Source organism: Sulfurihydrogenibium sp. YO3AOP1, assembly GCF_000020325.1.
Lineage (GTDB): Bacteria > Aquificota > Aquificia > Aquificales > Hydrogenothermaceae > Sulfurihydrogenibium.
In genome coordinates this window covers 417,672-648,357 of the sequence record NC_010730.1, presented here as the reverse complement: position 1 = coordinate 648,357, position 230,686 = coordinate 417,672, and the positions used below count along the sequence as shown (strand labels likewise).

233 protein-coding genes, 1 tRNA gene and 2 pseudogenes (2 of these 236 only partly in view) are annotated in these 230,686 nt (G+C 32.3%); 143 read left to right on the top strand and 93 right to left on the bottom strand.

The genetic code is table 11. From position 1 onward, the window contains the following. The 15 genes from SYO3AOP1_RS03255 to SYO3AOP1_RS03185 form a co-directional block, all read left to right on the top strand. On the top strand, positions 1-384 hold the 3' portion of the coding sequence (locus SYO3AOP1_RS03255; protein WP_012459347.1) for a BCAM0308 family protein. Its footprint begins 96 nt before the window's first position; only the last 384 of its 480 coding nucleotides appear in the window; the start codon falls outside the window, past its left edge; it ends in the stop codon at positions 382-384. Further along, positions 381-1,070: a DNA repair protein RadC gene (gene radC, locus SYO3AOP1_RS03250; protein WP_012459346.1), complete on the top strand. Its 690-nt coding sequence runs from the start codon at positions 381-383 to the stop codon at positions 1,068-1,070. The genes SYO3AOP1_RS03255 and radC overlap by 4 nt, the downstream gene beginning before the upstream one ends. Next, complete coding sequence (locus SYO3AOP1_RS03245) at positions 1,071-1,691, top strand: hypothetical protein (RefSeq protein ID WP_012459345.1); 621 nt, start codon at positions 1,071-1,073, stop codon at positions 1,689-1,691. 342 nt (positions 1,692-2,033) lie between these two features. After that, the gene (locus tag SYO3AOP1_RS03240) at positions 2,034-3,764 is read left to right on the top strand and encodes an NADH-quinone oxidoreductase subunit D (RefSeq protein ID WP_012459344.1); all 1,731 of its coding nucleotides are present in this window, start codon (positions 2,034-2,036) and stop codon (positions 3,762-3,764) included. A 12-nt stretch (positions 3,765-3,776) separates the two neighbouring features. Beyond that, positions 3,777-4,469: an NADH-quinone oxidoreductase subunit I gene (locus SYO3AOP1_RS03235; protein ID WP_012459343.1), complete on the top strand. Its 693-nt coding sequence runs from the start codon at positions 3,777-3,779 to the stop codon at positions 4,467-4,469. After that, entirely contained in the window at positions 4,470-5,624 is a 1,155-nt protein-coding gene (locus tag SYO3AOP1_RS03230) for an SAM-dependent methyltransferase (RefSeq protein WP_012459342.1), read from the top strand. Between the two features lies 1 nt (position 5,625). After that, the gene (locus tag SYO3AOP1_RS03225) at positions 5,626-5,997 is read left to right on the top strand and encodes a hypothetical protein (protein WP_012459341.1); all 372 of its coding nucleotides are present in this window, start codon (positions 5,626-5,628) and stop codon (positions 5,995-5,997) included. Positions 5,998-6,401: 404 nt separating this feature from the next. Continuing rightward, positions 6,402-7,400 carry a malate dehydrogenase gene (locus SYO3AOP1_RS03220; protein WP_012459340.1) on the top strand — a complete coding sequence of 333 codons (999 nt, stop codon included), beginning with the start codon at positions 6,402-6,404 and terminating at the stop codon, positions 7,398-7,400. Between the two features lie 29 nt (positions 7,401-7,429). Beyond that, entirely contained in the window at positions 7,430-8,275 is an 846-nt protein-coding gene (locus tag SYO3AOP1_RS03215) for a fumarate hydratase (RefSeq protein ID WP_012459339.1), read from the top strand. A gap of 10 nt (positions 8,276-8,285) precedes the next feature. Next, on the top strand, positions 8,286-8,849 hold the full coding sequence (locus tag SYO3AOP1_RS03210; protein WP_012459338.1) for a Fe-S-containing hydro-lyase: 564 nt from the start codon (positions 8,286-8,288) through the stop codon (positions 8,847-8,849). Between the two features lie 288 nt (positions 8,850-9,137). Further along, positions 9,138-10,016 carry a hypothetical protein gene (locus SYO3AOP1_RS03205; RefSeq protein WP_012459337.1) on the top strand — a complete coding sequence of 293 codons (879 nt, stop codon included), beginning with the start codon at positions 9,138-9,140 and terminating at the stop codon, positions 10,014-10,016. Between the two features lie 24 nt (positions 10,017-10,040). Next, a complete protein-coding gene (gene sucC / locus SYO3AOP1_RS03200) occupies positions 10,041-11,210 on the top strand; it encodes an ADP-forming succinate--CoA ligase subunit beta (RefSeq protein ID WP_012459336.1) in 1,170 nt (389 codons plus the stop codon). A 10-nt stretch (positions 11,211-11,220) separates the two neighbouring features. Further along, positions 11,221-12,102 (top strand): succinate--CoA ligase subunit alpha, encoded by an 882-nt coding sequence (gene sucD / locus SYO3AOP1_RS03195; RefSeq protein WP_012459335.1) that lies wholly within the window; start codon positions 11,221-11,223, stop codon positions 12,100-12,102. Between the two features lie 203 nt (positions 12,103-12,305). Further along, positions 12,306-14,093 (top strand): 2-oxoacid:acceptor oxidoreductase subunit alpha, encoded by a 1,788-nt coding sequence (locus SYO3AOP1_RS03190; protein ID WP_012459334.1) that lies wholly within the window; start codon positions 12,306-12,308, stop codon positions 14,091-14,093. Positions 14,094-14,119: 26 nt separating this feature from the next. Continuing rightward, positions 14,120-15,025 carry a 2-oxoacid:ferredoxin oxidoreductase subunit beta gene (locus SYO3AOP1_RS03185; protein ID WP_012459333.1) on the top strand — a complete coding sequence of 302 codons (906 nt, stop codon included), beginning with the start codon at positions 14,120-14,122 and terminating at the stop codon, positions 15,023-15,025. Positions 15,026-15,072: 47 nt separating this feature from the next. Here SYO3AOP1_RS03185 and SYO3AOP1_RS03180 read toward each other — a convergent pair whose 3' ends face one another. Next, entirely contained in the window at positions 15,073-17,214 is a 2,142-nt protein-coding gene (locus SYO3AOP1_RS03180; RefSeq protein ID WP_012459332.1) for a bifunctional (p)ppGpp synthetase/guanosine-3',5'-bis(diphosphate) 3'-pyrophosphohydrolase, read from the bottom strand. A 507-nt stretch (positions 17,215-17,721) separates the two neighbouring features. On the opposite strand from SYO3AOP1_RS03180, the gene SYO3AOP1_RS03175 reads away from it, so the two are divergent. From SYO3AOP1_RS03175 to SYO3AOP1_RS03160, 4 genes are read left to right on the top strand one after another with little or no spacing between them, the layout of a single operon-like run. After that, positions 17,722-18,318, top strand: a complete 597-nt coding sequence (locus tag SYO3AOP1_RS03175) for a 2-oxoacid:acceptor oxidoreductase family protein (RefSeq protein WP_012459331.1) — start codon at positions 17,722-17,724, stop codon at positions 18,316-18,318. Between the two features lie 23 nt (positions 18,319-18,341). Then, positions 18,342-18,647 (top strand): 4Fe-4S binding protein, encoded by a 306-nt coding sequence (locus SYO3AOP1_RS03170; protein ID WP_012459330.1) that lies wholly within the window; start codon positions 18,342-18,344, stop codon positions 18,645-18,647. Between the two features lie 18 nt (positions 18,648-18,665). After that, positions 18,666-19,856, top strand: a complete 1,191-nt coding sequence (locus tag SYO3AOP1_RS03165; RefSeq protein ID WP_012459329.1) for a thiamine pyrophosphate-binding protein — start codon at positions 18,666-18,668, stop codon at positions 19,854-19,856. Between the two features lie 2 nt (positions 19,857-19,858). Further along, positions 19,859-20,893 (top strand): thiamine pyrophosphate-dependent enzyme, encoded by a 1,035-nt coding sequence (locus tag SYO3AOP1_RS03160; RefSeq protein WP_012459328.1) that lies wholly within the window; start codon positions 19,859-19,861, stop codon positions 20,891-20,893. Between the two features lie 12 nt (positions 20,894-20,905). On the opposite strand, the gene SYO3AOP1_RS03155 is transcribed toward SYO3AOP1_RS03160, so the two are convergent. Beyond that, positions 20,906-21,193, bottom strand: coding sequence for a hypothetical protein (locus SYO3AOP1_RS03155; protein ID WP_012459327.1), 288 nt, complete (start codon positions 21,191-21,193; stop codon positions 20,906-20,908). A 63-nt stretch (positions 21,194-21,256) separates the two neighbouring features. Here SYO3AOP1_RS03155 and SYO3AOP1_RS03150 point away from each other — a divergent pair, with 63 nt between their 5' ends. Beyond that, on the top strand, positions 21,257-21,997 hold the full coding sequence (locus SYO3AOP1_RS03150) for an aminotransferase class IV (RefSeq protein WP_012459326.1): 741 nt from the start codon (positions 21,257-21,259) through the stop codon (positions 21,995-21,997). 250 nt (positions 21,998-22,247) lie between these two features. Next, positions 22,248-23,675 carry a D-alanyl-D-alanine carboxypeptidase/D-alanyl-D-alanine-endopeptidase gene (dacB, locus tag SYO3AOP1_RS03145; RefSeq protein ID WP_012459325.1) on the top strand — a complete coding sequence of 476 codons (1,428 nt, stop codon included), beginning with the start codon at positions 22,248-22,250 and terminating at the stop codon, positions 23,673-23,675. 256 nt (positions 23,676-23,931) lie between these two features. Here the strand turns inward: dacB and SYO3AOP1_RS03140 are convergent, their stop codons facing one another. Continuing rightward, positions 23,932-24,516 (bottom strand): NAD(P)H-dependent oxidoreductase, encoded by a 585-nt coding sequence (locus SYO3AOP1_RS03140; RefSeq protein ID WP_012459324.1) that lies wholly within the window; start codon positions 24,514-24,516, stop codon positions 23,932-23,934. A 21-nt stretch (positions 24,517-24,537) separates the two neighbouring features. Next, complete coding sequence (locus SYO3AOP1_RS03135) at positions 24,538-25,353, bottom strand: multiheme c-type cytochrome (protein WP_012459323.1); 816 nt, start codon at positions 25,351-25,353, stop codon at positions 24,538-24,540. A gap of 366 nt (positions 25,354-25,719) precedes the next feature. Between SYO3AOP1_RS03135 and SYO3AOP1_RS03130 the strand changes: the two genes are divergently transcribed. From SYO3AOP1_RS03130 to SYO3AOP1_RS09535, 3 genes are read left to right on the top strand one after another with little or no spacing between them, the layout of a single operon-like run. Then, complete coding sequence (locus SYO3AOP1_RS03130) at positions 25,720-26,205, top strand: ferredoxin-thioredoxin reductase catalytic domain-containing protein (RefSeq protein WP_012459322.1); 486 nt, start codon at positions 25,720-25,722, stop codon at positions 26,203-26,205. Positions 26,206-26,218: 13 nt separating this feature from the next. Further along, positions 26,219-26,899, top strand: a complete 681-nt coding sequence (locus tag SYO3AOP1_RS09540) for a hypothetical protein (protein ID WP_281340785.1) — start codon at positions 26,219-26,221, stop codon at positions 26,897-26,899. Next, positions 26,890-27,267: a GGDEF domain-containing protein gene (locus SYO3AOP1_RS09535; RefSeq protein ID WP_049751886.1), complete on the top strand. Its 378-nt coding sequence runs from the start codon at positions 26,890-26,892 to the stop codon at positions 27,265-27,267. The genes SYO3AOP1_RS09540 and SYO3AOP1_RS09535 overlap by 10 nt, the downstream gene beginning before the upstream one ends. A gap of 18 nt (positions 27,268-27,285) precedes the next feature. On the opposite strand, the gene bioB is transcribed toward SYO3AOP1_RS09535, so the two are convergent. After that, the gene (gene bioB / locus SYO3AOP1_RS03120) at positions 27,286-28,287 is read right to left on the bottom strand and encodes a biotin synthase BioB (protein ID WP_012459321.1); all 1,002 of its coding nucleotides are present in this window, start codon (positions 28,285-28,287) and stop codon (positions 27,286-27,288) included. A 275-nt stretch (positions 28,288-28,562) separates the two neighbouring features. Between bioB and SYO3AOP1_RS03115 the strand changes: the two genes are divergently transcribed. The 10 genes from SYO3AOP1_RS03115 (at position 28,563) to SYO3AOP1_RS03070 (ending at position 36,187) form a co-directional block, all read left to right on the top strand. Further along, entirely contained in the window at positions 28,563-28,919 is a 357-nt protein-coding gene (locus SYO3AOP1_RS03115; RefSeq protein WP_012459320.1) for a TraR/DksA C4-type zinc finger protein, read from the top strand. Continuing rightward, positions 28,916-29,494 (top strand): nicotinamidase, encoded by a 579-nt coding sequence (locus SYO3AOP1_RS03110; protein ID WP_012459319.1) that lies wholly within the window; start codon positions 28,916-28,918, stop codon positions 29,492-29,494. Before SYO3AOP1_RS03115 ends, SYO3AOP1_RS03110 begins: the two co-directional genes overlap by 4 nt. After that, positions 29,491-31,254 carry a bifunctional 3'-5' exonuclease/DNA polymerase gene (locus SYO3AOP1_RS03105; RefSeq protein ID WP_012459318.1) on the top strand — a complete coding sequence of 588 codons (1,764 nt, stop codon included), beginning with the start codon at positions 29,491-29,493 and terminating at the stop codon, positions 31,252-31,254. Before SYO3AOP1_RS03110 ends, SYO3AOP1_RS03105 begins: the two co-directional genes overlap by 4 nt. Next, the gene (locus SYO3AOP1_RS03100) at positions 31,254-31,850 is read left to right on the top strand and encodes a recombination protein O N-terminal domain-containing protein (protein ID WP_012459317.1); all 597 of its coding nucleotides are present in this window, start codon (positions 31,254-31,256) and stop codon (positions 31,848-31,850) included. The genes SYO3AOP1_RS03105 and SYO3AOP1_RS03100 overlap by 1 nt, the downstream gene beginning before the upstream one ends. Positions 31,851-32,019: 169 nt before the next feature. Beyond that, complete coding sequence (locus SYO3AOP1_RS03095; RefSeq protein ID WP_012459316.1) at positions 32,020-32,352, top strand: hypothetical protein; 333 nt, start codon at positions 32,020-32,022, stop codon at positions 32,350-32,352. Then, positions 32,336-33,997 (top strand): arginine--tRNA ligase, encoded by a 1,662-nt coding sequence (gene argS / locus SYO3AOP1_RS03090; protein ID WP_012459315.1) that lies wholly within the window; start codon positions 32,336-32,338, stop codon positions 33,995-33,997. Before SYO3AOP1_RS03095 ends, argS begins: the two co-directional genes overlap by 17 nt. After that, positions 33,997-34,860: an SPOR domain-containing protein gene (locus SYO3AOP1_RS03085; RefSeq protein WP_012459314.1), complete on the top strand. Its 864-nt coding sequence runs from the start codon at positions 33,997-33,999 to the stop codon at positions 34,858-34,860. The genes argS and SYO3AOP1_RS03085 overlap by 1 nt, the downstream gene beginning before the upstream one ends. A 2-nt stretch (positions 34,861-34,862) precedes the next feature. Further along, positions 34,863-35,189, top strand: a complete 327-nt coding sequence (locus SYO3AOP1_RS03080; RefSeq protein ID WP_041674524.1) for a hypothetical protein — start codon at positions 34,863-34,865, stop codon at positions 35,187-35,189. Between the two features lies 1 nt (position 35,190). Further along, the gene (rfaE2, locus tag SYO3AOP1_RS03075; protein WP_007545392.1) at positions 35,191-35,646 is read left to right on the top strand and encodes a D-glycero-beta-D-manno-heptose 1-phosphate adenylyltransferase; all 456 of its coding nucleotides are present in this window, start codon (positions 35,191-35,193) and stop codon (positions 35,644-35,646) included. Next, a complete protein-coding gene (locus tag SYO3AOP1_RS03070) occupies positions 35,633-36,187 on the top strand; it encodes a CDP-alcohol phosphatidyltransferase family protein (RefSeq protein WP_012459313.1) in 555 nt (184 codons plus the stop codon). Before rfaE2 ends, SYO3AOP1_RS03070 begins: the two co-directional genes overlap by 14 nt. Here the strand turns inward: SYO3AOP1_RS03070 and dapE are convergent. Beyond that, the gene (dapE, locus tag SYO3AOP1_RS03065) at positions 36,165-37,235 is read right to left on the bottom strand and encodes a succinyl-diaminopimelate desuccinylase (protein ID WP_012459312.1); all 1,071 of its coding nucleotides are present in this window, start codon (positions 37,233-37,235) and stop codon (positions 36,165-36,167) included. The genes SYO3AOP1_RS03070 and dapE overlap by 23 nt on opposite strands. Before the next feature lie 400 nt (positions 37,236-37,635). Between dapE and SYO3AOP1_RS03060 the strand changes: the two genes are divergently transcribed. Genes SYO3AOP1_RS03060 through SYO3AOP1_RS03050 form a run of 3 tightly spaced genes read left to right on the top strand, consistent with a single transcriptional unit; the run spans position 37,636 to position 40,025 of the window. Continuing rightward, positions 37,636-38,169, top strand: a complete 534-nt coding sequence (locus SYO3AOP1_RS03060; RefSeq protein ID WP_012459311.1) for an HAD-IIIA family hydrolase — start codon at positions 37,636-37,638, stop codon at positions 38,167-38,169. Continuing rightward, complete coding sequence (locus tag SYO3AOP1_RS03055; RefSeq protein WP_012459310.1) at positions 38,170-38,715, top strand: class I SAM-dependent methyltransferase; 546 nt, start codon at positions 38,170-38,172, stop codon at positions 38,713-38,715. Then, positions 38,709-40,025, top strand: a complete 1,317-nt coding sequence (locus tag SYO3AOP1_RS03050; protein ID WP_012459309.1) for an MATE family efflux transporter — start codon at positions 38,709-38,711, stop codon at positions 40,023-40,025. Before SYO3AOP1_RS03055 ends, SYO3AOP1_RS03050 begins: the two co-directional genes overlap by 7 nt. 107 nt (positions 40,026-40,132) lie before the next feature. Here the strand turns inward: SYO3AOP1_RS03050 and SYO3AOP1_RS03045 are convergent, their stop codons facing one another. From SYO3AOP1_RS03045 to SYO3AOP1_RS03035, 3 genes are read right to left on the bottom strand one after another with little or no spacing between them, the layout of a single operon-like run. Next, entirely contained in the window at positions 40,133-41,455 is a 1,323-nt protein-coding gene (locus SYO3AOP1_RS03045) for a sigma-54 dependent transcriptional regulator (RefSeq protein WP_012459308.1), read from the bottom strand. Further along, positions 41,448-43,010 carry an ATP-binding protein gene (locus SYO3AOP1_RS03040; protein WP_012459307.1) on the bottom strand — a complete coding sequence of 521 codons (1,563 nt, stop codon included), beginning with the start codon at positions 43,008-43,010 and terminating at the stop codon, positions 41,448-41,450. The genes SYO3AOP1_RS03045 and SYO3AOP1_RS03040 overlap by 8 nt, the downstream gene beginning before the upstream one ends. Continuing rightward, the gene (locus tag SYO3AOP1_RS03035) at positions 43,007-43,816 is read right to left on the bottom strand and encodes a phosphate/phosphite/phosphonate ABC transporter substrate-binding protein (RefSeq protein ID WP_012459306.1); all 810 of its coding nucleotides are present in this window, start codon (positions 43,814-43,816) and stop codon (positions 43,007-43,009) included. The genes SYO3AOP1_RS03040 and SYO3AOP1_RS03035 overlap by 4 nt, the downstream gene beginning before the upstream one ends. A 731-nt stretch (positions 43,817-44,547) precedes the next feature. Between SYO3AOP1_RS03035 and groES the strand changes: the two genes are divergently transcribed. Continuing rightward, positions 44,548-44,844, top strand: coding sequence for a co-chaperone GroES (gene groES / locus SYO3AOP1_RS03030; RefSeq protein ID WP_012459305.1), 297 nt, complete (start codon positions 44,548-44,550; stop codon positions 44,842-44,844). 20 nt (positions 44,845-44,864) lie between these two features. Further along, positions 44,865-46,499, top strand: coding sequence for a chaperonin GroEL (groL, locus tag SYO3AOP1_RS03025; RefSeq protein WP_012459304.1), 1,635 nt, complete (start codon positions 44,865-44,867; stop codon positions 46,497-46,499). A 232-nt stretch (positions 46,500-46,731) separates the two neighbouring features. Here the strand turns inward: groL and SYO3AOP1_RS03020 are convergent, their stop codons facing one another. Continuing rightward, positions 46,732-47,391: a glycerophosphodiester phosphodiesterase gene (locus SYO3AOP1_RS03020; protein WP_012459303.1), complete on the bottom strand. Its 660-nt coding sequence runs from the start codon at positions 47,389-47,391 to the stop codon at positions 46,732-46,734. A 318-nt stretch (positions 47,392-47,709) separates the two neighbouring features. Here SYO3AOP1_RS03020 and SYO3AOP1_RS03015 point away from each other — a divergent pair, with 318 nt between their 5' ends. From SYO3AOP1_RS03015 to SYO3AOP1_RS02995, 5 genes are all read left to right on the top strand, one after another. Next, positions 47,710-48,273, top strand: a complete 564-nt coding sequence (locus SYO3AOP1_RS03015) for a YqiA/YcfP family alpha/beta fold hydrolase (protein WP_012459302.1) — start codon at positions 47,710-47,712, stop codon at positions 48,271-48,273. Further along, complete coding sequence (gene carB / locus SYO3AOP1_RS03010; protein WP_012459301.1) at positions 48,270-49,862, top strand: carbamoyl-phosphate synthase large subunit; 1,593 nt, start codon at positions 48,270-48,272, stop codon at positions 49,860-49,862. Before SYO3AOP1_RS03015 ends, carB begins: the two co-directional genes overlap by 4 nt. 2 nt (positions 49,863-49,864) lie before the next feature. Further along, the gene (gene glp / locus SYO3AOP1_RS03005) at positions 49,865-51,094 is read left to right on the top strand and encodes a gephyrin-like molybdotransferase Glp (RefSeq protein WP_012459300.1); all 1,230 of its coding nucleotides are present in this window, start codon (positions 49,865-49,867) and stop codon (positions 51,092-51,094) included. Between the two features lie 290 nt (positions 51,095-51,384). After that, complete coding sequence (locus tag SYO3AOP1_RS03000; protein ID WP_012459299.1) at positions 51,385-52,659, top strand: M48 family metalloprotease; 1,275 nt, start codon at positions 51,385-51,387, stop codon at positions 52,657-52,659. A 146-nt stretch (positions 52,660-52,805) separates the two neighbouring features. Next, positions 52,806-53,285, top strand: a complete 480-nt coding sequence (locus tag SYO3AOP1_RS02995; RefSeq protein ID WP_012459298.1) for a CPBP family intramembrane glutamic endopeptidase — start codon at positions 52,806-52,808, stop codon at positions 53,283-53,285. Between the two features lie 88 nt (positions 53,286-53,373). Here SYO3AOP1_RS02995 and SYO3AOP1_RS02990 read toward each other — a convergent pair whose 3' ends face one another. Then, positions 53,374-54,588 (bottom strand): epoxyqueuosine reductase QueH, encoded by a 1,215-nt coding sequence (locus SYO3AOP1_RS02990; RefSeq protein ID WP_012459297.1) that lies wholly within the window; start codon positions 54,586-54,588, stop codon positions 53,374-53,376. 63 nt (positions 54,589-54,651) lie between these two features. Here SYO3AOP1_RS02990 and SYO3AOP1_RS02985 point away from each other — a divergent pair, with 63 nt between their 5' ends. The 10 genes from SYO3AOP1_RS02985 to SYO3AOP1_RS02940 all read left to right on the top strand — a co-directional run bounded on the left by SYO3AOP1_RS02985 (position 54,652) and on the right by SYO3AOP1_RS02940 (position 63,961). Continuing rightward, the gene (locus SYO3AOP1_RS02985) at positions 54,652-55,392 is read left to right on the top strand and encodes a carbonic anhydrase family protein (RefSeq protein ID WP_012459296.1); all 741 of its coding nucleotides are present in this window, start codon (positions 54,652-54,654) and stop codon (positions 55,390-55,392) included. 419 nt (positions 55,393-55,811) lie between these two features. Beyond that, positions 55,812-56,696: a 30S ribosomal protein S2 gene (rpsB, locus tag SYO3AOP1_RS02980; protein ID WP_012459295.1), complete on the top strand. Its 885-nt coding sequence runs from the start codon at positions 55,812-55,814 to the stop codon at positions 56,694-56,696. After that, on the top strand, positions 56,696-57,289 hold the full coding sequence (gene tsf / locus SYO3AOP1_RS02975) for a translation elongation factor Ts (protein WP_012459294.1): 594 nt from the start codon (positions 56,696-56,698) through the stop codon (positions 57,287-57,289). The genes rpsB and tsf overlap by 1 nt, the downstream gene beginning before the upstream one ends. Before the next feature lie 3 nt (positions 57,290-57,292). Further along, a complete protein-coding gene (gene pyrH / locus SYO3AOP1_RS02970; protein WP_012459293.1) occupies positions 57,293-58,003 on the top strand; it encodes a UMP kinase in 711 nt (236 codons plus the stop codon). Positions 58,004-58,015: 12 nt separating this feature from the next. Next, entirely contained in the window at positions 58,016-58,570 is a 555-nt protein-coding gene (gene frr, locus SYO3AOP1_RS02965) for a ribosome recycling factor (protein ID WP_012459292.1), read from the top strand. Positions 58,571-58,658: 88 nt separating this feature from the next. Next, positions 58,659-59,102 carry a ribosome maturation factor RimP gene (rimP, locus tag SYO3AOP1_RS02960; RefSeq protein WP_012459291.1) on the top strand — a complete coding sequence of 148 codons (444 nt, stop codon included), beginning with the start codon at positions 58,659-58,661 and terminating at the stop codon, positions 59,100-59,102. A gap of 14 nt (positions 59,103-59,116) precedes the next feature. Beyond that, positions 59,117-60,232 carry a transcription termination factor NusA gene (nusA, locus tag SYO3AOP1_RS02955; protein ID WP_012459290.1) on the top strand — a complete coding sequence of 372 codons (1,116 nt, stop codon included), beginning with the start codon at positions 59,117-59,119 and terminating at the stop codon, positions 60,230-60,232. Then, complete coding sequence (locus tag SYO3AOP1_RS02950) at positions 60,232-60,528, top strand: ribosomal L7Ae/L30e/S12e/Gadd45 family protein (RefSeq protein WP_012459289.1); 297 nt, start codon at positions 60,232-60,234, stop codon at positions 60,526-60,528. The genes nusA and SYO3AOP1_RS02950 overlap by 1 nt, the downstream gene beginning before the upstream one ends. A 12-nt stretch (positions 60,529-60,540) precedes the next feature. Then, entirely contained in the window at positions 60,541-63,327 is a 2,787-nt protein-coding gene (gene infB / locus SYO3AOP1_RS02945) for a translation initiation factor IF-2 (protein ID WP_012459288.1), read from the top strand. Continuing rightward, positions 63,299-63,961 (top strand): 7-carboxy-7-deazaguanine synthase QueE, encoded by a 663-nt coding sequence (locus SYO3AOP1_RS02940; RefSeq protein WP_012459287.1) that lies wholly within the window; start codon positions 63,299-63,301, stop codon positions 63,959-63,961. Before infB ends, SYO3AOP1_RS02940 begins: the two co-directional genes overlap by 29 nt. Here the strand turns inward: SYO3AOP1_RS02940 and SYO3AOP1_RS02935 are convergent. Next, positions 63,958-64,608, bottom strand: a complete 651-nt coding sequence (locus SYO3AOP1_RS02935; RefSeq protein ID WP_012459286.1) for a PilZ domain-containing protein — start codon at positions 64,606-64,608, stop codon at positions 63,958-63,960. The two genes, SYO3AOP1_RS02940 and SYO3AOP1_RS02935, sit on opposite strands and share 4 nt — an antisense overlap. Positions 64,609-64,666: 58 nt before the next feature. On the opposite strand from SYO3AOP1_RS02935, the gene dprA reads away from it, so the two are divergent. Both dprA and SYO3AOP1_RS02925 read left to right on the top strand, forming a co-directional pair. Beyond that, positions 64,667-65,737: a DNA-processing protein DprA gene (gene dprA, locus SYO3AOP1_RS02930; protein ID WP_012459285.1), complete on the top strand. Its 1,071-nt coding sequence runs from the start codon at positions 64,667-64,669 to the stop codon at positions 65,735-65,737. A gap of 101 nt (positions 65,738-65,838) precedes the next feature. Then, positions 65,839-66,165, top strand: coding sequence for a (2Fe-2S) ferredoxin domain-containing protein (locus SYO3AOP1_RS02925; RefSeq protein ID WP_007545826.1), 327 nt, complete (start codon positions 65,839-65,841; stop codon positions 66,163-66,165). A gap of 280 nt (positions 66,166-66,445) precedes the next feature. Here SYO3AOP1_RS02925 and SYO3AOP1_RS02920 read toward each other — a convergent pair whose 3' ends face one another. The 3 genes from SYO3AOP1_RS02920 to SYO3AOP1_RS02910 all read right to left on the bottom strand — a co-directional run bounded on the left by SYO3AOP1_RS02920 (position 66,446) and on the right by SYO3AOP1_RS02910 (position 68,253). Beyond that, positions 66,446-67,336, bottom strand: a complete 891-nt coding sequence (locus SYO3AOP1_RS02920; protein WP_012459284.1) for a J domain-containing protein — start codon at positions 67,334-67,336, stop codon at positions 66,446-66,448. Then, a complete protein-coding gene (gene grpE, locus SYO3AOP1_RS02915; RefSeq protein ID WP_012459283.1) occupies positions 67,336-67,971 on the bottom strand; it encodes a nucleotide exchange factor GrpE in 636 nt (211 codons plus the stop codon). The genes SYO3AOP1_RS02920 and grpE overlap by 1 nt, the downstream gene beginning before the upstream one ends. A 63-nt stretch (positions 67,972-68,034) precedes the next feature. After that, positions 68,035-68,253 (bottom strand): NYN domain-containing protein, encoded by a 219-nt coding sequence (locus SYO3AOP1_RS02910; RefSeq protein ID WP_281340784.1) that lies wholly within the window; start codon positions 68,251-68,253, stop codon positions 68,035-68,037. 53 nt (positions 68,254-68,306) lie between these two features. On the opposite strand from SYO3AOP1_RS02910, the pseudogene SYO3AOP1_RS09830 reads away from it, so the two are divergent. Then, a pseudogene (locus SYO3AOP1_RS09830) lies at positions 68,307-69,546 on the top strand (IS256 family transposase). On the opposite strand, the gene SYO3AOP1_RS02900 reads toward SYO3AOP1_RS09830, so the two are convergent. Then, positions 69,509-69,865 carry an NYN domain-containing protein gene (locus SYO3AOP1_RS02900; RefSeq protein WP_281340781.1) on the bottom strand — a complete coding sequence of 119 codons (357 nt, stop codon included), beginning with the start codon at positions 69,863-69,865 and terminating at the stop codon, positions 69,509-69,511. The pseudogene SYO3AOP1_RS09830 and the gene SYO3AOP1_RS02900 sit on opposite strands and share 38 nt — an antisense overlap. Before the next feature lie 203 nt (positions 69,866-70,068). Between SYO3AOP1_RS02900 and SYO3AOP1_RS02895 the strand changes: the two genes are divergently transcribed. The 6 genes from SYO3AOP1_RS02895 (at position 70,069) to SYO3AOP1_RS02870 (ending at position 75,999) form a co-directional block, all read left to right on the top strand. Next, positions 70,069-70,308, top strand: coding sequence for a hypothetical protein (locus SYO3AOP1_RS02895; protein ID WP_012459282.1), 240 nt, complete (start codon positions 70,069-70,071; stop codon positions 70,306-70,308). Between the two features lie 289 nt (positions 70,309-70,597). Further along, positions 70,598-72,139, top strand: coding sequence for a 1,4-alpha-glucan branching protein domain-containing protein (locus tag SYO3AOP1_RS02890; protein ID WP_012459281.1), 1,542 nt, complete (start codon positions 70,598-70,600; stop codon positions 72,137-72,139). A 226-nt stretch (positions 72,140-72,365) separates the two neighbouring features. Continuing rightward, on the top strand, positions 72,366-73,049 hold the full coding sequence (locus SYO3AOP1_RS02885) for a dUTP diphosphatase (RefSeq protein WP_012459280.1): 684 nt from the start codon (positions 72,366-72,368) through the stop codon (positions 73,047-73,049). Continuing rightward, positions 73,042-73,893 (top strand): ATP-dependent Clp protease proteolytic subunit, encoded by an 852-nt coding sequence (locus SYO3AOP1_RS02880; RefSeq protein ID WP_012459279.1) that lies wholly within the window; start codon positions 73,042-73,044, stop codon positions 73,891-73,893. Before SYO3AOP1_RS02885 ends, SYO3AOP1_RS02880 begins: the two co-directional genes overlap by 8 nt. After that, a complete protein-coding gene (locus SYO3AOP1_RS02875; RefSeq protein ID WP_012459278.1) occupies positions 73,890-74,534 on the top strand; it encodes a DUF502 domain-containing protein in 645 nt (214 codons plus the stop codon). The genes SYO3AOP1_RS02880 and SYO3AOP1_RS02875 overlap by 4 nt, the downstream gene beginning before the upstream one ends. After that, positions 74,524-75,999: a menaquinone biosynthesis decarboxylase gene (locus SYO3AOP1_RS02870; RefSeq protein ID WP_012459277.1), complete on the top strand. Its 1,476-nt coding sequence runs from the start codon at positions 74,524-74,526 to the stop codon at positions 75,997-75,999. The genes SYO3AOP1_RS02875 and SYO3AOP1_RS02870 overlap by 11 nt, the downstream gene beginning before the upstream one ends. Before the next feature lie 174 nt (positions 76,000-76,173). Here SYO3AOP1_RS02870 and purD read toward each other — a convergent pair whose 3' ends face one another. After that, positions 76,174-77,448, bottom strand: a complete 1,275-nt coding sequence (purD, locus tag SYO3AOP1_RS02865) for a phosphoribosylamine--glycine ligase (RefSeq protein ID WP_012459276.1) — start codon at positions 77,446-77,448, stop codon at positions 76,174-76,176. Next, positions 77,445-78,704 (bottom strand): diaminopimelate decarboxylase, encoded by a 1,260-nt coding sequence (lysA, locus tag SYO3AOP1_RS02860; RefSeq protein WP_012459275.1) that lies wholly within the window; start codon positions 78,702-78,704, stop codon positions 77,445-77,447. Before lysA ends, purD begins: the two co-directional genes overlap by 4 nt. Before the next feature lie 83 nt (positions 78,705-78,787). Here lysA and minC point away from each other — a divergent pair, with 83 nt between their 5' ends. From minC to SYO3AOP1_RS02820, 8 genes are all read left to right on the top strand, one after another. Continuing rightward, entirely contained in the window at positions 78,788-79,396 is a 609-nt protein-coding gene (gene minC, locus SYO3AOP1_RS02855) for a septum site-determining protein MinC (RefSeq protein ID WP_012459274.1), read from the top strand. Positions 79,397-79,410: 14 nt separating this feature from the next. Beyond that, a complete protein-coding gene (gene minD / locus SYO3AOP1_RS02850; protein ID WP_012459273.1) occupies positions 79,411-80,193 on the top strand; it encodes a septum site-determining protein MinD in 783 nt (260 codons plus the stop codon). A gap of 15 nt (positions 80,194-80,208) precedes the next feature. After that, positions 80,209-80,454, top strand: coding sequence for a cell division topological specificity factor MinE (minE, locus tag SYO3AOP1_RS02845; protein ID WP_012459272.1), 246 nt, complete (start codon positions 80,209-80,211; stop codon positions 80,452-80,454). Then, positions 80,455-81,087 carry an ATP phosphoribosyltransferase gene (gene hisG, locus SYO3AOP1_RS02840; RefSeq protein ID WP_012459271.1) on the top strand — a complete coding sequence of 211 codons (633 nt, stop codon included), beginning with the start codon at positions 80,455-80,457 and terminating at the stop codon, positions 81,085-81,087. Positions 81,088-81,244: 157 nt separating this feature from the next. After that, positions 81,245-82,729 carry a bifunctional UDP-N-acetylglucosamine diphosphorylase/glucosamine-1-phosphate N-acetyltransferase GlmU gene (gene glmU / locus SYO3AOP1_RS02835; RefSeq protein WP_012459270.1) on the top strand — a complete coding sequence of 495 codons (1,485 nt, stop codon included), beginning with the start codon at positions 81,245-81,247 and terminating at the stop codon, positions 82,727-82,729. Then, a complete protein-coding gene (locus tag SYO3AOP1_RS02830; protein WP_012459269.1) occupies positions 82,716-83,228 on the top strand; it encodes a DUF29 domain-containing protein in 513 nt (170 codons plus the stop codon). The genes glmU and SYO3AOP1_RS02830 overlap by 14 nt, the downstream gene beginning before the upstream one ends. A gap of 11 nt (positions 83,229-83,239) precedes the next feature. Continuing rightward, positions 83,240-84,112, top strand: a complete 873-nt coding sequence (locus SYO3AOP1_RS02825; protein ID WP_012459268.1) for a peptidylprolyl isomerase — start codon at positions 83,240-83,242, stop codon at positions 84,110-84,112. Beyond that, positions 84,105-84,452, top strand: a complete 348-nt coding sequence (locus SYO3AOP1_RS02820) for a YraN family protein (RefSeq protein WP_012459267.1) — start codon at positions 84,105-84,107, stop codon at positions 84,450-84,452. Before SYO3AOP1_RS02825 ends, SYO3AOP1_RS02820 begins: the two co-directional genes overlap by 8 nt. Here SYO3AOP1_RS02820 and tyrS read toward each other — a convergent pair. Then, on the bottom strand, positions 84,439-85,641 hold the full coding sequence (tyrS, locus tag SYO3AOP1_RS02815) for a tyrosine--tRNA ligase (protein WP_012459266.1): 1,203 nt from the start codon (positions 85,639-85,641) through the stop codon (positions 84,439-84,441). The genes SYO3AOP1_RS02820 and tyrS overlap by 14 nt on opposite strands. A 463-nt stretch (positions 85,642-86,104) precedes the next feature. Here tyrS and SYO3AOP1_RS02810 point away from each other — a divergent pair, with 463 nt between their 5' ends. From SYO3AOP1_RS02810 to gltA, 7 genes are all read left to right on the top strand, one after another. Then, a complete protein-coding gene (locus SYO3AOP1_RS02810) occupies positions 86,105-86,986 on the top strand; it encodes a Tim44-like domain-containing protein (protein WP_156769240.1) in 882 nt (293 codons plus the stop codon). Beyond that, complete coding sequence (locus SYO3AOP1_RS09210) at positions 86,979-88,298, top strand: pitrilysin family protein (protein WP_012459264.1); 1,320 nt, start codon at positions 86,979-86,981, stop codon at positions 88,296-88,298. The genes SYO3AOP1_RS02810 and SYO3AOP1_RS09210 overlap by 8 nt, the downstream gene beginning before the upstream one ends. Beyond that, positions 88,281-88,354: transfer RNA gene (locus tag SYO3AOP1_RS02805), tRNA-Arg, on the top strand. Before SYO3AOP1_RS09210 ends, SYO3AOP1_RS02805 begins: the two co-directional genes overlap by 18 nt. 18 nt (positions 88,355-88,372) lie before the next feature. Further along, a complete protein-coding gene (locus SYO3AOP1_RS02800; RefSeq protein WP_012459263.1) occupies positions 88,373-88,939 on the top strand; it encodes a DedA family protein in 567 nt (188 codons plus the stop codon). Between the two features lie 9 nt (positions 88,940-88,948). Beyond that, a complete protein-coding gene (locus SYO3AOP1_RS02795) occupies positions 88,949-89,869 on the top strand; it encodes an aspartate carbamoyltransferase catalytic subunit (protein WP_012459262.1) in 921 nt (306 codons plus the stop codon). Between the two features lie 344 nt (positions 89,870-90,213). After that, positions 90,214-91,128 carry an ornithine carbamoyltransferase gene (gene argF, locus SYO3AOP1_RS02790; RefSeq protein ID WP_012459261.1) on the top strand — a complete coding sequence of 305 codons (915 nt, stop codon included), beginning with the start codon at positions 90,214-90,216 and terminating at the stop codon, positions 91,126-91,128. A 9-nt stretch (positions 91,129-91,137) separates the two neighbouring features. Continuing rightward, positions 91,138-92,589 (top strand): NADPH-dependent glutamate synthase, encoded by a 1,452-nt coding sequence (gene gltA / locus SYO3AOP1_RS02785; protein WP_012459260.1) that lies wholly within the window; start codon positions 91,138-91,140, stop codon positions 92,587-92,589. A gap of 348 nt (positions 92,590-92,937) precedes the next feature. Here gltA and SYO3AOP1_RS02780 read toward each other — a convergent pair whose 3' ends face one another. The 13 genes from SYO3AOP1_RS02780 to SYO3AOP1_RS09520 all read right to left on the bottom strand — a co-directional run bounded on the left by SYO3AOP1_RS02780 (position 92,938) and on the right by SYO3AOP1_RS09520 (position 109,801). Next, positions 92,938-93,849 carry a radical SAM protein gene (locus SYO3AOP1_RS02780; protein WP_012459259.1) on the bottom strand — a complete coding sequence of 304 codons (912 nt, stop codon included), beginning with the start codon at positions 93,847-93,849 and terminating at the stop codon, positions 92,938-92,940. A 363-nt stretch (positions 93,850-94,212) separates the two neighbouring features. Further along, complete coding sequence (locus SYO3AOP1_RS02775) at positions 94,213-97,041, bottom strand: tetratricopeptide repeat protein (RefSeq protein WP_012459258.1); 2,829 nt, start codon at positions 97,039-97,041, stop codon at positions 94,213-94,215. After that, entirely contained in the window at positions 97,038-98,201 is a 1,164-nt protein-coding gene (locus SYO3AOP1_RS02770) for a tetratricopeptide repeat protein (RefSeq protein WP_012459257.1), read from the bottom strand. Before SYO3AOP1_RS02770 ends, SYO3AOP1_RS02775 begins: the two co-directional genes overlap by 4 nt. After that, positions 98,176-100,902 carry an endo alpha-1,4 polygalactosaminidase gene (locus SYO3AOP1_RS02765; RefSeq protein WP_012459256.1) on the bottom strand — a complete coding sequence of 909 codons (2,727 nt, stop codon included), beginning with the start codon at positions 100,900-100,902 and terminating at the stop codon, positions 98,176-98,178. Before SYO3AOP1_RS02765 ends, SYO3AOP1_RS02770 begins: the two co-directional genes overlap by 26 nt. Next, the gene (gene pelG / locus SYO3AOP1_RS02760) at positions 100,868-102,238 is read right to left on the bottom strand and encodes an exopolysaccharide Pel transporter PelG (RefSeq protein ID WP_012459255.1); all 1,371 of its coding nucleotides are present in this window, start codon (positions 102,236-102,238) and stop codon (positions 100,868-100,870) included. Before pelG ends, SYO3AOP1_RS02765 begins: the two co-directional genes overlap by 35 nt. After that, positions 102,238-103,752, bottom strand: coding sequence for a GT4 family glycosyltransferase PelF (pelF, locus tag SYO3AOP1_RS02755; protein ID WP_012459254.1), 1,515 nt, complete (start codon positions 103,750-103,752; stop codon positions 102,238-102,240). Before pelF ends, pelG begins: the two co-directional genes overlap by 1 nt. After that, positions 103,749-104,738, bottom strand: a complete 990-nt coding sequence (locus SYO3AOP1_RS02750) for a tetratricopeptide repeat protein (RefSeq protein ID WP_012459253.1) — start codon at positions 104,736-104,738, stop codon at positions 103,749-103,751. Before SYO3AOP1_RS02750 ends, pelF begins: the two co-directional genes overlap by 4 nt. Then, positions 104,735-106,015 carry a PelD GGDEF domain-containing protein gene (locus SYO3AOP1_RS02745; RefSeq protein ID WP_012459252.1) on the bottom strand — a complete coding sequence of 427 codons (1,281 nt, stop codon included), beginning with the start codon at positions 106,013-106,015 and terminating at the stop codon, positions 104,735-104,737. The genes SYO3AOP1_RS02750 and SYO3AOP1_RS02745 overlap by 4 nt, the downstream gene beginning before the upstream one ends. Before the next feature lie 6 nt (positions 106,016-106,021). Beyond that, positions 106,022-106,507, bottom strand: a complete 486-nt coding sequence (locus SYO3AOP1_RS02740; RefSeq protein WP_012459251.1) for a hypothetical protein — start codon at positions 106,505-106,507, stop codon at positions 106,022-106,024. A 1-nt stretch (position 106,508) separates the two neighbouring features. Further along, on the bottom strand, positions 106,509-107,534 hold the full coding sequence (gene galE / locus SYO3AOP1_RS02735) for a UDP-glucose 4-epimerase GalE (protein ID WP_012459250.1): 1,026 nt from the start codon (positions 107,532-107,534) through the stop codon (positions 106,509-106,511). A gap of 3 nt (positions 107,535-107,537) precedes the next feature. Beyond that, positions 107,538-108,038, bottom strand: coding sequence for a shikimate kinase (locus SYO3AOP1_RS02730; RefSeq protein WP_012459249.1), 501 nt, complete (start codon positions 108,036-108,038; stop codon positions 107,538-107,540). Next, positions 108,035-109,588, bottom strand: coding sequence for an AAA family ATPase (locus tag SYO3AOP1_RS02725; RefSeq protein ID WP_012459248.1), 1,554 nt, complete (start codon positions 109,586-109,588; stop codon positions 108,035-108,037). The genes SYO3AOP1_RS02730 and SYO3AOP1_RS02725 overlap by 4 nt, the downstream gene beginning before the upstream one ends. Before the next feature lie 87 nt (positions 109,589-109,675). Further along, positions 109,676-109,801 carry a hypothetical protein gene (locus tag SYO3AOP1_RS09520; RefSeq protein WP_281340780.1) on the bottom strand — a complete coding sequence of 42 codons (126 nt, stop codon included), beginning with the start codon at positions 109,799-109,801 and terminating at the stop codon, positions 109,676-109,678. Positions 109,802-110,182: 381 nt separating this feature from the next. Between SYO3AOP1_RS09520 and SYO3AOP1_RS02720 the strand changes: the two genes are divergently transcribed. After that, complete coding sequence (locus SYO3AOP1_RS02720) at positions 110,183-111,787, top strand: glycosyltransferase family 39 protein (protein ID WP_012459247.1); 1,605 nt, start codon at positions 110,183-110,185, stop codon at positions 111,785-111,787. Between the two features lie 6 nt (positions 111,788-111,793). On the opposite strand, the gene SYO3AOP1_RS02715 is transcribed toward SYO3AOP1_RS02720, so the two are convergent. Genes SYO3AOP1_RS02715 through rph form a run of 3 tightly spaced genes read right to left on the bottom strand, consistent with a single transcriptional unit; the run spans position 111,794 to position 114,168 of the window. After that, positions 111,794-112,063 (bottom strand): hypothetical protein, encoded by a 270-nt coding sequence (locus SYO3AOP1_RS02715; protein ID WP_012459246.1) that lies wholly within the window; start codon positions 112,061-112,063, stop codon positions 111,794-111,796. 19 nt (positions 112,064-112,082) lie between these two features. Then, positions 112,083-113,375: an adenylosuccinate synthase gene (locus SYO3AOP1_RS02710; RefSeq protein ID WP_041674680.1), complete on the bottom strand. Its 1,293-nt coding sequence runs from the start codon at positions 113,373-113,375 to the stop codon at positions 112,083-112,085. A 19-nt stretch (positions 113,376-113,394) separates the two neighbouring features. Beyond that, positions 113,395-114,168, bottom strand: a complete 774-nt coding sequence (gene rph / locus SYO3AOP1_RS02705) for a ribonuclease PH (RefSeq protein ID WP_012459244.1) — start codon at positions 114,166-114,168, stop codon at positions 113,395-113,397. Positions 114,169-114,605: 437 nt separating this feature from the next. On the opposite strand from rph, the gene SYO3AOP1_RS02700 reads away from it, so the two are divergent. From SYO3AOP1_RS02700 to SYO3AOP1_RS02610, 21 genes are all read left to right on the top strand, one after another. Further along, a complete protein-coding gene (locus SYO3AOP1_RS02700) occupies positions 114,606-115,001 on the top strand; it encodes a hypothetical protein (RefSeq protein WP_012459243.1) in 396 nt (131 codons plus the stop codon). A gap of 201 nt (positions 115,002-115,202) precedes the next feature. Continuing rightward, positions 115,203-116,510 (top strand): FAD-dependent oxidoreductase, encoded by a 1,308-nt coding sequence (locus SYO3AOP1_RS02695; protein ID WP_012459242.1) that lies wholly within the window; start codon positions 115,203-115,205, stop codon positions 116,508-116,510. A gap of 104 nt (positions 116,511-116,614) precedes the next feature. Further along, entirely contained in the window at positions 116,615-117,331 is a 717-nt protein-coding gene (locus SYO3AOP1_RS02690) for a Rieske 2Fe-2S domain-containing protein (protein WP_012459241.1), read from the top strand. Next, entirely contained in the window at positions 117,306-118,583 is a 1,278-nt protein-coding gene (locus tag SYO3AOP1_RS02685; RefSeq protein ID WP_012459240.1) for an FAD/NAD(P)-binding oxidoreductase, read from the top strand. Before SYO3AOP1_RS02690 ends, SYO3AOP1_RS02685 begins: the two co-directional genes overlap by 26 nt. A gap of 129 nt (positions 118,584-118,712) precedes the next feature. Then, on the top strand, positions 118,713-119,264 hold the full coding sequence (soxX, locus tag SYO3AOP1_RS02680; protein WP_012459239.1) for a sulfur oxidation c-type cytochrome SoxX: 552 nt from the start codon (positions 118,713-118,715) through the stop codon (positions 119,262-119,264). Between the two features lie 3 nt (positions 119,265-119,267). Beyond that, a complete protein-coding gene (locus SYO3AOP1_RS02675; RefSeq protein WP_012459238.1) occupies positions 119,268-119,714 on the top strand; it encodes a DUF255 domain-containing protein in 447 nt (148 codons plus the stop codon). 11 nt (positions 119,715-119,725) lie between these two features. After that, a complete protein-coding gene (gene soxY, locus SYO3AOP1_RS02670; protein ID WP_012459237.1) occupies positions 119,726-120,193 on the top strand; it encodes a thiosulfate oxidation carrier protein SoxY in 468 nt (155 codons plus the stop codon). A gap of 24 nt (positions 120,194-120,217) precedes the next feature. Further along, positions 120,218-120,547 (top strand): thiosulfate oxidation carrier complex protein SoxZ, encoded by a 330-nt coding sequence (gene soxZ / locus SYO3AOP1_RS02665; RefSeq protein WP_012459236.1) that lies wholly within the window; start codon positions 120,218-120,220, stop codon positions 120,545-120,547. A 63-nt stretch (positions 120,548-120,610) separates the two neighbouring features. Continuing rightward, positions 120,611-121,417, top strand: a complete 807-nt coding sequence (gene soxA, locus SYO3AOP1_RS02660) for a sulfur oxidation c-type cytochrome SoxA (RefSeq protein WP_012459235.1) — start codon at positions 120,611-120,613, stop codon at positions 121,415-121,417. Positions 121,418-121,437: 20 nt separating this feature from the next. Then, entirely contained in the window at positions 121,438-123,171 is a 1,734-nt protein-coding gene (soxB, locus tag SYO3AOP1_RS02655) for a thiosulfohydrolase SoxB (protein WP_012459234.1), read from the top strand. A gap of 319 nt (positions 123,172-123,490) precedes the next feature. Further along, a complete protein-coding gene (locus tag SYO3AOP1_RS02650) occupies positions 123,491-124,135 on the top strand; it encodes a DUF302 domain-containing protein (RefSeq protein WP_012459232.1) in 645 nt (214 codons plus the stop codon). Positions 124,136-124,317: 182 nt separating this feature from the next. Then, on the top strand, positions 124,318-125,622 hold the full coding sequence (locus SYO3AOP1_RS02645; RefSeq protein ID WP_012459231.1) for a porin: 1,305 nt from the start codon (positions 124,318-124,320) through the stop codon (positions 125,620-125,622). 116 nt (positions 125,623-125,738) lie between these two features. Then, positions 125,739-126,236, top strand: a complete 498-nt coding sequence (locus SYO3AOP1_RS02640; protein ID WP_012459230.1) for a DsrE family protein — start codon at positions 125,739-125,741, stop codon at positions 126,234-126,236. A 28-nt stretch (positions 126,237-126,264) separates the two neighbouring features. After that, the gene (locus SYO3AOP1_RS02635; RefSeq protein ID WP_012459229.1) at positions 126,265-127,260 is read left to right on the top strand and encodes a porin; all 996 of its coding nucleotides are present in this window, start codon (positions 126,265-126,267) and stop codon (positions 127,258-127,260) included. Further along, positions 127,238-127,516 (top strand): hypothetical protein, encoded by a 279-nt coding sequence (locus tag SYO3AOP1_RS09515; protein WP_012459228.1) that lies wholly within the window; start codon positions 127,238-127,240, stop codon positions 127,514-127,516. The genes SYO3AOP1_RS02635 and SYO3AOP1_RS09515 overlap by 23 nt, the downstream gene beginning before the upstream one ends. Before the next feature lie 95 nt (positions 127,517-127,611). Beyond that, positions 127,612-128,508, top strand: a complete 897-nt coding sequence (locus SYO3AOP1_RS02630; protein ID WP_281340779.1) for a cytochrome c peroxidase — start codon at positions 127,612-127,614, stop codon at positions 128,506-128,508. Next, entirely contained in the window at positions 128,508-128,636 is a 129-nt protein-coding gene (locus SYO3AOP1_RS09510) for a hypothetical protein (RefSeq protein WP_281340778.1), read from the top strand. Before SYO3AOP1_RS02630 ends, SYO3AOP1_RS09510 begins: the two co-directional genes overlap by 1 nt. 11 nt (positions 128,637-128,647) lie before the next feature. After that, positions 128,648-129,580 (top strand): MBL fold metallo-hydrolase, encoded by a 933-nt coding sequence (locus SYO3AOP1_RS02625; RefSeq protein ID WP_012459227.1) that lies wholly within the window; start codon positions 128,648-128,650, stop codon positions 129,578-129,580. An 11-nt stretch (positions 129,581-129,591) separates the two neighbouring features. After that, positions 129,592-130,056, top strand: coding sequence for a DsrE family protein (locus tag SYO3AOP1_RS02620; RefSeq protein WP_012459226.1), 465 nt, complete (start codon positions 129,592-129,594; stop codon positions 130,054-130,056). A gap of 47 nt (positions 130,057-130,103) precedes the next feature. Then, on the top strand, positions 130,104-130,601 hold the full coding sequence (locus SYO3AOP1_RS02615) for a hypothetical protein (RefSeq protein WP_012459225.1): 498 nt from the start codon (positions 130,104-130,106) through the stop codon (positions 130,599-130,601). A 436-nt stretch (positions 130,602-131,037) separates the two neighbouring features. Further along, complete coding sequence (locus SYO3AOP1_RS02610) at positions 131,038-131,412, top strand: hypothetical protein (protein WP_012459224.1); 375 nt, start codon at positions 131,038-131,040, stop codon at positions 131,410-131,412. Positions 131,413-131,616: 204 nt separating this feature from the next. Here the strand turns inward: SYO3AOP1_RS02610 and SYO3AOP1_RS02605 are convergent, their stop codons facing one another. The 3 genes from SYO3AOP1_RS02605 to elbB all read right to left on the bottom strand — a co-directional run bounded on the left by SYO3AOP1_RS02605 (position 131,617) and on the right by elbB (position 134,465). Beyond that, entirely contained in the window at positions 131,617-132,066 is a 450-nt protein-coding gene (locus SYO3AOP1_RS02605) for a nucleoside deaminase (RefSeq protein ID WP_012459223.1), read from the bottom strand. A 171-nt stretch (positions 132,067-132,237) separates the two neighbouring features. After that, entirely contained in the window at positions 132,238-133,812 is a 1,575-nt protein-coding gene (locus SYO3AOP1_RS02600; protein WP_012459222.1) for a bifunctional ADP-dependent NAD(P)H-hydrate dehydratase/NAD(P)H-hydrate epimerase, read from the bottom strand. Next, entirely contained in the window at positions 133,809-134,465 is a 657-nt protein-coding gene (gene elbB, locus SYO3AOP1_RS02595) for an isoprenoid biosynthesis glyoxalase ElbB (protein WP_012459221.1), read from the bottom strand. Before elbB ends, SYO3AOP1_RS02600 begins: the two co-directional genes overlap by 4 nt. Positions 134,466-134,801: 336 nt before the next feature. Between elbB and SYO3AOP1_RS02590 the strand changes: the two genes are divergently transcribed. The 7 genes from SYO3AOP1_RS02590 to SYO3AOP1_RS02560 all read left to right on the top strand — a co-directional run bounded on the left by SYO3AOP1_RS02590 (position 134,802) and on the right by SYO3AOP1_RS02560 (position 141,390). Then, positions 134,802-136,127, top strand: coding sequence for a homoserine dehydrogenase (locus SYO3AOP1_RS02590; RefSeq protein WP_012459220.1), 1,326 nt, complete (start codon positions 134,802-134,804; stop codon positions 136,125-136,127). Then, complete coding sequence (locus tag SYO3AOP1_RS02585; protein WP_012459219.1) at positions 136,117-137,580, top strand: SLC13 family permease; 1,464 nt, start codon at positions 136,117-136,119, stop codon at positions 137,578-137,580. Before SYO3AOP1_RS02590 ends, SYO3AOP1_RS02585 begins: the two co-directional genes overlap by 11 nt. A gap of 188 nt (positions 137,581-137,768) precedes the next feature. Continuing rightward, a complete protein-coding gene (locus SYO3AOP1_RS02580) occupies positions 137,769-138,197 on the top strand; it encodes an NUDIX hydrolase (RefSeq protein ID WP_012459218.1) in 429 nt (142 codons plus the stop codon). Further along, entirely contained in the window at positions 138,190-139,074 is an 885-nt protein-coding gene (locus SYO3AOP1_RS02575) for a lysophospholipid acyltransferase family protein (RefSeq protein WP_012459217.1), read from the top strand. Before SYO3AOP1_RS02580 ends, SYO3AOP1_RS02575 begins: the two co-directional genes overlap by 8 nt. Before the next feature lie 11 nt (positions 139,075-139,085). Further along, positions 139,086-139,292 (top strand): YgaP-like transmembrane domain, encoded by a 207-nt coding sequence (locus tag SYO3AOP1_RS02570; RefSeq protein WP_012459216.1) that lies wholly within the window; start codon positions 139,086-139,088, stop codon positions 139,290-139,292. Beyond that, positions 139,292-140,440, top strand: coding sequence for a DNA repair exonuclease (locus SYO3AOP1_RS02565; protein ID WP_012459215.1), 1,149 nt, complete (start codon positions 139,292-139,294; stop codon positions 140,438-140,440). Before SYO3AOP1_RS02570 ends, SYO3AOP1_RS02565 begins: the two co-directional genes overlap by 1 nt. 11 nt (positions 140,441-140,451) lie before the next feature. Then, a complete protein-coding gene (locus SYO3AOP1_RS02560; protein ID WP_012459214.1) occupies positions 140,452-141,390 on the top strand; it encodes an Rpn family recombination-promoting nuclease/putative transposase in 939 nt (312 codons plus the stop codon). Positions 141,391-141,478: 88 nt separating this feature from the next. On the opposite strand, the gene SYO3AOP1_RS02555 is transcribed toward SYO3AOP1_RS02560, so the two are convergent. From SYO3AOP1_RS02555 to SYO3AOP1_RS02530, 6 genes are read right to left on the bottom strand one after another with little or no spacing between them, the layout of a single operon-like run. Beyond that, positions 141,479-145,015: an N-6 DNA methylase gene (locus SYO3AOP1_RS02555; RefSeq protein ID WP_012459213.1), complete on the bottom strand. Its 3,537-nt coding sequence runs from the start codon at positions 145,013-145,015 to the stop codon at positions 141,479-141,481. Position 145,016: 1 nt separating this feature from the next. After that, complete coding sequence (locus SYO3AOP1_RS02550; protein ID WP_012459212.1) at positions 145,017-148,175, bottom strand: helicase-related protein; 3,159 nt, start codon at positions 148,173-148,175, stop codon at positions 145,017-145,019. After that, positions 148,172-148,777 (bottom strand): DUF3226 domain-containing protein, encoded by a 606-nt coding sequence (locus SYO3AOP1_RS02545; RefSeq protein WP_012459211.1) that lies wholly within the window; start codon positions 148,775-148,777, stop codon positions 148,172-148,174. The genes SYO3AOP1_RS02550 and SYO3AOP1_RS02545 overlap by 4 nt, the downstream gene beginning before the upstream one ends. Then, positions 148,764-149,816 carry an ATP-binding protein gene (locus tag SYO3AOP1_RS02540; protein ID WP_012459210.1) on the bottom strand — a complete coding sequence of 351 codons (1,053 nt, stop codon included), beginning with the start codon at positions 149,814-149,816 and terminating at the stop codon, positions 148,764-148,766. The genes SYO3AOP1_RS02545 and SYO3AOP1_RS02540 overlap by 14 nt, the downstream gene beginning before the upstream one ends. Positions 149,817-149,825: 9 nt before the next feature. Then, a complete protein-coding gene (gatA, locus tag SYO3AOP1_RS02535; protein ID WP_012459209.1) occupies positions 149,826-151,283 on the bottom strand; it encodes an Asp-tRNA(Asn)/Glu-tRNA(Gln) amidotransferase subunit GatA in 1,458 nt (485 codons plus the stop codon). Further along, the gene (locus SYO3AOP1_RS02530; protein ID WP_012459208.1) at positions 151,283-151,726 is read right to left on the bottom strand and encodes a TraR/DksA family transcriptional regulator; all 444 of its coding nucleotides are present in this window, start codon (positions 151,724-151,726) and stop codon (positions 151,283-151,285) included. The genes gatA and SYO3AOP1_RS02530 overlap by 1 nt, the downstream gene beginning before the upstream one ends. 62 nt (positions 151,727-151,788) lie before the next feature. Here SYO3AOP1_RS02530 and SYO3AOP1_RS02525 point away from each other — a divergent pair, with 62 nt between their 5' ends. The 13 genes from SYO3AOP1_RS02525 (at position 151,789) to mltG (ending at position 161,901) form a co-directional block, all read left to right on the top strand. After that, positions 151,789-152,115, top strand: a complete 327-nt coding sequence (locus SYO3AOP1_RS02525) for an ATP synthase subunit I (protein ID WP_012459207.1) — start codon at positions 151,789-151,791, stop codon at positions 152,113-152,115. After that, complete coding sequence (locus tag SYO3AOP1_RS02520; protein WP_012459206.1) at positions 152,090-152,590, top strand: phosphate-starvation-inducible PsiE family protein; 501 nt, start codon at positions 152,090-152,092, stop codon at positions 152,588-152,590. Before SYO3AOP1_RS02525 ends, SYO3AOP1_RS02520 begins: the two co-directional genes overlap by 26 nt. Positions 152,591-152,592: 2 nt before the next feature. After that, positions 152,593-153,387, top strand: a complete 795-nt coding sequence (locus SYO3AOP1_RS02515; protein ID WP_012459205.1) for an A24 family peptidase — start codon at positions 152,593-152,595, stop codon at positions 153,385-153,387. A gap of 7 nt (positions 153,388-153,394) precedes the next feature. Further along, a complete protein-coding gene (locus SYO3AOP1_RS02510) occupies positions 153,395-153,781 on the top strand; it encodes a LysR family transcriptional regulator (protein WP_012459204.1) in 387 nt (128 codons plus the stop codon). Next, the gene (locus SYO3AOP1_RS02505) at positions 153,771-154,064 is read left to right on the top strand and encodes a DUF4911 domain-containing protein (protein ID WP_012459203.1); all 294 of its coding nucleotides are present in this window, start codon (positions 153,771-153,773) and stop codon (positions 154,062-154,064) included. The genes SYO3AOP1_RS02510 and SYO3AOP1_RS02505 overlap by 11 nt, the downstream gene beginning before the upstream one ends. 894 nt (positions 154,065-154,958) lie before the next feature. Next, positions 154,959-155,522 carry a thioredoxin family protein gene (locus SYO3AOP1_RS02500; RefSeq protein WP_012459202.1) on the top strand — a complete coding sequence of 188 codons (564 nt, stop codon included), beginning with the start codon at positions 154,959-154,961 and terminating at the stop codon, positions 155,520-155,522. A 3-nt stretch (positions 155,523-155,525) separates the two neighbouring features. Further along, positions 155,526-156,653, top strand: coding sequence for a 1-deoxy-D-xylulose-5-phosphate reductoisomerase (gene dxr, locus SYO3AOP1_RS02495; RefSeq protein ID WP_012459201.1), 1,128 nt, complete (start codon positions 155,526-155,528; stop codon positions 156,651-156,653). Continuing rightward, positions 156,640-157,512 (top strand): LysR family transcriptional regulator, encoded by an 873-nt coding sequence (locus SYO3AOP1_RS02490; protein ID WP_012459200.1) that lies wholly within the window; start codon positions 156,640-156,642, stop codon positions 157,510-157,512. Before dxr ends, SYO3AOP1_RS02490 begins: the two co-directional genes overlap by 14 nt. A 9-nt stretch (positions 157,513-157,521) precedes the next feature. Next, complete coding sequence (metF, locus tag SYO3AOP1_RS02485; RefSeq protein ID WP_012459199.1) at positions 157,522-158,397, top strand: methylenetetrahydrofolate reductase [NAD(P)H]; 876 nt, start codon at positions 157,522-157,524, stop codon at positions 158,395-158,397. Between the two features lie 599 nt (positions 158,398-158,996). Continuing rightward, the gene (leuC, locus tag SYO3AOP1_RS02480) at positions 158,997-160,292 is read left to right on the top strand and encodes a 3-isopropylmalate dehydratase large subunit (RefSeq protein ID WP_012459198.1); all 1,296 of its coding nucleotides are present in this window, start codon (positions 158,997-158,999) and stop codon (positions 160,290-160,292) included. Between the two features lie 16 nt (positions 160,293-160,308). Then, positions 160,309-160,500, top strand: coding sequence for a DUF2892 domain-containing protein (locus SYO3AOP1_RS02475; RefSeq protein WP_012459197.1), 192 nt, complete (start codon positions 160,309-160,311; stop codon positions 160,498-160,500). After that, positions 160,497-160,934, top strand: coding sequence for a Holliday junction resolvase RuvX (gene ruvX / locus SYO3AOP1_RS02470; protein ID WP_012459196.1), 438 nt, complete (start codon positions 160,497-160,499; stop codon positions 160,932-160,934). Before SYO3AOP1_RS02475 ends, ruvX begins: the two co-directional genes overlap by 4 nt. Continuing rightward, positions 160,909-161,901 carry an endolytic transglycosylase MltG gene (gene mltG, locus SYO3AOP1_RS02465; protein WP_012459195.1) on the top strand — a complete coding sequence of 331 codons (993 nt, stop codon included), beginning with the start codon at positions 160,909-160,911 and terminating at the stop codon, positions 161,899-161,901. The genes ruvX and mltG overlap by 26 nt, the downstream gene beginning before the upstream one ends. Before the next feature lie 397 nt (positions 161,902-162,298). Here the strand turns inward: mltG and SYO3AOP1_RS02460 are convergent, their stop codons facing one another. After that, positions 162,299-164,518 carry a cbb3-type cytochrome c oxidase subunit I gene (locus SYO3AOP1_RS02460; RefSeq protein ID WP_012459194.1) on the bottom strand — a complete coding sequence of 740 codons (2,220 nt, stop codon included), beginning with the start codon at positions 164,516-164,518 and terminating at the stop codon, positions 162,299-162,301. A 170-nt stretch (positions 164,519-164,688) separates the two neighbouring features. Between SYO3AOP1_RS02460 and SYO3AOP1_RS09320 the strand changes: the two genes are divergently transcribed. Next, positions 164,689-164,907, top strand: coding sequence for a hypothetical protein (locus SYO3AOP1_RS09320; RefSeq protein ID WP_156769238.1), 219 nt, complete (start codon positions 164,689-164,691; stop codon positions 164,905-164,907). A 464-nt stretch (positions 164,908-165,371) separates the two neighbouring features. On the opposite strand, the gene SYO3AOP1_RS02450 is transcribed toward SYO3AOP1_RS09320, so the two are convergent. Next, positions 165,372-165,599: a DUF2249 domain-containing protein gene (locus SYO3AOP1_RS02450; RefSeq protein WP_012459191.1), complete on the bottom strand. Its 228-nt coding sequence runs from the start codon at positions 165,597-165,599 to the stop codon at positions 165,372-165,374. Positions 165,600-165,777: 178 nt separating this feature from the next. Between SYO3AOP1_RS02450 and SYO3AOP1_RS02445 the strand changes: the two genes are divergently transcribed. The 3 genes from SYO3AOP1_RS02445 to SYO3AOP1_RS02435 are packed head-to-tail and all read left to right on the top strand — an operon-like array spanning position 165,778 to position 167,605. Next, positions 165,778-166,056 carry a hypothetical protein gene (locus SYO3AOP1_RS02445; protein WP_012459190.1) on the top strand — a complete coding sequence of 93 codons (279 nt, stop codon included), beginning with the start codon at positions 165,778-165,780 and terminating at the stop codon, positions 166,054-166,056. 12 nt (positions 166,057-166,068) lie between these two features. After that, entirely contained in the window at positions 166,069-167,301 is a 1,233-nt protein-coding gene (locus SYO3AOP1_RS02440; RefSeq protein ID WP_012459189.1) for a hypothetical protein, read from the top strand. A gap of 1 nt (position 167,302) precedes the next feature. Next, positions 167,303-167,605 (top strand): metal-sulfur cluster assembly factor, encoded by a 303-nt coding sequence (locus SYO3AOP1_RS02435; RefSeq protein ID WP_012459188.1) that lies wholly within the window; start codon positions 167,303-167,305, stop codon positions 167,603-167,605. On the opposite strand, the gene SYO3AOP1_RS02430 is transcribed toward SYO3AOP1_RS02435, so the two are convergent. Then, positions 167,591-168,262 (bottom strand): Crp/Fnr family transcriptional regulator, encoded by a 672-nt coding sequence (locus tag SYO3AOP1_RS02430; protein ID WP_012459187.1) that lies wholly within the window; start codon positions 168,260-168,262, stop codon positions 167,591-167,593. The two genes, SYO3AOP1_RS02435 and SYO3AOP1_RS02430, sit on opposite strands and share 15 nt — an antisense overlap. After that, positions 168,259-168,846, bottom strand: coding sequence for a bifunctional precorrin-2 dehydrogenase/sirohydrochlorin ferrochelatase (locus SYO3AOP1_RS02425; RefSeq protein WP_012459186.1), 588 nt, complete (start codon positions 168,844-168,846; stop codon positions 168,259-168,261). Before SYO3AOP1_RS02425 ends, SYO3AOP1_RS02430 begins: the two co-directional genes overlap by 4 nt. 176 nt (positions 168,847-169,022) lie before the next feature. On the opposite strand from SYO3AOP1_RS02425, the gene SYO3AOP1_RS02420 reads away from it, so the two are divergent. Genes SYO3AOP1_RS02420 through cobA form a run of 7 tightly spaced genes read left to right on the top strand, consistent with a single transcriptional unit; the run spans position 169,023 to position 177,141 of the window. Next, the gene (locus tag SYO3AOP1_RS02420; protein WP_012459185.1) at positions 169,023-170,378 is read left to right on the top strand and encodes a hypothetical protein; all 1,356 of its coding nucleotides are present in this window, start codon (positions 169,023-169,025) and stop codon (positions 170,376-170,378) included. 21 nt (positions 170,379-170,399) lie between these two features. Next, entirely contained in the window at positions 170,400-172,061 is a 1,662-nt protein-coding gene (locus SYO3AOP1_RS02415) for a nitrite reductase (RefSeq protein ID WP_012459184.1), read from the top strand. Then, the gene (locus SYO3AOP1_RS02410; protein WP_012459183.1) at positions 172,061-173,731 is read left to right on the top strand and encodes a cytochrome D1 domain-containing protein; all 1,671 of its coding nucleotides are present in this window, start codon (positions 172,061-172,063) and stop codon (positions 173,729-173,731) included. The genes SYO3AOP1_RS02415 and SYO3AOP1_RS02410 overlap by 1 nt, the downstream gene beginning before the upstream one ends. Beyond that, complete coding sequence (locus SYO3AOP1_RS02405) at positions 173,721-174,209, top strand: V4R domain-containing protein (RefSeq protein ID WP_012459182.1); 489 nt, start codon at positions 173,721-173,723, stop codon at positions 174,207-174,209. Before SYO3AOP1_RS02410 ends, SYO3AOP1_RS02405 begins: the two co-directional genes overlap by 11 nt. After that, positions 174,193-175,320, top strand: a complete 1,128-nt coding sequence (locus tag SYO3AOP1_RS02400) for a radical SAM protein (protein WP_012459181.1) — start codon at positions 174,193-174,195, stop codon at positions 175,318-175,320. Before SYO3AOP1_RS02405 ends, SYO3AOP1_RS02400 begins: the two co-directional genes overlap by 17 nt. Further along, positions 175,317-176,378: a cytochrome D1 domain-containing protein gene (locus tag SYO3AOP1_RS02395; RefSeq protein WP_012459180.1), complete on the top strand. Its 1,062-nt coding sequence runs from the start codon at positions 175,317-175,319 to the stop codon at positions 176,376-176,378. Before SYO3AOP1_RS02400 ends, SYO3AOP1_RS02395 begins: the two co-directional genes overlap by 4 nt. A 13-nt stretch (positions 176,379-176,391) precedes the next feature. After that, the gene (cobA, locus tag SYO3AOP1_RS02390; protein WP_012459179.1) at positions 176,392-177,141 is read left to right on the top strand and encodes a uroporphyrinogen-III C-methyltransferase; all 750 of its coding nucleotides are present in this window, start codon (positions 176,392-176,394) and stop codon (positions 177,139-177,141) included. Here cobA and SYO3AOP1_RS02385 read toward each other — a convergent pair. The 20 genes and pseudogenes from SYO3AOP1_RS02385 to napA all read right to left on the bottom strand — a co-directional run bounded on the left by SYO3AOP1_RS02385 (position 177,138) and on the right by napA (position 196,036). Further along, entirely contained in the window at positions 177,138-177,821 is a 684-nt protein-coding gene (locus SYO3AOP1_RS02385) for an anaerobic ribonucleoside-triphosphate reductase activating protein (protein WP_012459178.1), read from the bottom strand. The genes cobA and SYO3AOP1_RS02385 overlap by 4 nt on opposite strands. 77 nt (positions 177,822-177,898) lie before the next feature. Continuing rightward, entirely contained in the window at positions 177,899-178,084 is a 186-nt protein-coding gene (nrdD, locus tag SYO3AOP1_RS02380; protein WP_012459177.1) for an anaerobic ribonucleoside-triphosphate reductase, read from the bottom strand. Next, positions 178,071-180,188, bottom strand: a complete 2,118-nt coding sequence (locus SYO3AOP1_RS02375; RefSeq protein ID WP_156769236.1) for a ribonucleoside triphosphate reductase — start codon at positions 180,186-180,188, stop codon at positions 178,071-178,073. Before SYO3AOP1_RS02375 ends, nrdD begins: the two co-directional genes overlap by 14 nt. 60 nt (positions 180,189-180,248) lie before the next feature. Next, the gene (locus SYO3AOP1_RS02370) at positions 180,249-181,322 is read right to left on the bottom strand and encodes an Lrp/AsnC family transcriptional regulator (RefSeq protein ID WP_198001834.1); all 1,074 of its coding nucleotides are present in this window, start codon (positions 181,320-181,322) and stop codon (positions 180,249-180,251) included. A 195-nt stretch (positions 181,323-181,517) separates the two neighbouring features. Continuing rightward, entirely contained in the window at positions 181,518-182,285 is a 768-nt protein-coding gene (locus tag SYO3AOP1_RS02365) for an ABC transporter permease subunit (RefSeq protein WP_012459174.1), read from the bottom strand. Beyond that, on the bottom strand, positions 182,267-182,971 hold the full coding sequence (locus SYO3AOP1_RS02360; protein WP_012459173.1) for an ABC transporter ATP-binding protein: 705 nt from the start codon (positions 182,969-182,971) through the stop codon (positions 182,267-182,269). The genes SYO3AOP1_RS02365 and SYO3AOP1_RS02360 overlap by 19 nt, the downstream gene beginning before the upstream one ends. After that, positions 182,968-183,750, bottom strand: a complete 783-nt coding sequence (locus SYO3AOP1_RS09505) for a NosD domain-containing protein (RefSeq protein WP_281340777.1) — start codon at positions 183,748-183,750, stop codon at positions 182,968-182,970. The genes SYO3AOP1_RS02360 and SYO3AOP1_RS09505 overlap by 4 nt, the downstream gene beginning before the upstream one ends. Next, positions 183,683-184,207: a right-handed parallel beta-helix repeat-containing protein gene (locus tag SYO3AOP1_RS09500; RefSeq protein ID WP_281340776.1), complete on the bottom strand. Its 525-nt coding sequence runs from the start codon at positions 184,205-184,207 to the stop codon at positions 183,683-183,685. Before SYO3AOP1_RS09500 ends, SYO3AOP1_RS09505 begins: the two co-directional genes overlap by 68 nt. A gap of 12 nt (positions 184,208-184,219) precedes the next feature. Further along, a complete protein-coding gene (locus SYO3AOP1_RS02350; RefSeq protein WP_012459172.1) occupies positions 184,220-184,693 on the bottom strand; it encodes a nitrous oxide reductase accessory protein NosL in 474 nt (157 codons plus the stop codon). Continuing rightward, complete coding sequence (locus tag SYO3AOP1_RS02345) at positions 184,690-185,256, bottom strand: hypothetical protein (protein WP_012459171.1); 567 nt, start codon at positions 185,254-185,256, stop codon at positions 184,690-184,692. The genes SYO3AOP1_RS02350 and SYO3AOP1_RS02345 overlap by 4 nt, the downstream gene beginning before the upstream one ends. Before the next feature lie 94 nt (positions 185,257-185,350). Continuing rightward, positions 185,351-187,323: pseudogene (gene nosZ, locus SYO3AOP1_RS02340) on the bottom strand (Sec-dependent nitrous-oxide reductase). A gap of 478 nt (positions 187,324-187,801) precedes the next feature. Continuing rightward, the gene (locus SYO3AOP1_RS02335) at positions 187,802-188,311 is read right to left on the bottom strand and encodes a cytochrome c (protein WP_012459170.1); all 510 of its coding nucleotides are present in this window, start codon (positions 188,309-188,311) and stop codon (positions 187,802-187,804) included. 23 nt (positions 188,312-188,334) lie between these two features. Beyond that, the gene (locus tag SYO3AOP1_RS02330) at positions 188,335-188,802 is read right to left on the bottom strand and encodes a nitrous oxide reductase accessory protein NosL (protein WP_012459169.1); all 468 of its coding nucleotides are present in this window, start codon (positions 188,800-188,802) and stop codon (positions 188,335-188,337) included. Positions 188,803-189,046: 244 nt separating this feature from the next. After that, positions 189,047-189,406, bottom strand: a complete 360-nt coding sequence (locus tag SYO3AOP1_RS02325; RefSeq protein ID WP_012459168.1) for a chaperone NapD — start codon at positions 189,404-189,406, stop codon at positions 189,047-189,049. Then, positions 189,406-190,356, bottom strand: a complete 951-nt coding sequence (locus SYO3AOP1_RS02320) for a WD40 repeat domain-containing protein (protein ID WP_012459167.1) — start codon at positions 190,354-190,356, stop codon at positions 189,406-189,408. Before SYO3AOP1_RS02320 ends, SYO3AOP1_RS02325 begins: the two co-directional genes overlap by 1 nt. 1 nt (position 190,357) lies before the next feature. Next, a complete protein-coding gene (locus tag SYO3AOP1_RS02315) occupies positions 190,358-190,897 on the bottom strand; it encodes a ferredoxin-type protein NapF (RefSeq protein WP_012459166.1) in 540 nt (179 codons plus the stop codon). After that, positions 190,897-191,547, bottom strand: coding sequence for a nitrate reductase cytochrome c-type subunit (locus tag SYO3AOP1_RS02310; protein ID WP_012459165.1), 651 nt, complete (start codon positions 191,545-191,547; stop codon positions 190,897-190,899). The genes SYO3AOP1_RS02315 and SYO3AOP1_RS02310 overlap by 1 nt, the downstream gene beginning before the upstream one ends. Next, positions 191,540-192,418, bottom strand: a complete 879-nt coding sequence (gene napH / locus SYO3AOP1_RS02305; RefSeq protein WP_012459164.1) for a quinol dehydrogenase ferredoxin subunit NapH — start codon at positions 192,416-192,418, stop codon at positions 191,540-191,542. Before napH ends, SYO3AOP1_RS02310 begins: the two co-directional genes overlap by 8 nt. Then, entirely contained in the window at positions 192,419-193,213 is a 795-nt protein-coding gene (gene napG, locus SYO3AOP1_RS02300; RefSeq protein WP_012459163.1) for a ferredoxin-type protein NapG, read from the bottom strand. Positions 193,214-193,231: 18 nt separating this feature from the next. Then, complete coding sequence (gene napA / locus SYO3AOP1_RS02295) at positions 193,232-196,036, bottom strand: nitrate reductase catalytic subunit NapA (protein WP_012459162.1); 2,805 nt, start codon at positions 196,034-196,036, stop codon at positions 193,232-193,234. A gap of 693 nt (positions 196,037-196,729) precedes the next feature. Between napA and SYO3AOP1_RS02290 the strand changes: the two genes are divergently transcribed. From SYO3AOP1_RS02290 to SYO3AOP1_RS02275, 4 genes are all read left to right on the top strand, one after another. Then, entirely contained in the window at positions 196,730-197,710 is a 981-nt protein-coding gene (locus SYO3AOP1_RS02290; protein ID WP_012459161.1) for a ribonucleotide-diphosphate reductase subunit beta, read from the top strand. 289 nt (positions 197,711-197,999) lie between these two features. After that, entirely contained in the window at positions 198,000-200,552 is a 2,553-nt protein-coding gene (locus tag SYO3AOP1_RS02285; protein WP_012459160.1) for a ribonucleoside-diphosphate reductase subunit alpha, read from the top strand. Between the two features lie 327 nt (positions 200,553-200,879). Beyond that, positions 200,880-201,068 (top strand): hypothetical protein, encoded by a 189-nt coding sequence (locus SYO3AOP1_RS02280; RefSeq protein WP_012459159.1) that lies wholly within the window; start codon positions 200,880-200,882, stop codon positions 201,066-201,068. After that, on the top strand, positions 201,065-202,405 hold the full coding sequence (locus tag SYO3AOP1_RS02275; protein ID WP_012459158.1) for an MFS transporter: 1,341 nt from the start codon (positions 201,065-201,067) through the stop codon (positions 202,403-202,405). Before SYO3AOP1_RS02280 ends, SYO3AOP1_RS02275 begins: the two co-directional genes overlap by 4 nt. Here SYO3AOP1_RS02275 and SYO3AOP1_RS02270 read toward each other — a convergent pair. Then, positions 202,386-202,748, bottom strand: a complete 363-nt coding sequence (locus SYO3AOP1_RS02270; RefSeq protein WP_012459157.1) for a hypothetical protein — start codon at positions 202,746-202,748, stop codon at positions 202,386-202,388. The genes SYO3AOP1_RS02275 and SYO3AOP1_RS02270 overlap by 20 nt on opposite strands. A gap of 6 nt (positions 202,749-202,754) precedes the next feature. Then, positions 202,755-203,360, bottom strand: coding sequence for a peroxiredoxin (locus SYO3AOP1_RS02265; RefSeq protein ID WP_012459156.1), 606 nt, complete (start codon positions 203,358-203,360; stop codon positions 202,755-202,757). Positions 203,361-203,854: 494 nt separating this feature from the next. Here SYO3AOP1_RS02265 and SYO3AOP1_RS02260 point away from each other — a divergent pair, with 494 nt between their 5' ends. Both SYO3AOP1_RS02260 and SYO3AOP1_RS02255 read left to right on the top strand, forming a co-directional pair. After that, positions 203,855-204,178 carry a c-type cytochrome gene (locus SYO3AOP1_RS02260; RefSeq protein WP_012459155.1) on the top strand — a complete coding sequence of 108 codons (324 nt, stop codon included), beginning with the start codon at positions 203,855-203,857 and terminating at the stop codon, positions 204,176-204,178. Between the two features lie 43 nt (positions 204,179-204,221). After that, entirely contained in the window at positions 204,222-204,590 is a 369-nt protein-coding gene (locus SYO3AOP1_RS02255) for a c-type cytochrome (protein WP_012459154.1), read from the top strand. On the opposite strand, the gene ccsA is transcribed toward SYO3AOP1_RS02255, so the two are convergent. Beyond that, positions 204,587-205,387: a cytochrome c biogenesis protein CcsA gene (gene ccsA / locus SYO3AOP1_RS02250; protein ID WP_012459153.1), complete on the bottom strand. Its 801-nt coding sequence runs from the start codon at positions 205,385-205,387 to the stop codon at positions 204,587-204,589. The genes SYO3AOP1_RS02255 and ccsA overlap by 4 nt on opposite strands. 361 nt (positions 205,388-205,748) lie before the next feature. Between ccsA and SYO3AOP1_RS02245 the strand changes: the two genes are divergently transcribed. Further along, positions 205,749-206,099, top strand: coding sequence for a rhodanese-like domain-containing protein (locus tag SYO3AOP1_RS02245; RefSeq protein ID WP_007547885.1), 351 nt, complete (start codon positions 205,749-205,751; stop codon positions 206,097-206,099). Here the strand turns inward: SYO3AOP1_RS02245 and SYO3AOP1_RS02240 are convergent. The 19 genes from SYO3AOP1_RS02240 to SYO3AOP1_RS02150 all read right to left on the bottom strand — a co-directional run bounded on the left by SYO3AOP1_RS02240 (position 206,096) and on the right by SYO3AOP1_RS02150 (position 222,771). Further along, entirely contained in the window at positions 206,096-206,701 is a 606-nt protein-coding gene (locus tag SYO3AOP1_RS02240; protein ID WP_012459152.1) for a hypothetical protein, read from the bottom strand. The two genes, SYO3AOP1_RS02245 and SYO3AOP1_RS02240, sit on opposite strands and share 4 nt — an antisense overlap. Beyond that, entirely contained in the window at positions 206,671-207,246 is a 576-nt protein-coding gene (locus SYO3AOP1_RS02235) for a class II aldolase/adducin family protein (protein WP_012459151.1), read from the bottom strand. The genes SYO3AOP1_RS02240 and SYO3AOP1_RS02235 overlap by 31 nt, the downstream gene beginning before the upstream one ends. 443 nt (positions 207,247-207,689) lie before the next feature. Beyond that, positions 207,690-208,277: a glycerol-3-phosphate 1-O-acyltransferase PlsY gene (gene plsY, locus SYO3AOP1_RS02230; protein WP_012459150.1), complete on the bottom strand. Its 588-nt coding sequence runs from the start codon at positions 208,275-208,277 to the stop codon at positions 207,690-207,692. Then, positions 208,268-208,783, bottom strand: a complete 516-nt coding sequence (gene pgsA, locus SYO3AOP1_RS02225; protein WP_012459149.1) for a CDP-diacylglycerol--glycerol-3-phosphate 3-phosphatidyltransferase — start codon at positions 208,781-208,783, stop codon at positions 208,268-208,270. The genes plsY and pgsA overlap by 10 nt, the downstream gene beginning before the upstream one ends. Beyond that, the gene (gene ftsZ / locus SYO3AOP1_RS02220; protein ID WP_012459148.1) at positions 208,780-209,925 is read right to left on the bottom strand and encodes a cell division protein FtsZ; all 1,146 of its coding nucleotides are present in this window, start codon (positions 209,923-209,925) and stop codon (positions 208,780-208,782) included. Before ftsZ ends, pgsA begins: the two co-directional genes overlap by 4 nt. A gap of 20 nt (positions 209,926-209,945) precedes the next feature. Beyond that, positions 209,946-211,193, bottom strand: a complete 1,248-nt coding sequence (ftsA, locus tag SYO3AOP1_RS02215; RefSeq protein ID WP_012459147.1) for a cell division protein FtsA — start codon at positions 211,191-211,193, stop codon at positions 209,946-209,948. Then, positions 211,190-211,867, bottom strand: a complete 678-nt coding sequence (locus SYO3AOP1_RS02210; RefSeq protein ID WP_156769235.1) for a hypothetical protein — start codon at positions 211,865-211,867, stop codon at positions 211,190-211,192. Before SYO3AOP1_RS02210 ends, ftsA begins: the two co-directional genes overlap by 4 nt. Beyond that, a complete protein-coding gene (locus SYO3AOP1_RS02205; protein ID WP_012459145.1) occupies positions 211,867-212,766 on the bottom strand; it encodes a D-alanine--D-alanine ligase in 900 nt (299 codons plus the stop codon). Before SYO3AOP1_RS02205 ends, SYO3AOP1_RS02210 begins: the two co-directional genes overlap by 1 nt. Beyond that, complete coding sequence (gene murB / locus SYO3AOP1_RS02200; protein WP_012459144.1) at positions 212,759-213,625, bottom strand: UDP-N-acetylmuramate dehydrogenase; 867 nt, start codon at positions 213,623-213,625, stop codon at positions 212,759-212,761. Before murB ends, SYO3AOP1_RS02205 begins: the two co-directional genes overlap by 8 nt. Continuing rightward, positions 213,606-214,649: an undecaprenyldiphospho-muramoylpentapeptide beta-N-acetylglucosaminyltransferase gene (murG, locus tag SYO3AOP1_RS02195; protein ID WP_012459143.1), complete on the bottom strand. Its 1,044-nt coding sequence runs from the start codon at positions 214,647-214,649 to the stop codon at positions 213,606-213,608. The genes murB and murG overlap by 20 nt, the downstream gene beginning before the upstream one ends. Before the next feature lies 1 nt (position 214,650). Continuing rightward, positions 214,651-215,748, bottom strand: coding sequence for an FtsW/RodA/SpoVE family cell cycle protein (locus tag SYO3AOP1_RS02190; RefSeq protein ID WP_012459142.1), 1,098 nt, complete (start codon positions 215,746-215,748; stop codon positions 214,651-214,653). After that, complete coding sequence (murD, locus tag SYO3AOP1_RS02185) at positions 215,735-217,132, bottom strand: UDP-N-acetylmuramoyl-L-alanine--D-glutamate ligase (RefSeq protein ID WP_012459141.1); 1,398 nt, start codon at positions 217,130-217,132, stop codon at positions 215,735-215,737. The genes SYO3AOP1_RS02190 and murD overlap by 14 nt, the downstream gene beginning before the upstream one ends. Before the next feature lie 10 nt (positions 217,133-217,142). Continuing rightward, on the bottom strand, positions 217,143-218,042 hold the full coding sequence (gene argB / locus SYO3AOP1_RS02180; RefSeq protein WP_012459140.1) for an acetylglutamate kinase: 900 nt from the start codon (positions 218,040-218,042) through the stop codon (positions 217,143-217,145). Next, a complete protein-coding gene (locus tag SYO3AOP1_RS02175; protein ID WP_012459139.1) occupies positions 218,017-218,361 on the bottom strand; it encodes a hypothetical protein in 345 nt (114 codons plus the stop codon). The genes argB and SYO3AOP1_RS02175 overlap by 26 nt, the downstream gene beginning before the upstream one ends. Before the next feature lie 3 nt (positions 218,362-218,364). Then, the gene (locus tag SYO3AOP1_RS02170; protein WP_012459138.1) at positions 218,365-218,793 is read right to left on the bottom strand and encodes a hypothetical protein; all 429 of its coding nucleotides are present in this window, start codon (positions 218,791-218,793) and stop codon (positions 218,365-218,367) included. Continuing rightward, positions 218,786-219,847 carry a flavodoxin-dependent (E)-4-hydroxy-3-methylbut-2-enyl-diphosphate synthase gene (ispG, locus tag SYO3AOP1_RS02165; protein WP_012459137.1) on the bottom strand — a complete coding sequence of 354 codons (1,062 nt, stop codon included), beginning with the start codon at positions 219,845-219,847 and terminating at the stop codon, positions 218,786-218,788. The genes SYO3AOP1_RS02170 and ispG overlap by 8 nt, the downstream gene beginning before the upstream one ends. Then, complete coding sequence (locus tag SYO3AOP1_RS02160; RefSeq protein ID WP_012459136.1) at positions 219,844-221,187, bottom strand: lytic transglycosylase domain-containing protein; 1,344 nt, start codon at positions 221,185-221,187, stop codon at positions 219,844-219,846. Before SYO3AOP1_RS02160 ends, ispG begins: the two co-directional genes overlap by 4 nt. Before the next feature lie 18 nt (positions 221,188-221,205). After that, positions 221,206-221,610 carry an aspartate 1-decarboxylase gene (gene panD, locus SYO3AOP1_RS02155; RefSeq protein ID WP_012459135.1) on the bottom strand — a complete coding sequence of 135 codons (405 nt, stop codon included), beginning with the start codon at positions 221,608-221,610 and terminating at the stop codon, positions 221,206-221,208. Positions 221,611-221,817: 207 nt separating this feature from the next. After that, positions 221,818-222,771 carry a polyprenyl synthetase family protein gene (locus SYO3AOP1_RS02150; RefSeq protein WP_012459134.1) on the bottom strand — a complete coding sequence of 318 codons (954 nt, stop codon included), beginning with the start codon at positions 222,769-222,771 and terminating at the stop codon, positions 221,818-221,820. Between the two features lie 405 nt (positions 222,772-223,176). On the opposite strand from SYO3AOP1_RS02150, the gene SYO3AOP1_RS02145 reads away from it, so the two are divergent. From SYO3AOP1_RS02145 to SYO3AOP1_RS02125, 5 genes are all read left to right on the top strand, one after another. Then, complete coding sequence (locus SYO3AOP1_RS02145; RefSeq protein WP_012459133.1) at positions 223,177-224,157, top strand: IS110 family transposase; 981 nt, start codon at positions 223,177-223,179, stop codon at positions 224,155-224,157. A 244-nt stretch (positions 224,158-224,401) separates the two neighbouring features. Beyond that, the gene (locus SYO3AOP1_RS02140) at positions 224,402-225,658 is read left to right on the top strand and encodes an MFS transporter (RefSeq protein WP_041674515.1); all 1,257 of its coding nucleotides are present in this window, start codon (positions 224,402-224,404) and stop codon (positions 225,656-225,658) included. A gap of 80 nt (positions 225,659-225,738) precedes the next feature. Then, a complete protein-coding gene (locus SYO3AOP1_RS02135) occupies positions 225,739-226,119 on the top strand; it encodes a hypothetical protein (RefSeq protein WP_012459131.1) in 381 nt (126 codons plus the stop codon). 14 nt (positions 226,120-226,133) lie between these two features. Then, a complete protein-coding gene (locus SYO3AOP1_RS02130) occupies positions 226,134-227,264 on the top strand; it encodes a nitronate monooxygenase family protein (RefSeq protein WP_012459130.1) in 1,131 nt (376 codons plus the stop codon). Further along, a complete protein-coding gene (locus tag SYO3AOP1_RS02125; RefSeq protein WP_012459129.1) occupies positions 227,261-228,070 on the top strand; it encodes a radical SAM protein in 810 nt (269 codons plus the stop codon). Before SYO3AOP1_RS02130 ends, SYO3AOP1_RS02125 begins: the two co-directional genes overlap by 4 nt. Here SYO3AOP1_RS02125 and SYO3AOP1_RS02120 read toward each other — a convergent pair. The 3 genes in view from SYO3AOP1_RS02120 to SYO3AOP1_RS02110 are tightly spaced (each overlapping or abutting the next) and all read right to left on the bottom strand, a layout consistent with a single transcriptional unit that may run on beyond the window. Then, positions 228,067-229,014 carry a KpsF/GutQ family sugar-phosphate isomerase gene (locus SYO3AOP1_RS02120; protein WP_012459128.1) on the bottom strand — a complete coding sequence of 316 codons (948 nt, stop codon included), beginning with the start codon at positions 229,012-229,014 and terminating at the stop codon, positions 228,067-228,069. The two genes, SYO3AOP1_RS02125 and SYO3AOP1_RS02120, sit on opposite strands and share 4 nt — an antisense overlap. Further along, positions 229,011-229,883, bottom strand: a complete 873-nt coding sequence (gene ricT, locus SYO3AOP1_RS02115; protein WP_012459127.1) for a regulatory iron-sulfur-containing complex subunit RicT — start codon at positions 229,881-229,883, stop codon at positions 229,011-229,013. The genes SYO3AOP1_RS02120 and ricT overlap by 4 nt, the downstream gene beginning before the upstream one ends. Beyond that, a protein-coding gene (locus SYO3AOP1_RS02110; protein ID WP_012459126.1) for a DNA polymerase III subunit delta' crosses the window boundary here: on the bottom strand, positions 229,876-230,686 show its 3' portion. 128 nt of this gene lie beyond the right edge of the window; 811 of the gene's 939 nt are visible here — the last part of the coding sequence; the start codon falls outside the window, past its right edge — the gene reads right to left on this strand; the stop codon is at positions 229,876-229,878. Before SYO3AOP1_RS02110 ends, ricT begins: the two co-directional genes overlap by 8 nt.

The following is a 230,686-nucleotide window of genomic DNA, read 5'->3' as shown; positions in this document are numbered from 1 at the left end:
GTCGTTTTCCATGATGGAATTTTTGAATGGATAAATCCACCGCCTGCAAACGCAGAAAAATTCATTTGTCCTGCATGTAAAAGAATTGAGGATAAATACGAAGGTGGAGTAGTTTATTTAAAAATAACTCCTTATTTAAAAAAACATAAAGAAGAAATTTTTAATCAAATCAAAAATGTAGAAGAAGAGGAAATGAAATACAGACCATTAGAAAGAATTATTTCTATAGAAGAACAAGATGATGAAATTGTAATTAAAACAACATATGAACATCTTGCAAGAAGAATAGGCGAAGCTATCCATAGAGCACATAAAGGAGATTTAAAGCTAAGCTATCCAGAAGGCAAAAAGTATGTAAGGGTTTACTGGCAAAGAGAAGAATGAAACAAGATAGGCTCATCTATAAAAAACGTATAAAAGAACTTCCAAAAGATATGCTTCCAAGGGAGAAAGCCCTTAAAGGGGGTTTTTCTTTCCTTTCTGATGAAGAGCTTTTAGCAATATCTCTTGGCAGTGGAACAAAAGGAATAAATGTTATAGGACTCGCCCAAAAAATACTCAATGGAAAAAGCTTTAAAGACCTAAAAGATATAACCTTAGATGATTTGAAAAAAATAAAAGGCATTGGTGAGGCAAAAGCTTTACAAATTCTTGCAATCATAGAAATTGCAAAGAGAATGGACGACCACGCTGAAAAAATAAAAATCACTTCCGTATCCGATGCTTTTAATTATTTAAAATTTTTATCAAAAGAGACCCAAGAGCATATGGTAGCTTTATACTTAAACAGCTCTAACCATCTAATAGCTCAAGAAGTTATAGCGAAAGGCTCTTTAAACGTAGTTAGAGTACTACCAAGAGACATTTTATACTATGCAATAAAGCATAATTGTAATGGAATTATAATAAGCCATAACCATCCAAACAATGACCCAACTCCATCGCAAGAAGATATTGAGTTTACTAAAAAGCTTCAAACACTTGCCAATGAGCTTGGCTTTGATTTACTTGACCATATAATAGTTGGTAAAAAAGATTTTTACAGCTTTGCAAAAGCAGGCTTGATTTAAATGAGCGAAATCTTAATCACAATACTAACAATCTCAATAATTTTAACTGGATTTAAATCTTCTAAATCCGATGAAGAAATAGTTAGAACAGAGCCTTTTTATGTTGTAGCATACGAAGGTAAAACAAAAAAGGAAGAAGATTATACAGCTATATATAAAGTGTATGCATTGGGGATAGGAGTCGGTGAAGTTTACTTTATTAAAAAAGACAACAGAATTGAAGCAAGGGGGCAAACTTACCCATCATTAAGATTCCTGTACAATTATGACTTTGTTTATTTAGAACAAAATGATTACAAAGCTCTTTATGAGAAAGAAAAAGAAAGAGAAAAAATATATGAAAACCAAGAAATATATGAAAAAAAACCTTGGTTACCAATAATATCCCAGTTTTTTAAAAGCAGATTAAAAGAAGATGATATTTTAAATATGAAAATAAAAATCAACGATGCGCCTGTAAAAATATCAAAGCAAGATACAGCATCAGAATATATTTACATATTTGAGCCACAAAATAGCAAAACAAAAAGGATTACAATATATATAAATAAAAATGAAGATGTACCGTATCTTATAGAAATTGAAGGAAAAGTAAATATAACTCTAAAAAGGATTAAATAATATTTGTAAGTGAAACGTAATACTGAGGGTGCTGTAAAAATTTTTGTAAATTTGCCTTTCCTTGTCATCCTGAGGACAAAGTCCGAAGGATCTCTTTTTTGATTTTTTTGACTTGAAAAGAAAAAACATAAGATTCTTCGCCGGCTACAGAATGACAGTGTAGATTTTTACAAGCAGCCTCAACATAATACTTCTTGATTCAATCAGAATTATAAAATCTAAACACAAATCAGACCACATTTTAAAAGCAGTTGTGATATCCTAATAATACTTGATAATTTTCAAAAAACAGGTTAAGATTTTATAACACTGTTTTAAAAATTTTTTGAGAGGCAGAAAGGTATGGCATGGATAAGCTTAGAAAAAGCTAAAAAGTTGGAAGAAAGGTTTGGATATCCAAAGGTTTCAGAGGGAAAGGGTGTTTTATCTGTAGAAGTGCCAAAAGATAAATTCATAGAATTTCTAACATTCTTAAAAGAAGATCCGGAATATCAATTCAAAATGTTTATAGACCTTACGATAATAGACCATGGAGAAAAAGAAAACCCAAGATTTCAAGGAGTAGTTATTCTATTTTCTCCAAAAAATCAAGAAAGAATAATCGTCAAAACATGGGCGGAAAACGAAACGCTTCCAACACTTACAAACCTTTGGAAAGGTGCAAAATGGGCTGAAAGAGAAGCTTGGGATATGTTTGGTATAAAGTTTGAAGGTCATGAAAATTTAGTCAGAATGTTGCTATGGGAGACCTATCCATACCATCCACTCAGAAAAGACTTTCCGCTTGAAGGTATAAAAGACACTGAGCTGCCATCTCTAAACGAAACTTTGAGAGGAGAAAATTTAGAAGGTTTATTTAATTACGATAGAATGCATACAGCCCTTCCAACAATGGAAGATTTAGAAATAACACAGAAAAAAAGAATGCCGGTAAAAACATCTCAAATAGTGTTAAACTGGGGACCGCTTCACCCGGGAACACACGGTACAATTTGGTTTTTATTTGACTTAGACGGTGAATATGTAAAACAATGTGATATTATCATCGGTCAGCTTCATAGAGGTGTTGAAAAGCTTGGCGAAAATGTCAACTGGCAGCAGTTTATACCTTACACAGACAGAATGGACTATATCGCAGCAATAAATGAAAACCATGCTTATGTTTTAGCAGCAGAAAAAATGCTTGGAATAGAAGTGCCAGAAAAGGCAAAATGGATTAGAACTATGATGGCAGAACTTTCAAGAATCAATAGTCATCTTCTCTGGCTTGGAACCTATGCCCTTGACCTTGGTGCTTTGACAATGTTCTTATATACATTTAGAGAAAGAGAAAAAATAATGGATATTATAGAAGGAATTACCGGAGCAAGGTTTACAATAAATTACTTTAGAATTGGTGGAGTATTTGCAGATTTACCTTATGGAGCTTTAGATGCTATCGAACATCTTATAAAAGACCTTCCACAAAGAATTAATGATTACGAAACACTCTTAACAAGAAACAGAGTTTGGCTCTCAAGAAATAAAGATGTATGTGTTATTACAGAAGAAGATGTATATCAGTATGGTTTAACCGGAGCAGTAGCAAGAGGTTCTGGCGTCCCTTATGATGTTAGAAAAATAGATAAGTATGATGCCTATGGAGAAGTTGAGTTTGATATTCCTGTTGGAGAAAAAGGTGATTCTTACGATAGATACTTAGTAAGAATGGAAGAGATGAGACAAAGCATAAGAATAATAGAGCAGTGTATAGCTAAACTTAGAAAAATGTCTAAAGATGACCCGTACTTCTTCCAAACACCGGATGAGAAAAAGTTAAAAGTAACAATAGATGGTAGAGGAATGAAACTTCCAGCTGGTGAAACTTACGCATCATCAGATAACCCAAGAGGTGAGCTTGGATTTTATATCTACAATAAAAAAGATGGATTAAAAGCTCACAGAATGAGAATTAGATCCGGTGCATTTTATAATCTACAAGTATTTACAAAAGCAATCATTGGAAGACCGATTGCAGATGCAATTACTTTACTTTCAACCATAGACCCAGTTGTTGGAGAAACGGACAGATAGGAGGTTTTAAACATGGGAATTAAAAAAGTAGGAGCAAAACCACAAACCCTTGTAGAAAAAATATTTTTCTTAGATTTTATAAAAGGATTAAAAACTACAATAAAGCATCTTTGGAAAAAGGTAATAACTGTTGACTTTCCTTACGAAGTGGTTACTCCACCACCAAGATTTAGAGGAATTCACGGACTTAGAACAGTAGATGGAACGGAAAATCCTGAATTTGATAGTTGGGTGAAAAGATTGAAGATTAAGCCGCCAGAACCTGGAGAAACAAGATGTATTGCTTGTAAGTTTTGTCAGGCAGCTTGTCCAGTACCGGAGCTTTTTGATATCCAATCAGAAAAGCTTGATGTTCCAGAAGACCATCCACATTATGGATTAAAAGTAATGACAGTTTTTAACATGGATTTATCTAAATGTACATTTTGCGGTTTATGTACCCAAGCATGCCCGACCGATTGTATCATCATGACAGATATATACGACCTTTCATCTTACACAAGAAAAAGCTGGGTTTTAGATAAAGATAAGCTTACTCAAATAGCAAATGATTTTGTTGCAAGAAGAGGAAAAGAAAAGTTTAATGAAAAATCAGAATGGAGAAAAGACCAAAAGTTATGGCCAGAATACGATAAAACAAGAGAAAAACTTTGGGACTTTAACATGCCAAGACTTGGTCCTAACTACCAAGATCAAACAGCTTAAATGCAATTAACCGGAAAAGAAGAGTTAATTAATATAATTAAACAAAAAATTCAGCAGGAAGGGGCTATCTCCTTTAAAGATTTTATGGAGATGGCTCTTTATTATCCAAATCTTGGATATTACACATCAGAAAAGGAAAAAATCGGAGGACTTGGAGACTTTTATACATCAAGCGAGTTAGACCCTGCCTTTGGAAATCTTCTTGCAAAACAGTTTAATGAGATCTATGAAAATTACTTTAAAAATCAAAAATTTCAGATAGCTGAGTTAGGTTCTGGAAAAGGGCTTCTTGCTTATGATGTTTTATCTTACATAAAAAATAACTATCCAAATTTGTATAAAACTTTAGAATTCATCTCAGTTGAAAAATCTCCATACCACAGAGACTATCAGAAAAAGCTTTTAAAAGATTTTGATAATGTATCTTTCTATGAAGATTTAACAGAAATTGACAATATCAATGGCATCATATACTCAAACGAGCTTTTTGATGCATTACCTGTTCACTTAATCAGGAAAATAGGTGGCAAAATATTTGAAGTTTATATAACATTGGAAGGTGATGACATAAAAGAAGTTTTAAAAGAGCCACAGAAGGATATTTTACAGTATTTAAAAGATTTAAACATTGATATTCCGGAAGGAATGACAACAGAAATAAATCTGTATGCTAAGGATTTAATACAAGAAATCGGAAATAAATTAGAAAAAGGCTTTGTCTTTACAATAGATTATGGCTATCCATCAAAAGAACTCTATAAACCATACAGAATGAGGGGAACGCTTCTTTGTTATTATAAACACACATACAACGAAAACTTTTATCAAAATGTTGGTCTTCAAGATATAACATCTCATGTTAATTTCTCTGCGCTGGTTTACTATGGTAAAAAATCTAAGCTTGATTTTGTAGGCTTTACAGACCAAGCACACTTTTTAATTAGTCTTGGTTTGATGGATATTTTTCAAGAACTACAAGAAAAAGGAGATTACAAATCTTACGAGAGATTAAACAGATTAAAAACCTTAATCCTACCAAAGGGAATGGGAGAAAAGTTTAAAATTTTGATTCAATCAAAAAATATACAAAATCCAGACATTGCTGGACTTAAAAACCTTCCGTACGAAAGCGATAGGTACAAAATAGAGGTGTAAAATGCTTTATAATTTTATAGTTGGTTTTTCATTTTTATTGATTGCTACCTTTTCTTACTGGTATTCTTCAAAGCTTGCTGTCTATAAAAATACTTCTTTCTTTTTGTCTTTTTTAGTTGTGCTAATAAGCTATACGATAGCAGGCTCTTTTAAGCTTCTGTCTGAAAAATATTTATCTCATTACTCGCTTATTTTGATGTTTACACTACTTATTTTTATACAGATTTATCTTGGTAAAATTTTATTCAAAGAAGACTTTAAAAAGTCAGCTATTGCAAGTATTTTATCCATTGTAGTAACCATCATCATAGGCTTGCCAATTCTTGTTTTAGCCGGAATAGCTTTGACTTACCTTAATATAAAACAGGGGTAGAATAAAAAACTCATTTAATCACAGCAACAGAGCTGCTCACCTACGAACTTTATAATGCTACAGGGTGCTTTAAATTTTAGCTAAATCTAAAAATTAATTAACAGATCGTCGGTTCCGAAGCCGCGTGAAGACCTTTCGCCTTTTCTCTACAGCGTCATTCTGAGCGTAAGCGAAGAATCTCCTGATTTTCTTTTCAAAAAATCAAAAGTAAAAACTCTCCTCGGACTAAATCTTCAGAACATATACGTTCAACGGTTTACAAAGATTTTAGAACAGTCCCATATAACTCTTAAATAAAAATAATAATTTCTTTGATTTTAAAAAAATCAAACACCGTTTGATTGACAAAATTCAAATGTCGTTATATCCTAATTATACAAATTTTTGCTCAAGGAGGCTTTAAAATGGGAGAGTATAAAAGACCAACTGTTTCCATAGTGGGAGCGGGGAATGTTGGGGAGCATGTAGCAAATTTGATAGCAATCAAAGAATTAGCAAATATAAAACTTTTTGACCTGCCCAAAAAAACAGAAGATAAAACTTTTGAAGTTGTAAAAGGAAAAGCTCTTGATATTAAACAAATGGCTGCAGCTCTTGGGGTTGATGTTGATATAAAAGGGTACAATGTCACTCCGGATGGTCAAGGTTATGAACCAATGAAAGATTCAGATATAGTTGTAATAACAGCCGGATTTCCAAGAAGACCGGGAATGAGCAGAGATGATTTACTTACAGCAAACGTTAACATCATAAGAACAGTAGCAGAAAGAATAGCATTGTATGCACCAAACGCCGTTGTTATAGTGGTTTCTAATCCGGTTGACGTTTTAACCTATACAACGTTAAAAATCACAGGTTTTAACAAGCATAGAGTTTTAGGAATGGCCGGAGTTCTTGACACGGCAAGATTTAAAACTTTCATATCTCAAGAACTTAAGGTCTCTGTATCAAATATAAACTGCTTTGTCCTTGGTAGTCATGGAGATGATATGGTTCCTTTAATTTCTGTTTCAAACGTTGGAGGAATTCCTCTTAAGAAATTATTTACAGAAGAAAAGCTGAAAGAGCTTATAGATAGAACAAAATACGGGGGAGGGGAGATTGTTAACTTAATGGGAACCTCTGCCTACCATGCACCCGGAGCTTCTGTCGTTGAAATGGTAGAAGCAATCTTAAAAGATAAAAAAGAGATTATGCCATGTTCTATTTATTTAGAAGGAGAGGATGCAAGATTCTATGAAGCTTACGATATTTGTATTGGTTTACCGGTTAAAGTTGGTGCCCATGGATGGGAGGAAGTACTAAAAGTAGAGTTAAGCCAAGAAGAAAAAGCAATGTGGGAATCTTCAGTTAAATCTGTAAAATCAGGAATTGAGAGAATAAAAGAGTTAAAATTAATATAAGCTTTTGTTTATATTGGAGGTAGAAACCTTTGAGAGAAATACACGTTAATGAAATCATAGATAAAGTTAAAAATCTTGTAATGGATAGTGAATACAAGCTTCCGGAGGATTTTATTCAAGCAATAAAAATAGCAAAAGAAAAAGAAGAATCTCCACTTGGAAGAGAAATATTAGATGAAATTTTAAAGAATGCAGAAGTGGCAGAAAAAGAGCAAGTAGCTTATTGTCAAGATACTGGCTATCCTGTATTTTTTGTGGAAGTTGGTCAAGATGTTAAGATTGTTGGCGGAAGTTTGAGAGAAGCTATAAATGAAGGTGTTAGAAGAGCTACAAAAGAAGGATACTTAAGAGCATCTTTGGCTTACGACCCAATTTTTGACAGAAAAAACACGGGAGATAATACTCCAGCTTTGATATACTTTGACATTGTGCCAGGAGATAAAATAAAAATCAAATTTGCTGCAAAAGGTGGCGGGTCTGAAAATCAAAGTAAACAAGCTATGTTAAAGCCGGCAGATGGATTAGAAGGAGTTAAAAAATTTATTCTTCAATCTATAGCTAACGCAGGTCCAAACGCGTGTCCACCCTTTACAGTAGGCGTTGGCATAGGTGGAACTTTCGATTATTCTGCAGTGTTGGCTAAAAAATCTCTTTTTAGACATATTGGAGAACGTCATCCAGACCCAAGAATAGCAAAATTAGAAGAAGAGCTTATAGAACTTGCAAACCAGCTTGGGGTTGGACCACTTGGATTTGGTGGAACAACAACGGTTGTGGATGTAAAAATTGAAATCGCACCTTGCCATATTGCTTCTTTGCCAGTTGCTGTTAATATCCAATGTCATGCAGCAAGACATAAAGAGATAGAAATATAGGAGTTTGACTATGGTAGAAGCTAAAATAATCACAACACCTTTAACAGATGAAGTTATAGAAAATTTAAGAGCCGGAGATAAAGTCTTAATAAACGGTTGGGTCTATACAGCAAGAGATGCAGCACATAAAAGAATGCTTGAAGAGTATGAAAAAACTGGAAAATTGCCTTTTGACGTAAAAGGTCAGGTCATTTATTACGTTGGACCTACACCGGCAAAACCGGGTCAAGCAATAGGTTCGGCAGGACCTACAACAGCTTACAGAATGGACAAATACACTCCAAAACTTCTTGAGCTTGGACTAAAAGGAACCATAGGTAAAGGATGGAGAGGTCAGGAAGTAAAAGAGGCTTTAAAGAAATATAAAGCAGTATACTTTGCTGCTTACGGTGGAACGGCAGCGCTTTTATCTAAACATATTACAAAGGTAGAAATGGTAGCATACGAAGATTTAGGGCCGGAGGCAATCAGAAAGCTATATTTTGAGAATTTTCCTGTAATTGTTGCTAATGATATATATGGTGGAGATGTTTTTGAAGAAGGTCAAAAGAAATATAGAAAATTAGTGATTTAAGTTCAATTATAAATATTGAATATGTAGGGGTGAGAAATTAGGGATTTTTATAAAATTTAGATGAAGGAATCCTTGGGACTAAGGTCCTCGGGATGACATAGAAAGGTTGAATGATAAGCATCAGAGAAAGGTAACCTTATTTGTCATTCTGCAGCCGGCGAAGAATCTCCTCTTTTATTAAATTTCTCACTCGACGTATTTTTTTAATATTAAGAATTTTAAAAATCATTGATATATAGAATTTTTAGCTTAGCTTTTATTAATTAAGACCATTGAGGAAAAGGTGGAATGCAGGTTATACCGATAGATTTTCTTGAAGTTTTGGAAGAGCTGGACCCAAAAACAAAAAATGCAATTATAAAACTTGTAAAGTTTTTGGGCGAAACTGTAAAAAGAGAAGACTTTGTAGAGCTAAAAACAGAGGTTGAAAAGCTTACTATATCAGTAAAAGATTTAACAACGTCAGTAAAAGAGCTTACAGAGAATCAAAAGAAGTTAGAAGAAAAATTTCAGCAGTTAGTTGAGACACAAAGGCAGACAGAGGAAGAATTAAATAAACTTACTGGAAGGATTGAACAGTTAACCGAAAGATTAGACCAGCTCACAGAAAGGGTTAATCAACTTGTAGAAGCTCAAAGACAAACAGAAGAAAGATTAAATAAGCTTACTGAAAGGGTTGAACAGTTAACAGCATCAGTAAAAGAACTTACAGAAAATCAAAAGAAGTTGGAAGAAAGACTCGTTAAAGTTGAAGAAGGTATAAAACTAACAAGAAAAGAAGTTGGCGGACTGGCCCATACTGTTGGATACACATTAGAGGATAGAGCTTATAAATCTCTACCAAAACTATTGAAAAAAGACTTTGATATAGATATAGAAGGAAAACTTATAAGAACTTACTTAGAGTTAGGCAAAGAAAAGTTTATTGAAGTTAATATTTTTGGAAAAGGAAGACAGAAAGATAAACAGGTTGTAATCATAGGCGAAGGTAAAAGTCAGCTTAAAAAGACAGATGTAGATAAGTTTTTGAAAACGATTGAAATGATTAAAGGTTTTTTTGCTGAGAAGATTATACCTATAATGATTACTTATCAAACATTGCCACAAGTAGATAGATATGCAGAAGAAAAAGGAGTAAAGATTTACTACTCATATGACTTTGACTAAATCAATACAAGGAGGTTGACGTAGATGAAAGTCCATGAACATCAGGCAAAAGAGATTTTTAGAAAGTATGGTCTACCGGTACCAAGAGGTTATCCGGCTTTTGATGTTAAAGAGGCTGTTGAAGCAGCAGAAGAGCTTGGAACATGGCCGGTTGTTGTGAAAGCCCAAATTCACGCAGGCGGTAGAGGAAAAGCCGGTGGTGTTAAACTTGCAAAATCTATAGAAGAGGTTCAACAAATAGCATCAGAGTTACTTGGTAAAAAGCTTGCTACATTCCAAACAGGACCGGAGGGTTTACCGGTTAGCAGATTATATATAGAAGAAGCTACAGCAATAGACAAAGAGTTCTATGTGGCTATTACACTTGACAGAAGTAAATCTAAGCCAATTATCATGGTTTCTGCTGCTGGTGGTATGGAAATAGAAGAAGTAGCAGCAACAAATCCGGAGGCAATTATTACCCAAACAATAGAACCATTCATAGGATTAAGAAGCTATCATGCAAGAGAGCTTGCTTTAAAACTTGGTCTTCCAAAAAATCTATTAAACAAAGCTGCATCAATTTTTACAACTCTTTATAAGATTTATATAGAGTTAGATGCTTCAATGGTTGAAATAAATCCATTAGTTTTAACAAAAGATGGAAATATTGTTATTCTTGATGCAAAAATAGAGTTTGATGATAACGGATTGTTTAGACATCCAGAAATTATGGAAATGGACGACCCGACTCAAATTTCGCCGTTAGAAGTAGAAGCTAAAAAATTCAACTTAAACTACATAAAATTAGATGGAAATATTGCATGTATGGTTAACGGTGCAGGCCTTGCAATGTCAACTATGGACACAATCAAGCTTGCTGGTGGAGAACCTGCAAACTTCTTAGATGTGGGTGGTTCTGCAAACGCAACCCAAATAGCAAACGCATTTAAAATAATCCTCTCAGACCCTAACGTAAAAGCAATATTTATAAATATTTTTGGTGGTATTTTAAGATGTGATAGACTTGCAGAGGGTATTATCACTGCTGCAAAAGAAGTATCTATAAACGTTCCTGTAATCGTTAGAATGGAAGGAACAAACGTAGAACTTGGTAAAAAGATGCTTCAAGAATCAGGATTGCCATTAATTACTGCTGATACAATGTGGGAAGGTGCATTAAAAGCAGTAGAAGCAGCAAATAAACAACAGTAAGGAGGTTAAGATGAGCGTATTAGTAAATAAAAATACAAAAGTAATTGTTCAAGGAATAACCGGAAGAGAAGGAAGCTTTCATGCTACACAATGTAAAGCATACGGAACACAGGTTGTAGGTGGAGTTACTCCCGGTAAAAAAGGTGAAAATGTAGAAGGAATACCTGTATTTGATACTGTAAATGAAGCAGTTAAAGAAGCTGGGGCAGACTGTTCACTAATCTTCGTTCCACCGCCATTTGCAGCAGATGCAATTTTAGAAGCAGTGGATGCAGGAATAAAAACAGTAATCTGTATTACAGAGGGTATCCCGGTTAATGATATGCTACCTGTAAAACAGTACATCAAAAAATACTATCCGGACACAGTTTTAATAGGACCAAACTGTCCGGGCGTAATCACACCGGGAGAGGCAAAAATTGGAATTATGCCTGGTCATATCTTTAAAAAAGGCAACGTTGGAATAGTTTCAAGAAGTGGAACATTAACATACGAAGCGGCATATCAGCTTACAACAAGAGGAATTGGTCAATCAACGGCTGTAGGTATTGGTGGAGACCCAATTCCGGGAACAGTTTTTGCCGATGTTTTAAAATGGTTTCAAGATGACCCAGAAACTGAGGCAATCGTTATGATTGGTGAAATCGGTGGAACAGCAGAAGAAGAGGCTGCAGAATTCATAAAATCTTATGTTAAAAAACCGGTTGTTGCATATATAGCAGGGGTAACAGCACCACCAGGAAAAAGAATGGGACATGCCGGAGCTATTATTTCCGGTGGAAAGGGAACAGCAGCAGAAAAATACAAAGCTTTAGAATCTGCAGGAGCAATAACGGTTAAAAACCCATCAATAATTGGAGAGACTGTAGAGAAAATTCTAAAAGGAAATTAATAAATTCATCCCGAGGCTGTAAAGCCGAGGGATCACTTTTTATATAAAAATAAGTTTAAGATTATGAAAATTAATAATTTTGTGATGATTGTCAGTTAAAAAAATAAAACAGCGTTATAAAATTCTTGACAAGAAAATAAAACAATGTTATATTTTTTTAAAATTTGAATAAGGTTATAAAACTCAAGTAGGAGGATTTAGCGATGGCTTTTGATTTAACAATTAAGTTTGCAGGTGAAGGTGGAGAAGGTGTCATCTCTGCTGGTGATTTTACAATGAGAGCGGCAACGTACTTAGGTCTTGAAGTTGTTACTTTTAAAAGCTTTCCGGCAGAAATTAAAGGTGGTTATGCACTCTCTCAAGTTAGAATGTCTGATGAAAAAATCTTATCTCAAGGTGATGGATTTCAAATACTTTTTGCATTCAACGGTGAAGCTTATGAAGTAAATAAACCACTTTTAAAACCCGGAACGGTTCTCGTTTGGGACGGACCAGAAGGTGGAGATTTTGAACCAGAATTTGACTGGTTAGAAAAACAAGGCGTTATAGCTTATGCTGTTCCTATGTCTAAGCTTGCAAAAGAAGAAGTTGGTGCATACATTACAAAAAATATGGTAGCTCTTGGTGCAGCATCTGAATTGTTTAATATTCCAATAGATGTTTATAAAGAGCAAATCGTTTCTAAATTCTCTAAAAAAGGACAAGATGTAGTAGACCTAAACTTTAAAGCTTTAGACGCTGGTATTAACTGGGTCAAAAATAATATCAAAAAGATAGACCCTTACAGATTGCCAGAAAGAATGCCAAGAAAAGATGTTATCATCCTTGAAGGTAACGAAGCAATAGCTCTTGGTGCAGCAGTAGCTGGCTGTAAAGTTTTTGCTGCATATCCAATTACACCAGCAACAACAGTTGGTAACTATTTATCAGAAATAATCTTAAAAGCAAACGGTTATGTGTACCAAGCTGAAGATGAAATTTCTTCGATGGCTATAGTAATTGGTGCGTCTTTCTCAGGCGTAAAAGCAATGACTGCAACATCTGGGCCCGGTGTATCTTTAATGCAAGAGCTAATAGGTCTTGCATCAATGGCAGAAATTCCAGCTGTTATCGTAGATGTTCAAAGAGGTGGACCATCAACCGGTATGCCAACAAAACACGACCAAGCAGATTTATACGCAGCCGCAATAGGTGGTCATGGTGATGGTCAAAGAATCGTCATAGCACCTACAAACGTTGAAGAAAACTTCTATCTAACAGTTGAAGCTTTCAACCTTGCGGAAAGATATCAATGCCCTGTATTATTCTTAACCGATGCATCATTATCTTTAAGAGCAGAAGCAATTCCAACACCAAACATTAAAGAAATTCAATCAAAATTAATCAACAGACCATTGATTACAAAAGATATGAACGTTGATCCAAATGAAATCTTAAGATACAAAGTTACAGAAACTGGAATTGCACCAATGCTTGCTCCGGGTGTATCTCCAAAGCCATATGCAGCAACTGGATTAGAGCACGGCGAAGACTCATCCCCAAGAACAAGACCAGACGTTAGAGTAAAAATGATGGAAAAAAGATTTAAAAAGCTTCAAAATATAGAAGATGAGAACCAACATCTTATAGAGTGGGATCTTGGAGATTTACAAGAGGGCGAAAAAGCTGATATCTCTGTAATAGCATGGGGATTAACAGCATCTATCACAAAAGAAGCTGTTCAAAGATTAAGAAAGAAAGGTTATAAAGTGGCTGCACTTTATCCAAAACTCTTGTATCCTGTTCCGGCTAAAGCTATTGAAAAAGTTGCAAGCATGTCTGATATTACTCTTGTACCTGAAGCTAACTATACAGGTCAATTTGCAAGATTTATTAGAATGTTTACAAATGTAAGACCAGTTCAATTCAATGTTTACAGAGGAGAGCCATTTATACCTGCAGAAATTGAAGCTAAAATTGAAGAGTTAGTAGGAAGCAAAGTTAATGCTTAAAAATTTTTAACAGGAGGTAAGTAGAAATGTCATACCGATTTGTAAGATTACAAGAAAAATTAGAACCAAAGGATTATAGAAGTAATATAGAGCCAACATGGTGTCCTGGTTGTGGAGACTTTGGAGTTGTTAGTGGACTTGCAAAGGTTTTTAGCGAAGAACAATTTGACCCAACAGCTTTAACACTCGTTTCAGGAATTGGATGTTCGTCAAGATTACCTTTATGGATGAATGCTTTTGGAGTTCATACTTGCCATGGTAGGGCAATACCTGTTGCAGTTGGTGCGAGACTTGCAAAGCCAGAAGTTCCAGCAATTGTAACAGCTGGTGATGGAGATTTATTCTCTATTGGTATGGAACACTTTCCACACGCTGCGAGAAAAAACTTTGATTTGACTGTTGTTTGTATGGATAATAGAATGTACGCATTAACAAAAAACCAACAATCTCCAACTTCAAGAACTGGATACAAGGGTTCTTTAACACCTTATGGAAACATTGAAGAGCCAATGAATACAATAGCATTTGCAATTGCATGTGGAGCAACGTTTGTAGCTCAGACCTACTCAGGAAATCCAAAGCATGAAGCAGAAATCTTAAAAGCTGCTGTAGAACATAAAGGATTTTCTTTTGTAAACATATTATCTCCATGCCCAACATACAACAAGATAGATACATTCCAATACTACAAAGGAAGAACTATAGATATTAACAAAGACTTAGGTCATGACCCATCAGACTACGCAAAGGCTGTTGAGCTTGCATCCCATGCATTAGATCACGATAATGACCCTAATGCAAAAGTTCCACTTGGTATCTTCTTAAAGATTGAAAAACCTACTTTTGAAGACAAAGTCCTTGCATTGAAAGAAAAGTTTGGTGCTACTGACAATCCAGACTGGGATAAAATCTTAGAAAGATACAGACCATAACATATCTATATAGGCAGGTCTTCGTGCCTGCCTTGATTTTTTGATTTTCAACCCTTTTTCAAAACTCTACTAACAGAGATCACACCTGGCGTATTCTTTATAGATTTTAAAATTCCATTTAAATGCTCTTTATTTCTAACTTGAATTGTTAAATCTATGATTGCCTTACCAGATTTTAAAGTTTGAACACGAGCATTTGATATGTTTGATTTTGCATTGGCTACTGCATTAGAAACATTTGCAAGCATTCCGGGCTTATCTTCAGTAAATATTTTTATTTGAGAATTGTATAGATGATTTATATTTTTACCCCAAGCTACATTGATGATTCTTTCAGGCTCTGATTCTAAAACCGGTTTTATATTAGGACATTCTTTTCTATGAATAGCAATACCCTTTCCTTTTGAAACTATGCCATAAATTTCATCACCCGGGACTGGCATACAGCACTTTGATAAATGAGACAAAATATTTGATATTCCATCAACTTCTATCGTAATATCCGAAGCTGTTTTTTTGGTTTCTGATTTTGTTTCTGTATCTTCTTTATCTTCCCTTAAAAGTCTAATCACTTTTGCAGGTGAGATTTTTCCATCACCAAGAGCAGCTAAAAAGTCTTCGAAGGTTTTATAATTATATTTTTTTAATATTCTATTTCTTTCTTCTTCTGTTAATGTGCTCAATTTTTTATTAATCTTCTTTAAAAATTTATCTAATAACTTTTCTCCAAACTTAATTGACTTTTCTTTCTCAATCTTTGCTATATATTGCTTTATGTTTGTTTTTGCTTTAGATGTGACTACAAAATTAAGCCAATCTCTTGAAGGATTATGTCCTTCTTTTGTGATAATTTCTACAACATCGCCACTTTTTAGCTTTGTATCAAGTGGAACTAATTTACCATTTACTTTAGCCCCAACTGCTTTATGACCAACCTTTGTATGTATGGCATATGCAAAATCTACTGGAGTTGAACCTGATGGAAGTTTAATCAAATCGCCTTTTGGTGTAAATACATAAATTTCATCAAGTATTAGGTCATTACTAATATCGTTTATTATTTCGCTACTTGAATTTTCTTTTAATGTTTCTAACAGATTTTTAAGCCAAACAAATGTTTGTGCATCTTTTTCTGTTAAATCTTTTCCACCTTTATAAATCCAGTGAGCAGCTATTCCCTCTTCTGCTATTTTATGCATTTGGAAAGTTTTTATCTGTATCTCTACAAATCTTCCTTCTGGTCCTACAGCAGTTGTATGAAGTGCTTGATAAAAGTTAGATTTTGGAAGTGAGATATAATCTTTAAATTTACCCGGTACAGGCGTCCATATTGAATGAACGACCCCTAAGGCTAAATAACAGTCTTTTACATCTTCAACTAAAACTCTAACTCCAAAAACATCATAAACATCGCTTAATTTAAGGTTTTTTCTTAATGTTTTTTCATATATGCTGTATAGGTGTTTATATCTGTATTGTATTTCTGCTTTTATTCCATGCTGCTTTAAAGCATCTTTAAGAACCGGTATTACTTTTTCTGTGAGATATTTTTCATACTTTTCTTTTGAATGGGCAAAATATGTAGCAACTTTTTTATACTCTTCTGGATATAGATACATAAACGCAAGGTCTTCTAATTCTCTTTTTATATTCCAAAGACCAAGTCTGCTTGCTATTGGAGCATATATTTCAAGCGTTTCTTTGGCGATTCTTTTTTGTTTATCTTCTCTTAAATGCTGAAGTGTCTTCATATTATGAAGTCTATCTGCAAGCTTAACAAGTATAACTCTTATATCTTTTGCTGTTGATATAATTAATTTTCTAAAATTTTCATACTTTGCATCTTCTAAATTTTCAAACTGATACTTTCCGATTTTTGTAACACCATCAACAATTTCAGCAACCTTTTTACCAAATTTTTCTTCTATCTCTTCAAGGGTAGTATCCGTGTCTTCAACAATATCATGTAAAAGCGTAGAAATTATAGAAGTTTTATCTAATTTTAAATCTGCTATGGTTTTTGCTGCTTCTATTGGGTGAATATAATAAGGTTCTCCAGATTTTCTATACTGGTCTTTATGCTTTTCAATGACATAATCAATAGCATTTTCTATTTCTTGTTTTTCTTCTGGTTTTAGATAATCTATCTTATTTAAAAGCTCTTTTGCAGGTGCATCTAAGGTTTTCATTGCATTCCTTTTTAAAATATTTATTTTACAATGTATTTACGCTTCTTATTATAATATATCTATACGTCGGGAATTCAATAAAAATATGAGATTCTTCGCACGGCTTCAGAATGACATCATTCGGAAGTTCCTCGTCATCCTGAGGACGTAAGTCCGAAGGATCTCCTCTTTTAAAAAGTCAGAAAGTGAGTAGAGGCAATTCATGAATTGCCCATACAGTAAATAAGTGAGAGGTAAAAAGATCAGAGATTCTTTGCCGGCTTCAGAAATGACGATACTGATTTTTGTAAGCAGTCTCATACATTATATTTAGTGAAAAAGCTTAGATTTTTGCTGAATGTTTAGAACTTACAAATTTATATGTGAAATCTCATACTCACCTACTCACTTTTTTAATATATTCGATTTTCATTAAATCTAAGAAATAACTTGATTTTTTTGATTTTTAGTGTTAAATTAGTATAACATCGTTTTAATAAATTTTAAATTTTTAGGAGGTTAATTCCTATGACAACCGCAACAGATAAAGCTGTAAGAGAAATTAGATGGCACGGAAGAGGTGGTCAAGGTACCGTTACCGCTGCAAAAATGTTAGCTTCAGCTGCTATCATAAGAGGTAAATATGGTCAAGCAATGCCAGAGTTTGGTCTTGAAAGGTCTGGAACACCAGTTAAAGTCTCAACAAGAATATCAGATAATCCTATAAATACCAGAGCACCGGTTGACAGTCCAGAAATAGTAATTATAACAGACCCATCATTAATGTTTACTATAAGAGATATCATAGTAAGTGGTACAGATGAGAATACAATTTTTATAGTTAATACAAATTTCCCACCAGAAAAAGTTAGACAAATACTCGGTATACCAAATAACGAGCTTTGGATTGTTGACGCTTCAAAAATTGCGATGGAAGAGTTCGGAAGAAACATTCCAAACACTGCAGTTTTAGGAGCTGTAGCAAAAGCCACAGGTTTGGTAGACTTAGAAGCTTTAGAGCAAGAGATCACTGAAGCATTTGGTGCAAGTTCTAAATTAAGAAACGTTCTTGAGCAAAATCTTAAAGCATTAAGAAGAGGATATGAGGAAGTTTATAAAGCTTAATTAATTTCAGGAGGTTAATTGTTATGTATGAATTAAAAAAATGGTTTGAAATACCGATAGGCTCTATAGTCGCAGAAGCCGGGTCAAGTATGATTAATAATACTGGTTCTTGGAGAATGCTCAGACCTGTATTAAATACAGAAAAATGCACGAACTGTTTAATCTGCTGGATTTTTTGTCCAGATGATAGTATTCCCGTTAATAGAGAGCAAAGATTTGAAACAGATTTTATATATTGTAAAGGATGCGGAATTTGTGCCGTTGAATGTCCTTATGACGCATTAGAAATGGTTCCAGAAATGGAAATTAAGTTAAAAGAGCTTGAGTAATTATAGGAGGATATAAACATGCCAACAAAAGTAATCGCGTTAACAGGTAATCAGGCTGCAGCTGAAGCAATGAGGCAAATTAACTTTGATGTAGCTGCAGTTTATCCAATATCTCCACAAACAGAATTAATGGGATTTTTTGCAGAATATGTTGCAAATGGTGAAGTAGATACAGATATGGTTGCTGTAGAAGGCGAACACTCAGCAATGGCTGCATGTATCGGTGCTGCAGCAGCCGGAGCAAGAGTAATAACAGCTTCGGCAGGTCCGGGTATTGCGTATATGGTTGAAAACTTATACATAGCTTCTGGTATGAGATTACCAATAGTTTTAATTGACGTTAATAGAGCATTATCCGCTCCTTTATCTATCCACTGCGACCATGCGGATTCAATGCTAACAAGAGACACAAGCTGGATTTCTATTTTCTCAGAAAATGCTCAAGAGGCATATCACAATCTTATTATGTCTGTAAAAATCGCAGAAAAAACAATGTTCCCAGTAATTGTTAACTATGATGGATATATAGTTTCTCACTCTATCGAGAACGTGGAAGTCCTCGATGATGAAACAGTAAGAAATTTTGTAGGACCATCCGGCATCCACAGAATCCCTTATCCATTGCTAGATGTATCTAAACCTGTAACTTATGGAGCAACCGCACAGCCAGACTATTACACAGAATGTAAATATCAACAACACGTAGATTTCTTAAAAGTATACGATATTTTCAGAGAAGTTGCACAAGAGTTTGAATCCATCAGCGGAAAATATTATGATTTCATAGAAGAGTATATGACGGATGATGCAGAGTACATTGGAATTTCCATGGGTTCTTCTTTTGGTACATTGAAAGATGCAGTTAATGCACTAAGAGCACAAGGTAGAAAGGTTGGAGCTATTAAAATTAGATTATACAGACCATTCCCTGTAAAAGAGGTAGCAAGAGCTTTATCTAATGCTAAGGGTGTTGCTGTATTTGATAGAGCAGACTCTTTTGATGGAATTGGCGGTCCATTGTTTAAAGATATTGCATCTGCAGTATTCCATAATCAAAATAGACCATTAATCCACAATTTTATTTATGGTTTAGGTGGTAGAGAAATTCATGAAGAAGAATTTATGAAAGCCTTTGATAGAGTTGAAAGACTTGAAAAAGGCGTTGAATCAAGAGATTATTTAGTAGAATACTTACAAGCGAGGGCGTAATCATGGCAAAAAAAGTAACCATTCAAGTATTAGCAGATTTAGCTCAAGAAAGAGAGGAAAAATATCATTCTCATAATCCATTGGCTCCTGGTCATAGAATGTGTATCGGCTGTGGTATTCCACCAATTGTTAACGAAGTGTTATTAGCTATTGATAAGCCAGTAGTAGTATCAACTGCAACAGGTTGCCTTGAAGTTACAACAGGAGTATATCCATATACAGCATGGAATACGCCATGGATTCATGTTAACTTTCAGTCTGCGGCGGCTGTAATTGGCGGTGTAGAAGCTGCTTATAAAGTTCTTAAAAAGAAAGGTTTGATTGATGAAGATATAGAGTTTGTTGCATTTGGTGGTGATGGTGGAACTTACGATATTGGATTCCAATCATTATCTGCAGCAGCAGAAAGAGGTCATAACTTCCTTTACGTTTGCTATAACAACGAAGGGTATCAAAACACAGGATACCAAAAATCTTCTGCAACGCCTATTGGTGCATATACTAAAACAACTCCGGTTGGTTCTGCTAAAGTAGGAAAGCAAGAGCCAAGAAAAGACTTGACTATGATTATGGCTGCACATGGTATACCTTATGTAGCTCAAGCATCTCCTCATATCTATAGAGATTTAACAAGAAAAGTTAAAAAAGCTTTAACTTTTAAAGGTCCAAAATTTATTAACACACTTCAACCTTGTACTCTTTCTTGGAGATTTGCTCCAGAAGATACAATGAGACTCGCAAAGCTTGCTGTTGAAACAAGATACTGGCCAGTGTATGAAGTAATCAATGGTAAATACTGGAAAGTCAACATTAAACCAAAAAGACCAAAACCAATTGAAGAGTATATCTCAGCTCAGCCAAGATGGAAACACGTATTAAAATATCCAGAAATCGTTGAAAGAATTCAAAAAGAAATAGATGATAAATGGAACCATCTATTAGCTTTAGAAGAAATGTCTAAAGCACTTGCTGAGAAAGAAGGAATAGATTACGAAGCACTTTTCGCAAATCCTGAAGACAATAAAGAAGGTCAATAATCGAAGAGGGGGTTACTGCCCCCTTTTTTCTTTTTCAATCCTTTGAATTTTTTCTTCTAATTCAAGTAAATCTGTTTTTGGTTTTTCAACATCTTTAAAACTTCCTCTTAAGAATAAAGCAACAATGATTGAAAGAAAACCCAATAGCGTCGCCAATCTTGCAAAAACTACCACGACAAAAGGTCCTAAGTCTGAGCCTTCAGTAAATTCTTGAACAGTTCTAATAACGATTGCAGTTCCAACAGAAAAAATTATAGCTAAAACGATTACTAAGATGATAACTTTTTCACTTTTTCTCATTTCCATCACCCTCTGATATAATATATCTCAATTTGTAGATTTCAAATTTCTGAGGTTACCAACATGGCGGAAAAAGTCTTTATAAACGGAAAAGAGTTTGAGCAAAAAAATCTGATTAGACCTCTTATGTATGGAGAAGGGGTTTTTGAAACCTTTAGATACAAAGAAAAACTGCCAAAATACATAGACTACCACTTCGAAAGACTAAATAAAGGTTGTGAGATTTTAAATATTCCTAAAATAACAAAGGAAGATTTTCTTTTTTATATAGAAGATGCAGTAAGTAAATCAGAAGTTAAAGATTTATACGTAAAAATAATTATATTATCGGAAGGAAACTCTTATTTTCCATTAAAGCCTTATGGAAAAAATGTTATAGTCATTACTAAGCCATATGAACCAATAAAGGAAGAGATAAGACTTACAGTTTCACCTTACAAAGTCCATTCTTCAGACCCACTTTTAAAAATCAAATCTACTAACTATCTAAGAAACATCCTGATAAAAAGATATGCAAAAGAAAATGGATTTTTCGATTGTGTTATTTTAAATGAAAATAACTTTATTACAGAAACATCTTCAGCTACTATTTATTGGATAAAAGGAAGGTATTTATATACTCCATCTCTTGATAACGGTGTTTTAGATGGTGTTTCAAGAAAGGTTATTCTACAAGAAGCAAAAACACAAGGTTTTATAGTTGTAGAAGGAAGATTCACATTAAAAGACATTAAAGAAGCAGACCTAATATTTATCAGTAATGCTTTGCATGGTTTGATGAAAGTTAAAGAAATTAATATATAAAACCGAAACATACCTTAGGTGAGAAATTAGTGGTTTTTATAGAATTTAAAGAGGAGATCCTTCGGACTTACGTCCTCAGGATGACAGCGAAAGGTTGATTAATAAGTATTATAGGAAGGGTAACTTTGTTTGTCATTCTGAGCGAAGCGAAGAATCTCCTACTTTTATTGAGTTTTTCACCCGGTTATTAAAGAAATAATATACAAAACCGAAACATTTGTAGATAAGACTTATTGAGGAGTTAAGAATCTTGAGATATATAATCTTTCTTTTATTATTGATTTTTAGTTTTTCTGCATATTCTTCAGAAATTTTAAAGTATCAATTTGAGTCTATAATTAGGGATATAAACAATGAAAATGATGCAAAGGTTGGAATATTTATAAAATCTCTTTCTGAGGATGATTTTACATATATGTACAATTATAGAAATCCATTTATTCCTGCTTCTAATCAAAAACTTATAACAACTATCTCTGCAATAGCAAATTTATCCCCAGATTTTAAGTACAGAACAACCCTTGCCACAAATGGTAATGTTAAAAATGGAACATTGTATGGAAATTTATATCTAATTGGTGGCGGAGACCCATCGCTAACAGTCCAGGATTTAGAAAATATGGTTAAAAAACTGAAAGAGTATGGAATAAATAGAGTTGAAGGAAATCTTATAGGTGATAATTCATATTTTTCTGAAGAAGGTACAGGTCAAGGGTGGCCTGAAGATGATTTAAACTACTGTTTTACAGCAAGATTTAGCGGACTTTCAGTAAATGAAAACTGTTTAAGAATTTCGGTTAATATAAAAAACGGTAAAGTTTATGTTTCTATGAATCCTTTAAATAACTATTATCAAATCGTAAATAATATAGAGTTTTCAAAAAAAGCTGGAAATGTAATTTTAAGAGTTGAAGGTAATAGATTAATTTTAGAAGGTAAAGTTTCTTCAAAAAGGAGTTTAAATTTAGAATTTTCTATTCCGGTTAATCATCCATCAATATTTACTCTATCAGTTCTATCAAAAATTTTAGATGAAAATGGAATTAAAGTTTCAGGAAAAATGTATTTAGGAAAGGCTGCATCATACAAATATTTTGTTATTCACCAGTCAAAACCGTTAAGAGAGTTAATCAAAAAAGCAAACAAGGACAGTAATAATTTTTATGCAGAGCAAATTTTTAGAACGATAGGTAAGGAAGTTTATGGAGTAGGAAGTACATACGCATCAGCAAGAGCAATCATAGATACATTAAGAAAAATGCATGTAGCAACTGAAAATATACGAATTTACGATGGAAGTGGACTATCAAAATATAACTACACTACTCCAGAAGCTTTAGTTAAAGTTTTAGACTATATATACAAAACTCCTTATTTCTATGATTTTTTTGAATCTTTAGCAATCTCTGGAGTAGATGGAACTTTAAAACACAGATTAAATGACCAATCTTTGAAAGGAAGAATAATAGCCAAAACGGGTTATATTAAAAAAGTTAAGAATCTATCTGGTTATGTAAAGGCTTCCAACGGCGAAGTATTTGTTTTCTCTATCTTAGTTAATGATTTAAAAACTACGGAGATAGCTAATAAACTTCAGGAAAAAATTTGTAGCATCCTTGCTCAATATCCACATATGGTTGGAATTGGTAAGTTGAATACAAATAACAAAATTAGATAGATTTTGCTTTTTAAGAGTAATTAATCAAGACCATTTAGTCTTAGGTTTTTTGATTATCAAGCATCAAAGAAAGGTTGACTTTTTGCTCATTCTCCAGCCGTACGAAGAATCTCCTGTTTTTCTTACCTCTCACTTATTCACTTACTCACTTTCTCACCTTTTTAAAAGAGGAGATCCTTCGGCTTACAGCCTCAGGATGATACGGAAAGGAAGCTTGCAAGAATTTTGGAACACTCTTAAACATATGAATTTCTCACTAACCTACCATTTCTTTTAACGTATTTTCTACTTCCACTAAATAACCTTTTCTTACACTATCATCTACATATGGAACGCTGTAGAAAAATTTTATTTTTATGAAATCAATCCCGCAAAATCTAAAAATCTCCTCAAAAGTTTTACTTAAACATTTATCAAAATTATCTCTTTTATATTCTTCTTCACTACCACCAAAGTTTGCAAAAATAACAACTTTTTTACCTTTCAAAAGACCTTTTATCTCATCACCTTCCATAACATAAGCAAAACCATAAGAGAAGACTCTATCTATGTACCCTTTTAAGATTGCAGGCATGTTATACCACCAAATAGGATAAACTAAAACAATCAAATCTGATTTGCTTATAATTTCTTGTTGCTTTTTAACATCTTCTGAAGCAGTCCCTTGCTGAATGTTTTCAAAATCTTTTGCAGATAGAATAGGATTAAAGTTTATGCTGTAAAGGTCTACCACTTCCACGTTAAAACCATTTTTTGATAAAAAATCAAAAGCTGTTTCTTTTATAGCATTTGAAAAGCTTTTTGGATTTGGATGTGCGTATAGTATAACTGCGTTTTTCATCTTTCACTCCTTTTTAATCAGTTATTTTAACATCTCTTTTAAATGGGCTGTTGTTTGGTGTGTATTATGACACTTAGAACAGTTATTCATAGATATCCAGCTTAGGTTTTTATAAACTTCCTGCTTGTTTTTGCTTTGCAGGGCTTTTGATAGAAGGTCTAACTTTTCATTGAGCTCCTTGCCTTGATAAATTTCTACAGACATTTTGTTAGTATGACAATCATTGCAGCTTTGAGATAAAGATTTTAATCTTTTAACAAAATTATTTCCTTCTGCTATAGCTTTTTCTGGTTTATTATCTTCTAAATAAATTCTTATCTTTTTCATAGAATCTGTCATCTTTTTCATGTAATCTTCAAACTCTAAATTACTTCTGCTAACAGGGTCTTCTAAATTTACTAAACTGAAAGATGGATAATGATACATAATTTTGGTGGCAATCTGTTGCTTTTGATGACATTGAGCACAAGATTTTCCGACTATATCAGCATTTAGCTTTACCTTATCAAAATTTTTCTCTTTAACAGCATTCACAAGCTGGTCTATTTCAGATTTCTTCAAGGCTTTATCGTACTCCGGAACAAGCTTTCCGATGTTAAGATAATTTTCTCTCAAAATATTTGCCCATTTTAAAGCATTATTCCAATCATTTTCTTGAATGTTTACAAACATACCTGTAAAAGCTGTAGACATTGCATGCATAGAGTTTAAAAATTCAAACTTGTTAGAAGTAGGAGGAAAGTATTTACTCAGTGTTTGAGGTGGTTTTTCTAACTTTATTTCTTGAGCAAAAGACACTGATGCTAAAACTAAAGCTGAAACGATTACCTTTTTCATAGCAAGCCCCTTTTAAAAGTTTTTTAGCCTTATGTTATAATGATAATTGTAATTAGTAAAAATTTCAAATAAATGATGAAATTCATATTTTAGAAATTGATAGAATAAGATAATTATATACCTTAGGTGAGAAATTAGTGGTTTTTATAGAATTTAAAGAGGAGATCCTTCGGACTTACGTCCTCAGGATGAAAAGGAAAGTGGAAAAGTGGAAGAGGGTAGGGGCGATTCATGAATCGCCCTTACAAAAGTAAAGTTGTTACTCTGCAGCCATGCGAAGAATCTCTTACTTTTACTGAATTTCTCACCCGACATATTGATAGAATAAGATAATTATATTGACTTTTAAATAATCAGGAGGATATCATGTCAGAAATAAAGCCAGAAATTTTAGAAAAAATGATAAAATTTGCAAATAACTTTGCTGAAAAATCAGGTACTGTGCCAAATCCTAATGAAGAAGTAAGAATGGCTGTAATTCAAGGATTGGCAGCTCATGTCCAGGAGCTTGGAAAACCACTTTGCCCTTGTAATTTTTATCCAAATAAAGAAGAGGAAGTTAAAAAAAGAAGATGGATTTGTGCTTGTGATGAGATGCAAATATTTAAATACTGTCATTGTCTTTTATTTACAACGCAGGAAGGAGTGCCAATAACAGAATACTTACCAGAATGGCATGAAGGCAGGCAAATTTACGGTCTTGTAAAAGACCCAACTCCAGATAAGGGAAGAGCTTTATCTAAGGTAGAGAATATCATTGAAAACCTAAAAGAATTTGTTAAAGAGCATGGATTAGACATTCCAGAAGAAGAAATCGTAAAGTTTGCCCAAGAAACGGCGAAAAAGAAATAAATAGCCTAAATTTTTGGAAAAAATTAAAATGGTTTGTAAGGTAGAAGAAAAAATCAATGAAGAAGGAAATTTAGACAAAAAAGATTTAGAACTAATTTATGAGATTGTACGTAGACAATTGAAGTTTATGATCAAATATAACATTCTAATGATACCTAAAAACTTCTCCATTTTATTTAGAATTTTCTGCAATATTATTGAAAACAATAGAAATGTATCTGAAAGAGATATATTAGCTATGTATAAAGCTGATTTAAACGATTTAGAGATGAGTCGGTTAGATGAAAAACTCTTAGAAATTGAATCAAGAAAAGATATTACAGACAAATTGGAATTAATAGCTGAAGAAATAGATGAAAAAGTTTTCCAAATTCTTGAGGTAATGAACTTACATCAAGAAAACATAGCAAAACATGAGAATATTATAAAAGAAAATGAAGATTCAAAATTTTTAACTATTTTAGAGCATTTAAAAATGTTAAAACAGCAAAATGACAGATTAATGTCTAAGCTTGAAGAATATCATAAAGAGATAATAAGATTAAATACAGAGCTTAAAGTTGTAAAACAGGAAGCAACCTTGGATTTTCTTACTAGTCTTGTAAACAGAAGAAGTTTTGATAGAGCTTTAAATGATTTAATTAAAGATTTTAACGAGAAAAAACTCCTTTTACACTTATTTTATTGGACTTAGATAATTTTAAACAAATTAATGATAAATTTGGACATCCGGCAGGAGATTTAGTTTTAAAAGAAGTTTCAAATTTACTACGTACTTATTTAAGAGCAAATACAATAATAGGAAGGCTCGGTGGAGAAGAATTTGGAATTATATTGCCAAATGTCACTTTAGAAAATGGTAAAAATGTAGCTGAAAGAATAAGAAATGTAATTGAAAATCATGAGATTAAGTACGATGGTAAAGTTATAAGAATCTCTGCAAGTTTAGGAGTTACTCAAGTTAAAGAGGGTGATACAATTGATACTTTATATAGAAGAGTTGATGAGGCATTGTATCAAGCAAAAAGAGATGGAAAAAATAAGGTAATTGTTGCTGAGTAAAGTTTATTAGTTTTTATTTTATTCATTACTCACACTAAAACTTGCACCATTTTTAATTAATTCTCTTCCTAATCTTCTTGCCATTTCTTCATCTTTACCCGGTTCTCTTCCTGCCCTTGTTAAATAACCACCTGCCATAAGACAGTTAGCAACCTCAAAAGCAATATCATGATAATCTTTTAAATTTAGCTCTCTACCACCACACAACCTAATCTCAGATTTTGGATTAAATAATCTAAACAACGCAATAATTTTTAAGCATCTTAAAGGTGTTAAATTATGCTTATCTCCAAGAGGTGTTCCAGGAATTGGGATTAAAAAATTTAACGGTATTGAATCTACTTCTAAATCTCTATAAGTCATTGCCAAATCTATAATGTCTTCGTCAGACTCCCCCATGCCAAAAATTCCACCTGTACAAGTAGATAAACCAACCTTTTGAATCTTTTTAATCGTTTTATACCTTTCCTTCCACGTATGAGTAGAAACAATTTTCGAAAAATATTTTTCAGATGTTTCTAAATTATGATTTATTCTATCCACTCCAGCAACTTTTAACTTGTCTAAATCTTTTTCATCAACTGTTCCAAGTGAGCAGCAAACCTTTATTGGATAAGTTTTTTTAATCTCCTTTATAGCATCTGCTATTTTATCCACTTCTTCCTTAGAAGCCTTCCTTCCACTAACAACTATACAGTATCTATTAGCATTTATAGCAACAGCTTTTTCTGCACCTGCAAGCATTTCATCTTTACTAACTAATCCATAAGCATTGATAGGTGTTTTATAATGTGAGGATTGGGCACAAAATGAGCAATCTTCTGTACAAGCTCCGTTTTTAGCATTTATCAGACTGCAAAACTCCATCTGATTTTTAAAAAAATACTTTCTTACTTTTGAAGCTTCTTCAACAAGGTCCATTACTAACTCATCAGGAATCGATAGAATTTGAAGCCCTTCTTCTTTTGTAAGCTTTTCTCCGGATATTACTCTTTCTGCAAGATTATTTAAAATTTCCATTATTTCCTCTCGTTAACCTAATTTTACAGAAAAGTTTACATTAAAAAAAATGACTTTTCAAGTTAAAATGTGAGAAGGTAAAGAGTGAGGAATAAGTTAGAGGCGATTCATGAATCGCCCCTACACATCACCCGTCATTTTTATCCTAAAAACTTAAATCCGAAGAATCATATTATAAAGTGAAAAACTCTTTATTATCCTGTAAAAAAGCCAAGTTTGAAATATTTTTCAGTGTGATAAAATTATGTATTTGATATTTTATTTGAGGTTAAAAAATGCAACACCTTACACCTGAGCAAATAGAGGAGCTTAAAAATATCTTACTTGAATGGAGAAATCAGCTGATAGAAGATACAAAAAGAAACACAGGAGAAGCTCTTTCATTCGAAGGTGCTGATGAGATGGAAAGAGCAGAGGCTGAGACTTCAAGAATCTTAACACTTCGCAATCTTGACAGAGAAAGAAAGCTTTTAAAAAGAATAGAACAAACCTTACAAAAAATAGAGTATGGCGTTTATGGAATATGTGAATCATGCGGTGCCGAGATTCCATACGAAAGATTGAAAGTAAGACCTATTGCTTCTTTATGTATAAAATGTAAAGAAAAACAAGAAGAGGAAGAAGAAAAATGAGAGTAAAGCTTACAGATAGAGACGCTTTAGTTGTAGTTGATATGCAAAATGATTTTATGCCGTATGGAGTTTTGCCTGTAAAAGATGCTGACAAAATCGTTCCAACGATAAACAAATACATAGAAAAATTTGAAAATAAAGGACTTCCTGTTTTCTTTACAAGAGATTGGCATCCGGAAAATCATATATCTTTTAAAGGATTTGGCGGAATATGGCCTCCTCATTGCGTTCAAAATACAGAAGGTGCAAAGTTTCATCCAGACTTAAAAATTCCATTAGACAACAAATTTATCATTTCAAAAGGTTTTTTACAAGATTTTGATGCTTACTCAGGTTTTCAAAATACAGTTTTAGATAGCTTATTAAAAGAAAGAGGAATAAAAAGAATATTTGTTTGTGGTGTGGCAACAGATTTTTGTGTAAAAAACACAGCTATTGGCGGTGTAAATCTTGGATATCAAGTATTTTTACTAACTGATGCGATTAAGCCGGTTTTTGAAGATAAAGAGAAAGAAGTGATAGACAGTCTTTTAGAAAAAACAGTTGTAGCAGTAGAGCTTGAAGATTTAGAATGATGGATATAAACTACATCACACAAGAAAATCAGCTTGAAAGTCTAAAAGTATTACAAGATACGCCTTATCTGTATTTAGATACAGAAGTAATGATAAAAGATTTTGAAAACATAGATTTTTTCAATGATAAAATCAGGCTTATTCAAATTGGTGATGAAGAGAATACTTTTGTCATTGACTTACTAAAGATAAATCCTGAAGTGGTTAAAAATCATATTCAAAACCTGATAGAAAATAAAGGAATTATCGGACATAACTTAAAGTTTGACTTAAAATTTTTAAAAACAAATTTGAACATACTCCCAAAAATCGTTTTTGATACTATGATAGCATCTCAGATATTGGCAAAAGGAGACAGCAATCAAAGGCATTCTCTATCAGCATCTGCAAAAAGATTTGTCAGCTTAGATGTAGATAAAACATATCAAAAATCACCTTGGTGGGCAAAAGACCTTTCATCTGAACAGATAGAATACGCAGCAAAAGATATAGATACATTAAGACATCTTTTTAAAGAAGAGAAAAATCAATTAAATCAAGATAATTTGCATAAAAAGGCATCAGGAGAAACTTTTAAAGTTTTTGGTGTGATTAATCCGGTAGCAGCACTTGAAATGGCTTTTCTTCCGGCACTCGTAGAGATTGAACTCTCAGGCATTCCAATAGATGAAGAAGAGGCAAAAAAACTTCTAAAACAAAAAGAATCTGAATTTCAATCTGACTATATGAAATTTAAAATAAAAACAGGAGCAGACCCATTTTCTCCACAGCAGGTGGTAAACTATCTAACAAACAAACTTAAAATCAAATTACCAAAAACAGAAAAAGGTTCGTTTTCATCTCAAGATGTATTCTTAAAAGACTATGAAGATATAGAAGAAGTCAGACTGCTTTTAAAACTAAGAGCAGACAAAAAAATAATCGATAAAATCAAAGAGATATTACAATTTACAAGAAACGAAAGGGTTTACGGAGAGTTTAAGCAGATTGGAGCAGCAACAGGAAGAATGTCATCACTTCGTCCAAACCTTCAAAACATACCAAAAAATCTTAAATATCTGTTTAAACCTAAGGAAGGATATAAGTTTATAGTGGCTGACTACTCTCAGATTGAGCTAAGAATTGCTGCCCAGTATACAAAAGATGAAAACATGATTACCGCCTTTAATGAAGGTAAAGACCTACACAAGCTTACAGCTTCAATCATTACAGGAAAAAGTTATGATGAAATCACAAAGGAAGAAAGACAACTTGCAAAGGCTATAAACTTTGGTTTAATCTATGGAATGTCTCCAAAGTCGCTAGTAGAGTATGCAAAGGCTAATTATGGCGTCAGTATATCTCTTCAGGAAGCTAAAAAATTTCATGAAAATTATTTTAAATTTTACAAATCTTTTAAAGATTGGCATGACAAAGTTAAAGAACATCTTGATAAACACAGGTCTATTGAGCTTGAAACGTTGCTTGGTAGAAAGCTAATAGCATACAAATTTACAGACGCAGTTAACTATCCAATTCAAGGCTCAGGCAGTGATTTATTAAAAATGGCTGTTGTGTTTTTCTTTAAAGAAAGAAACGATTTAGATGCGAAGGTTGTTAACCTTGTTCATGATGAAATCCTGGTAGAAGTTGCTGCAAAAGATATAGAAAAGGCAAAAGAGGTTTTATCTTCATCTATGGAAAAAGCAGGAAAATTAATTTTAAAAGATGTTCCAGTTGCTTTTGAAATGGTTGTTTCTGATAGTTGGAATAAGGGGTAATGGAAACTGTCTATAAAGATGAAGCTATTGTTTTAAATAGAAAATTCGTAGGCGAAAAAGATTTAACTATTACTGTATACACAAAAAAATCCGGAAAAGAAAGCATATACATTCAAAACGGTCAGTATCTAAAAAATATGCCTTATTCAATACTTTCTCCATTTTGTTGGTTTAAAGCTGTGCTGATCAAAATAAAAGACAAGCTCATCATATCTGAGATAGACTCTTACAAGCAAATCGGCTACTACATAAGCCAAGATATAGAAAAATTTGAAGCAGGATTTAACATTATTAACTTTACATACAAGCTTGCACCACATCAAGATGAGAAAATCTTTATTCTTTTAAAAAAGAGTTTGTATTTTTTAACCATTTCTAAACTTCCAAAACTTCTTGAAATTTTGTTTCTTTTAAAGATAACCTACCTAAACGGAGAGCTTGATTTAAAGAGATTGGATTTAAACAGTAAAGAGTTTGATTTTTTAAAAGGTTTGATGGAAAAAAGCATAAAGGAAGCATCACAGATAGAGATAGAGAATGTAGAGTTTTTAGAGAGTTTACGAAGCAAGTTGATAAGGGAGTTGATTAGGGAGTAGGTAGGTTGTGATAAAATAATTGTTAAAATTTTTACAATACGTCGGGTGAGAAATTCAATAAAAACATGAGATTCTTCGCTTCGCTCAGAAATGACTGTGTGTATTTTTTTGAACAGCCTAACACTCTCGTAATTAAAACATAAGGCTACTTAATAGATTATAATTTTATATGCCAAAACTTCTCATACTACTTATAATCATCGCAGCTTGGATAATAAGCTTTTTATATCCATTTTTTAGAAATTTCCTTGATGAGCAAGAATTAGACCTAACCTATATTGGCTTACTTGGACTATTAATCTTTATTCCATTTTTAATAAAAAATCAAAGCCTGCCAAAAAATTGCCCTATAAAGATTTACACTATTGGAATTCTTGTCTTTACACCTTTTGTAGCCATGAAATTTGATATAATTAATTTAGCCGTTATTTTTATCTATTTAAACTTTATCAGCTACATAATTTGTATAAAAGGAAGGAGAAAAAGTGAAGCAGGAGATTAGAGATAAAATCTTAAACATTCTTAAACAAAACAATCTTTTATTTGAAGGTGTTGAAGATAAAATAAAAATAGAGTCTCCAAAAGAAGAAAAATTCGGCGACCTATCAACAAATGCAGCATTCATACTTAGCAAAAACCTAAACAAAAAACCTTTTGAAGTTGCAAACCAGCTAAAAGCACTCTTTGAAAAAGACCCTTATTTTGAAAAAGTAGAAGTAGCAGGCGGTGGATTTATAAATCTTTTTATTTCTGATGCTTTTTACCATCAAATCTTAAACAAAGCAATTGAAGAAAAAGATGAGTTTGGAAAAGCAAAAGAAAAAAACAAAGGAAAGACAAACATTGAATATGTTAGCGCAAATCCAACCGGACCACTCCATTTAGGACATGGTAGAGGTGCAGTAGTAGGTAACATACTCTCAAATCTTTATGATTACATCGGATATAAAGTTGAAAGGGAATTTTATATAAATGATGCAGGAAATCAGATTAAAAAGCTTGGAATGTCTGTCTATGCAAGATTTAGACAAATAGAAGAACCAAGTTATCCATTTCCGGAAGATGGCTATCATGGAGAGTATATAAAAGATATAGCAAAAGAGCTTTATCATTATGAAAGAGAAAAAATACTATCTTTCTTAGATGAAGAAGAGGCGATAGAATTTTGTGCTGAGTATGCCAAGAACTTTTTGCTTGATGAGATAAAAAAAGATTTAAAGCTTATCGGCGTTGAGTTTGATATCTGGTATAGTGAAAGACATTTATATGAACACGGAAAGGTAGAGCAGGCTTTAAAATTTTTAGAAAGTAAAGGGTTAATCTATGAAAAAGATGGAGCTTTATGGCTAAAAACATCTCTCTATGGAGATGAAAAAGACAGAGTAATAAGAAAATCTGACGGAAGCTATACATATTTTGCCGCAGATATAGCATATCATTACGATAAGTATTTGAGAAACTACGATTTTATAATAAACGTGTGGGGAGCAGACCATCACGGATACTTCCCAAGATTAAAAGCCGCAATCATGGCTTTTGGTGTAAAAGAAGATTGGATAAATGTACTGTTTATTCAGCTTGTTAAGCTTTTTAATAACGGCGAAGAAGTGAAAATGTCAAAAAGGTCAGGAGACTTTATAACACTTAGAGAGCTTGTAGAAGAAGTAGGAAAGGACGCGGTTATCTATTTCTTCGCATCAAAGGACCCAAACACACACTTAAACTTTGACATAGACATTGCACTTAAAAAAAGCAATGAAAACCCAGTATTCTATGTCCAATACGCCCATGCAAGAATAAGCAGCGTTTTTAGAGAAGCTCAGCAACGATTTAACTTTAACCCAGAAGAAGATTTTGAGGCTGATTTGTCTTTATTAAAAGAAGATTTAGAAAGAAGTTTGATGAAGTATATTTCAACCATTCCGGATGAAATTTATGATGCAACCATAAAAAACCAGCCACACAAAATAACCAACATTACTTATGAGCTTGCGTCAAGATTACACAAATATTATTACTATCATAAGTTTTTGATAGAAAATGACGAAAAGTTAATGAAAGCAAGACTATATTTATTAAAAGCGGTTAGAAATGTTTTAAGAGCTTTATTTAAAATAATGGGTATAACACCTGTTGAGAGGATGTGATGGAAGACAGAGACTTAAAAGCAGCTGTTCAGCAGATAAAGAAAAAAAGAAAAAAAGAAATGATGGAAAGATTGATTATATTCCTTTCAGGATTATTGATAACTCTTGTTTTCATAGCTCTTGGATTAAATTATTACTCTAAGTCAGAAAAAACAATATCTGAACCAGATATAAAAGTAGCAACAAACTTAGAAAAACCGGCAACGCCACCACAACAAATTCAAGCACAACCACAACCTACCCAGCCACCACAGCAACCAACCGCTGAATCTCAACCACCACAACCTAAGCAAGAAGAACAGCCGGCAGGACAGTCAAACGTAAAACCTGAAGAAGCTAAAAAACCGGCTCAAGAAAAAGAACCATCCAAAGAACAATTAGCTAAAGAGCAGCCAAAAGAAGAAAAACCTAAACCATCTGAAAAACAACCTGAAAAACCAAAATCAGAAGAAAAACAACAAACAGTACAAAAACAAACCGAAAAACCTAAACAGCAAGAAAAAGCTATTTCTAAAGAACAACCAAAAGAAGAAAAACCTAAACAACCTGCAATAGCTGCAAAAGTAGAAAAAAATAAAGAAGAATCTAAGCCTGTAAAATATCAGCAGCCAAAAGAAAGTAAGAAAGTTGATAGCAAAGAGATAACTTCATTAATATCATCCGGTGGATTTTCTATTCAAGTAGGAGCATTTTCAACAAGAGAAAAGGCCGAAATAGAAAAAACAAAATATCCTAATGCTTACATCATAGAAGAAAATGGACTTCATAAAGTGTTGGTTGGAAAGTTTAAAACTGAAAAAGAAGCAAGAGATTATCAAAGAGAACATGATATAAAAGGCTTTATTAAAAGAGTTGGAAGTTAAGGTTGGACCAGCTTTTAGAAAAAAGAAAGCTTTACTTTGCATTTTTATTTAGCAGTTTTATCTTTTTTGCTTTATTGATACTTCTAAAGATACCTTTAAATCCATTTAATATTGGCTATCCGGTTTATATTTTATCCATTTTTTCTGTTTTACCGGCTTATCTGCTTTTTAACAGAAAAAAGATATCTTTCAAAAATCAGCTTATCCTTGGATATGTCCCTCTAATAGCAGGATTTTTTATCTCCATAATTTTTAACAATAGCACATATTTTTTAATATCTTTCCCTATTTTTTTGCTGAACTACATTATAATAGTGCCAAGGAGATGATATGGACTATTTAGATATTATCCAAAAAGAAAGAGAGAAAGGAAAGAAAATCGTATTTACAAATGGATGTTTTGACATTATCCATGCCGGACATGTAGATTATTTAGAGAAAGCAAAATCTCTTGGAGATTTTCTTGTCGTTGGATTAAACAGTGATGAGTCTGTAAAAAGATTAAAAGGACCGACCAGACCGGTAAATCCGGTAGAGCAAAGAAAAAAAGTCTTACAAGCTTTAAAACCGGTAGATTTGGTTATTGTTTTTGAAGAAGATACCCCTGAAAGGCTAATAAAAGAAATTAAACCGGATGTGCTTGTAAAAGGTGGAGATTGGAAGATAGAAAATATTGTTGGTGCAGATTTTGTCATGTCTTATGGTGGCAAGGTTTATACAATAGACTTTGTTTATGACACCTCTACAACAAAGATTATAGAAAAAGTAAAAAATGAATCTGCCTAACCTTCTTACACTTTTAAGAATAATCCTTGTTCCTGTTTTTATAACATTTCTTTGGTACAACATGCCTCTTTTTGCCTTAATAACTTTTGCTATTGCTGGTTTAACAGATGCAGTAGATGGTTATCTTGCAAGAAAGTATAATCAAGAAACACAGCTTGGCAAAATTCTTGACCCAATAGCAGACAAAACTCTACTCGTTTCGGCTTTTGTATTCATTTTTAACTCGGATTTATTTATAAAATTTCCTTTTTGGTTTATCTTATTAGCAATATCAAGAGATATTTATATCCTTGCAGGAAGTTTTTTGATTTATCTAATCAAAGGAAGTTTAAGAGTCAGACCTTCTTTTTTTGGAAAAATGACAACTTTCTTACAAATATTTACAGTAATTTATACCCTAATTTCAAATGTTTTTCCAAATCTTTATAACCATTTATTTTATGAATCAGCTTTAATCATAACTTTTATTGTTATGGTTTTATCTCTGCTGACTTATACTTATGACGGCATTAAACAGCTTAACGACTTAGAAAATCTTTGAAAATTTCATAACTATCAAATAAGTTTTTTATAGGAATGTATTCATTTTTTTGATGTGCTTGAGCCGGGTCTCCGGGTCCAAAGTTTACAGCATCAATTCCGTATAAGGATAGCCTTGCAACATCTGTCCAAGCCTGCTTTGCTTCTATTGGCAGATTATACTTAGATATAAAATCTTTTAAGATTGGATTATCAAGACAAACATTGCCGGATGGTGCAACGTCTGTAAACTCTACCTTCGCTTCGTTGTTTACAAGATTTAAAAGCTCTTCTTTCGCCTGCTCTATTGACTTACCCGGTGCAAATCTGTAATTTACATTTATCTCAAATTTATCCGGAATTATATTCCTTCCGCCGGAAAAGCTAACCATTGTAGCGTTCATAACTTCGTAGTATTTAATTCCGTGAAAATCATATTCTTTTATTCCAAACTCAGAAAGTCTTTTTAGAAAGTTTACAGATTTATGGATTGCATTCTCTCCCTGCCATGGTCTTGCTGAATGTGCTCTTTTTCCTTCAAAAATTACCGATGCATGCATCGTTCCAAGACATCCAACCTGCACGACGTTATTAGTTGGCTCTAAGGCAAAAGCTAAATCTGATTTTTGAATGATATTATATTGTGATAATAATGGCTCTAATCCATTATCTACATAAGGACCTTCTTCTTTTTCATAGAACACATAGATAGCATTGTATGATTTTTCTTTATCAGAAAAATGGTCTATCAAAGCCATCATAACAGCAAGACCACCTTTCATATCACTTGCACCAAGTCCGTATATTTTATCTTCTATTATTTGACCTGTAAAATCATTTGTTCCAGGTACTGTGTCAAGATGACCGATAAATCCGATCGTCTTTTTTGATGGTTCTAAATTATCGTAAGCTATTATAGAATTGTTGTGTCTGATGATGTTTAGATTGTAATTTTTCAAAAAATCTTCTACAAAGTCTGCTATTTCTTTTTCATTGCCTATAACAGACGGAATGTTAACAAGCTTTACTGTATAGTCAATAAGTTTTTGTTTTTCTGAGTCTGTAATCAATTTTAATCACCTGAAATTGAGTATTTAAGAGTATTTATTATAGCATTTTTGATTTGAGTAAATATTTGTAAAGAGTGCTTTAAAATTTTAACTAAGTCTAAAAATTAATTAACCTTTTGATCGTCATTCTGCAGCCAGTAAAGAATCTCCTCCTTTATGCCTCTAAAGTGTCATTCTGAACGAAGTGAAGAATCTCCTCTCTTTTTTTACCTCTCACTTACTCACTTTCTCACCTTCTTTAAAAAAGAGATCCTTCGGCTTTACAGCCTCAGTATGACGGGCATAGGCAAAGTTATATCTACATATACTAACAACTTATAAAAATTTTAGAACACCTTTATAATCCTTTTCTCTATGCTATGATATTTAACTCTAAACATACGAAAGGAGTAAAAAGCCGTTGAGATACGAGCAAATCATAGAAAAAGCTAAAAAAATAAAATGGTTCGTTTTTGATGTAGATGGAGTTTTAACTGATGGAAAAATTATCTACGACTCAGAAGGCAAGGAAATAAAAATGTTTTGTGTAAAAGATGGAATAGGTATTCATATGCTTAATATGGTTGGTATAAAAACAGCCATCATTACAGGCAGAAGTTCAGAAGTAGTAGAGAAAAGAGCAAGGGAGTTAAACATTACAGAAGTTTTTCAAAACTCTTCAAATAAATTAATTCATTACAATGAGCTTAAAGAAAAGTATAATCTTAAAGATGAAGAAATTTTGTACATTGGAGATGATATTGTTGATATTCCAGTATTAAAAAGGGTTGGATTTGGGGCGACTGTTCCGTCTGCACCGGAAGATGTTAAAAAGTATGCTATTTATATTACTAATAAAGAAGGTGGGAATGGAGCTGTTAGGGAAGTTATAGACTTGGTTTTAAAAATTCAAGGTAAGTATGATGAAATCATAAAAAAATACTGTGAGATTTAGATGCAAGACAGGGAAAGGTGGAATCAAAAGTATTTAAGCGGTTTTTCGGCAGAAAAAGAGCCATCAGAAATTGTCAAAAACTTTTATCATTTGGCAAAGATAGGAATGGCACTTGACATTGCAGCGGGTTTAGGCAGGAACTCTTTATTCTTGGCAGAAAAAGGCTTTATAGTTGATGCTGTTGATGTTTCTGATGTAGCAATTGAAAAGCTAAAAACATTACATCCAAACATTAATCCAATTCATCAAGATTTAAAAATTTATAGACCGGATAAAGATAGATACGATTTGATAATCAATATAAACTTTTTAGAAAGAATCTTATTTCCATACATTAAAGAAGCTTTAAAGAAAGATGGCGTTTTAATTTTTGAAACTTTCCTTGAAGGAAGTCCATCAAAAAACAGTGATTTTTTACTTAGAAAAAATGAGCTATTACATAGCTTTTTATCTTTGGAAATAGTATTCTATCAAGAAAAAGAAGTTATTACTTGTAAAAATGAAAAAGCATACAAGGCTTATTTGGTTGCAACAAAAAGATGCTAAATCAAGACACAAAAAAGATTTTATCTTTGGCAGTTCCTGCTGCTTTAAGTAATTTTTTAGATATCGTTCAAGTGCTTATAGATATGATCATGCTTGGAAGGGTTTCTCCTTCTGCCATCGCGTCAGCCGGCATATCTATGCAGTTTTTAGGGCTTTTGTATGCAATGATGGCTACTTTTTCAGTAGGTACTTCTGTTGTAATTTCGCGATACATCGGAGCAAAGCAGTACTCACAGTCAAACAAAACTGCCTTTTCTATCTCTGTTTTTTCTTTACTGCTATCTATTCCATTTACAATCTTAGGCTTTTTCTTTTCTAAGTATATTTTTATGTTTATGGCAGGTTCTGATGAAGTAATCAGACTTGGTCAAGAGTATTTTTCTATATTGGCTTTAACCTTTCCGGTTTTATTCATGGAGATGGCTATATACTCTGCATTTAATGCAGCAGGAGACACAAAAACGCCTTTAAAGATAGTAATCGTTGCAAACATTATAAACACGGTGCTTGCTTATGGACTGATATTTGGGAATTTTGGATTTCCAAGGCTTGAAGTCAAAGGTGCTGCCATTGCCACAGCCATAAGCTATTACATAAGCTTTTTTATGTATCTGTATGTGATAAACTCAAAACATTCAAAAATTAGATTTGAATTTGATTTTTTGCTTGAAGAAGTTAAGAAGATTTTTAAAATTGGCGTTCCAAGTGGTTTTGAAAGGACTTTAACATACTTTTCTTTTTTGCTTTTTGTAAAGATAATAGCAGATTATGGAATTTATACACTTGCAGGTTATCAGGTAGGTCTGAGGATAGAAGGGCTTGCGTTCATGCCGGGTTTTGGTTTTACAATCGCAGCAATGACCCTTGTAGGTCAAAGTCTTGGATCTAACAATCCACAGCAGGCAGAAGCATATGCAAAAGAGATAATAAAGATTGCTTCTATTTTCATGGGTCTTATGGGTGTTGTGATGGTAATCTTTCCTGAGTATTTAGCTATGGTGTTTACAAATGATAAAAAAACAATAGAAGAGGCTTCTTTATATTTAAGGATAGTAGGACTAACTCAAATTCCTTTAGCGATAGGGTTTGTTTTAAGCGGTGTTTTAAGAGGTGCAGGAGCTACGAAAACAACATTATACATAAATACATTTTCTTTATGGGTTTTAAGAATCATTCCGGCTTACATACTTTCAAAAATTTTTGGAAATATTTTATTTGTGTATTTAGCAATGTTTTTAGAAACATACTTAAAAGCAGCTATACTTTGGTATTTCTTTAAAAAAGGCGATTGGAAAAAGATTAAAGTTTAGTGAGAGTTATTTTAGATTCTAACTGAATTTAAAAAATCAATCAATCTTCTTAAACGTCATCCTGCAGCCGGCGAAGAATATCCTTTTACTTCTCACTTTTCACCTTTTCAGAGAAGACCGAAGTTTTTCATCTTTGTTCTCAGCTGTTTTCTTGAAATTCCAAGTTTTTGAGCTGCTCTTGTTTGATTAAAATTCTCTTCTTGTAAAACTTTTAAAATAATATTTTTTTCAATATCATAAAGATTTAAACTATTATTTTCTGACCTTATATTTTCTGATATTTTTTGGGAGTTAGACTTTATCCTGTCAGGAAGATGATTAGCTGTGATTATTTCACCTTGGCATAACACAACTGCCCGTTCAATGATATTCTCAAGCTGTCTAACGTTTCCAGGCCAATCGTAATTCATCAATATTTCTAAAGCATCATTATCAATATCATATACGTTTTTGTTGTTAATCTTGCTAAACTTATCGATAAATTTCTTGACAAGGAGAGGAATATCTTCTTTTCTTTCTCTAAGAGGTGGAATTTTTAAATGAATTACGTTTATTCTATAAAATAGATCTTCTCTAAATTCTTTGTTTTCAACCATTTCTTCAAGGTTTCTGTTGGTTGCTGAGATTACTCTACATCTCATTTTTATTAATTCTTTTCCCCCAACTCTAAAAAATTCTCTTTCTTGAAGAACTCTTAAAAGTTTTGCCTGCATAAATAGTGGCATCTCCCCTATTTCGTCTAAAAATAACGTACCTTCTCCAGCCAGCTCTATTTTTCCGATTTCTCTGTTTGATGCTCCGGTAAAGGAACCTTTTTCATGACCAAAAAGCTCATTTTCAAAAAGCTCGTTGGGTATAGCAGAACAGTTTATAGGAATAAATGGTTGGTTTGCTCTTTTTGACCTTCTATGAATGGCTTTTGCAACAAGCTCTTTTCCTGTTCCGCTTTCTCCTTCAATCAAAATAGAAGATTCGCTTTTACTTACAACATCTATTTCTTTGAATAAATCTTTCATCTTTTGACTTTTTCCAATAATGCCTTCAAACTCTTCTTCCACATCAAAATTTTCTTGTTTTTTGATATAAAAATCAATTATTTTGATTAAATTATCTATATCTATTGGCTTGGGTATGTAGTGGTTAGCTCCTTTTTTGATAGCTTCTACAGCTCCATTTATAGACCCGTAAGCTGTAATGATTAAAAAAGGTGTAAGTATATCCTTTTTTCTAAAACTTTCTAAAATCTCTAATCCTGTTCCATCTTCTAATAAAAAGTCTGAGATTATTAAGTCAAACTTTTCTTTTTCTATTAAGCTTAAGCTTTCTTTTTTAGACTTTGCAGTCAATACTTCAAATCCTGCTTCTGATAAAACCGTTTTGATAACTTTTAAGATACTTTCTTCATCATCAATCAATAAAATCTTAAACATCATCATTTACCTCTAAAGGTAGTTCTATTATAAATTTAGTGTATTTTCCATATTCTGAAATAAGGTTAATCGTTCCTTTATGTAAGAAAACAATTTTGTAAACCATAGGCAAGCCAAGACCTGTTCCTTTCTGTTTTGTAGTAAAAAATGGCTTAAAAATCTTATCTTTATGCTCTTGTTTAATTCCTATTCCATTATCTTCAACGATTATTTGTATTTTGTTTTTATCTTTGTTGTAATAAGTGGAAATTTTTATATAGCCGTCTTGAATGTTTTTTTCTTTTATAGCATCGATAGAGTTCAAAACAAGATTAACAATTACTTGTTTGAATAAGTTTTCATCGACCATTGATGATGGTAAGTTTTTATCAAGATTTAGCTCAAGTTTTATATTATAATCTTCACAATCGTAGACTAAAAGTTTAACTGCATCTTCTATAACTTTGTTGATGTTTGTATAGCCAAATTTTGGCTCTATTAATTTAGAAAAGTTTAAAAAAGATACAGTCATTTCATTTAGTCTGCTGCTTTCCTCTTTTATGATTTTTCCAAACTCTTTTATAATCTCATTATCAGAGTTTGTTTTTATATAGTTTGCTGCATTTGATATAGAATAAAGCGCATTTTTTATTTCATGGGCTATTTTTGCACTCATCTCTCCCATTGCTGCCATACAGCCTAAGGTTTCTCTTTCTTTATGTGCTTCCTCAAGTTTATTTATATAATCATTCAATGAAGAAATCATAATATAAAAACTAAACGTTAGCTTATTTATCTCATCTCCAGATAGATTGTTAAATATTTGACATTTTGGACATTCTTTTATGGCTTTACTGCCAATATCAAAAAGAATTTCTCCAGCATTTTCAGAAGTCAGCCAACAAGTTGTAGATATACCCTTATCACATTTTTTTTCTTGTTTTATAACAGGTTTTAAATTAACAATATCTTTTAGATCTTGAAAATCTAAATTGAAAAGGTTTATTATTTTTTCTTTCAGCTCAACAAGTGGTTTTACTAATATGCTTGAAATAAAGAAAATTCCGGTAAATGTGGCAATAAATATAAATAAAACTACTATAGAAAGGGGGTATACTATTTTTTCAATATCTTCTTTTAGTTCACTTTCGATAGTTTTAATGTCATAAAAAACTATTAATTTTCCAATAATTTCTGTATCCACTTTTAAATCATAGATAAACTTTGCCAAACCGTTAATGTTTTTTTCATTATATTTATAACCCAGCAAAGATAAGTTATTACTGCCTATTATTGTTCCATCTTTATCTAATACATAAACCTGTTTTATAGCTTTATTTCTTATAAGGAAATTTACAAGCTCATCTATTTTTTCAAAGTTTTTAACAATGATTTTTTCTTTGTAGCTTTCTGCAAGACTTGTTATATTTTCTTCTAAGGACAAAATCCTGTCGTTTAGTATTCTATCGTAAAAGTTGCTAACAGTGAAGATAATAGAACCAGTTAGAATGATTAAAACATAGATTGCAATCGATAAAGATGTTTTAAGCTTAATAGATAGGTTTCTCAGAATCATTTTAAAACAGGGAATAGGTCAAGAATTTTTCTATAATTTTTTATAACTTGAAACATGTTTGGATTTGGTTTTTCAAAGCCATCTATTTCCATATTTTTTAACGTTTCTTGGTCGATTGAGAATAAAGCTTTTTCTATCTCTTCATAAAGTTTTTTATCCAAGGTTTTTGATACCATGATTATATGCCTTGGGAAGGATGGAGACTTTGCTATCACTCTAAGTTGGTCTTGATATGCTTTTAAACTTTCTTCCTTTATTCCAGCTACATCTGCAATTCCTGCAAGAACTGCCAAAATGGCTCCTTTATCCGTTCCAGAACTCCATATATTTATTACATCTTCTTGAGTTATTCCAGCTTGTGCAAGCATGTATAAAGGCATAACGCAATTACTCATACAGATAGGACTGCCAAGGGTAATCTTTTTTCCTTTCACATCTTCAATGGATTTAATTGGACTGTCTTTTTTAACAACAAGAACGCCGTTTTCTACGGCTTTACCGTTTATTTTCATTACAGCTACAGCTTCAACGTTAAACTTTCTTTTTAGCTCAAAGTATACAACAGAGCACCCAACAGCTAAATGTGCTTCTTTTCTTTTAAATAGTTCAAAAACCCTATCAACATTTTCAACAATTACCATATCAACTTTTTTGTTTAATTTAGAAGATAAGTATTTTGATAAAACAGAGTATCGTTTATACTCTTTAACAGTATCTCCATAGGATAAAACTGCAAGTTTAAGACTCTCTTGTGCAAAAGAGATATTAAATATTAGTAAGCTTAAAATTAGTATTCTGAAAAGCATGGAAATAATATATATCCAAAAATATCAAGTTAGCAAACACTATCTTTGAATAGGTTGGAAAAGGAATTATTAAACTTTTTCCCTAACTCTTAAAAATTAATATCTTGGTAAAAATTTTATTTTTAGCTTTTTTTTAAGGTTTTTTGTCATTAGCAAGTAGATAAAGACTTTATAAGTTCTTCTTGGTCTGGGAACCAAGTAAAGGAAAATTTTTATATATTATAGGAATGTGTCGGGTAGGAAATTGGAAGTTTTGATAAGGCTAAAGCCTTCAGAGTAAGTGGAGAGTGATGAATAACAAATACAATAGATGCCTTACTTCTTATTTTTCACCTTTTCGTACGGGCAATTCATGAATTGCTCCAACATCCATAACCTCTCACTTTTAAAATTCCACAACTACATCTAAGAATCTTGTAATCTTTTGGATTTCTTACCTAAAAGTATCTATTATATAAAGCTGATACATCGGGTGAGAAATTCAATAAAAGCAGGAGATAAAAGTAGGAGATTCTTCGCACGGCTGCAGAATGACGATGTTGGCTTTTGGAGCAGTCTCATAGCAAGCAGATAAAGGATTTTGTAACTCTTCTAAATCTATTGAAAATCTTTCAAATTTGAGTATATTATTTATATATAATTTGACTTTACTAAAATCAATATTATTGACAAGATTAAAAAAGATAATGTATAATATAAAATGATTAAAATCTAAAAGGAGGTAGGTGCAAATGGCAAAGTTAAAACCTCTGTATGACAGAGTTGTTATCAAAAGAGTTGAAGAGGAAGTAGCAAAAACTCCAGCAGGAATTATTATTCCAGATACAGCAAAAGAAAAACCTCAAATTGGTGAAGTTGTAGCGGTAGGAGAAGGTAGAGTCTTAGAAAATGGAAATGTAGTTCCTCTCAAAGTAAAAGTAGGGGATAAAGTATACTTTAGCAAGTATGCAGGAAATGAAGTTAAAGTTGATGGTGAAGAGTTAATCATTTTAAGAGAAGATGATATCTTAGCAATTATTGAACAATAAAAAATAGGAGGTGAGCATAGATGGCGGCAAAAAAATTAGTTTATGGTGACGAAGCAAGAGCTAAATTAAAAGCAGGTGTCGATAAACTTGCAAACGCAGTTAAAGTAACACTTGGACCAAGAGGTAGAGAAGTAATTTTAGAAAAAAAATGGGGTTCTCCAGTAGTTACTAAAGACGGTGTATCTGTTGCAAAAGAAATAGAGCTTACAGACCCATACGAAAACATGGCAGCTCAGCTTGTAAAAGAAGTTGCATCTAAGACAGCAGACGTTGCTGGTGATGGAACAACAACAGCCACAGTATTAACTCAGGCAATCTATGAAGAAGGATTAAAAGCAATTGCTTCTGGTGCTAATCCAATTTATGTAAAAAGAGGAATTGATGAAGCAGTTAAAATAATTGTTGAAGAACTCAAAAAAATATCTAAACCAGTTACTGGAAGAAAAGAGATTGAACAAGTTGCTACAATCTCTGCAAACAACGACCCAGAAATTGGTAAAATCATTGCGGATGCAATGGAGAAAGTAGGAAAAGATGGCGTAATCACTGTTGAAGAATCTAAATCTGCAGAAACTGTATTAGAAGTAACAGAAGGTATGCAATTTGATAGAGGATACTTATCTCCATACTTTGTAACAAATGCAGAAAAAATGGAAGCTGTTTTAGAAAATCCATACATCTTAATCTATGAAAAGAAAGTAGGCAACATAAGGGAACTTTTACCAGTATTAGAAAAAGTTGTTCAAACAAACAAACCACTTTTAATAATTGCTGAAGATGTTGAAGGAGAAGCTCTTGCTACATTAGTAGTAAACCATATCAAAGGAGTATTAAGAGTATGTGCAGTTAAAGCTCCAGGATTTGGCGAAAGAAGAAAAGCAATGCTTCAAGACATTGCTATCTTAACAGGCGGTACTGCAATCACAGAAGACCTTGGAATTAAGCTTGAATCTGTTGATTTAGATATGCTTGGTAAAGCTGATAAAGTTGTTGTAGATAAAGATAACACTACAATTATCGGCGGAAAAGGAAATCCAGAAGATATCAAAGCAAGAATAGAGCAAATCAAAAAACAAATTGAAACAACAACTTCTGAATATGACAAAGAAAAATTACAAGAAAGACTTGCTAAACTTGCCGGCGGTGTAGCTATCATTAAAGTTGGTGCTGCAACAGAAGCAGAACTAAAAGAGAAAAAAGACAGAGTTGATGACGCAGTACATGCTACAAAAGCTGCAGTAGAAGAAGGTATTGTTCCAGGTGGTGGTATTGCAATATTTAGAGCATCAAGAGCACTTTGCAACATAAAAGAAGAAAACACAGACAAAGCTTGGGGTATCAAGATTGTTAAAAATGCTTGCAAAGTTCCATTAAAACAAATTGCTTATAACGCAGGATTTGAAGGTTCTGTGATAATTGAAAAAATCAAAGATGTTGACAATGTAAACTACGGATTTGATGCAGCTACTGGTGAGTATGTAGACATGGTAGAAGCTGGTATCATTGACCCAACTAAGGTTGTAAGAACAGCTCTCCAAAATGCTGCATCTATTGCAGGAACAATGCTTACAGCTGAATGCTTAGTAGCAGAAATTAAGGAAAAAGAAGAAAAACTCCCAGGCGCAGGCGGTGGAATGGGAGACATGGACTTCTAAGATAAATTCTTAAACTAATAAATATATGAAACCCCCTTAACGGGGGCTTTTTTGTTTTTCACAAGCATTCTTTCCGTGTCATCCTGAACAAAGTGAAGGATCTCCTTTTAAAGAAAATGGTTAGAGGTAATTCTTCGCTTACTTAGGCAAAATTTAAAGCATTCTCATGATTCATTCCTGACAGATTTGGAAGCTTTCGTTTAAGTTCTAAAATTAGGTACCAATCAAAAACCTACTCCAAAATCAAAGAACTTTTTATAAGTTCTACATCATCTGTTGCTATACCATTTACGCCAGATTTCCACAGTTTTATAGCAGTGTCTACATTGTTAACAGTCCAAGCTACAACATATAGTCCCATACGATGGGCAAAAGCATTAGCTTTTTCAGTTGCAAGATAATACTTAGGAAGAACCAACTGACAGCCAATCTCTTTTGCTTCCAAAATTTTGCCCGGTGGTTTTGAGTACACAAGCCCTTTATACAAATTTAAATCTTTTAAAACTTCTTCATGAAAACTAATAACTGCCGTCCACTTTTCAGCTTTAGCTTCATAAATAGTTTTAACTACTTTTTCTGTATCTTCTGGATGTTTTATTTCCACAAAAAGCCCAACACGACCAGAGACTGTTTTTAAAACGTCTGACAAAGTTGGAACTATATATTTTCCTTTTTTTATCTTCTTAATATCTTTCCAAACAGACTCTCTAATATTTACAGAAACGCCGAAAGTCCTTTCAAGAGATTCATCATGACTTATTACCAAAACACCATCCAACGTAGATTGAATATCAACTTCTACAATATCTGCCCCATGTTCAATTGCAGCTTCAATAGAAGGTAAGGTATTTTCAAGCTCTTTGTTAGGATATCCTCTATGACCTACTATCACAGGAAGTTTAAAAAGTTCAAGTAAATCTAACTGGAAGACTTCATTTTTTAAAACCTCTAAATATTTTTAAATTTCAAATATTGTAAAATATATTAAATCAATACCTTGGTAAGAAATTAGTGGTTTTTATAAAATTTGCAAAGGAGATCCTTCGGACATACGTCCTCAGGATGACAGCGAAAGGCTGATTAATAAGCATTAAAGGAAGGATAACCTTATTTGTCATTCTGAGCGAAGTGAAGAATCTCCTACTTTTATAGAATTTCTCATCCGATATATATTGTAAAATATATTAAATCAATCTGAGGTGTCTTAGAGATGAAAATTTTGTACATTCATGGATTTAACTCTGCCGGTTATGGCGATAAAATAAATCATCTGAAAGAAACCTTTGGTCCGGAGAACATCATAGCCCCTACATTACCTTATCAACCCGACAAAGCAATGAAATTATTAGAATTTTTGACAGATTCTATAAAAGATAAAGATAAACTTTATATCTTTGGAACATCTCTTGGCGGATTTTATGCTTTATACTTAGCAGATAAATTTAAAATAAAAGCCGTTTTGATAAACCCATCAATAGACCCGTACAAATCTTTACAAAAGCAAGTCGGACCTCAAAAAAACTTTAAAACTGATGAAGAGTATTATTTTTCTCAAGAAAATTTAGAAAGTCTCAAAAACTTTTATGTAAAAGATTTATTAAGTTTAAAAAATCTTGTTTACGTATATCTTGATGAAGAGGATGAACTTTTAGACAGCAAAGAAACAGCAAAATATTTTGATGGTTTTCATGTTGTGATGTATCCAGGCGGAAATCATAGATTTACTCATATGAAAGAACTTATTGAAGATTTTAAAAAGATGGAGGCTTTATGAAGCAGAAAATAATTATTCTTGGAAGTGGTCCAAATAGAATTGGTCAAGGTGTAGAGTTTGACTATGCATGCGTTCACTGTGTTTGGTCTTTAAGAGAAGAAGGATATAAGGCTATAATGGTGAACTGCAACCCAGAGACTGTATCAACAGATTATGACACTTCTGACAAGTTATTCTTTGAGCCTATTGTCCTTGAAGATGTTTTAAACATTATAGAAAAAGAAAAACCGCTTGGTGTAGTTGTTCAGTTTGGGGGTCAAACACCGTTAAAACTTGCAAAACCCTTAGAAAAATTAAATATACCAATTCTTGGCACATCGCCAGAAAGTATAGACATTGCAGAGGACAGAGAAAGGTTTAGAGATTTAATCATAAAGCTTGGAATAAAACAGCCAGAAAGTGCAATAGCAAAATCAAAGGATGAAGCTGTAAAAGTAGCTCAAGAAATAGGTTTTCCAGTTCTTGTAAGACCTTCTTACGTCCTTGGTGGTAGAGCTATGAGATTAGTCTATGACATGGAAGAGCTTTTGAAATACATAGAAGAAGCTGTCATGGTTACAGAAGATAGACCAATCCTTATAGATAAATTCCTTGATGGAAGTATAGAAGTTGATGTTGATTGTGTTTGTGATGGAGAGGATGTTTTAGTTGGTGCAGTGATGGAGCATATAGAAGAAGCCGGTATCCACTCAGGAGATAGTGCTACTTGCATTCCACATTACACACTTCCGGATGAGGTAGTAATTAAGATAAAAGAGCAATCAAGAATGCTTGCGAAAGCTTTAAATACGATAGGACTTATAAACATACAGTATGCGATAAAAGACAACGAAATCTACATTATTGAAGCAAACCCAAGAGCATCAAGAACAGTTCCGTTTGTAAGTAAGGCTATCGGATATCCACTTGCTAAGATTGCATCAAAAGTTATGATTGGCAAAAAATTAAGAGAAATCATTCCGGAAGTTTTCCAGATAAAAGACCCACATCCAGCAACAGACTTCCACTCAAAAGACTTTAAATACTTCGCAGTTAAAGAAGTGGTTTTCCCTTGGAATAGATTTCCGGAAGTAGACCCATTACTTGGTCCAGAGATGAAAAGCACAGGAGAAGTGATGGGTATTGATGAAGACCTTGGTCTTGCATTTTGGAAAGCACAAGCTGCAGCAGGTCAGTTGCTGCCAGAAAAAGGAAATGTGTTTATATCAGTAGCAGACAAAGACAAACCTCACATTTTAGATATTGCAAAAGAGCTTAAAAATCTTGGATTTAATATTTATGCAACAACGGGAACTTATAAATACTTAACAGAAAATGGCATAGAAGCTAATCTTGTAAACAAGCTATCGGAAGAAAGACCAAACATCGTTGATAGAATTAAAAATAATGAAATAGCTTTAATCATAAACACACCTTCCGGTAAAAGAGAAAGGTCTGATGCATATTATATTAGAAGAGCAGCAGTTGCAACAAAAACACCATACTTTACAACCGTAAGAGGTGCCCAAGCTGCTGTCATGGCAATAAAATCATACAAAGAGAAAGGATTAACAGTAAAATCATTACAAGAAATCCATACAGGAGTTTAAAAATGATCACATATGAAGAAGCTTTAAAGATAGTTTTGGAAAAAACTAAACCACTTGGAAATGAAAAAGTTTTTATACATCAAGCTTTAAATAGAATATTAGCAGAAGATATATATGCTGACAGAGACAATCCACCTGCTGATAACAGCGGTATGGACGGCTTTGCTGTTAGACATGAAGACATTATCGGAGCATCTGAGGATAATCCAGTTCCTTTAAAAATCATCGGAGAAAGCAAAGCAGGAGATTTGCCGCCAAAATTAGAAAAAGGTGCTGCCATTCCAATATACACAGGAGCATTGATTCCAGAAGGTGCAGACACAATAATCCAAAAAGAATTAACAAAAGTGGAAGGAAACACTGTATATATTCTTAAAGAATTAAAAAAAGGTGCAAACATCAGAGAAAAAGGCGGAGACTATAAAGCCGGAGATTTACTAATTCCAAAAGGAAAAAGGTTAAGACCTGCTGAAATTGGAGTTCTCTCTTCTGTAAATAAAGCAACCGTTTATGTAAAACAAGTTCCAAGAGTTGGAATCATTACAACAGGAGATGAAATCTTAGATATAGGAGAAAACATCACAAAAGAATCTCAAATAAGAACATCAAACACATACTCACTTTATACACAAGTTTTAGAGACAGGAGCTATCCCAACAATCATAGGCTTTGCTAAGGACAATCCAGAGGATATAAAAGAAAAATTAAGATGGGTTAAAAACTGCGATGTATTACTTACAACGGGCGGAGTATCTGTTGGTGAGTATGACCTTGTTAAAGATTTCGTATCAAAAGAGTTAAACGTTAATATTCATTTTTGGAAAGTTTCTATAAAGCCGGGTAAACCTGTTGCATTTGGCACATGGGGAGAAGAGGATGAAAAAATCTTCTTTGGAATTCCAGGAAATCCTGTTGCTTCCATGGTGGTTTATGAGATTTTAGTAAAACCGGCTATAAAAAAGATGATGGGATATCAAAATCCAGAAAATAAGATATTCTCAGGAATCTTAACAGAAGATTTTAAAAGAAAAAGTGCAGATAGATTAGAGTTTATAAGAGCATATGCTGAATACAAAGAAGATAATTTTTATGTAAAACCATTTACTAAACAAGCTTCCAACATGCTTACAAGCATGGTAAATGCTAACGCATTGGTTTTTGTTGATGAAGATATTCATCAAATAGAAGCAGGAGAAAAGGTAAGGTTTATCCTTTTTGGTAGGAAGATTTAAAGTCTTGGCGAGATTTTACTAATTTTACTAATTGAATAAGTGAACCTTGAGACTGCTTGTAAAAATCAACCTTGTCATTCTGAGCGAAGCGAAGAATCTCCTTTTTTTATTTTTTAAAAGAGGAGATCCTTCGGACTAAAGTCCTCAGGATGATAGAAAAGGGTTGAATGATAAGCATTAGAGAAAGAGCAACCCTATTGTCATTCTGCAGCCAGCGAAGAATCTCATACTTTCATTGAATTTATCACGAGGTAAATCTTTTATTGTGAGATTTAGAGGGAGGTAGTAAAATGAGAAAGGTTTTTAAATCCTTATTGATAATTTTCTTCTTTGTAATTTCTTGTGCCCAAGTTCAAGATCCATTAACAGGAAAGCCGACTCTAACACTTTTGCCAGAAAGCGAAGAAATAGCAATCGGTAAAAAGGTTGTTCCACAAGCCATAAATGAAAACGACGGATTGTATCCGGATAGAGAAGTTCAAGAATATGTTAAAAGCATTGGTTATAAATTAGCATCAGTAACACCCAGAAAAGTAGATTATCAGTTTTATGTAGTAAATTCAGGGGAAGTAAACGCCTTTGCACTTCCAGGTGGTCCTGTATTTATCCATCGAGGATTATTACTCACTCTTGATAACGAATCAGAACTTGCCGGAGTAATAGCACACGAGCTTGGACACATCAACGCAAGACACCATGCAAAATTTTTAGAAAAGACTTATGGATTAAACATACTTCTAAATATATTAGCTGTAGCAACCTCTCAATCTCAGTATCAACAAATCGTTATGCAACTTGCACAGGTATCGGCAGGTCTTTTGCAATTAAAGTATAGCAGAGACCAAGAAAGAGAAGCAGATGCTTTAGGTGTTAGGTTTACTTACGAAACAGGCTACGACCCAAGAGGTTTAATCGCAACTTTTGAAAAATTTAAAAAAATGGAAAAAACTCAAGCCCCTCCATGGCTTTTAACTCACCCATTACCGGAAGAAAGAATACAAAATGTTTCTCAGCTAATAGCTACAAAATATCCAGATAAATTACTTCTCAAAAAAGACAGTGAAAAATTTCAAGAGATCAAAAAACGCCTTATCTTAACTTCAGACAGCTATAAATACGTAGAGAACGCAAAGGATAACATAAAAAATAAAAATTTAGCTGTCTCATTAACAAATTTAGACAAAGCTATAAAAGCATATCCAGAAAACAATGCAGCATATACTTACAGAGCCTATGTTTATTATCAGCTTAAAGACTTCAAAAAATCTTATGAAGATGCTTTAAAAGCATATAACATTGATAGAATGTATTTTATGCCACAGCTTATAATGGGTGCTTCTTTAACAAAGCTTGGAAACTATCAAGAAAGTATAAGAGTTTTAGAAAATGCTAAAAATTTAATAGATTCTAATCCAGACCTTTACTACTTCCTTGGTGTAAGCTATCAAAGTATTGGAGACAGACAAAACGCATATAACAACCTTACTACAGCTTTAAAACTTACCGATGGCAGAAGAGGATGGGAACAAGACGCACAAAATAGATTAAGAATGTTGGTAAGGTAGGAATGTCGTTTGAAAAATTCAAAAAAATATGAGATTCTTAGCCGGCTGCAGAATGACGCCCTTCTTTGTCATTCTTGAGCGTATGCGAGGAATTTCATATTTTTGTATTTATCACTCAACGTATACTATTGGTAATTTAAAAAGTTATGAATAATAAAAATCTTTCAATTTTATTATACGCAGCTTTAATTGTAAGTTCAATAATTTATAAAATTACAAACTTTACATATTTTATATCTGTCGTTTTACTCTCTCCAATTCTTTTTATTGATCTTAAGTCTGCTTTTTCTTATTCAAGAAAGTATGATTTATTAATAATTTTTGTACTACCACTTTTATTTATCCTTGAACCACTTCAAACATTAAACAGCTTATTTATAGCTTTTTCAGAAGAGCTTTTCTTTAGAGTTTATTTATTAAGCTATTTTTCTAATCTTTTAACTTCTATACTTTTTACCATTCCACATATAATCATCTACCAAGACTTACACTCATTTTTAACATTTTTTCCATCTTTGTTTTATGGCTTTGTATATCAAAAAACAAAATCTTTTTCTTTAGTTGTAGTTCTACATTTTATTTCTAATGAGTTTTATGTAGCGTTTTTGTCAGAAATCTTTAAATAGATGGTAGGAGTGTACGAAAGTGAAAAAGTTTTTGATAATCAAGATATTTTAAAAAATTCATCCTACCTACTCACTTATTAACTATTGTTTAACTAATAGCCCTTCTTCCAAGTCTGCCAACAAGCTCGACACCATAAACAACTATACCTACCTTTCCTGCTTCAATATCCTCTTTATTTTCATCTATAGCACTAATGATATCTTCTAACCTATAACCATTATTTCCATCACTGTCTGTATCACTGTAAAACTCTAACTTCCTCTCGCTACTTTCAACATCACCAATATAAAGATTTTGAGATACCATATCCGGTATAAACTCAGACTTTAGCTGAAGCTCTACCTTATCACCTTCTTTTAACTGTGTATCAACTATAAAAACTGGGTCTGTAAAGATACGCGGCTCGGAAAGTGGCAGTTCTTTTAGCTCATTTAAAATATAGATTTTTGCATTACCTTTATTCAAGTATGCAATTTTAAAATCTTCTCTTTCTTCTATCTTAGATACAATAGCTCTTAAAACCCCTTTGATTGTCCTGCTATACGGCAAAACTTTATGATTTACATAATCTTTATTAACCTTACAAACAGAAGACAGTAGCCTCCATCCGATAAAGCTAAAATCTTTTTCTTTACATTTTATGCCATTGCTTTCTGCATATAGTCTTATTTGTTTTATAAATAAAAGCTCTTCTCTGCTGCCTGCAAGCCTGCCTTTTGAGAAAGTTATAAGCTCTGGAATAAAGTCAGAAAATTGTCTTTGTGGTAATAATCCAAAAATACAGCCACAGTAATTTTGATGATAAAGCTCTGATTCTTTCGCAAGTTTATTCATTTTTTCTGTTCCGCCGTTTTTTCTAAAATCAATAGCCAAAAACTCTAAACCATACTCACTTGCTACCTTTTCTCCAACTTCCTTTAATACTTCAAAATCTTTTTTAGGACTCATCATTAAAACTGTTGTAAGCTTATTACATCCAAGCTCTTTTGCTATTTCTGCACTTTTAGTTAATCTTACATCATGGCAAACAGTACATCTTTCGCCTCTTTCCGGCTCGTTTTCAAGACCTTTTACAGAAGATAGCCATAAATCTAAATCATAATCTCCTTTTATACACTCTATCCCAAGCTGATTACAAACTCTTTTTGTTTCTATCCATCTAAGCTCAAACTCTTCTTCTGGATGTATGTTTGGGTCATAAAAATAGCCAATTAGCTCACTGTTTGGGAAATCTTCTTTTAACTTTCTAAGTGCATAAACACTATCAACTCCACAGCATATATGAACAAGAATTTTATCCATCTTTTAGCTCCTGATTTGTTTATAATATTTTAATATTTTACTTCTAACAGGAGAAAATCAAGTATGAGAAAAATACTAATTTCTGCAGTTTTAGTATTATCAAGCATTTCTATATCTTTTGCTGAGCATGAATGGAGTTATGAAGGTGAAAAGGGACCGGAGCATTGGGCGCAGTTAAAACCTGAATTCTTTTGGTGTAAATTAAAAAATCAATCTCCTATAAACATTGATAAAAAATATAAAGTTAAAGCAAACCTGCCAAAGTTAAACTTGTACTACAAAACTGCAAAAGAATCAGAAGTAGTAAACAATGGTCATACTATTCAGATAAATATAAAAGAAGATAACACTTTAAACTACCTTGGAGAAAAGTATCAGCTTAAACAGTTTCATTTCCACACACCAAGTGAACATACAATAGAGAAAAAATCTTATCCGTTGGAAATTCACTTTGTTCATAAAACAGAAGATGGTAAGATTTTGGTCGTTGGTGTAATGGCTAAACTTGGGAAAACTAATAAAGAGTTAGATAAAATTTTAAACGTTGCTCCTGCTGAAGAAGGAGAAAAAATTCTTGATAAGAATTTAAATTTAAACAATCTTATACCAAAAGATAAGAGATATATGACATACTCAGGCTCATTAACCACTCCACCATGCACTGAAGGTGTAAGATGGATTGTCTTGAAAAAACCTATTTCTATATCTAAGCAGCAACTTGAAAAGTTAAAATCTGTTATGGTGAATCCTAACAACAGACCTGTTCAAGAGATTAATTCAAGATGGATAATTGAAGGATTTTAAATAAAAATATGCTTTGGGGAGGGTACTTTAAATTTCAACCAAGTCTAAAAATTAATTAACCTTTTGATTGTCATTCTAAAGCCATGCAAAGAATCTCCTGCTTTATTTTCAAAAATTCAAAAGGGAAACAATTCGGACTAAAGTCCTCAGTATAAAACAAGGAAAACGAAAGTAGAGGCAATTCATGAATTGCCATTACAGAATAGGATGAGGTCTTGGATAAAGTATCGTCATTTTGAAGCCGGCAAAGAATCTCTGCTTTCACCCAATTTCTCACCTGACGTATATTAAAATTAGTCAAAAAATCTAAATTTATGATATAATAGTTTTCTTAAATAACCACACTTCCATCATAAGGGTTGCCCGTTTGGGTGTTTTATGTGGAAGTGGAAGACTAAACCCTTAAAGGAGGATTTTTTATGGCAGTAGAAATCAGCATGAGAGAACTCTTGGAAGCAGGTGTTCATTTTGGACATCCGGTAAGAAGATGGAACCCAAAAATGAAGCCGTACATCTACACTAAGAGAAACGGCATTCACATCATAGACCTTTCAAAAACAGTTCCACTCTTCAGACAAGCTCTTGAATTCGTTACGGAGCAAGTAGCAAACGGTGCAGAAATACTTTTCCTTGGCACAAAAAAACAAGCTCAAAACATCATAGAAGAAGAAGCTAAAAGATGTAGAGCATACTATGTTAACTACAAATGGCTCGGCGGTATGTTCACAAACTTTGCAACTGTTAAGAAAAGCATTGCAAAATTAAGAAAGCTGCAGAAAATGGAAGCTGAAGGTGTATTTGAAGTTTTACCAAAAAAAGAAGCAAGAACTTTAATGAAGCAAAAAGAAAAGCTTGAAAAGTATCTAAAAGGTATTGTTGATATGGACAGAGTTCCGGACATTATATTTGTTGTAGATACAGTAAGAGAAAATAACGCTGTTACAGAAGCTAATAAACTCGGCGTCCGTGTTGTAGCTATTGCAGATACAAACTGCGACCCAGACAAAATAGATTATCCAATCCCGGGCAATGATGATGCTATAAAAGCTATTCAATTAATTACTTCTAAAATAGCTGACGCTGTAATAGAAGGCAAAAAGATGAGAGAATCTATCGGAACAGCTGTAGGAACAAAAACCATTGAAGAAGAGCTTTTAGCAAGAGCAGAAGCTGCTAACGTTGTAGAATCTGGATATATGGGAGCTAAAAATTATTCAAAAGAAGATAAACTTTCTGAAGTGGTAGAGAAAGAAGTTAAATCTAATATAGATGAAGAAATAGAAGAAGCTAAGGAGGAGCTTTAATGGCTGTTGATGCAAAATTAGTTAAGACTCTTAGAGAAATGACCGGCGCTGGAATGCTCGAATGTAAATCAGCTTTAGAGGAGGCTAATGGCGATTTAGAGCTTGCAGTTGAAATTTTAAGAAAAAAAGGTGTTGCAAAAGCTGCTAAGAAAGCAGGAAGAGAGACAAAAGAAGGATTAATTCATGCATATATACACGCCGGCGGAAGAATTGGCGTTCTTTTAGAATTAAACTGTGAAACAGACTTCGTTGCTAGAAACGAACTTTTCAAAGAACTTGCTAACGAAATAGCTTTACAAATTGCAGCTATGAAGCCACAGTACGTTAAAAGAGAGGATGTCCCAAGAGAAGTTGTTGAAAAAGAAGGAGAAATTGCAAGAGAAGCTGCAGTTGCAGAAGGAAAACCGGCTCACATTGCAGAAAAAATAGCGGAAGGAAAATTAGAGAAATTCTATAAAGAAGTATGCTTATATGAACAGCCTTACATTAAAGATGACAAAAAAACTATTGAAGAATTAGTAAAAGAGTATATAGCTAAAATTGGTGAAAACATTCAAGTTAGAAGATTTTGCAGATACGAGCTTGGAGAGTAAAATTTGCCGTTAGTTTATAAAAGAATTCTTTTAAAGCTTTCCGGAGAAGCATTGATGGGGGATCAAGAGTATGGAATTGATCCCCATTTTGTCAGTGAACTTTGTGATGAGATAAAAGATGTTTATGAAATTGGCGTTCAGATTGCTATAGTCATAGGTGGCGGAAATATTTTCAGAGGCATTCAAGGCACTGAAATAGGAATGGATAGAGCTACTGCTGATTATATGGGAATGCTTGCAACGGTTATGAATGCTCTTGCACTTCAAGATGTTTTAGAAAAAAAAGACGTTCCAACAAGAGTTATGTCCGCTATCGAAATGAGACAGATAGCAGAGCCTTATATAAGAAGAAGAGCAATAAGACACTTAGAAAAAGGAAGGATTGTTATATTTGCTGCTGGAACAGGCAGTCCATTTTTTACAACAGATACAACAGGAGCTTTAAGAGCTGCCGAAATAAAAGCAGACATCCTTTTAAAAGCTACAAAGGTTGATGGTGTTTACGACAAAGACCCTGAAAAATATCCTGATGCAAAACTCTTAAAAGAAATTTCTTATTTAGATGCAATAAATAAAGACCTTAAAGTTATGGACCATACAGCTATAACCTTATGCATGGAAAATAAACTTCCTATCGGAGTGTTTAACATAAAGAAAAAAGGTAATCTTAGAAAAATCGTTTTTGGTGAAGATGTAGGCTCAATAGTTAGATAAGGAGGGTTAAAAATGATAGAAGAATATCTTAAAGAAGCAGAAAAAAGAATGAAGGGAGCAGTTAATAAATACAAAGAAGAACTTTTAGGAATTAGAACAGGCAGAGCTTCTACAGGATTAGTTGAAAATATAAAAATAGATTACTACGGAACAGAACTTCCTTTAAAACAGCTTGCAACAATCTCAACTCCAGAGCCAGCTCAAATCGTAATCCAAACATGGGACAAATCAGCTGTAAAACTAATAGAAAAAGCGTTGATGGAAGCAAATCTTGGAGCAAATCCGCAAACAGAAGGAAACGTTATAAGATTAAACCTTCCACCAATGACAGAAGAAAGAAGGAAAGAAGTTGTAAAAATGATTCATAAGTTTGCAGAAGAAGCAAGAATAGCAATTAGAAATATAAGAAGAGACGAAAAAGAAAACATAGAAAAACTCAAAAAAGAAGGCTTTTCAGAAGACGACATCAAAAAAGCTCTTGAAAAACTCCAAAAATTAACAGACAGATACATAGAAGAAATCAATCAACTTACAGAGGCTAAGGAAAAAGAAATCCTATCTATTTAAATCCCTTTAAATCAAATAACTCTTTGAAATTTATGATAAAATTTATAAATTAGATTGTACTATTTTTTAATAACTTTGAGGTTAGTTTATGAAGGTTGAAGAAAAGGTAAAGGAATTACTTTTACCTATTTTAGAAGAAAGAGACTTTAAACTTGTGGATATTGAGTTTATACCAAGCAAAAGACCAATTTTGCGTATTTACATATACAATCCGGAAGGTACATCCATAGATGATTGTGAATGGGTAAGCAAAAGAATAGGAGCTTTACTTGATGTTGAAGATTTAATTGATAAAGCATATATCCTTGAAGTTTCTTCACCAGGATTAGACAGAAAATTTAAGAATATAGAAGAATACGATATTTTCAAAGGTAGAGATGTAGTAGTAAAAACAAAAGAACCTATCAATGAGAAAAAAGTGTTTAAAGGTACACTGCTGGGTTTAGAAGATGAAAAAGTAAAAATTAAAGAAAATGAAGAAACTGTAGAGATTCCATTTGAAAATGTTAGCCAAACAAAATTAGACTTTTAAGTGTAGGAGTAGGCATGTCTGTAAAACTAAAAAATGTAATAGAAACCATATCAAGAGAAAAAAATATTCCTGAAGATGTTATAGAAAAAGCATTAAGAGATGGTATTTTAACAGCTGTAAAAAAAGAGTTTAAATTAAGAGAAAAGGATGCTGTAAAAATTATTTTTGATAAAGAAAAAGATGAATTAAAAGTTTTAATCAAGAAAAAAGTCACGCCATTTGTAGAAGATGAAACAAAAGAAATTGCTTTAGAAGAAGCAAAAAATTACGACCCAAACGCAGATTATGGAAAATACGTGTATGTTCCATTGAATCTTGAAGATATTGGAAGAATCGCTTTAAGCGTTGCTAAAGAGGTAATAGCTAAAAAAGTTTCAAAGGTTGAAAGAGATATTTTATATAGAGAGTTTAAAGATTATGAAGGAAAAATAATAACCGGAACTGTTAGAAGATTTGAAGGTGATGATATAATCGTAGACTTAGGAAGAATTGAGGCAATTTTGCCAAAGGAAGAGCAAATTCCAAAGGAAAAATACAAAATAGGTGATAGAATAAGAGCTTTGGTTTTAAAAGTTTCTAAAGAAAACACCTATCCAATCATAGAAAAAGGAAAGTTAAAAAGGGTCATAAAAGTTTTCGAACCACCAATGGTTATACTTAGTAGAACACACCCTAACTTTCTTAAAAAATTATTAGAAATAGAGGTTCCTGAAATTGCAGAAGGTGAAATCGAGGTTAAGGCGGTTGCAAGAGAGCCAGGAGAAAGAGCAAAGGTAGCAGTTTATTCAAAGGATAAAAATATAGACCCTGTTGGTGTCGTAGTCGGCTTAAAAGGCAGCAGAATCCTAAATGTTTCTTCAGAATTATCCGGTGAAAAGATAGATGTTATAGAATGGGATGAAGACCCGGCAAAATTTATTATCAGAGCTTTAGCTCCTGCAAGAGCTAAAAAATATAGACTTCTTCCAAGAGAAAAAAGAATAGAGATTGCTGTTCCAAGAGAAGAACTTTCCTTAGCGATAGGAAAAAACGGCATAAATGCAAAATTAGCTCACAAGTTAACCGGCTGGCATATAGATATATTAAGTGAAGAAGATTTTGAGAGAATTCAAAAACTACCAAGTAAATAATGGATTTAGAAGCTGAAAAGAAAGTTATATCACTGCTGCAGCTTGCTTATAGGTCTGGAAAATTAAAGTTTGGATATGAAAATTTGTATAAACTTAAAGGAAAGCACTTTTTGATTTTAGCAAAAGACCTTTCAGAGAATACAAAAAAGGATATATTAAAGTTAAATAAATTTGAAATTTATTTTTTCAAAAATAAACAGGAGCTTGGAAAAATTTTTGGAAAAAATAACGTTGGCGTTGTTGCAGTTTTAGAAAACAACTTGGGCAGAGAAATAAAACGTTTTTTAAAAGGATAGGAGGTTTCATATTTGAAGTTAAAGGATTTAGCATTAGAGTTAGGCATAGACCCTAAAAAATTAAAAGAGGAGTTAAATGAAGAGCTTGGATTAGGGCTTAAAAAGATTACAGATAAATTACCTGATGAAGTAGTGGATTTAATCAAAGATAGATATAAAAAATCACAAGAAGTAAAAGAAGTCCAAGTAGAAGAAAAAGGAATTAAAGCTTTTGACCTTTATCACAGCTTAGGAATAACTCTTTCTGAATTAGAAGAAAAATTAAAAGAAGTGGGATTTTCAAAAGAGATCACAAACTGGACAATCATTGATGAAGAAACTGTTGAAAAAGTTAAAAAAGCCATAGAAGATGAAAAGAAAAGAAGAGAAGAAGAGTTAAGGAAATTAGAAGAAGAGAGAAAAAGAAGAGAAGAGGAAGAAAAAGCTAAAAAAGAAGAAGAGTTAAAAGCAAAAGAAAAAATAAAAGAAATTCCTGAAGAGAAAAAAGAAGAAGAAATTAAGCCAGAGCCAAAAAAAGAAGAAATTCCTGAAGTAATAGAAGGTGTAGTTGCAGAAGAAGAAAGAAAGCCTTTCAGAAAAGAAAAAAGAGAATTTGAAAAGAAAGAAGAAAGAAAGCCTTACGAGAAAAAACCTTTCGAAAAGAAGCCATACGAAAAAAGAGAAGGATATGAAAAAAGAGAAAAATACGAGAAAAAGGGAAAATTTGAAAAAAGAGAGGAAACAAGACCTCCTAAGGAAGGTTTTGCTGAAAAAGAAAAATACAAAGAAGAAAGAAAGCCATTTGAGAAAAAAGAGAGATTTGAAAAAAGAGAAGAAAAACAACCAACCCCTATTGCTATCGTTCCAGAGTCTATAAAAGAAGAGAAAAGGGTTGAGAAAAAAGAAACAAAAGAGGAAAGAGAAACAAGATTAGCAAAAGAACAAAAAGAAGAAATGGAAGCCCTCAGAAAGTTAATGGAAGGCCAACCTAAAAAGAGAAAGCCTAAGAAAGAAGAGAAGAAAAAAGAAGTAGAAGAGCAATCAAAAGAAGAAGAAATTAAAATCGTCCAAATCCCTGAAGTAATAACAGTTAGAGAGTTAGCAGATTTATTAGATATTCCTGTAAATCAAATATTGATGGATTTATTAAAAAGAAAAATACTTGCAACAGTAAACCAAACAATAGACCCTAAGATAGCTATAGAAATAGCAGAAGAACACGGATTTTTAGCTGAACTGAAAGAAGAAGGTGTAGAGGAAGAAAAAGAAGCAGAGGAAGAAATCCTTTCTGAAGAAGAAACAGCTGAAGAAGAAGGAAATCTTGTCCCAAGACCGCCTGTTGTGGTAGTAATGGGGCACGTAGACCACGGAAAAACTACGTTGCTTGACACTATTAGAAAAACAGATGTTGCAGCAAAAGAGCATGGTGGTATCACTCAGCATATAGGTGCTTATAAAATAAAACTTCCAAACGGAAAAGAAATAACATTCTTGGATACACCCGGACACGAGGCATTTACAACTTTAAGAGCAAGAGGGTCAAAAGTTGCAGATATAGCTATCTTAGTAGTTGCTGCAGATGACGGAGTAAAGCCTCAAACTGTAGAAGCTATTAACCACGCAAAAAGTGCAAAAGTTCCTATTGTTGTAGCTGTTAACAAGATAGATAAACCTGGTGCAGACCCTATGAGAGTAAGACAAGAGCTTACCCAGTATGGACTTATCCCAGAAGAATGGGGTGGAGATACGATCTTTGTAGATGTATCTGCAAAAACAGGAAAGAATGTAGAAGAGCTTTTAGAAATGGTCTTACTCGTTGCTGAAATGTTAGAACTCAAAGCAAACCCTAATAGGCAAGCAGTAGGAACAGTTATTGAATCTAAATTAGACCCTAAGAAAGGACCTGTAGCTACTGTTTTAGTTGAGAATGGTACTTTAAAAGTTGGAGATTACTTTGTAGCTGGTTATACTTGGGGTAAGGTTAAGGCTCTTTTGAACGAGAGAGGAGAAAGGCTTAAAGAAGCAGGACCTGGAACTCCCGTAGAGGTGCTTGGATTTGAAGAAGTTCCTCAAGCGGGAGATAAATTTATTGTAAAAGCATCAGAAAGAGAGGCTAAACAGTTAGCTGAAATTAGAAAATTAAGAAGAGAAGAAGAGCTTCTTGCTAAAAAGACAAGAATACATTTAGAAAATCTTAGCGAAGTTAAAGAAATTAATATCATTATTAAAGCTGATACACAAGGTTCTTTAGAGGCTCTCAGAAAGTCCATAGAAGAGCTTTCAAATAAATTTAGTGAAGTAAGTATTAATATAATACACGGTGCTGTTGGTGGAATTACAGAAAGTGATGTTATGCTTGCAGCGGCATCTAACGCAATAATTATAGGGTTCAACGTTAGACCAGATGCTGGAGCAAGAAAAGCTGCAGAAGAAGAGAACGTAGATATAAGAGTTTATAACATTATCTATCAAGCATTGGAAGATTTAGAAAAAGCAATGAAGGGTATGCTTGCTCCTACTTATAGAGAAGTATTGCTCGGGACTGCGGAAGTGAGAGCAACGTTTAAAGCAAAATCTATTGGTACAATAGCAGGATGTTATATTACAGATGGCATAATTAAAAGAAATGCAAAAGCCAGATTGGTAAGGAATGGTGTTGTAATATACGATGGAGAGATAAGCTCTTTAAAAAGATTTAAAGAAGATGTTAAAGAAGTTCAGAAAGGCTTTGAATGTGGACTTACTTTAAAGAATTTTAATGACATAAAAGTAGGAGACATAATAGAAGCTTATGAAATTGTTGAAGAAAGACCTCAATAAAGAAACTTTTAAAGTTGTTGAAATATTTCGTTCTGTTGAAGGCGAGGGAAGATGGGTAGGTCTTCCTGTTGTCTTTATAAGATTAGAAGGCTGTAATTTAAGATGTAGTTGGTGTGATACCCCCTACTCTTATACAGGAGAAAACTTTAAGTTACTAAGTATATCTGATATTTTAGAAGAGATAAAAAAATACAATCTAAAAAGAGTTTGTATTACAGGCGGTGAGCCATTCTTTACAGAAAATCTTGATATTTTGGTTGGAAATCTTATAGAAAACAACTATCAAGTATTTATAGAAACAAACGGTACTCTTTGGAATCAAAACTTTGAAAACTTAGATAAGTCTAAGATCTATATCACATGTTCACCAAAACCACCTTTCTATTTTATAAACAAAAATCTTTTACCCTATATATCTGAGTTTAAATTTGTCGTTGATGAAACCTTAGACGTTAAACATATTATAAGACCGGACCTTACGGAGTATATTAAAAACGATGTTATCGTACTTCAACCGGAAAGCAATAAGCCAGAAATGGTTAATAAAGCTTTAAAATTGCAAGATGAGCTTTTGAAGTTTGGCATTGAAAGTAGAATTATACCCCAGTGCCATAAAGTTTTAGGTTTGCCTTAATCTGCAAAAGTATTAAGTATCTTTGCAATTTCCCTTTGTCTTTCAAAAATGTATTTTGCTACTTCGTCTTCAACCTTAGCTGTCGCATTTAAAATTTTTGCACCATATCTATAAGTATTATCAGGTCTTTCTATTTTGTAAAGAACTTTAAAAACAATTGGCAAGGATTTACCATTAATATTAAGTTTTCCTGAGAATGGTTTATTTAATTCTAAATAAACAGTTTTTGGCAACTTAAAACTAAATCCTTTCTCAGAAATGTCCCTAAGCAGCACACATACATTGATGTCATCATCTATCTCTAATAGAATTGGATTTTTTTGGGAACATTTTACTCTTACATGTTCCCTTTTTACTTTTGGTTCTATAGCAAGAAAAGGAAAGGTTGTAACTAAAGTTTCCTTATTCCAAAATAAAGGTCTTAAAAGTAGAACTTCATTGCTAAACCTTACATAAATTTCTTTTTCCTGATTTATCATTGCTTCTATTTTTGGATTTATTTCAAACTCAATCTGCTTTCTTTCAAAATCTATATCTAAAACAGGTAAAACAACTTTTATTGGTGATTCATCATAAAAAATATATGCTTCTATTTTTTTATCTTTTTGTAGTTTATTTATAAACCTATCAATTATCCCGTCTGACATAGCAACCTCAGGCCTATGTTATACTAATATTTTAACACAATGAGAAGGAGTATCAATATTGAATGAGATTCTAAGCTCTCTTGAAATTTCATTTATAAAAGGTATTGGGAATATAACTTTTAAAAATTTAATACTCAAATTTAAAACTTCGGAAAATATTCTTAATACAGATTTTAATCAGCTAAAAGAAAACTTTGGTGAAAATATAGCAAATTTAATTGTAAATAGAGATAAATCTTTAAGAGAAAGAGCTTTAAAAGAGTATGAGAAAGCTTTAAAATACAACGTCCGGATAATTCCATTTTCTTCTGAAAACTATCCTAAGCTGCTAAAAGAAATTCCAGACCCACCAATGGTTTTGTATGTTAAAGGTAATTTAAATAATTTAGATAACTCTCTTTCTGTTGTTGGAACGAGAAAGTATTCTAATTATGGTCTTTATGTAGTAAACTCTATCGTTAAAGAATTGGCAAAGAATGGTGTAACTATAGTTTCTGGACTTGCCTCCGGAATTGATACCTTGGCACACAGAATAACTTTAAAAGAAAATGGTTATACTATTGCGGTTTTAGGCAATGGTATTGATATAGTGTATCCTTACGAAAATAAAAAGCTTTATGAAGAAATCTCAGAGAAAGGTTGTATTATTTCTGAATTTCCGTTTGGAACAAAACCTTCACAATACACATTTCCAAATAGAAATAGAATTATAGCCGGATTGACTTATGGAACGTTTGTAATTGAAGCACAAGAAAAATCAGGAAGTTTAATAACAGCTAATTATGCTAACGACTACGGTAGGTTAGTTTTTACAGTTCCGGCAAACATAAATCTATCTTCTGCAACAGGTAATAATCTTCTTATAAAAGATGGAGCTATTCCAATAACAAGCTTTGAAGATTTTAAAGACCATTTACCATTTTTAAATTTTAAAAAGGAAAATTTTGAAAAAGTTTTAGATTTAACAGAGGAAGAAAAATTTATACTTCAAATCATAGGGTCTGATAAGGTTTATATTGATAAAATCATAGAATCGGTAGATGGAAAATTTGATGTTTTTACAGTTTTAAATGAAATGGTAATTAAAGGCATTCTTTCTGAGGAGTTTGGATTTTATTATCATAGTTAGCTTAAGAAAGCTCTATATAAAATTTCTAATTTAAATCATTTAAAAATCTACGCTATTTTTATATAATCTGAAGGAGAAAATTTATAACAGGAGGTCTTAGTATGTCAGAATTTAGACATGTTTTTGTATGTATGCAAAGAAAACCACCAGGAATGCCATCTTGTGGTGATAAGGGCTCTGACCAAATTTTTATGAAATTCCAAGAAGCATTAATGACAAAAGGGCTTTTTAACAAAATGGCAGTAACTGCAACAGGTTGCTTAGGTCCATGTATGTTTGGTCCAAATGTAGTTGTATATCCTGATGCTATCTGGTATGGAAACGTTACTCCAGCCGACGTAGAGGAGATAGTTCAAAAACATATAATTGAAGGACAACCAGTAGAAAGACTTATAGTATCAAAAGGAAAACCACCGGGAATGTTTTAATATAAATTGTATAAGCTAAAAGAAGTATGGGAATTAGAATTACTTGTACTTCTGTCTGTCCTGAGGACTTTAGTCCGAAGGATCTCCTCTTTTGATTTTTTGAAAAGAAAAGCAGGGGATTCTTCGCTGACGCTCAGAATGACAAAATAGGAGTATAAAAGGACGGAGATTCTTCACCGGTTGCAGAATGACGCAGTTTAAGAGTTTTTGTCAGTAAGCAACAAACTAAGAGTCTTATAATTTATTTTAATTTTTCCAAACCAACATGACTTACATACCTTTAAAAAATATAAATGTATAAATTTCCTCTATTTCCAGATTTGTCTATATAGCCTTCCTTTGGAATTTTTAAAGTTAAAGGTAATTGTTCTTCCTTTGGAATTTTTAACTCTAAAATCTCATCTGTTATTGTTTTAATTCTCAGAATTTCATACTCTTCCAATGGCTTTTGTAATTTTAATTTTAGATACAAATCATTGCCTATTTTTTTAAAAACATTTTCAACCAGCTTAAATCTTATTATCAGGTCTCCGCTTTTTCCACCGCTTATACCATCATGACCTAAATTTCTAATTCTTAACCTTTCTCCATCATCAATACCTTTTGGAATGTTAATTTTAATAGATTCTAATCCTTTATAATAGCCTTGTCCTTTACATTTTTCACAAGGATTTAGAATTTCATATCCTTTACCAAAACAATTAAAACAAACGATTTTTCCTATTTTTGTCTGGATTTTGCCAATTCCATCGCATTTTTTACACTTTACAATCTTGCTTGATTGTGAGAGACCCGAACCTTCACAATTTTCACATGTTTTGTATCTTTTGTAAGTGATGACTTTTTCACTACCCAAAATAGCATCTTTTAGACTAACTTTTAGAGTTATATGAATGTTTGAACCATTTTTTGGCTTATCAGTAAATCCTAAAAATTCAAGAAGTTTTTCCTCAAATACATTTAAAAGATTTGATTTTCCAAGAATGTTATTATAAGAACTTCTTTTTTCTGGGTCTATGAGAGTTTTATATGCTTGGTTGATAAGCTTGAAAATTTCTTCCGAATCTTTGTTTAAATCAGGATGGAACTTTTTGGCTTGCTTTCTGAAGGCTTTTTTTATCTCTTCTTCGGTAGCATCTATTTTTAAGCCAAGAAGTTTATAAAAATTCATTATGTTATTTCTTCTTCCTCAGATATAGCAACTACTACTTTTGCCGGTCTTATAACTTTACCTTTATATTTATATCCTGCTTGAAGGACTTTGACGATTTGATTATTTCTATACTCTTTTGTTTTTAGAGTTTCTAAAGCTTCATGCTCCATTGGATTAAATTCCCCTGCTGCCTCTATCTTTTCAATTCCATAGCTTTGAAGAAGGTTCATAATTTGATAATGCGTCATCCGTATTCCTTGCATGATTGCGTTTATATCATTAGATACTTTAAAGCTTTCTAACGCTTTTTCAAAATTATCTACCACATCTAAAAAAGCTTTTGCAAACTTTTCTATAGATTCTTCTTTTATTTGCTCTCTTTCTTTTATTGCTCTGATTTTATAATCTTCAAAATCTTTTTGAATAGATTGATATAAAGCGCTTAAACGTTTTGCAGCTTCTTCCGTTTTTTGTAATTTTTGTTTTAATGTTTCTACTTCTTCTTGCAGCTTCTTTATAAGCTCATCTTTCTCTTGCTCTGTTAAAGGCTTTTCTTCTCTAACTTCTTCTTGATTTTGTTCTTGGTTTTCAATGTTTTCTTGATTATTCTTTTCTTCCAACTTTTTACCTCCTGATTTTTGTTTTACAAACATTACGGAATAATTTTAAATTTTATTTTCTTCTAACTTTATATAATTTATGTCTGATAAAGTTTTTTACAAGAAAATATCTTCGCCAAATGTTGTCAAATCTATAAATTCGTCTGCAACTTCTATTAACTCTTTAGCTGTTGTTTGTTTAAATGCTGCAATTTCTACTTTTACACCTTTTGTTTGTAAGTATTTTACAAGGTCTTTAAAATCTCCATCTCCCGTCGTAAGTATGGCTACATCTATCTTTTCAGATAAAGCTATAGCATCTATTGCTATTCCCATGTCGGGAGTTAAAATAATGTTGTGTCTAAATAAAATTATAAGGAGGAGTAGTAATGGATAAGAAAGAATACTTTGAAAAAATATTAGACAGATCTACCGAAGAATTAGTAAAAGAACTTTTCCCAAACGGTATAACAACTCAAGAAGAAAAGATAGGTATAAGAAAGCTTTTAGAATCTGTTGTGGAACTGATTATGAATCAGGAAAGAAATTTCTTCCTTGAAAATGACGATGATAACAAAGCAAATGGGTATTATGAAAGAAGCCTAAATACTGGTTCTTTCAAGCTTAACATAAATGTCCCAAGAGATAGAAAGGGTAAATTTAGACCACAAATATTACCTGACCCTTATAAAAGAGTTAATGAAGATTATATAGACCTTCTTATGAGTTTGGTATCCAATGGATACTCAGAAAGCAAGATAGATTCTACATTAAAAAGCTTGGGCTTAAACTACTCAAAACAACATATGGATGCAATCAAAAAACAGCTTATAGAAAGACTTGAGTGGCTTTAAAACAAGAGAGCTTCCATCGGATGCATTTGTACTGTATATAGATGCATATCACTGTGATATAAAAGAAAAAAACAAAATTAGGAAAGCTTCTGTTTATGTAGTTCTTGGAATAGATTTACAAGGAAATAAAGATATATTTGGATTTTACACATTTTTCAGTAGTGAAAACAAAGCAGACTGGATAAAAGTATTCAATGATTTAATAGATAGAGGACTAAAAAGGGTAATGCTTATAGTAAGTGATGATTTTCCTGGGATAACAAAAGCCATAGAAACACTATTTCCTTATACAGACCATCAGCTATGTTTAGTCCATTTACAAAGAAACGTTAGAAATCAGATGGATAAAGAAGATTCACAAGTATTTAACAAAGAACTGAAAAACATAAAAGAAAACAGCTTAGATTATGAAGATGGATTAGAAAAATTAGATGATTTATGCGGTAGATTTAAGTCTAAATATCCAAGCTTTATAAAACATATTCAATCTAACAAAGAGAGATACTTATGTTTTTTAAAATATCCAGAAAATCTAAGAAAGCACATATACACAACAAATCCAGTTGAAAGTGTTAATAGCATGATAGAAAAGGTAAGAATAAATTTAGGTGGATATTTTCAATCTGTGGACATTCTTGAGATAAATCTGCTTATACAAAGAGACAATTTAAAGAATGGAAAATGGAAAAAGCCTATACCTGCTTTTAAAGGAGCTTCTTATGAAATTTTACAATTGTTTAATAAAAAGTTTTCAGTCCAGACACAAAATTATTGACAAGTCTCCCCATGTCCCAATCTGCTTTAATTGTTGTCCAAAGATTACCTTCTTCATCCAATCTTTTAAATATTTTTGGCTCCTTTTCTCTAACTTGATAGCCTATATGTTTAAGCGTGTTTATAAATCCTTTTTGGTCAACACCTTGTAGTTTCACTATATAAGCAAAGGCTCTAACTAAAATCCTGTCTCCAAGAGTTTTATAAAGGATGCTTTCAAAATTTACTTTTCTATTAAATGTATCCCTTGCTGAATAATATAGATTCTGTATGTCTACAAATATAGCAACTCTTTGATTGTTATATATCTTTTTGTTCAAGAATAACTCCTTTTTAGCATTATTTTTTCTTAATTCTACCATATTAAGCACAAAGTTTGTATAAATTCAAATTCAAATTCAAATTTTTTCCTGATTAAATCCGTCAGTTAAGCTAAGTTTTTAACTTTAAATTAAATTAAGACTTTACAAATTTTTTTATGTTATAATATTCTCTAAATTTTTTTAATAGGAGGTAGTTAAAAATGAAAAAATTAGTACTCGGATCAGTAGCAGCTGTATTATCAGCATCTTTACTTTTCAGCTGCCAAAAGAAAGAAGAACAACCAGCTCAACAAGCTGCACCAGCACCAGCTGAACAACAAGCTGCACCAGCACCAGCTCCAGCTCCAGCTGAACAACAACCAGCTCAACAAGCTGCTCCAGCACCAGCTGAACAACCAGCTGCACCAGCAGGCGAACAAAAACCAGCTGAACAAAAGTAATTTCACACTATATAAAGGGAGGCTTGTCCTCCCTTTCATTAATGAAAATTTCCTATTTTAAAAATTCTTCTTTTTAATTATCTTTCGAAAACTTCCATACATTTTAAAGAATCGTCATTAAACTCTCATTCAAGTAAAAGAAGAAAAGATGATTTAAAATTTTGTCAGAACATACAATTTACATACCCATCCTTTAAAATCTTGTTATGTTAGAATATTCCCAATTGTTCCCTTTTAAGGAATATAAACTAAATTTATACATACCTACAAAACAAGGAGGGAAGACTTAATGAAAGGCTACTGGATGCCAGTATTACATTCCCACTTGCCATTTGTAAAACACCCAGAATATGAATACTTTCTTGAAGAACATTGGCTTTTTGAAGCTATAACAGAAACATACATACCACTTTTGATGAGATTTAAGAAGCTTGAAGAAGAAGGTGTAGATTTTAGAATAACAACCTCTATCACTCCACCTTTAGCATATATGCTATCAGACCGGCTGCTGATTGAAAAGTACAAAAAATATCTTGACAAAATGCTATCCCTTACAGAAAAAGAAATCAAGAGAACAAGAGCAAGTGAAACATTTAACAAGCTGGCAAATTTTTATAACAAGCTGTTTACTTATATTAAAGATTTTTTTTACGGATTTTTAAATCAAAATGTTTTAAACGGTTATAGATATTTTGAAGAAAAAGGATATATAGAAATAATTACTTGCAATGCAACCCATGGGTTCTTGCCTTTACTTCAACCAGAAATTCAATCTGTAGAGAGACAAATTGAGCTTGCAATCAAAACTCACGAAAAATTTTTTGGGAAAAAGCCAAAAGGCATTTGGCTTGCAGAATGTGCATATTACGATGGACTTGATAGTATATTAGCTAAGCATGGAATAGAGTATTTCTTTTTAGATTCTCATGGATTGCTTTTTGGAAAGCCAACTCCAAGATACGGCGTTTTTGCACCTATTTATACACCATCAAAAGTGGCAGCATTTGGAAGGGACCCAGAGTCTTCAAAGCAAGTATGGAGTGCAAAGGAAGGATACCCAGGAGACCCTAACTACAGAGACTTTTATAGAGATATAGGTTTTGACCTTGAATTTGATTATATCAAAGACTATATAAGCCCGGATGGAATTAGAGTTTATACAGGAATAAAATATTACAGAGTAACCGGAGATGTTGACCTTGCCCACAAACAACCATATGACCCAGATAAGGCAAAAGAGATGACAAAGGTTCATGCTGGACATTTTCATATATCAAGAGAAAAACAAATGGAACATCTTGGCAAATTTATGGATAGACTGCCGTTAATAGTTTCTCCTTACGATGCAGAACTGTTTGGCCATTGGTGGTTTGAAGGACCAGAATTTTTATATAATCTTTTTAAAGAAATTGATAAACATAAACAATTTAAAGCAATTACCCCATCTGAATATCTGAACATATATCCAGAAAACCAAGTAATTAGACCATCTCCATCATCGTGGGGAGATAAGGGATACTATGAAGTATGGATAAATCCAAAAAATCACTGGGTTTATAGATATTTACATCAAATGGAAAGAGATTTAGAAAGCTTAAAATCTAAATATAACAATCAAAGAGTCTTAAAGCAGCTAGAGGTTCAGCTCCTGCTGGCTCAAAGCAGTGATTGGACATTTTTAATAACAACAGAAACAGCCCAGCAGTATGCAACAAACAGATTGAAAGAACATATAAGCCATTTTTACACATTGAAAGAACAGTTAGAGATGGGTAAAATAGATAAAGAGTATTTAGAATTTTTAGAGTATAAATACAGTATTTTTGGGTAAGGAATTAGGTATTTTTATAAATTTAAGTAAGGAGATCCTTCGGACTTACGTCCTCAGGATGACAAGGAAAGTGAAAAAGCGGAAGAGTAGGGGCGATTCATGAATCGCCCTTACGAAAGTAAAGTTGTCATTCTGAGCGAAGCGAAGAATCTCCTACTTTTATTGAATTTCTTACTCCGACATAGCTTTAGAGTATAAATACAACATTTTTAGAGGAGGTTTTATTTTGAAAGAGAAAGTAAATGAATGTTTAAAACTGCAAGATGAACTTAACAAAAAGATTGATATAAATTGGAAAAATATAAGAACAAAAGAAGACTTTTTTAGAGCTATATGGCTTGAATGTGCTGAATCTGTTGAATCTTTGCCTTGGAAATGGTGGAAAAAGATTGAACCAGATATAGAAAATCTTGAAATTGAACTTGCTGATATATTTCATTTTGTTTTATCATTGGTTCTTATGGAGAGAAACCCGAATTTAAGTTATTTTTACAAAGGTTTAAACAAAGACTTCTCAGATTTAAAAGATATAGAAGGTGATTATATTAACCATTATTTAGCACAAAAGTATAAAGAAGAAGAAAATACGAAAATTTACATCTATTTGATAGAAAGAATAGCAGAAAAAGCCTTAAGGCAAGATTTAAAAGGCGTGTTATTTTTCTTTGGTATGGTTGTCTCGGAAGTCTTTAATTTTGATAAATTATACCTTCTTTATATCGGCAAAAATATACTCAATCATATAAGACAAGAAAAAGGTTATAAATCTGGAAACTATCAAAAAGTAATTGGTGGCTTAGAGGATAACAAATATTTATTAAATGTAATCAAAGAAGTAGGCTCAAAAGATGAACTTGAAGAAAAGTTAAGAAATGTTTTTAATAATTTAGAGGTAAAAAGCAATGAATGATTCAGGTTATTTTTTCATAGGACAGTTATTTTGGTTAATTTTCCTCTTCATGTTTATATTTCCTGTTATTCAAGCCCAGATGCTTCAGTGGAGCAGAGAGAGGATATTAAAAGCTATAGAAGAAAAATACGGCTCTAAGGTAATAACATTAATCCATAGACAAGAGACAAGGTCGTTGTTTGGATTTTTTATGATGAGGATGATAACCATAGAAGATTCAGAGGCTGTTTTAAGGGCAATCAGAATGACTCCAAAAGATAAGCCTATAGATTTTATAATACATACTCCCGGCGGAATAGCATTGGCTGCAACACAGATAGCAAGAGCTTTGGTAGCACATCCTGCAAAAGTAAGGGTAATAGTACCACACTATGCAATGTCTGGGGGGACGTTAATAGCATTGGCTGCAGATGAAATAGTCATGGACCCATTTGCAGTTTTAGGACCTGTTGACCCACAGCTTGGAACGGAACCGGCAGCATCCTTAGTAAGGATAGAACAGTTAAAAGACCCAAAAGATATAGATGACCAAACGCTTGTTAAAATTGACATGAGTAAAAAAGCTTTAAAGCAGATGAAAGACACAGTTAAAGAAATTCTTATAAAAAAAGGGCATAGTGAAGAAAAGGCTGAATTTATAGCGAATGAACTATCTCAAGGAAAATGGACGCATGACTATCCGCTTACATACGATTATCTAAAATATTTGGGACTAAACGTAAGCACCCAAATGCCGGAAGAAGTTTATGCTTTGATGGATTTATATCCTCAACCGACAGGAATTCCTGCTGTCCAATATTTACCAGAACCACCAGTAAAAAGACCAGAGGCAATTAAAAAATGAAAGTAAATTTAAAAAACACATTTATTACAGGACTTTTTGTTTTAATACCTATAATAGTTACATTTTGGGTTGTAAAGACCGTTTTATCAGCAGTAAATAATCTAATACTTCCTTACATTGAAGAGCTTGGTGTTCCGGTTCCTCATATTCCCGGTCTTGGGATATTAGTAACTTTAAGCATCATCTTTCTCCTTGGACTCTTGGCTCAAAATTATTTTGGCAAGAGATTACTGGAATATTGGGATAAATTTATTTCAAAAATTCCTGTAGTGAGCTCTATTTACAATGCAACAAAGCAAACGATGGAAACATTATTCTCAAAGAAAGAAAATTTCTCAAAGGTTGCTCTTGTTAGATATCCACATAAAGACACCCTTGCGATAGGCTTTGTGGCTAATGAGTTAAAAATATGTAATGAACATTATTACATTGTTTTTATACCAGCAGCAATAAACCCAACTTCTGGGTTTGCCATAATGGTGAAAAAAGAAGACCTTATTCTTACAGATTTAACCGTTGAAGAAGCAACAAGAACTATACTTTCTGGTGGATTAGTTATTAAAAAACAAATAAAATTATTAGAAAATCAAAAAACAGAAGAAGCAAAGGTTGTAGAAAACGGAGAAAAAAATGCCGTATGAAGATTTAAGGGAGTTTATATCAGACCTTGAAAAAAACGGAGAGTTAGTCAGAGTAAAAAGTAAAGTTAGTCCGATTCTTGAAATAACCGAGCTTGCAGATAGAATGTCAAAGCTTCCAAAAGGTGGAAAGGCTTTACTTTTTGAAAACGTTGAAGGATACGAAAACATCCCGGTTTTAATCAATGCCTTTGGAAGTGAAAAGCGTATGAAAATGGCACTGGGCGTTGAAAGTTTTGAAAGCATCGGCTGGAAATTATATAAAATCTTAAAACCAGAAATTCCTAATACATTTTTAGACAAGATAAAAAAGCTACCAGAATTGAAAAGATTAAACGACGCTTTACCTGTTGTTGTCAAAGATGGAAAATGTAAAGAAGTAATCAAAAAAGGTCAAGATGTAAACATCTTTGATTTTCCGGTTTTAAAATGTTGGCCAAAAGACGGTGGAAGGTTCATAACACTTCCGATAGTCATTTCAAAAGACCCGGAAAACGGAATAAGAAATGTAGGAATGTACAGAATACAGCTTATAGATAGAGACAAAGTAACAGTTCATTGGCAGATTCATAAAGGCGGTTCTCATCATTTTTGGAAGGCTAAAAAACTTGGTGTTAAAATCCCTGTTGCTATAGTGGTAGGTGCAGACCCTGTTCTTACTTACTGTGCATCCGCTCCACTACCTGAAGATGTAGACGAATTTTTATTCGCCGGTATTATTAGAGACAAAGGTGTTAAGCTTGTAAAATGTGAAACGGTTGATTTAGAAGTTCCGGCAGATGCAGAAATTGTGATAGAAGGATACATAGACCCAAGCGAGCCATTAGTTGATGAAGGACCATTTGGAGACCATACAGGATTTTACACTCCTGTTGATAAATATCCATTAATGCATATAATATGTATAACTCATAGGAAAAATCCTATCTATCATACAACGGTGGTAGGAAAGCCGCCAATGGAAGATGGTTGGCTTGGAAAAGCAACAGAAAGAATATTTTTACCACTTGTTCAGTTTAATTTACCAGAAATTGTAGATTACAATTTGCCAATCTCTGGATGTTTTCATAACTTTGCTTTTGTATCTATAAAAAAACGTTATCCCGGACATGCATTTAAAGTTATTAACGCACTTTGGGGGCTTGGTCAGTTAATGTTTGAAAAGCATATAATAGTTTTTGATGAATGGGTAAATATTCATGATATTGATGAAGTTTTATGGATTTGGGGTAATAATGTAGACCCTTCAAGAGATGTAATTATTCAAAAAGGTGTAATAGATGTTCTTGACCATTCTACAAACCTGCCGGGCTTTGGTGGAAAAATGGGAATAGATGCAACTACTAAATGGAAAGAAGAAGGCTATACAAGAGATTGGCCAGAGGTTGCAAAAATGGATGAAGAAGTAAAGAAAAAGGTTTTGCCTGTTTGGTACGAGATACTGCAAAAGATGAAAGGTGAAAGGTGAAAAGTAAGACGTTTGCCACGAGTGAGAAATTCAAAAATATGAGATTCTTTGCCGACTGCAAAATGATACTGTTAGATGTTTACTTGTCATCCCGAAGCCGAAGGTCGAAGGATCCCCCTATCTAAATTTTATAAAAATTCCCAACTTCTCATCCGATGTATACTTAATCTAACATTATTTCTTTCTATTTACTTCTCTAAATCCTATATCTTTTCTATAAAAAGCTCCTTCAAAATGAATCTTTTCTATAGCTGAGTAAACTTTTTCTCTTGCTTTAATAATGTCTTCACCTGTTGCTGTTACAGTCAAAACTCTTCCGCCGTTTGTTATTATCTTTCCATCTACTTCTTCAGTTCCAGCATGGAATACAACTACATCTTGGTCTTTTTCTGCCTCTTCTATTCCTGTAATTACTTTTCCTTTTTCATAAGCATCAGGATAGCCCTTAGATGCCATTACAACGCCAATAGCATAGTCAGGATTCCATTTTGGTTTTACATTTTCGATATTTCCTTCAAGAATTTCCAAAATATGCTCAACTAAATCTGATTGTAATCTTCTCATTATTGGCTGAGTCTCCGGGTCTCCCATTCTAACGTTAAACTCTAAAACATTTATGCCTTTTGGTCCTATCATAAGACCGGCATACAAAAAGCCACACATGCTTCTTCCTTCATTAATCATTGCTCTAAGGGTTGGATATACTATCTTTTCTTGAATCTCTTTTTCCATTTTTGGAGTTATAAGACTGCATGGAGAGTATGCACCCATACCGCCAGTATTTGGTCCTTCGTCGTTATCATAAGCTCTTTTATGGTCTTGAGATGTTGGCATCGGGACGAGTTTATCATCTTTGACAAAGCATATATAAGATGCTTCTTCCCCTTCTAAAAATTCTTCAATTACAACTCTTTTACTTGCTGGTCCAAACTTTCCGGCAAACATATCTTTCACTGCTTGGATAGCCTCTTCTTCTGTTTTTGCTACAACTACACCTTTACCTGCAGCAAGTCCATCGGCTTTTATAACTATTGGTGCCCCTACTTCTTTTATAAACTTTATAGCATCTTCTTCTTTTTCAAAGCTTTCAAACTTTGCCGTAGGAATGCCGTACTTTTTCATTAAATTTTTAGCAAAGACTTTACTTGCCTCTAAAATCGCAGCTGATTTTTGATGTCCGAATATTTTTAATCCTTCTTCATTAAATCTATCAACAATGCCCTCGGATAATGGTTGCTCGGGTCCTACTACTGTTAAATCTATCTTATTTTCTTTTGCAAATCTAACGAGATTGTATATATCCGTTGGAGATATATTTACTCTTTTTGCTATTTTGCCTATACCGGCGTTTCCGCTTGCACAGTATACTTCTTTTACAAGACTACTTTGTTTAATCTTCCAAACTAAAGCATGTTCTCTTCCACCATTTCCTACAACCAATACTTTCATAGCACTTCCTCTTCATATTTTGATATATGTTTATAGTCTTCTCTTTCTTTTATTACTTTAAAGTTTGAACCATCAACCAATACTTCTAACGCTCTTGGTCTTACGTTGTAGTTTGATGACATGCTGCTACCATATGCACCGGCAGTCATTATGGCTAACAAATCTCCTCTCTCTACTTTTCCAATTTTTCTATCAAGAGCTAAAAAATCTCCTGTCTCGCAAATTGGACCCACTATATCAGCTATCATCTCTTCATCTTTTTCTTGAACGTTTAAAACATGGTGGTAAGCATTATACATGGCAGGTCTTACAAGGTCATTCATTCCAGAATCAACAATAACAAAATGTTTTTCTTGTTTATCTTTTAAAAAGATTACTTTCGTTATTAATGCTCCGGCTTCAGCAATCAAAGACCTTCCCGGCTCTATTATTAACTTTAATCCGGTTTGTTTCACTACAGGAATTATTGCGTCTGCTAAATCTTTTGGAGTGGGTGGGTTATCGTCAGGATGATACTTAACTCCAAGACCACCGCCCATATCTATAAATTTTAATTCGATTCCTTCTTTTTTTAGTTTAAACACAAGGTCTACGACTTTTTCAGCAGCTTCTCTAAATACAGAAATGTCCATTATCTGAGAGCCTATATGACAATGAACGCCTACCACATTTAAATTTTCAAGCTTCGCAGCCTTTTTATAAGCATCTAATGCTTGGTCTATATCTATTCCAAATTTGCTTTTCTTTAATCCTGTTGAAATGTAAGGATGGGTTTTTGGGTCTACATTAGGATTAACTCTTATAGACACATTGGCTTTTTTTTCTTGTTTGCCCGCAATTTCATTGATTACATCAAGCTCCATAAAGCTTTCAACGTTAAAAGAAAGAATGTTTTCACTTATAGCATAACTAATTTCAAAGTCCGTTTTTCCAACTCCAGCATAAACTATCTTGTTTGAAGAAAATCCAGCTTTTTTTGCCTTATAAAGCTCTCCACCGGATACAATGTCAGCACCAACACCATTTTCTTCAAAAATTTTTAGTAGACTAAGATTAGAATTTGCTTTTAAAGCATAGCAGATTAATGTATCATAATCTTTGAACGCTTCTTTATACTGGTTAATTTTATCTAAAATTGCTTTTTTACTGTAAACAAAGAATGGAGTGCCAACTTTTGAAGCTAAATTTAATATGCTAACCTCTTCACAGTAAAGTTTTTTTTCTATATATCCGAAGTAATTATATACCTGATGCATTAATAAAGTTTTGCCTCCAAATAAAAATTGCAGTAGAATAGATAATCATAATTTTATAAATTTTTCAAGAAGGATAACCATATATGGGCGTAGAAATAAAAGGGTTGACTGTACCAGCTTTGCTTATTAAATTAGACCCAAGTAAAAGCTTGCAGGAAAATATTGATGAACTTAAACAAAAACTTTCTTCTGCTTTCTTTAAAGGGTCTTATGCTGTTGTTGATTATAACGGGTTAGAACTAAACGAAGAATCAAAAGTCGAGATAGAAAAGGTTTTGAAAGATTTTAATGCATCAGTTTTAGGATTTCAAAATACAAAGAATAATAAAGAGAGTTTAAAAGGTGTTACTCAAAAAAAATCTTTAAAAATTATAAACAAAACACTAAGAAGTGGTCAAAAAGTAGAGTATGATGGAGATGTTTTAATCCTTGGTGATGTTAACCCTGATGCTTATGTAGTTTCTTCCGGAAGCGTTATCGTCATGGGTAATTTAAGAGGCGTGGTACATGCCGGAGCTAATGGAGATGAAACAGCCGTAGTTATGGCATTAAAACTTAGACCACAGCAAATAAGAATCTCTAATTATATTGCAAGGTCTCCTGATGAACCTGATGTTAAAGCTGAAGAGTCAAATTCTCCAGAAATTGCATATATTGAAAATAATGCAATAGTTATAGATAAAATTAAATAAAAGAGGTGTAAAAAATGGCAAGAGTTATAGTTGTAACTTCTGGAAAAGGTGGAGTAGGGAAAACTACTATCACAGCCAATATATCCACTGCTTTGGCAATGATGGGAAAAAAAGTTTTAGCAATAGATGCAGACATAGGTCTTAGAAATTTAGACATGATTCTTGGTCTTGAAAATAGAATAGTCTATGATATTGTTGATGTTGTTGAAGGAAGGGTTCCTCCGGAAAAAGCTTTTGTAAAAGATAAAAGAGGGCTACCGTTGTATCTACTGCCGGCAGCACAGACAAAAGATAAAGATGCTGTAAAACCCGGTCAAATGGTAGATATTGTAGAAAAAGTTAAAGATAGTTTTGATTATATATTCATAGACTCTCCGGCCGGAATTGAAGGTGGATTTAAAACCGCTGCCGCTCCTGCTGAAGAAGCTATTGTAGTAGTAAATCCAGAAGTATCATCTGTAAGAGATGCTGACAGAATAATTGGATTGCTTGAATCTATGGAGAAAGGAAATGCAAGGTTAGTTATAAACAGAATTAGATTGCATCAGGTTAAGAAAGGTGAGATGTTATCAGTTGAAGATATAGAAGAAATCTTACAAATACCAAAAATCGGTATCGTGCCGGACGAAGAAAAATTAGTAGATTTTACTAACAGGGGAGAACCGATTGTTTTACATAAAGAACTTCCTGCAGCAAAAGCAATCATGAACATAGCAAGAAGATTAGAAGGTGAAGAAGTCCCATTTACAGAGCTTGAGGAGAAGAAAGGATTTCTTGCTAAGCTTTTTGGAAGATAGAAAGAGGAGGGAAAAATGTCAATTTTTAGTTTTTTTAAAAGACAATCATCAGCAAATAAAGCTAAAGAAAGACTGATGATGGTTTTATCATATGAAAGAAAAGGATTGCCACCAAATTTTGCTGATATATTAAAAAATGACCTTATAACGGTTTTTTCAAAATATCCACAATTTGATTCCCATAACATAGAAGTTGAGATAAAATCTGAGAATGACAGAGATGAACTTTGGATAAGCATTCCATTTGCTAATGGTAAATAAATGAAAAAAATAACGTTTGCTTTACCAAAAGGAAGGCTTTTTTCTCAATCTATAGAAATTTTCCAAAAATCCGGAATTCTTAATGAAAACATAGACCAAAATACAAGAAAGCTTATTTTAGAATCTAAGGATTTTAAGTTTTTGGTAGTAAGGTCTAAAGATGTTCCGGTTTATGTAGAGTCTGGAATTGCAGACATAGGTGTAGCAGGAGACGATGTTTTATTAGAATCAAATCCGGATGTTTATAAACCGGTTGATTTAAAGGTTGGATACTGTAATATTGTTGTTGCAGGCAAGCCAGAAGATAAAGAATTTTACTTTTCAAATCCATCAAATATTTCAGTTGCTACCAAATATCCAAAAATAACCCAGGAATATTTTTCTCAGAAAGGTATAAATGTTAAGATTTATGAGCTCTATGGCTCTGTTGAGCTTGCTCCATTGGTAGGACTTGCAAGGTTTATCGTCGATATTGTAGAAACAGGCACAACCCTTAGAGAAAACGGGTTAGTTGTAATTGAACCAATAAGACCATCTACAGCAAAGCTCATCGTAAATAGAATAAGCTATAAACTAAAATCAGAAAAAATTTTCCCAATCATTGAAAAGATAGAAGAATATTTGAGGAATTAAGACGTAAGATGTGAGAGGTAAGAAGTAAATTTTTCACTTACTCACCTTCTAACTCACTTCATCACCTACACAATTATTCACTTTCTCACCTTCTCACTTACTTGCTTTATGCTAAAATTTAAATCGAACGAATAAATCATTATCAGAGGTGAACAACATGAAAGATATTCCTATTACTGTCAAAAACGTTAAAGACTTTCCATTAATAGCAATAATTCTTGCCGCCGGAAAAGGGACAAGATTTAAATCAGAAAAGCCCAAAGTTTTGCATAAAGTACTTGGAAAGCCGATGATTTGGTATGTAAAATATGCAGTATCATGGATAAAACCAGACGAGATCGTTTTTGTAGTTGGACATAAAAAAGAAGAAGTAATAAAAGAGTTAAACTGTGATGGATGTAAATTTGTCTATCAAGAGCAGCAGCTTGGAACCGGACATGCAGTCTTAACCGCCAGAGAGTATTTTAAAGATTTTGATGGTTATGTTTTAATCATAAACGGAGACACTCCGCTCATTGGAGGAGAAACTCTAAAAAATGCAAGAGAATACTTTAAAGCATTGATAAGATACGAAGGGGCAAATTTAGAAACATACAAAGGCTACAGAAATAAAAGTATAGCAGGGGTTATGATTACAGCAAGAGTTCCAAATCCGTACGGTTATGGAAGGGTTATAAAAGACGGCAGTCATAGAGTTATAAAAATTGTTGAGGAAAAAGACGCAACACCACAAGAAAAAAATATAAACGAAGTAAACTCCGGAATATACTTATTTTATGCTCCTTACCTATATGATGCACTTGAAAAATTAGAAAACAATAACGCACAAAAAGAATACTATCTAACCGATGTAATAGAGATTTTAAGACAAGAGGAAAAATACATTTATGCTTTAGAAATTCCAGACTATACAGAAGTACTAAATGTAAACGATAGATTGCAGCTTGCAGGAGTAGAAAACATTTTGAAGCAACGATATATTACATTTTGGGCTCTAAATGGTACAACTTTCCATCAACCAGAAAGTACGTGGATAGAATTTGATGTAAACTTATCAAGAGACGTAGAAATATATCAAAATTGTTTCTTATCAGGAGAAACTTCTATCGATGAAAGAACGATAATAGAGCCAAACTGTATTATAAAAAATTCTAAAATAGGTAAAAATGTCAAAATCCTTGCAAACAGCTACATAGAAGACTCTATAATTGAGGATAACGCCGTAATAGGACCATTTGCAAGAATAAGAAATAATACAGTCATCAAAGAATCGGCAGTAATTGGAAACTTTGTTGAAGTAAAAAACTCTATTATCGGAGAAAGAACAAACGCAAGACATCTAAGCTACTTAGGAGATGCTGAAATTGGTAAAGATGTAAACATAGGAGCAGGAACAATTACATGCAATTATGACGGATTTAGAAAGCATAAAACTATTATAAAAGACAGAGCTTTTATAGGCAGTGATACGATGCTTGTTGCTCCAATTGTGATTGGAGAAGAAGCGGTTACAGGTTCTGGCTCAGTAATAACAAAAGACGTTCCGGATAAAGCCCTTGCAATTGAAAGAAATCAGCAAAAAATTATAGAAAACTATGCTGAAAAGAGAAAAAAGAAGGTGATGGAAAATGAAGGCAGCTAAGGATTTACAAGATTTAAAACAGTTATACAACAAAGATTTTTACCAATGGATTATGGAAAACGTGGAATTACTAAAAAACAAAGAATTTGACTTAGTGGACTGGGAGAATGTGATCGAGGAGCTTGAGAGCATGGGTAGAAGCGAGCTTAGCAGCGCAATCAGTTTCATGACTGTAATTTTAGAACATCTTTATAAATATGAGCATTTTAGAGATAATAATACAATGGGTAATGGCTGGGTAAAAAGTATCTTAAATTCAAGATATAGACTAATTAAGATTTTTGATAAAAACCCATCATTAAAGAAAAAAGCCGAAGAAAGCATTCAAGAAGCATGGGAAGACTCAATCAAAAAGATAATTACTTGGTTTAAATATCCAGAGAACAAAATCTTAGCTAAAAAATATTTTGACAAATTGCCAACAGAGCAAGATTTTCCAAAAAAATGTCCATACACTTTCCAGCAAATTTTAGAATATGAACCATGGATTGAAAATTAAGGAGGAATTTTATGAAAAAAACAAGCATTTTGAATGCGTTTTTAATTCTTTTGGTGGTCTTATCTTCTACCTTTAACAACAAAGCCAAAGCAGAGGATGGTTATCAGCTCTTTGATAAAGTTGTGCTTGTAGTTAATGGAGAGCCTGTTTTAAAGTCAGATTTAGAGTTTGCGAAAAACTGGTATAACATCAAAGATGATAAAGAAGTTGAAGAAAAGATAATAAACTCATTTCTTTTAGCCCAGCAGGCAAGAAAAATGGGCATTTCTGTGTCTCCACAGGAAGTGGATAACGCAGTTTTAAACATAGCAAAAGCAAACGGGATTAATGATTTAGAAACTTTTAAGAAAAAACTTGAAGATAGCGGTATTTCTTATTCAAAATTAAAAGAATTTTTAGCAAGAGATATGCTTGCTAACAGACTGCTTCATCTATACATGAGAGAAAAAGCATCAAAAGGTATCATTGAAGGCACTAAGGAAGATGTTAAAACAGTAAGACTTATATTTATCTCAAAAAATAGACCGGACTATCAAGAAGTTTTATCAAAGCTTGATAAAGAATTAAACAAAAATAATTTTAGTGAGTTTGCATCTAAATATTCGGATGATAAATTTACTGCTGAAAATAAAGGTTTGGTCGGGGAAATCAAAAAAGGAGACCTTGTTAAAGAACTTGACGAAGCGATCTTTTCACACAAAGCAGGGGATATTTTTAAAGTTGAAACAAACGAAGGAACGTATTTTATTTATATAGAAAAAGAAGAGAATAAACTCATTCCTAAAACTGAGATAAGCGAAAAAGAAGTAGAAAAGCTTAAAAAAGCATACGATTTATTATTGAAAAAACTTAAAGAGCAGGCTGTAATTCAAAGGCTTGGATAAAACACAGAAAGGTAAATTTTTTGAAGATAAGGCTGTAAGGTATTTAGAATCTATCGGCTACAAAGTTTTACATAAAAACTACAGGTCTAAGTATGGTGAAATTGACATAATAGCTGAAACAGATAATGTAATTGTTTTTGTAGAAGTTAAAGGAAGGTTTACAGAAAATTTTGGCAGTGGTGAAGAGAGTATAACAAAGAAAAAAATAGATAAGATTGTAAAAACAGCACTACAATTTATTGAAGAGAATAATCTGCAGGGAAAAGATTTTAGGTTTGACGTGGTTGCCCTTAAAGGCAACCAAATTTTCCATTTAGAGAACGCTTTTAGTTTGGAATGATTTTAGCAAACTTTCTTTTCCCTACCTGAATGATGAGCTGCCTTGCTAAATCCGGCTTATGCATCGGGTCCGTGATTTTTTCTCCGTTGACTTTGACCCCACCTTGTTTTATAAGTCTTTTAGCTTCCGCTTTTGTTTCTGCTAATTTTAAATTAAAAATTATTTCAAAAAGCTCTGTTTCAGTAATTTCAGATGCTTTAAACACTGGAATATCTTCCGGAATTTCTTTTTTAGAATGAACCTTTTCAAAATGTTCTCTTGCTCTTATTGCATCTTCTTTGCTATGAAATCTTTCAACAATATACATTCCAAGCTGCTTTTTTACTTCCATTGGATGCAAGATACCTTTTTGGACATCTTCTTTAAGCTTGTTTATCTCCTCTACTGTTAAATCTGTCAACAATTCCCAATATTGCCACATAAGTTCATCAGAAATAGACATTATTTTTCCAAACATTTCTTCCGGTGGTTCGGTTATTCCAATATAGTTTCCGTAAGATTTACTCATTTTCTTAACGCCATCAGTGCCAACTAAAAGAGGAAGCAGTATTGCTACCTGAGGATTTTCAATTCCATACTCTTTTTGAATATCTCTTCCTATCAATAAGTTAAATCTTTGGTCAGAACCGCCAAGTTCCACATCTGCTTTAATAGCTACCGAGTCATAAGCTTGCAGTAGTGGGTATATGAACTCATGTATTGAAATAGGTATATTTTCTTTAAATCTTTTCTTAAAGTCTTCTCTTTCTAACATTCTAGCAACGGTGTATTTTGCTGAAAGCTTTATTAAGTCCTCAGCTGTCATTTTTCCAAGCCATTCACTGTTAAAGACCACTACTGTTTTTTCCGGGTCTAACACTTTAAATACTTGCTCTTTGTAGGTCTTGGCATTTTCTAAGACCTGCTCTTTTGTTAGCGGCGGTCTTGTTTGGTCTCTTCCTGAAGGGTCTCCTATCATTGCTGTAAAATCACCGATTATAAAAAATACAGTATGCCCAAGTTGTTGAAAGGTTCTTAGTTTTTGAAGTAAAACTGTATGTCCAAGATGTAAATCCGGTGCAGTAGGGTCAAATCCTGCTTTTACTATCAAAGGTCTTTCTTCTTTTAATTTTTTAAGTAGTTCTTCTTCAGATATTATTTCTAAAACACCTTTTTTTATGATTTCAAGTTGTTTCTCTGCAGGTAGCATAAACTCCTCCGTATGCATAAAAGTAAGTAATAATTATAGCTTATTTGTAAAAGGAAAAGCGAGAAAGCGAGATGTAGGATATTTACTAACCTATAACTTTTTATCCCTCACTTCTTGCCAGAGAATGCTTTAAAATTCCTGTAATTTTATAAATACGTCGAGTGAGAAATTGGATAAAAGCAGGAGATTCTTCGCCGGCTGCAGAATGACAACTTTTCCATTTTATTTTTTATCATGAGTACGTAAGTCCGAAGGATATCCTTTTTAAATATTTTTTGAATAAAAAAGAAGATAAAGGCGAAGATTCGTATGACTTTAGAATGGCAGTCAAAAAGTTAATTATTAATTTAGGCTTGTTAAAATTTGGAAACTTCTCGTCAACTTCTCACCTTTTTCTCCACTATGGTAAAATTTAAATATCTTTATATATTTTCCATAGTTAAATATTTTGGAGGCAATGAGAGTGAGGAAGATTTTGATTTTACTGACTATATTCACATTTTTAGCATCACTGACACAAGATAGCTTTGCAAGGGCTGGAAGAGGAAGTTCTACCCACTTTAGAAGCTACAAAGCCCAAGATTTTAACAGAATAAATAAACCTGTAAACAATCCTACAAATCCATCTAATTCTGTCAATCATCAGCCAACCTATAACCAAATGCCACAGCAAAAGCCATCTTTCTTTAAATCGTTCTTCTCAGGATTACTTGGTGCTTTAGCGGGGATGGTTATCTTTTCAGCATTAAGTCATTTCTTAGGACTACAGTTTGCAGCAGGAGTATTAGGAATATTAGGACTTTTATTATTGGCTGGGCTGATTTTCTTTGTTATTAGGCTATTTAGAAAAGGAGAAGAACCGGTTGGAGCTTTCAACACAAATTTAAACTATCAGCCTTATCAGTATGATGATTCTCAAACTCAAGCCGGAAGTTTGCCTTACATCAATGAAGAGTTAATCTTAAATTTAACCAAGAATATTTTTTATGATATTCAAAAAGCATGGTCTAATGGGGATTTATCACCTGTTAAAAACTTTTTGACAGATAGAATGTACCAGTACTTAGAAGAGCAATTAAAAGACTTGAAAGCTAAAGGACTAAGAAATATCGTAGAAAATCCAAAGATTGAAAATCTTGAAATTGTTCATGTTGAAGAAGAGGGGGATAATAAAGTAGTTATAGTAAGGCTTGATGCGTCAGCTATAGATTACACAGTAGACAGCAATGGAAATATAGTAGAAGCGGACAAATACAATCCGGTATCATTTACCGAATATTGGGCATTTGTAGGAAAAGCTTTAAATTGGAAATTGGACGATATTAAACAGGTTGACGATGTATAAAAAAATAATACTAATATGGGGTTTGATTATGGCTTTAGTATTGGCGAAAGAAGTAAAGGCAAAAGAGAATATTATCATTAAAAAGTTAAAAAATGGCACGACTGTTGTTATAAAACCAAGAGAAGATACACAGGCTGTAGCTGTTCAAGTCTGGTTTGGTGTTGGTTCAGTTTATGAAAAGGATAATGAAAGAGGACTGGCTCACTTTTTAGAACATATGCTTTTTAACGGAACTAAATACACAAAACCAGGGGAAATAGAGTTTGAAGTAGAAAAGAAAGGCGGTAGTATAAACGCAGCAACAAGCTTTGACTTTACTTATTATCATATTGAAATTGCAAGCGAGTTTTGGAAAGATGCATTGTATTATCTTTACTATATGACTACTGAACCGACATTATCCGATGAAATGGTAGCAAAAGAAAAGCCTATCGTTTTAGAAGAGCTAAACAGGCATCTTGACGACCCAAAAAATCTTCTTTGGGATACATACAACAAACTTGCTTACAAAAAATCTAACTACAAACATCCGGTAATAGGCTACAGAGAAACAATAGAAAACTATACACCGGAATTAGTTAGAAACTATTTTTATTCTTACTATACTCCATCAAATAAAACCGTGGTTATTGTTGGAAATGTAAAAGCTGAGCAAGTTTTGAAAGAGATAGAAAAAACTTTTAGAAGTGTTAAAGGTAAGTACTACAAACCACCGGAGGTTCCGTTAGAAGACCCACAACAAGAAGTAAGAAGAGAAGATATAAGAAAAAAACAGATTACAAGAGCATACGTAGCCATCGGTTGGCAAGCCCCACCTATTACAGATAAAGATTCATATCCTTTGAATGTGTTAGAAGAGATTTTATTAAATGGAAAAAGTTCAGTAATGTATCAAGAGATAAAAGAAGCTGGATTGGTTCAATCAATTATGGGTGGATATTTAGCCCATAAAGGAACAAGTCAGTTTTTAATATACTTTGTAACCGATGAAAACAAAATAGAGCAGACAAAAAGCAAAATATTTGAAATCATAAAAAGATATCAAGAAAAAGGATTTTCTAAAGAAGAGGTAGAAAACGCTAAGAAGAGAATAATAAATAGAGAAATCTTTGCAAAAGAAGAAGTTGATAATGACGCAGAGGCAATTGGCTATTCTATAACTGTAACTGGCGATGTTAACTACGATTTAAAGTATCTTGACAGAATCAAAAAAGTTAAAAAAGAAGATTTAGATAGAGTAATAAAAGCATTAAAAGATAATAATTATACCGAGGTAAGACTACTACCTGAAAGTGTCCCTGTAGCTCAGTAGGACAGAGCCCCAGATTCCTAATCTGGAGGTCGGCGGTTCAAATCCGCCCAGGGACATTTACAGCCAGGAGAAGTATGATAGAAAACTTTGAGCAATTTTTAAATAGCTATGGATATATCGCTGTATTTATAGGTACATTTTTAGAAGGAGAATTTGCTCTACTGGTTGCTGGGTTTTTTATAAAACATGGATTTTTAGCACCATTGCCAACGCTCATATTCTCAATCCTCGGAGCATTAGTTCACGAACTGATATATTTTTTCTTAGGAAGATGGAAAGGAAGACACTTTTTACTTGGAAATAAGTATACAAAAAGAAAGTACAGAAAGATGAAAAGCTTAATTCAAAAATATGGGATTTTCTCTCTCTTTATAATTAGATTTATGTATGGTATGAGGGTAGTTCCGATGATGTTGATGGGAGCTTTCGGCTTTAATTTTTATAAATTTCTTTTTTTTAATATCTTATCTTTGATAATATGGGCTGTCCTGTTTTTATATATTGGTTATCTTTTTGGTCATGTTGCAACAATGCTATTTGGCGAGGCTAAGCACTATTTCTTCATAGTAGGAATGGTTGTAGCTGTCATTGGACTTTTAATATATTTGATTTCCTTTTCATACAAAAAAATAAAAGCATAGAGGGTTATCATGAAAGATTTAATCTCTATTGACCAGCTTAATCAAGAAGACATAGAGAACATTTTTAAAATTGCCAAAGAATACAAGGAGAGATTTAAAAACGGAGAAAAAAAGTTTAATGATTTAAGAGGATACTCTGTTTTACTTGTATTTTTTGAAAATTCAACAAGGACAAGAACATCTTTTGAACTTGCCGGAAAGATTCTTGGGGCAGATACAATAAACATTTCAGCATCTTCAAGTTCTGTAAAGAAGGGCGAGACGCTTTATGATACTGTGAAAACCTTAGAAGCAATGAACGCAGATTTTATAGTGATTAGGCATTATATGTCCGGTGCGGCTAACATAGTTGCTAAGTCTGTAAAATCTCATGTAATAAATGCAGGAGACGGGACTTATCAACATCCATCCCAAGCATTGCTTGATGCTTTTACTATCGTAGAAAAAAAAGGAACTTTGGCCGGATTAAAGATAGCAATCATTGGAGATATTCTTCATAGTAGAGTGGCAAGGTCTGATATAAAACTTTTTAAAAAGCTTGGCGGAGAAATTACAGTATGCGGACCTATAACAATGCTACCAAGACATGCAGAAGTATTGGGTGCAGACTACATAACAACAGACATTGAAGATGCTATAAAAGATAAAGATGTAGTTATCTTTTTGAGAATTCAGCTTGAAAGACAGGATAAACCATTTTTCTCAAGCTTGAGAGAATATTCCATAAAGTATGGATTAAATCAGGAAAGATTAAACAAAATGAAAGAAGATGCAGTTATCATGCATCCCGGACCTGTAAACAGAGGAATTGAAATCCAAAGTGAGCTTGTCTATGGAGATAGAAGTTTAATCTTAGACCAAGTTGAAAATGGATTATTTGTTAGAATGGCTATTTACAAATATCTAAAGGATTTAGAGGGTAAGGTATAAATAAGTATTGACGGAAAGTATATCTAAAATTTAAAAGAACTTATGCTTCGGGCGAGAAAATAGGGGGGTGTATAAAAATTTAAAAAGGAGATCCTTAGAACTAAAGTCTTAAGGATGAAAATAAAGTGGAAAAGTGGAAGAGTAGGGGCGATTCATGAATCGCCCGTACACATCCAAAGTTAACAGTTGCCTTATTTGTCATTCTGAGCGAAGCGAAGAATCTCCTACTTTTAATCTCCTAATTTTACCCAATTTCTCGCCCAACACATATATTTTCGTAATTTTTGATTGAGAAAAGTTGACTTAAAAATCAAACAGTGTTATATTTTTTATGGAGGTTTTGAATGAAAAGGGATTTTGTATCTTTTACAGACTTGAGCAGAGAGGAAGTTTTAGGCATTATTGATTATGCAAAAAAGCTTAAGAAAGATAAGTTTGCCGACAGAACGTTGGAAGGAAAATCTATTGGACTGATATTCATGAAACAATCAACAAGGACAAGACTTTCATTTGAAGTTGGTGTTTATCAAATGGGCGGCCAGCCTATATATATTTCTGGTTCAACCACACAGCTAAGCAGAGGAGAAGATATAAAAGATACAGCAAGAGTTATGTCAAGATATCTTGACGGTATCGTAATAAGAACTTTTTCACATCAAGAAGTTGAAGAGCTTGCAAAGTATGGCTCTATTCCAGTTATAAATGCTCTTACAGATTATCAACATCCTTGCCAAGTTTTAGCAGACTTAATGACGATAGATGAAGAGTTTGGAAGCTTAGAAAATAAAAAAGTTGCATATGTAGGCGATGGAAACAATATGGCAAATACTCTACTCCTTGCCTGTGCATTAATGGGAATGGATATTTCAGTTGCAACACCTCCTAACTATGAACCAAATAGCAAAGCTGTTTATGAAAGTGTAGATATTGCTAAAAAAACTGGTTCAAAAATCACAATTACAAACGACCCAAAAGAAGCTGTTTTAGAAGCTGACGTTATCTATACAGATGTTTGGGTTAGTATGGGACAGGAGAATGAAAAAGGCAAAAAAGATGTATTTAAACCATTTACAGTAAATAAAGATTTAGTTTTACTTGCAAAACCAAATGCAATCGTGATGCACTGTTTACCGGCTCACAAAGGTGAAGAAATAACAGAAGATGTATTCGAACAGTATTCAGACGTAATCTTTAATCAAGCAGAAAACAGGCTTCACGTTCAAAAATCATTAATGAGCTTTTTATTTAAAAATAGATAGGAGGTTAGAATGGAAAAGAAGAAGGTTGTTTACAGAAGGCATGATAGAAATAACATACCATTACTACCACCAGAAATAAGAAAAAATACGTTTAAAGAGTATGCTCTTGGATTTGGACACACAGCCGCAAAAGATGAAGCTGACAGATGTATTTTATGCAAAAAACCACCTTGCCAAGAGCATCAAGGTAAGTATGGTTGCCCAGTTTATGGAGATATAAACCTTTGGATGGAGCAGATTCAGAATAATAATTTAATTGAAGCATTTAGAATACTTAGAGCAAAAAACCCTTTTTCTTCAATCTGCGGAAGAGTTTGTCCACAGGATAGGTTATGTGAAAGCACATGTGTTTTAACATTTAAAGACAACGGTCAACCTGTAAACATTGGCGGTCTTGAAAGATTTGTAGGTGATTCAATAAGAATGAGTGGTATAAATTGGGAAGACCTAAAAGAGCCACCAACAGGTAAAAAAGTAGCAGTGATTGGAGCAGGACCTGCCGGATTGTCTGCTGCATACTTCTTAGCTAAAAAAGGACACTCGGTAACAGTTTTTGAAGCTTTACCATTTACAGGCGGAGTTATGAGATACGGAATTCCAAAGCCAAGGCTTGACAGAGAAGTTTTAGATTGGGAAATTTCTTTAATAGAAAAACTTGGCGTTGAAATTAAAACAGGAATTAAAGTAGGAAAAGATATCTCATTAAACGATTTAAGAAAACAGTTTGACGCTGTGTTTATCGGCGTTGGTTCTGGAAGAGGTAAAAAGATGGGAATTCCAGGAGAAGACTTAAAAGGTGTTTATACAGCTATATCATTCTTGATGAAAGTTAACGTTGATTATGTTGACGATATGCTTGCACCGGAGACAGACATAGAACTTCCAAGAAACAAGAGGGTTGCAGTTATTGGTGGTGGATTTACTGCTGCAGACTGTATGTATACATCAATAAGACTTGGAAATGAAACACATTTAGTATACAGAAGAACAAGAGACACATCCTCAGCAAGACAGGAAGAATGGGACCACTTAGCAGAAGAGGGAGCAATTTTAAGATGGTTAACTCAGCCGATAGAAGTAATCGGAAACGATAAAGGTGAAGTTGTAGGATTAAAATGTATAAAAATGGAGCTTGTGCCGGATGAAAAAGGCGGAAGACCAAAACCAGTAGAAGTGCCCGGTTCAGAGCATATAATCGAATGTGATGCTGTTATCATGGCAGTAGGTCAAGGAGATAACCCGCTTGCCTACAAAGATGTTCCAGGATTAAAAATAGACAAATGGAATAACTTATCTACCGTTGATAAGAAATACAGAGCAAACGTTGAAGGCATCTTTGCAGGTGGTGATGTTGTAAATGGTGGAGATACTGTTGTTGTTGCAATCAGACATGGCAGAGATGCAGCAGAAAGCATTCATGAGTATTTAATGACAAAAGAATGGAAATACGGAGAAGATTAATTTTAAGTGAATAAGTATGGAAGTGTTGCATAAATTTTTGTAAGCCTACCTTTCCTTGTCATCCTGAGGCTGTAAAGCCGAAGGATCTCTTTTTTTAAAGAAGGTGAAAAAGTGAGTAAGTGAGAGGTAAAAAAAGAGAGGAGATTCTTCACTGGCTGCAGAATGACGATTAAAAAGGTTATAATTTTTAGACTTAGTTAAAATTTTAAAGCACTCTCGATAAAACCTATCCATTATTCGTTTTTCTTAAGCAGACGAAGGATCTCATACTTTTATTGAATCTCCTACCCAACGTGTAAAATAAAACTTATCTATTTTGTCCCAAATTAAAAACGCCTTACTTTTCACTTACCCTTTAATAAACTCCAAATTTCCAACATTTATTTTCTTTATCTTGCCAGTAGCTAAAAGATTTTGAATTCTTTTTTGAGTTTCCTCATCAAACAAAGTTTGAATATCATTCAAAGAATAAGCTCTTTTCTTGAAAGTATTTAAAATGTCTTCTTCATCTAATGAAACTTTTTTGACATCTCCGCCGTTTTTTCTAACAGCAACATTAACATTTAAACCTTCAAACATCTTTGCAATTTCATAAAGAGTCTGATTATCCACAGGAAAGACTCTGTAAGCTGGCGGTCTATCAACTGTTGAAATGTCAACTCTGTCAGGATTAATCCTTTTCGCAGCTTCTACGATCTTTTGAATTACTTGAGGATTATCATTTACATATTTAACAATCAAAACTTCTAAAACAAGCGTTCCACTATATTCTTTTCTAAACAAAATCATACCATTCATTAAATCTTCAATCTCTATTCCTTCCAATGGTCTATCTACTTTTTCAAATGTTTCTTGGTCTGCTGCATCAAGAGATAATTTTACTATATCAAACTTTTTTAAAGCTTCTTTAACTGAAGCATCATTTATAGTGCTTCCATTGGATAAAATTAAAGTTTTAGATGAATTTTTTATCTTGTTTAACTGCTCAATCAGATTATTTAAATCTTCATAAAGAGTTGGTTCTCCGTTGGCTGTAACTGTTATAACATCTGGATATTGATTTTTATACAGATAATCTTTAACTTCGTTGATTATGTCTTCAACTTTTGGCGGATGTTTGATATAGTCTATCGGCTTTGCTTTTTCTAACTCGCAATATAAACAGTCAAAGTTACAGCTTTTTTCATCAGGTGATAAATCTATCCCAAGAGATAATCCAAACCTTCTTGATAAAACTGGTCCAAAAATATATTTATACATCTATACTCCATCAAGATATATTTTTTGTACTCTAATTTTAAGAAGTTAGTTAATTCATTAAATATTATAAGTGTATTTTTTATCTTTTAAAGTGCAGGTATTTTCTTTTTACATATATAATTTTTACAATATACGCCGGGTGAGAAATTGAGAGTTTCGATAAATAAAGCCTTCAGAATAAGTGAAGAGCGACAGATAACAAATTAATTAGTCCCCTCACTTCTTACCTTTCGCTATTCAATCTTAACGGACGGGCAGTTCATGAACTGCCCCAACATCCATCAATCTCTCACTTTCTCACTTTTAACATCCTATAACTACAACTAAGAATCTTGTAATATTTTAGATTTATTACCCAAGGTATTAGTAAAAGAAAATATATCTTAAATAAATATTAAGATAATTATCCGTTGTACCCTTAAATCCTTGAATATACCTAAACCCTAAGCTTAAATTATCCTGTCTAAATAAACCACCACCTACTCCACCAGAAAAACCATATCCTGAACCTGTAATATCGTTATAAGTAATATCGGCACTGAAAAATGGTCTACAAACTCTTACATAATTTGTATCATTGTCATATCCAAAAGAAAATCCAATTCCAATTAAATTAAAAGATTGTGGCAGAAATTTAGTTGCTTGATATGGAGATAGTTTCTCAATATTTCCTTTATATCCATCTTTTTCATTATATTTACCGTGAAATGAGTAAAGTCTAAACGTATAATCAGGATAGCCAACTCTGAGCTTGTAATAAAGCTCATCATACAAATTAAAAGAAGTTCCTATCTTTTTCTCATCAGAAGAATGATAGATATTGTAAGATGGACTTATATAAAAGCCGGTTCTGTTATTAAAACTGTGAGAAAAGTTGAAACTTAACATATCTTTCATTCCACCGTAGTATAAAAATAAAGTATCGTCAGCTGGTATATTTTTACCAAGCTCTCCACCAAAATAAGTTTTATTTTTTATATATTTTCTAAATTGAATATCTAAATACAAGTTTGATAAAATAGTTTTTAATAAACCTGTAATAAAATTTAATTCTCCATCATCAAGAATCTTCTTAAAACCAACTGCTGTATCATTTCTATCAGGAACGTTAATCATTTTTGAATTATCAACACTAAACGGATTTGAACCTTTATATCTAAAAAACAGATAAAAGCCTTCTTTTGGTTTAGCTTGAATAAACGTATCTTCAGAAATGTCTTTAACGCCAGCTCTATCTGTATAGTTTGTTAGCATTTCAACTTTCGGTCTGTAAGTTGTGATTAAATCTCTTTCTTGTTTGTATAATAAATAATCTTCCGGATTTTCATCCAGTCCTTTATATCCATAATACATAGCTTTATCAATTTGTCCAGTCTCAGTAAATGCAGTTACTCTATCTCTAATAGGCAGGATATCAGCAAATTTTTCAAGAAGATTATCCTGCCAATACTTATCATTTGACCATAAAGCTAAATTTAATTGCATCCATGGGCGTAAGTTATAACTATGCCTTTTCATTAAATACTCTAACTCTGGATGATGGTCTATTTTAAGAAGATGTGAAAAATAAAGGTCGTTATAAGATTCTAATGAAATAATATTTTTATACTTTTCAAGTAGTTCTAAATATTGCCTTGAGGATAAATACTCATCAGCTACTCTCAAAAAATTGTAGGCATCTTCTGATGATAGACTTTGCTTATCTTTAAGCTCTTTAAATACTTCATACTTTATTTTCTCGCTTTCTTCAAATCTGCCGTACGTATAAAGTATATCTGCGTAAAGCAACTTATCAGAGATAGATTTGCTATTTTTAAGCTGATTATAAGACAATTCAAGAGCTTTTTTTGTGTTTTCTAAAAAGAGATACAAAAATGTAAAAGGTTTTGGAATTACTGTCTCATATTTTTTATAATTACTTACTATATACTTAGCAAGGTTTTGATTAGAAGACTCTATTGAAGCAAAGATTAGCTCAGAAATGATTTGAGAGTCAAACTTTTTATCCAATACATTTTTTACGATGTTTAAGGCTTTTTGTGTTTGATTTAACTTTAATAAACTGCTTATATATCTAGATAGCATCAAAGCAGAAGAATTATAATCAATTTTATTGCTTTCTATAAATTCAACTATTTTTTGATAGTCATTAGTCAAGTACAAACTTTCTATATAGCTGGATAATAGATAAGAATCTTTATATTTTTCATAGCCCTTTAAAGCATAATCAGCGGATATTTTATATTCTTTCTTATAATAGAAGTATGTATACAGCCTAATATATTCTTCAAGCCTCCCTTTATCAATGCTATCAAGCTGGGTAGCGATATTAATTGACGTATCAAAATCTTTTAAAGCCCAAGCCAAGTCTGATAGCGTGTAAAGATACTCTAATCTATCTTCTTCTATGTCTTTACTAACAGTTATATTAGGAAGGTATGATTTTAAAACTTCTAAGGATTTTTTCAAATCTTTTTTTGCATATAGTATGCTTGTATAAAGCAAAACATCTTTATAGTTTTTATCTTGCCTACTGTATAGAATTTCACCATATTTTGAAGCTTTGTCTAAATCTCCATAATTATAAAGGATCATTGTTAAGTTTCTTAATATATCTATGTTTTTATCTTTTTCATACATAGCTTCTAAAATTTCTATAAGCTTCTTTACTTCTCCAGCTTGTTGATAGATATAAAGCAAAGTTTTTAAATCGTTAAATTTGCCACTTAGTGCATCCTTTTCTATCAAATTTGTTGCTATATCAAACCTATTTGTCGCTAAGGCAAGGTTAAACAGCTCTCTTTTTATATTTTCATCCTTAGTTATTTGATATAGTTTTAAGTAGGCTTCTATACCTTCCGCAGGTCTTTTTGTCCAGATCGCAACCTGTCCTAAGTTTTTTAACCAATATGGATTGTTAGGAAATAATTCGGCTCCTTTTTTTGCAACTATATAAGCATTTTCTAAATCTTGATTTCCTAAGAACGTAATCAAAAGAAGTTTTAAAAGCTCTTCATCATAAACTTTACTGATTTTGATTTGTTTTGGCTGTTCTTTATTAACTTTTTCTTCTTTTATTTGTAAAGTTATGTCTTCTATTCCAATAGCAAAAGAAACCAGCGGAGTAAAAGCAATCAAAGTTGCCAGCTTAATGTAAGAATATTTATCTAAGGTTTCTCTAAAAGAAATCATTCTATAATCCTCTGTTTAATATCCAGTGCTATTTTATGTGCAAATTTTGGATCTCCTGTTGCCAAGGAAGATTTTAATACAAACTTCATCATCTCTCTATCATTCAAAAATTCTTTATAGTGCTTAGAAATTATATTTTTTGCCAATTCAAAATTTTTACTCCAAAGGGCAATTTCAACTGCTTTTTTGAAATATTCTTTTCTTTTTAAAGGATTTTTTTCCATGTTAAGCTGTGTTAAGTAAATGTTTAAAGCCTTTTCATACTGTTTTTGATATAGATATAAATCTGTCAATTGTTTTAACCACAGGTCTTTGTTCTTAGTGTCAGTTTTATAGAGTTGCTCTAATAAGCTAATCGCTTTATTATATTGCTTTTGATAGCTATACAAATTTAGTAATTCTTTAGCCCAATAGTATTTGTTTGCAGAATCAGTTTTGTATAAATATTCTAAGTGATTGGACAAGCCATAGAAATCTTTTTTTGCTTTATAAACATTAACAATTTCCTTATTATAGTTAAAAGAATTTTCTTTGTCTAAAATTACAAGCTTTTGTAAAAACCTAATAGCATTTTCATAATCTTTTAACATTATAGCCAGTTTATAGCTTTCCTTTAGCCAGTAAATATCCTTTGGTTTAATATGCAATATTCTTATTGCTATTTTATAGGCCAAATCTTGAAACTCCATTGATAAAGCTTCTTTATATTCTTTTTCAAGTTCTTTTGCATCTATCATAGATTTATAGCTTTCTTCAAGAATTGCTTTCATTTGATTTCTTAAATATTCTTTTTCTTCTAAAGATACATTTTTTGAGAAGAACTTTTGCTTTAAAATTGAATATCTTAAAAATTTTGCTTTACCAAGAATATCTGGATCGTTACTTTTTTCTAAATCGTCTAAATGCTTAATCGCCTTCTTTTCTTCTCCTATTTTTATATACCTTTCTGCAATTAGGAGTTTTAAACTTGGGTCTGGATTAACTTTTACTAAACTTTCAAGATACATATTAGACAAAGTTATATTGCTATCTTCTTCAAATATTAGCCTTTCTAATTTACCTTTTGGAAAAACTAATATCATGCCAAATAATACAATTAAGATAAAGCCAAAAATTTCTCTATTGGTTATAAACTTAGCTACCGCAGTGGGCTTCCACATAGGCTTCTTTCTCTTTCGTGAATTTAAACTCATAATAATTCCTGTCTTTTTTTAGGATATAATCATTTGGAGTTATGTTTAACTTGCAGTTTTTGTTCAAAATCTTAAAGGTTAATGGGATATAGCCTTCAAGTTTAATTTTTATACTTTTATTATCTTTTTCGTAAAACTTTATCTGACCATTAGAATTTATAACCATAAAATTTGGCTCATCTTCAGAAAAGAAAATTTTTGAATCTCCATCATTGGTTAAATGAACATAGATTGAATCGTGAATTTTTCTAAAACCGACCACATTTTGACTTTTAAAAATATCTATCTTTACATCTTTATCAAATCTAACAGTCTTTAGATTTCCTTCATTTCTAATAACAAAATTATCTTCCAAATCCTTTGCAACGACTGTATTTCTAAATTCTAAAACTCTTTGGGTATACTCTGATAAAAACATCGGGTTTATTTCTTGAGATAAAGCATAATCATAAACTTCCTTTAAAGCTTTTAAGGATGCTATTTTTTGCCCAGAGTAAAAGTGATAGTATATAGAAATAGGTTTAAATCTATATTTTTCGTCTGTGAGTTTAAAGGTTGATATAGATTTTATATATCCATAATAATCTCTCCAAAGATTTGTGTATACATTTTCATTTTGTATAGGTGCATATACCTGAAAGTATTCATCCCTGTTAAGCCCCATGGGTCCAATTAGTGTATAAAACGGTTCTTGATAGTTTATCCAAGTGTCTCCTCCGTTGACGTTGTAAACACCAATCTTGTATGTTAGTTGAAGCGCTTCTTTTGGAGGAACACAGTCGCCGGTCCACAAAAAAACTTTTGTCTTTTTATTCTCCGGAGCTAAATTTTTATTGATATAATCTATAGAACCAATAATCTCTCTTTCTAAATTAAACTCATAATTTTTAATAGATAAACTATAGCCTTCTACATTACTTTCTTTGTTTTCTTTTTCTAATTCATACAATTTTTTCCACTTAAAAGGATGTGAAAATGAATGGCTTGCAATCTCTACATTTTCTAACGCAAATATACTTCTTGCAATTTCTTCAAGTTTTTTACTTTTATCCGGATACAAACCCCAAGGTGCAATTTCTCCTTCAACTATAGAAACAGTATGTGGAATTTTGTATTTTTTTATTATCTCATCTCTGATTATCTCTCCTAAATTTTTTTGTGGGTCAAAGTCAGCAACACCAAAAAACGCATCTCCATCTATATGGGCTGTTAAGATTCTATTTCCGTTCTCGGTTGTTACATCCGGTGTTGGAAAATCTGGTTTAAAAACGTCTCTAAAAATCTCAACCGGATTAAATACCAAAAGTTCATTCTTTCCAGATTCTGATAAAAAAGTTCCTTCTAAAGCATATCCACCCCAATCTGTAATTGCAAAAGGATAAAACTCCTTGCCATTTATTTTAGCTTTCAAAATAGGCTTGAAATTATTTTGTGGTGTTGTTATTGGAATTGGTTGGATTTCCGGTTTTATCTCAAAGTAATCATAACCTATAGGTTCAAAATCAACTTTATCAAAAATGGATGTATTCCCTTCTATTTTTAGACCAAGAAAGCTTAAAAATTCTTCATCTGATGGAATGTAGCTTAGGAAGAATACTTTAATTCCGTCTGAAATCTGTTTTTTTAGCCACTGCAACATCTCTGGCGAATATTCTGCTTGCCTCAGTAGTATCCCGGCATACTCATCTCCAATATAATCTCTTGGAAGCCCTTTATTAATATCATACATAACCGGAACATATCCAAGATACTCTAAGAAAGCTTGGAAATTTCTATGTAAATCATCGTATGCTGCATCAAATTCTTTAGAATTATACAAAATCATAATTTTTCTTGGAATAATTTGATATATGCTTGTTCCAAGAGTTTTTAGGTCTTTATCTGTAATATATGGGATAAACCCATTTTCGTATATTTTTTTAGCAACTTCTTTTTGTAATTTTTTGTTTTTAGGGTCTACATAATCTATCACGATAACTTTGACACCAAGGTTTTTAATCTCATTTAGTTTGTTTAAAAGCCATCTTGCATCTTCTTCTTTCATTTTTTTATACTTCATTGTTTTGGTATCAAGACCATAGAATAGGCTTTCTGCAACTACTGCATCTATATAATCTTTTACTTGTGGAACTACTTCAAAACCTCTGTTTAGAATGATTTTTTTGTCCGGGAATGATTTTTTCACTTGAATGATAAACTCAGCCAAGGCATTTTCATAATCTTTATATTCATTTGGTTTTAATGCAATTTGATAGCTATCTAAGGTATCAAAGAAAAATCCATCGTATTGAGAAAGGCTTTTTAAGACTTTGTTTATTAGAAATTCTCTATACTCTTTTTTTCTAATATCTGCTATGTAGGTTTTCCAGTCCTTATTTTCTCCTGCTATCCAGCTTTTATCCATTTCTTTATAATACTTTCTGTAAGGCTCTATTTCTCCTACGGATACATACGCAAAAAGTTTTGCTTTCTTATTTTTTATGTAGTATTTTTCTTTAAGTTTTTCAAAAGAAAAGTTATCCGGGTCAACCACAAGCCAGTCATAAAGGTAGAATGCCTCTTCAGGTGGTTCTCTGTATATAAACCCAACGCTTATATCTTTTCCGTAAGATAGATTAAATATAAATAAAATATTAAATAAGCATAAAAGTCTGATAGTGTATCTCATCTAAAAACCTCCTTAACAAAATTATGGCAAGCAAATCAGAAATAAACAGAGAGATAACATAACCATATCCATAGAAGTAAGGTCCAAGTAAAATAGAAGCATAGGTAAATACTGCATTAGAAACAGCAAAAAGAATAGATAAGTAAAGAGCTTCTCTTCTTCTGTCAAAGTAGTTTAGTATTGCGAGCAATGTCATAAATATTAGCTGAAGGTAAGTTCCAACCATCAAAACATGGAAAAGTGGTATGTATAAAAGAGAAAGCTTAAATATTTTGAATAAAAGCGTATCAAATATTAAGAAAAATACAAATGCTATTCCTTGAATTCTCAAAGTATCAAAAATAACAGAACGAGCTGAAAGTATCATGTCATCGCCAAATTGATAAATTTTATTTAAGGTTGCCCCTTCTCTAACTGCACGGTAATATCTATCATAATAATCTGCAAACTCTGTTTCAAGTTTTAGGAAAAATACTGCCATACCGGGAGCAATTGCTATATATGCTAAAAACATCGGAATATCATAAGCAATAGAAGCTCTAACAGGTCCTAAAATCTGGATGCTTGTATCAGGATAAAACCAAAATATAAATTTATCTGTCCATATACCAAGATTATAGAAAAATCCTGAAAGAATTAAAGATATATATATTTTATGCCTATCAAAAAAATCAAAAGATATTATCTTATCTGAATAATGAGTTCTTATAAAATACCCAAGAAGTAAGAAAAATAACACCGCCTGACCAACAAAAAATGAAAACATTAACCCTGCCAAATCGTATCTTGCCATATATAAAGCAAAAAAGAAGAAAGTAATGTATCCTATAGCAAAAGAAAAGACTATAAATTTATAGCTTTTAAATCCGGTTAATACAACATTTACAATCCATAACCCACACATTATCGTAAAAACTAATACATACAAAATAATAAAAACTGCACCTTGCTCTTTAAAAAAGATAACTGAAAAAATTAAAGAAATGATAAAAGCCAAAATCATATTTAAAAGCATATTCCCAATAAGATTTGGAAGAACAACTTCATATTTCTTCTCAAAAATTCTGTCTGCAAGAAATCTTGTTATCATAAGCTGAGAAAATCCGGTTAAAATAAGGCTGAAAGCTGTTAAGTATGTTACTATTACACCAAACTGAATTACAATTTTATCGGAAGAAACAATTGGTCTTAAAACATAAAAAGATATTATTAACGTAAGTATAGAAATTAGATATGGTCCGGCACTTAAAACAGCAGAGTATCCAAAAGCTTTTACTATTGAACCAAGCGTTCTTTCTCTTAATACTTTCCTTAGTTCAAAGCTTATACCTGCCATTATGTTAAAACCTCTTTATAAATCTTTCTATAATTGTCTAAAAATTGCTCTTTCCTGTAAAATTTATTTACTCTTGTTAATGCACTTTTTTGATAAGCATTCCATTTTTCTTCATCTGTTAAAAGCTCTATGTATGCATTGGCTAATTTTTCCGGATTTGCAATAGGAACAACTTCTCCGGCTTTACCAATATTAATATCTTCTTCGTTTAGTCCACCATATATTAGCTGTCTACAAGAACCAACATCTGTAGCAACGGCCGGAAGACCGGCAGCAAAACCTTCCAGAATAACCAGCGGCATACCTTCACTTATAGATGTTAAAGTCAGTATTCCTGTTTTTGGGAAAATATCCTTTGGATTTTGAAATCCAAGAAATTTTACATTATTTTCAAGATTGTAAACTTCAACCAATCTTTTACATTCTTCATAATACTCAGGATCTTCATCCGTGGGGCCAACTATCCAACCTTCAGCTTGGGGTAATTTATTTACAACTATTCTCATAGCCTTTATGAATGTTTTTATATCTTTGATTGGAACAACCCTCCCAAGCAATGTAATTACCTTTGGGATTTCATTAGGTCTATTTTTCAAAGCTTGAAAAAAACCCTCAACATCAACGCCATTTGGGATTACAATACACTTGTCTGGGTCTGCACCGTAGGATATTTGAATTTTTCTCGCATCATCAAAAAGAGAAATAATAATCTTACTTGCATGATAGATAAATTTTCCAATACTTTCAAAAAATCTAATCCACAAATTACGAATATGGTCAACCTCACCTAAATCTCTTTGAAAGAATAATCTTTTATCTACAAGCCAATCTACATTCAAAAGGTCTATCTTTCTTTCTCTTGTATATATCCCATGTTCAGTAAGGATAAACGGAATTTTTTTATGATAAGAGATCAAAGATGCGAGAAATCCAGCGTATCCTGTTGAAGGACTATGGACTATATCACAATCTGGAACCCGGGAAGCAATTTTAGCAACAACCCATATAGGTGCATGAATGTTCCTTATCGTCCAAAAGTAATCTATAAAAGGAGTTTCTTCCGCATATTCTGTGTACATATCAATTATAAAGTTCCAAGCCTCTCTGCTAAACAAAAAATCTTCTTCTTTTACTTCTTTTAGATAAAACTCAAGTTTTTTGATTTTTTCTGGCAGGTCAACGTTTTTATCTATATTTTCTTTAAACCATTTATGCAGAGTTTCTATGTATTTAAAATTTTCTTTATTAGCATTTCTTTCATGGAGCAGGGTTGTTCTTTCATAATTAAAAAGATAATCTGCAGATAAATAAACTAAATTATCTGGAAGTTTGTACTTTATTCCTTCATAATCTTCTGGTCTACTTCCAAGAAAAACAACTCCAAAGTTTTTTTCTGAAATGCCTGTAATTAAATCATGAATCCATGTAGAAACCCCACCTCTAATGTATGGATATGTTCCTTCTGCAATTAGCAAAACATCAATTTTTCTATTTTGATTTAAAAGCTCTATCATTGTATGCTCCAAAATTGTTTCATAAAGCTAACTTTTACGTCCAATGATAAGTCTAATTGAGAGAAAAGCTCTTTTACTTTTTTAAAATCCTTTTCATAGAAATAACATTCTGCAAGATATGGAATGACTTTATATTTAAACTCTTTGAAATTAAAAGCCAACTCTAAATATTCTTTTGCTTTTTTATAATCTTTAAGTCTTAAATAAATCCTTCCAATTAAAAAATAAGGAATAAAATCTTTTTTTAACTTTAATCCTTCTTCTGCATAGTATAAAGCTTTTTCTATTGCGAAATTTTCAAACTCTTTATCTACAATATGAAAAAAAACAAAATCCCAGTAGACCTGGGCCAATTCAAAGTAAATTTTAGCTTTTTCTTCTTCAGATAAATCATTATCTTTTAGTCTGAGATTAAGTTCATGAATTTTATCGTTTAACTGTTTTTCCATTTTAGAAATCACACTAAAAGCCATCAATCTTATTTCGTCCATAGGATTGCCAATATTTTCTTTTATCAAAAAATAGGTTATTGGACTTGGTAAATCAGACAAAGACATAAAAGCTCTTAATTTTAGATCACTTGGAACGTTATCTTTCCTTAATATTGAAAGTATTGCTCCTTCTCCAAATCTCCGACCACTAAAATCAAAGTCTTCATCTTCTATCTCTTCAATAGAAAAAGTTTCTATAGGCTTAAATTCAATATTTTTTTGCGCTCTAAATAGATATAGAGTTAAGATAAATAAAAATAAATATCCAACAATAAATCCAAAAAACCCTATTAAAAATATAAATACTAAAGGTTCCCATTTTCTTGACCTAATTCTTTTGGGTAAGAAAAGATATAAAGCAGTTGTTAATAAAAAGGCTGCCAAACCGTGAAAGAAAAAAAACAATGATAGTGAGATATAAATATTCTCTATAAAAAGAGATAAAATACCAAGAATTTCTAAAATTACAGATAAATATAGCTTTTTATAACTCATTTAATAGTCTCCAAAATTGATTGAAGATTTTTAGCCGGATTTATATCAACAGGTTCTATTTTTAGTTTTATATTTTTTTCAAAGAAAGATAAGGATAAATTCTCTACCAAAATATTCTTTACTCTTTCTACAAAAGAATTTGCTCCAGAAATTGGTGTAAAAGGTAATAATATTGGTATTATTAAAAGATTTTCTTCTTGTAAAAACAGTGAGTCCATTATGTCAAGTCCTCTTAAATTGTTCCTGAGTAAATTTTTTATATTTTCATCTTCGATGCTTCCTTTAATTTGAAAGATAACTAAGGAAGATTCTATTCCTAAATTCTTTTTAATTTCTGACATTTTATACAGCTCTTTTATAAAGTCTATATCAAACATATCAAAATTTTTAACTATATCTTTTATTTTTTCTAAAGTTATTTTTTCACTTATAACATAATAAATAAATAGATTAATCATCAAAAGAGTATCCATGTTGAGAGATAAAAATCCTATTTCTTCAATTATAAATAAATAAACTTGTGTTTCTGAAATAAATACAGGAATAGCTGCATAATACTTTGATTCTTCTTCTATTTTGCTTAGGTATGAAATACTTCTATCTTCTATTGCTTTTGAAACTAAAACATCTTTTATATTAAAATCAAAGTCATCATGGGTAGATGATATTATTTTAAAATTATTTTTTTTTAAATCTATATATACAAATGCAGCTTTTTCTATGTTGAATGACTGAATTAATAAATTCATTAGCATGTTAAAAACTTCGTTTTCTTCAAAATTTGATATTATTTTTTGTTTAATCTGATAAATTACTTCTCTTATACTAATAGGTTTTATAATGTACTGCTTTTCAAGTTGGTCGTGGGATATTTTTAAAAGCATTAGTTCTCTTGCTAAATCTCTTAATTTTCCGTCAGCATATTTAAATTTCTCTTCTGCTTTTTTTACATTTTCAGACCAATAATAATTAAATTCTGATGCTACAAGCACAAACAGAAATAACCATAGAATATAAACTGTTGGAAATTCTTTATAAAAGAAAAATGCTATTAGAACAATTGCAAAAAAGCTTATAATTCCTGCAACTAACCCATAGTAAAGGGTAAACACAAGTAGTGGAAGAAGATAAAATAAATAACCAAATTTAGATTCTATAAACAGGGGGTCAGATGGATTTGTATACATTCCAATAAATAATAAAGCTAATGTAAATATAAATATTTCAGCAATTAGTATTTTTAAGTTTAATTCCTTTAAAAACTTTGTTAAAAACATGGTTTTTTAAGGAATGATTTTGTTTAGTATTTTTTGCGCTACGGTTGTAATAGATTCATGAGACCAGCCTGTTTTGGAAGATACACTTGTGTAAACTTCTTTTTCTTGTTTGATATCATAAATTTTAACAGTAATACTTACTGCTGGTTCTCCATCAATACCAGTTTTGTATCTAAATTCGTTTACACTTCCAGTAATTGCATAATCTATGTTGCTTTCCTTTAACTCTTGTAAAAGCTTCTTAATTTCCTCAGGACTGTAATCTTTATCTTGTTTAACATTTGTAATAGATAATTTATATCCTTTTGAAGAAACAACCCCCTCTGCTATACCTTTTACTCTAAGACCTGCTAAAGGTGTTTCTGTATAGTTTTCAAATGGAAGAACCGTTATTTTCTTATCTTTTAAATTTAATTTAGTATAATCTAAATTTGTAACTGTTGAGCATGATACTAAAAAAACCAAAGCAAAAAATAATAAAACCTTCCTCATTTTAAACCTCCTCCTGTAATAGTTTTTTCTCCCATTCAAGGGCTGTTTTACAAATTAGTTTTAAATCATCATACTGTGGTCTCCAGTTTAAATTGTTTAAAATTTTAGTATTATCTGCTATTAATATAGCTGGGTCTCCTTCTCTACGACCGGTATACTCAACTTTAAAATCTACTCCTGAAACTTCCTTCATAGTATTGATAACTTCTAAGACAGAGTATCCCCTACCATATCCACAATTAAATATATTACTATTATTATCGGTTAAATACTCTAAGCTTTTAATGTGAGCGTCTGCTAAATCATCAACATGAATATAATCTCTTATACAAGTACCATCTGGTGTTGGATAATCTGTACCAAAAACATACATTTTATCTCTCTTGCCAACTGCTGTTTCTGCTGCTACTTTTATTAGATGAGTAGCATTTGGAAATCTCTGTCCTATTCTAATTTTTAAGTCTGCTCCAGCAACATTAAAATATCTAAGTATTACATACTTAAATTCAGGGTTGGCAGTTCCTACATCGTTAAGTACTGTCTCGCTCATTAATTTACTTCTTCCGTAAGGGTTTATTGGTTGTGTTGGCGTTGTTTCTTTCACCGGAATTTCATCCGGTTGACCGTATACTGCAGCGGTAGAAGAGAAAATAAATCTATTGACACCATATTTAAGACAAAGATTGATAAGATTGGCTGTGTTTACTGTGTTATTCATATAGTATTTAATTGGATTTTTTACGCTTTCTGGTACCACAATGCTTGCTGCAAAATGAATCACAACATCGAATTTTTTAGCTTTAAACATTCCTTCTATCATCTGAAAATCTTTTAAATCTGCTTCAATGAAGGTAAGCTCTGTATTTTTGCCTGCTTGCTGATGGATTTCATTAAGTGTTTTAATAGTTTTCAATGAACCTGTTGAGAGATTATCAATGATTACTACGTTGTGGTCTGTGTTTTCTATTATCTGTTTTACTACATGACTACCGATATAACCTGCTCCGCCTGTGATTAAAATGTTCACAAATTATCTCCTTTTTATTTTTGTTAAAATTTCTTCTACAATTTGGCTTGGTGTTTTTTTGTCTGCATTGATCCTTATGTTTGCAAGTCTGTATACATTCTTCCTTTCTTCAAAAAGCTGTTTTATTTTTTCTATAGGTTGTTTTAATAATGGTCTGTCTTGGTCGTTTTTTAGTCTATCTAAGACTGTGTTTAAACTAACATCAAGCCACACAACATCTCCGTTTTTTTTCATCAAATTCATATTGTTCAAATTTGCTCCAAGCCCACCACCGGTAGAAACTACAAGTCCTTCTTGATTAACTATTGCTTCTATCTGTTTTCTTTCAAGCTCTCTAAAATAGCTTTCTCCTTTTTGCTCAAAAATATCTTTTATTTTCATTCCTTCTTTTTCTTCAATAAGCTTATCAATATCAACAAATTTCATATTTAATTTTTCTGCCAAAATCTTTCCTACCGTAGACTTTCCACTTCCCATAAATCCAACAAGATATATATTTTTCATTCTATCTCCTTAATTTCAAGAATTTTCTCAACATTGAAAACCCTATCATCTTTTCTTATTGTACAGAATCCTTCAACGCCCAAGAACTCAGCACCGTTGTAGTCCATTTTACCAATTTTTTTAGGGATTATTACTCTTTTTGATTTTACATCTTTTGATTTAAGATAGACTATCTCTATTGGCTTTTTCTCAGAGATGGCTTTTTTGATTATTTCTATTTTTTCTTCTAACGGAAGCTTTTTACTCGAAAGCTTATACTGATACTTAGTCAAAAAGCTTACAACCCTTTTATCTAACCAAATATACTTTTCTGATATCGGCTTTTTTAAAACAAGTCCTTCTAAGCTTCTACACCTGGATAAGGCTACATAAAGCTGTCCGTGTGAAAACGTTCCTCTGCCTATATCTATGATTACTTTATCAAATGTTAGTCCTTGGCTTTTGTGTATGGTTATAGCCCATGCTGGTTTCAGTGGATACTGGTAGTACGACCCTACTGTTCTTGATTTTATCTTTTTTTGTGCTTTGTCATAATAAAACTCAAACATGTCCCACTCGTAAGGTTGAACCGGGACTTCTTCTCCATCTTCAAGCTCTACCCATATTATATCTTCATTTCCTTTGACTTTTTCTATATCTACCACTCTACCCATACTTCCATTTATCCATCTGCCTTGATAGTCGTTGTTTAACAGCATAACTTGAGTACCTTTTTTTATAACAAGCTCTAATGGAGCCGGCAGGTCTTTTTCTGAAAAATCTCCTTCGATGTATCCTTGGTATACATATTTCTTGCCTTTTAATTTTTCAAGTTTTTGTTGGTTTATTTTGTCTGCAAGCTCGTTTGTGGTTGTTAGATAAATATAAAACTCTTTTTCATCCGGCTCAAAGTCTGGTATGTAGCGTTTGTTTAACTCCTCTAAATCTTTTTCTTCTATGGTTTTATTTCTTATTGCGTTTAAAAGTTTTATAAACTTTTCATCTTTTTGTCTGTATACCTTTTCAAGCTCAACAAATTCAAACTCTGCCTCGTTAAAAGAAATAGAGTCAAAGAAAAATGGACTCTTGTAAATCTGACTAAAAAACTTTTTCTCAGAAGATGTAACTACCGGTGGTAGCTGGTATAGGTCTCCTATCAAGATTAGCTGAATTCCGCCAAAAGGTTCTCCGGGCTGTTTCCCATGAATTTTTAAAAACTCATTTATACAGTCAAACAGGTCAGCCCTGACCATAGAAACTTCATCTATAACTATTGCATCAAGTTTTTTGTATATCTCTTTGTTTTTTGGTTTTATATCTTTCACACTGCTTAAAGTAATATCTGGCTTAAAATTGAAAAACGAATGAATCGTCTGACCTTTTATGTTAACTGCCGCAACGCCTGTAGGTGCTAAAACTGCTATTTTTTTCTTTGTATTGTTTCTAAAATAATTTAGCAGTGTAGATTTACCAGTTCCGGCTCTACCAACGATTAATACATTTTTATTTGTATTCTCCATTAAGTCTAAAGCTTTAGAAAATTGTTCGTTAAATTCAACTGTTTGAATCAAGCTTTTACCTCCAACTTAAATCTGGCAGTAAGCAGCATTTTAAGAATCTTTTACACATAACTCGCAACTTTCCTTTTTATCCTAAAGCTATAAAGCCAAAGGATTTCCTATTTTAAAATAAAGAGATTCTTCACCAGCTTCAGAATGACAAAAAGACCGAGATTCTTCGTCGGTTGTAGAATTACTAATAAGATTGTTCTTCTTAATGTTCATCAATCAACCTTTTTCTCATATCAAGGATCTTTTATATATAATTTTAGCCCTATTCGGTTATTCCAAAACAGAATACATCTATTTTAACCTTCTTTATATTCTTACTTACATACCTTGGGTGAGAAATTAGCGGTTTTTATAGAATTTAAAAAGAGATCCTTCGGACTTCGTCCTCAGGACGACGAAGAAAACTTGATAATCATATACTTGATTAGGGGCAACCTTATTTGTCATTCTGCGCGAAGCGAAGAATCTCATGCTTTTAATGAATTTCTCACCCGACGTATTTTAAACTTCTTTACCTTCTTATTTACATTATTATAACTTGGCTCTCCTCTATGATAAAATTTTATGCTAAAAATCTTGCCATGGAGGCAGATCTTGATTCAAAAAGAAGACTTAAAATACTATCTTTTCATATTTTTAACACTTTTTGTTTACTTTTGGAATTTTTGGTTTAATGCAATCTGGATTCCTAACGAAAGCTTTTACGCCGAAGCTGTCAGAGAAATGTTTGAATCTGGCAATTTTCTTGATATCTATTACAACTATGAACCAAGATTTAACAAACCACCGCTGACTTACTGGTCTATAGCTTTATCTGTTTTTATTTTTGGAATGAATGAATTTGCCATTAGACTTCCGATCGTTTTAATGGCTTTTGGAAGTTCATTTTTAACTTATAAAACTGCAAATCTGCTTTTTGATAAAAAGACAGCAATTTTTTCATTTTTTGCCATGGCTTTAAGCTTTCAGTTTATTATTAATTCAAGATACGCATCGCCAGAAGTCCCCCTTTTATTTTTCTTTACTTTAACGCTGTATCTCTTTCTCAAAGGCTACAAAGAAAATAAATTTTTATATATTTTTTTATCTTATGTATCTCTTGGTCTAACTGTTCTGACAAAAGGATATCCTTATATATTTGTAATTGGTGGCATCATAGGACTGTATCTATTAGCAGAGAGTAATTTTAATGTAAAAACTTGGCTATATAAGATTTGGCAGTTAAAGCCTTACATAGGACTTCCAATTACATTAATAATAGGTTTTAGCTGGTTTGTCTATATGCATCTAAAATTTGGCTCTATGTTTTGGCAGGTTTATAATGAAGAGACGATAAAAAGAGCTTTTGGAGAAGAGTTTAAATTCTCAGATATATTTTTCTACCTTATCGTGATACTCTGGGGCTTTCTGCCGTATTCTCTTGTTTTTTATTTCAGTTTGATTGATAGTTATAAGAAATGGTTAAAAGAGTTTTCTTTTATTTTCAGCTGGTTTATTGTTATGCTTGTAATTTTTACAATCGCAAAAGGTAAAATTCCAACTTACTTTATCCAAGCATTTCCAGCTTTATCTATATTTGTTGGGTACTATTTAGTAAATTATAATCCAGATGGTTTTAAAAAGTATCTTTGGTATTTGTCTTTTTTTACTGCTACCATAATAATAACAGTTTTAAATTTTGGAATTGTTTATCTTTTTAAACTTGACTACTTTTATTATATCTTCTGTGTTTTTCCGTTCCTTTACTTAATTAGATATAAAGATTATAAGCTATTACCGTTTATAGCAATGCTTATGACGTTTTTAATTTTTGTGATTTCTTTATTAGTCAAGGTTGAACATTACAGACCTTTTAAAGAGATTGGTAAAATTGTAAATGAAAAAGTCCCGGATAGGTCTATTCCTTTAATCATAGAAAATAGATTTTTTCATAATCTGCCATTTTACACAAAAAGAAAAATTCTAAGAGATTACAGCTCTAATCAGATTTTAGAGTATCAAAACAATCATAAATATATACTTGCTCTTGTTGAAGAAAACACTTTAAAAAAGCTTAACAATGTAGAAGTAGTTTGGAGTGGATATCTTTATCCAAACAGTGAGTCTCGTTTTGCAGTGTTTTTAAGAAATGTATATAAAGCTGAAATTGGAGATTATTCTGGATTTGTAAAAATGTATTTGGTGGTAAACAAGAAGTAAAATGTTTTAATCTTTCAAATGCTCTAAGCCTATCATAACCATTCTGTATACAAAAACTAAGGTTGTTATAGCCCATCCTGCAAATACAGATATTAAGAAAATAATCAGAGAAGACTTTCTCTCCTCCGCTGGCTTTTTGTTATTCCAAATTGTTAAAATAATATCAAAGATTACTGTCAGTATGATAACAGAAAGCACAAAAACAATTACAGAAATTGTAAGGTCATAACCTACCTGAACAAGCTTTTCCTCGGCTTGCTTCATTACATCGTACATGATAATTTACCTCTATAATTTATGTTATACACCAAATATATTCTGACCTTTCAGGACCTGTTGACAACATCACGACTTTAACGTCTGTATTCTCTTCTATGGTTTTTATAAATTCCTTAGCATTTTCCGGTAATTTTGTAATATCTTTCAATCCTTTTGTTGAAGTTTTCCAGCCTTTTATAGTTTTATAGATAGGTTTACATTTAGCCAGTACTTGTAAAGATGCTGGAAACTCTGTAATAGTTTGTTCTTCATAATCATAAGCTACACAAACATTGATTTCATCAAAAACATCAAGAACATCTAACTTTGTTATTATTAAGCCGTCGATTCCGTTTATTCTACATGCAAATCTTAAAGCTACTAAATCAAGCCAGCCACATCTTCTTGGTCTTCCGGTTGTAGAACCATACTCATAACCTTCTTCTCTTAATCTTTCACCGATCCCATCATTTAACTCTGTTGGAAATGGACCTTCTCCAACTCTTGTAGTATAGGCTTTACTTACTCCATAAACTTTTGCTTGACCGATTAGCTTTGGAGCAACTCCTGTACCGTTGCAAATGCCAAGAGCGGACGCATTAGAAGACGTTACATATGGATATGTTCCCATATCTATATCAAGCATCGTTCCTTGTGCACCTTCAAAAAGTACTTTTTTACCTTCCTTCATTACTTTATCAAGAAGATAAGAAGTGTCAGCTACCAAATCTTTTATTTTTTCAAAGTTAGAAAGTGTATTTTCATATAGCTCATTTAAATCAAGATTAAACGTTTCGCCGTAAACTTTCTCAGCAATTTCTTTTGCTTCATTGAAAGCTTTTTCAAGTCTAAATCTGAAATATTCTTTATCAAATAAATCTACAATTCTTATACCAGTTCTTGCATACTTAGCCATATAAGCCGGTCCAATGCCTTTTAACGTTGTTCCTACTTTATCCTTTCCTTTAGATTTTTCTGACAAGCTGTCTAATATTTTGTGATATGGGAATACAATATGACATCTTTCACTTATATATAATTTATCTTTAAAATCTTTGACAGCATCTTTAACTTGATCCATCTCTTTTAAAAGCTCTTCTAAATCTACAACAACGCCGTTAGAAATGATATTTTTAACACCTTCGTGTAAGATGCCAGATGGGATTAAGTGTAAAGTGTACTTTTTACCATTAGCTATAACTGTATGTCCTGCATTACTTCCACCTTGATATCTAACAACATAATCAAATTCAGGAGCAAGAAGGTCTACTATTTTACCTTTTCCTTCATCTCCCCATTGGGAGCCAAGAATTATCAAACTCTCTTTCAATTTCAATTTTTACCTCCAATTACTCTTTGTATACAAACTCTTTAATATTTTTTCTTTCCCAGTGTCCAATTGATGGAATTCCTTCTATAAATTCTTTTTGAATTTTTATAAGTCTTTCTATCCCGGATTTTCCATATTCAAGCATTTTATTAAAATCTTCTTGAGAAAATGTGTTTTCTTCACCGGTTGCTCCTATCTCTACAAACTCACCTTTACCGGTCATCACAAGGTTCATATCTACCTGTGCATTTGAGTCTTCTGTATAGTTAAGGTCTAAGACTATTTCATTTCTAACCTTTCCAACGCTTATAGCTGCAACGTAATCTTTTAGAGGATTGGCTTTTACTAAATTTTGTTTTGTTAGTTTTATACAAGCATCAGCAACTGCTATAAATGCCCCTGTAATAGATGCTACCCTTGTGCCACCGTCCGCCTGAATAACATCGCAATCTATCCAAATTGTTTTTTCTCCAAGTTTTTTAAGGTCAACCGCAGCCCTCAAGCTTCTTCCTATCAGTCTTTGTATTTCATGAGTCCTGCCAGATGGTGAACCTCTAACTACTTCTCTAAGACTTCTTGTTTCCGATGCTCTTGGAATCATTGAATACTCAGCAGTAATCCAACCTTGACCTGTACCTTTTAAGAAAGGTGGAACTTTATCCTCAACAGATGCAGTAACTATAACCTTTGTATTTCCAAATTCTATTAGGACTGAACCTTCTGCGTAGATATTGAAGTCTCTAATAATTTTTATAGGACGAAGTTGAGCAGGTTTTCTACCGTCTGGTCTCAAAGAATCCTCCTTAACTATATGATAATTGATATTATACCACGTATTAATGTTAGAAATTAGAAAGTAGAATTATATGTCTGGTGAGAAATTTAATAAAAATAGGAGATTCTTCGCCGGCTTCAGAATGACAAATAAGGTTATCCTTCCTTTAATGCTTATCAATCCGCCTTTCGCTGTCATCCTGAGGACGTAAGTCCGAAGGATCTCCTTTTTAAATTTTATAAAAATCCCTAATTTCTAATCCAAGGTATGTTAAAAATTAAAAAGTAGAATTATAAATTAAGGCTGCTACTAAAATTTTAATATGGCTATGAATAAGATATATTTATTTGTTATCCTGAGGCTGTAAAGCCGAAGGTCTCCTGCTCTCGATATAAATTTGCCTTTTGATTTATGATAGAATAAATTTTTATTATTAGCTCTTTTGGAGATTTAAAATGGCTTACGTTATAGATTATGAGCTTTTGGAGAAGTTAGAACAAAAGGTAGGAAAAGAAGAAGCTAAAAAGATTGCACAAACTATTGAACTGATTTATAACGAACTTGATAAAAAATCAGAAAGCTTAGCACAGCAAAAAAAGCTTGAACTTAAAGATGAGCTTACTAAAGAACTTGCTACAAAGGCTGATATTGATATGGTTTATCAAAAGTTAGAATTATTAAAAACTGAATTAGAGGCCAAGATAGACAAAGAAGTATTAAAATTGCAAAATGATATACAGAAGATTGATAAAAAGTTTACAACGATGTTCATAATCTTAGCTTTCTTAATTATTTTCATAAACAAAGATGCGATAGAGTTAATAATCAAACTTTTACCATTTGCGAAATAATCGCTTCTCTATAATTATAACAATATGATCTGTCAATCGTAGCAAAAAACATAGGTTTTATACTTCACATTCATCAATTCCTTCCAAACATTCTAATATCTTTATATTCAAATATTTTGATAATAATATGTATTTGACAATAACTTAGGTGGCTATTAAAATTATTTTTGAAACTTATTATTACAGCAGGAGGTAAAAAACATGAAGATGGACAGGAGAGACTTTTTAAAGCTCTCGTGCGGTAGTGTAGTTACTGCTTCGTTGTTAGGTGGGGGCGCAAGCTTTACCTATGCCAAGGAGGCAGAGGAGCTTAATCTTCCTAAACCTTCCGCTAACTCCCCAAGGGTGGTCATTGTAGGTGCTGGATGGTCTGGATTGACCATTGCTAAGTACATAAAGATGGGTAATCCTAATGTAGATGTGGTTCTTATTGACAAGAGGGAAGAGTTTTTTTCTTGTCCTGTAAGCAATCTTTGGTTGGTGGGCCTTGTAAATCTTGAATTTCTTATTCACGACTTTCTCACACCCGCATCAAAGTACGGCTACCATATGCTTACCGGAACATCGGTCATAGATGTAGACAGAAACGCAAGGAAGGTATATACGGATAAAGGCGTTATTAGCTACGATTATCTTGTGCTTTCACCTGGCATAGATTACTACTACGACACCTGGATAAAAGATCCTAAGGATATAGAACTTGCTAAGGCGCGTTATCCCGCTGCTTTTATTACCGGCTCTGAACACATAAGACTAAAACAAAAGATACAGGACTTTGAGGGTGGTACATTTGTGATTACAGTGCCACCCGGTGCTGACTATAGGTGTCTACCAGGTCCATATGAGAGAGCGACTCTTATAGCTTGGTACTTTAAGAAGAATAATATAAATGGAAAGGTGGTGGTAGTAGACAATCATGGCGACCCACCTGTTAAGGCAAAAGGATTTCATTACGCGTGGGATAACTTTGTAAAGGGCTATATAGAATACTATCCAAATGCAGACATAAAGTCTATTGATGTAGCAGGTCGCAAGATATTAACAGAAACTTATGGAGATATAAGTTTTGATGATGGTACCATATATCCTGTATGCAGAGCTGGGGATATAGTTTTCAAGGCAGGACTTGTTAAAAAGGGTGAAAGATGGCCTGATATTGATCCTACAAAGTATCATGCTATAGGGGACGAAAGGGTTTATGTAACGGGAGATTCAAGAAACCAACCATTCTCAAAGAGTGGAAATACTGCCAACACAGAAGCCCACTATGTAGCGAAGCTTATACTTGTAAAGATTGCAAATAAAGACATTGACTACACACCACCAAGGACCCTCTGTTACTCTGCTGTAGCACCGAACGAAGCTATATGGATAGACTTGAGCTACAAGTACCTTGGCGGTGGTAAGTTTGAGTTTACAGATGTTAAAGCAGACGAACAGCCAAAGGATGCAAACTACAAAGCTTACATGGAGTGGGCAAAGGGACTATACAGAGATATGTTCAGATAATCTTTTACCATTACGCTGGAAAAATGTCGATTATGCATCTAATAAGGGGGGGTTGATATCCCCCTTTTTTTATTTTACAGCAAAATTGGGAGGTAAGAAAAATAATGGATAGAAGGACGCTTTTAAAAACATGTTCTGTTATTGCAATAGAGATGATGGTTAATCCATCTATTTTTAATAAGCTTCTTGCCCAAGAAAAAGAGCTTTATAAAGCATACCAAAAAACAATGCTCGTAAAAGAAAACGGTCAACCTTTTAGTACATCTGATATTCAGCCAAATACCGCTCTTTTATTCTTTTATCCCTATGCTTCTACTCCTTGCTATTTAATCAATACTGGGTCAGAAATTAAGCCTGCTAAAATTAAGCTAAACAATGGAAAAGAATACGAATTCAAAGGTGGAATAGGTAAAAATAAAAGCATTGTAGCTTACAGTGCAATATGTCCTCACCAATGGGCTTATCCAACTAAAGATTTCTCATTAATTAATTACTATCCACCAACAGAAAAATCACAAGCAACTGGAAGAAGTGGAGTAATCCAATGCTGTGCTCACATGTCTGTATACGATATTAATAAAGGGGGTCAGGTGTTAGAAGGACCGGCAGAATATCCGCTTGCTGCAATAGAACTTATAGAAGAAAATGATATAATTTATGCCGCTGGTGTGATTGGACCAGACCAATTTGGAGAGTTTTTTGATATGTATAAATCAGACCTTATTGCACAGTATGGAAATATTAGAAAGGCAAAAGAGACTCCAGATAAAACCATAGTTATGGAGGTTGGGAAGTATGCCAAAGAACAAATTAAATGTTAGTAGAAGAGATTTTTTAGTTGGGACAGCTGCATTATCAGCATCAACGTTAATTAACTTTCAAACTTCAGCCTATGCAAAAGAGGAAAGACCAAGCTTAGCATCTAAAAAGGCAAGGGTAGTTATCATAGGTGGTGGGTATGGAGGAATAAGTGCTGCCATATCTTTGAGAAAGCATAATAAAGATGTGGATATATTACTCATTGAAAAAAATGAGTTTTTTGTTTCCTGTCCGATGAGTAATCTGTATATTGGAGATATTATGGAGTATTCAAAGCTATGTTATCCATACAATAACCTAACTGTTAAGCACAACATAAAAGTTTTACATGAAGAAGTTGATAATGTAGACTTAGATAAAAAAGTTATTTATACAAACAAAAGCAAAATTGAGTATGACTTTTTAGTATTATCTCCGGGTATTGATTATGATATAAAAGAAGGTCAGAAAGAGATGCTTCTTTACTATCCACCAGCATTTAAACCGGGCGGAGAACATCTGTATCTAAAAAAACTTTTAAGTGAGTTTGAAGGTGGAGATGTTGTGATGACCGTACCATCCTATCCTTACAGATGTCCACCAGCACCGTATGAAAGGGCAGCATTAGTATTAAACTATCTAAAAAGAAGAAATCTAAAAGCAAAGCTGTACTTTATAGATGAAAACGAAAGACCAATAATTAATTCAGAAGGATTCATGAATGCATATTATGAGCTGTACAAAGGATATGCTGAGTATATAACAGGAACAACAATAAAAGATATAGATTATATGAAAAAAGTAATAAAAACTTCTAACGGAGAGTTTAAATTTGATATAGCGAACATCATTCCACCGATGAAAGCATCAAGCTTGATTGAAAAGATAGGTCTCTTAGAAAAAGGTCAAAAATGGGTTGAGGTAGATACTTTTACATTTGAGACAAAAGTTCCTAATGTGTTTGTAATAGGAGATTCTGCAAGGTCTTTTCTTCCAAAGTCTGGATTTGGTGCTAACACGCAAGGAAAAGCCGTTGCAAACATAATAAATGAAAGGCTTACAGGAAAGAAATACAAGCAAGAAGAGCTTTTAATGGTTGTTTGTTATTCTATGGTCAGCGATAAAGAAGCTGTGATGTCTGAAACTTCATTTAAATTAAACTTAGAAACAAAAACAGTTACACCTATTCATAGAGAGGACAATATAAGAAAAGAAGTTAATGTTAAAAGATACTATGAATGGGCAAAAGGACTATGGAGAGAGATGTTCGGATAAAATGTTCCATTTGGGACAAAAAATGTTCCATTTGGGACATAGGTTTTTGTCATAACAAGCATTTAAGCCTCCCAAAAATTGGCATAGAATTTGTATTAAAATTTTTTAACAAAAAGATGGGAGGTTAAAATGAAGCTTAAAAAGTTTTTAACAATCACTGGACTTAAAAAGTTTTTAACAATCACTGGATTGGTTGGGCTTACTGCAATTGGTGCGTATGCCTTAACTTTACAAGAAGCAGGAATAGAAAATCCAGAAGGCAAATCTGTAATGCTAAAAGATGTTCCCCCAGAACCAAGATTGTATGCAATTCCTCCTGAATGTAATTTAAAAGATAAAGAATCTTTAAAGAAATTGGCTGAAAAAGGAAAAGAAGTTTTTAATACAGTTGCAAAAGGAAACTGCGTTGCTTGTCATTGTGCTAAGGATACAAAAGGATGTGGAAACATAGGGCCAGATTTAACAGGTTATAAAAACGGACTTTTTAAAGCTCCGAATTATAGAGGAGAGGAAAAAACCGTAGATTGGCTATATCAAAAAATCGCTGATGGAAGAATATTGATTCCTAAGGATTTAGAAAATATTCCATACTTTCATATAATGACAGTTCAAATTACAACAGGACAGCTAACATACGAAGAAGTTTGCCAGTTAACAGCATATGTACTAAGTCAGGAGTAATGTATGAAGCTTAAAAGTTTTATTTTGATATTTATATTAACTGTGTTTGGTATTTCAAATGCAGAAATAAACTGGGTCCCTCTTGATAAAGCTTTTGAAATAGCAAAAAAAGAGAATAAGCTTGTTTTTGTGTATATTTACTCACCATCTTGTCATTACTGCGATATAATGGATTTTAAAGTATTTGACAGTAGAAAAGTTGAAGATATGTTAAATAGGCAGTTTGTTCCTGTAAAATTAAGAAAATGCAGTAAAGAAGGCATAGAGTTTAGAAAAAAATACGGATTTGTAGGAACGCCGATGTTTTATTTCTTAGAACCAGACGGAAAGAAGATTAAAGCAATCTTTGGAGCCTGGGAAGAAAAAGATTTTGTTAAAATTTTAGAGTATTTCTCATCCGGAAGTTATAAAACGATGGATATGAACGAATTTTTTATGAAAACAAATTAGGAGGTATTTTTATGAACAGAAGAGAGCTTTTAAAAGGAGCAGCGTTGGCTGTTTCCAGTCTAACGTTCGGCAGCTCATTGTTATCTAATGTCTTTGCTGTTGAGCTTGCAGACGCACCACCACCAAAAAAACCTTATGAAGAAGCATTAAAAGAAATTACCGGCGGAAAAACAGTTGCTGATTCAGACAAAGTAAAGCTTATTGCTCCGGAGATTGCAGAAAACGGGGCTGTTGTACCGGTTACTGTAGAAGTAGAACTACCAATAGAGCAGATTAAAGCAATTCATATTTTAGCAGATAAAAACCATAATGCTCGTACGATGAGCGTTGAGTTTACTCCGGCTAACGGAAAGGCTTACATCTCGACAAGAATAAGACTTGCAGAATCTATGAACGTTGTCGCAATAGCACAACTTGCAGATGGTAGCTTCATTAAAGCACAGAAGCCTGTAAAAGTTACAATAGGCGGATGTGGATAATCAATAATTAAGGAGGATTGAAAGATGCCAAGAACAGCAATGGTAAAAATAGACCCAAAAGATTACAAAAAAGATGACTTAATCAAAGTTAATACAGTTATAATGCACCCAATGGACACAGGTTTAGTAAAAGACAAAGAATCTGGAAAGTATATCGCAGCTAACTACATTACAGACGTAGAAGTATATTATGGAAATGAAAAAATCACTACCATGAAACTTTCTGGTTCTGTAAGTGTAAATCCATTTATCTCTTTCTATGTAAAAGCTACCAAAACTGCACCTTTAAAAATCATTTGGAAAGATAACAAAGGAGACGTTACAGAAAAAGTAATCGACATAAACGTAGGATAATCTCGGCTGAGGGCTATTTTAGCCCTCTCTTTTTTAAAATTCCTTAAGGGAGGAAAATTGGCTATGAAATTAAAGGGTAAACTATTGCTTTTTGGAGCCTTGGTTTTAGCTTCGGCATTTGGCATAAATAAAGCAATTTCACAAGAAGCTGGGCAAGCTATATCAGAAGAGGATTTAGCATTATATAAAACCGGTATAAATCCGGGAGAAGTTTTTGCTCAGGAAGTTGGCGGAAAGCTGTTTAATACACCTATGGGAAAATCAAATAAATCCTGTGCATCTTGCCACAGTGAAGAAAAACTTAAAAAAGCTGTTGGAACTTATCCAAAATACAACGAAAAATTAAACGCTGTAATATCACTACAGCAAAGAATTCAGATGTGTCAAAAGCTAAATCAAGGCGTTGAAAACCCTTTCCCACTTAAAAGTGAAGAAAACACTGCATTACTTACATATTTAAAGTATATAGCATCTGGAGAAAAAATTAACGTAGATACATCATCCAATCCTGTTGTTAAAGCGTACTATGATTACGGAAAGTATGTGTTTGAATTAAAAAGAGGAAAAAGAAATCTATCATGCCAAGCCTGTCATGAGTATGCTGCTGGATTGGTTTTGAGAATGCAGAAATTAAATCCTCTTGGACATGAATTTAATGGAATAAAAGGAACAACAGCTGCTGCCCATTGGCCGGGTTATAGAATGACACAAAGTAAAGTTGTAACAATAGAACAAAGATTTCAACAATGTATGAGTCAAGCAAGTATGAAAATTCTGCCTCTTGGTTCAAAAGAGATGGTAGCATTAGAGCTTTATGTAACATCATTAGCAAATGGAGCAACTATAGAAGCACCAGGACTTGTTAGATAAGGTGAGAAAAGGAGGCAAAAATGAATATTTCAAGAAGAGAGCTGTTTCATCTTGCTGCAATAGCAGGTCTGTCATTAGCGGCTGAGGATGTTTTTGCAAAATTAAACGATTTAAACCCGGAAAAACTATTTGATTTTAAACCTGTTGGAAACGTTACACTATTACACATATGCGATTTACATGCACACATTAAACCGCTTTACTGGAGAGAGCCATCTACACTAATTTCAGCAAGGGAGCTAATAGGAACTCCTGGATTTTTATGTGGCAAGGCATTCTTAAAATACTACGGTATAAAGCCAAATACAATGAGAGCTTACTTTGATACTTACATCGGCTTTGAAGAGCTTGCCAAAAAATACGGAAAGATGGGCGGTGTAGCACATATAGCAACCTTGGTTAAACAGATAAAGGCAGAAAGAGGCAATGATAAAGTGTTATTTATGGATTCTGGCGATACATGGCAAGGAACAGCTATTGGATTATTTACAAAAGGTTTAGCGGTAGTTGAGGCACAAAACGCTCTTGGAATTGACATTATGGTTGGTCATTGGGAGTATACATACGGAAAAGACAGAGTCTTAGAGCTTGTAAACAAGCATCTCAAAGCAGAGTTTATATCTCAAAACGTAGCAGATGATATGTGGGGCGAGTTAATCTTTAAACCATACACAATCAGAGAAGTTGGCGGTGTAAAAGTTGCAGTCATTGGAAACTCTTTCCCTTATACGCCAATAGCAAACCCTAAGGAGTTTACAGAAGGCTGGACATTTGGAATTCAGCCAGAGAGACTTCAAAAGTTTGTTGACGAAGTAAGAAGTAAAGGAGCTGATGTGGTAGTTTTACTATCTCACGATGGATTTACATTAGACCAAGCTCTTGCAAAAATGGTAAACGGAATTGATATTATCCTTTCCGGACACACCCACGACCCAGCACCAAAACCAGTGATAGTAAACAATACAATCATAGTCATTGCAGGAAGCCATGGAAAATATCTTGGAAGGTTAGACCTTGAAGTTAAAAATAAAAAGATTACAAACTTTGCGTATAAACTATACCCTGTTGCATCAAACTTTATAAAACCGGATAAAGAAGTCCAAGACCTTGTAAATAAGCTATATGAACCATATGAAAAACAGCTTTCTGAAGTTATAGGAAAAACAGAAACAATACTCTACAAAAGAGATACATTCTATTCAACTTTTGACAGAGTAATGATGGATGCAATCAAAGAAGAAGCAGATTGTGAAATAGTATTCAACCCGGGCTACAGATGGGGAACAACACTTCTACCCGGAGATAACATTACAGTAGATGATGTTTACAGTATGGCTGCGATAACATACCCTGATGTTTACAGATTTGAGCTAACAGGAGCTCAGATTAAAAATCTATTAGAAGATGTAGCAGACAACGTATTTAACTCAAATCCACTTTACCAACAAGGCGGAGATATGAGCAGAACTCTTGGTCTTGAATATGCCATAAAAATCTCCGCACCAACAGGACAAAGAATTTCAGACATAAAAGTTAACGGAAAAGACCTTGACCCTAACAGAACTTATGTAGTAGCATCTTGGGGTGGAAATCTATACAAAATGGGCAAAAATGCTAAAAAATTAAGACCATCTTATGACATTACTATTGATTACATTAACAGAGTAAAAGTAGTTAATCCGCCATTAAAATCAAACGTAAAAATCTTAGATTTTGACTGTGGATGCCCAACATCTGAAGGAAAATGTTTGTAGGAGTAGTAGCAACCTTGGATGAGAAATTAGTTAATAATTTTTAATTAAATAATACCTTGGGTGAGCAATGAGTAGTTTTATAAAATTAAAAAGGGAACCTGTCAGGCTTGCATCCTCAGATAACAAGGAAAGAGTAGGGACGAATCATGAATCGCCCTTACAGAATAGGAGAAGTTGGCATAAAGTATTGTCATCCTGAGGCCGGAAGGAGAGAATCTCCTATTTCTATTGAGTTTCTAAACTGTAAAGTGAACTAACTTTTTTGACATATCGGAAATTTATATGATAAAATTTAACCTGACTAAAAAAGGGGCAAAGGATGAAAAAATTAATCTTAGTGATGTTGGTTGGTTTGATTGCTTCTTGTGGAGGAGTCATTAAAGATGTCTCTTTTGAAACAGGAGACTACTTAGGAACTGGTTATGATGACAAACCACAAAAGAAAGTAAGCTTAAGCAAATCTGAGAAAAAAACGGAAGCAAAAACAGAAGCAAAAACAGAGAAAAAGTCTTTTTTAGAATCTCTTGCCAGTGCAGTAGTGACAGACTCTGAAGATGAAGAAATGTCTGATATTTATGAGAGAACAACAAAAATGTCTTATGAAGAGCTTGATTTAGCATTAAGAACAGAGCTTGAAAATCATAACTTTAAAATCGTCCATGTTTTAAACATCACAAAAGGCGTAGAAGAGCAAGGAAATAAAGACTTTTGGAAGCATATGCATATCTACCTTGTATGCAAGCTTTCTCAGTGTTCAAAAATTATGAAGCATAATCCACAGCTTGCATCCCAGTTTCCTTTTAAAGTTTACACGTATGAAAAAGATGGAAAAATGGTTGTAGGAACGTTTAAACCAAGCACAGCCATTAAATATATGGGCAATTTAGACGCAGATGCAATTAAAGCATTAAAAGAGCTTGATTTAGAGCTTAAAAAAATAATTGATAACATAGCCGGTCAATAAAAAAGTGAATAGGTGAGAGGTAAAAAGTGAGAGGTAAATTGTTGTCATTCTGCAGCCGACGAAGAATCTCTTTTCCCTCTCTTTTTAAAAAAGGAGATCCTTCAGACTTACGTCCTCAGGATGACAAAGAAAGAGAGCTGGAAATCTATTCTTTCAATAAAAATTTTTAAAGGAGGTTTAACATGAAAAAAGTTTTACTCACAGGAATTGGGCTTGTAGCATCTGCACTCATTGCAACACCATCAAACGCAGCACCAAAGTTTTATTTTGGAGAAGGAAAAGAGCTTGAAATTTTCTTTGCAAACCAGCTTTGGGGCGTATATACAATGGATAGAGTAGAAGGTGGTCAAAAATACGACAACAGAATGGACTTCTTCCTAAGAAGGTCAAGACTTGGATTTCAAGGAACAATAACAGAAGATTTATCTTGGAGGGTATGGTTTGCTTATGACAACGTAGGCTTGGACCAGCATACAGCACTTGCAAAAAGTAATAATAACGTTGGTTTAGTTAGTAGTAATGGTAGTATCGCAAATAATAATCAAAATCAACAATTCTATATTTGGGATGCTATGTTTACTTATGCACTTCATAAAAATTGGGCAAATATTACTGTAGGTTACTTTAGACCTCAGGTTGGTAGAGAAAGCATTACAGCAGGATTTGAAGTGTTATCTTTTGAAAAAGCTTTAACAAACTTTTATCTAAGACAGCATTTAGTAGGAACTGGTCCTGGTCGTGAAACTGGCGTAAATATAGGTGGTTTGTACAATGATGAAAAAACTAAGCTAGGGCTTAACTATAACTTTGGAGTGTTTAACGTAGATAAATTTAGCGGTGGAACAGGTGGGGATAACTTACTCTACACAGCAAGAGTAGCTGTGTCTTATGGCGACCCAGAGATGAAAAAATACGGAATGGGTTATAAAGTCAATTACTTTGGAAAAAGAAACGGTATAACTTTTGCAGTTAACTATGCTTATCAAGGAAGAGGAAAAGATAGCAACACATTCCCATTAGCAGATACTACTATATGGAAACTAACTTATTATGACAGCTCAGCCAAAACAGTAAAAGTTCAATTCAAAAACAACCAAATGTTAGGCTTTGATATCCTTGCAAACTATAAAGATTTTACATTTAACGCTGAATATGACGAGTTAAAAAGGTCTTTTGATGTATCAAGCTTGGATTACAAAGACAAAGTATGGCATGTAAGAGGTGGTTATAACTTTACACTTCCTAACAAAACAATTCTTGAACCAGCCATTACTTATGCAGAATGGCAAGGAGATAAAGCAAGCTTAAACGGTAATGGTAATTTCAAAACAACCGACGTTGGTTTAAACTGGTATATAAAGCAAAACAATATGAAGCTTAATTTACACTATGTTAAACAGTCTGGCTCATCAAAATCAGCTTATAATCCAAATGGAAATAGCAAAGCTGGTGATTACATAGGCGTTGGCTTACAGTTAATTTTCTAATAGTTTAAAAGTTTGGAAGCTGGGGATTGGAACAAAACATCCCCTGTCTTCCTGATTCTCATCTGATTCTCATTTTTTAATGAATTAAAAAAACTTTTATTTGGGAGGTAATTCTTATGAAAAAATTAGTTTTTCTTTTAATGGGTTTACTCTTGATTTCTCTCTCAGGTTATTCTGAAGAAAAGGCAAAGTTTGATCCTAAAATTCCAGACAAGATTAAAGCAGTTTTTGATTGGTCAATTCCGCCTGAAGATACAGCTACTGCATTGAGATTTGTATCTAATTTTATTAAAGCTTATGATGAGTTTAATCCAGCTGGTGAATATCAATTAGCTATCGTTTCCCATGGACCAGAGGCGTTGATCTTTTCTAAGAAAAATTATGAAAAATACAAAGAAACAATAGACAGACTTAGATCAATGACACAGGTTTATAATCTAAAAATTTATGTTTGTAGAAATGTAGTTAGAACATTGGGAATTAAAGAAGAGGATTTACAAGATTTTGTAATAGTAGTTCCTGCCGGTGTTCTTAAGCTTGCAGCTATACAGGAAGAAGGTTTTAGATTAATACCTACTGTTGTTCATGACATGAAAAAATATAAGCAACAATAATAAAACTAAAACTTAGAGGGGGTTAGACATGAGAAAAGTTTTACTCACAGGAATTGGGCTTGTAGCATCTGCACTCATTGCAACACCATCAAACGCAGCACCAAAGTTTTATTTTGGAGAAGGGAAAGAGCTTGAAATCTTCTTCATGAACCAGCTTTGGGGCGTATATACGATGGATAGAATAGAAAACGGTCAGAAATACGACAACAGAATGGATTTCTTTTTAAGAAGAGCTTTCTTAGGCTTTAAAGGTACAATTACAGAAGATTTATCTTATTTAGTAATGTTTCAATATAATAATGTTGGTCTTGATCCTCATACAGCAACTTCAAGATCTAACAACGTTGGCTATTTTCCTCAAAACCTAAATAATCAACAATTTCAACTTTTTGACATTAACTTCACTTACGCACTTCATAAAAATTGGGCAAATATTACTGTAGGTTATTTTAGACCTCAAGTAGGAAGAGATAATATGTCATTTTTAGATTCAATTTCTTTTGAAAAAACTTTAGCAAACTTTTATCCAAGACTACATCTAGTTGGAACACTGCCCGGTAGAGAACTTGGTATTAACTTAGGCGGTTTATATAATGATGAGAAAGGAAAATGGGGAATCGATTATAGATTTGGGGTATTTAATCCTGATAAAATGGGAGGAAGCAGTCCGGGATATACTGGTGGAGATAGTTTGCTTTATACTGCAAGAGTAGCATTATCTCTTGGAGATCCTGAATTTAAAAAGTATGCATTAGTTCCAAAGTTAAATTATTTTGGGAAAAGAAACGGTATAACCTTTGCTGCTAACTATGCATATCAAGGAAGAGGAAAAGATAGTAGTAATTTAGCTTTAAATCCTGTTAATGTTTCATTTAAAAATAACCAAATGATAGGATTTGATATTCTTGCAAACTATAAGAACTTTATATTCAATGCCGAATATGATATTTTAAAAAGAAATTATGATAATTCTTCCTTAAATTATAGTGATAGAGTATGGCATGTTAGAACAGCCAGCGTATGACTTTAGACTTCCAAATAAAACAATTTTACAACCTGCTTTTGCATATGAAGAATGGCAAGGTGATGAAAAGAGTATATATGGAAATGGTAATTACAAAGTTACAGATGCAGGTGTTAACTGGTATATTAAACCTGGCTTTATTAAATTAAATTTACATTATGTAAAACAAGCAGGTACTCCAAAATCTTTTTATAGTCCAAATGCTACAAGTCATGATGGAAATTATATTGGGGTTGGTTTAGAGTTGATATACTAACATTTATATTTTTCCCACCGGCTTGATAAATTCAGTTGGTGGGATGTAAGAATTTTTAGAAGGAATTATTTATGAAATTGGAGGGAATATATAGCATGAAAAAAGTCCTGTTAACAAGCTTAGGTTTTATAGCTGTTTTGTTGATTGCTGCACCTTCAAAGTCTCAAGAAGAGCTGTTGACAAAAGCAAGGCAGTATTTTTCACCACTTCCAAAGGACTTTTTTACCAAGGAAAATTCCGTTTATAATAATCCTAAGGTCATAAACCTTGGCAAAATGCTGTTTTTTGAAAGAAGACTTTCTGTAAATGATAACATAAGCTGTGCAACGTGTCATCCAATTGTATATTATGGCTCTGCCCCTGCAAAAAAACAGATGGGAGCTATTAAATTCCAAGACAGACATGCTCCGACAGTCTTAAACTCAGCAGGTCAATTTGTCCAACACTGGATAGGCAACAGAAAAGACGTAGAAGATCAGGCGATACAGTCATTAACAGGTCCTGCAGCATTTGGAAATAAAAGCTTAGAAGATGTTGAGGATAAAATAAGCAAAATAGAAGGGTATGTAAAGTTATTTAAAGAAGCTTTTCCAAATGATAGTAAACCTATTAGTGGAAAAAATATAGCTATTGCCATAGGAGCTTATGAGAGAACTCTAACAACGCCATCAAGATTTGATGAATATTTAAAAGGCAATACCAAAGCTTTAAATCAAAAAGAAAAAAAGGGATTAATCACATTTATAGAAGTTGGATGTGTTGCTTGTCATAACGGTCCTTTAGTTGGCGGAAATTCTTTTCAAAAATTTGGCGTAGTTGCTCCATACTGGGAATATACAAAAAATCAAAGTATTGATGAAGGACGCTATTTAGCTACGAAAAAGGAAGAAGATAAGTATGTATATAAAGTTCCTTCGTTGAGAAATGTAGCATTAACACCTCCTTATTTTCATGATGGCTCTGTTGAAAAATTAGAAGATGCGGTTAAATAATGGCTAAGGTTCAGCTTGGAAAAGACCTGACTAACGAAGAAATAGATAGTATTGTAGCCTTTTTAAATGCCCTTTCTGGAAATCTTCCGAAGAACTTTAGAGAGCCACCAATACTTCCGTCAAAGTAGGAGGTCTTAAAATGAGAAAACTATCTTTAACTTTAACAGCTTTATTAGCTTTAATAATTTCAACCATTTCATACTCAATGGAGCTAAAAGAGTTTTATAAGAATATGTACATGGTTCGCGGTGTTGATGCGATGCCATCTCCAGAAAACAAAGGTTTTATGTCTAATGCGTATGGAATTTTAACCAAAGAAGGCTGGATAGTTATAGACTCTCTTTCAACTCCTGAACTTTCAAAAGAATTTTTAACACTTTTACAAAAAGAGAAAAAAACACCTGTTAAATATCTGATTATAACCCACTACCACCCAGACCATTGGTATGGAGCTTCTACTTTTAAAGAAGCCGGAGCAGTTGTAATAGCCCATAAAAATCTAAACAAATTTTACAACTCTCCGGAAGCAAAAATGACTCTTGAAGCTTCAAACCAAAGATTTGGCGGAATCTACAAAAACGTAAAACTAATACCCGCAGATATAGAAATAGAATCTCAGAAAGATTTAAAAGTTGGACAGTATGAAATCAGCATAATTCCAACAAACCCTGCACATACAGACAATGATATTGTTATTTTTGTAAAAAATGAAAACATTTTATTTGCCGGAGATTTAGTATATCTAAACAGAATTCCATTTGCAGGAGATAGAGGCTCTTCTGTTAAAAATTGGCTTAAAGTTTTAAAAGATTTAGAAAAACTTAATCCAAAAATAATTCTTGGTGGACACAATGAACCTATGGACAAAAAAGCTATAGAGTTTACCTATAATTATCTATCTTACACGAGAGACACAGTGAAAAAACTAAAAGATGAAGGTAAAGGACTTGATGAAATAAAAGCATACATAAACCAAAGCTCACCATACAAAAATTATGTTATGTATGATGTTTTTAACGATGCAAACGTTTATAAAATTTTCAACGACTTAGACTTAGAAGACTTTCAATAGAGGTGAAAGCCATGATAAAAAAAGTTTTAGTCTTGATTTTATTAGTTTTTAGTTTTTCCATAGCGGAGGAAAACCCAAAAGCTGTTATCAACCTTACAACAGGAGATTTAAAAAAGTTTAAAATGTATCTTTTAAGCGGACTTGCAAATTCAGCCGAGTATTACAAAAACCAGTTAAAAGATTTAAAGGTAGTTGTCATCATTCATGGGGATGCGTACAAATTCTTTATAAAAGACTTACAAAAATCACCATACAAAGATGACAAAGAACTTTTAGAAAATCAAAAAGAGATAGAATCAAATTTAAGTTATTTGGCTGCCAACTACGGCGTAAAGTTTCAAATGTGTGAACAAGGAATGAAAGGTAAAAAAATAGACCCAAAGACTCTTTATAATTTCGTAGAGCTTATCCCAAACGCATTTATAGGATTGGTTGATTGGCAGAACAAAGGATATGCTTATATTCCTATACACTAAATACTTTGATATAATTAATTATAAAATTATATTCGGAGGTTTAACTGATGAAAGTTTTTAAAGCAATTTTGTTATCTGTTATTCTGTCATTCTCAGCAGTTTTTGCATGGCAGCCATCAACAGAAGGTTCAGGTAATGGATTAGTTATTTACAAAATTGAAGGCGACCCTGCAGATATTATGATTGCACTAAAAGGAAATCTTGAAGCTAATCAAATCATCTTGGTAACAACAACAGACCCGGCAGCACCACTTGCAAACAACATTAAATTATTCCCAGACTATAAAAAATTAAAAGTTGATTATATCCAAAACTTCCTTGTTACAAGCATGACAACGCTGTATAAAATCTTTACAAACGACCCAAACGCAATGGTTTTATCTCCATTCGTGATTACGATTTACCAGCTTGAAGGCGATAAATATACTTATATCGTAAGAACTAAACCATCACTTCTTTTGGATGGCACAAAGTATCCAGAAGCAAAAGCGGCAGTAGAAGAGCTTGAAAATAGAATTGATAAATCTATAAAAGACTTAATGTAAAAATAATTTGAGAGGTGAGGCTATTACTCACTCACCTTTCTCTTTAAGATAACCTCATTTTGCACTTATAACACGAGAGTGCTGCTAAAAATTATTAAGATTTAATAAACTATCCTTTTGCATTTGTGATAAGAATGTTAATTTTGCCTTTTTGTCATTCTGAGCGAAGCAAAGAATCTCAGCCTTTTTACTTCTCACTTACTCACTTTCTTACCTTTTTTTGAAGGAGGAGATCCTTCGGACTTACGTCCTCGGGATGGTAAAGAAAGTGAAAGAGTAGGGGCGATTCATGAATTGCCCTTACAAAAGTAAAGTTGTCATTCTTCAGCTGTGCGAAGAATCTCCTACTTTACTGAATTTCTCACCCGACGTATTCTTTTTGAAATGTTCTTATGATAGAATAAATTTTTATTATTAGCTCTATTGGAGATTTAAAATGGCTTACGTTATAGATTATGAGCTTTTGGAGAAGTTAGAACAAAAGGTAGGAAAAGAAGAAGCTAAAAAGATTGCACAAACTATTGAACTGATTTATAACGAACTTGATAAAAAATCAGAAAGCTTAGCACAGCAAAAAAAGCTTGAACTTAAAGATGAGCTTACTAAAGAACTTGCTACAAAGGCTGATATTGATATGGTTTATCAAAAGTTAGAATTATTAAAAACAGAATTAGAGGCTAAAATTGAAAAAGAAGTGTTAAAGCTTGATAGAAAGTTTACTATTATGTTTATCGTTTTGGCATTCTTAATCATCTTCATAAACAAAGATGCGATAGAGTTAATAATTAAGTTGCTACCGTTTGCGAAATAATCTAAGAGATTGCTTGTAAAAATCCAAATCGTCATTCTGCAGCTGGCGAAGAATCTCCTTCCTTTTTTCTCAGTTATTCATTGTATTGGCAATTCATGAATTACCTCTACTTACCTTCCGTCTTAAAAAAGATGTCTTTCAAACTAAAGTCCTTAGAATGACAAAAAGTAAACTTACAAAAATTTTTGCAGCACTTCTAATAATCTAATCTCTAAGCTTTTTGAAAAACTCTTTTAAAAGTTTACTACATCTTTCATCCGGAATGTATTCATACTCAACGTTGAATGGAAGTTTTTTATCGTCAAAAACTGTGTATTTGCTTAAAACCGCACCGCCTTTTTCATCCTTTGCACAAAAGACAACCTTTTTAATCCTTGCCTGCATTACTGCACCGGCACACATTAGGCAAGGTTCAAGAGTTGTATATAATACCGCATCATCTAAACGCCAAGTTTTAAGTTTTTTGCAGGATTTTTCTATTGCTAAGATTTCTGCATGATACAATGCATTATTTTTTGAAATTCTTTGATTGTGGGCTTTTGAGATTATTTTTCCGTCTTTTACTATGACAGCACCGACTGGAACTTCGTTTTTCTTTAATGCTTTCTCTGCTTCTTTTACTGCTTGGTCTATAAATTTTTTATGATAGTTCATTAATCAAAGTTTGTTTTAAATATAGGATTTAAAAGAGATCCTTCGGACATCGTCCTCAGGATGACGAAGAAAACTTGATAATCATATACTTGACTAAGGGCAACCCTATTTGTCATTCTACAGCCGGCGAAGAATCTCATAATCTTTTAAATTCCTACCTGTTGTCTTTTTCTATGATAGTTCATAAATCAAAGATTGTTTTAGATTTGATTTTATCTCTGCTAAATTTTTAAGTGCTTTTGGAATGTAATCTATAATGTCTGTTGCCTTTAGACTTTCTTCTCCAACGTCTTTAACTGCCAAATCTCCTGCGTAGCCGTGTAAGTATACAGCAAGCTTTAGAGCATCTTCCGGGTTAAGTCTGTTTATCAATGCTCCAACCATTCCGGCTAAAACATCTCCGCTGCCGGCTGTTGCCATTCCAGAATTTCCTTTATTGCTGTAATAAATCTTACCATTCGGTGTAAAAATAACCATTCTATGAAACTTTAAAACTATATAGCTTTTTGTGCTGATTGCAAACTCTTTTGCTATTTCTTCATAGTTTTCTGATATATCTTTAACTGATAATCCTGTTAATCTTGAAAACTCTCCTGTATGTGGTGTCAGTACAGTAATGTTTGTTCTATTTGATAACTTTTCTCTAAAATTTTCTATATTAGCAAGATTATTTATTCCATCGGCATCAATGATTAAAGGTTTGTCAATGGTTAAGAGTTTTTCTACAATCTCTTGATTTGTTTTAGATACACCCATTCCCATTCCAACTACAACCGAAGAGAATTTACCATTCTGGATGATTTCTAAAATCTTCTCTGGATTTTCACCAAACATTCCATTTTCAGACCTAACCGGAATACTCATCTCTTCAATGAGATTTGTTTCCAACACTTGATTTATACAATCTGGAACTATTGCAGTAGTAAGACCGCTTCCTGATTTTGTAGCAGACCTACACGCCATTATGACAGCCCCTGATTTTCCAACGCTACCGCCAACAACCAACACATGACCAAAGGTGTATTTATGACCTGTTTTTTCTCTAACCGGCAAAGTAAGATTTTCCGGTGTGATGAGATATCTTTCAACTTCTGCGTATACAGGATTTAAGCTAATATCGGCAACATACACTTTTCCGCAGTACTGCAATGCCGGGTATAAGACATGGCAGATTTTTGGATAGCCAAAGGCTATTGTTATATCTGCTTTTATAACTTCTCCTTCAACGTTGCCAGTATCAGCACTAAGACCCGATGGTATATCAATACTTACAACAGGCTTTTTACTTTGATTTATAAGTTTTATAACATTTTCTCTATAAGATTTTACAGGTGGCTTAAAACCTGTTCCAAAAATTCCATCAACGATTAAATCAGTTTGAATAAGATTTTTTTCTAAAATATCAAGATTTTTTTCTGTAATAAACTGATATGTAAATCCAAAGTTTTTAAAGATTTCAAGATTTTTTAGATTATCAGGGGAAAGTTTGCTTTCATTTTCTGCCAAAATAAATAAATATACTTCTTTGCCAAGCTTTGCTAAGTATCTTGCTACAACTACCGCATCACCGCCATTATTTCCACTGCCTGCCACTACTGTTATTTTTTCTGAATTTGGATAATGCTGTAAAATTATTTGGACAGCAGACCGTCCGGCACTTTCCATAAGCACCAAAGATGGTATGCCGGTTATTTCAATAGTTCGTTTGTCAGCGTTGGCTATCTCAAAAGATTTTAAGATTTTCATTTTTTAACAAGCTCAATTACTTTATTGACAAGTTTTTCTATTCCTTCTGCAACGTCTTTTATTGTCTTTCCAAGCATGTATGCAGGAGTAGTTACGATTTTATTCTCTTCATCTACCACCATCTCGTTAACCGGACAAGCTAAATGTCTTGCACCCATGTCTTCTATTGTTTTAGCTACATCAATATCTGTTCCGATTGTTACAGTTGGTTTAGCTTCTCTTAATGCTGCTGCTACAATAACAGGAGAGATACAGATAGCACCTATTGGCTTTCCAGCTTTAAACATATCAACAAGAAGCCTTTTAACTTCAGGAATTACATCAGCTTCAGCACCTTTTTCTAAAAAGTTAGAAAAGTTTTTAGCTACACCATATCCACCAGGCATAATCAAAGCATCAATATCTTCAGCTTTTACGTCATTTATATCTTTTATGTTTCCTCTCGCGATTCTTGCAGCTTCAACAAGAACGTTTCTTTCTTCATTCATAGTTTCGCCGGTAAGATGATTGATTACATCCTTTTGTTTGATATTTGGAGCCATGATTACAGTCTCTACACCAGCTTTATCAAGAAAGTATAATGTTAAGGTTGCCTCATGGATTTCTGCACCGTCAAACACTCCACAACCTGCCAGCAAAACACCAACTTTCATAATCAAACCTCCCAAATTTTTTATAAAAGATTGTTTCTTTAATAATATTATATCTTTTTTGATTTTTTGCAGATATGATTTTAGGAATCTAAGAGTATTATTCTTAAGACTTTCTAAATACTCTTGATTGATGTCTTTTATATGGTCTGGTAAAGCTTGATTAGATAAGTGCTTTTAAGCCATCCCTTGAGATAAAACACATAGGTTTTGCCTTACAACCATCACCCTTGACTCCACTTCTCACTTGCTCACTTTCTCACCTCCTCACTCTCTTACCTTATACAAAAAGTATGATAATATATTTTTAAACCACAAAAAAACCAACGAGGTTAGCCGTTGAAAAAGATAAATATCGGGATTGTTGGATATGGTGTAGTTGGCAGTAGCGTTGTTAAAATCTTAGATAAAGATAAAGAAATAATCGCTCAAAAATCAGGCTTAGATATAAACGTTAAAAAAGTTTATACAAGAAATTGGAACAGAAAGTTATTATATCCAATAGATGACAGCAAAAAAGCTAAAACAGTTGATGAAATAATTAATGATAAAGATATAGATATTGTCGTTGAAGTGGCAGGTGGAATAGAGTTTCCATACCACCTTATCACACAAGCAATAAAAAACAGAAAAAACATCGTTACAGCAAATAAAGCACTACTTGCAGAAAAAGGCAAAGATATATTTAGTCTTGCACAAAAGTATGATGTTAGAATTGGCTTTGAGGCGGCGGTTGCCGGCGGAATCCCGATAATAAAAGCACTGAGAGAAGGATTGGTTGCAAATGATATAAGCAAAATCTATGGAATACTAAATGGAACAACTAATTATATACTTACATCTATGTACACAGAAGGAAAAAGCTTTGAGCAGGCATTAAAAGAAGCACAAGAAAAAGGCTATGCAGAAGCAGACCCAACCCTTGACATAAACGGAACAGATGCAGCACATAAAATATCCATCCTTGCGTCTTTATCCTTTGGCGGGTTTGTTGATTTTTCACAAGTCTACGTAGAAGGAATTGACAAAATAGATACATTGGATATAGAACTTGGAAGGGAGCTTGGATACACTCTAAAACTTCTTGCCATTGCAAAATCTCATGGAGAAGAGGTAGAAATAAGAGTAAATCCTACATTCTTACCATCTTGGCATCCACTTTCTAAGGTTGACGGAGTATTTAATGCTGTGATGGTAGAAGGTAATAACGTTGGCGAAACTATGTTTTATGGAAGAGGGGCGGGTGGATTACCAACGGCAAGCGCGGTAATCAGTGATATTGTATGTATTGGAAAATCTATTGCCAACAACTTAGGAAGAGATTTAGAAATCACATCTATGGATTGGAAGCATAAAGATTTGACCCTTACAAAAGTAAAAGATTTTTACACAAGATACTACGTAAGATTTACAGTTCCAGACATTACAGGCATCCTTGCAAAGATTGCATCGGTTTTTGCAAAATACAACATCAGCATTGCAGCAGTCATTCAAAAAGAAAAAGTTTTAAAACTTCAAAAAGAAACAAAAGAAAAAGTAGTTCCACTTGTAATTTTAACCCATACAGCATCAGAAAACAACATACAGCTTGCTATTAAAGAAATTGTATCTAACAAATACAGCGTAGAAAATCCGGTAATCATAAGAGTAGAGGATGAAGAATGAAGTAAACAAAAAGCTTATTTATATAGCCGTAGCATTATTTCTTTTTGTTTTTTCAATCTTTAACCCATTTTTAAACCTATCTTATGAGGCAAAAACAACCATCGGCATTTTCTTATTCTGTATAACACTTTGGATTTCAGAAATTGCACCCCTTGGAGTAGTAGGACTGTTTGGAATAGTTTTATCCATCATTCTTGGGGCAAGTAATGTAAAAACTGCTTTTGAGGGATTTTCAAATCCTGTTATCTTTTTAATGATAGGAAGTTTTTTGATTGCTAACGCAATTTATAAATACGGTCTTGACAAGAGAGCTGCATTATACTTTTTATCAAAAGACTTCTTTTTAAAAAGTCCGTTTAGGCTTGTACTTGGATTTTCTTTACTAACCTTTTTCCTTTCTATGTGGCTAAGTAACACCGCTACCACTGTTATAATGGTTTCTATAGCCCTTGGAGTTATTCATCTACTGAAAGACCAGAAAAAACCAGGATTTAAAAAGTTTGCTATGTTATTCTTACTTAGTATTGCATACAGTGCATCTATCGGTGGAATTGGTACAATCGTAGGTTCACCAACTAACTTAGTAAGCATTGGATTTTTAAAAGAAAAAGGTATAGAAGTAAGCTTTTTAGATTGGTCTATAAAAGCACTTCCGGTAGCTTTTGCAATCTACGTATTTATGCTTTTATACATAAGATTTAACATAAGAGAGTTTAGTATCTCAAAAGAAGCACTACTTGAAATCATTCAATCTAACAAGGCACAGCTTGGAAAGACAAAAAATGAGGAAAAAATCGTTGGATTTATTTTTCTGCTAACTGTCTTGTTATGGATTTTGCCGTCGATTTTTACATTACTTGGCTTTGAAAACATCGGCAAACTCTTAAATCAAAAATTTCCCGAAAGCGTGGTTGCAGTCCTAACAGCATCTTTACTGTTTATCATTCCAAAAGATTGGAAAGAGTTTAAACCTGTGATGTCTGTAGAAGACTTAAAAGAGATTGACTGGGACACTATTTTACTTTTTGCATCAGGAATTTCTCTTGGAGAGTTAATTACAAAATCAGGACTTGGAAAAGTATTAGCAGAAACTGTTAAAAATGCTTTTAGTCATGAGATGATATTAGCTTTATTGTTCGTTGTAATTATTTTAGCAATTATTTTAACAGAAATTACTTCAAATACAGCCACAGCAATAGTCCTAACTCCAATAGTAATATCAATATTAGAAAGCTATAATGTAAACCTTATAAATCCTGTAATGTCTGTTGCAATAGCTGCGAGCCTTGCATTTATGCTTCCAATCTCTACACCACCAAACGCAATCGTTTACTCAACCAAGCACGTAGATGTTAAAACTATGATAAAATTTGGTTTTTTACTTGATGTTATAGGAAGTGTTATAATATATATTTTCTTAATTCTTTCAGAATATGCTGGGGTGAGAAATTAATGATTTTTATAAAGGAGATCCTTCGGACTTACGTCCTCAGGATGACAGGAAAAGGTTGAATGATACGCATCAGAGAAAAGGCAACCTTGTTTGTCATTCTGAAGCCGGCGAAGAAACTCCTACTTTTATTTAATTTCTCACCTGACCGTATTTTTAATTTTAAAATAAATTTTATAAAGGAGTAGCGAATGAGTGTAAAATGGGAGTTTTCAGCAGGCGGAGTTGTCATTAAAGAAGAAGACGGACAGACTTTTGTGCTCCTTATTAGAAACAAAGATAGATACGGCTTTCCAAAAGGAAACATTGAAAGAACGGAGAAAAAAGAAGAGGCGGCAGTTAGAGAAGTTAGAGAAGAAACTGGCGTTGATGCAGAACCAATTGAGTACTTAGGAAATGTAGAATACTGGTACAGGTCTGGCACTGAGACAATTCACAAATTCGTTTACTACTACTTAATGAAGTACAAAAGCGGAGAATTAAACCCACAAAAAGAAGAAATAGAAGCGGCAGAATGGGTACCGGTAGAAGAAGTGTTAGACAAACTTTCTTTTGATAAAGATAAAAAAATCTTTAACATTGCTATACAGAAACTACAAAAATTAAAAGTTCATGCTTGAAGCATTTGTTAAACTTTATTTTAATTACATTCAAAGAAAGCCAAGAGAAAAAGCGTTAAAATTAGCTGAAAAAATAGGAAAAGTATTATATTTATTAAATTACAGAAAAGATGTAATACATAAAAACTTAGATATTGCATTTCCGGGCAAAGATTATCCGTGGAAAGAAGAGATAAGAAAAAAAACTCTCATTAACATAGGAAGGGTTTTGGTAGAATTTCCAAAACAGCCTCAATATGTAAAGTCTGGAGAAATCAAAAATATTTTTATCATCACAAAAGGATTTGAAGAGTTAAAAAGCTACTTAGGTAAAGGTGCTATAGTTGTATCAGGACATATATCAAGTTGGGAAATGTGCGGTGCTGGTTTATCAGCATACTTAGGCGGTATGACAAGCTTAGCATACAGACAGAAAAATCAAAAAATAAATGATTTAATAACAAAAATCAGACAAGAGTCCGGGATTAAAATCATCTTTCATGACCAACCTTTAAAAATATTCATCAGCGCTTTAAACAAAGGCGAGATAATATCCTTTCTTGTAGACCAAAACGCATTAAGACATAGAGGCTACTTCGTTGATTTTTTTGGACTAAAAGCATCTACTGTAAACTTTCCGGCTAAGCTTGCAGTTAAGTATAAAGTGCCTATATTTTTTGCATACACATACTTTGATGAAAATCATAGTAAATACTTTTGTGAGATAGAAAAATTAGAGTATAATATAGGAAAAGATAGCGAAGAAACAGCGTATAATATAGTTCAAGCCTACACTAAAAAGGTAGAAGAAGCTGTAAGAAAACATCCAGACCAGTATTTATGGGTTCACAAAAGATGGAAAACAAGGGAAAATGAAAAGTTAGAAAAAATCTATTAAGGAGGTAGAAAATGAATCCATTAAGAATACAAAGAATTATGATGTCAATAATCTTGATTGCAGGATTATTGCTTGATTTAAATGGCTACGAATGGGGAGAGTATTTAATCTGGTTTGTAGCTATTATGGCTTTAATAGCTGGAATTACCGGCTTTTGTCCATCTGATTTTATCTTGAAAAAGATCACAGGAAAAGAAATAACTTGTAAAGAGGCTTAATGAGATTTTTACACATCTCTGATACCCACCTTGGATATCAGCAGTACAATCTCAAAGAGAGGGAAAGGGATTATTTTGATGTTTTCCAAGAAGCCATAGATAAAGCTATTGAGAAAAACGTTGATTTTATAATCCATACAGGTGATTTTTTCCATTCAAGCAGACCAAGTAATGAGTCTATCCTTGATGGCTTGTATCTTATAAAGAAATTAAAAGACCATAAAATTCCTATGTTTGTAATTCCGGGCAACCATGACAGAGGTAGCGGAACAAGAGATAGAAACGCCTTAGAAATCTTATCTGAATTTGGTTTAAGACTTCTTAATACTGATTTTATAGAGTACAACGGAGTTAATATTTTCGGCTTAAAATATATCTCTCCAATCCATTTTAAAAGAAACATTGTTCTAAAAGATATCCTTTATGACTTATACGAGAAAGCAACGGATAAAAACAATTTTAATATATTAATGCTACACTTAGAGTTTGCACCGGTTTTTAACTCTAGCGAATTACAAACCATATCGGACATACCGTTTGAGTATGACTATGTTGGTATTGGTCATTACCATCAAAGACAAGAACCAATAAAAGAAGAAGGTAGGTACGTTGTTTATCCTGGTTCTACTGAATACACACAGTTTAACGAAAAAAGCTATGTAGAAAAAGGCTGTTATTTAGTTGAAGTGGGCGGTAAAAATATAGAAAAAATAGAGTTTGTGCCGTTAAACGCAAGAAAGTTTTTAAGCTACAGCATAGATTACTCAGAAATTGATAAATTTTTAGAAGATATGGAAAAAGATTTAAACAGCTTAAATTTAAACAAAAAGCCAATATTAAGCTTGAATATAAACACTCAGGAAAACATCTCAAACAAAGATATTTTAAGAATTTTAGAATCTAAAAACCTTATCAAAGAATTTCTGCACATTAAAATCTTTGTAAATCAAAATAAAAAAGATACTTTAGATGATACAACTTCATCAAATACTGAAAGCTTCTCAGCAGTAGAAAAGCTTAAAGAAGTTGTGGATGATGAAGAGTTAAGAATAAAATTAGAAGAAATTTTTAAAATGGCAGAATCTTACGAAAATGTGAAAGACTTAGAAGAGTTTATAAAACACCATCCAGAAATGTTTGAGATTTAAAGGAGCAAAGTTTGGAAAATATCCAGCCGCATGATTGGTTTTTTAAGCAGATATTTTCTAATCCGTTAAGCATTAAAACGGTTTTAAATATTTTTGCTCCAAAATTGGCTTCAAGAATAGAAACGTCTTCTTTAAAGCTTGTAAATACAGAAAAATTTTCTGAAAAATCTCAGAAGTTCATACTTGATTTACTCTTTAGTTGTAAAATAGACAATGATGATGTTTTTATTAGGCTCGTTTTTGAGCATAAATCCTACATAGACAATACTTTACCATCTCAGCTTATGTATTATAACGCAGTTATTTGGGAAGAGACTGCCAAAGAAACAAACAGTTATCCGCCGATTATAAACATAGTGTTTTATCATGGAAAAAGAAAATGGAACATACCAACAACCTTGCCTGTTTTAAAAGATAAACAGCTTGAAGACTTTGTTCAAAAATTAAACTATATTCTTATAGATTTAAACGAAATACAAGATGATGATTTAATAAGAAAAGTTTACGAAGATGTATGCACTATATCCGCATTGCTCGTGATGAAGCATATCTTTGATGACCTTGAAATCATTAAAAATATTCTTAAACTTTTATATGAGAATAATGCAAGTTGCATTTTCCTTGTAATTGATTATGTTGTAATAGTAAAGAAGGATTTAGAGAAAGTGGAAGAGATTTTGAAAGAAATTTCCGGAGGTGAAGAAAAGATGATGACTTTAACAGAAAAATGGAAAATGGAAGGATGGATGGTTGGTAAGGCTGAAGGTAAGATAGAAGGTAAAATTGAAGGTAAGAAAGAGGCTTTGATAAAACTAATTCAACTAAAATTTGGAGCAGTTCCAGAAAATTTAGAGAAAGTTATTTATGAATGTAAGGATTTGGAGGAATTAGATAAAATTCTTACAAAAGTTGCCTTAGCTAACAGCATTGAAGAGATTAATATAAAGTGAAGTGTGATAGGTAATAGCAACGTTATTCTGCAGCCGTGCGAAGAATCTCTTAAATTTACCTCTCACTTACTCACTTACTCACTTTTTATCATTCCAAGCCATACAATTTTAATACTTTTTCGTCAAGTTCTTTCTGGATTTCTTCCAATCTTTCCTCGACTTCCTTTTCAGTTATTTTCCCAGAAAATTTTTCTTCCTGAACTCTCTTAGCTCGGTCAAAGATAAGTTCAAATTCTTTTAATTGCTCGGGAGTTGGTATTACTATCGGAAGATGGCGGGCATCGTTGATTTGAAAATGCGATGTTGAATTAACAAAATCATCAACATACTCACTAATAAACTTTGAATTAATCATGCATACATAATAGTAATCTGGTATATTACATTTTGTAAATAACGACATACTCAAAACATCATATACTCCTTTTTCTTTTATTCTTGATTTTAAATACGTTGAATTTACATCTGTCCAACAAAAACCCTCTTTAAAATAAAACTGCTGATTTCTAACTACTGGCATTCCCTCGCCTTTCTTTCCTGAATTTTCCTTTAAAAACCTAACATTCTCTCTGCTCCAATCTATATAATACGGCGTTGGTGCCCACCAGCGATTGCCGTCTTTATCTCCTTTATCATACGGAACAAACGTTTTATCTCCATCTATTCCGTTTAACTTTTCATCATCACTCAAACTATCCACATCAGCTATCTCATCTTTACTAACAATCCTGTAAAGCCAACCTTGTCCAAAAATATCCCTTCCGTATTTTTCCTTTAAACCATCAAACAACTTTCTAATCTCTTTTTCAGATAAACTATTAAGATAATCCTCTACATCTTTTTTAGATTTTAGATTGCTAAACTCCTTTGGATTTTGAGTTTTTATAAAATTCCAAAGCTTCTCAGGTCTTTCCTTTCTAACTTTTTCAGCCTGTTTGGTACCCTCCAATACACCAACGTATTTGCCGTTATTACCAGTTGCAAGCCCTTGTCCGCCTTCTGTAATCAACCCAAGCAAAGTTATATCGCCTACTTTTAAAGAATTTCTGTAAGCTTCTAACTCTTTTTTATACTTTTCTATATTTTTACTTGAAGAGATCTTATCCCACCATCTATCTAAAAGCTCCTTAACCTTCTTTCCAAGCTTTTCATAAATCTTTAAATTAAACTCCGACGGCATAAAAAACACATTATTTGCAACGTTTTTATAAATTTCATCTTTAACTTTATAAACTTCTTTCTTATCCAATCCATTTCTTGCATCTATAAAAAGTATTTCATAATCATTGGCTTTTGTTTTTTGAACAATGGTAATACAAGTATCCACCATAGCACTTTCAAAAGGATTTGCAGTATCTACCAACTGTAAAAGTTTATTATCTAAAATTAGCTTTCTTAAATTTTTCTTTGTCTGAATAGTCCAAAAAGTTTTAGATGAGATAAACGCCAAAATTCCATTTTCACTTAAAATTTCAATACCTTTAAAGTAAAAATGATTATACAGGTCATCAGAAAAGCCGTAAATCTTTTCTAAGACTTTCTTAAACTTCTCATCAACGCCCTTTGTAGATACATACGGCGGATTTCCAATCACTATATCAAACCCGCCTTCTATGAAAACCTGTGGAAAGAAAGATCTAAAATCAAAATCCGCCTTATATCCAAATACTCCTTCAGAATTTTCAAGCTTTTTCAAAATTAACGCATCTAACTCCTTTTTTATCTCTCTTTTTCTGTCCGGATGTGTCTCTGAGAAATATTTACTTTCTAACTCGGATATCTTATTTTCTTTACTCAACAAATCATTAGGAGGAAATCCAATTAACGAATTTCCTCTAACTATCTTGTAATCTAAGTTTGGGAGTGGTTTTATATCCTTAAAAGACTCCTCATCAACAACCAAAGACAACCAAAACCTTAACTTACAAACCTCAATAGCTCCCGGGTCTATATCAACACCATAGATAGAATTCTCTATCGTATGCCTTTTTAAATCGTATGTGTTAAGATTATTTTTTGTGTATACAGAAAGAAGCTGTCTCAACTTTACAATCTCATGAAGCATACCAACAGGAAAAGCTCCCGAACCAACCGCAGGGTCGCAGATTTTCAAACCATCAAGCAGTTTGTCTATTTCTTGTGCATTCTGTATAATGCTTTTCGGAATTTTATATTCGTATTTTGTTTCTTTATTGCCATTTTCAACTTTCTTTTGTGCTACTTTTTCATTTTCAATAAGCAAGTCAGCAAAATTTACAAACACTTCCAAATCTTCTCTACTAACCTTACCATCTAACTGAGATTCAAGGTAGTAAATAAGACTTTCACTACACATATAATGAACAATTTCTCTTGGAGTGTAATAAACTCCATACTCCCTGTTAAATTTGTCTTCCTCTTTGGTAGAAGACTTTAGAGCTTTTAAATACTCATCAAAGTTATCTTCTCTGATTGCGTTGAGTTTTTCATAAATCTTACCAAGCAGCTCTGGGTCAAGTGCTACTTCTTTTTCAAGCGGCTCTTCTTCATTTACAGTAAAGTTATACCTATCAAATACATCAAGAATACCGTTTTCAGCTTCGTTTGAGAACAATTCGTTTGGAATTAGAAGGTCTATATCCACCCAATTAAAATCGTTTGGCGGGTCAAAAAGTCCACCGTTTAAAAATGGAATTTTACAATTAAGCTTATCGTAATAATGGTCGTTAAAACTTCTATCAACTCTTAAAGCTTCGTAAAACAAAGGTTCAAGCACTTCGTTATAAAAATTTTTATAGCTTATATACTCACCATTAAAAAGCCTTCTAATAAAATCCCTTGGACCTGTTCCAAAATCTTTACCTTTCTCTACACCAAACCAACCTTTTTTCTGTAAAAAGTATAAAAACACTATTTGACCAAGAAGCTTTTTAGCAAAGGACACAGTGCTGATATTTTTATCTTCAAATTCTTTTTTAACAGCCGGATTTTCTTTTACAATCTTATCAAGTTCAAGCTTAGTTTTGATAAATAGGTCTCTATACTCTTTGAAAAATTCCTTAGTGATAGTCTCTATATCAAAGGCTTTTTGAATCTCTTCTAAGCTTGGATTTTTATCTGATTTTAAAAGCTCTAAAAATCTTGATTGTGCGGTGTGGCTCTTTTCATTTTTTCCTACCAAAAAAGACCATCTTTTAGCGGGTGAAGGTACTTCTTTTACCTTACCGTCTTCTTTTTTATACTCTAACTTAACAAAAGAAAATCTCCAATCTTCCTCATCAGGAGATACAAAAGCAACGAGTGCAGCATCTTTAATGGATTTAGTTCCAATAGTCCCTCTTAAGTAATCAGCTACAAAGTTCCTCTGTGCTACTCTTGACCTGTATAAAGATTGTCCTTTTTTAAGATAGACAATAAGGACGTCTATAATTTTATCTGCGTCTTTATAGCGTCCTAATCTTTCCCAAGCTGTTATAAAATCTCTGTACTTTTCCGGTACTGCTTGATTTCCGCTTCTTTTTGGAAGAGCTTTACTCCTATCAAAATTTTTCTTTAAAAGTTCAGTTATAAACTTATCAAATTTTTCTCTTTTAAACTCGCTTTCAAACGTATCTCTTACAAGCTCTTTTGCCTGTTTGTCATTCATATCAAGCTCCTAAATACAGTGATAGTATAACCTCTCTTTTATGACCTTGATTTAGCATCACACCTAAATGTTGTTTATAAACTAAATTTTTTGGTATTTCATCTTTCAATACAGATATTGCTGTTAACGGGTCTTCAATATATTTTATAGCTTTTAGAGCTTTTTGAACTGTCTTTTTTGGTAAAGCTCCCTCTTTAATTCTTTCAGATATCAAATCTATGTACTTTTCTTGTTCTTCTGTTAGTTTTTTCCTGTCTTTAAAAATAGCTTTTATATGTTTTAATAGCTCTTTACTGCTGTCTTTACCCGGTTTATGATGAATAAACTCTTCTTCATAAGTTGCATTGATAAATTCCTTTTTATTTTTTTCAAGAAGGTTATAAAACTCTTCAATTGGAATGTTTATTTTTTGCTGGCTTTCATCACATTCAAAAAACTTGACAGCAGTTAAAAAGTCTAATTCCTGCGTTATATTTTTATCTGATAGATAAAACTTCATCAACTTTCCTTTTCTGAAAAATGTCAAAAGTGCGTTGGTTATATTTTCTGCTTTTTTCCCTGCTCTTGCTTTCTTCGGAAGTTGTTTAATTTTATCAAATAAGTCCAGGTTCTCATCTCTTATTTTTTCTATTATTCTGTAGTATTTAAGCTCACTTTCTTCAAAGTCTTCATCTGTTAAGAAATTTTTTGATGTTAATTTATCAAAAAGCTCATAAGATTTTACAGACTCCCCTTCTGTTAGAATTGCAGCATCACCGCCAAGCAGGTTCAAGAAAGCTTCTACCTTAGAGCGGGCTATCTGCTTTAATTTTATCTGGTCTTCTACCTGAGCAGTTGGAAAGAAGTTATACACATAAATCTCATCAAACTTTGTATCTAATCTGTTAACCCTTCCAACCCTTTGAATAATCTTCGTTGGATTCCATGGTATATCATAGTTTATAATGATGTTTGACCTATGAAGGTTTACACCCTCTGACAGTACATCAGTTGTTACCAATATTCTGTAATCATCTTTCTTGATTCTTGACCTGTCATCAAAGTTTTCAATGATTTTATCTCTAATCTCTTCAGAAGACCCACCATGAAATAAAAGAACTTTGTTATCAAATATTTTGTTTAAGTTTTCTGTTAGATATTCTGCTGTTTCTTTTGACTCTGTAAAAATAATTATCTTTTTGTCTTTTAAAATTGGGTTGTTTTTTAATTCTTGGATTAAAACATCTAACTTAGGGTCTCTTTCTGTATCCTGCCAAAGAGATTTTATCTGTTTTAAGATATCCAAATCTTTTTTTAGGTTCTCTATAAAGCTTTCTGTAAAATCATGTATATCATACTCTTCTGCTTTGCCTTCATTAAGTAATTTTTCAATCTCTTCATCGTTATCACTCTCTAAGAATTCCAAAATTTTGTCTGAAAACTTTTTGCTTATGTAAACTTTTCCTTTTTGATTTATAGCATTTAGCATGCCTTCGTATGACTTTATAAATCTATCTAAGGTTTTATTGAAAGCATAAAAACTGCTTTCTAATCTTTTTACAAGTAGGACTTTCATAAAAGATGCCATATTTTTTTGAGATTGTTTTTCTAAGATATTTATTTGAGATTTTAAATAAAGTAAAGGTGTGTATCTTGCATAGTTTAAATGTTTGGCGATAAGTTCAACAGTTTTCATAAAAGCACTGTCTTCTTTTTCATTCAACTGGTATAAAACAGGGATCGGGTCGTTTACCTGTGGAAATTTCAAATTATTTCTTTCAAGGTCTTCTTTAAAGTAAGTTTCTATATCCTTTCTGGTTCTTCTTATCATTATATACTTTAAAACTTTATCTCTTATTTCTCTTGCCACTTCTTTGGATTCTTCTACAAACTTTTCCGGGTCTTGGCTCTTTTTTGCTTTTTTTAGCCTATCTTCAAGCTTTTTAAAAAAGCTTTCTAAATCTAAAATACCGGGTATTGTACTTCTTCTGGGATTTTGAAATAGCTTTATCTGTGCTAAAATATCTTTTGGTGAGTTGTTGTAAGGAGTTGCTGAAACAAGTATAACTCTTTTTCCTCTGCAGATTTCAGCTAATTTTTCGTATGTAACCGTAGATTCATTTCTAAATCTGTGTGACTCATCAATGATAATGTTTTTATACTCTCTAAATTCTATCTCTTCTAATGCCTCTTCAAGCTTTCCTATGGATATTGCTTTAAACGGAATATGAAAATCTCTCAAAACGTTTTCCCAAGAACCGGGGTTGCTTCTGCTTAAAAGAGATGGTGGTGCTATAACCATAGTATTACCATCAAGCTGTGAGACTAACATAGCAGTCATATAGGTCTTTCCAAGACCTACAACATCAGAGATAAAAACGCCTCCATGCTCTTCTATTATTTTTTTTGCATTTAAAACAGCTTGTCTTTGGTATTCAAGATTTTTAAAATTTTCAGGTAAATAAGAATTATCTAAATTCTGAGTACTATCTAACTCTTCTTTAAAATACTCATACAAAAATTTTAGATATAACTCATAAGGAGTTATAGAATCATTTATAAAGGTTTTGTTTTTTATGGTTTGGGCAAACTTTTCACTAACTTCTACTGAATTTTCCCAAAGCTCTTCAAACTTTTTCTTCGCATATTCGTAATCACTTATATTTTTAAGCTCTACATTAAACTCTAAATTTTCTACCAAACCTTTCTGTGTAAAATTACTTGACCCTGTAATAACTCTGCCAACGTCCCGATCACCTTCTTTAAAGGTCATTATGTATAATTTTGCGTGTAAATTTCTTTCAGGGTATGCCCTGATTTCTAACTTTCCTGTTGATATCCATTCAACAAACTTTAAAACCCCTTCCTCTACTTCTTTTTTATCTTCAGAGTCTTCAAACTCTTTGATTATTTCTTCTTCTACTAACTCCTTAGCTTCTTTCTGTGATAGATGTCTTCCTTTTTCAATCAATTCGAATGTTTGTTTGGTAGTAGAGATGCCAATTAAAATTCTTATTTTTTCTGTATTTTCCAAAGATTTATAAATAGCATAAAAACCACTAACGTAGAAATAACCAACTAACACATCAAAAAATCTCGTATCTTTAATCAGAGCATTAAATCTATCTTTTAAAGTCTGTCCGGGTAGGTTAGTAATAAAAGTTAGGTCTGTGTTATTCATGGCTGAAGCGATTTTATAAAATCTATTAGTCTTTTAAATCTCTCATCGTTAAAGTCTATAATTTTTTTCTTTATAAAAGTATCAAAATTAGCATCCGGTTCTGAAGTAATTGATATATAAGCATAAAGTTTTGTTTTACTAAGCTTTTTAAGGTCAAAGTTAAAATTTTTTACGCAATCTACAAACCAATCAACGCAACGAAATTCCGGTCTATTTTTCAAATGCTCAACAATCAAAGATTCCAAATCTCCCTTTTCATCTTCATCCAGAAGGATAATGATCGCTGTCTTTGGGCTGCCATCAGAAATTTCATAAGGTTTCAATGGAATAGAAAATCCTGAATTCTTTAAAGTATCTCTTATACTTTGAAAAGCTCGTTTTGGATCATTATCTGCGTCTTGGACAACGACCAAAATCTTTACTAAACTAAAATCAGAAAACTTTATTAAGCTTTTTAGCTTATCTTTTCCTTCCATATCTACAACTTGAATATCATTTTCTCTTCCAATAAATTTAATCAACTCTTCAAAAAAGATTTTATCAGTTTTACCTTCAACTAAAATTACAATACTTTTATTAAATTTTTCATTACCTAATTTCAAAACCGAGCTCCAATGCAGTATCAAGGTCTTCTTGATTCATAACAACAGGTTTAACTTGATCGTCTATTTTATCTAAGCGAACAACTCTAAAATCATAAACATCACTTTCTTTAAAAGCTAAATGGGCGTTTTGAATACATTCATAACTATGCGTGGTTGCAAAAACTTGAACGTTAAACTCTCTTGCCATCTCTGAAATTGCCTTCCATACATCTTTTAAAACTGAATAGTGAAAGCCATTCTCTATCTCATCTATCAGAACAGCTCCATTCTTAGAAACTCCAATAGCAAGCAGAATATTTGTTAATCTTGACATTCCTTCACCCAAAAAGGATAAAAGAATTGGTTTATCAAGCCCAACATCTCCGTATAAAGCAGGCTTTCCTGTTAAATTTAGTATCTCAATGCTATTTATTTTTGGTTCTATTATTCTTAAGTACTTTATTATTTTGTCTTGATAATTCTCGGACCTAAGCTGAGAATATAAAGCTACCTCTTGCAAAATAGAAGTCCGAAAGCTTGTAGGCAAAAAGAATACCGGAAATTTTGGAACCGGTAAGGAAGAAGGTATTATATCTGACACAGAAAATACTAAATAAAAGTTTTTTATATTTCCATCCTCTTTATGCTCCGCCTGAAGAACATAAGGTTGCTTTGGATATAAACTACTAATATTTTTTAAATCAATTTTTATATTAATCTTTTCAATCTCTTCTTCTTTTTCTAACAATCTAAAACTAACGCTAACTTTTTTATTATTTTCAAAAAATCCTATTAAATCAATAGGTTCTTTTGTATTAAAATTGTTAAAGAAAGCTTGTATTATATGTTTAAAGTCAGTTGCGCTTAACAAGTCTGTATTTCTTGACTTAATAATTGATATTATGCTTGCAATACTCATATTATGTAATAAAATAGCCTCTAATAAAGAGCTTTTTCCGGAGTTGTTTTTCCCTACAATAAGATTAACTCTCTCTAAATCATTTAGTTCTAAACTCTTAAAATTTTTAAAATTTTTGATTGTAAAAAATTTATACATAAATACACCCTAAACTTCTGGAAATCTCTTATGATAATCATTTAGAGATTGAAATTTGTAAGCTACCTGCAATATGGTCTCTTCATCAAACGGCTTTCCGATTATCTGCATTCCTACCGGCAGATTATCTTTAAATCCGCATGGTATGCTTAATGCTGGAACAGTTGCCATGTTGGCTGATACTGTAAAAATATCTGATAAATACATCTGGATTGGGTCGTTTGATTTTTCTCCAATCTTGAACGCTACGTCCGGCGTTGTTGGAGTTATGATTACATCAACTTTTTCAAAAGCATTCATATAGTCTTGATAGATTAAAGTTCTAACCTTTTGAGCTTTTAAGTAATATGCATCGTAATATCCGGAGGATAATGCATAAGTTCCTATCATGATTCTTCTTTTTACTTCTGCACCAAAGCCTTCATCTCTTGTTTTAGAATACATCTCTTCAAGATTTTTATATTCTTTTGCTCTGTATCCGTATCTAACACCATCAAACCTTGCCAAGTTGGACGATGCTTCTGACGGAGCTATGATGTAGTAAGTTTCTATTGCATACTTTGTATATGGTAAAGAAATCTCGTGGGCTGTCATTCCTTCTTTTTCAAGCTGTTTGACGGCGTTTAAGATTATCTCTTTTATTTGTGGATTTAAATCTTCTGTATAAAACTCTTTTGGAAGTCCTATTTTTAAACCTTTCACATCTTTGTTTAAGCTTTCTAAGTAGTTTGGAACCGGGATGCTTCTTGATGTAGAATCTTTTGGGTCTTTTCCGGAGATAACGTTCATTATCATTGCTACATCTTCAACCGTTCTTCCAAATGGTCCAATCTGGTCTAAGGATGATGCAAAGGCAACAAGTCCGTATCTTGATACTCTTCCATATGTAGGTTTAAGTCCCACAACTCCGCAAAATGCCGCAGGCTGTCTGATTGAGCCTCCTGTATCAGACCCAAGAGATGCAGGAGCCATTCCTGAAGCAACAACAGCAGCAGACCCACCGGATGAGCCACCCGGGACTCTTTCTAAATCCCATGGGTTTCTTGTTGGGAAAAATGCTGAGTTTTCAGTTGAAGAACCCATTGCAAATTCGTCTAAGTTAGTTTTTCCTGTGATTACATAACCTTGAGATTTCAATCTTTCAATAACGGTTGCATCATAAACAGGAACAAAGTTTTCAAGCATTTTTGATGAACAAGTTGTTTTTATATCTTTTGTAGAAATATTATCTTTTATTGCTATCGGCAGTCCAAAAAGGTCTGGAATGTTTTCAAGCTTTGTTAATTCTTGGTCTCTTTTCTTTGCTTTTTCTAATGCTAAATCGTCTAAAGCTGTCACGTAAGCTTTAATTTTTGGTTCTACTTGGTTTTTTCTTTCTATGAAAGCTTCAACGATTTCAGAAGGTTTAACTTCTTTTGATTTAACAAGGTCTGAAAGTTCTTTTAAAGATTTTTTCCATAACTCCATCATAACTCTCCTGCCTCTTCTTCTGATGCTGGTTTTTCTCTCGTGAATAGATTATCAAAATATTCTTTATATCTTAAATCTGGCGTTGATTGGAAAGGTTCTTGTTCCTTTGCGTGCTGAATACATAGAGTTGTCCAAGGAACAGCTTCAAGCCTTTCTTCTTCAATTTCTTTTCCGCAAACTTCGCATATTCCATAGGTTCCATTTTGTATTCTTTCAAGAGTATCATCTATAGCCTTTAATATCTCTATTTCTACATCTGACAACTGGGCTAAAATTTCTTCAGTAATGTCAATGTTAGCATACTCTTCCAAATCTCTTGGCTCGGCAGATTGTTCTGTTAATACTTTTTCTGTTTCTTCTTTTTTCAAGTACCTTTCTAAAATTTGAGATCTTTTCTTTAAAAGTAATCTTCTGAATTTTTGAAGTTTATTTTTGTCCATGATTTTACTCCTAAGTATTAATGATATAATAATTTTATCACACATAGAAAAACGGAGTCTTAATGGCAATAATTATTTACACCGGATTATTCATTCTTGGTTTTATAGCGGGGCTTATTTATTTTTGGCATATGTGGAAAAGTATTGGCACTTATGGAGCCAATAAATCAAAAATATTATCAAGTATGATTTTCAGGGCACCTGTTGTAATAGCAGCTGCTTTACTTGGTTATATGGTAGCAAAATTTGAAGGAATTATCGCAGTTTTGATAGGTTTTACTACGTTTCAGATTATCTTTTTGATTAAAAAAGGAAGTCAGCTAAAAAAAGAGTTAGAGGAAGAAGCTTTAAAAGAGGAAAATCTTGAAAAGACTGATAGTAAGGATTAAAAGAAATATAATTGATAAAATAACTAATATAGATGCTCCACTTATAAACTTTCTTGAAAACTTCGACAGATTAATTCATCTGTTTTTAGCAATTGTTATAGTTTTTACTTCTCTTGCCATTTTTATGTGGTTTATACATGATGCTTATGAGCTATTTGAAAAAATAGCAATGTTTAAGAAAAATATAAGTTCAAGTGCTTTAAAACTTTTTGGTACTGCAATACTTTTATGGCCATTATCTGCATTACTAAGAGCCGAGATAAAATTAGTAAAAGGAGAGCAAATATCGTTAAACCTTTTTGTAGACACTGCAATTGCTTCAACTGTAAGGAGCTTTCTTGTATCTACTGAGGAGAGAGAATCATTAAGCGAAACCTACTATTTAATAATAGCATTAATAGTGTTTGCAATAGTAAGATTAGTGGTGGCTTATACAGAGAAAATTTCAACATCTAATTCAAGAAATAAGGGATAACAATGGAAGAGTTTGAGCTTATAAAAATACTGGCTATTTTTATTTTAGGAGCATCTATTGGAAGTTTTCTAAACGTAGTTATATACAGGCTGCCAAGGAATATGTCTATTGCTTATCCACCATCTACATGTCCTGTATGTAAAAATCAGATTAAGTGGTACGACAACATTCCCATTATTTCTTATATAATTCTTAAAGGAAAATGTAGATTTTGTGCCACTAAAATAAGTATTAGATATCCGTTAGTAGAATTCTTTACTGGCATAATGGCTGTTTTTACATACTTAAAATTTGGCTTTACGGTAGATTTTATATTTATGTTTTATTTTGTTGCTTGTATGATTGCCTTATCTTTCATAGATTTAGAATTTAAAATAATTCCTGATGAGATTAACTTTTCAGGTTTATTTATGGGTTTTGTTTATGCCGGTTATAAGGCTTATGAAATTAGAGATTTTCATCCGCTTACTGACGCTTTAATTGGGGCTGCTGTAGGGGCTGGGTTTTTATACGCTTTAGCTTTATTTTATCTTAAAGTTAGAAATATAGAAGCACTTGGATTTGGTGATGTAAAACTTCTTGCATTCATTGGCAGTTATGTTGGTTGGTTTGGAGCTTTATTTACAATATTTTTTGGGTCTTTACTTGGTCTTCTTGGGTCTGTTTTCTTTATGAAGGTGTACAAAACTGATGATTTATCAAAATTAGAAATACCTTTTGGTCCATTTCTTGCTATAGCTGGGACTATTTATTTATTCTTTGGAGAGTGGATTTATAATTTTTATTTTGGAGAGTAAGTGTAACATGGAGATAAAACATAAAGTTTGGATTGAAAAAGATGACGAGATAATCATGGGAATGGGAAGAGAAGCTTTACTTAAAGCCATTAAAGAAACAGGTTCTATTGTGAAGGCTGCTGAAAAAGTTGGCTTTAACTACAAAAAAGCTCTGTCTTATATCAAAGCTATGGAAGAAAGGTCTGGACAAAAGATCGTTATAACGTTTAAAGGTGGAACAGAAAAAGGTGGAGCAAAGCTAACAGAATTTGGTGAAGGATTGTTAAAAGATTTTGAAAGTATCGTAAAGGAGTATGAAGAGTTAAGGGAAAGACTTCAACGAGAAATAAAAAGAAGAAAATACCTAAGTATGATAGCATATCCAAAGAAAGAGGTAAATAAAGATGCTGAGTAATGAGCTTTTAGAAAAGCTAAATAACTATCCTACAAAAAGCGTTAACCTTGTAATTAAATGTAATCCGGAAAAGATGAACTTTATATCTATGGTTATAAATGGATATGACAGAATCTGTCTTCCAAGGACAAGATACGGCAAAGAAGGTATTTTAGACCTAATCACTTCTCCAGATTTTGTAGATGATTTATATTTGATTTTAGAAGATTTAAAGCTAAACCATGACCCAAGCTTAGAAATTATAGGAGACCTTGGCGATAATTGGATTATAGCAGTAACTTAATAAAAAGTGAAAAGATAAGAGATTAAAAAGTTTGAGAGAGCGTTTCAAAATTCCATAATGTGAGGGATTAGAAAGTTTAAAGCAATAATACCAATCTGAAGCTATAGCGGAAAATCTCAGCCTTTTTGTCTTCTGAACGAAGTGAAGAATCTCCTTATTATACAGAGATCCTTCGGATAAGTCCTCAGAACAACAGTTAAGGGTTGAATGATAAGCATCAGAGAAAGGATAATCTTATTCCGTCATTCTGCAGCCGACAAAGAATCTCCTCTCTTTAATTAAATTCCTCATCCGACATGTTAATCCAAAATATAACCTATACTCTTAATCACGATTAAAAACCAATATTTATAAGCATTTACCTACTTACCTGTGGAAAACTTGTGGATATATTGCTAACAATCTGTGAATAAAATACTTATAACTTGTGTATAAATCAGTATTTTTATGTGAATAAATATCTGATTAACTTGTGATTAAGATGTTAATAACTTGTGATTAACACTGTGATTAAAGTGTGTATATTATGCTATTTAGCATATGAACTATATGTGTTTAGAAAGTGATTTAGTAGTGATTGGATATATGTTTTAGTTGTGGAATTACTGCTGTTAGTATGTAGTTAAGCAATAAATTTTCATAGCGTTATTTGTGGATAACAAAAATTTGTTTGCGGGTATATGTGGATAACTTTTATTAAAATTTTCAAAACTACAAAAACTATCCACAGGTTTCCACAAAAGAGATTGATTTATATGTAAGATATCCACAGGATTAAGTTATTGATTAATTTAATTTTTTAGCACTTATCCACAATAATCACACCCTTATTATTGTTCTTTTAATTTATAATATTTAATTATCTTTTAAAGAATAAATAAAAGGAAAATAAAAATGGATATAAAAGAAAATTTGACCTTAGTTTGTGATTTTGATGAAAAAGATATTTCGCAAAAAATTAAAAAAACATTGGAAGAGCATTTTAAAGACAATCAAAAAATAGGCTTAGAATATAAAGAGTTTTCAGATTTAAAGCCTGCCATAAAGATTTTAAGAAATGGTGAAGATACAGGCATAAAGTTTTATGGAAACATTCTTGGTGGAGAGTTTCAGGCATTTTTAGAGAGTTTAAAGATCACAGGAAATAATGAATATCACATATCACAAAGAGTTTTAGAGTTTATAGAAGAGATAGATAAGCCAGTAGATATTAAAGTTTTTGTAACGACTTCCTGTGGATGGTGTCCATCTGCTACGATTAAAGCAGTCAGCTTTGCAACTGTCAGCAGATTAATAAATGCTTCTATTTTTGAATGTTATTCATTTCCGGAGATTGCAATGAAGTATAATGTTTCAGTAGTTCCAAAGACTATTATCAATGATAAAGTGGAGTTTGTAGGCGTAAAAGATGATAATGAATATTTTGGCTATATAGTAAAGGCGTTAGGAGAAGTTTAGGCTTTGTTAAAAGTTGGAATACTTGGTTCTACCGGTTCTGTTGGAAGTCAGGCATTAGATGTTATCAGAAAGTATAAAGACCAAATAAAGGTTGAACTTCTTGGAGCTTCTAAGTTATCTGAAAATCTTATAAATCAGATTAAAGAGTTTAAACCATCTTATGTTTATGTTGAAAATGCAGAAGAAAAAAGTATAGATGATATAAAGGTTTTGGTTGGAGAAGATGGATTAAGGCGGGCTGTTAATCTTGATTTGGATTTATTTATAAATGCGATTGCAGGAATAAAAGGCATTCTTCCTACTTATCTACTGCTTAAATACAATAAAACTCTTGCAACCGCAAACAAAGAAGCTATTATTTGTCTTGGAGAGCTACTTAAAGATAAGTATAAAAAAATTCTTCCAATAGATAGTGAGCATTCTGCTATTTTTCAGATACTTAAAGATAGTAATCAAAAAGAAGTTAGAAGAATTATTCTAACAGCTTCCGGCGGTCCCTTTGTAAATATGCCGGCTGAAGATTTTGAAAATATCACAGTTAAACAAGCATTAATCCATCCAAGATGGAGTATGGGTAAGAAAATAACCATAGATAGTGCAACGCTGATGAATAAAGGGTTAGAAGTTATAGAAGCCCATTATCTGTTTTCAATGCCCTATGAAAAAATAGATGTGCTGATCCATCCAGAAAGTATCATACACGGAATGGTTGAATTTGTTGATGGAACTGTTATATCTAACATGTCTAACCCTGATATGAAAATTCCTATATCATATGCTTTATTTTATCCGGAAAGAAAGTTTTTATCTGATAATTACTTAGATTTTACAAAGATTAAGTCGCTTAACTTTTTAAAACCAGACACAGAAAAATTTCCGTTGTTAAAACTTGCCGTTGAGTGTGGTAAAAAAGGCGGTGTATATCCAACAGTTTTGACCGTAGCAGATGAGATAGCCGTTAACTACTTTTTAGAAGAAAGGATAAAGTTTACAGATATACACAAAATTATCTTAGAGACCTTAGAAAAGTTTGATTACAACAAACTTGATTCCGTAGATGATATATTTTATATAATTGATAAAACAATAAATTTAGCAACAGAGATAGCAAAGAAGTATGGAAGTACTTGATTATCACAAATTAAGAATATTTAAAGCAGTTGCAGACTTAAAAAGCTTTTCAAAAGCTGCACAGATGCTTTTTTTATCCCAGCCAACTGTGACGCTTCAAATCAAAAAGATAGAAAATTACCTTGGAATGACTTTGTTTAGAAGACATAAATCAAATCTTGAACTTACAGAAGAAGGAAAAGTCCTTTATCAGTTTGCAAGCAAAATAATAGAAGATTACATGAATATGGAAGAAAATCTTAAAAATGTAAGAAAAACTTCCATTCTTTACATAGGTTGTAGTTCTACAATAGGTGATTATCTTCTTCCTAAGATAATTACAAAATTTATATCAGAAAATCCAGAAGTAAGCATAAAAATTTTCATAGGCAACTCAAAGGAAGTTGAAGATGGTGTACTATCAAAGATTTTTAATATAGGGCTTGTAGAAGATAACATAATATCAAACAAGCTTGATATATCTGAATTTTATGAAGATGAGATAATCTTGATTGCATCTAAAAATAATTCTATTTCTGAGTATCTAAAAACACAAAATGAGCTAAAAAATTATAAATTTATATTCAGAGAGTTTGGGTCAGGAACAAGGAATATAGTAGAACAAAGTTTAAAGATAAAAATTAGTCCATCTATGGAAGTTTCAAGTAGTAAAGCTATTGCTAAGATAGTGCAAAACTCAGATTACTTAGCCTTTGTATCTAAACTTGTTGCTGAAGATTTAATCAATGACGGACATCTGAAAAAAATCGAAGTTGATGACCTAAAAATTACAAGAAAGTTTTCCATTATCACACAAAAAAATATAAGATTATCTTCTGTTGAAAATAAATTTTACAGATTCTTGAAAAATTTTACTTAGAGGTGAAAAATGAAAATAATTGACAAATTAAAAAACACAAAGGTTAGTATATCATTTGAATTTTTCCCACCTAAGACAGAAGAAGCAGAAAAAACATTGTTTGAAACAATATCAAACTTACAGCCGTTAAATCCGACTTTTGTATCTGTTACATATGGAGCAGGTGGTTCAACGAGAGAAAAGACAAGAGATATAGTCAAAAAAATACATGAAGAGACAAAACTAACAGTAATGGCACACCTTACCTGTATTGGTCATTCTAAGCAGGAAATATTAAGCATTCTTGATGATTATGAAAAAATAGGAATAGAAAATATTCTTGCCCTTAGAGGAGATATACCTCTTAATTTTGAAAAATCAGATATTCTATCTGATGGATGTAAACATGCAAGCGAGCTTGTAAGCTTGATAAGAGAAACTTATAAAGACTATTTTTGTATAGCGGTAGCATCTTATCCGGAAGGACACCCAGAAAGCCCAAATCTTGAAAGAGAGATTTTATACTTCAAAAAGAAAGTAGAAGTAGGAGCTGATTTTTCTATTACTCAGATGTTTTTTGATAACAGCTATTTTTATGAGTTTTTAGAAAAATGCGAAATAGCAGGAATCAATATTCCAATAATACCCGGCATTATGCCAATAACAAATTTTAACCAGATAAAAAAGTTTGCTTCTTTGTGTGGTGCAACCATTCCTGAAGAGGTGGTTCAAAAGTTTGAAAAGTATGCAGACAATCCGGAGGAGACTAAAAAGATAGGTATTGAGTTTGCAACCTTGCAGTGTATGGACTTAATCAAACACGGCGTAAAAGGTCTTCATTTTTACACATTAAATAAATCTGATGCAACAATAAAGATTTATGAAAATATAAAGGATTATTTGTAAGGAAGCGAGTTTTTAATTTTTGATAGGAATATTCTAAAATTTTTGTAAGTTGTAAAATGGATATGTAAATTTAACTTTACTTTTTCCTGTCATCCTGAAGATGTAAGCCTGAAGGATCTCCTACCTTCTTTGTCATCTTGAACGAAGTGAAAGATCTCCTCCTTTAATGGTTTTTGAAAAAAGGAGATTCTTCGCACGGCTACAGAATGACAGAATAGGGGCATGAAGGCGAGATTCTTCGCTCGGCTGTAGAACGGAAGATTAAAAGGTTATTTAATTCTTAGAACACCTTCTATTTCCACTGAGAGTGTTCCAAAATTTTTGCAAGTTTACCTTTTTTTGTCATCCTGAGGACGTAAGTCCGAAAGATCGCATCTTTTGATTTGAAAAAACAAGAGATTCTTCGCCGGCTGCAGAATGACGATGTTGATTTTTGGAACACTTTCGAAAACAATTGATAAATTAATTGTTTAGCTTAAGTTTATTTGTATTGAAATTTTTAAAGATTTTTAAATTAATAGTGATTAGAGTAATAATTTAGCAATTGCTAATATGCTATAATTATCAATCCTATATATTTTATTTGGAGGTTTATAAATATGGGTATGACAATAACTGAAAAAATAATAGCAGCACACGCCGGTAGAGATTATGTAGAACCGGGAGAGCTTGTAACTGTTAAAGTAGACCTTGCTATTGCAAACGATATTACAGCTCCGCTTGCAATAAAACAGCTTGAAAAATACGGCATAGATAAAGTTCATGACCCAAATAAAATTGCTCTTGTTATGGACCATTTCTTCCCGCCAAAAGACATTATGTCTGCTCAGCAGATTAAAATCTCAAGAGATTTTGCTAAAAAAATGGGAATTAAAAACTACTTTGAAGGTCAAGATAGTGGAGTAATGCATACACTACTTCCAGAAAAAGGTTTTGTAGTTCCGGGTGATTTGGTAATTGGTGCAGATTCACATACATGTACTTACGGCGGAATTGGTGCATTTTCTACAGGTGTAGGTTCTACTGATATTGCCTATATATGGGCTACAGGTGAAACATGGCTTAGAGTTCCAGAAAGTATGAAGTTTGTATTTTATAATAAACCACAAAAATGGGTTGGTGGAAAAGATTTTGTTTTAACAGTAATTGGAAAAATTGGTGTTGATGGTGCATTGTATAAAGCTATGGAATATCAAGGAGAAGCAATCAGAGCTCTTGATATAGATAACAGACTTACAATCGCTAATATGGCTATAGAAGCAGGTGGAAAAAGTGGTATTATTGAACCAGATGAAAAAACTGTTGACTGGGTAAGAAAAAGAACAAATAGAGAGTTTAAACTCTATAAATCAGACCCGGACGCTAAATACTGCTGTGAGTATGAATTTGATGCAAGTAAAATAGAGCCTGTAGTTGCATGTCCGAGCTTACCATCAAACGTAAAACCTGTTAGTGAAGTAGCCGGAACGCACATTGACCAAGTATTTATTGGCTCATGTACAAATGGAAGACTTTCAGACCTAAGAATAGCAGCAGCAATTTTAAAAAGTAAAAAAGTTCATCCAGAAGTTAGATGTATTGTAATACCTGCATCAGACCAAATTTATAAACAAGCATTACATGAAGGTATAATTGAAATATTGGCAGATGCGGGATGTTTGATAAGCACATCTACATGTGGTCCATGTCTTGGTGGTCATATGGGTATTCTTGCAGAGGGTGAGGTTTGTTTGTCTACATCAAACAGAAACTTTGTGGGAAGAATGGGACATCCGAAAAGCCAAGTATACTTATCAAGCCCAGCAGTAGCTGCGGCGTCAGCGGTTCTTGGCAGAATTGCACATCCTGATGAAGTTGCAAAATACGAAGAAGTTGAAACACTTATAACTTTATAAAAGGAGGTAAGTTGTCATGGCATTATGGGATGCACTTATAAGAATTTTAGTAGGTTCAATACTTGTACTTCTTGGAGTTGAAAAAGGTGGCATATTTGTAATTGCAACATTTGTTGGTGTTGTATTAATATTAACAGCAATCACCGGATTTTGTTTGATATATAAGATAGCCGGTATATCTTCTAAGGGAGAGCCTACGCAAGCTTGAGTAGAATTTTAGGTCTTGATATAGGATTAAAAAGGATTGGTGTTGCTGTAAGCGATCCGTTCGGAGTTACAGCAACGCCTCTTGAGTTTATTCTAAACGACGAAAAAGTATTTGAAAAAATCAATGATTTAATAAAAAATTATAAAATCTCAAAAATAGTTATTGGACTACCATTAACGCTAAAAGGTGAAGAAGGAGAGCAAGCAAGATATACAAAAGAGTTTGTCGAAAATCTAAAAAATCACATTCCACAAGATATAGAAATAATCTTTGTAGATGAAAGGTTTACATCATCCTTAGCAGAAAAAACATTATTACAAACAAAAAAGAAAAACAAAAAAGAAAAAATAGACAGCTTGTCTGCAGTTTTTATACTTCAAACATATCTTGACAGGTTATCTTTTAGCAATGAAGCGACTAATTATAGCTATTAGTCTAATATCTTTAATTTTCTTAGGACTTTCATCTTTATTTTTTTACAAAAAAGATGTAAATGTAGAAGTTAACATTGAAAAAGGTCTAAAAACCATAGAGATTGCACAAAAACTTGAAGATGAGAATGTAATATTAAATAAATATCTTTTTGTCATTTTAGCATTCATAAAAAATCAAACATTAAAATCTGGATTGTATGATTTTAAAGGAAAGTACTCTGTAATAGATGTTTATGAAAAGATTGTAAAAGGAGAGATTAAGCAAAAGTACTTTACTATCATCCCTGGGGAGGACTTGATAGATATTGCAAACAAACTTGAAAAAGAAGGGATAGTTAAAAAGGAGGAATTTTTAAAGTATGTATTTGATGAAAAAAATGTCAGAAAATATGGACTTGTAGGAAGTTCTTTTGAAGGCTACTTTCCACCGGAGAGCTACGCGATTTCAGAAAAAGAAACTGTTGAAACATTGATAAAAAAGTTTTTAAAAGTCTTTGAAAAAAGGTATTTGCCTTACAAACAAAAAGTAGAAAGCAAAGACTATTCAGCGTTTTATAAGAAAAATATATCTTTTTATGAAGCAATGATAATCGCATCTATGATAGAAAATGAAGCATACTACGAAGGAGAAAAGCCAATCATAGCCGGAGTTATTTTTAACAGATTAAAATCCAATATGAGACTTCAGATTGACCCAACTGTTATTTATGCTTTAAAACTTGCCGGCAGTTGGGATGGAACGCTAAATAAAAGTGATTTGGTTATAGATTCTCCATTCAATACTTATAAAGTCAAAGGTCTTCCACCAACTCCAATTTGTAGTTTTACAATCTCTTCGTTAGAAGCCGTGTTAAATCCAATCAAATCCAACTATTACTATTATGTTTTATCAAAAGACAGGAAAAGGCATATCTTTTCAGAAGATTATGAGAGTCATTTAAAGAATATAAAAGAGAATTTGAAGTGATACGTCGGGTGAGAAATTCAATAAAATTAGGAGATTCTTCGCTTACGCTCAGAATGACACCATTCGGAAGTTCCTCGTCATCTTGAGGCCGTAAGATCGAAGGATCTCCTCTTTCATTGTTATTTAAAAGGAAGAGATGGGTAAGAATGAGATTCTTCGCAGGCTGCAGAATGACAAATGAGGTTATCCTTTCTCTAATATTTATCATTCAACCTTTCGCTGTCATCCTTAGACCGAAGTGAAGGATCTCCTCCTCTTTTAAAAAGTGAGAAAGTGAGAGGTAAAAGCAAGAGATTCTTCGCTATTATATATAGTTGCTATAAATATAAAATTATAAAAATATCCCCTCGGCATAAGCCAGGGGGGATAATATGAGACTTTTTAATTTTATATAAACTTAAGCTTTAGAATAGTTAACAGCAGCTTTACCGGAAAGATAAAGTTTGTAAACAATGTCAACTAGTATAAGGGCACTACCAACAAGAATCATTGCATCTGGAATTATTCTTATCCACATCCAGAATCCTAAGCCCTCAAGAACTTCCCTAGTTCTTGCTGCCCAATAACCTATTTCATAAGCCCATTGGAATTGTTTGGTTCCTATTACCATTGTTGGTATTGCATAGAAGAATATTCCTGCAGTTGTAAGCCAGAATGCAAAATTTGAAAGTTTTTCATCCCAATGTAATCCTTTAGCTAAGGCATTTGCCCTAACAATAAAATATAAGAAAGCAATTGCTACATATCCAAAAGCTCCCAAGAGTGCAACATGTCCGTGAGCCATTCCAAAATATGTTCCATGTTCATAATAGTTAACAATAGGTAAGTTTACAATCATTCCATAAAATCCTGCTCCTAACCAGTTTAAAAATGCAGAACCAGCTAACCAAATAAACGCCATTCTAAACGGAAATTCTTTATGAGAAATATGAGCATACTCTTTATAAGCTTCTACCATAAGGATTACGAGTGGTAATGGTTCTAAGGAAGATAATACACCACCCCATGCAATCCACATTTCATTTTCACCCATCCAGAAGTAATGATGACCTGTTCCTATTGTTCCAGTTGCAACTATTAGAAATGCTTCAAAAAACATCATAATTGTTGCAAATCTTACACTTACAAGACCTAATGCAACAGTTAAGAAAGCCATTGTTCCGGCTGCAAAAAGTTCAAATGTATTTTCAACCCATAAGTGTACGACCCACCATCTAAAATAATCATCTACTGTAAAGTTTGGCATGATCTTTGTTAAAGGCATCATACCTGCAAGGTATAAAACAGCAATAGCAAAAGACGACCATATTATCATTTGAAGGGGAGGTGTTACTTTTTCAGCTTTTCTAATTGTAAAGAATACTATAGTAAACCAAAGAACAAGTCCAACAACTATACCTATATCCCATATTCTTCCAAGCTCAATATATTCTCTTCCTTCATTACCAAGCCAAAACCATAGACTGTCAGGTAATTTTCCTAATGCTCCGAGCCATAATCCACCTAATCCACCTAATCCAACTATAACTAAAGCAATCCATAATATATCTACAGCTATAGGAAATTTAAAATCTTTCCCTTTTGTAACTAATGGAGCTATAAATAAACCACCCGCTAACCAACCAATAGCTATCCATAGGACTGCAAGATTTAAATGGAAAGACCTTGCTGCATTAAAAGGTAGTAAAGATTGTGGAATTATCCAACTATGGGCTGGGTCAGCATATAAGTGTGCCAAGTAGCCACCCATTACTACTTGTAAGAAAAAGAACAATGGTACCAATGGTACAAATTTTAAAACTTTCTCTTGCATAGGAGTTAAAGAAGTTATTGATAAGGAAGGTTCTGGCTTTTCACCATTGAATTTCATAAAATAATCATAAAATGCCCATAAAACAATAATAGTTAAAGTCCAAATAGCCATTACAGCGACTAACGACCATATTAAGGAAGAAAAAGAAGCTGTCAATCCAATCCTTGGTTCTGGAGGCCAATTATTAGTATAAGTAAGATTTGAACCTGGTCTTGGAGATGCTGCAACGAGAGCTGTCCAGTCAACAAATGCTGCAATTTTAGCTGCTTCCTCTGGTTTGATAATACCACCAATTAAAGAATAATTTGGATTTCCTTTAGTTAAAAATTCAACAAGCTCTTCTTTTGATTTATTATAAGCCTGTTCATGCTCTGGAGTTATTTGAGTTACATCTGGTTTTAATATTGAGACTTCTCTCATGTCTTTTTTTACAAATGCATCTACATAAGATTTTTCAGCTGGATTTAATGAATTATAATCCTTTGAAAGCATTTTTTGAGCATATATTTCCTGTAAATGTCTAATTTTCTTATCAAGCATTAGTGCTGTATAATCCGGACCTATATATCCGCCATTACCTAATATTGATCCTTGATCCATTAGCACATATTTTTGGAAATAAGCTTTACCTTGTACTACATCATCATATGTATAGATTACGCCAGAAGAGCCTCTTACCTCTTTTGGAATTGGTGGAACATTTTTAATTTGATAAACCGTGAATCCTGTAAATAGTAAAACGGCCACGATTAAACCAATCAAGAACGTTACAAACCACTTTTTGTATGACCTTTCTTCAGCCATGACAAAACCTCCTTTTAAATTATTAGTGAACTAAATAAACACGAAAAACATAAACTAATAAATAAAAAAATACAGCAATACCTAACAAAACCCTCTCTACTTTTACATCACCCCCTTTGTAAAGTAAAAACAAAATAAAGTCAAATAAAACAACTGAGAAAGCTCCTATCATGATAAGAATACTTATACCAATTGGATTATTAGTAAGGTTATCCATTCCTCCAATAGCCATTATTGACAAGAGAGATATACCCGTTAATCCAGATAAAGTTAAAAACAAAGAGGTTAATTTTTTCATTACCTTTACAGAAGAACTATTACATATGTTTTTACAATCAAAAAAAGCTAATGCTATTGAACCAAAAAAACCTGCATTAGAAATCATATGAATCATATAAGAAATTTTCCAAATAATTGACACAATTTCCATCATTTAGCCCCATTAAAAATTTTTGAAAAATAAAAGTATTAATGAAATTACGCATGGTCCAATTAGCAATATTACTGTTAAAATTATTGGTAAACCAGCAAATAACAAAATGATCATAGCTTTTTTGTAATCCATAATATAAATCCTTATTCTTTTATTAAAAATGCCTTGGGTGAGAAATTAGTGATTTTTATAAAATTTAAACAGGAGATCCTTCGGACTAAAATCCTCAGGATGACAGCAAAGGTTAATTATCAAGTATAAAAGGAATGAGCCTTTGTTTGTCATTCTGAAGCCGGCGAAGAATCTCCTACTTTTATTAAATTTCTCACTCAACGTATAATATAAATCCTTATTCCTTATTTAAAATTTAGGATATATGAGTCGTAAATTTTTTTCATTGATTCAAATCAATGCAAAAGATTATTTTTTTCCGATGATAATTTTCCAAACATCCGGACCAGATTGTATATACTCCCAATTAAATTGTCCTTCTAATTCATATTTAAACTGATAATAAAGTGGTTTAGGATCATGATCATTAATAAGAATAAAGTTTTCACCTTCTTTAAGATTATTAAAAGTTTCAAATATTAACCTATGTCTTTCAAAAGGGACAACATTTCTCACGTCTAAAATATTTTCTTCCATGTTTATCACCTCCATCAATATTATTTAAGATTTTAAGACCTTTATATCTTAAATAAAATGATGATAATCATAGATTTAAGATATTTAAGTCTTAAAATATTTTTGACTTTTATCAATGAAAAGGTCTTTTGATGTTGTTATTTTTAAGAAACAAAAATTTTTAATAGGAGGTTTTGAGATGAAAAAAGAAATCAATGTTGAAGGAGCAACAGTACCAGTTTATACTTATGAGGAAGATGGGAAAACAGTTTATGAGTTTGATACCTCAATGTTAGGTCCTCCAGAACCAATGGTAAATGCTTTAGCAGTTTTAAAATTACTTAATTCAAAGAATACTAAAGTTGTTATGATTAATCATAAAAAACCAATGGGACTTTTGGAAAAAGTGGAAGATAAATACAATATCGAGATTCATGATTATGACGGAAAGTATAAGATTATTTTTACATTGAAATAGTTAGAAGTTGTCATGAGAATAGTTGGAAGTTTAGCGACTAAATATGCCCCTCCTTTTAGTTTAATTTTACATTATTTTATTGGTGGGACGTTATTGCAACTTCTATTACCAGTTATAATAAATAAGGACTTTATAAGTTTAGATTTTTTGAACATTAATTTTGCAGGAATTGTACATTTTTACCTTTTGGGATTTGTAATTATGATAATGATGGGAGCACTTTATCAACTTATTCCAGTTGCCTTAGAAATACCCGTTTTTTCTTTTAAGATAGGTTATATTCAATTTTACATATATTTTTTTGGTTTTATAATTTTTATCTCGTCTATGTTAAAACTTGTCCCTTATGAATACTTACCAATAGGGGGTTTCTTTCTTTCTTTATCTTTCTTTTTATTTATATTTAACTTTTTTTTGAGCATAAGAAATCTTGAAAAGATGGATATTACAGTGATAGCATTGATTTTAGCTGTTATTTTTTTAGCGCTGGGAGTTGTCGTCGGTAATTTATTAGCTTTTAATTTTATTTATGGATTTTTACAGGACATTACATCTCTAATTCAAATTCATGTTATTTTGACTATTTTTGGTTTTATTTTTACTACTGTAATTGGAATAAGTATGATTCTTTTACCAATGTTCTCTGTGTCTCATAAGTTTAAAAATATTTATTCCAAAATTTCTTTAACTATTCTTTTTTTTAGTATAGTAAGCACTTGTTTTTCTTATTTACTAAATAAGGAAATATCTATAATCTTTTATTACTTTTTAATGGTTGGGATGATAATTTACATATTTCAAGTGTATGAAATATACAAAAATAAGCCAAAAAGAAAAAGTGATTTTCCAACAATGGTAATGTTTTATTCCCATTTTTTCATTCCATTTTCTATTTTATCTTTTTTCTTTTCTTTAAAAAATGCAGGATTATTATTTATAATGGGATTTTTAGGAACATTAATCTACGGAAGTTTATATAAGATTATTCCTTTTTTAACTTGGTTTCATAAGTTTTCAGATTTGGTTGGTAAACAAAAAGTGCCTACTTTGAATGAAATGTTACCAAAAAAAATTCCAGAAATTCAAGTAATTTTTTATATAACCGGAATAATCTTATTTTATTTAGATTTTATATTTAATTCTATTTTCGCATTTTATTTAGCTACGTTAACCTTGAGTGTTTCTTCAGTGCTATTCTTATATTCATTTTATTTTGTCTTAACTTATGAGGCAAAGGAGGATTAGAATGGAAGAACAAAAAGCTAAAATCATTGAAGCTTTGAAAAAAGTTATTGATCCTGAGCTTGGATTTAACATTGTTGACCTTGGTTTGATTTATGATGTACAACTTAAAGATGGCAATGTAAAAATAGTAATGACTTTATCATCACCATCTTGTCCTTTGTCTGGAACGATTTTAAATTGGGCAGAAACTGAAGTTAAAAAATTAAATTTTGTAAAGAGTGTTGATATAGAACTTGTATGGGAACCCCGGTGGAGTATAGAAAGGGCAGGTGAAAATGTTAAAAAAGCATTAGGTATTATTTAGCAGTAAAGGCTCATCCTTAGAAATTTTTTTAAGTTTATCTCTATCTTTTATGATAATCTTTCTTCCGTCGATAAAAATAATTCCTTTTTGTTTTAATCTTGAAATAACTCTTGAGAGTGTTTCTGGAGTAATGTTTAAAAAAGAAGCTATTTGATTATGTTTTAAAACTTCAAATATTTCCGGACTTTCTAAAATCAGTTTTGCTACTCTTGCATCGGCACTAAGAACTACTGTTGAATCTATGAATTTATTTAACATTCTAATTTTATTTGATAAAGATTTTATTATTGAAACCAAAATTTCCGGATTTTTTAGGAATTCCTCTTCAAAGGTTCTAAAGTTTATAATTAAAACTTTACCTTCCGTAATAAACTCTGCTGTTGCCGGATATGGAACTTTTTCAAAATTAGCCATTTCACCAATTAAAGTAACAGGACCAAATTGATTTATAAAAACTTCTATTCCTTTAAACGTTGTCTTGTAAACTTTTAATTTTCCTTCTAATAAAATATATAAATTTTCAGCTTTTTCACCTTCAAAAAATAGAACTTGACCTGGTTCATACTCTTTAACTCTTGATATACTTGCTAATTTTCTTAATGTCTCTTCTGATAGCTGACTAAATAGATATGCATTCTTTAAGTCTTCAATATTCATTTTTTACCCTCCTTGTTGTTTTTAAAATATTTCTCTACAAACTCTTTTGCAAGTTTATCCATCAATTCTTGCCTTTCTTTACCTTTTGGAAGTTGATTTCTTAATGTTTCCATCTCTTCAAGAAATTTCTCAATTTCATCTGGAATTATTTCCTCAAAAAATTTTCTTAAATATTTTGCTAAAGCAGGGGATGTTCCGGATGTTGAGAATGATAATAGAAAATTCCCTTTTTTTATGATAGATGAAAAAATGAAATCAGAATATTCAGCCATATCAACAGAATTACAAAATTTGCCTTTAGATTTAGCTTCATGATAAATGGATTTTTGTAATTCTAAGTTATCAGCAGCTACAATAACAATATCAAAATTATCAAGCATCCCATAAGCATATTCTGATTTTATGTATTCAAGATTGTATTTTTGAATTAAGTCATAAAGTTCATTTTTTATATCTGGTGAGACTATTGTTATGTTATGTGTAAACTTGGTAAGTCTATTTATTTTTTCAAAAGCAATATTACCTCCTCCTACCACAAGAAACTTTCTGTCTTTTATATTTAGGACTATTGGCAAGTATTCCATGACTATCCTTTAAATTAATTTTAAGACTTTTAAATTTTAAATATTTTATCATAAGAATACATCTGGTGAGAAATTGATCAGACCATAGTTAATATTTTGATTTTTTGATTTAAATCAATGACTTCCTAAAAACAAAGGTAAACAATTATTAACAAATTCTTTATGGAGGAGTAGTCATGAAATCAAAACTCAAAAAAACAGTCTTATCAACTGCAATTTTAGCAGTCTCAGTGCCATTTTTAACAGACCAAAAGGCAAATGCTCTTGAAATCCAATCGCCGACATTTATCGGAGAAGTAAAGCCAACTTTATTATTTAGACCAAGATATGAGTATGTAGACGAACATAACAACAAAAAGAATGCCAATGCACTAACAACAAGAGTAGCTATAGGTGCTCAAATTGACAAAATCTTCCAAGTTCCAAATCTATCTGCATATTTAGAAGCAACTTATGTAGGTGCTTTAATAGATGATTATTACCCACAAAAAGGAACGAGTGCTAATATAAGTGAAAATTATGCTACCGTTGCAGACCCAGATATTACAAGAATAACTGAAGCATACATCAAGTATAAATTTAACAAAACATCATTTATATTTGGAAGAACAAGATTGAATCTTGATGATCAAAGATTTATAGGTTCTGTAGACTGGAGACAAATGCCACAAACCTTTGGAATTATAGGTATTCAAGACAACACCATAAACAATCTAAACATCTTACTTGCTGGTATATATGAAAGGAAAGGTGTTTCTGATAATCAAGTCTCTTTTGACACAATGGACTGGAAATTAGATAAAATGCCAATAATCTTTAACATTTCATATAAATTTATTCCACAGTTAAAACTAACTGGTTATGCATACTTACTATCTGCTAAATATCAAGACGGTAAAACATTCAACGGAGGAAATACATACGGTATAAATGCAACAGGAGATATCCAGCTTTCAAAAGATGTTAAATTCTCATATCTTGGAGAGTATGCAATTCAAAAAGACCCATACGCAAAAGATGGATTAGCCACAAAACCTAAAATAGATGCAGATTTCTATAGAGTGGAAGGAAAGCTTTCAGGATATGGATTTTTTGGCACACTTGGTTATGAAAGATTCCAAGGAGCTGACAAAGGAGAAAATGCTGGATTTACAACCCCATTTGCAACACTTCATGCGTACGAAGGCTGGGCAGATAAATTTTTAGGATATGTAGCAACCAATATGGCATATGGATTAAAAGACGCATACGCTACCATAGGATATACACATAAAGATTATGGAACATTATCTTTAACATATCACAAATTTGATGCAGATAAAAATCAAGGATACAATGGAACAACCCCACTAGCTCAATTAACAAGTAAAAATTTTGGTAATGAAATAGATGTTCTCTACACTGTAAATTTGACAAAAAGACTAAACTTCCTTGCAAAAGGTGCATGGTATAACGGTAAAAATAGTATGCCAGCATCTATTGGTAAAAACGATTTAACAAAATACTGGATACAACTTACATATAAATATTAATCTCCATAGGAGGGTATAGTGATGAAAAAGCTACTTTTAACAACAATTTCAACATCATTAGCATTAACGGCCATATCTTATGCACAAGAGCCAGACTGGAAACTTTCTCCAGAAGAGATGCAAAAAGCTTCGCAGATTTATTTTGATAGGTGTGCTGGCTGTCATGGTATGCTGAGAAAAGGTGCAACAGGACCTAACTTAGAACCAGAGAAAACAAGGAAAATGGGAACGGAGGCGCTTAAAGCGATTATCCATTATGGAACGGCAGGTGGTATGCCAGACTGGGGAGCTTCTGGAGAACTAACACCAGAAGAAACATTATTGATGGCAAAGTTTATTCAAAATGATCCGCCACCACCTCCAGAAACATCCTTAGAAAAGATAAAGGAAACATGGAAAGTTTATGTGCCAGTTGATAAAAGACCTACAAAACCAATGACAAATAGAAACTGGAAAAACTATATGGGTGTTGTATTGAGAGATGTTGGTAAAGTTGCCATTATAGATGGTGACACTAAGGAGTTGGTTAATATTGTAAATACTGGTTTTGCTGTTCATATTCTGAGAATGTCCGCATCCGGAAGATATATGTATTCTATCGGAAGGGATGGACGTGTTACTCTTATCGACCTATGGATGGAAAAACCGGATAAAGTAGCAGAGGTTAAAACTTGTAATGATGCTCGTAGTGTTGATACAAGTAAGTACAAAGGGAAAAAAGGAGATTATCTTGATAAATACGCTGTAGTTGGATGCTATTGGCCTCCTGCAATAGTAACTCTTGACGGCCAAACATTAGAACCGTTAAAAATAGTTTCAACATCCAATTATGCATACGATAAGCCTAATGAGTTTATAAGAGAAGCAAGGGTAGCATCTATTGTTGCTTCGCACCATGCTCCAGAATGGGTTATCAATATAAAAGAAGCTGGACAAGTATGGTTGTATGATTATTCTGATCCTTTAAATCCAAAAATTAAACAGCTCAATGCAGAGAGATTTCTTCATGATGGAGGATGGGATTTATCAAAAAGATATTTCTTAGTTGCGGCAAATATGAGAAATAAAGTTGTGGCGGTTGATACAGAAGAGGGTAAAGTCGCTGCAATTGTTGAAACAGGAGTTAAACCACACCCGGGCAGAGGTGCAAACATAGACCATCCTAAGTATGGACCTATCTGGTGTACTGGTCATTTAGGAGAAAATACTATAGCTTGTATTGGAACTGATCCAAAAGGTCATCCAGAATATGCTTGGAAAGTGGTTAAAAAAATAACATTACCTGGGGAAGGTGGTGGAAACCTATTCGTTAAAACACATCCAAATTCTAAATATATGTATGCAGACAGACCATTAAACCCTGATAAAGAGGCACAAAGTAAAGTTTATGTAATTGATAAAGAAAAACTTGAAGTTATTAATGAATTAAAGGTTCCAGAAAAGTATCTACAGCCTAAGGTTGTAAATGGTAAAGAAATAAAACCAAGAGGACCTGTTCATTTAGAGTTTAATGATAAAGGAGATGAGGTATGGGTTGCGATTTGGGGTAATAAGGTTATACCTTCTGCCATTCTCATTTATGATGATAAAACATTGAAGCTAAAACAAGCAATTGAAGGTGATTGGGTAAGAACCCCGACAGGACACTTTAATGTAATTAATACTCAAAAGGATATATACTAATGCTGTATCCTGCTGCTGCTGTACTTTTAAACCTTCTATTTTTTTTCCTCTCCCCTGTCGTGGGGGAGGAAACTTATAATAAATATTGTGCATCTTGCCATCATCCTCAAAAAATTGGGATTACGGCACCACCGCTTCTCCCAATGACATTATCTAAATATACAGATGAAGAGCTTACAAAAATAATAAAAAATGGGCTTTCATCCACACAGATGCCTTCTTTTGGAAATCTTAAAGATGAAGAAATAAAAAGCATCATAAGGTTTCTAAGAGAGGACATACCTATAAACTGGAGTATTAAAGAGATAAGATCTTCCTTAACATTAAATAACAATATTCAAAAAAAAGTACTGAATATAAAAAACATTAAAAATATAACTTTTGTTGTAGAAAGAGGGCATAATAAAATATGGATTATGGAAAATGAGGATATATTGGATGCTTTTGATTTTTCAAACGTTCATGGAGGGATAAAATATACTTTAGATGGTAAAAATTTTTATATTCCTTCAAGAGATGGGTGGATAGGCTATTATAAGATTAACAATAAAAAAGAAGGTTATTACGTAGGAAAAATAAGAGCATGTATCAATCTTAGAAACATATCTTTGTCAAAAAATGGGAACTATCTCATCGTATCCTGTCTTCTTCCACAAACATTAGAAATACTTAACGCTAAAACATTAGAACCAATTAAAGAAATTCAATTAGATGGAAAGATTTCAGCTATCTATGAATTATATAAATCAGATAAAGCCATATTTACTTTTAGAGATAAACCTATCATAGGAATATTGAACACGAAAGATTTAAGTATTAATTACATAAAAGCAGAAGAACCAATAGAAGATTTCTTTATAGATCCTTTTGATAAATTTCTAATTGGTACTTCTCGGAAGGATAAAAAGCTTGTTGTTTATGAATTAGAAAAATTTAAATTAGTTTTTGAAGATAAGATGGACAGTATGCCACATTTATTCTCTGCTGCATTTTGGTATAAAAACGGTAAATTTTATTTTGCCACTCCACATATTGGAAAACCGTATATTTCTATTTGGCAGATGTATGATTGGAAATTTATAAAAAATGTAGAGATAGGTTCTCCGGGATTTTTTGTTAAAACTCATCCATCAACAGATTATCTATGGGTTGATAACGGCTCTGATGCTGTGGTTTTAATCAATAAGAACGATTTTTCAGAAAAATTTATGACTATAGTAAAAGGAAAAAAATTTACCCATACAGAATTTAATGGTAATGGAAATATCGCATACTTAAGCATTTACGATAATGATGGATATTTAATTTTGTATGATACTAAGAAGCTTCAAGAAATAAAAAGATATCCTGCAAGCTATCCAGTGGGAAAATACAACTTTGTTAACAAAGAAAGAAGTTTTTATCCATCTTTATTTGGAGAAGAGATATTTAAAGAAAAATGCTGGGGATGTCATCATCAAACACAGGAAGCATTTGGTCCATCGTTTAAGTACATTGCAAATAATAGAACAGAATCTCAAATCATAGCTCAGATACTTGACCCAAAAAATAGTTATAAACTTCTTGGATATAAAAGAAATTCTATGCCTGCTTTTAATTTTAATGAGTACGAAATAGAGAGTATAGTTAATTATATAAAATCCTTTAGAGAGGATAAAAATGATAGATGAAATCTCCCAAGTTCATAGACCAAAATTGGGTAGCGAGATTCCTATAATTATATTTAGAGCTTTTAGACATTTTTCTGCTAATTACGCTAATGATTTACTTGGTGAAAGAGGTGCGAATCTTGTTTTTCAAAATGCAGGCAAAGATTTAGGTAGAGAAGTAAGTAAACTGATTTTTGATCAAAACATAGAAAAATATTTGTCAAATATCATTAATTTTGTTAAAGATGAAAAAATCGGAATTTTGATTCCTGTGGAGCTTTCAAAAAACAGAATTATTCTTCAATTAGATGAATGTATAACCTGCGCAGGAATGTCTAATATTGGTAAAAGAATCTGTCACTTTGAGGTTGGTTTTGCCCAAGGATTAGTTGAGGCTTATTTGAATAAGAAGATAAAAGCTCATGAATCAAAATGTGGTGCAAATGGCGAAGGTATATGTGAAGTAACTTTGGAGATTAACAATGCTCAGAGTTTCTAATTTAATAAAATCAACATTAGAAGGAAATAATCCTAAGGGTCTTGATTACTCAATACTGATTTGGAACTTAACAAATAGATGTAATCTATCTTGTTTACATTGTTATTCTAAAGCTTCTGTAGACAGTAAAGATGCATTAACAACAGATGAAATTGTAAATACATTGCCATCATTAATCAATGCAGGAATAAAGTTTATTATTTTCTCAGGCGGAGAGCCTTTACTAAGAAAAGATATTTTTGAAATTGCCCAAGAATGTAAAAAGCAAGGGATAATAACTTACTTATCTACAAATGGTATGTATATTAATGAATCTAACGTTAAAAATATAGTAGAAAATTTTAATTATATTGGCGTAAGCATTGATGGAGAATCAAACATCCATGATAGTTTTAGAGGAATACATGGAGCTTTTGAAAGAAGTTTTGGAAATATTTTAAAGCTTTTAAAATACACTGACAAAGTAGGCGTAAGATTTACATTAACAAAATCAACATTGAAAAGTCTAAAATTTATGTTTAATCTTGTAGAAAGGAATAAAATTCCCAAGATTTACATATCTCATCTTGTATACTCTGGAAGGGGGTTAGAAAACTTAAAAATGGACATATCTAAGAGACAAAGAAGGTCTGCTGTCAACTTTATTATTGAAAAAGCATTGTTTTATTATAGAACAAAGAGGAATATAGAGGTTGTAACAGGGAACATGGAGCAGGATGCAATTTTACTTTTAAAAAGATTTATTAAAGAATACCCTGATCATACAGAAGATTTATATACAAGACTTGAAAAATGGGGTGGTAATTCGGCAGGAATTAAGCTTGCTAACATTGACAGTTTTGGAAATGTAAAGCCAGATCCATTTTTTCCTTATATCCTTGGGAATATAAAAGAAAAAAAATTTGAGGAGATTTGGAGAGACGAGAAAAATCCGATTTTAAATTTCTTAAGGCATCATCCAAGAAATATAGATGGTAGATGTAAAGATTGTTATTTTATAAATATTTGCAATGGCGGATCTCGTTCAAGAGCTTATGCAGTCTATAGGGATATCAAAATGGAAGATCCTTCATGTTATTTATTAAAAGATGAAATAAGAGGTAAGCTATGAGAAAGATTTTATTAATGATAATGCTATTAATAACTGTATCCTTTGCAGAAGAAAAGATTTATGTAATAGAAAGAGAAACATCTTCCGTAGCAGTTTTACAAGATTGTAAATTTCTAAAACGGATAGAGAATTTGCACAATTTAAACCACGCAGTAATAAAATTCTATGAAAATGAAGGATATTTAATAACAAGAGATGGATACCTTATAAAGTTTGATCCAATTGAAGATAAAGTGATAAAGGAAATAAAAGTGGGAGAAAGTTCTATAGGATTTGTTGTGACTAAAGATTATATTGCGGTAGCCAACTATTCAAATAAATCCGTTGTAATACTTGATAAAGACTTAAATATCATTCAGACCATCATAACTGATTCAAGGAACGTTGGTATAAAGAATTATAAAGATTATCTTGCATTTTCTTTAATGGATAAAGACGAGATTTGGATTCTTAAAAAACAGGGAAATGTTTTCAAAGTTGAAAAAATATTTAAAGATGTAGGACAGGTTCCTTTTGATGCAATGATGGAAGAAAATCTTTATATAGTTGGATTTTTTAATTCCCCTCATATAGGTGTTTTAAATCTTGATACTTTGGAATATAAAAAAATTCAATTATTCACTGAATATAAAGAACCTGTTTTAAAAGTTCCACATTTTGGAATGTGGACAATTGGTAAGGATAAAATCGTAATACCAGCAGTAGGTGATAAAAAGTTATTTGTATTTGATAAAAACTTTAAACCAATTAAAACAGTAAGTATTTATGGATTACCTGTATTTACATCTATAAGTCCTGATGAAAAGTATTTAGCTATAACCTTCAGCGGTAATGAGTTTCCGTATGTTCAAATTTTAAATTTTGAAACTTTTGATACTGAAAAAATCCTTAAATTTGACGGTAAAGTTTTACATGTTAGATGGGGTTTAGATGGGAAATTTTTATACATTTCTGTAAATGATAGTAATAAAGTCATTAGAATTAAAAGGGATTCTTGGGACGAGGACTGTAGTGTAGATGTTATAAAACCATCAGGAATCTTTTTATTTTCTAAATAAAGGAGATTTAGCTATGGGAAAAGTGTATATTACCGGAGCTGGTCCAGGAGACCCAGAATTATTGACAGTTAAAGCCTTTAAAATCATACAAAATGCAGATGTAATCCTGTATGACAGGTTAATTAATGAAGAAATTTTAAATTATAGAAAAAAAGAAGCTATTTTGATTTATGTAGGCAAAGAAGATGGAAAACATACTATTCCACAGCAAGAAATAAATCAGTTCCTTTACGATTATGCATTACAGTACGATGTAGTCGTAAGACTTAAAGGCGGAGATCCTTTTGTTTTTGGAAGAGGTGGTGAAGAATGTTTATTTTTAGCTGAGAGAGGTATTGAGTTTGAAGTTATTCCGGGAGTAACCTCTGCTATATCAGTTCCTGCTTATACCGGAATACCAGTTACCCATAGAGGTATAGCATCATCTTTTAGGGTTGTTACAGGACATGAAGCACCGGATAAGGAAAATTCATCAATAGATTGGGAAAGTATGAAAGCAAATGAAACAATAGTATTCCTTATGGGACTTCACAACATAGAAAAGATAATGGATAAGTTGATTCAAATTGGTAAAAACCCAAAAACACCAGTTGCTGTTATACATGCAGGTACAACAGAAAATCAGCTTGTCATTGTTGGAGAAATTGACAATATATCAAAATTAGCAAAAGATGTTCCAACCCCTGCATTGATAGTAATAGGAGATGTTGTAAAATTAAGAGATAAAATTAATTGGTTTGATGCAAAACTATTAAAATGCTAAAAATTTCTAAATCCTATTTTAAATTTATTTGTCTTTTTTATTTTTGATTTATCTATATCTCTTACAGGATTTTTTAAATCCCCTATAGTTTTAGAAAAGATAAATTTCTGTATAAAATAAGTTTTTTTAAAATTTATCATTTCTAAATAGGAAATGATTTCATTTATATCATTTTCATCGATTAAATCTGGATGAACAGTTGTTCTAATTTCATAATCAATGTCTGAATTTACAAGAATTTCTAAGCTATCTTTTATTTTGTCTATGTTGTTAAACTTTGTTATAGAAAAATATTTTCCAAATGGAGCTTTAAAATCAAGAGCCACGTAATCAATTAAATGATTTTTGATTAATACGTTTACAACGTAAGGGTTTGACCCATTGGTATCAAGTTTTATTAAGAAGCCTAAATCCTTTATCTTCTTGGCAAAACCGATTAAATCTTTATAAAGAGTAGGCTCTCCACCACACAAAACAACCCCTTCTAAAAGCCCAACTCTTTTTCTTAAAAATGAAATAACCTTATTCTCTGATAAATCTTTTCCTTCTGATTCAAATACAATTTCTGGATTGTAGCAATAGGGGCATCTCATATTACATTTTGAGAACCATATTATTGCAGCAATTTTGTTAGGATAATCCAATATTGTAAATGGTGTTAGGTCATAAATTTTACTCATTATTCCTTATACCAATCATTTATTCAAAAACTGTATATGTGAGTGTTCCATTTTTAATTTTAAATATGGCATTTGACCTAAAGTTTGATATTATTTTCTATTTCAAAATATACCCTTTCTTTAAACTCTCCTTTTTTACCTTTGTTAAAACTTTCAATAGGTCTATAATAACCAACAACCCTCGTGTACTGTAATGTTTTAGTCCTTTCATTTTCCAAAAGTTTTAATATTTCTTCTTTTGATAATTCTTTAAATGTTTTCATGTTCTTGCACCTCCTTTATAAATTTTTCAATTAATTCTTCATCACATTTAGGGCAGTATTCATAATTTTTATCCAATCTTCCGTGTTTAGGGCATACTGTTATTAACGGTGTTATAGTAATGTATGGTAGTTTAAAGTTTGTTATAATTTTTCTAACTAAATTCCTGCATATTTCTTTATTAGCTATAGCTTCTTTTAAATATATGTGCAGTACTGTTCCTCCAGTATATTTACATTGTAAATCATCTTGCAATGTTAATACTTCAAATGGATCGTCGGAATAATATGCGGGAACTTGAGAACTGTTTGTGTAATAAATATTTTCTCCTTCCCCCGCTGTAATTATATCGGGATATCTTTTTTTATCTTCTTTAGCAAACCTGTATGTTGCACCTTCTGCAGGAGTTGCTTCAAGATTGTAGAGATTTCCCGTTTCTTCTTGGAATTTAACAATTTTTTCTCTAATGTAATCCAAAACTTCTTTTGCAAATTCTATTCCTTCTTGCGTTGTAATATCGTAAGCATCGTTAGTAAAGTTTCTTATCATTTCATTCATTCCATTTACGCCTATTGTTGAAAAATGATTTTTAAAAGAATGAAGATATCTTTTTGTATAAGGATAGAGCCCTCTATCATACATATCTTGAACGAATTTTCTTTTCCTTTCTAAAGTATCTTTTGCTATATCTAAAAGTCTGTCTAACTCTCTATAAAACCCTTCTTTATTCCCTTTAAACCTGTATCCTAATCTTGCCATGTTTAAAGTTACAACTCCTATTGAACCTGTCATTTCCGCACTTCCAAATAGTCCATTCCCTCTCTTTAGCAACTCCCTTAGATCAAGCTGTAATCTGCAGCACATACTTCTAACCATGTTTGGTTGAAAAGCATCAGGATTTTTTATTTTTTCTCCATTTTCGTCAATAATATACTGACTTCCTATAAAGTTTTGGAAGTATGCAGTACCAAATTTTGCTGTATTTTCAAAAAGTATATCAGTATTTTCTCCATACCAATTAAAATCTTCAGTAATGTTAACTGTCGGTATTGGAAATGTAAAAGGCTGTCCTGATTTATCACCTTCCGTCATAACTTCAAAAAAGGCTTTATTGATTAGATCCATTTCTTTTTGGAAATGTTTATATTTTAAATCTGTTAATTTTTCAACTCCTCTTTCTTTTGCTTTTTCTATGAGCTCTTCATCATTTATGTCTTCAAATAAGTGCCTATCATTTACTGTAGGCCATTGCTCCGCCAAATCTTCTGGAACAGTCCAATCTAAAGTTATATTTGTAAAAGGTGATTGTCCCCATCTTGATGGCACATTTAAATTGTACACAAAACTTCTAATTGCCTTCTTGATATCGTTATATGATAATTTATCTTTAAAAACATATGGAGCAAGATATGTGTCGAATGAGCTAAACGATTGGGCCCCTGCCCATTCTGATTGTAAGGTTCCAAGAAAGTTTGCCATTTGACCTAAAGCTTCCCTAAAGTGCTTGGGTGGCTTGCTTTCTACTCTTCCTCTAACTCCATTAAAGCCCTCGTTTAAGAGTTGCCTTAAACTCCAACCAGCACAATATCCAGAAAGATTATCAAGGTCATGTATATGAATATCACCATTTCTATGGGCATAACCAGCTTCTTTGCTATATACTTTATCAAGCCAATAGTTCGCAATAACCTTTCCGGCCAAGTTATTTACAAGACCAGCATGAGAGTATCCCATGTTAGAATTTGCATTAACTCTCCAATCTTTGTTGTAAATGTACTCTTCAACAGCTTGTGTACAATCAATATAAGTGGTATCATCGTTTAAACCTAAAATATGTTCCCTTTGTAATTTCCTTGTATGTCTATAAAGCATGAAAGAACGCATAACTTCGAAATATCCTGCTCTAAAAAGCTCCTTCTCTATTAAATCTTGGATTTCTTCCACCGTCCATACATCTTTTTGTTTTAAAGTTGTTAATACATTGTTGTAAATTATTTCATCAAATGTTTGGTTAACACTTTTGAAAGCCTTCTCAATAGCATCCTTTATTTTATATGGCATAAATTCTTGAGCCAGTCCATCTCTTTTGATGATAAACATTTGAATCCTCCTATATATAGTGTACTAAAATAATAATAACACTATATATAGTGTTAGGTCATTGATTTAGATCAAAGAATGCAAACTGTTTAATTTTTCCCATTCGTAGAATTTAGGACTAAAATAATCAATTCTTTGTTTTTTAAATTCTCTTAAGGAATAAAGAGGTAAATAATCTTTTATTTGTATTTCTTTACCGATATTATCAATAATACTTTCTAAATCCTCTTTTGATTTTCCATGAATCATAGAAAAAAGATTATAATTCCATTTTGGTGGGAATTTTGGTCTTATATAACAGTGAGAAACAGAAGTATATTTTGCTATCGTTTCTCCAGCTAACTCTTGAAATTCTTCTGGAACATTCCATACCACCATTGCGTTAGCAGTAAATCCAGCTTTTCTATGGTTAAGCAATGTTGCAAATCTTCTTATATATCCTGCTTGTATTAAATTGTTCACTTCGTTAAAAAATGAATCATAATCACAATTTAATTCTTTTATAATACCTTCAAAAGGTTCATATTTTATTGGAATGTCTCTTTGAATGTAATAAAGGATTTTTTTATGAAATTCTGTTAATTCTAAATTTTTATTTTCATGTTTTTCTGAAATATCCTTTTTTAAAGGTTCTGTTGATGTAGTGTCAAGAACGACACCAATTTTAAACATCTTGATTGTTGGAAGGATAATGTAATCTTTTGCACCAGTTCTATTGGCTAATATCTCGATAGTTTTTTCCAAACCCAAAGATGATTCTGATGGAACAGCGAGTGTAAACCATAAATTAAAAATTTCGTGGTCTCTTTCATAATTGTGGCTTACACCAGGATGGGTATTTATATATTCTGCTGCTTTTTCGATACTATCAACGCTAAACGCAACCAAAGTAGATTTATAACCTACTTTTTTTGTTTCCAAAATAGCTGAAGTGTTACGAATAATCTTTTCATCTTTTAATTTTGCATACAGGGATAAAGCTTCTTCTTCGGATATTCCAAGCTCTTCTCCTAACTTTTTAAAGGGTCTTTGAACCAATGGAAATGATTCTTGTATCATTTTTAAAAATAAATTTTCAACCATTTTCACACCATCATCAAGTTTTTTGTATATGCTAACTAATTTAGAATATAAAAACATTGATTTAGGTCAAACAAATATGCTAAAAAATATAAAATTTAATAAGAGTGATTATGAATTCGGAAAACTTTAAGAAAGATTATCTGTAATAACAGCGAACGCTATGAAAATTATGATTTAAGAAGATTTTCCATCATCTTTATTGACTCACTATTCACGTCTTATGTTTCACGTTAATTGTAAGTCTTCTAGATATTAAAAATCTTTTTTGCAAAATCTTATTGTAGTCAACATAACAAATATAAAAATCCAAATAAATAAAATTATGATTGGAACAAAAGGATATTTTTGAAGAAATTCAGAAAGAATGATCCCAGAGATACCTAAAAGTTCTGACAAACCTAAGTTGTAGAAGATATAAATTCTTATAGTATCAATAGGGTTTAGAAAAGTAATAGATGCAATAGCTTTTTCGATAGGATAATCAGAAAAGAATATTATGATATAAAAAATTATAGAGTCAAATATTACCAATAAAAAGAACCACAAAACTAAAGATACACCCATTCCCACAACTCTATCATCTATATTTACTCCTATAAAAAATCCTATTGATGAGAATACAAACGTAATCAAAATTTCAGCTAGTATAAAAATAATGAACTTGTCGTAAATATATCCATAAAAAGCGAAAGGAATTACATTACCTATGGCATATGCTAAAGACATTGATAATGATACTGAGAAATAATCTGATAGGAATATGGATTTTCTATGAATTGGTTGTGTAAGTAAAACTTCGATATATTGTCTATTTGAATAAAAGTAGATTAAGGAAAAAATTAAGCTTACTAAGGGAACAGTGATTAATGAAATATTTGTTAAACTTACAACAACTTTATCAAGATCATCTGATGACTTCATTAACATTAAGGTGATTAATCCATTAAGTATGCTATAAAATACAATCCAATTACTTTTGGTTATATTATAAATATTGTATTTTAGGAGTTTAATGAACATACGATAGCATCCTCCAAATTTTGTGTATTTGTTTTTTCTTTTAATTCTTGGATAGATCCAAAAAATGCGATCTTGCCTTCTATCATAAAGCCTAAATTATCAGCCAAATCTTCTATTTCATTTATAATATGGGATACATAAATTATTGTTTTGCCTTTATTTTTTTCTTCGAGAATTAATTTTTTAAATTTTATAGAAGTTATTGGGTCAAGACCGACGGTAGGTTCATCAAAGATTAGAATTTCAGGATCAAACATTAAGGCAAGAATAATATTAACTTTTTGTTTAGTCCCTCCAGATAAACTTTTAATTTTCTTATTTAGTTGCGATTCTAACTCAAATATTTCAATTAAATCTTTTAACTTTTTTTCTGCATTTTTTCCTCTTATATCCTGCATCATGTTAAAAAATTCGTTTACAGTAAGATTGTCAGGAAAATTAGCAAGTTGAGAAGTGTAGCCAATATTTTTTCTATAACGATAATCTTTAAAAATATCTATATCATTAACTAATATTTTTCCATTCGTTGGGATAACTAAACCAAGGATACTTTTAATTAAAGTAGTCTTTCCGCTAGCGTTAGGACCTATTAATGATGTAATCTTGCCTTTTTCAATCTCCATATTTATGTCTTTCAGAGCATAGATTTTTCCAAATTTTTTTTCCAAATTTTTTATTATAATCATCTCCACACCTTTAAAGATGGTTTTTGATCCTTCATATCTATTGGAGTTAATGTAGGAATTTGACTTTCTGCTAGATCAATTAAATATATAAAGAAACTTTTTAACAAAATAAAAAGAAGTGGATACTTTTCAAATAAATATGAAGATAACGTTACAGGTTTGTATGGTATATCCCCATATCCATCTTTATTTAAATCGAAACCTCTATAATTACTCCAATAATTTTCTGTAAATAAATTTCCATAGTTTTGTCTGCTATTTGTTGTAACATCAAAAATATTATTAATGAAATTGTTTTTTCTAAAAATATTATTTTCACAATTGGCCAATAACTTAATACCAATTCCATTTTCTCTAAAAGTATTATTTTCAAATAAAGTTCTATTAGAATCTTCCATATATATCCCAAAAGTATTCTTGTAAAAAAGATTATCTTTCAATTCACTATTTACGATTTCTTTTAATAATAATCCATAATTTGCTGGTCCACTGTTATAAATATATTTATTTTTATACATTTTTATATTTTTTGAATACATGACAGCAATTCCAGCACCATTTTTTTGAAATATGTTATTTAAATATTCATCAGAGTCAGAATACATAAAATGAAGACCATATCTAAGGTTTTTCTCTGATAAATTATTTTCAATCTTACTGTTTAATACAAATTCAAAATAGATTCCATCCCTATGCCCTCTTACGTAATTATTATATATATATGTTTTTGGAATTCCAAATATGTATTCCGTTTCCTGAGGACCCTTCGGTTTTAGCATTTCCTAAAATTTTATTACCAATTAATTTACAGTTGTAAACATTTGCAAGATACAAAGCAAAAAAATTATTTATTAATATATTGTTAGAAATTTCACAATTTCCGCTATTTTCTACTCTAAGTCCAGCTAAGTCATCAACATAACTCATCCCTGAATTTTGAATTTTAAATCCGGATATCTTAAATCCAAAAGTATTATTAACTATAATTACTTGACCCTTAAATTCTCCATCAATTACAGGAAAATTTTCCCCAATAAGGGTTACAGGTCTATCTATAATTAAATGTTCTTTATAAACATCTTTTTTTACTATAATCTTATCTCCAGGCATAGATACATCTATAGCATATTGTATTGTATTAGAATCACAACCTTTTTTACACACTATAATTTCTTTTGCATATGAATTAAAAGTGAATAAAGTAAGCATGAAGAACAAAGTTAGTACTATAAGCATCTTTGAACCTTTTTATTTTTCATAGATATGCATATTACTAAAACGTGGAATGAACTCCATCTGAACCAATACAGTAATACCTTCCCAATCATAAATCTTTCCTCCTTTTGTTTTCAGTTTCGTTTCAGCGCTTTCTCTATCTGGGTATGCAGAAACATTTAAGCCCATTGGACTCCTTAAATTATCACTTACCAAATAAAATGCTTTTTCTGCCAAAATAAACTCCTTAGGATTATCATAATTTGGTACATAAATAGCTTTAACTTGATCTTTTTTCGCCAAATAATCTGCAGCCGCACATTCTATTGAATCGTATTTATAAACTTTTCCTGTTTTTGTTATGATTTCACTCGCAAATTTTATATCAGTTATTACCATTTTACAATATTCGCAAATATCCTTACCCGGATTAATTGGCTCAGGACCCTTAGGGCTACATCCTATTAAAATTAAAAAAATCAAGAAAAGATATAGTCCTTTTTTCATTTTTTACCCTCTTTAAAATAAAGATATGTTGATAGCCAAGCAAGTACAATTGCCAAACCTAATAACGCACCTCCTATATGAGGAAATGAATAAATATCAAAATTTAAAAATGGTTTATGCCCAATAAATGCAGGTTGGAATGGATCAACTTTTATTGGAGCATTTGGAGCGAGATTATGGCCATAATCGTATTCCCACAAATAGAAATCAACCAAACCAGCTATGCCTAAAAGAGTTATTATTGCCGAGAATGTTAAGGTTACTAATTTTTTATTTATTATTGCTGCAATAAAAGCATAAATTATTAAAAAAGCCAAAATAAATGGCATTATCTTAAGTTCAGGGATCGAGTTTTCTTCTATTGTTTTCATCCCGATATAATGGTTTAAATCATTTATAATTTCAATATCGTGCTCACCCAATCCAGTAATTTTATTTACATGAATTAACATCCCTAAACCTTCGGGATATTGTGGAGCATAAAAAAGTATCTCCCATATAGGAAAAAAATAAACCCCGATTAGTAAAATACCCGCTAAAATTAAAAGTACTCTTTTTATCATGATAACCTCCTTTGTTAGCAAACACTAACTTAAATTGAATTGAAAAAAATAAGGGGGAACCCTCCCCCCTTTGTTTAATTTAACTAGTTGAATATTAAAGATCCTTATTTGTTCCGTATTTTATTTGAGGATTTGAACCAGCAGGAGAGACTCTTACATATCCCTGCATTTCTTGGTGTAATGCAGAGCAAAAATCAGTACAATAGAATGGATAAACACCTTCTTTTTTAGGTTCCCACACGAGTGTTTTTGTTTGTCCTGGCATTACTAAAACTTCTGAGTTATTCATGCCCAAAACTGCAAAACCATGAGGTATATCCCAGTCTTGTTCAAGGTTTGTAATGTGGAAGTAAACTTTGTCTCCAACTTTAACTCCCTCAATATTGTCAGGTGTAAAGTGAGATCTTATCATTGTTAAATAAATATGAACTTCATTGCCCTTTCTTACAACTTTTGCGTCAGCTTCTGATTTAATAGCATCAGGGTGTGCATTTGATTTTAAGTCGTAAATTTTTGCTACTCTGTCTTTAATTACACTTGCAGCAATTCCTTGAGCATAATGTGGCTCTCCTACAGTTGGGAAATCCAATAACATCTTCATTTTATCACCACTAATATCTATTAGCTGAGCAGATTGTGCTAATTCTGGTCCAGTTGGTAAATATCTATCTTTTGTTATTTTATTCATTGCTAACAAATATTTACCCCAAGGTTTAGCAGAATCTCCACCAGGGATCATTAAATGTCCTATTGAATAATAAACCGGAATTCTATCAAGGACCTTGCAAGTTTTGTAATCATATTTAACAACCTCCGAAGATACAAAGCATGAAGTGTAAGCATTTCCTTTTCCATCAAACTCAGTGTGTAATGGTCCAAGACATGGTTTGGGAACTTCACAATGATTTACTGCTTCGTATTTAATAACGGGAATACCATCGACTTCTTTTTCAAACTGTTTACCTTCTATCGCTTTTAACATCTTAGAGAAGGAATGGATAGGAATTACTGTTGCAAGCTTTCCTCCCCCAATTATATATTCTCCTGTAGGATCTACGTCAACACCATGAGGAGATTTTGGTGTTGGGAGATAGTATATTGACCCAGGGCAATCTTGAGGTGTTAACATTTTTACTGATTTAATAACTTCGGATGTAGCCATATGTTTAGTTTCATCTAAAATGTTATGATAGTATTCTGTAGGAACATCTTTTCCTTTACCTTCTGCAACACATTGTTCTAATTTTTTCCAATTGACAGCTGCGATATAATCCTTATCATTCTTTGATGCATTAATTTCTAATAGGGTGTGGGCTTGTTCTGTATTGTATGATGTAAAGAAACACCAATCGTGAGATGGTCCTTTACCACAGTGAGCTAAATCGTAATTATATCCAGGGACAAGGAGTTGAAATGCTAATGACATTTTTCCGTCCTTGGGATCAAGTTTAATAAAACTTATCGTTCCTTTAAAATTTTGAGCATAAGATTTGATTTCCACATCCTTCTGTGGAATTGGTACGCTAAATCTTGTAGATGCAGTAAGATACTCAGAATTTTCTGTAATAAAAGATGAAGCATGGTTTCCAGCTGCATTTGGAATCTCGATAATTTCTGTTGTTTCAAAAGTAGTTAAAGAAATTTTTGCTATTCTTGGAGTGTTGTTTGCATTTATGAAAATCCATCTTCCGTCTGGTGCACCGTTAGTTTGAGATAGCTCAGGGTGGTGGCGCTATCGTCCCAGGGTACAAAACCGTATGAGGTCATAAGCATGGGTTTTGTCTCTGGAGTATATCCATAACCGTTTTCAGGAAATTGTGAAAAAACAGGTATTATCTTAAGCAACCGACCAGAAGGTAATCCATACACGCTTAATTGTCCATTAAATCCTCCTGATAGGAAAGCGTAAAATTCATCATACTGTCCAGGAGGAACATAAACTTTTTTCGCAGCATCTTCAAAACCACCAGCACCACCTGTTGATTTTACTTGCTCCTTCGAGGGGCATCCAAAAATTAACAATGAAGACAGGGAAATTATCCCTGCACCAAATAATAATTTTCTCATAGCATAAACCTCCATTTTAAAGTAGTTAGTATATATATTTAAGGAATTTTTCTATATGCTCATTGATTTAAATCAAAGAAATCTAAATATAATTTCACGATTTTTTTATAGTAATATTAAACAAAATTAAATTAAAATTAAACATAGAATTCTTTTATTAAAAAGAAGAGAATAGTTTATTTTTTTGTTAATTTTAACAATATATGATTTGTACAGTTAATACTTCGTATAAAAATTCAAGAAAGATAAAATTCCTCGCTGTCTGCAGAATGACATGAAAGGCGGGTCAATTTTTTTGATGCTTGAACATTAAAGTCTCTCTGTCATATTAAGGATGAAGTCCGAAAGATCTTTTATTTAATTTAGAGCCTTTTGTCAATTTCTCACCCGACGTATCATTGTTTATAAAGTTTATAAAGAGATTAGAGATTCTAAGTATAAGAACCCACACAAGGTTCAGTGTGGGTAAACAAAAATTCTATTTTGATTGGTTATCAACAGATCTTAAATATTCAAGTACGGCACGAGCCTCTTCCTCTGATAAATTTTGTGGGGTCATTTGTGTTAAATAAGTTTCATATAATGCTTTAGCAACTGGATCTTTTTGTGTCATCTCGACAGGATTCAATATCATATTCATAATCCACTCAGGCTTCATTGCTAAAGTTACACCTTTTAAAGGAGGTCCAACGTATTTTTCATCTAATTTATGACACATGCTACACTTCATTTTAAAAATTTCTTCTCCCTTTTTAGCCATTTCTTGATCTATTTTATCACTTATCTCTACTTTTTTAATTGGACCAATTCCTATATCTGAAGTTTGATTGACTTGTCCTGATTTTTCATTTTTCCCTGTTTCAGCGGTTGTTGAAATTTGACTTGTTGGGGCTTTTTGCTCCTTTTGTTCTACTTGCCCTTCCTCTTTTTTTTGACAAGAAATAATTACCAAACCTATTAATGCAGAAACAAAAAGTTTTCTCTTCATAGGATTATCCTCCTTAAATAAATTTAATGATGATGTTTTGACTCAAATCTAGGTAAGAACTCTTTGTTTATTAATTCCTGAACCTCTTTCCAGTTATATATCTCTCCTCCTTTTTCATTTTTCATCTTAGTTGCTTCTTCAATAGACTTATAAGCTGACAAATTCATTCCCATCATAGTTTTTATTTTATCGCTTTTTAGGAAATATGCATCAGAAGCATTTATAAACTCTGAAGGGTTTAAGAAATTAGGAACTTTGATTTCTTTAATCTTATCTTTGTTAAGTATATAATAAGCTACTGCACATTCTATGCTACAAAAAGTAATCTTTTTATTCTCATTAGTTATTCCTATTGAGCCAAATTTTTCACTTTTAACAATCATACCACAAAATTGGCATTTGTCAACACCATAATTGAGTAATATTCTTTCTTCTCCAAATGCTCCTATTACTACAAATAGTAAGATTATCAAAGATTTAAAAATTTTCATTAACGTTTACCTCCTTTCGTAAGTTTAACAAGATAATGGTAATGATTTTATATAAATAAATTCATTGATTAAGATCAATTATTTTCTTTATAACTAAGATAGAAGTTATATAATCAGGATTTCTTTGAATTGGGAATGAAAGGTTTGGAAAAAACCTAACCGTACAATTTTCATCCTTAACATATTTTCCTATACTTCTTTTGACTTATACACTTCTATTAGTCATTAGATGAGAAAGACATCTTTAAAGCTTTTTTAAATGTCCTGAATATGTTATTTTTTCTGCTGGTATTGAATCATCATTTAAAAATTCTAAAATCTTATTTTGATTTTCCTCAATTTCTTTCATTGCTTTTTCAAGCTCTTCGGCAGTATAGGTAAAGTGCATTTCTGCTGATATTACATGAGGTATACTTTGAATTATCCTAATTTTAGCAATTTCTTCATCTGCATCCCTGCCTTCTATTGTTACTACAATCCTACCTTTTTCATCATAAAAATGAATATCACATACATTACTATTTTCTAATTCTTTTAATACATCATTTAAAAATTCTGGTCTTGTTTGAACAACTATTGATGAGATGTTTTTTACTTCGTCCATTACTTTATCCTCCAAATAATTATTTTTCCATCATCTGAACCGCTTACAAGTTCATCTTCAGATAAAAAGGTCATAACTCCAACTGTAGAATGATGACCTTTTACCGTTGTTAATTTATCAATAATAAAATCATAAATGCCTATATCATTTGATTCGTTATATTGAAATGCACACTTTTTAGCACTTGGTGAGAGTGCAACAGAAAATACTATAAATTCAGCTTCTAATTTTTTATAACTTCCTGTATTGATATCATAATACCCAACTCTTCTATCTCTACCTCCGGTTAGAATTTTACCTGATTTGCAATCTACTCTATAAATTTGGTCTACGTTAACTTTATCAAATTTTCTAATTAATCTTCCTGATTTTACATCAACTAAATAAGCAGTTCCGCCTTCGTCTCCTATCACTAACCTATTTTTATTATCACAAAGAGCCATATCTCCAAAAGAATAATTTCCAATTTGGGTCCTGTATACATATTTACGAGATTTTAAGTCAAGAAGTATAAGCTCATCTCCTTTTGTAGTTAGAATAACTAAATCGTCGCTAAAAAATCTTAGCTTTGTTAGTTGTAAGTTTGCATTTGCAGGAATTATTTTGATTAGTTTATTATCTTGCTCAACATAAAACTCTCTATTACCTCCAGTAGCTTCTGTAATCATTGCAATAGTTTTACCGCTTGGAGAAATGTCCACAGAAAATACTTTTGGAGGTTGATAGCCACCCATAAAATCTTCAAATTTTGGTAAAGTTAATTTTCTAATTAGCTTTCCCGATTTCTTATCTAAAATTTCAACCGTTCCTTTTTCTGTCGAAACTATAAGATTATTTTGGTAATTAACTATATCTAAAACCCCTCCACTAACTTTGATTTGCTTTTCTATGGTTATACTAAAGCTGTTAGAAAAAATAAACAAAATTGCTAAAAATATGTACTTGTTCATCTTATAAACTCCTTGCAACTATAGCGTTAACTGGACATGTGATTATACAAAAACCGCAGCCAGAACATTTATCAGTGATAATTTTTGGTTTAAATAAACCTTCAAATTTTATTGCATCATCTAAGCAAGGGTCTTTACATGAAAAACACATAGTTTTATTCCAAGCCAAGCATCTTTCGGTAATTATCTGAACTTTTGCAGAAATCTTTCTATTATCTTTATCAATTAAAACACCTTTATTACAAGCTTTATAACATTCTCCACAAAATGTGCACCCTGAACTATTAAAAACTACATAAACTGAACCATCTTCATATCTTTGAAGAATCTTTTCTTCACATTTAGAGATACAATAACCTTCACAATCTTTACAAAGACTAAAATCCGATTCTTCTGATATATATGGAGGTCTTATTAAATTAAAATCCTTGGCCTCTTCTTTTTCTTTAATATCCAAATGTGAATCTCTTGAATCTAAGCTTTCTTTCAAGAGGGAAGGGATAGCCGAAAACAGCCCCCTTCTGCTAATTTTATTATCCATTAATGGTGCTCTCCTGAAGGGACGTTATCACTTGGAGGACCACTAAATTTTTCATTATCAATGGCTGTTCCACCAAGGTCGACGCCTTCCATAATGTTTTGAATAAGTTTTGATCTTTCTTTAGCCTTGGGATCACGATAATCGGGCTTAAATGTATTTTTAACTACCGGCTGAACATCTAACTGTGGAGCATGGCATTGTGTACAGTTGTATCTTCCTTGGTATAAATGGTTTAATTTTTGTCCTGTTCTAAAATTTATAAAATGAGTTGGAGGAATTGGAGTTGCTTTAACTGCTTTAGCTACTTCAGGCATATGGCATCCAAGACAAGCGTTGTTTTCCTTTGTAATTGGAAGTAGTCCTTCAGTACTGTGTGGAATTTGTGGAGGAGCGTTTTCATATGCTCTTTTGTACTTTTTAGATGTTCCGGGGGGTGGTTTTGGAGCATATTCAGGATCTATTATTGCTGGAGGTGCAGTATCTTCTTCTTCAACAGGAGCTTGTCTAATTCCAATCTCTTCTGGAGTTATTTCCGATTTTGCCTGATTTGGAGGTTCTTTTGCTATAACTTTATTAATTAAGAAAGTTGTTGAAATCAATGAAGTACTAACAACCGCCATTAATGTTAGAATTTTAAATTTTTTAAGCATTGGTTTTGACCTCCTTTTCTGGATTTTTGATTTTTAGCTTAAAATTTAATGCATCTGCGGGACAAACTTCTATGCATCGTCCACAGTTGATGCATGCTCCACTATTAACAAAGCTGGTATAACCATCCTTCCCAACCATAGAAAGAACTTGTTTTTCAGGACATACTGATTTACATTCCATACATAAAGTGCATTTTTCATGGTTATGGTGGACCCTTATAATACTTTTTTGACCAATTATTGAATAGAAAGCACCTAAGGGACAAAGATGTCCACACCATCCGTTTTTTATAACAAATAGATCAAAGAAAAATATTGAAGCAACAATCGTCCATCCAAAACCCATTCCAAAAATTAATCCTCTGTGAAGAATAGAAATAGGGCTGACCATTTCAAAAGCTGCAGTACCAACAATAGCTGAAATAATAATACTTAATCCAAGAATCCAATATCTAACACTTCTGTTGATGTACAAAGGATGGAACTCGTCTCTATCCAGCTTAAATTTTTTCCTAATCCAATTTGCTAAATCGGTTACCATATTTACAGGACAGACCCACGAACAAAATGCTCTTCCTCCAATAGTCGCGTAAAATAACATTACAATTAATGCACCAATAAGAGTATCTGTTGCAACTAATGCTCCTGTTGCCAAAATTTGCAATACAGCAAACGGATCTGCCATAGGAATCGTTCCAAGTATTTTTGAAGAGCTTAAATTTCCTTGCAATATTTTCCAGCCATAAACATTCCCGCCTATATAAAGTGCAAGGATAGTAATCTGGGTTAATCTTCTTAGGAAGAGGAATTTGTATCTGTGAAATAGGGAGCCTTTTTCTTCTTCAATTGGTTTTTCAACTACGTTTTCCATTTAAAAGCCCTCATTTAAATAATCTTCAGCTTTTTTATGTGTTCTTTCTGTCTTTTGGGTTTCAATACCCTTAGATCCCTCCAATCTTTTTTCATCCTCTTCCATCCATCCTTTTACATAGTGTTTTCCTGCTTTTCCAAGGGCTATATTTCTTGGAAGAACAAATATAGCTGCTTTTTCTGTTACACATGCATGTTCGCATAATCCACAGCCTGTGCAAAAGTCTGCATGAACGACAGGTCTTAAATAAGCATGTCTTCCTGTTCTTTCATTCCGTTCATATTCAAGGGTTATTGCTTTATCTATAAGAGGGCATGCTCTATAACAAGCATCACATTGTATACCCCAGAAAGCAATACAATTTTCATGATCAACAACAGCAAGACCCATTCTCGCTTTATTAATGTCAAGAGCTTCCTTCCCGTTTTTAATAGAAGAAACCGATTTAATATTAAGGGCACCTGTTGGACAAGGTGGCACACAAGGTATATCTTCACACATCCTACATGGATTGGTTCGCGGTATAAAGTAAGGAGTACCTAAGGGTTTATTGTCGCCTGGTTTAGCAAGATATAAAACGTCATAAGGGCAACCTTCAACGCATAATCCACACTTTATGCATTTTTTGATGAAATCTTCTTCTGGTAAAGCTCCTGGTGGTCTTAGAATAAGAGGATCACTTTTTGCCTCATATACAAAACCAGCCCATAAAGAACCCCCAAGGAAGGAAATCCCTATTCCTTGAAGGGTATTCACTATAAGCTTTCTTCTGCTTATTTTTGTTTTTTCATCCATAGCTTAATACCTTCTAATTTAAGCTTTATAAATTTTTACTGCACATTTTTTGAAATCATTTTGTTTTGATATAGGACAGGTTTGGTCAAGAGTAACTTTATTTATGTAAACTCTCTCATCAAACCAAGGAACAAATACCAAGCCTCTTGGTGGTCTATTTCTTCCTCTTGTTGCAACACGAGCTTTTACCTTACCTCTTCTGCTTTCCACCCAAACAAGCTCTCCATCCTTAACACCTATTTTTTCCGCATCTTTTGGATGCATATAACATAGAGCCTCTGGAACAGCCCTGTAAAGTTCCGGAACCCTCATTGTCATTGTACCACTATGCCAATGCTCTAAAACTCTTCCTGTACATAACCAGATTGGATATTTTTCATCAGGGACTTCAGGTGGGTCCATATAAGGTCTAAAGAATATTTTCGCTTTATTTTTAAGGTCAACCATTTCTTGTGAAGGTCCATGAAGATTTCCTTTTGGAATCTTTTTGAAAGCAGGTCCATAGAATGCAAACTCACCAGCCCCAGCTTTTCTTGCATATGGATCATACTTAGCGTTAAATCTCCATAAAGTTTCTTTTCCATCAACAACAGGCCATTTTAATCCTCTAACTCTATGATATGTATCAAAGTCTGCAAGGTCGTGACCATGTCCAAGTCCAAACTTTCTGTACTCTTCAAATAGATATTTTTGAATAAAGAATCCATAACCTTTCCAAGGCTTGCCATCAACACCGATAACATTTCTCTTGTCTCCTTCAGCCTCTGTGTTTAAAAATCCTTTTCCAATTGGATCTGGCCATTTATAGCTTTTTGCTTCAGCATTTGCAAATAATACATCGTATAATGTCATTTCTGGATCATAGCCCATCGCTTTAGCCTGGTTTAAAACATCGGGTAAAACAGTTCCATTTGGTAGCTTCCATTCTTTCCATACTTCTTTTAATTTAAAGAATTTTGAAAATTCAATGACTTGCCATGAATCAGACATTGCTTCTCCAACCGGAGTAACTTGCTGTCTCCAGAGCTGAGTTCTTCTTTCAGCATTACCATAGCCACCCCATTTTTCATAAATCATTGCTGATGGTAAAATTAGATCTGCAACTTTTGCAGATATTCCTGGGTATGCTTCAGAAACTACAATAAAGTTATCCATTTCTCTTGCAGCTTTAATCCAATGATTTGCGTTTGCTGTATCTTGCCATGGATTACAAACTTGAACCCATGCCCATCTTATTTTTCCATCCTCAAGATCTCTCATTATTTGGACGATATGAGACCCTGGTACTGGATTTATTGTACCTTCAGGAACTTTCCATATTTTTTCAGCAATTTTTCTGTGTTCCGGATTGTTTACAACCATATCTGCAGGTAATCTATGTGAAAATGTACCAACTTCTCTTGCTGTTCCACAGGCAGAAGGCTGTCCTGTTAAGCTAAATGCACCTTCACCCGGCTTTGCCATTTTACCAAGTAATAAATGAACCATGTAAGCTTGTTCGTTAACCCAAGTACCACGCGTATGTTGATTAAATCCCATTGTCCAAAATGTTACAACCTTTCTTCCTTTCTCTATATAAAGCTCTGCCATAGTTTTTAATTTTTCTTTGAATTGTTCAAGTGGTTCATCTGGATCGCCCTTGGCTATTCTTGCAACATAATCTAAGGTGTAAGGCTCAAGTGCTTTTTTGAATTCTTCGAACGTAATTACCCAATGAGCATCAGCTTGTCCAGAATGTTTCATTTCAAGAACGTCTTTTGGTTTTACTCCAAGATATGCTAAAGCAGGTGCTTCTGTTTCTGAGATTACTTTTTTCTTCTGTTTAATCATTGTCTCTTTTTCTAAGCTTGAATATTTAGGATTGTCAACATCTTCTCTCATACCATAGCCTATATCAGCATATCCGGTTGTAAAAACACAGTATTTATCTACAAAATTTTTATCTATTGCTTCAGGATGGTTGTATACTATTTCCCTTGCTATATAGTTGAAAATTGCAAGGTCTGTATTTGGTCTAAAAACAATATCAATGTCGGCAATATCCATTGTTCTATGTCTAAAGGTCGATAAAACAACTACTTTAACTCTATCTGGGTTTGATAACTTTCTATCAGAAACCCTTGACCATAGTATAGGATGCATTTCTGCCATATTTGAACCAAATGCAACGATTGTGTCTGTTAATTCTATATCATCATAGCAACCAGGCGGTTCATCTATTCCGAAAGTTTGCATAAAACCAGCTACGGCACTTGCCATGCAGTGACGAGCGTTAGGGTCAATGTTATTACTTCTAAATCCTGCTTTCATTAATTTAAGAGCTGCATAACCTTCCATAATAGTATGTTGACCAGAAGAGAAAAATCCAATACCTGTTGGTCCAAGCTGACTATAGTACTTCTTGAATTGTTTTGTCATTTCTTCGTAGGCTCTCTGCCAGCTAACAGGCTTAAATTTTCCTTTTTTGTCAAACTCTCCTTTTTCATTCATCCTTAGAAGGGGGGTTGTTAATCTATCTTCACCGTACATAATTTTTGCTGTAAAGTAACCTTTTATACAGTTCAACCCTCTGTTAACTGGTGCCTTTGGATCTCCTTTAACTGCTACAATTCTATCATCTTTGGTAGCTATCATGATTCCACATCCAGTTCCACAGAATCTACATACAGCCTTATCCCATCTCCATCCTGCTTGCGATTCGGTTGCAGCTAAAACTTCTTCAGGTATTTCCATCCCTATCGCAGTTGCTGCAGATACAGCCGCAACAGTTTTCAAAAAATCCCTCCTGGAAATTTCAAGAGCAACATTTTCTTTTTCTTCCATCTTACTCTCCTTCTCCCATTTAAGATAATGGGGTATGGATATTTGTATTCCGCCTCACATACAGGCGGTACTTTAAAATTTCAGATTTTTAAATCTTAATTTAACTTTATATGTGATTAAAGTCATTGATTTAAATCAAGAGTAAATTTTAAGACAATTTTAAACTTATTTCTAAAATTATCAAATACAAAATAAGTTTGCAGATAATAAAAAATTCATAAATAGCTTTATTATGCTTTTCACTTTTTTAAGAAAAAAGAGGCGCTTCCTTTTTATGAAGCGCCCGGGAGAAAACACAACTGTGGAGGTGCGAATATGGAGATTTCAATATTCAGAATATATTAAAGATTTATAAAAAGTCTTTGATTTTGGTCAAAAAAATTAGTAATTAAGTAGATTCAATTTCCTTACTAATTTAGATTAAAGAGGTGAAAAAACTAATAAATTCAGAGCAAATTATGTATAAACATTCAAAATTCACTCTCACGCCAAAATAAGCAACTTTATTTTTAAAAACCTATTCCTACAATCATTTAACCAATCCTAAATTTAAAAATTTTTTTAAACTCATTACCTTAAATAATTCACTTCCTCTAAAGTCATTGACTTAAAACATCTTTAAATTTTTTGACATTACACTATATTTAGTGTATTATTTAGTTTTACATACTATATATAGTGGAGGTAATAAAAATGGCACTTATAGGAAAAACATCAGTTAGAGACAATATCAGATTGTCAGAAAATCCAAGATACCCAATTTTCAAAGAGCTATACACTAAGCAGAAAAAAGCCGTATGGTTTCCGGAGGAGTTAAACATTCAACAAGACGTGCTTGATTATAAATCTCTCTCACCAACAGAAAAAGATTTATTTGACAGTGCTGTTGGATACTTTGCATCATCTGAATTATTAGTCCAAAACGTTGTTGGAAATGGATTTTTTCCGGTTTTAACAGACCCATACGCAAAGATGAGCTTTTCTACCCAAATGTTTATGGAAAACATTCATTCAGACTTTTTCGAAATCATTCTCAACTCCTTTGATATGGACAGAAAAAGAATATACAACATCACACTTGAAGATAAACTGCTAAAAGAAAAGCAAGAGTTAATCGTTCGAGCAGTTGACAGAATAACTTACGGAAAAGCAGACCCAGACACGATAGAAGGCAAAAAGCAGATACTAACTTCTATACTTTTAAATAACATCATTCAAGAAGGATTATTTTTCTATTCAGCATTTGCACACTTCTTTGCTATGAAAGACACGGGAAAAATGAAAAACGTAGTAAGCGGTGTAGAGCTTATTTTGATAGATGAAAGCCTCCACTTACAAAACGGCATAGAAGCCATCTTAACAATGGTTGAAGAAAACCCTGAGATAGTTGATGATTACCAATTTGTTGAAAACATAAGACAATCTATCATTGATGCTGTAGAGCTTGAATTAAACTATCTAAAAACTAAATTCGGCGGGACAACCATCTTCGGTGTTTCTTATGGAGAGCTTGAAAGATATATGAAGTATATAGCAGATAGAAGATTAATAGAACTTGGATTTGACCCACAGTTTGGAATAGACCAAAACCCACTTAAATTCTTACAGAAAGAAGACGTTAAAAAATTAACAAACTTCTTTGAAGTTTCATCAACTGAGTATACGAATTTTTAACGTGAGACGTATGGCTTTATTAATAAAGAATAAGTTACACCTTGGGGTGAGAAATTAGTGATTTTTGTAGAATTTAAAAAGGAGATCCTTCGGACTTACGTCCTTAGGATGACAGGAAAAAGTTGGATAATAAGCATTAAAGGAAGGATAGCCTTATTTGTCATTCTGAGCGAAGCGAAGAATCTCCTACTTTTATTTAATTTCTCACCCGACTTGCTGTAACTTTTTAATAAAGAATAACTTACTTAATTCCACGTTTCGCTCACATTTAAATAAAGGAGGTAGGCAAATGAATGGACACAAAAACAGAATTGTTGTAAAAAGAGACGGAACCCAAGAAAAATTTCAAATGAAAAAGCTTGTAGATGCTATATTTGCACTTCTTGAAGGGCTTGACCTGCCGGATGATTACGAAATAGTCTTCAAAATTACAAAAGAACTTGACTTAAAAATTCCAGAAGTAGTTACAACAGAAGAATTAGACTATTTAGTATTAAAAGCTATCGAACATCTTATTCCGACAGGTTCAATCTATGACACGATAGCGACAAGACAGCTTTTGAAAATCATCAACAGAAGAATAGAAAGGAGATTTTCTTCATTTAAAGATTACATAAACTATGCAGTAAACGAAAAATTGCTAAAACCGGAGCTTTTAAATTTTGACATAGACCTACTTGAATCTAAAATAGATTACTCAAGAGATAACAATCTTGATTACTTTGGACTGTCAACGTTAAAAGATAGATATCTTACAAAAGACAGAAACTTTGAAACTATAGAAAAGCCGCAGTGGTTCTTTATGAGAGTAGCAATGGGAATAGGAAATACAGAAGAAGAAATATTAAAAATCTACGATAAACTATCAAATCTTGAATACTTACATTCAACACCAACTTTATTTAACTCAGGAACTCTTACAAATCAGTATTCAAGCTGTTATGTAAACGTAGTTGATGATTCTCTCGAGTCTATCATGGATAAAGCAAAAGAAACTGCATTCTTAGCAAAATATGCAGGCGGAGTTGGAACAGATATTACAAGAATTAGAGCTACAGGGTCAAAAATCCATTCTTTAAATGCAAAATCAAGCGGAATAATTCCATTTATAAAAATCTTTGATACTATCGTAAACGCAATCCAGCAAGGTGGCAGAAGAAGAAGTAGTCAAGTTATGTACTTACAACCTTGGCATTTAGACGTAGAAGCATTTTTAGATTTAAGAGAAACTACAGGAAACCCCTACTTTAGAACCCCTTCTTTAAACACAGCCCTATGGATGCCGGATGAAATAATGAGAAGAATCAAAGAAGGAGAGCCTATCTATCTATTTGACCCTGCAGAATGTAGAGAATTAGTAACAAGCTACGGAGAAGAGTTTGCTAAAAAATACCAAGAATGTATAGAAAAAGCAGAAAGAGGAGAGTTAGAGCTTTGGAAAAAGATAGACAGTAGAGATTTCTATAAAAAATATCTATTCAAACTTGCAAAGACAGGACATCCATGGCTTACATTCAAAGATGCACACAATAGACACAACCCATGTCCTAAATACAGTGTAATTAACTCATCTAACCTATGCACAGAAATATCAATACCAAACTCACCTCAGTCAACAGCAGTTTGCACCCTTGCATCTGTTAACTTAGCAAGACATTTGAAGAAGGTTGAACGTGAGACGTCAGACGTGAAACGTGAAGAGCTAAGTCCTAACGAAAAAAACACGTCTCACTTACTCACTTATTCACCTACTCACTCCATCGATTGGGATAAACTAAAAGATACACTTGAAACAATGGTTGTTGCACTTGATAACATTTTAGATAAAAACTTTTATCCATCAGAAGAGTCAAGAAAAAACACAATGGACTTAAGACCTATTGGCATAGGATTGATGGGATTCCATGAAGCATTGATCTATCTTGGAATTCCATACGACAGCGATGAAGCTATAGAACTTGCAAAAGAGATAGCCAAATTTATGAGAGAAACAGTGTATAGAAAATCTGAAGAGTTGGCAAAAGAAAGAGGAGCATTCCCGCACTATTATGAAGTGAGTAAGCGAGAAAGTGAGAAAGTGAAAAGTGAAGAACTAAATCCTAACGAAAAAACACCTACTCACCTACTCACCTACTCACCTACTCACCCTTATAACTATCCTCCAAGAAGAAACGCAGTCTTACTTGCAATAGCACCAACAGCATCAATCTCAATCATAGCAGGAACTTCTTCAAGTATAGACAACTACTTCTCTAATATTTTCTCAAGAGATACACTATCAGGCAAATTTATCGTAGTAAACAAGCCACTTATGAAAATGTTGGAAGAAAAAGGTATCTGGAATGAAGAGATGCTGGAAAAAATAAAAGCAAACCAAGGAAGTATTCAGTATATAGATGAGCTGGAAGGAGTAGTGGATAAAAGACTATTCAAAACAGCATATGAAGTAAGCCCATACAGACAAATAGATATAGCAGCAGCATTCCAACAGTATATAGACCAAGCTGTTTCTAAATCTTTATACATAGAAGAAGATTTAAGAGATGATATGGAAAACATCTACATGTATGCTTGGGAAAAAGGACTTAAATCAACCTACTACTGCTTTATAGACAAAACTATCAAAGGTGAAAAATACACAATGAACGTAAACAAGAGAGGAGAAAGAAGAGGTTTTGGACTTGCAAGAGCTAAAGACCAAGTTAATAAAGATTTAGAAGAATTGGAAAGAATGGCAAGAGAAAAATATGGTGATGAGATAGTTGATAAGGTTAAAGCAGGAAACGTAGATGCATGTCCTACTGACCCGTTGCTTGCAAAGATATGTCCAAGCTGTGAATAATAATTACGCTGGGGGCTTTAAAATCAGCCCCCAATAAATCTGCTTTTAACTTCATTGAGACATTTTATTAAATTTAATACTTTTTTTATCGTCATTCTGCAGCCGGCGGAATCTCCTAATTTTATTGAATTTCTCACTAGACGTGCATGATTTATTATTGTAAGCTATTGTTAAACATATACTTCGTTTGTTGGCTGTATCTTCTGAGTTTGTTTCAAACCCTGCTTTAAGTAAATGACATAAAATCTTATTGTGAAGAATCTCATAATTCAAGTAATTTTCCTTATTCTAAAATAGAATAAAATATTAAAAACATAGGAAATCTAAATGATAAAAAAAGAAGATTTAGAAAGAGAAATAGAAAGTTTACCGGAAGAAGTTATAAAAAATGGATATTCAAAAGGATATAATCCAAATGACATTTTATGTAGAATGTGTGCGTATAAGTCATGTATGCAAGAAAATTCAGGAAGAAATCTTATCAAACAAGCTCTGAAAAAGAAAGATAACAAATGAGATATATAAAAACAGATTTAACTTGTAGGCTTGATAACCTTCCATGGACTTGGTTTCATACTAAGTTTGTTATGGCTCTTGGCATAACCTGGATATTAGATGCTTTTGAAGTTGTAATCGTAAGCGTAGTTTTAAAGTCTATGGCTAAATCTTTAAATCTATCTGTTTTTCAATCATCTTGGCTTGTTAGCAGTTTTTTAATTGGTGCTTTGGTTGGAGCGTTTATTTTTGGTTATTTAGCTGATAAGTTCGGAAGAAAGAAAATATTTTTCATAACACTACTTTTATACTCTCTTGGAACATTTTTAACAGGCTTTGCTAACTCTTTTGAAATTGCATTGCTTTTAAGATTTATCACAGGATTTGGACTTGGTGGCGAGTTTTCTGCTATCCATTCAGCGATAGATGAGTTTATTCCATCAAGATTTAGGGGAAGAGTTGATGGTTTTATAACTGCATCATGGAATCTTGGAAGTATTTTTGCTTCTTTGGTTGGGATGTATCTACTGTCTTCATTTCCTGAAGAAAAAGCTTGGCGGTATGCGTTTTTATTTGGCGGTAGTTTAGCACTATTGATAGTATTTATAAGATTTTTCATTCCAGAATCTCCAAGATGGCTAATATCGAAAGGACTAATAGAAAGAGCCGAAGAGATTGTATCTGAATTAGAAAAGAAATATCATGCAAAGCCAATAAACAAACAGTGCGAAATTCCTGTATTTGAGGGTAGTTTATTAGATGCGGTGAAGATTATTCTCAAAAAGTACAGAGGAAGGTTTTTATTTGGAACGGCTATGAGTTTTACAATTTTGACAACATACTATGGCTTTATTACTATCTTACCTTTGGTAATTACAAATCAGTATAATCTTCCTACAAAAGAAATTCCAAATCTTTTACTAACTGCAAGCATTGGTGGTTTAATCGGTGGTATAGTTGTATCTTTTTTATCTGACAAGCTTGGTAGAAAAATAACAGGAACGACTGTAGCTTTATTTTCTCTCTTAACATCTTTTTTCTTTTTAACATCGCAGGATATTTATACTACAGTTTTTGTTTATTCATTGGTTGCATACTCTTTTGCAAGCGTTGCTTATGTATCTGCGATGGAGGTTTATCCTTCTTATTTGAGGGCTACAGCTATCGGTGTTTTATCTGTCATTGGAAGAATCTCAGGAATGCTGGCTCCACCAATACTAACCTATCTTGCAACTATAGATTATAAATTAAGTGTATTAGGTTTAAGTTTGCTGTGGCTTATAGGTTTTATAGGATTTTTTATATGGTCTAAATTTGGCGTTGAAGCAAAAGGAAAATCTATTGAGGATATAACTTAATCAGATCATAAACATCCTCTGTATTATTGTAAATAAGTACAATTTTTAGCTTTTCTTCTTTGTTTAAAATATCTAACATAACATCATCTTTTAATCTTTTATATATTTTTGTTGTTGATAGGTCTAAAATTTGTGAGGCATCAAAATTATCTATACTGTAAGTTTGATTTTCTGATTTCCAAAATCTTTGGATTATACCAAAATTTGGATGCTCTGTAAGTTCTATAGGAAACATTTGGATTACTTGATTTTCTGTAATTTCTATCTCTATTTTTTGTGGTGTATATCTAATTAGTTTAAATATCATGGTTGTTTGTATAAGGGGGCGAAAAACAGCCCCCATATATTATTATTCTTGTAAAGCTTCGTAAACGTGTCCTACAAGCTCTTCAGATGGTTTTAATGTCTTCTTACCTGGTTCCCATTTAGCCGGGCAAGCTTCATCTGGATGAGACATTAAGTATGCGTTGGCTTTCATCTTTCTTACAAGCTCATCTGCATTTCTTCCTACGTTGTAGAAGTTAACTTCAGAAGATACAAGCTTTCCTTCTGGGTTAATGATGAAAGTTCCTCTTAAAGCTAAACCAGTGTTGCAGTCGTATACTCCAAACATTCTTGAAACTTTTCCTGTTGGGTCTGCACCCATCGGATATTTTACGTTTGCAAGTAATTTTTCATCTCTTTGCCATGCAAGGTGAACGAATTTTGTATCTGTAGAAACAGAAACAACTTCAGCACCAAGCTTTTTTAATTCTTCGTACTTTTCAGCTAAATCTGCTAATTCTGTTGGGCATACGAATGTAAAGTCTGCTGGATAGAAGAATAAAATTGCCCATTTCCCTTCTTTTTTAGCATCTGCTAAAGAGAACTTTCCAAACTTCCCTGTTGATGGATCGTAAGTTTCCATCTCAAAATCTGGTACTTGTTGACCTACTAAGATTACTTTTTCTTCCATGTGATACACCTCCCTTTAAAAGTTTTAATTAATCTTATCAGTAATCATTATTATTTTGTTATGACTTTAATCATCCTATATAAATATAGTCGGGTAAAAAATTCAATAAAAGAATGAGATTCTTCGCTTCGCTCAGAATGACAAATAAGGTTATCCTTTCTTTGATGCTTATCATTCAACCTTTCTCTGTCATCCTGAGGACTTCAGTCCGAAGGATCTCCTTTTTTAAATTATATAAAAACCACATGATTTCTCTCTCAAGGTATCATCCCATAGTAGTATAAATATACAATCCTTTAAAACTTTTGCAAACTTTTTTGAAAAATTGCAAAATTAGAAATCCAAGTCTATTAAAAAGCTGATAGATTAACATTTTATTTTGGCATGGTTTTTGAATAATTAAAAATTAAAGTTAAATTAAAAATTTGTAATTGACAGAGTATTTAGAATAGGTTAGATTATTAAATGAAAATTTTTAATAGGAGGTATGAAGCATGAAGAAGTTAGTTTTATCTGCACTCTCAGTAGCAGTATTAGCTGCTGGCTCATTTGCAGCTGACGGAAAAGCTCTTTTCCAACAAAAAGGATGTACAGCTTGCCACCAAGCAGCAGCTGACACAGTTGGACCAGCTTTAAAGAAAATTGCAGGTGCTTACGCTGGAAAAGAAGCTGACCTTATCAAGTTCTTAAAAGGACAAGGAAAAGCTATCGTTGACCCAGCTAAAGAAGCTGTGATGAAGCCACAACTCAACACTACAAAAGCTATGAAAGATGATGAATTAAAAGCATTGGCACAATTCATTCTTTCAAACAAGTAATTCTAAAAAATGGGGGTTAACAGCCCCCTGATTTTCTTCTGTCATGAAATTTTCAAAAAATATTTCAATCTTATTGATACTTCTAATATCAAACGTTTCTTTTGCGGAAGATGGAAAATTTTTATTTAAAAAGTATGGATGTGGTTCTTGTCATTCACCAACGGAAAGACTTGCAGCACCTTCTTTTAAAGAGATAAGAGAAAGGTATGGAAAAAGTAAGCAAGCTATTGATAAAGTCGCAAAACTTATCATAAAACCAAATCCATCAAACTGGCCAGGATTTGCATATATGCCACCATTTAACATTCCTTATGAAGAAGCAAGAAAATTAGCAGAGTATGTACTGATTTACTCAGAGAAAGAAAAACCCAATCAAACTAAATCTTATGACTTAGAAAGCGACCACTATTAAAAAGTTGGATGGCCTATCAGCCAAAATACTATAAAAGCAAACAAACTGCCGATTAATGTCAAATAAGAAGCTTTCCTACCTTTAATCTGTTTAATGATTCTTGTATGTAAAATAAAACCATAAAAAATCCAAAGTAAAAATAACATCGTCTGCTTTATATCCCAAGTCCAATGTTTACCTATGTAAATAGCAGTCCATATAGATGATGCTATTAATCCAAGGCTTAAAAATATAAAAGCTAAAATAACAGATTTATACTCAAGATTTTGAATCAATGTTAAAGAAGAAGAAAATTTAGAAACAAAAAAAGAGTTTAGTTTTTTATTTTTCAAATCTCTATCTGTAAGAATATATAAAATTGCAGCAATAGAAGAAAAAACTATCAATCCGTAAGATAAAATCAAAGATGCCACATGAAGATAAAACCAGATGTTGTTATAAATATTTTGAGTTTCTGAGTGTAAAGGTAAAGAAAAAGCAGTCAAAAACATAACCAAAGGAGCGATCAGAGAGCCAAACTCTATTAATTTTTTTCTGTATACAAAGGAAAATCCGTAAAAAACAGCTGATATAATAATCGCTAAAAAGCTTAAAAGTTCTTCCAAAGTGTTTAAAGGCAAGGCTCTAATTTCATAGGTTCTTAATAAGAATACTAAAATTTGAAGTGTAAACCCAGCTCCAAAGAAAGAATAGCCAAGTTTTTGATATTTAGAGTTTTTTGTATATAAATAAACCCAAAAACTAATAGAAGACAAAAAGTATATGACTATAAATAAAATCGTAAAAAGCTTAAACATCCAGCACCTTCTTAGGTTTTTATTTTTAATTATAACAGAAAAATTACGATTTTAACTATGATTAATAGAGACTGCTTGAAAAAACCAACATCGTCATTCTGTAGTCGGCGAAGAATCTCCGTCCTTTTACCTCTCACTCATTTATTGTATAGGCAATTCATGAATTGCCCCTACTCATTTTCTTACCTTTTAAAGAGGAGATCCTTCGGCTTACAGCCTCAGGATGACACGGAAAGGTAAGCTTACGAAAATTTTGGAACACCCTTATGATTAATAGAAATGACTTTTGTCATCAAGATTTTGAGTTTAGAATATTAAAATATTATAATATTTCAAAAGATAAAAAGAATTGGAGATAAGAATGTACTTAGACAAAGAGACGTATAAAAAAATACATATATCTGTTAAAGAGTTAAAAGAAAAGATAGATAAAGGCGAAGATTTTATACTGTTAGATGTTAGAGAGCCGCAAGAATACGCTTTTTCAAGAATTAAAGAGAAAGATGCGATGCTTGTTCCACTTATGAGTCTTCCAAAAGTTATAAACAGCCTTCCAAAAGATAAGGATATATATGTATTTTGTAGAAGTGGAAACAGAAGCCTTCAGGCTACTTTATGGCTATTACAAAATGGATTTACCCGTGTTAAAAACGTAGAAGGTGGTATTTTAGCTTGGTCTGACGAAATAGACCCAACGGTGCCAAAATATTAAAATAAGATTTTTAAATCTTTTTTTATCAAATACTTAATGTAAATTTTATATGCTTCTTCCTTTTCTGGTTCTGTTAAGTTTATGTTTGAAAAATGTTTTTCTGCTTTTTTTATGTATTTGTTTAATTTTTCTGGTGGTAAATTTTTCAGCAAATAATCAGCTACAAGGTCAGACAAGTAGATATTTTTAAGATAGTCGTTTAGCATTTCAAGCTTTGAGAAATTTACAATACTTTCAGGAATGTTGTATTTATTAAATAATAAACTCCATTTTTCAGGCAAGGAAGATTTAGAATTTAAAACTTTGGCTTTAGGCTTTGGAGTTTCTTTATTTTCCGGTGACTTAGTTTGAAGATTATTTTCAATTTCTTTATGCTTGACAAGTGATAAATCTTTTAGATGTTTGATCAATTCTTTTTCAAGAGTTTTTAAACTTTTTGGTCTTTTTTCAAGCAAGTTGATTGCTTCGATGATATCTTGAAGTTCATATTTTTCGGTTAAAGATTCTAAAAATTCTCTTTCTTTTGGGTTTAGCTGAGTAGGAAGGATATTAAACTTATTTAGATAGTGATTTATGACTGCATCTTTTTTAGAGTCATCCATTTGTAGAATATCTCCGCTGAATTTTCTAAGGTTGATGTATATTTTAACGCTTCATTGATGGTTTTTCCCGCCGAAAATGAGCCGTGATTTTTGACTATGCAGATTTTATAACCTTCTTGAAATAATTTACTTACGCCAATAGCAAGCTCTAGGGACGCTGATGGTTTTTCTACTTCTAAGATTGGTACTTTTTTTATGAATAATTCTCCTTCTATATCCATTGGTATAAATTCTCTTAGAAAGTAGCCCAAGGCTGTGGCTGTGATTGGATGAGCATGGACTACTGCATTTATGCTTGGATTGTCTTTATAGATCTGTCTGTGGACGATAAGCTCTATCGATGCTTCTTTATCTTGTTCTGTTTCTTTGTGGATTGGAAGCTTTATAATATCTTCTTCTGTCAAAAAGCCTGCCATTCTTCCTGTTTTTGTGATGTAAAGATATTCTCCATCTTTTATGCTAAGATTTCCACCATGGGATGATACGAGCTTTAACTCGTGTAAAACTCTTCCGGTGAAGATTATTTGCTGGATTATATCATTCAAGGTTAAAATCCTTTCTGGGTTTATTTTATCTAATTATATCAGAATTTTTTGTGGCTTTAATAAGCTTGATTTTTGATAGATTAATAGGTGAGTCATGGAAACTTTTAAAACGCTTAGCTTAGAGTAGTTTTCTTACTTTTAAGACTGCTTACAAAAATCATCATCGTCATTCTGCAGCCGGCGAAGAATCTCCGCCTTCATATCTCTCATTTATTCACTGTATAGGCAATTCATGAATTGCCTCTACTCACTTTTCAAAAGAGGAGATCCTTCGGACTAAAGTCCTCAGGATGACAGTCAAAGGTAAAGTCATATCTACTTATACATTCTACAATTTAAAAAAATTTAGAACACCCTCAATATACAGATTGCCTTTCACGTATAGCTTATTGTTGCTCGGTCTGCCTATTCAACTGTTAAAGTTAAATAAACTAAATTATCCTCTATTTATGTAAAAATCTATATTCAGTACCTTTTAACAATCTATCTAAATTGTCCTTATGTTTAAGGATAACAATCAATCCAATGATAAACGCTGCGTAGGTATAATAGATATTATTTTCTATAAATTTAATAATAACCCAAGAAATACTTGCTGATAGCATAGATGCAAGAGATACATAACCAGAGACAAGAAATACGCCAAGCCAAAACATAATAACAATTAAAGCAGTTTTAGAGGATAAAGCAAGTAATACACCGATAGCTGTTGCGACACCTTTTCCACCTTTAAACTTTAAAAAAATTGAAAAACAATGTCCGATAACAGACGCTATAGCAAGTAATGAAATAAGTTTTGTATCAAATATATACTTTGCGATATAGATAGGTAAAAAACCTTTTAACATATCTAAAATTAATACTAAAATTCCTGCCTTTTTGCCCAAAACTCTTGTAACGTTTGTAGCACCAATATTTCCGCTACCTTCTTTTCTAATATCTTTTCCAAAAAGCTTACTTATAATTAAGCCAAAAGGGATTGAGCCAAGTAAGTACGTGATGATTAAGTATACGATAAAATTTATTTCCATGCTTTTTCCTTATAAAATATCATGAAATACTCAAACCCAGAAACATAGGCAAGGAATATGGATATCCATAGGGTAATTTTTCCTAATTCTACAAAATTTATAGAAAGTAAAAATATTGCTAAAAGCTGGATGGATGTTTTTAACTTTCCTAAAAAATAAGCAGGAACTACAATTCCTTTGTTTACCAAAACACTTCTAACCCATGTTACAAGCATTTCTCTCGCTATAATTAAAAAAACTTCAAAAGAATTTACAATATGCTTTTCTACTAAGGCTACTAAAACTGATACTGTGAAGATTTTATCAACTGCTGGGTCTAAAAGCTCACCATGCTTTGTTACATCGTTTGAAGCTCTTGCAATAATTCCATCTAAATAATCAGTTAGAATAGCGACAATTACTAAAAAGCCAGACAAAAAATAATTATCTTTTAATATAGAGTAAATCAAAAATGGAATTATAACCAATCTTGATAATGTGACTAAATTAGCAAACCCTATATTCAATCCCTTTTACCCTTTCTTACCCAAGGTGGAATTTCTAACTCATCATAAGATAAAGATTCGGATGTAAATTCTTCTTTGGGTTTTATCTCTTCAGCATATGAAGCTATTTCTCTCTTTATAGGCGGCTCTTTTTTCTCTATTATTCCGGATGGTCTTGTTTTTAAAGAAGGCTTAGATTCCGATTTTCTTTCATCTTCAAAATCTGTCGCTATTACAGTAATTTTAATTTCATCTTCTACATCATTTATGATTGATGCACCAAATATAATGTGTGCTTCTTCATGGGCAAGCTCTCTAATTTGTGAAACAGCTTCGTTAACTTCCATAAATGATAAATCTGGACTAACTTCTACATTTATAAGCAATCTTTTTGCTCCTTGGATGGATGTTCCTTCTAATAACGGGGAGCTTGTTGCAGTCATTACAGCTTCTTCTATTTTATTTTCAGCTCTTCCAGAGCCAACACCAATTAAAGCTTTGCCTGCATTTTCCATTATTGTTTTAACGTCAGCGAAGTCTGGGTTAATCAATCCCGGAACTAAAATTAAATCAGTAATTCCTTTTACAGACCTATAAAGTATATTGTCAACAAGCTTAAAAGCATTAGCAAACGATACATTTTTACCGGCTACTTGTAATAATCTATCATTATGGATAACAAGATAAGTATCAACTCTTTCTTTTAATTGCCCCAGTCCTTCCTCTGCAATCTTTTGTCTGATTTTACCTTCAAAGCTAAAAGGTTTTGTAACTACAGCTACAGTTAAAATACCCATTTCCTTAGCTGCCTGAGCTATAACCGGACTTGCACCTGTACCTGTCCCACCACCAAGTCCTGCTGCTATAAATACCATATCAGCTCCTTCCATAGCTTCTTTGATTTTATCTAAATTCTCCAATGCGGCTTCTCTGCCAATTTCTGGCTTTGAACCAGCACCTAATCCTTTGCTAATGCTCTCTCCAATGTGAATTTTATTTGGAACAGGAAGGTAGTTTAAATGTTGTAAATCTGTGTTAACTATATATAATTCAACATCTTGAAGTCCTTCTTGATACATTCTTGCTACTGCGTTGCTTCCCCCACCACCTACGCCAAAAACTTTAATTTTAGTTGGATTTTTTGCATCATAATTTATCTCCATCTTAAGTTTCCTCCAAACAATTAGAAAAGATTCTTTATTTTATCAAAAAACTTTGTAAAAGTATCAGATATATTGAAATTAAACATTTCACTACTGTTATTAGACCCTACATGTTTATCTTTTAAGGCAGAAGCCGTAAACTGTAAACATCCTATCACTGTTGCGTACTCTGGGCTGTAGAATTTTTCGTTAAATGCCTTAAATTCTTTTGGCTTTCCAATTCTTACATCTTTTTCAAAAATTTTTTCTGCAAGATGTTGGATGTAAGGAGTGTTTGCCACTCCTCCAGTTAAAACAATGCCTGCATTTAATCTATCATAAAGTCCAGTTTTTTCAAGCTCTTTTCTTAAAATTTCAAACATTTCAGTTAATCTCCATTCTATTGTTTCTGCAATTTCATACTTTTCTAATTTGATTGTTTCTTCATCTTCTCTACTTTTAGCTTCAACAACTTCATTAAATTCTATAAATTCTGCTGATGCAACCCCAAATTGTTTTTTTATAGCCTCAGCAATATCCTTGGATATTTTAAATCTAAAAGATATATCCTTTGTTATGAGATTTCCACCAAGAGGGATAGATTTTACTGCTTCAAGATGACCATTTTTATATACTGCTATATCGCTTAAGCCACCGCCAATATCAATTATTGCAACGCCGAGGTCTTTTTCTTCTTCATAAAGTACCGAAGTTGCAGATGCTATTGGATTGACAACAATATCCATAACTCCAAGACCACTTTGCTCAACTACCTTTTTAATGTTGCTAATAGAATTAACCTTGCCTGTTATAACATTGTATTCTCCGGATATTTTACTGCCAATTAGACCAACAGGTTCATACACTATCTCATCATCATCCAAGACATACATTTTTGGGATAATATGCAAAATCTGAATATTATCATTTTTAAATTTTTCAGATATTTTTTCTATAAGCGCGTTTATGTCATTTTGGTCTATTTCTTTGTTGGATGAAGAAAAGCTTATAAAATCTTTTTCATTTTTTGATTCAATGTGAATTCCTCCAATATTTAAGACTACTGAGCTTATTCTAAATCCAGAGTTTGATTCAGCTGTTGCAACCGCTTCTTTTATTGATTTAATAGCTTCTGAAGGGTTTACTACCGCTCCTTTTTCAATACCTTTAGACAGTGTCTCTCCAAAACCTATTATATGTAATTTTCCAGTTTCATCTAAATCACCAATTACTGCAACAGTTTTATAACTTCCTACATCAAGCGCTACAAAAGTTTTACTTTTACTCATTTTGTTTCCTTGTTTAATTTTTTTACTATTATCATTTCGTCAAAACTAAAATTTAGATAAGTATAATCGTTTAGATTTTTATTTGCTAAAAATATTTTAGCTTTATTTAGGCTATCATCAAGATCATCTTTTGAAAACACCAATATTTTTCCATCACTCGTTTCGGCTGCTATTTGTGATTTTTGAATTATAAATTTAGAAAGCTGATAATCTTTAAAATTTTCCATGATCTTCTTGATTTTTAATACATCACTTTTTTGAAATTCACTATCGTTATAGTATATATTCACAAGGTTTAGCAAATTTGAGATATCTGTTTCATATAGATTTCCCTCTTCATCAACGGTAAAAACTTTACTACTTTGAATAATATTTGCAAATGACTTCTTCTCTTCTACTACCATCGTAATTTCACCAAGATTTGGCTTTAAGATTTTTATATCTTTAATAAATTGATATTTTTTTAATTTTTCTCTTAATCTATCTTCTGATATAAATATCCAATTTTCTGTTTTGAAAATGTTTTTTAAATCATTTTCTGATAATTTATCAGTTCCAACAACGTTTACTTTCTTGATTGCTACTATATCTTTTACAATTGGTAGTGTTGGGGCATAGTAGCCAAGTAAAGCACACAAAATAAGCCATACTGAGAAAAGTCCAAGTTTTTTCATCATTTTAAACTATTTTTTATTATTTTTTCTACAAGTTGGTTAAACGTTATTCCTCTTGCCGATGCAGCCTTGGGAAGAAGACTAAACTCTGTCATTCCGGGGATTGTATTTACTTCCAACACATATGGATTCTTATCGTTTTCTAAAATGATATCAACTCTTGCAGGTCCTTTGCAATTCAAAAGTTTATAAACTTTATGTCCTAAACCTTGAACGTTTTTATACACATCTTCATCTAATTGAGCCGGGCATATATACTGAGTTTTTCCTGTAATGTATTTGTTATTAAAATCATAGAAGCCTTCTGATACAACAACTTCAACAATATCAAAAACTTCATCATCAAGAATGCTAACTGTTAGCTCTCTTCCTTTGATAAACTTTTCTATCAATACTTTATCATCAAGATTAAATACTTCTTTTACAGCATTTTCATACTCTTGTTGATTATTTACTATATAAACACCAATAGAAGACCCTTCTGTTGGAGCTTTTACGACTGCTGGGAAATCTGGTCTATAATTTAAAGCCTCTTTTTCTTCTGTGAAAAATATCCAATCTGGCGTTGGAATGTCAAAGTTTTTCAAATACATCTTTGTTAGTACTTTATCCATTGCTATGACGCTTGTTTTCATATCTGACCCTGTGTAAGGAATGCCAAGAAACTCTAAGATAGCTTGAATTGTGCCATCTTCTCCACCTTTTCCGTGTAAAACTATAAATGCTAAATCTGGCTTATATTCTAAAATCTCTTTTATAAATTTATCTCTTTCTATTATGTCAAATACCTTATAATCATATCCAAGTTGGTTTAAAGCTTTTTCTACCGCTTTTCCACTTTTGATAGAAATCTCTCTTTCTCTTGAATATCCACCGTATAAAAGTGCGATTTTAGTCAATGATTTTAACCTCTCTTTCAAGATTTATCTTAAATTCGTCTAATACTTTTTTTTCGGCAAGTTCCAAGAGTTTTATTAGGTCTTTAAACTCAGCATTTCCATAGTTTACAAGAAAGTTTGCATGTTTTTCAGAAAATCCTATATCGTTTATTCTATAACCTTTTAAGCCAACTGCTTCAATCAGTTTGCCGGCATATGTTCCCGGTGGATTTTTGTAAGTTGACCCGGCTGTTGGTAAATCTAGCGGTTGCTTACTGTTTCTATCAAGCAGATGATTTTTTATAATCTCTGATATGTTTTTATCACTTTTTCTAAGCTTTAGCTTCACTTTATAAACAAAACCTCCGTTTTGAAATTGGGAGTATCTGTAAGAGTATTTAATCTCTTCTTTTTTTGAATGATTTAGCCGTCCTTCTCTGTCTATCCACCAAACCTCTTCTATTAAATCAAAGATATCGCTTCCATAAGCTCCTGCGTTCATTGCAGTTGCCCCACCAACGGTTGCAGGAATGCCGGATAGGTTTTCAAATCCTTCAAGGTTGTATTTTTTTACTACTGAAACTATGGTTTTAAAGCTTACGCCGGCTTCCGCCGTGATGTAAAAAATATCGTTTTGATTTTCTATTTCATATTTTTTTAGATTCTTAGAATGGACAAAAACTTTATTCACAATCCCATCGGAAAAAATTAGATTGCTTCCAATTCCAAGTGGATAGATGTTATCATACTCTTTAATTAAAATAGAGATTTCTTTGTGATCTTTTGGAAAATATACAATCTTTCCTTTTCCGCCAACTTTTATAGTGCAAAAATTCCTAAGGTCTATATTTTCTTGATATTCAATCGTTTTTAAAATCATTTAATATATTTTCTACGATTTTTTCATCACTGTCAAATATCGCATATTCTTTGATTTTTTTGCTTAAACTTTCTAAATCTTTGTTAAAAGCATCTTCTAATGCTTTTTTTAAAACTTCTTTACTTAAATCTTTTTCTTCAATCAATTCACACAAGCCCAAATCTTTTAGCCATTTTACGTTGTAATACTGATGGTTTGATGCTGCATAAGGAAATGGAACAAAGATAGCGTATTTGCCAAAGCATAGAATCTCGTTAACACTACTTGAACCACTACGAGAAATTACAACATCTGCAGATGTGTAAAGGTCTTCCATGTTATCAACGTACTCATAAACTGTAAGATTTTCTAAATTTGGTACTTCTACCTGCCATTTTCCTTTTATAAGGATGAATTTAATATCTTTCATTTCTGAAGCTAAGGATATTATGCTTTCAGAAAGTTTTTTTGCTCCTTGACTGCCGCCTACGACCAAAACTGTTTTCGTTTGGTTTGGCTTATATACATAATTTTTAGCTCTTTCTATGATGTTTTTTCTTAGAGGCATACCTGTTAAAACTGTTTTCTTTCTGTCAAAATACTTAGCTGTAAGTTCAAAGGTTATAAAAACTTTTTTAGCAAAGTAAGATAGAATTTTATTTGAATAAGAAGGAATTGAATTTTGCTCATGTATGTACAATGGCACTCTTGCTAAAAAAGATGCAAGCCCAAGGGGTATTGATGTATAACCACCAAAGCAGATTGAAAAATCCGGCTTTTCTTTTTTTATCTGTTTGTAGACTTTGAAGGTTGTTGATAGCAGGCTAAAAACTCCTTGAATTTTACCAACGATAGATTTCCCTCTTACTGCTCTCATTGGATATAAAATTTTTTCATCAGCCGGAAAATCTTTTTTGTTTTCTATTCCATTTGTAGTTCCGATGTATGTAATGCTAAATCCTTTTTCTTTCAGATTTTCTGCAACGGATAAAGCCGGGTAAAAATGACCACCTGTTCCACCGCCGGAGATAAAAACTTTTTTCATCCTAAGTCCTTTGAATGAAGTTTATTTTGTTAGGCTCTTTTGAAATTCTTAGTAGAATTCCTATATACAAGAAGTTCATGATCAATGAAGAACCACCATAGCTTATAAATGGTAGCGTAAAACCTGTTGATGGGAAAAGGTTTAAGGTTACAAATATATGAAACAACGCGTTTAAAGTGATAATATACGTTATACCAAGTCCAAGTGTTTGGACAAAAATATCATCTTTGCTTAAAGAGATTTGTATTCCTCTTATTAGAATAATGATATATAAAGCTAATACAAAAAAAGTGCCAAAGATGCCGGCTTCTTCGCCAATTAGAGCAAAAATATAGTCTGTATGGATTTCTGGCAGGTATTTTAATTTTTGGGTTCCACTACCTATACCTTCACCAAATGGACCTCCTTTTACAAAAGCAACCAAAGATTGAAAGGCTTGATAACCTTCCTTTGTAGATGGGTCTGGGTTTAGCATACCTATCAACCTACTTTTTGCGTAATTACTTGTTAAAATTATTAAAGTTCCAAAGGCTATTATGAAAGGTATAAAGATGAGTAAAGGTTTGACGTTTGCTCTTGAAGAGAATAGAATTAAGGTTGTGAGAATAAGCAAGAATAACGCAGCTCCTTTATGTGGCTCAAATGCAATTAAAACAGCTGTTAAAAAAACAACGCCAAAGATAACAATAAAAGGTTCTAATGTTTTTAAAATATCTTCTTTTCTGGATAGGTATTTAGCAATAAATAAAACGGTTGCGAATTTCATATACTCTGAAGGCTGGAATTTAAAAAATCCTAAGTTTATCCATCTATGGGTTCCGGTAGAATCTCCCGGTAAAAAATATACCAAAATCAGTAAAACTATTCCAAAGCCAAAAAAGGCGTAAGCCCACTTTTTCCAAAAATCCATCGGCATTAAATAACCAAATAATCCCGCAAAAATGGCAACAAATAAAGCTATAAAATGTCTTTTTACATAATAAAACGGGTCTGCCGGAGTGTAGGTAAACGTTGCACTGTATATAAATACAAATCCAACTATTACAAGAAGAGAAAAAGCTAAAAATATATAGTTATCAAAATACTTACTTCTTACCATTTAAGCTTTCCACTATTTCTTTAAATTTATTTCCTCTATCGGCGTAATTTTTAAACATATCAAAGCTTGCACATCCGGGAGAAAATAAAACAACAGCTTTGTTGCTTTTTGCAACTTCAAAAGCATCTTTTACTGCTTCCTCTAAGCTTTCCTTTTTTATGCTGTTTGTATAATCTTTAATCATCCGAAATATTTGCTCTTTATCTCTTCCTATTATAAACGCTGATAAAACTTTGGTTTTTAATAAACTACCGAGCTTAGAAAAATCTCCACCTTTGTTTATTCCGCCAAGAATCAAAACAATTTTTTCATCAAAGCTTTCTATCGCCTTTTCTACAGCTTGAACTGTCGTTGATTTTGAATCATTATAAAACTTAACACCTTCTACTTCTTTTACAAATTCTATTCTATGATTAAGAGGTTTAAATTCTTTTATTTTTTCAATCACTTTATTTATATTTACATTCAACAGATAAGCCGTCAGGATCGTTGCCATTATGTTTTGAAGATTATGAAATCCTATAAGCTGAGTTTTTACTTGAATTTCTTCTGTTTTATCATCTTTAAGCACAAGATTATAAACATTTAAACCATCTTCTTTTCTATATTCTTTTAAATAAATTCCTTTAACATCCTCCGGAAGCTCTTTTAAAGAAAAGTAATAGACATTTTTGCCTTTTATATTTTTTAAGCATTTATCATTATAATTTAATACTGAAAATTCTGTATTTTTTAAAAGTTTTAGCTTAGACAAAATATAATGTTTTTCTTTTTTATGCCAATCAAGATGGTCTGTTGATATGTTTAGTATGATAGATACCTTTGGCTTTAATGTATTTGTTGAGTAAATCTGAAACGATGAGAGTTCTAAAACTACGATAAGAGGTGAGACGTGAGAGGTTGAAATATTATTTTTATTCATAGTTTTATCGCTATTTGCTTTGCCCAAAGAATTGTCTTCTTGGTCTAAAGGCTTTTGGTAAGAAAACGAAGCTTCTTCTATTTTATCCAAAATCTCAACAAATGGAATGCCATAGTTTCCGCCAACATAAACATTTTCATCTGATATTTCTTTTAAAACTTCATAAATCAAAGATGTTGTTGTTGTTTTTCCATCTGTTCCGGTGATAGCTATTATTTCACAGTTATCATTACACTGTCTGTATGCAAATTCAATTTCTGAGATTATTGGAATTTTCCTTTTTTTTGCATACTTAAAAATTCTGTTAAAAAACGGTACGCCGGGAGATACGATGATTGTATCTATATTTTCATTCTCCGGCAGTGGGTCGTTGTCATCAATTATCAAAGATTTAATGTTTTTTTTCTCAAGATATTTTTTTATTGATTCTCCTGTTTTGCCTTTTCCGTAGATCAATACCAAAATTTAGCTCCTACAGAGTTATTTCTGTACCAACACCTTTTTTAGTAAAAATTTCTAAAAGAATGCAGTGAGGAAGCCTGCCATCTAATATATGTGCTTTATTAACGCCTTTCTCTAAAGCTTGGATACAAGCTTTTACTTTTGGAATCATTCCACCTTTTATAACACCATCTTTTATCATTTGGTTTATCTGGCTAACAGTTGCAGATGACAAAGTATTGCCGTTTTCATCTTTTAAGCCTTCTATGTCTGTTAAAAATAATACTTTTTCTGCTTTTAAAGCTCCTGCAATAGCTGCTGCAACAAAATCTGCGTTTATGTTGTAAGCGTTTCCTTCTGCATCAAATCCTATTGGTGCAATAACAGGTATGTAGTTGTCTTCATCTAAATGGATTAAAAGCTCCGGATTTACTTCTTCAACCTCTCCAACATGACCTAAGTCTAAAAGCTCCGTTGGTCTGTAATCTCCAATAGACCTAAAATATTCTTCTGCATCTAACTTTTTTGCTTTTATTAAACATCCGTCTTTTCCTGTAATTCCTACCGCCTTCACATGCCCGCCTGAATAACTATTTATCAACTGAACGATGCTTTTATTTACAAGACCACCAAGAACCATCTCAACAATATCCATTGTCTCTTTGTCTGTTACTCTCAAACCGCCAACAAATTTAGACTCTAAGCCCATTTTTTTCAAGTACTGACCTATCTGTGGTCCTCCACCGTGAACGATTACAGGATTTATTCCAATGTATTTAAGCATTATGATATCTTGTGCGAAAGCATCTCTTAAATCTGCTTTGTCCATAGCGTTTCCGCCGTATTTTATAACAAAGGTTTTACCTCTAAAATTTCTTATAAATGGCAGTGCCTCTAAAAGTATCTCAGCCTTTTCTATGATGCTTTCCAACTTTTAAAGCCTCCTCTATAAAATCTTTAAGAAAGTTTATTAGCTCCGGGTCTGCAGGCAGGTCTACCCAATATGTTCCATCTTCATGTTCTATTCTTAGAGCTTTTCCGTTGTCTAAAAAGTATATATTTGTAAGTCCTTTAGAAAAATACCATTCTAACTCTTCGGTTATTCCTTTCATTACTAAGCTGAAGCTGCTTTTATATTTTATAACTTTTTTTAGCACTATAGGCGCCTTTCCAAATTCATCTACACCTTCAAGCTCATAAGAAGTAACATCTACAGCAACGCCTCTTAAGTTGAATTCTTTCTCTTCCAAACCTTAATCCTCCAACAGAGATTTTACAGACCATTTTTTGTTTTTAGATTTTCTTTCAGAAGGCTGAACTAAAAATAAAAACTCTTCAATCAATTTTCTTCTTCTTTTTTCTTCTAATTTACCGGAAAATTGTTTTGAAAAAATCTGCTGTATTATCTCAATCTCTCTTTTTTTTAAAATAGAGAAATCTTTTAAGTCGTTTAATAAATTTTTGGCTTTTTTGTGTGTTAAGATTAAAACATAAGAATTTTTGTTTTTTCTAAGAGTTCCGCCGTATGCTTCTTTTACCCGGATTAAAAAATCTTCCTTTTTAGACCTTAAAATGACCTCAGGATATATGCTTTTCTTTGTTCTTCCATCTTTTTTTAAAGAAAGTTTGCCACAGTTATCAAACATTCCGGCTAAATAAGATAAAAATATTTCCTTATTCATTATCCATTCTTTGAATTTCGTTTAATAACTCCTCTACCATCTCTTCTTCAGAGACTCTTTTGATTGGAACTCCTTTTTTAAATAAAATAGCTGATTTATTTCCACATGCTAACCCAATATCTGCTTCTTTCGCTTCTCCAATTGCATTGACAACGCATCCCATTATTGCAACCTTTAAAGGTTTATCTACCGCTTCTAATTTTTCTTCAACTTTTTTGACAACTTCCGGCAAGTTTACCTCAATCCTTCCACATGTTGGACAGGATACAATCTCAACACCTTTTCTTCTCAAATCCAGTGCTTGAAGAATTTGATATACTACCTTTATCTCTTCCTCCGGGTCTGCTGTTAAAGAGACCCTTACTGTATCTCCGATGCCCTCATACAGTAAAATGCCAATACCGACAGCTGACTTTATAGACCCTCTACCTGCTGGCCCTGCTTCTGTGATACCTATATGAAGCGGTATGTCAGTTTTTTCTGCAAAGATTTTATTTGCTTTTATATTTTGAAGTACGTCAGAACCTTTTATAGAAACTTTAAAGTTTGTAAAACCTACAGACTCAAAAAATTCTGACCAGTACAAAGCACTTTCTGCCAAGGCTTCAGCAGACGGATAACCATACTTTTCAAGAAGTCTTTCTTCCAAGGAACCAGAGTTAACACCAAGTCTAACTGCAATATTTTTTTTCTTACACTCTTGAAGGATTTCTTTAATTTTTCCTTTATCGTTAATGTTTCCCGGATTAAGTCGGATTCCGTGTATACCGCTTTCAAGAGATAAAAAGGCAATTCTTGGAGAAAAATGTATATCACCTATTACCGGAATTGGAGAATTTTTTACAATTTCTTGCAGTGCTAACGCATCCTCTTCTCTTGGAACGGCTACCCTTATAATTTCACAACCTGCTTTTGCAAGCCTATTTATCTGATTTAAAGTTGCTTCTATGTCATGCGTTTTTGTGTCTGTCATAGATTGGACAACTATCGGTGCTCCATCGCCTATTTTAACATTACCTACATAAACTGGTCTTGTCTTTCTTCTGTTTATCAAGGAATCAATAGCTCCTGTCCAACTTTAATATTGTTATCTTCTAAGTTATTTAAATTTCTCAAAACGTCAACAGATACACCAAACTTTCTTGCAATGCTAAATAATGTATCTCCTTTTTGAACGATATAAACATTTTCTTTATTTGAAGATGGCTTATAGGATGTTTTAACAATCTCCGGTTTTTCAGATGTTTTGATTAGTGATATTAAAGATTCGCTACTATTTTCACTCTTAGGAGGCTGAGTTTGGGAGACAATTGTTTGAGCAGGTTCAGTTGAAGGCTTAGGGTTTGATGTTTTTGCTACATATCTATTTTCACTGGTTTTATTTTTAGCAATTGGCTGTGTTGTTATGAATCTTCTGTCAAAGGTTGCAGCGTAATCAAGCTTTGGAAGGTTTATGTTTATTCCTTCAAATGCTATATCTTTCTTTAAATGGGCATTGTAGAATTTTAAAATATCAAATTCAACTTTTTTCTCTTGCGCCAAGTCATTTAAGTTTATCTCTCTGTCGGCAGTAAAATTAATAACATCATAAATATTTGTTTTAACATCTAATCCATATTTTTCAGGATTGTTAGCAATCAAAAGAATGGCAAAAAATCTTGGAACATACTCTTTTGTTTGTGATGGAAGGATATTTTTTATCTCAGAAAAAGATGTGGCTGACGAGGATTCTAATCTTTTTGCAACACATTTTTCTCCGCAGTTGTATGCTGCAATTGCAAGCTCCCAACTACCAAACATGTTGTATAAAGTCTTTAAATATTTTGCAGCTGCTATTGTAGATTTGTATGGATCTCTTCTTTCATCGATGTAATCATCTATTCTTAATCCAAACCTTCTACCGGTAGATGGAATAAACTGCCAAATTCCGGCTGCATTTGCAGAAGATGTAGCAAAAGGATTAAAGCCGCTTTCAACAACCGCAAGATATGCCAATTCTTCCGGTAGTCCTTCCTGTCTAAAAATTTTTCTTACCATTGGCATAAAGTAGTTTGCTCTTTTGAGAGCATTTTCTGTAAAGTATTTTTTTGTCGTTGTAAAGTAATCTATAAAATAATCTATATCTTTATCATCCGGAATTTGCATGTTTAATGCAGATGCTTCTTTTTTGATAAAATTTTCATCTTCTTCTGTAATGGCTATTAAGACTTCATTTTTTGTGTTATTACTCTCTGATGTTTTTGACTCAATTTTTTCTTTATTTTCGTTTTTTACGACAGTCTTTAGTTTATATGTATCTTTGAAAGTAGAGCTTTTCTTCTCTTTAACTTGAACGGAGCAAGATTGTATTAAAAACCCTATCAAAACCAATAGTATTATGAATTTATATCTCATTGTTAATCACCTACTTTACTATTCGTTAGTTTTAGCTAAAACTTTAGAGTTTAATGCCAATACTTCTTTCTTTTCTTTGATTGTATTTGTGTTTTCATCTATGTAAACAAGATTTACTTTGAAGCTTTCTAAATCTTTCTCGTTTACTGCTGCATACGATGCAATTATTATAATATCCCCATAATGACCTAATCTTGCTGCCGCTCCGTTTAAGATGCATTCTCCTGAATATCTAACTCCAGGGATTACATATGTTGAAAATCTTTGACCATTGTTTACGTTATAAACTTCTATCTTTTCAAACGGAATTAAATTTGCAGCTTCCATTATTTCTTCATCTAATGTAAGACTTCCTTCATAATGCAAGTCTGCACCGGTTATTTTTATTCTATGAACCTTAGATTTTAGTAATGTTCTATACATCAATGCCTCCTATCTTTACTTTTTGACAGAAGAAGTTAGCAAAATTTTTTAAATCATGCAAGATTTAATGTCATATATTTATGAGAGAGTTGTAAAAATTTTCGTAAGCTTACCTTTCCTTGTCATCCTAAGAATGTAAGCCCGAGGGATCTCCTTAATTAACATTTGCCAATTCTTAATCCAACACCTATTCTATTCTCACTTATATCACACTTCTCTTTCAATTATAAATTTAGCTAAACTTTCCAATTCCTCAACATCTTCACTGTTTCCAAAAACTCTTAAACTTTCTATTGCTTTATCTACAAAGTCTTTTGCCTTTTGTTTAGTCTCTTCTATTCCACCGTAGCTTTCTACAATATTTTTAACTTTTAATAAATCTTCAGTATCCGGATTTTTGTTTAACAAAACTGATTTTATAAATTCTTTCTCTTTTGCAGATAGTTTTTCTCTTACAGCAATCAAAGGGTATGTTATTTTTCCCTCTCTTAAATCATTCATTATAGACTTTCCGGTTTTTTCCTCTTTTCCTGTGTAATCTAATAAATCATCTACAATTTGAAATGCCATACCGATATTTAAACCATACTCAAAAGCTTTTTGTTTTAAAGTCTCATTATCTGTTCCAAGTGCTGTACCAACATAACAGCAACTTCCAAACAGTGCTGCAGTTTTTCCTTCTAAGATGGAGTAATACTCTTGTAATGTTATATCAAAGTCAGCAATTTTTTTTAGTTCTAAAAGCTGTCCTTCAGCCATTTTTTTGACTGTTTGGCTTACGTTTTTAATCATATCTATATTGCCATGGATAGAAAAGAGATAAAGTGCATTGGCATACAAATAATCACCGGTTAAAACAGTTGTGTCATTTCCAAAAATTCTATTAGCTGTAGGCTTTCCGCGTCTTAATTGTGAGCCATCTACAACATCATCATGAAGAAGGGATGCTGTATGAAGATATTCTAAAGCAGCTGCCAAGATATAGTCTTTTTCTTCATTTTTATTTTTCATTATTTTAGAAAATTTCAAAACAAGATAAGGTCTAACTCTCTTGCCACCGCTGTCTATAATGTATTTGCCTACTTGAAGTATGAAATTAACATTACTATCTAAATGCTGATACATTACTTTTTCAAAATATGCTTTATCAAAATTAAACAAGAAATAGCTCCTTTCTGAGTATTAGGAAATCTTGCATCTTTATTATACAATAAATGCTTTGAATAAGAATTTTCAACTTTTTAAAAGAGAGTGTTCTAAAATTTTTTTAAGTTGTAAATATAACTTCACCTTTGACTGTCATTGTATATTAAATATACCAAAAATTTTTTAAACTATAAGAGAATAAGATTTTATAATAATTATAGACATGAGAGAAAAAAGGAAGGACAGATCAAGTGACTGTCATTGGTCTTTTAAGACCGCTCAGGATGTTTTAAACTGTCCTTCCTCTACTTCCTAAAACCTGAATCAGAACATTAGGCTTTTAAGCCTGTATTTAACTACGATGATAGGTTATCAGGAAGTTTCTTTCATGTCAAGTATTTTATGAAAGGAGGTATTCTTATGAATGGCTACAAAATAGTCATAGGAATTGATGTATCTAAAAACTCATTCACTGCTACAGTTTTGTATGATAACAAGAAAGAAAATTTTGAAGTTAAATCTGACCCAGTTGAGTTTGAAATGAAAGTAAAGCCTTACCTTAAGAAGTTTAAAAAGTCAGATATGCTTATCATAATGGAGCATACAGGAGTTTACCATTTAAAGCTTGCTAATTATCTGTATGAAAATGACTATAATGTAGCAGTAATAAATCCATTTTCAATAAAGAAATTTATGGAAGCTAAAATGACAAGAGTCAAAACAGATAAAGCTGATTCATTCTTTATTGCAGAATATGGAAGAACGTTTTTCGATGGAGAGCTTTATAAACCAAAATCAGATGTAGAAAAAGAAATTGAAGTAAAACTAAAGATATTAGAAGACCTACAACAGCAGCTTACAATGCTAAGAAGAGAATCATTAACCTATGTACCAATGAAAAAATTGAAAGAGAATTTAGAATATTACGATGAGCTAATTAGAAAAATAGAAAAAAACATAAAAGAACTTGAGAAAGAGATAAAAGAATTGTCTAAGAAGAATTATCAAGAGGAATACAAACTTTTAAAAAGTATACCCGGTATAAGTGATAGGACTATAGGAATGATAATATCAGTATATGGAAATTTTGAAAGATTTAAGAGTGTAAAAGATGCATCAAGTTTTATAGGAATCAGTCCGGGTATACATGAAAGTGGAACGAGTGTAAAGAAAAGTGGTTCAATAAAAAAGATGGGAAATCCATATGCAAGGAAAATATTATACATGGCAGCATTATCAGCAATAAGGTTTAACAAATACTGCAGAGAATTATACGAAAGATTAGTAAGTAAAGGTAAGGCTAAAAAGTTAGCATTAGTAGCTGTAGCACATAAGTTATTAAGGCAGGCATATGGTGTATTAAAAAGCAGAAGACCATTTGATGAAAATTTTTGTACTTGACATTTAACATAGAACATCCTGAGGACTTTAGTCCGAAGGATCTCCTCATTTTAAAGAAAGTGAGTAAGTGAGAGGTAAAAGAACGGAGATTCTTCGCACGGCTACATAATGACGTTAATATGGTTGATTAATTTTTAGACTTAGTTAGAATTTGGAACACCCTTTTTAGATACATTAACCTCCTACCTAACATATGCTAAAATTTTTAAATTATATAAAAAAAAGCTTAGAGGTGATAAGAAAATTGGCATCTAATAAGAATGTAGCTTTTTCCGGAATGATTGGGAATATTTTAGAATGGTATGATTTTACTTTATATGGCTATCTTGCTGTAATTTTATCTCAGTTATTCTTCCCATCAGAAAACGAAACAGTATCACTTCTTGCATCATTTGGGGCGTTTGCTGTAGGTTTTTTCTTTAGACCTCTTGGCTCTGTCTTGTTTGGATATATAGGCGATAAGTACGGAAGAAAAAAGGCTTTGATACTTTCTATCTTTTTGATGGCTATACCAACATTTTTGATAGGACTACTTCCAACCTATCAGCAGATTGGGATTTTAGCTCCAATATTACTTACTTTTTTTAGGATACTTCAAGGGCTGTCAACAGGTGGAGAGTATACAACTTCCGTTACGTTTGTGGTAGAGCATGCACCAAAAGACAGAAGAGGCTTTTTTGGAAGTATAAATTTACTTGGTGCTGTAATTGGAATTATGTTTGGCTCTTTGATGGGAGCGTTTTTAACTTCTATTTTCGATAAAGAAACTTTACTTGATTGGGGTTGGAGAGTTGGATTTTTATTTGGGATAGTATTAGCTATAGTAGGAATATACATTAGAAAAAACACATCAGAAACACCGGAATTTTTAGCAATAGAGGAAGAAAACAAAACAAAAAATCCACTACTGAAAACATTCATACACCATCCAAAAGAGTTTTTAATCTCTATTATCTATAGTAGCTTACAAGGTGTAGCGTTTTTCTTATTATTTGTATATATGCCAACGTTTTATAGTAAAATACTGAAAATTGAGATGTCAAAGGCTTTGTTTATAAACAGCTTTGCGATGTTTGTTTTGATAATTTTAATACCTATTACAGCTCATTTGTCAGACAAGTATGGTAGAAAGCCATTTTTATTAGCATCTACGTTTTTATATTCAGCGGCTTCTGTATTTTTATTTAAAGCAATTCTATCAGGTGATATTAGTATCATTGTAATGTCTCATGTTGCGTTTGCTGTAATATCATCACTGTTTATGTCTATACTTCCTACATTTTTGGTAGAAAACTTTCCACCGGATGTAAGAAATACTGCATTTTCTGTTGGATATAACATATCTCTTGGAATATTTGGCGGAACAGTTCCTATGGTTGCTACGCTTCTAATTCAAAAAACGGGTATTTTATACTCTCCGGCTGTTTATCTCTCTGTGGTTGCATTTATATGTTTTCTTACTACTTTATTTATAAGAGAATCTTTTAAAAATGAAATATAGGTGATTAACATGCCAGCATTAGCTAAAAAAAACAGTGTTTAGAATTTGATCTAAATGATATTTTTAAAGAGGGGTAGAGAATGGCAAAAATAGTTAAGTTTGGGAATTTTGAAGAAAATCCAGAAGAAAATAAAGAGAAAGCTATTGATGAAAATGATGAAGAAATGCAGATAAAAAAAGCGGTAGAAGAGCATATACTTTCTAATTTTGCAGTAAAAAATGTTCTTGGCATGGATATTGTTTACAAAATAAACAAATCTGATATTGGAGTCATTGGGACGGTAGCTTATGAACATAAGAGAAGAGAAGGCTCTTTCATAGCAGATTTTATAGCAAAAGGATATAAAAGCAAGAATCAGTATATAATAGATACATTGGCTTTTGAAGCAGGTGAACCAGATTTATACAGAAATATATTAAATATGTTAAAGGCTAAAAAGGCTTTACCAGAAATCGATTAAAGAGAGGTTTTAAAATGGGCTTACCAAGTTTAAGAATAGGAAAATATGAATTTGAATATCCAATAATTCAAGGCGGAATGGGCGTTGGTATATCGTGGGAAAATTTGGCAGGCAATGTTTCTAAGCATGGATGTTTGGGGGTTGTATCCTCCGTTGGAACAGGATACAGATATCCTAACTATGTAAAACTAAAAGACGGAAGGCCAATAGGAAGTAAGTATATTCATAACAAAGAAGCTTTAACAAAAATAATACAAGATGCAAAAGAAATAGCAGGTGGAGAAAAAGCTATAATAGGCGTAAACATTCTCTGTGCCATTACAGAGTATGATAGAGTCGTTAGAGATTCTATTGAAGCCGGTGCTAAAATAATAATCTCCGGTGCTGGATTGCCGCTTAGACTTCCTGAATATGCGGAAGGTTCTGATGCTGCTCTTGTGCCGATTGTATCTTCTGCAAGGGCTTTAAGGGTAATCTGTAAACACTGGAAAAAGAAGTATAACAGACTTCCTGATGCAGTAGTGCTTGAAGGTCCATTGTCCGGAGGTCATCAAGGGATACCTTATGAAGACTGTTTTAAGCCGGAATATCAGTTAGAAAATCTTCTTCCTGAGGTTTTAAAAGAAAGGGATATGTGGGGAGATTTTCCGGTCATAGTTGCAGGTGGAATTTGGAGTAAAGAGGATATTGAATGGTATATTTCACAAGGTGCTGCCGGCGTTCAGATGGGTACAAGGTTTGTTGGAACTTATGAATGTGATGCATCACCAGAATTTAAAAAAGTTATCATAAATGCAAAAAAGGAAGATATAGTTTTACTTAAATCACCTGTTGGCTATCCGGCAAGGGGAATTGTAACAAAGCTTATAAAAGATATTGAAAGAGGAATAGCTCCGGAAGTTAAATGTACGTCTAACTGTGTAGTTCCATGTAATCATGGAGAAGAAGCTAAAAAGGTTGGATACTGTATAGCAGACAGACTTGGAGATGCTTACCTTGGAAGAGTAGAAACAGGATTATTCTTCTCCGGTGCTAATGGATATAGAATTAAAAGATTAGTTCATGTGAAGGATTTAATAAGAGAGCTTGTTGAAGGAATACCATCCGGACAAGAAGAGCCGGAAGAAAGCTTAGTAGCAAAATGAAATTAGAAGGAATCATCCAAGACCAGCTTAACTGTTTGTTAGAGATAAAAACAGATGATGGATACACCATAGAATCTGTCCATTATAGGACTACTTTATGCGTTTCATCTCAGGTTGGATGTTCGGTCAGATGTGCATTCTGTGCATCTGGCTTAAATGGTCTTATAAGAAATCTTTCATCACAAGAGATTATTAATCAGTTCGAAATAGCAAAAGACCAAGGATTTGAGATTACAAACATAGCCTTTGCCGGAATTGGTGAACCACTACTTAACTTTGAAAATGTTAAACAAGCATTTGATTACTTTAAGTCTATTGGTTTAAAAGTTAGCTTTTACACAACAGGATTTCCCATAAAATACTTTAAAGAGCTACTTCATCTAAATCATGATGGACTGACATTATCTCTACATTCAGTTTTAGAAGAAAAAAGAAAATCCTTAATTCCAAACTCTCATAGCATAGAAGAATTAATTCAAGTCTTTGAAAACCATTTAAAAACTTTATCAAGCAGAAAAAGAAAGCTTTATTCTATCGGATATCTGCTAATCTATGGAGAAAATGACTCTGACGAAGAGTTAGAGGCTTTGGCAAACATTGCAAAAAGATTAAACATTGGAGTTTCTTTGCTTAAATACAATGAGATAGAAAGTTTGCCATTTAAGACCACTCCGGATGAAGAGTACGAAAAAGCATTTTTAAAGCTAAAAAGTCATGGAGTTAGAACAACTTTATCCAATAGATACAGAACAAGAAAAATAGGCGGTTGTGGTACTTTAATGATAAATAGGTTAACAGTAGTCTAAATCACTCCACTCTTTAAAATATCATGAATATGAACTATTCCTATTGGCTTACTGTTTTCAACCACCGGAAGGACTGTTATGTTATATCTTTCCATTAACTCCAATGCTTGAAGAACATACCAATGTTTTTCAGCTACCTTAGGGTTTTTTGTCATAACATCTTTTGCCAAAGAATTGTCTATACTACCACCTTTGTTTATAAATCTTCTTAGGTCGCCATCTGTTATAATTCCCACTAAATTATTATTTTTATCAACTATCAAAACAGCACCTAAGCCTTTTTCTGACATTTCAATAATAGCTTCTCTTAAAGGTGCATCTGTATAAGATAATGGCAGGTCTTTTCTCATGATATGCTCAACTTTCATAAGCTTTTTACCAAGAGAACCGCCTGGATGAAATTTTGCAAAATCTTCTTCTTTAAAACCTCTTAATGTAAGTAATGCTACTGCCAAAGCATCACCAAGAACAAGCGTTGCCGTCGACGTTGAAGTTGGTGCTAAATTCAGCGGACAGGCTTCTTTGTCAACGTTTAAATATAAAACCACATCAGAATATTTTGCCAAAGTAGAGTCTTTTTTATTTGTTATAGAGATTATCTTGTTTCCCCATCTTTTTAAAATTGGAATGATTGCGATTAATTCCGGAGTTTCACCACTGTTTGAGATGGCTAAAATCAAGTCTTCTTTTTCTACCATCCCAAGGTCGCCATGAATGGCTTCAGCCGGATGCAAGAAAAACGAAGGTGTACCCGTTGATGAAAAAGTAGAAGAAATTTTTTTGCCTACGATTCCTGATTTGCCAATTCCTGTTATTACAACTTTACCTTTACAATTTAAAATTAAGTTTACAGCCTTTTCAAAATTTTCATCTAATGAGTCTTTAAGTCTGTTTAAGGCATTTATCTCCTCATCTATTGTTTTTTTTGCAATATCCAAAATCAATTTAATTCAGCCTCAGGTATTGTTAGATTTTCTTTTGACCCACAACCATTACATCCACTACAACTTTTTTGTGGCTTAATCATTCCTTTTTCTTCAAGCTCTTTAAAACCAATTTCAATCGTATCATTTTCTTCATTTGTTAAGATTATTTTCTCTCTTATAAAATCGTAGTATTTAACTATATAATCTTTGCCGTCCCAATTGATGGTTGAACCAATTTCCGGAAGGTCTTTTTTAATCTCATAATTTCCAAGTTCATAAGTCAAACAGCACATAAGTCTTCCGCAGATTCCTGTAAACTTTGTCGGCGTTGGCGGAAGATTTTGGTCTTCTAAAATTTCTACAGAGATATTTTCAAATTTATCTAAAAATACATTACAACAACACTGTTGACCACATATGCCAATTGCACCTGCAATTTGAACCCCATCTCTCACTCCAACCTGCCTCATCTCTATTCTCATCTTTATCTTTTTAGCAAGGATCTTTACAAGCTCTCTGAAATCCACTCTACTTTCTGCAGTATAATAGAAAATTACTTTACTTCTGTTTATTGGTATGTAAGCTTTTAAAAGATTCATCTTTAAGCCTTGATTGCTTGCTTCTTCTTTACAGGTTTTAAGATGCTCCTGAGCTTCGTTTTCGTAAGCATCAAACCTCATAATATCTTCTTTTGTTGCTTTTCTAAGAAATTTATAATTTTTTAATTCCGGTGTGTAAACAGTATTACCAAGAACTAAAACAAGCTCCTCACCTTTTTCTGATTCAATAACTACAAAGTCTCCTTTTTTTACACTTACCGGAACCTCTGCCTCAGAAAATTTGTTTGTATCAAAAAACCTTATTCTTACCGGTTTTATGTTATTCATACAACGCTCCTTTTTGAGTTAGTCTAAAATAAAAACTTTCAATAATCAATTTTTTCTTAACACCCTTTCTTAAACTTGTAATAGCTAATCTATACTGATTTAAAAATTTTTGATAGCTATCAATATCTTTTAAATCTTTACTATGCTTAATGTAGAATTTGAAAATTATATCAAAAAAAAGATTTACATCTTCTATATCCATTTTGTCTATCTTAGCTGCGATTGAAAATATACCTTCCGGATGTTTTTTGTTTATCAAAATTCCAACAAAATCTTTAGCCCATACATAAATCTCCTCTTTTTTCAATAACGTAGAAGCAATACATAAACTTCCATCTGATATATCAGCAAGCTCTTTGATCTTTTTTTCATCACTTAATTTTAGGCTTAAAATATCAACCACATCCTGATGGCTCAACTTTCTAAATCTAATTTTTTTTAGCCTAGAAACTATTGTAGGAAGAAGCTGATTTTGGTTAGAAGTTGTAAGTATGATTAAAGTGTTTGACGGTGGTTCTTCCAAGGTTTTTAGCAATGCATTTGCACTTTCTGTATTTAAATTTTCTGCCTTTTCTATGATTAAAACCTTTCCTTTCGAAGACTTTAAAGAAAGAAAGCTTATAGCTTCTCTAATTTGGTCTATTTTTATCTCTCTGTTGTCAGATTGAATAAGCATTATATTGGGATGTGGTGTTAGGTTTGTGTTTTCATAAACATTAGAAATTAAATTATTGACTAACTTGCAATCATTACATACTCCACAGCCAAAACCTTCTTTCTTTTCACATAAAAAACCACGAGCA

Excerpts from the sequence above, each read along its gene's own strand:
- SYO3AOP1_RS02260 (WP_012459155.1), top strand. The coding sequence starts at position 203,855 with ATGAAGAAGTTAGTTTTATCTGCACTCTCAGTAGCAGTATTAGCTGCT.
- SYO3AOP1_RS02580 (WP_012459218.1), top strand. The coding sequence starts at position 137,769 with ATGAGTGTAAAATGGGAGTTTTCAGCAGGCGGAGTTGTCATTAAAGAA.
- SYO3AOP1_RS02800 (WP_012459263.1), top strand. The coding sequence starts at position 88,373 with ATGATAGAAAACTTTGAGCAATTTTTAAATAGCTATGGATATATCGCT.
- SYO3AOP1_RS02370 (WP_198001834.1), bottom strand. The coding sequence starts at position 181,322 with ATGTTTTTATATTCTAAATTAGTTAGCATATACAAAAAACTTGATGAT.
- SYO3AOP1_RS02940 (WP_012459287.1), top strand. The coding sequence starts at position 63,299 with ATGAAATTGTTGAAGAAAGACCTCAATAAAGAAACTTTTAAAGTTGTT.
- SYO3AOP1_RS09500 (WP_281340776.1), bottom strand. The coding sequence starts at position 184,207 with ATGCTTATAGTACTAACTTTGTTCTTCATGCTTACTTTATTCACTTTT.
- SYO3AOP1_RS02415 (WP_012459184.1), top strand. The coding sequence starts at position 170,400 with ATGAAAAAGCTACTTTTAACAACAATTTCAACATCATTAGCATTAACG.
- SYO3AOP1_RS03105 (WP_012459318.1), top strand. The coding sequence starts at position 29,491 with ATGATGGATATAAACTACATCACACAAGAAAATCAGCTTGAAAGTCTA.
- SYO3AOP1_RS02620 (WP_012459226.1), top strand. The coding sequence starts at position 129,592 with ATGATAAAAAAAGTTTTAGTCTTGATTTTATTAGTTTTTAGTTTTTCC.
- SYO3AOP1_RS09210 (WP_012459264.1), top strand. The coding sequence starts at position 86,979 with ATGTATAAAAAAATAATACTAATATGGGGTTTGATTATGGCTTTAGTA.
- SYO3AOP1_RS03220 (WP_012459340.1), top strand. The coding sequence starts at position 6,402 with ATGGGAGAGTATAAAAGACCAACTGTTTCCATAGTGGGAGCGGGGAAT.
- plsY (WP_012459150.1), bottom strand. The coding sequence starts at position 208,277 with ATGGAAATAAATTTTATCGTATACTTAATCATCACGTACTTACTTGGC.
- SYO3AOP1_RS02775 (WP_012459258.1), bottom strand. The coding sequence starts at position 97,041 with ATGATTTCTTTTAGAGAAACCTTAGATAAATATTCTTACATTAAGCTG.
- panD (WP_012459135.1), bottom strand. The coding sequence starts at position 221,610 with ATGTATAGAACATTACTAAAATCTAAGGTTCATAGAATAAAAATAACC.
- SYO3AOP1_RS03155 (WP_012459327.1), bottom strand. The coding sequence starts at position 21,193 with ATGAGAAAAAGTGAAAAAGTTATCATCTTAGTAATCGTTTTAGCTATA.
- nrdD (WP_012459177.1), bottom strand. The coding sequence starts at position 178,084 with ATGAAAACATTTAAAGAATTATCAAAAGAAGAAATATTAAAACTTTTG.
- SYO3AOP1_RS02360 (WP_012459173.1), bottom strand. The coding sequence starts at position 182,971 with ATGATTATAATAAAAAATTTGGAAAAAAAATTTGGAAAAATCTATGCT.
- argF (WP_012459261.1), top strand. The coding sequence starts at position 90,214 with ATGAAAAGGGATTTTGTATCTTTTACAGACTTGAGCAGAGAGGAAGTT.
- SYO3AOP1_RS03140 (WP_012459324.1), bottom strand. The coding sequence starts at position 24,516 with ATGAAAAACGCAGTTATACTATACGCACATCCAAATCCAAAAAGCTTT.
- ftsZ (WP_012459148.1), bottom strand. The coding sequence starts at position 209,925 with ATGGAGATAAATTATGATGCAAAAAATCCAACTAAAATTAAAGTTTTT.
- soxX (WP_012459239.1), top strand. The coding sequence starts at position 118,713 with ATGAAGCTTAAAAAGTTTTTAACAATCACTGGACTTAAAAAGTTTTTA.
- purD (WP_012459276.1), bottom strand. The coding sequence starts at position 77,448 with ATGAAAGTATTGGTTGTAGGAAATGGTGGAAGAGAACATGCTTTAGTT.
- SYO3AOP1_RS02475 (WP_012459197.1), top strand. The coding sequence starts at position 160,309 with ATGGCATTATGGGATGCACTTATAAGAATTTTAGTAGGTTCAATACTT.
- glp (WP_012459300.1), top strand. The coding sequence starts at position 49,865 with ATGATCACATATGAAGAAGCTTTAAAGATAGTTTTGGAAAAAACTAAA.
- SYO3AOP1_RS03110 (WP_012459319.1), top strand. The coding sequence starts at position 28,916 with ATGAGAGTAAAGCTTACAGATAGAGACGCTTTAGTTGTAGTTGATATG.
- SYO3AOP1_RS02265 (WP_012459156.1), bottom strand. The coding sequence starts at position 203,360 with ATGGAAGAAAAAGTAATCTTAGTAGGTCAACAAGTACCAGATTTTGAG.
- SYO3AOP1_RS09505 (WP_281340777.1), bottom strand. The coding sequence starts at position 183,750 with ATGCTAAAACCGAAGGGTCCTCAGGAAACGGAATACATATTTGGAATT.
- lysA (WP_012459275.1), bottom strand. The coding sequence starts at position 78,704 with ATGCATCAGGTATATAATTACTTCGGATATATAGAAAAAAAACTTTAC.
- pelG (WP_012459255.1), bottom strand. The coding sequence starts at position 102,238 with ATGGCAGGTATAAGCTTTGAACTAAGGAAAGTATTAAGAGAAAGAACG.
- carB (WP_012459301.1), top strand. The coding sequence starts at position 48,270 with ATGAAGCAGAAAATAATTATTCTTGGAAGTGGTCCAAATAGAATTGGT.
- leuC (WP_012459198.1), top strand. The coding sequence starts at position 158,997 with ATGGGTATGACAATAACTGAAAAAATAATAGCAGCACACGCCGGTAGA.
- rimP (WP_012459291.1), top strand. The coding sequence starts at position 58,659 with ATGAAGGTTGAAGAAAAGGTAAAGGAATTACTTTTACCTATTTTAGAA.
- sucC (WP_012459336.1), top strand. The coding sequence starts at position 10,041 with ATGAAAGTCCATGAACATCAGGCAAAAGAGATTTTTAGAAAGTATGGT.
- SYO3AOP1_RS02135 (WP_012459131.1), top strand. The coding sequence starts at position 225,739 with ATGGCAAAAATAGTTAAGTTTGGGAATTTTGAAGAAAATCCAGAAGAA.
- SYO3AOP1_RS02320 (WP_012459167.1), bottom strand. The coding sequence starts at position 190,356 with ATGAACAAGTACATATTTTTAGCAATTTTGTTTATTTTTTCTAACAGC.
- SYO3AOP1_RS02440 (WP_012459189.1), top strand. The coding sequence starts at position 166,069 with ATGAGAATAGTTGGAAGTTTAGCGACTAAATATGCCCCTCCTTTTAGT.
- SYO3AOP1_RS02625 (WP_012459227.1), top strand. The coding sequence starts at position 128,648 with ATGAGAAAACTATCTTTAACTTTAACAGCTTTATTAGCTTTAATAATT.
- SYO3AOP1_RS09510 (WP_281340778.1), top strand. The coding sequence starts at position 128,508 with ATGGCTAAGGTTCAGCTTGGAAAAGACCTGACTAACGAAGAAATAGAT.
- SYO3AOP1_RS02170 (WP_012459138.1), bottom strand. The coding sequence starts at position 218,793 with ATGAATAAGGAAATATTTTTATCTTATTTAGCCGGAATGTTTGATAAC.
- elbB (WP_012459221.1), bottom strand. The coding sequence starts at position 134,465 with ATGAAAGTTGGTGTTTTGCTGGCAGGTTGTGGAGTGTTTGACGGTGCA.
- SYO3AOP1_RS02640 (WP_012459230.1), top strand. The coding sequence starts at position 125,739 with ATGAAAAAATTAGTTTTTCTTTTAATGGGTTTACTCTTGATTTCTCTC.
- SYO3AOP1_RS03175 (WP_012459331.1), top strand. The coding sequence starts at position 17,722 with ATGACAACCGCAACAGATAAAGCTGTAAGAGAAATTAGATGGCACGGA.
- SYO3AOP1_RS02125 (WP_012459129.1), top strand. The coding sequence starts at position 227,261 with ATGAAATTAGAAGGAATCATCCAAGACCAGCTTAACTGTTTGTTAGAG.
- SYO3AOP1_RS02490 (WP_012459200.1), top strand. The coding sequence starts at position 156,640 with ATGGAAGTACTTGATTATCACAAATTAAGAATATTTAAAGCAGTTGCA.
- SYO3AOP1_RS09520 (WP_281340780.1), bottom strand. The coding sequence starts at position 109,801 with ATGAACATTAAGAAGAACAATCTTATTAGTAATTCTACAACCGACGAA.
- SYO3AOP1_RS02365 (WP_012459174.1), bottom strand. The coding sequence starts at position 182,285 with ATGTTCATTAAACTCCTAAAATACAATATTTATAATATAACCAAAAGT.
- SYO3AOP1_RS02315 (WP_012459166.1), bottom strand. The coding sequence starts at position 190,897 with ATGGATAATAAAATTAGCAGAAGGGGGCTGTTTTCGGCTATCCCTTCC.
- ricT (WP_012459127.1), bottom strand. The coding sequence starts at position 229,883 with ATGAATAACATAAAACCGGTAAGAATAAGGTTTTTTGATACAAACAAA.
- SYO3AOP1_RS03240 (WP_012459344.1), top strand. The coding sequence starts at position 2,034 with ATGGCATGGATAAGCTTAGAAAAAGCTAAAAAGTTGGAAGAAAGGTTT.
- ftsA (WP_012459147.1), bottom strand. The coding sequence starts at position 211,193 with ATGAGTAAAAGTAAAACTTTTGTAGCGCTTGATGTAGGAAGTTATAAA.
- mltG (WP_012459195.1), top strand. The coding sequence starts at position 160,909 with ATGAAGCGACTAATTATAGCTATTAGTCTAATATCTTTAATTTTCTTA.
- napH (WP_012459164.1), bottom strand. The coding sequence starts at position 192,418 with ATGGAAAACGTAGTTGAAAAACCAATTGAAGAAGAAAAAGGCTCCCTA.
- SYO3AOP1_RS02920 (WP_012459284.1), bottom strand. The coding sequence starts at position 67,336 with ATGAATTTTTATAAACTTCTTGGCTTAAAAATAGATGCTACCGAAGAA.
- SYO3AOP1_RS02745 (WP_012459252.1), bottom strand. The coding sequence starts at position 106,015 with ATGTTTTTAACAAAGTTTTTAAAGGAATTAAACTTAAAAATACTAATT.
- pelF (WP_012459254.1), bottom strand. The coding sequence starts at position 103,752 with ATGATAGAGCTTTTAAATCAAAATAGAAAAATTGATGTTTTGCTAATT.
- SYO3AOP1_RS02290 (WP_012459161.1), top strand. The coding sequence starts at position 196,730 with ATGGCACTTATAGGAAAAACATCAGTTAGAGACAATATCAGATTGTCA.
- frr (WP_012459292.1), top strand. The coding sequence starts at position 58,016 with ATGATAGAAGAATATCTTAAAGAAGCAGAAAAAAGAATGAAGGGAGCA.
- SYO3AOP1_RS02130 (WP_012459130.1), top strand. The coding sequence starts at position 226,134 with ATGGGCTTACCAAGTTTAAGAATAGGAAAATATGAATTTGAATATCCA.
- SYO3AOP1_RS03170 (WP_012459330.1), top strand. The coding sequence starts at position 18,342 with ATGTATGAATTAAAAAAATGGTTTGAAATACCGATAGGCTCTATAGTC.
- SYO3AOP1_RS02350 (WP_012459172.1), bottom strand. The coding sequence starts at position 184,693 with ATGAAAAAAGGACTATATCTTTTCTTGATTTTTTTAATTTTAATAGGA.
- SYO3AOP1_RS02825 (WP_012459268.1), top strand. The coding sequence starts at position 83,240 with ATGAAAAAAACAAGCATTTTGAATGCGTTTTTAATTCTTTTGGTGGTC.
- SYO3AOP1_RS02585 (WP_012459219.1), top strand. The coding sequence starts at position 136,117 with ATGAAGAATGAAGTAAACAAAAAGCTTATTTATATAGCCGTAGCATTA.
- SYO3AOP1_RS02395 (WP_012459180.1), top strand. The coding sequence starts at position 175,317 with ATGAGAAAGATTTTATTAATGATAATGCTATTAATAACTGTATCCTTT.
- SYO3AOP1_RS03050 (WP_012459309.1), top strand. The coding sequence starts at position 38,709 with ATGCTAAATCAAGACACAAAAAAGATTTTATCTTTGGCAGTTCCTGCT.
- SYO3AOP1_RS02245 (WP_007547885.1), top strand. The coding sequence starts at position 205,749 with ATGTACTTAGACAAAGAGACGTATAAAAAAATACATATATCTGTTAAA.
- SYO3AOP1_RS02450 (WP_012459191.1), bottom strand. The coding sequence starts at position 165,599 with ATGGAAGAAAATATTTTAGACGTGAGAAATGTTGTCCCTTTTGAAAGA.
- soxY (WP_012459237.1), top strand. The coding sequence starts at position 119,726 with ATGAACAGAAGAGAGCTTTTAAAAGGAGCAGCGTTGGCTGTTTCCAGT.
- SYO3AOP1_RS02405 (WP_012459182.1), top strand. The coding sequence starts at position 173,721 with ATGATAGATGAAATCTCCCAAGTTCATAGACCAAAATTGGGTAGCGAG.
- SYO3AOP1_RS03165 (WP_012459329.1), top strand. The coding sequence starts at position 18,666 with ATGCCAACAAAAGTAATCGCGTTAACAGGTAATCAGGCTGCAGCTGAA.
- SYO3AOP1_RS02570 (WP_012459216.1), top strand. The coding sequence starts at position 139,086 with ATGAATCCATTAAGAATACAAAGAATTATGATGTCAATAATCTTGATT.
- SYO3AOP1_RS03190 (WP_012459334.1), top strand. The coding sequence starts at position 12,306 with ATGGCTTTTGATTTAACAATTAAGTTTGCAGGTGAAGGTGGAGAAGGT.
- SYO3AOP1_RS03115 (WP_012459320.1), top strand. The coding sequence starts at position 28,563 with ATGCAACACCTTACACCTGAGCAAATAGAGGAGCTTAAAAATATCTTA.
- SYO3AOP1_RS02895 (WP_012459282.1), top strand. The coding sequence starts at position 70,069 with ATGAAAAAATTAGTACTCGGATCAGTAGCAGCTGTATTATCAGCATCT.
- SYO3AOP1_RS02540 (WP_012459210.1), bottom strand. The coding sequence starts at position 149,816 with ATGTATAAATTTTTTACAATCAAAAATTTTAAAAATTTTAAGAGTTTA.
- SYO3AOP1_RS02330 (WP_012459169.1), bottom strand. The coding sequence starts at position 188,802 with ATGAAAATTTTTAAATCTTTGATAATCTTACTATTTGTAGTAATAGGA.
- SYO3AOP1_RS03235 (WP_012459343.1), top strand. The coding sequence starts at position 3,777 with ATGGGAATTAAAAAAGTAGGAGCAAAACCACAAACCCTTGTAGAAAAA.
- SYO3AOP1_RS02690 (WP_012459241.1), top strand. The coding sequence starts at position 116,615 with ATGGATAGAAGGACGCTTTTAAAAACATGTTCTGTTATTGCAATAGAG.
- SYO3AOP1_RS03045 (WP_012459308.1), bottom strand. The coding sequence starts at position 41,455 with ATGTTTAAGATTTTATTGATTGATGATGAAGAAAGTATCTTAAAAGTT.
- SYO3AOP1_RS03130 (WP_012459322.1), top strand. The coding sequence starts at position 25,720 with ATGTCAGAAATAAAGCCAGAAATTTTAGAAAAAATGATAAAATTTGCA.
- SYO3AOP1_RS02345 (WP_012459171.1), bottom strand. The coding sequence starts at position 185,256 with ATGATAAAAAGAGTACTTTTAATTTTAGCGGGTATTTTACTAATCGGG.
- SYO3AOP1_RS03135 (WP_012459323.1), bottom strand. The coding sequence starts at position 25,353 with ATGAAAAAGGTAATCGTTTCAGCTTTAGTTTTAGCATCAGTGTCTTTT.
- SYO3AOP1_RS02985 (WP_012459296.1), top strand. The coding sequence starts at position 54,652 with ATGAGAAAAATACTAATTTCTGCAGTTTTAGTATTATCAAGCATTTCT.
- sucD (WP_012459335.1), top strand. The coding sequence starts at position 11,221 with ATGAGCGTATTAGTAAATAAAAATACAAAAGTAATTGTTCAAGGAATA.
- SYO3AOP1_RS02950 (WP_012459289.1), top strand. The coding sequence starts at position 60,232 with ATGGATTTAGAAGCTGAAAAGAAAGTTATATCACTGCTGCAGCTTGCT.
- tsf (WP_012459294.1), top strand. The coding sequence starts at position 56,696 with ATGGCTGTTGATGCAAAATTAGTTAAGACTCTTAGAGAAATGACCGGC.
- SYO3AOP1_RS02635 (WP_012459229.1), top strand. The coding sequence starts at position 126,265 with ATGAGAAAAGTTTTACTCACAGGAATTGGGCTTGTAGCATCTGCACTC.
- SYO3AOP1_RS02525 (WP_012459207.1), top strand. The coding sequence starts at position 151,789 with ATGGCAATAATTATTTACACCGGATTATTCATTCTTGGTTTTATAGCG.
- SYO3AOP1_RS02695 (WP_012459242.1), top strand. The coding sequence starts at position 115,203 with ATGAAGATGGACAGGAGAGACTTTTTAAAGCTCTCGTGCGGTAGTGTA.
- murB (WP_012459144.1), bottom strand. The coding sequence starts at position 213,625 with ATGATTTTAAAAACGATTGAATATCAAGAAAATATAGACCTTAGGAAT.
- SYO3AOP1_RS02190 (WP_012459142.1), bottom strand. The coding sequence starts at position 215,748 with ATGGTAAGAAGTAAGTATTTTGATAACTATATATTTTTAGCTTTTTCT.
- SYO3AOP1_RS03000 (WP_012459299.1), top strand. The coding sequence starts at position 51,385 with ATGAGAAAGGTTTTTAAATCCTTATTGATAATTTTCTTCTTTGTAATT.
- SYO3AOP1_RS02385 (WP_012459178.1), bottom strand. The coding sequence starts at position 177,821 with ATGAGTAAAATTTATGACCTAACACCATTTACAATATTGGATTATCCT.
- grpE (WP_012459283.1), bottom strand. The coding sequence starts at position 67,971 with ATGTTTGTAAAACAAAAATCAGGAGGTAAAAAGTTGGAAGAAAAGAAT.
- SYO3AOP1_RS02550 (WP_012459212.1), bottom strand. The coding sequence starts at position 148,175 with ATGAATAACACAGACCTAACTTTTATTACTAACCTACCCGGACAGACT.
- SYO3AOP1_RS02770 (WP_012459257.1), bottom strand. The coding sequence starts at position 98,201 with ATGTGGAAGCCCACTGCGGTAGCTAAGTTTATAACCAATAGAGAAATT.
- SYO3AOP1_RS02685 (WP_012459240.1), top strand. The coding sequence starts at position 117,306 with ATGCCAAAGAACAAATTAAATGTTAGTAGAAGAGATTTTTTAGTTGGG.
- SYO3AOP1_RS02435 (WP_012459188.1), top strand. The coding sequence starts at position 167,303 with ATGGAAGAACAAAAAGCTAAAATCATTGAAGCTTTGAAAAAAGTTATT.
- metF (WP_012459199.1), top strand. The coding sequence starts at position 157,522 with ATGAAAATAATTGACAAATTAAAAAACACAAAGGTTAGTATATCATTT.
- SYO3AOP1_RS02460 (WP_012459194.1), bottom strand. The coding sequence starts at position 164,518 with ATGGCTGAAGAAAGGTCATACAAAAAGTGGTTTGTAACGTTCTTGATT.
- SYO3AOP1_RS03035 (WP_012459306.1), bottom strand. The coding sequence starts at position 43,816 with ATGCTTTTCAGAATACTAATTTTAAGCTTACTAATATTTAATATCTCT.
- SYO3AOP1_RS02575 (WP_012459217.1), top strand. The coding sequence starts at position 138,190 with ATGCTTGAAGCATTTGTTAAACTTTATTTTAATTACATTCAAAGAAAG.
- SYO3AOP1_RS02400 (WP_012459181.1), top strand. The coding sequence starts at position 174,193 with ATGCTCAGAGTTTCTAATTTAATAAAATCAACATTAGAAGGAAATAAT.
- SYO3AOP1_RS02210 (WP_156769235.1), bottom strand. The coding sequence starts at position 211,867 with ATGAAAAAACTTGGACTTTTCTCAGTATGGCTTATTTTGTGTGCTTTA.
- SYO3AOP1_RS02995 (WP_012459298.1), top strand. The coding sequence starts at position 52,806 with ATGAATAATAAAAATCTTTCAATTTTATTATACGCAGCTTTAATTGTA.
- SYO3AOP1_RS02935 (WP_012459286.1), bottom strand. The coding sequence starts at position 64,608 with ATGTCAGACGGGATAATTGATAGGTTTATAAATAAACTACAAAAAGAT.
- SYO3AOP1_RS03100 (WP_012459317.1), top strand. The coding sequence starts at position 31,254 with ATGGAAACTGTCTATAAAGATGAAGCTATTGTTTTAAATAGAAAATTC.
- SYO3AOP1_RS02700 (WP_012459243.1), top strand. The coding sequence starts at position 114,606 with ATGGCTTACGTTATAGATTATGAGCTTTTGGAGAAGTTAGAACAAAAG.
- SYO3AOP1_RS02530 (WP_012459208.1), bottom strand. The coding sequence starts at position 151,726 with ATGGACAAAAATAAACTTCAAAAATTCAGAAGATTACTTTTAAAGAAA.
- soxA (WP_012459235.1), top strand. The coding sequence starts at position 120,611 with ATGAAATTAAAGGGTAAACTATTGCTTTTTGGAGCCTTGGTTTTAGCT.
- cobA (WP_012459179.1), top strand. The coding sequence starts at position 176,392 with ATGGGAAAAGTGTATATTACCGGAGCTGGTCCAGGAGACCCAGAATTA.
- SYO3AOP1_RS03085 (WP_012459314.1), top strand. The coding sequence starts at position 33,997 with ATGGAAGACAGAGACTTAAAAGCAGCTGTTCAGCAGATAAAGAAAAAA.
- SYO3AOP1_RS02510 (WP_012459204.1), top strand. The coding sequence starts at position 153,395 with ATGGAGATAAAACATAAAGTTTGGATTGAAAAAGATGACGAGATAATC.
- hisG (WP_012459271.1), top strand. The coding sequence starts at position 80,455 with ATGAAAAAAATAACGTTTGCTTTACCAAAAGGAAGGCTTTTTTCTCAA.
- SYO3AOP1_RS02780 (WP_012459259.1), bottom strand. The coding sequence starts at position 93,849 with ATGTATAAATATATTTTTGGACCAGTTTTATCAAGAAGGTTTGGATTA.
- SYO3AOP1_RS09320 (WP_156769238.1), top strand. The coding sequence starts at position 164,689 with ATGATAAGAATACTTATACCAATTGGATTATTAGTAAGGTTATCCATT.
- SYO3AOP1_RS03095 (WP_012459316.1), top strand. The coding sequence starts at position 32,020 with ATGCCAAAACTTCTCATACTACTTATAATCATCGCAGCTTGGATAATA.
- SYO3AOP1_RS03185 (WP_012459333.1), top strand. The coding sequence starts at position 14,120 with ATGTCATACCGATTTGTAAGATTACAAGAAAAATTAGAACCAAAGGAT.
- gltA (WP_012459260.1), top strand. The coding sequence starts at position 91,138 with ATGGAAAAGAAGAAGGTTGTTTACAGAAGGCATGATAGAAATAACATA.
- SYO3AOP1_RS02645 (WP_012459231.1), top strand. The coding sequence starts at position 124,318 with ATGAAAAAAGTTTTACTCACAGGAATTGGGCTTGTAGCATCTGCACTC.
- SYO3AOP1_RS02870 (WP_012459277.1), top strand. The coding sequence starts at position 74,524 with ATGCCGTATGAAGATTTAAGGGAGTTTATATCAGACCTTGAAAAAAAC.
- SYO3AOP1_RS02715 (WP_012459246.1), bottom strand. The coding sequence starts at position 112,063 with ATGTACGATGTAATGAAGCAAGCCGAGGAAAAGCTTGTTCAGGTAGGT.
- SYO3AOP1_RS02890 (WP_012459281.1), top strand. The coding sequence starts at position 70,598 with ATGAAAGGCTACTGGATGCCAGTATTACATTCCCACTTGCCATTTGTA.
- SYO3AOP1_RS02280 (WP_012459159.1), top strand. The coding sequence starts at position 200,880 with ATGATAAAAAAAGAAGATTTAGAAAGAGAAATAGAAAGTTTACCGGAA.
- SYO3AOP1_RS02925 (WP_007545826.1), top strand. The coding sequence starts at position 65,839 with ATGTCAGAATTTAGACATGTTTTTGTATGTATGCAAAGAAAACCACCA.
- SYO3AOP1_RS03180 (WP_012459332.1), bottom strand. The coding sequence starts at position 17,214 with ATGAAAACCTTAGATGCACCTGCAAAAGAGCTTTTAAATAAGATAGAT.
- SYO3AOP1_RS02565 (WP_012459215.1), top strand. The coding sequence starts at position 139,292 with ATGAGATTTTTACACATCTCTGATACCCACCTTGGATATCAGCAGTAC.
- SYO3AOP1_RS02240 (WP_012459152.1), bottom strand. The coding sequence starts at position 206,701 with ATGGATGACTCTAAAAAAGATGCAGTCATAAATCACTATCTAAATAAG.
- SYO3AOP1_RS02500 (WP_012459202.1), top strand. The coding sequence starts at position 154,959 with ATGGATATAAAAGAAAATTTGACCTTAGTTTGTGATTTTGATGAAAAA.
- SYO3AOP1_RS02875 (WP_012459278.1), top strand. The coding sequence starts at position 73,890 with ATGAAAGTAAATTTAAAAAACACATTTATTACAGGACTTTTTGTTTTA.
- SYO3AOP1_RS02795 (WP_012459262.1), top strand. The coding sequence starts at position 88,949 with ATGAAAGATTTAATCTCTATTGACCAGCTTAATCAAGAAGACATAGAG.
- SYO3AOP1_RS02325 (WP_012459168.1), bottom strand. The coding sequence starts at position 189,406 with ATGGACGAAGTAAAAAACATCTCATCAATAGTTGTTCAAACAAGACCA.
- SYO3AOP1_RS03150 (WP_012459326.1), top strand. The coding sequence starts at position 21,257 with ATGGCGGAAAAAGTCTTTATAAACGGAAAAGAGTTTGAGCAAAAAAAT.
- napG (WP_012459163.1), bottom strand. The coding sequence starts at position 193,213 with ATGGATGAAAAAACAAAAATAAGCAGAAGAAAGCTTATAGTGAATACC.
- minE (WP_012459272.1), top strand. The coding sequence starts at position 80,209 with ATGTCAATTTTTAGTTTTTTTAAAAGACAATCATCAGCAAATAAAGCT.
- SYO3AOP1_RS02750 (WP_012459253.1), bottom strand. The coding sequence starts at position 104,738 with ATGAGTTATAAAAAGCTATATTTATCTGTAATTTTAGAAATTCTTGGT.
- SYO3AOP1_RS02765 (WP_012459256.1), bottom strand. The coding sequence starts at position 100,902 with ATGAGATACACTATCAGACTTTTATGCTTATTTAATATTTTATTTATA.
- SYO3AOP1_RS03070 (WP_012459313.1), top strand. The coding sequence starts at position 35,633 with ATGAATCTGCCTAACCTTCTTACACTTTTAAGAATAATCCTTGTTCCT.
- SYO3AOP1_RS02160 (WP_012459136.1), bottom strand. The coding sequence starts at position 221,187 with ATGAGATATAAATTCATAATACTATTGGTTTTGATAGGGTTTTTAATA.
- SYO3AOP1_RS02145 (WP_012459133.1), top strand. The coding sequence starts at position 223,177 with ATGAATGGCTACAAAATAGTCATAGGAATTGATGTATCTAAAAACTCA.
- nusA (WP_012459290.1), top strand. The coding sequence starts at position 59,117 with ATGTCTGTAAAACTAAAAAATGTAATAGAAACCATATCAAGAGAAAAA.
- rfaE2 (WP_007545392.1), top strand. The coding sequence starts at position 35,191 with ATGGACTATTTAGATATTATCCAAAAAGAAAGAGAGAAAGGAAAGAAA.
- minD (WP_012459273.1), top strand. The coding sequence starts at position 79,411 with ATGGCAAGAGTTATAGTTGTAACTTCTGGAAAAGGTGGAGTAGGGAAA.
- SYO3AOP1_RS02430 (WP_012459187.1), bottom strand. The coding sequence starts at position 168,262 with ATGAATATTGAAGACTTAAAGAATGCATATCTATTTAGTCAGCTATCA.
- SYO3AOP1_RS09515 (WP_012459228.1), top strand. The coding sequence starts at position 127,238 with ATGTTAGAACAGCCAGCGTATGACTTTAGACTTCCAAATAAAACAATT.
- napA (WP_012459162.1), bottom strand. The coding sequence starts at position 196,036 with ATGGAAGAAAAAGAAAATGTTGCTCTTGAAATTTCCAGGAGGGATTTT.
- SYO3AOP1_RS03230 (WP_012459342.1), top strand. The coding sequence starts at position 4,470 with ATGCAATTAACCGGAAAAGAAGAGTTAATTAATATAATTAAACAAAAA.
- soxB (WP_012459234.1), top strand. The coding sequence starts at position 121,438 with ATGAATATTTCAAGAAGAGAGCTGTTTCATCTTGCTGCAATAGCAGGT.
- SYO3AOP1_RS03160 (WP_012459328.1), top strand. The coding sequence starts at position 19,859 with ATGGCAAAAAAAGTAACCATTCAAGTATTAGCAGATTTAGCTCAAGAA.
- groL (WP_012459304.1), top strand. The coding sequence starts at position 44,865 with ATGGCGGCAAAAAAATTAGTTTATGGTGACGAAGCAAGAGCTAAATTA.
- SYO3AOP1_RS02605 (WP_012459223.1), bottom strand. The coding sequence starts at position 132,066 with ATGAACTATCATAAAAAATTTATAGACCAAGCAGTAAAAGAAGCAGAG.
- radC (WP_012459346.1), top strand. The coding sequence starts at position 381 with ATGAAACAAGATAGGCTCATCTATAAAAAACGTATAAAAGAACTTCCA.
- SYO3AOP1_RS02880 (WP_012459279.1), top strand. The coding sequence starts at position 73,042 with ATGAATGATTCAGGTTATTTTTTCATAGGACAGTTATTTTGGTTAATT.
- SYO3AOP1_RS02730 (WP_012459249.1), bottom strand. The coding sequence starts at position 108,038 with ATGAAAAATATATATCTTGTTGGATTTATGGGAAGTGGAAAGTCTACG.
- SYO3AOP1_RS02445 (WP_012459190.1), top strand. The coding sequence starts at position 165,778 with ATGAAAAAAGAAATCAATGTTGAAGGAGCAACAGTACCAGTTTATACT.
- SYO3AOP1_RS02310 (WP_012459165.1), bottom strand. The coding sequence starts at position 191,547 with ATGCTTAAAAAATTTAAAATTCTAACATTAATGGCGGTTGTTAGTACT.
- SYO3AOP1_RS02830 (WP_012459269.1), top strand. The coding sequence starts at position 82,716 with ATGAAGGCAGCTAAGGATTTACAAGATTTAAAACAGTTATACAACAAA.
- SYO3AOP1_RS02990 (WP_012459297.1), bottom strand. The coding sequence starts at position 54,588 with ATGGATAAAATTCTTGTTCATATATGCTGTGGAGTTGATAGTGTTTAT.
- SYO3AOP1_RS02650 (WP_012459232.1), top strand. The coding sequence starts at position 123,491 with ATGAAAAAATTAATCTTAGTGATGTTGGTTGGTTTGATTGCTTCTTGT.
- SYO3AOP1_RS02615 (WP_012459225.1), top strand. The coding sequence starts at position 130,104 with ATGAAAGTTTTTAAAGCAATTTTGTTATCTGTTATTCTGTCATTCTCA.
- SYO3AOP1_RS02410 (WP_012459183.1), top strand. The coding sequence starts at position 172,061 with ATGCTGTATCCTGCTGCTGCTGTACTTTTAAACCTTCTATTTTTTTTC.
- rpsB (WP_012459295.1), top strand. The coding sequence starts at position 55,812 with ATGGCAGTAGAAATCAGCATGAGAGAACTCTTGGAAGCAGGTGTTCAT.
- SYO3AOP1_RS02270 (WP_012459157.1), bottom strand. The coding sequence starts at position 202,748 with ATGGGGGCTGTTTTTCGCCCCCTTATACAAACAACCATGATATTTAAA.
- SYO3AOP1_RS02675 (WP_012459238.1), top strand. The coding sequence starts at position 119,268 with ATGAAGCTTAAAAGTTTTATTTTGATATTTATATTAACTGTGTTTGGT.
- SYO3AOP1_RS02255 (WP_012459154.1), top strand. The coding sequence starts at position 204,222 with ATGAAATTTTCAAAAAATATTTCAATCTTATTGATACTTCTAATATCA.
- SYO3AOP1_RS02555 (WP_012459213.1), bottom strand. The coding sequence starts at position 145,015 with ATGAATGACAAACAGGCAAAAGAGCTTGTAAGAGATACGTTTGAAAGC.
- SYO3AOP1_RS02335 (WP_012459170.1), bottom strand. The coding sequence starts at position 188,311 with ATGAAGAGAAAACTTTTTGTTTCTGCATTAATAGGTTTGGTAATTATT.
- SYO3AOP1_RS02515 (WP_012459205.1), top strand. The coding sequence starts at position 152,593 with ATGGAAGAGTTTGAGCTTATAAAAATACTGGCTATTTTTATTTTAGGA.
- SYO3AOP1_RS03055 (WP_012459310.1), top strand. The coding sequence starts at position 38,170 with ATGCAAGACAGGGAAAGGTGGAATCAAAAGTATTTAAGCGGTTTTTCG.
- SYO3AOP1_RS02285 (WP_012459160.1), top strand. The coding sequence starts at position 198,000 with ATGAATGGACACAAAAACAGAATTGTTGTAAAAAGAGACGGAACCCAA.
- murG (WP_012459143.1), bottom strand. The coding sequence starts at position 214,649 with ATGAAAAAAGTTTTTATCTCCGGCGGTGGAACAGGTGGTCATTTTTAC.
- glmU (WP_012459270.1), top strand. The coding sequence starts at position 81,245 with ATGAAAGATATTCCTATTACTGTCAAAAACGTTAAAGACTTTCCATTA.
- SYO3AOP1_RS03040 (WP_012459307.1), bottom strand. The coding sequence starts at position 43,010 with ATGATTCTGAGAAACCTATCTATTAAGCTTAAAACATCTTTATCGATT.
- SYO3AOP1_RS03225 (WP_012459341.1), top strand. The coding sequence starts at position 5,626 with ATGCTTTATAATTTTATAGTTGGTTTTTCATTTTTATTGATTGCTACC.
- SYO3AOP1_RS03015 (WP_012459302.1), top strand. The coding sequence starts at position 47,710 with ATGAAAATTTTGTACATTCATGGATTTAACTCTGCCGGTTATGGCGAT.
- SYO3AOP1_RS02740 (WP_012459251.1), bottom strand. The coding sequence starts at position 106,507 with ATGAGGAAGGTTTTATTATTTTTTGCTTTGGTTTTTTTAGTATCATGC.
- minC (WP_012459274.1), top strand. The coding sequence starts at position 78,788 with ATGGGCGTAGAAATAAAAGGGTTGACTGTACCAGCTTTGCTTATTAAA.
- bioB (WP_012459321.1), bottom strand. The coding sequence starts at position 28,287 with ATGGAAATTTTAAATAATCTTGCAGAAAGAGTAATATCCGGAGAAAAG.
- SYO3AOP1_RS02610 (WP_012459224.1), top strand. The coding sequence starts at position 131,038 with ATGGCTTACGTTATAGATTATGAGCTTTTGGAGAAGTTAGAACAAAAG.
- soxZ (WP_012459236.1), top strand. The coding sequence starts at position 120,218 with ATGCCAAGAACAGCAATGGTAAAAATAGACCCAAAAGATTACAAAAAA.
- SYO3AOP1_RS02910 (WP_281340784.1), bottom strand. The coding sequence starts at position 68,253 with ATGGGAATAGCAATAGATGCTATAGCTTTATCTGAAAAGATAGATGTA.
- SYO3AOP1_RS02275 (WP_012459158.1), top strand. The coding sequence starts at position 201,065 with ATGAGATATATAAAAACAGATTTAACTTGTAGGCTTGATAACCTTCCA.
- tyrS (WP_012459266.1), bottom strand. The coding sequence starts at position 85,641 with ATGCTACCTGCAGAGAAACAACTTGAAATCATAAAAAAAGGTGTTTTA.
- gatA (WP_012459209.1), bottom strand. The coding sequence starts at position 151,283 with ATGGAGTTATGGAAAAAATCTTTAAAAGAACTTTCAGACCTTGTTAAA.
- SYO3AOP1_RS02600 (WP_012459222.1), bottom strand. The coding sequence starts at position 133,812 with ATGAAAATCTTAAAATCTTTTGAGATAGCCAACGCTGACAAACGAACT.
- groES (WP_012459305.1), top strand. The coding sequence starts at position 44,548 with ATGGCAAAGTTAAAACCTCTGTATGACAGAGTTGTTATCAAAAGAGTT.
- ccsA (WP_012459153.1), bottom strand. The coding sequence starts at position 205,387 with ATGTTTAAGCTTTTTACGATTTTATTTATAGTCATATACTTTTTGTCT.
- SYO3AOP1_RS03205 (WP_012459337.1), top strand. The coding sequence starts at position 9,138 with ATGCAGGTTATACCGATAGATTTTCTTGAAGTTTTGGAAGAGCTGGAC.
- SYO3AOP1_RS03210 (WP_012459338.1), top strand. The coding sequence starts at position 8,286 with ATGGTAGAAGCTAAAATAATCACAACACCTTTAACAGATGAAGTTATA.
- SYO3AOP1_RS02420 (WP_012459185.1), top strand. The coding sequence starts at position 169,023 with ATGAAATCAAAACTCAAAAAAACAGTCTTATCAACTGCAATTTTAGCA.
- SYO3AOP1_RS02505 (WP_012459203.1), top strand. The coding sequence starts at position 153,771 with ATGCTGAGTAATGAGCTTTTAGAAAAGCTAAATAACTATCCTACAAAA.
- SYO3AOP1_RS03245 (WP_012459345.1), top strand. The coding sequence starts at position 1,071 with ATGAGCGAAATCTTAATCACAATACTAACAATCTCAATAATTTTAACT.
- SYO3AOP1_RS02630 (WP_281340779.1), top strand. The coding sequence starts at position 127,612 with ATGAAAAAAGTCCTGTTAACAAGCTTAGGTTTTATAGCTGTTTTGTTG.
- SYO3AOP1_RS02425 (WP_012459186.1), bottom strand. The coding sequence starts at position 168,846 with ATGGAATACTTGCCAATAGTCCTAAATATAAAAGACAGAAAGTTTCTT.